Consider the following 226,212-nt stretch of genomic DNA (forward strand, 5'->3'; position numbering starts at 1 on the left):
TCATTGGTCATGTACGACTGCTGTCGGCGGGATGCCGTAATCTCCGTGACTCGGTTCCGCTACGCTACACAAGAGCGAACATAATTGAGGCCGGTCGCGTTCATGGCTCGATCGTGGCCCCACACTGTCGACAGAGGTCGTCTTGCCACGGCACCGTTTTGACGACTTCCCTAGGACATTCACACCGTCGACAGTACGCTTCAGTGGTGGCCAACCCGACCCCTTCCTGGGACGATCCCTGGTCAGAAGTCTCGGCTGGTTCGTTGCCGCCGGGGTGGTGATGGCCGTCGTCCGCAGCAACACGTTCCACCATACCTCGTGACAACACAGGGGAGTACTTTCTCTCACCTATCGTTGAACTCACCACCACCTGAGTAACCATATAAGTATCTTTTGGAAAGTCAAACGGCATTTAACGACTCGTTTGGATACAGAACATGGCTGGCCCCATCAACACAACTGTGAGAACAGGCTGGAGGGCTGACAACCCATTCCGCGTCCTCGGCTTGGCAAGATCGTCTGAATCAGTGAACTGGATCTAATCTGGCCAGAGATGCTGTGTTCATTTTATTAAAGAGACTCTTTCGAATCAAGTCAGCATAGAAACCACACAGTCTATTTGATGGAGTATATTTATTAGCAACTGCAACAAAAGAATTCGCGAGAGAAGACCACGAGAACTCACGCACCAGTTCATGCAGCTGCTCCCGTCGCTCCGCTCGCGGGAGCGACGGGGCAACCTCCTCGGTGATTTCGAGCATCGTTTCCACGAGATACGCTTCCTTGGCGTGATCGAGGCGGACGCTCAGTCCGCCTCGTTCTTCCCAAAACCCCACGTTCGCCCGCTCTGAGAACGTCACCAGCGTCCAAGCGAGAAACACCAGCTGGATGTAGCGCTCTATTGCCTGTTTTCCCTCCAACTGGTACTGCTTGAAGCCGAACTTCGCGTTCGATTCCTCGTGAACCGTCTCAATGTTCCACCTGTGTTCGACGAATTCGAGGATCTCGGCCGCTGATCGGCCGAGATCCGTACTCAAGTAGTGCCGAGTCGTGTCGTCCGTCTCGCTCACAACGATCTTCACCGGACCAACGCCTTCGATTTCGACGATCTCGCTCGCGACGTCGTAGGTTTTCTCCTTCCCACGAACGGTGATCGTCGTCGATTCGTACTCCAGCGTCGACGCGAAGGCGTCGACGCGTTGGGTCCAGACGACACCCCGTGGAGAGACGTGTTTGTCGGATTTCAGCCGACAGACGACGTCATGACCTTGATTTTGAATTGCAATAACTCTCTCGTCGCCGTAGTACGCGGAGTCGAAAACGACGGTGAGAGCCGCTCCAGCCGGCAGCTGGAGCGGCGTCACGATCTCCTCGACCGCGATCTCGGTCTTTTTCTTGAACGGCTCGTCGAAATCCGGCGCGAGATCCTCTGGAACGTACATCCGCGCACGGTAGGGAACGTAGACGTCCCCAACTTGGAGGCTGGAAGTGACGACCTTGTTGCCCAGCTCCGTCTCTCCAGCGACGGGATTGTACAACCGGGCGACGCCATCAGTGGCGTCGCCGGTTTTCGGAACGAACGTGTCGTCGATGTGGAGGAGTACGTCGTCACCAGCACCGATCTGAAGCTGATCGAAGACGTACTCGGCATGGTATTGGGCGAGATCGGCAGATGACCAGTCAGCACCGCTGAAGAAGTAATCGTAGGCTCTGCGGGATTTCGCGCTCCCGGCGGGACGCGAAATCCCTCGGGAGAGTTCACTAACGGTCGACTGTGCTTCACCGAGGATCAGCGTGCTTGCGAGGTGTTTGAATGAATCAGCGTTGCGACTGTCGGTGAAGACTGGTTCAAAGGCCGCGAAGGCTTGTTCGAACCACGGTGGAAGACGAGTGACGCCGAGCACAGGACGAAAACATCAGGACTGCACTCGGAACCGCCGTTCGATCTCACTACCTACTGCTCGCTGACCAGTCAGCGAGCGTAGGAGAGAGTTGCCAAGCCGAGCCGCGTCCGATCACTGAAATTCTATATACTCGATCACGACTCCACGTCCAACCCGTACCGATCGACCAACGCTTGTCGCGAGAGCCGTCCGTCCACTCCTGGGCACGAAAGACGAGCTCGCCACACTCGATCTGGTACGCGCGCGGGTAGGAGTCTCTCTCTCTCTCCGTCGGAGATACCACATTACGTGCCGAGGGGCCTCCCAGCCGACCCGCTCGAACCGCGCGATTTCGGCTGGAAACACCGTCGGATCTGTCCCAATGCGGTCGGCCGTCGCGACCACCCGCCCCCGTCGTTCACACTCCGCACGCAACCGCTCCCCGAGACGACGGGCAATCGGGAACGCGGCAACCACCGCCCCATCGAACGCGATGGTCTCGCCGTCCTCAAGCCGGACCACCGGCTCAGTCGTGTCGAGATGGATGTAGCCGGCGTCGCCTTGCTGGTCGTCGACCTCCCACTGTACCCGGGGTTCATGCGTCGGGAAACTGGGCTGGACGGCGACGCGAATCGTGGTCCCGGTGTGAACGTATTCGTACTCGGTGCTGAACATCCGTCCTACGACCTGCTATGAACACGAACGACCTGACGACCCTTTACCTCACCGTCTGAACAACTTCTCAGGGTCTGCAAACCCCGGTGAGTAATTTTCGGCCAGCAACGCACTCATCCACGACCACGATCGGGTGTGCTTTTCCGGTAGTTACTTTTTCGTGGCTAGCCCGTTCACAGAGCAAATCATGTCACAAACAGGCACACCAGTTCCGGAGGTGATGGAATCGCTCCTCGATCGCAGCGATCTCCTCGCGTATCTGCGTGACACTCCACGGACGAAAGGCGGGCTGATCGACGATCTCGGGGTTTCTCGAACGACGATCGATCGGGCAGTCGAGCAGTTGGAAAGCCTCGATATAGTCGCGGACTCTCCGGCAGGGTATCGACCGACCGCGACCGGTACCGTGGCGACGGACCGCCTCCACGATCTCGCCGACGACCTCGCGGACGCCAGCCCAAACGGAGGCTCCCGGACCGATACCGCGACGACACTCGATGTCCTCGCGGTCGTGTTCGACCGGCTGGACCTGCTCGAACTCCTCGTCGAGGAACCGCGGACCAAACCCGACCTGGTCGCCGCTCTCGATGTCTCCCGGTCGACGGTCGATCGCGGCCTCCGTCGCCTGGAAACCGCCGGCGTCATCGAGTACACCGACGGTCGGTTCGTCCTCACGGCGATGGGCGAGCGCGCGGTGGCCGGTCTGGGTGAGCTTCAGAAGACTCTCCAGCGTCGCCAGGAGCTGGCCCCGCTTCTCCAGTGGGTGCCCGACGAGACACTGGATATCGACCTCGCCGCACTCGCCGAGGCGGAGCTCGTGGTGCCGGCGGCTGGTGATCCATGGGCGATGGTCAACCGTCACGTCCAGCTGTTGCGGCGGCTCGAGGACGGACGGGCGATCTTGCCGCTGACCGGGCTGCATGCCTGTGAAGCCCTCCACGAGCGGGTCGTCGATGCGGGCGCGACCTTCGAGGTCGTCGTGACCCGCGACGTCGCCGATACCTTCACCGAGAACCCGGAGTATGCACCCCTCACCGAGGCGATGCTCGCCACCGACCGGTACGACGTTTACGTCCACGAGGGGCCGATCCCGTATTACCTCGGCCTCATCGACGACACCATCCAGCTGGGTGTCGACGAGGACGGCGAGCCGCGCGCTCTCCTGGAAACCGGCCAGCCGGCGGTCGCAGAGTGGGCGACGGACAAATACACCACGTTCCGGGACCAGGCAGAGCCGCTCGTGTGAACGGGCACGGCCTATCTGCGCTGGCACGCTCGCTGAGGGGCGGCTTCCTACCTCCATACCGCGCTTTGCAGACGGCTGTATCCACAGGGAGTGCGGTCTTCGCAGGTATTGGTTTCGTGAACAATTCGTAGCAAGCCGACAGCACTATTGTCCATACTGAAATCGGAACAATTACCTCGTTGCCACGAACCGCCACTGCACAACGGATACCCAGCCGAGCAGCCGATACTCCGCGTGAGGTGGTGTTCAGACAAGCGCCGCAGGCCGGGAAAACCACATCGGGTGGACAGAAAGGGGCGAGGCTCTGGACTCCCGGGACTCGCTGCGCTCCTCGTCGCTCACTTCGTTCGCTCCTGCGGTGCTTACGTCGTCCGGGTTCGTCCAGAGCCTCGGGGCTTTCGAGAGGTTCGCGGTTGCCGTCAGTATCGCAGTCCTCCGGCGAACATCACCCCGCGAAATTCCCAATCCTTTAAATCGGATACAGCAGTCCACCAACCAACGGCACGACAAGACCACTCGGATGAACGCTACCACTCACCGGCGACTCGCGAAGGCCACGCTTGCGGCGGGTGCCATCGCGCTCGCCGTCGCCGCCCTCGCCGCACACCTCACGCCGGCGACGGGCTACGAGCTCTCGATCTACCAAGCGACGCCAGGCGTGTTCTGGATCGGCCTCTTCGTCACCCTCGGTGTCGCGGTCGCCCTCGCCTTCGCCAGCAACCGCCGATCGATCCGCGTCGCGGCGCTGTGGCTCGCCGGCCTCGCAATCGTCGCGTTCGCCGCGTTGCCGCTGCTCCGCGGCTACTATTTCTTCGGTCCGGAGGACGCACTCACCCATCTCGGATACACCAAGAGCCTCGTTCGTGGCACCGTCGACCTCACCACGATAATCTATCCGGGGATGCACACCCTCGCGGCCCTGCTGGGAATCCTCACCACCCGGCCGTTCACGTGGTCCCTCTTAGTTACGGTCCCGCTCTTCGTCGCGGCGTTCGTCCTGTTCGTGCCCCTCTGTGTCCGCCTGATCGTCGCCCGACGGACCGTCGACCCGATCGCCGTCTTCTCGTCCCTCCTCTTGCTCCCGATCGCCGTGATCTACCTCCCGGTGCTCCAGCCGATTCCGACCAGCGAAGCCATCCTCTTCGTGCCCGCCGTGACCTTCGTGCTGCTCGCGTACGTACGCCGCCCCCGACGGCTCGCCTTCGGCACGCTGCTCGTGGTCGCCCTCGCCTTTCTCGTTGTCCTCCACCCTCAGCACGGTCTCGTGTTCGGAGCCCTGCTCGGGATCGTCCTCGTCACACAGTTTTTCACCCAGACGCTGACGCGGACGGTCACGGGGCCGAAAGCGATCACGCGCCTGTTCGTCCAGTTCGTCGTGCTCGCCGGCGTCGGCCTCGCGGTCGTCTGGCTCTGGCTCAGCACGCAGTCGCTGTTCGGCCGCGGCGTCTCCCAGCTCGGCCCGGCGCTGTTCGGCGTCGACACCGCTGGCGAGCTCCGGACGTTCCTTGCGACACACTCGTTCGGCGCGATCGTCGCCGAACTGCTCGACAACCCCGCACGGCCGATCATCCCGCGCAGCAACACGCTGGAGGCACTCGGGGTTTCGGTCCGCACGATCTATCGTCGTACGTTCGCCGTCGAAATCCTCTACGGCGGGTTCGCCGTGCTCGCACTCCTCGTCCCCCTCCTCTCGAAACTGGCGGACCGCCGCAACATCCGATACTCGGTCGTGCTCTCGCTCGTCTGTGGGCTGGTTCCCGCGATGGCCCTCACCGTGCTGTACGTCCTCGCTGGCAACCCGCTCCAGTATTTCCGGTATCTCGGCTTCGTCCTCGTCTTCGTGACGATCCTCGGTGGCGTCTTCCTCTGGGAGGCACGCGCTGCCGCCGAGACGTGGCTCCCGTCGATCCCCGTCCGCAGCGTGCTCGCCGTCGGCTTCGTTGCGCTGCTGGTCGTCTCCTCGTTCACGATGTTTCGCTCGCCGTACGTGACCCAAGAGACCGAACACGTCCCGGAAGGCCAGATGGATGGCTACGAGTTCGCGTTCGACCACGCCGCGAACGATGTCGGATTCGCCGGTGTCAGCTCGCCGATCTACCGGTATCGCGACGGTATCGCCGGCTCGAATGCATCCGCCGTCCCCAAGGCACCCCTGAAGAACGGACGCGGCAGCGGCGCGTACTCGCGCGTCCCGTACCATTTCGCCGACCAACAGCTCCGCACACAGTCCGACGAGCCGTTCTATCTCCCGGTGACGGCCGCCGATCGACAGTCGAGCACGCAGCTGTACGGCGGCGTCGAGTTCTCGCAAGACGATTTCTCCTACCTCAATGATACATCCAGGATCAGCAACACTTACGCGAACGGCCAGTTCGACCTCTATCGTATCGAGCCTGCTAACGAATCCGATGGGTGATCTGCTTTCGCCTCTTACCGAGCTCAACATGCTCTCAGACACGACTTACCCAGTTTGTCTCCCTCACTGTATCTCTGGACGCACCCGTAGCCCGAAATATAAAATTCCCGACTCAATTTAGAGTCTTTGTATGCCAGGCGGCCATCAGGACGTCTTTCGCCAACCCCGTTCTCAAGGAATACCTTTATTCCTGACTGGATTTAGAGTCTATGTACAGTGAGCGGCTATGGGGTCAATAAACGAGGAAGCAACTCAAAGAAAGAGCCTCTCGACGCGTGAGTCACAGGCACTGTCTCGACTCGCAAGCAAGAATCGACGGATCATCACTATCAACGACATCACGGATGTCCTCGACATCTCTCGGAAGCCGGCCACGGACATGGCATACGCGCTCACGGAGAAAGGGTGGCTTGAGCGACTCGCACACGGGAAATATCTCATCGTACCACTTGCTGCAGGCGAGAATGCCGTACACACCGAACACGAGTTCGTGATCGCCTCCGCACTCGTGGAACCGATGTACATCGGCTACTGGAGCGCGATGAACCACCACGGACTGACCGAGCAGCTGTCTCGGACGGTGTACATCGTGACGACAGAACGCGCCTCGAAACGTGACATCCACGGGGTCACGTATCGACCAGTGTCGGTCTCCAAACAGAAGTTCTTCGGCTATCAACCGACTGCAGTCGGATCGAACCAAGTGAACATTTCGAGCATCGAAAAGGCACTGGTCGATTGTGCCGACCATCCGGAGTTCTGTGGAGGCATCGACGAGCTTGCGACGGCGATGCAGAACGCTGCCGAAACGGGATGTTCGTGGAATCGAGTCGTTGCATACCTGCGGCGGGTTGGAAACGGTGCCGCAACGAAACGCATCGTCTACCTCGCCGACCAGTTGGATATCGACCTTCCGGAGTACCGGGATCTCGTCGAGAACTTCACGACTGGGTATCCACTGCTCGATCCGACGAGAGAAGCGAGGGGCACCCGCGATAGCAAGTACCGGCTCCGCCTGAACGTTGCCCCTGAGTCGTTCTTCCCCGATGATCGCTCATGATTTCCGACGCGCAACTACGACGGCTGGCCAGAGAATTAGATGTTCGACTCGGCTACGCAGAGAAGAACTACGTCAATTCGTGGATTCTGTGGGCGATCTACACGAGTCCCTACGGCGACAATCTGCTGTTCAAGGGCGGAACTGCACTCAGCAAGTTGTATTTCCCGGAAACGTGGCGTTATTCGGAAGACCTTGATTTCGGTGTCGAGGGAGCGTATCGTGGGGACAAAGAGGAGTTACAAGGCGCACTGGAAGACGCGACCAGAGCCTCCGGCATCGACTTTGCGGTGATCAAACACCGCGAACTGAAGAAAGCAGAGTATCCGACGCACTACGTCGATATCGATATCCAGTATAACGCTGTTCTCGGCCACAAGAACACGACGAGCCTTGACGTTATGATCGACGAATACGTCGCATTCGCCTCGGTAGACCATCACCACAGCTACGAGGATGTCCCCGGATTTGGGCTGACTGCGTACAGTTGTGAGGAGATCTTCGCAGAGAAGTTGCGGGCGCTCTATCAGCGAACACAGGCTCGTGACTACTACGACCTCTATCGGATGATTACAGAGACCGATGTCGACGATTCTGTAATTCTCCCGACATTCATACGGAAGTGTGAACACGACGGTCTTGCCATCGATCTCCAATCCGGGCTTCCCAAAGAAAAACGGGACGAGATCCGTGATGGCTGGCAGAATACACTCCCCGATTTGGTTGCAGACCTCCCCGGGTTCGACTCAGTCTATGAAACGCTCGGAGACTACATCGGTTCACTAGCAGACACGTGACATCCTCTTCGGCGTATGAAGCCGTTTGAGCAGCCACGACCAAAATTGCTCCACCTCCTGGAGTGATGAGATATCCGAGAATAGCCGACTGACACGCCCACCGATCATCTCGGCGATCGGGACACGACGCCTGCACTCTCAGTTCGTTTCTTCGTAGTCCTGCCAGCATTCCTCGATTCGTGCTCGAACTGCTGCGAGGACCATTGAGAGAACACTCCGGTAGTTGTCCGGAAACTGGCTATCAGTCGATTCGCCCGCATCAGGCGGCGGGTGAAAGTGCTCACGAGTGCTGTGAGTACTCGATTGGCGGTCCCAGCGACACTGCCAGACGTTGCTTCCGTTGTCAGTGGTGTCGTCGCTGTGAATCTCTGTATAGTGGATATTGAAACCGTCATAAACTAAACCCCCAAGCGCGGATACTACGCCGTTCACGGCGTGGAGGAGCGCGTAGCCTTCCGCAACCGCTGTGTGACGGCGTTACTCTTCGCCGGAGTCCAACCGCTTCGCTCCCTCGAGCATCAATCCTTTCCATGTGTAGCCGCGTTCGTCTTTCAGCGCCGCGAGTCGTTCGTGCTGTTCGTCCGTGAGTGTGAACCGGACTTCTTTTCCCATACATTGTGTTATTCATGAGTCTTATGTGTATTGCGGTCGTACCCGATACTGTCGGAGAATGGCCGCCACAGCCACCACAACGCTCGAAGCTACGCTCGTTTCGCCCACCACAGGCAAAGAGCGCGCGCTCCAGCGAACGGTGGCGAACTACCGGCGAGCGCTCCGCGAATCGTTTGACGCAGGGGCGACCACGCAAACGACAGTCAACGACGTGGTGACGCCGTACACCCTCACCTCGTATGCGAAGGACGCGCTCAAGAGCTACGTCCCGACACTTCGAGACACCTACGGCGCGTCCGAACTCGCCGACGACCATCCCGTTCGGTTCACGAATCGGGGGTTTCGGCTCGACCACTCCCGCGAGCGCGAAGCCGAGTTCTGTTGGTACGTCCCGCAGGCCGGGCGCGGCAACGGGTTCTGGATACCGTTGCACATCAACCCAGAACAGTGCGGACTGTGGTTCGGCCTGCTTGACGGCGATGCGTCGGTCGGTGAGTTCCGCGTTCAAGAACGGCGGAGTTCGTGGGTTTTGCACGTCACGGTCGAACACGAGGTTCCCGAACCGAACGATTCGGACGAACCCACGTACGTCGGTTTCGACATCGGCGAATCTAAGCTCTTGGCGGGCTGTGCCTGCCGAGACGATGGTACTCCGGTTCGCCCGATGTTCGTTGACGGTGGCCGGGCGCGACACCTCCGCAAAGAGATGCACACCACGCTCAAACGATTCCAAAAGCGTGACGCCGCCGAGTGGCGTACCGACGAACGCTTCGAGCACTACCAGAACGCCCTCACAGACATCGTGGAGAAAGCGTCTCGCAAGGCCGTCGAATACGCCCGAAGCTTTGAGAACCCGGTCATCGCCCTCGAAGACCTGTCGTACATCCGCGAACGACTGGATTACGGCGCGTACATGAACCGGCGGTTGCACTCGTGGGCGTTTGCCCGGCTTCAAGGCCGCATCGCGGACAAGGCCCGCATCGCCGGGATTCGCGTCGAGTTCGTCACTCCGGCGTACACCTCGCAGACGTGCCACGCGTGCGGCCACATCGGCCGTCGGTCCGAGCAAGCGGAGTTCCGGTGTACGAACACCGACTGCTGGGTATCGGAGTACCAAGCGGATTTGAACGCAGCGGCGAACGTCGCTGGTCGCGTTGACCCGTGGGGAGAGAGCCTGCCTTGGAAATCGGCGGGCGATGACTCGCCACAGGACGGGAGCGCCTTTGACAGCGCCACAGCCTGCCGCGAGCCGAGCGCGAAACCCGCGCAGATGACGCTCGCGGAGTGGGGCTGAAACCTCTCCGGGAGACCGGATTCTCACCGTGTGGGATTCCCCGGCCTTTAGGCCGGTGGAGGATGTCAACAGTGCGAAGCGTTCGAGCGATGACTTTGAGAATCGCCTCGTCGATCGGCGCGTTCGCGTCGGTCATACGATCCGGGTCACGCCGGCGCTGACTGCTGCTCGCGCTGGAGGCGCTGGGCGTGTTCGAGCACGCGCTGCTCCTCTCGGACGGTCAGCCAGTCGTTCACGTCGGCCCAGATGGCTTCAACTGCGTCGTGGTCGTCCGGGTCGGCGATATCGAATGCGCTCACCTGCGTCGGATCGGACACGTCGTATTTGTCCTGGTAGGCGCGGTCGTGCTCAAGCAGCGTTTCGAGCCGAGTCGCGAGTTCATCGCTCGAATGGCTGCGTCTGGCTTCGTTGGCGCGTTTCCAGGGAAAGTACGCACGATTACGCTGAAATTGCGCGGGCTGTCCCTCACCGACTGGCTCGACGATACCGATCTCGGCAAACCAGAGGAGGTGTCGTCGAGCGGATTCAGGTGTGCACTCGGTTCGGTCGGCAACGACGGAAACGGGTGTGGGTTCGCGCAGCGTGAGTGCGGTCTCGTAGACGCGTTCTTTGACCGTCTTTCCCTCATCCCACTGCTCGCGTTCTTGGCGAACAGTCTCGTCTGACGGCACTCCGTCTGAAGGAATCCCGACAGCTGACTCCATATCGCGCTCGCTCATATCCGATAATATGTCGCACTCGCGCAAATATGTTAGCTTCAGCTTGTGAGGGGTTGTGGAGTTTGCGAAAGACGGACTCACTCCCAAAATTCCTTGACATGAGCATCCAGTTCCTGAAGCACCGCTACAACGACGTCTCGCCAGTCGTCCGGGTAGGACTCGTCGATTCCAGGGGTCGCTGCATCCGGCGGCGGATGGAAGTGCTCTCGCGTGTTGTGGGTGTTCGGGTGGCGGTCCCAGCGACATTCCCAGCGATGACTGTCCTTCCAGTGCTCGATGTACTGAAAACTGAAATCGTCGTTCTCGTACCACCGAACCTGGAGGGATACCTGTTCAATCCCTGCTGGAAAGTACCCGAGGTCGAACCTGAGGGCGATCGAGTTCGGCGCATACTCCGGGCAATAGTCCACAGCCTCGAATCGCTCACTACCCGCTAATCGATGGCCGAGTCGGTCGAGAGTATCGTAGTCGACCGGCGCTGTCTCCTCGCTCGACTCACGATCACCGTCATCAGGCATCGATACGACCGGGTGTTCCGCCAACGGGGGGTTCGTCACGCCGGGCGGCATCGAGAAGTTCTGCGCGCTTCTGGGCCGTTTTCCACTCAGAGAGGATTTTCCACGTCTCTTCGACGTCGTTTGCATCGGCTGTTTCCAGCAGGGACACCTCATCCGGGTCTGTCACCTCGAACTGTTCTCGGTAGTCTTCGAGTTCTCCGAGGACTGCTTCGAGTTCGGCGACGATCTCCTCGTCGGTATACTGCGTTCGGATCCGCTCGATGCGTCGCCACCGCAGGTACGATCGATTCGATTCGTATCGAACTGGGCGGCCCGGATGCTCGCGCACGATCCCAGCTTCAGCGAACCATTCCAGATAATCGCGGGCAGTTTCCGTATCGCAGTTGACTCGATCAGCGATCGCTGCGACCGGGGTCGGCTCTCGAAGTTGATAGACGACATCCAACATTCGGTCCCGGATCGGTTGATCCGTGACCAGAGCCTCCGGGTCCTCCCAGGCATCGAACTCTGGTGGGGTTTCGTCGTGATTTTCCAGGCTGTTGTCGGCGGTCATCGGGTTCGACTCTGCCGATCTCTACGTGGTAGCCTGTTATATATACTTTGGCGGCTGTATTATTTCTGCATGTAAATGGGCTGTTGGCTAGGCAACTATTTGCGCTTCGAACATCGAAATATCGATGAAGAGCTACCGAAGAAGACCAGTAGCGACCGTTCACACGTCGTATTTGTCCTGGTAGGCGCGGTCGCGCTCAAGCAGCGTTTCGAGTTGGGTCGTGAGCTCCTCACTCGAATGGGTTCGTCTGGCTTCATTGGTGCGTTTTCAGCGAAAGTACGCGTGATTACGCTGAAACTGTGCGGGCTGTCCCCCACCGACTGGCTCGACGATACCGATCTCGGCAAATCAGAGGAGGTGTCGTCGAGCGGATTCAGGTGTCCACTCGGTTCGGTCGGCAACGACGGAAACGAGAGTGGGTTCGCACAGCGTGAGTGCGATCTTGTAGACGCGTTCTTTGACCGTTTTCCCTCATCCCACCGTTCACGTTCTTGACGAACGGCCTCGTCTGACGGCACTCCGTTCGAGGGAATCCCGACAGTTGACCCTGTATTGCGCTCGCCCATGTTCGATAATATGGCGCACGCGCGTGAATATGTCAGCTCAAATTGTTGTGTGGGAACCGAACCAAGGTAGTGAGTGCGGGATAAAATCACCCAATCTCGGCGGACGCATCGAAGAGATCGTCCACCTCTTTCTCCACCCAGAGGGGAGTTTATGAACGTACAGAGGTGAGTTCCTGAACACAGATGCTTGTCTGCCATCTTGCACCCGATGAGCAAGGACGAGTCGTTCTGTGGGCCGAGGACTCGACGTTACCACCACAACACTCGCCGAAACCCGGCCGACCACCGAACGTTCCGGGTCCTCGGGATCATCCGTTCGCAGCATCGATCGAAACGCTCCAGAGCGCGTTTTCAGACCTGAACCTCTCGGTCGCAGCCGAGACGGTCGAGCACACCAGTCAGACGCTCCTGCTCCCGTCGGGTCGGTTCGGACCAGAACCATCACCGGATGTGGTGCGCGACGAGGGGATGGACGCGCCCGTCGATCGCGTCTCCCCGTGGACGGTACCTGCACTGGAGTGCGATGCCAGCGTCCTCGGCAATGTCCTCGATGCTATCGTGAACGAGGAGGTTAGCATCGTCCCGGGCGACACGGTACGATACTGGCAGACGGTCGCGTCGCTGGCTGGTGAACTCGTCCGTGGTGGCCGCGTACTGCCCCATCTCGCCCTCCGCGAGGACTCTGGTGTCGCAATGTGGCGTGCGCTCCCCTCGACAGCGGAGGATTTCAGCCGACTCCAGTCGCTCCGGGAGTCGATGCCCCCGCTCGCGCGAGCGCTCGTCACCGACGACGTGGCCAACCGTGCCGAAGCGACCAATAGCTGGGGCGACGCCGACGTTCAGTCTGCGCGTGACGTCCTCGTTCGCCTGCTTGACGTCTGTGTGGATACTGCTGTCAGGGACCGGCTTACGTCGGCTGGGACCGACGACGCTGTTGAGGAACCTGCCGATGTCCACGAGCAGTGGCTTGCCGCACTTTCCCGCCCGGACGGGACGATCGACGCCGATCCCGACGCCCTCGAAGAGCTGCGTCAGCAACTCGACGAGTGGACACGACCGCTCGAAACGACCGGCGAGCAGGGTGTGCGACTCTGTCTCCGGCTCTGGGCACCCGAACCAGAATCCGACTCCAACCCTGACGCCGACGTCGAGAACACACAGGCTATCACCGACGATATCGCCGCTGTCAGTCCCGACGGCTGGGAGCTGGAACTGTTACTGCAGGCTGCTGACGACCCGAGTCTTCTGGTTGAGGCCAGTACCGTCTGGGAGTCGACTGAAGCAACGAGGGAGGTGTTGGAACACCACCTCGATCGGCCACAGGAGACGCTACTCGAAGAACTGGGGCGGGCCGCGTCCCTCTATCCCCCACTCGAATCGGCACTCGACGAAGCAACGCCGACGACGCTCGAACTCACTGCCAGCGAGGCCGACGAGTTCCTCCGGGAGCATGCCGAGGTGCTCGAACAGGCGGGCTTTGGCGTCGTCCTCCCAGCGTGGTGGAACGAACCCGAACGGCGGCTTGGCGCACAGCTCACCGCTGGTTCCGAGGAGTCGTCATCCAGCGAGTCGTCCGTCGGGGGGATCGGCGTCGAGCAGCTCTGTGAGTTCCGGTGGGATGTGGTTCTCGGTGGCGAACGGCTGTCAGAAGACGAACTCGAAGAGCTGGCTGCGCTCAAGATGCCACTCGTTCGCGTGCGTGGTCAGTGGGTCTCACTCCGGGAGGGTGACATTGAGAACGCTTTGGAGCTGTACGAGGAGACCGACGAGGGTGAGATGACGATCGCGGACGCACTGCAGGCCGACACCGGGCTGACCGACGCCGAGCCTGGACTCCCGGTGGTCGACCGCCAGTTCGAGGGCACCCTCGGGGACCTGTTCGACACCGATTTCGAGGAGTGGATCGACGACGCCGAGACGCCGACTAGATTCGATGGTCAACTGCGACCCTATCAGAAGCGCGGACTGGGCTGGCTGAGCTATCTCGAAGAATTCGGCTTCGGGGGCTGTCTCGCCGACGATATGGGACTCGGCAAGACCATTCAGGTCCTCGCGCGGCTGGTCGAGGAGCGAACCGACGGCCAGTCGCCGGGACCGACGCTGGTGGTCTGTCCGCTCTCGGTCGTGGGCAACTGGAAGCACGAAGCCAACGACTTCGCGCCACAGCTCCAGGTGTACGTCCACCACGGCATCGATCGGGCGGCCGGTGATACACTCGACACGGCACTCACCGACCATGATCTGATCGTGACCACGTACGGCGTCGTACGAAACGATGTCGAGCAGCTTCGAGACGCCCAGTTCCACCGCGTCGTGCTCGACGAGGCACAGAAAATCAAAAACACCGATGCCAAGCGTACGCAGGCGATTCGTACCTTGTCGGCGCGCCATCGGTTCGCCCTCACTGGGACGCCGGTCCAAAACCGGCTCAGCGAACTCTGGTCGATCATGGAGTTTTGTAATCCCGGTTTGTTGGGTTCGGAGACGGCGTTTCGGGAGACGTTCGCCCGTCCCATCGAACGGTACGGCGACGAGCACACAGCCGACACATTGCGTCGTCTGATCCGCCCGTTCATTCTGCGCCGCAGTAAGACCGACGAGCGAGTCATCGACGACTTACCCGCGAAAATCGAGAGCAAAGAGTACTGTAATCTCACAGAGGAGCAGGCGACCCTGTACAAGGCTGCCACTGACGAACTCCTCGGAGAAGTCGAACAAGCAAGCAACATGGCACGGCGGGGGAAAGTACTCCAGCTCATCAACGCGCTCAAGGCGATTTGTAATCATCCGCGCCAGTACCACGAGGACGGCAGCCAACTCGTGGGACGGTCGGGGAAACTGGCGCGGCTCGAGGATCTGGCGACCGAAATTCTCGCCAGCGACGACCGGGCGCTCATCTTCACGCAGTACACGTCGATGGCCGAACTGCTCCGCCAGTACCTCCAGGACCATCTCGGACAACGCGTCCTCTATCTTCACGGCGGGACGCCGAAAGGGAAGCGCGACGAGATGGTTGAGCGGTTCCAATCGCCCGAGGGTCCGGCGTTCTTTTTGCTGTCGCTCCGCGCTGGTGGGACTGGGCTGACACTCACTGCTGCCACGCACGTCATCCACTACGATCGGTGGTGGAATCCAGCCGTCGAGGATCAGGCGACCGATCGGACCTACCGCATCGGCCAGACCGACGACGTACAGGTCCACAAACTGATCTGCGAGGGGACCGTCGAGGAGGCTATCGACCAGACGATCGAGCAAAAGCGGGAGCTGGCCGATCAGGTGCTCGCCGAGGGCGATGAATGGATTACGGAACTCTCGACCGATGAACTTCGTGACCTCGTGACGCTCTCGGAGGAGACCTTGGCATGAGCTGGCGCTACTATGAAAAAAGCACGCCGAAAGACGTCGTGGATGGGATCGAAGCCCAAAGCAAGCGGGGAGACATCGGCGAACAGTGGTGGTCGCGTCGGTTCGTCGACGTCGTCGAATCCTACAGCAAAAGCACTCGGATCACGCGCGGCAAGCGCTATGCACGCAAAGGACAGATCGTGGATCTCACCGTCGAGAACGGTCTCGTCTCGGCGTCGGTCCAGGGCTCCCGATCGAATCCCTACGATGTCACGATACGCGGTGACGCGCTTGAAGAAGAAACGTGGTTGGAGATCGAATCGGCGCTGGCCGACCGAGCCGTCTTCGCCGCCCGCTTGCTGGCCGAAGAGATGCCCGCAGATATCGAGGAGGTGTTCGAGGCGTGTGACGTCTCGCTGTTCCCGGAGTCATACAGTGATATGGGGACCAACTGTAGCTGTCCGGACACGGCTAACCCATGCAAGCATCTGGCTGCCGTGTTCTACGTTCTGGCCGAGCGATTCGACGAGGACCCGTTTCTCATCTTCAGATGGCGTGGCCGCTCGCGTGATACACTGCTCGACAGACTCCAGGAATTGCGTGGTGTTGCCGACGAGTCAGCGGCTGAAACAGTCCCGTTCGAGAAAGGCGACGATCGCCCGATCGGTGAGTGTCTCGATGGGTTCTGGACAGCTGGGGAGTCGGTCGAGGAGGTACGTATTCGTTCGGAGACGGCCGATGTAGCAGACGCGACGCTCCGCCAACTCGGCCAGCCGCCAGCAGAGCTTGGCCCCGTTCACGAAACAGTCACCGAGTACTACACTATAATGACCGACGAGTGATTCAACTGCTCGGTAGCGCGGAGTCCCCTTCCTCAAGGAGCGCGACCGAAGGGAGCGCGAGTAGGGAGGGGAGGAGCGCGTTCGTATAGCTGGGTATTACCGACGCAGTTAAGCATCACGAGATACATTGAAGAATGTGACAGAGGAGTACGTTCGTCGCACCGCCGTCACCCGTCTCTCGGTGAGCGACGAGCAACGCGCGTTGCTCGAAGCGACTATCGACGCCTACCGCGACGGCTGTCAGATGGCGGCGGACATGGCGTGGCCGAACACCAAATCCAAGAGCGACGTGCAACCGCTGGCCTACGACACTATCCGCGAGGAAACGGAGTTGGGCAGTCAGCACGCGATTCTCGCCACGCACCAAGCCGCCGAAGCCATCACTGGGTGCTACGAACGTCGGTCGAAGGGACTGAAAACGTCGAAGCCACGCTTTACGGCTCCAACCGTCACCTACGACACGCGGACCATGACGTTGTTCGAGAACAACGCGGTCTCGCTTGCGACGGTCGATGGTCGCGTTCGGTGTTCGCTCGTGCTTCCACAGGACGACGACGGCTACCAGTGGCAGTTCTTGAACGACGAGCGGTGGGAGTTGACCGAAAGCACGCTCACCGCCCGCGACGGCGCGTACTACCTCCACATGGGTTTTCGCCGGTTTCGCACCGAGCAGGAACGCGAAGCCGACAAAGAGACCGCCGAGGATGGAACGGTTCTCGGGGTCGATTTGGGCGTGAACAACCTCGCGGTGACTTCCACAGGGCTGTTCATCAGCGGCGGCGAACTCACTCACTGGCAGAACGAATACGAAAAACGACGCGGGTCGCTCCAACAGACGGGAACGCGCTGGGCGCACGAAGCCATGCAGCGTGTCGGTCGGAAAGAGGAAACGCGCTTCACGATTCTTTTACACGAAGCGTCGAATGCGATACTCGCGGAAGCCCGCGAGAACGGATGTACGCATATCGCGTTCGAGGAGTTGACCGACATCCGCGAACGACTCCCGTGGGCGACGTGGCAACACCGCTGGGCGTTCCGCAAACTGTACGAGTTCGTCTCGTACAAGGCCGTCGAGGACGGCATCAGCGTTCGGCAAATACCGCCGAACTACACGAGTCAGCAGTGTTCGCACACCGACTGTGGATTCACGCACGAGGACAACCGCGACGGTGGTTCGTTCGAGTGCCTGAAATGCGGATACAGCGTCCACGCCGACTACAACGCCGCCAAGAACATCGCCGTGAAGTACGCGAAGAAACTCCGTCGGTCGCACAAGTCTTCCGACGGAGGGGTATCCGTAGACATACCCTTAAACAGCGGGTCGTTGATTGTCGAAGGCCCCGGTACAGTTGTGCCGGGGTAAGAAGGCTGGAGGCCACGCTGAAAAGCCCCACCCTCAAGCGCGAGGGCGTCAGCCCGAGCGGTAGGGTGGGGATGTTTACCCGTTCGAGTCCGGCGTCCACACCTTCTGTACGGGCTGGAACACCACATACGCATCCACGGTGGAGCTGTCATTTGGGTGCGCTGTGTGGAGAGTTATGTCTCCCATCTTTGAGTGCGAGCGATTCCGCTCGGACACCCATGCTTCTGCGTGATCCTCCGAGGGGAACTCGATGCGGAGATCGTCATCGAATTCGTCCTCGGTAAGCGGCGTCTCACGGAACACCGAGGCTTTGAGTTCGACGAGGTAGTTATCAGACATGTCGTGAGTGTTCGTGCTGAGGGCCCATCAAATTGTGTTCCACTGCCATCCTGAACGCGATCGTGATGCTGGTGGATTGTCAACCATATTGACGGTCAACTATCCCACGTCGGTGACCTGTGTCGCTTAGCTCAAACAGTACATACTCATACTCTCGACCGTTGTTGCGGCCAAGAGCCAGTGTATGACTGCTCCCATCGCGTATTCCGAGGCACTCGACCCGTTACTTTCGTTGGATCTGCCGCCAGGATGGGTGCGTGGTCTCATCCAGCATCCGCTCCAGGCGATCTCTAGAGAGCCAACTGCAATAGACCGTCAGTTCGCGCGCGATCTTGCACCTGAACTCCCGGAGGAACCGATTGCGACACAACTCCTCTTCGTGTATCTGCGCGGGTACGAGCCCAGCAATGAGCGTCCGATGCGATCTGATCGGAGAGTAACTGTCGGCTACTTTCCGTCGATGGAGCAGTTTGGTGTACAGTCACAGAATGATCAGTATCGAGTGGCTTCCGTTGACGGTGTCAAAGATTGGTTGAGCGAAACGATCCCGCAGGTCGAGTCAGAGGTTGACACGTGGAATCGGCTGTGGAGCGCGCTGTCAGGGATTCACGGTCTCGGTCCGGCGGGAATCAACAATCTTGCCGAGGAGTACGGCACCCTTGAAGCCGTCGGGACTGCCACCGAATCCGAACTCAGCGAGATCGCCTACATCACCGCTGGTTTGCCACCCAAAGTGTTGGCTTCCTGTAAGCAATGGGATGGGCGGGTTCCAGACGCTCCGGGCGATCAGGTTGCCAACGATGCCGACGACCCGCTCGTTGTCGATCGGAGCGCCCTCCGGCCACTCGGCCATCTCTTCGAGCACTGAGTAGGGGCGATTCAGGGATCGTAATGATAGACGTAGGGGTGGTCGTCCTTTCCGTCGGGCATGATGGCCGAGAGCATCTCTTCGAGCTGTGCTTCGGTCGGTGCCGTTGCGACGACCTGCCCATCGTAGATGGCCACGTAGGCTGCTTCGAGTCCGAGATCGCGGAATTTTCGACCCAGCCGTCGGGCACTCGCCTTTCCCAGTTGCTCGTGATAGATCCGCGCCAACTCTTCGGTTTTGTCCTTGAGGGCCTCGATCTCGTCGGCGAAGCGCTCGCGGTTGTCCTGGTTCTTCGTATAGAATCGCAGGCGTTCGGCGTCACTCCGGGCTGGCTCGTCTTCCGGCGGAAGTGTTTCGGCGATCCCGAATCGGTGTTTGGCTTCTTCGTAGGCGGTCTCCGGGTCATCCTTGATCATCTGCATCGCCATCCCCGCAAGCATATCGACCTCTTCCAAACCGTCTGTCACGATCCGACCCTCGTACGGGAGCAACACGACCGAAGTCACCGCAACTGGGAGCGCGTCTTCGGGAAGCGTCTCCGCATAGCTGTCGTACACGCCCGTGACTTTGTACGCTTGCGGTTCATCCGGATCGAGAAACACGGTCCCGTCGTCGAGATGCTCGACGACGAAAAACTGCCCTGCCTCGTAGTTCAGCCACGATTCGATCTGTTCGAGCTGGGATGGCGAGAAGTCAGCGGGATTCTCCCTGATGAACTCCTCGATCACTTCGGCCACGTTTGTATCTCGATAGAGTGTGTCGTGAATCGGCCGGAGCTCGTCGATATACGACTGTTGGAATTCCTCGTAGGTGTCGATGCCCGGCACCACACCGAAGCGGTCGTTGACATACAGGAGCAGCCGCCCCTTCAGCTCAAGGAACTCTCGTGCGGCGTCCGGGTCGAGAACCGATGGGTCATCAGTGTCACCCGGACTCGAGATCAGCTCGCTCCCTTCCGCTTCCATTCTCGTGACGATCTCTTCGATGACGGCATCGTACTCTTCGAGGGAGACACCGGCACGTTCGAGTGCGACATCGGGATCGATCTCGCCCTGTAGGCCGTCCGTCGCCGCTGTGAGTGAGGCGAGCACGGCATCGGATTCCGGCGACAATGAGTTGATGATCTCTTCGAGCCGGTCGGTTTCTGCCGATGGCAGGAATTCATCCGGGTTGAGACTCTCAGCCGACTCCCACTCCGGGGAATCGAGTGGCGTCTCGAAGAGTTCGGATGGTGCTGCGGCGTCAGAGCCGGTATCGAGCTGTGTGGCGTCATCGAGGTCGCCACTCATGAACATCGACTTCGCCATTCCCCAGTTGGCGGGATCCGCTGCGGCGTCGACGATGGTGTCACCGAGCGATTCGACGTGGCTTGCCAACTGAGTTCCATTCTCGATATCACCGCGAACATCGAGAAATCGGAGAAAGGCTCCGATCACCGGTGCAACCGTTTCGAAGTGGTCGGAATCGGCACTGATCTTTGCGGGGTAGAGCTGTCGACACACCGCTTCGAGACGTTGCTCGTCGGGGTCGTCGAGTGGCACGTACTCGTAGCCGTACAGCAACTCGTGAAACGTTTCGATGACGAACTGTGCCTCACGTTGCTGGTGTTCCGTGAGTTGTTCGAACTGCTGACTGTTGCCGAACTCCGACACGAGTCGTTCTATCCGGTCGAGTGAGGCTTGGTACTGCTCGTCCGATGGAGGGTCGATACTGTCCATACTCTCGTGTGAGCAGCCATGACCAAAATTCGTTCCTCCAAAGTGGAGTTGTTTTCCAGAGTGATGGGACAGCCACGCAAAGACTCAGGGACCGGCAGAGAGGGCCTGACCTGCATACTTCTCTGCGAGATCGACCACGTCGTAGACGTGGATACCGGTTTTGAACCAAAGTAGCCGCTTAGCCCCGAAATCGACACTGACGCAATCGAAGAAGAACTTTGATACAGCAGATCATCCGACAGCGACAAATATTTTATTATTGCATACTTCTGTGCAATCATACGATGTTCGAACAGTGTGGTGAAGCAGAGCTCAAGACGCTCCTCGCCATCGAGCCGGGCGACCCAATCTCGGGCGTGGCTCGCAAGATCGACGAGAACCGCGAGACGATTCGTCGGACCGTGAACCGTCTCGAAGACGCAGGTTACGTCCGATACGATGGTGGATTGTCTGTCGTTGACGACACCGTCCGAGAGGCAGGTCTCGCCTTCCTCGCGGCCGCAGCATCTGTCTCCCCACCCACCATCTCGGAGGCGTACGTCCTCCCCCAGTTCGCCGGAGTGGAGTTCGCCTACACCGCTATCGACGCCGTTTACGTCTGGACTCGGGGCGGCTATCAGGTCGCACGTGATGAGACGGATTACCCGCTATTCATTGCCATTCGCAAAACGGATCTCGAAGAGTGGAGGCGCTTCTTCGAACGGTTCGGGATTCCGACTGCTCAACAGCGTCAGCCAGCCGACGAGATTCCTGGGCCGCTGCAGATCGTCCTCGAACCGCGTGCACAGATCGATGCGGAGATGGTTGATGGGCGGCCGGTCATCTCCCGTTCGGAAACGGTTGCGTTCGCGCGCGAGCACTACGCGATCTTCGAGTCGGCACTGGATATCCTCGATCGCATGTACGACGACGTCGAAACCGAATCTGACTACTGAGCTGCATACTCCTCTGCGAGGTCGACCACATCGTAGACATGGATGCCGGTTTTGAACCAAAGCACTCGGTCGGCTTCGAGATCGATGTCTTCGCTCGTACAGTCTAATTCCTCGGACACCGCTAAGAGTAGATTATTCACGTCCGCTTGCCGAATCTTCGCGAGCTTCTCTTCGAGGTACTCGGGTGTCCAAAAGCCCACTACCTCGAGGATTGCCCGGCGGCCGTCAGGATGTTCGAGCGCGAAGTCGGGTAGCAGTACCTCCGCTCCCAGATCGATCACATCGTCCTCGCGGACCAACTCCCACTCCGTATTCGCCCGCTCCCACTTGGTGGCGAGCGTTCGTTCGAGGTCGCTGTCGTACCGACTGCCACCACTGTAGTGTGTCTGGAGTCCCGTCGTCTGATCGAGCGTCAACTCCCGTGTTTCGTTGGTTGACTCGTCGACGAGGATCTCCGCCGTGAGGTCCCACCGCTCGCAGTGGGGCAATGCGGGCAGGAAGTTCGCCATCCGGATGCCGTACTTGCGCGACTGCCGGAACAACGAGGCCGGACCGTCCAAGATCGCCTCGTATCCGTCGGCGAGGTCCGTGCTTGACACCCGTTCGCCGTGCTCGTCGATCGGATAGATCCGGTGCATCAGCCCGAACAGCTTTACGTAGCTAAATGTCGTCGCAAACTCGTCCCACACCCGAATGCGCAACTCGGTCGCGTCGTACAGCACCGCCTGCGCGAGCGCGAGGTTGTACCGATGCAGCAGCCACTCGACGGTGAGTGCCGTGCCCGTGTACGCCTCCTCGCTCTGGCCGGTCAACTGAGTCGTGCTGGTCGTCCCATCAATATCCAGTTCGACCGATTCAGCGATCTGATCGCCGAAGCGCACGAGCCGATTATTCGCATCGAGATCCGCATACATCCCCTGATGGCACTCCGCGAGTGAGATCCCCAGCTCGTCGGCGACAGCCGTGTAGACGTCGAGCTTCCGGGTATCCTCACCGAGCGTGGGCTGTCGGACCACCGGATACGAGTCGTTCGCCCGCGCGAAGAGCCGCTGGCGGATCTCACGCGGTTCGGCTGCCGCCACCGTCTCGAAGTCACACTCATCGCGCAGGAGTTTCGCCAGCCCCTGGATGATCTTGTAGTCGGTATCCGCCACCGTCAGCTGGTCGATCGCCGTATCGAGGTCGGCCTTCGGCTCACCGACATGCGTCTCGAACAGTTCGATCAACTCGCTCGCCGTCTCTCGATAGCGTGCATCATCGGGATCGATGAACAGCGGCGTCACCTCGCCATCGGCTGCCCGCGAGCGCGCGAGATCGGCCGTCAGCATGGCTTCGGTCTCACTGGAGTGGTCACGGTCACGCTCCTGTCTCGACGCCTTCGCGGCGGCGCTGGGAGACGTAGTTCTCCATCGTGTCGGTCGCGATGATCTCGTAGAGCCGTGCGGGCTGGCGGTCGTCGGTCGGGCGCAGGATCCGGCCGAGGCGCTGGGCGTACTGGCGTTTCGACGCGCTCCCTGAGAGGATGACCCCGACGTTGGCGGCGGGGACATCGATGCCCTCGTCCAGCACCTGCGACGTCGCTAAGATCGAGTACTCACCACTCCGAAACCGTTCGAGGATCTCCGTGCGCTCGTCGGTCTTGGTCTGATGGGTGATGCACGGGACGATGAACTCCTGGGAGATCTCGTAGGCGAAGTCGTTGTTCGCGGTGAAGATGATCGTACGATCCTCGTGATGGCGCTTGAGAAGCGTGTCGAGCGTATCGAGTTTCTTCGCTGCGGTGCGTGCAAGTTCCTCGGCGCGTTGCTTGGCGATCAGCGCCCGCCGACCATCGGAATAGTAGGAGGTGTGCGCGAGGAACTCCTGGTAGCCCTCGGCTTTCCAGAGGTCGAAGTCATGCGTATCGACGTACTCGCGGTAGATGCCGTACTCCTCGTCGTACTGGGTGCGCTCGTCGTCGGTCAACTCGACCTGCATGTGGATGGTTTCGTATTCGCTGAGATACTCGCCAGCGAGCTCGTCGACCTCCTCTTCGTAGACGACCGGACCGATGAGGCCCGTGTCTTCGAGGAGTTCGTGGGCATCATCGGCGCGCTCGTAGGTGGCTGTCAACCCCAGACGATACGGCGCGATGGTCATCTCCGGAATCTGCCGATAGGTCGGGGCTGGCAGATGGTGGATTTCGTCCGCGATCAGCAGGCCGAACTGGTCGCCGTACTCGTCGATGTAGCGATACGCGCTGTCGTAGGTCGTGACCGTCACAGACCTGATCTCGTGGGTGCCGCCGCCGAGCACGCCAACCGCCTGTTCGGGCCCATCTCCACTCCGCTGGGGCAGTTGATCGCCGAAGGCATTGGTGAGCGTCGCATGCCACTGGTTCATCAGGTCGATCGTCGGCGCGATCACGAGGGTGCTGACACCAGCGTCGGCGATGGCCTGAATCCCGAGAAACGTCTTGCCGCTCCCGGTCGGGAGGACGACGCTGCCGCGACGGTCATGGGTTCGCCACGCATCGAGCGCCGCCTGCTGATACTCGCGTGGCTCGATCTGGAGCGCCGGATCGAGCGCGAGGGCGGGATACGCCCGAGCCGTATCCTCGATTGCAACAGTGGCCGACTGGATGGTCTCTTGGTGGGCTGACTCCTGTGTAGCGGAGGGCGAGTTCTCACCATCCCACGCGTCGGCCCACTCAAGCAGAGGCCGGTAGCGATACGCGGGCGCACGGTAGTCGTCAACCCGGTCGTCCCACTCCGCGTACGGAACGTCCTCATTGGCCTCTCGAAGCAGGAGCGTGCCTTCGTCGAACTCGACCCGCATCTGTGGATTACCTCGGTCCCCACCGAGCGTGACCACGTCGGGAGAGTGTCCGCATCAGAGGTCGCGTGACTGGACGGTCCTGCGGTCGTTGTCTTCGGCCCGTCGCGCAGCATCGTCGAGCAGCGTCGAGACTTCCTCGTCGAGCTCGTCATAGAAGTCCGCCGAGACGTTCATCTGGTCGAGATGCTCTTTCACGGCCGCTTTGACGATCGTATTCGCCATACCCGCTTCTCACACCGGTCGGCACTTATAGCCTGTCGAAGCATGCCGAAAGTGAACCGCCTCGGGGTCAAGTGGCTCGAGACGCTCGCCTTGCTCATGCCTGCCCTCTCAGGGACAGCCGGACAACAACAGCACTACCCGGCCCTCACAGCCCCTCTCCTGTCCGCTGTCGTTCCGTTCGTCCCCGACTGTACGACGACCGACTCCAACGAGATCGTCCCGGGTCCGGTCCGGAAGCCACGGAACTCGATCCCGTTGCGTGGCTCGTCGAGCGTGAACGGCACGGTCACCGTCTGAGTCCCGTTCCCCGACGGCACCGCTTGACGGGCGATCGTCCGATGCTCCTCACCCACCGTGACGTCGACGGCCGCGGTCGATCCGTTCGCCCCACCCCCGCGCGCCGCAACGTGGAACGTTGCGGTGTAGTTGCCCGCCGGGAGCGCCGTGTAGGGACCGTGCCAGACGTTGCTGTCGTTGGTCCCACCGCGATCGACGAGGCGGCCGTCTTTGAACTGGCCACCGGTCGCGACGAACTCGTCGGCCTCGAAGACGATTCGCTCGCCCGACCCCGACTGCGTGATCCCGGTCGGCGACCCATTATATCCCCGTTTGAGGATCCAGATGCCGTCCTGGTAGCGAGAAACGCCATATTCGTCGCCGACCAGCGGGAAGTACGCGTCCCGCACGGGCGACGACCAGTCGAACGAGCGTGTTTCGAGTCGCGTATCGAAGAGGACGTACTCGGGCCGCGGCGTGCCATACTGCTCCTGATACAGCCCGAACAACGAGGGGTTCGGGATGAACGTCGCGTTCGAGCGGGTCGCGACGTGGGGGTAGATCGTGTTCTGGGTCACCAGCGAGGCGTTCGCCGGCACGGTCTCGATGGCTGCCGTGAGCGTCTCGGTATGCTCGCCGGTTTCGGGTACCGCCCCCTCCTCGGCGACGGTCTGTGCGCCGGCTCCGGCACTCGTCAGGAGCACGACAACGAAAAACATCGTGAGCACCCGCCCCGACGGCAACGACGGGGACAGCCGTCCGAGGACGCGACTGGCACCGATGTAGACGAACGGCAGCAGATAGAGCGGATAGTGGCCGCCGAAGGTGTAGAACGCCTCCGTCCCGCTGAGCAGCCACGCGAACCCGACGAACGGTGCCAGCGCACCGAGCGTGCTCTCATCGACTACCGCGAGGAACAACACCGGCGCGAGAAAGAGCGCAAAGTACAGCAGCTTGGTGAAGAGATCGGTTCCGAGGAGATCGACGATGAGCTCGGGCCGCGAAAGGACCAACTGCACCAGTTCGCCGGTCGTTGCCCGCCCACCTTCGACGAACGGCTGGAGCGGGGCGGCGATGGCCGCCTCCCGAATGCCCGAAACACGGCTGAAGCGATCGATGACCGCCCCCGAGAGGAGCTTCGCACCGACGGTCAACACGGCCGCCCCGGCGAACACCCATCGTTCACGAGACAGACGCCCAGCCCGGTAGGCCCCGAGCGCGAGCCCGACCAGAAAGCCACCGCCGATGAGCACCATGAGCTCGTTGGTGACCAACACGAGCGCAAACGCCAGCAGAAACCGTCGATAGCGCTCGGTGTAGTACCAATGGTAGGCCAACAGGACCAACACCGGCAGGAGGACGTGTTCTTGGAAGTCGTAGATCCAGGCCGACCAGAGAAACGGATTCAATGCGTACGATGCGGCCAGGAAGCCAGCGACCCGCCGATCGGCGACGTGATCGCTGGCGACGATCCAGACCAGCGGGATGCTGGCCGCAAGAAAGAACGATTTCCACAGCAGCAGCGTCACCGGCGATTCGACGAGCGCGAACAGCGGGAGGAACACCAACAGCGTGAGCGTGAAATGGCCACCCCAGTACGAGCCGCCCGGATGGCCGGCGACGTACTTTCCCTGTTGGAGGAACCCCGTTCCATCGAGCGTCGTCGCGAACATATGGACGTACGTACCGAAATCCGCACCCGTCAGCCAGAAGCTCTCGTAGAGAGCGGTCGTGTAGGCCGCAAAGCCGACGAACAGTATCGCAGCAAGAGCGAGGATATACCACGGCACGCGAACGTAGCGCCGAAGCGAGCGAGCGATCGGCGTGGCGATCGCGTCGGGTACGAGGCGGCTGCCGATGCGTGTGAGCCGGTTATCCATGGGCTGGTCGTTCGGGCGAGAGGAGGAGCTCTTTGAGCTGTGGATAGACGGTCTCGAACCCGTGACGTTCGCCGATCCGGCGGGCGTTCCGACACCGCTTTTCGTAGCCGCTTCCGTTGTGCCATTCCCACTGGAGGGTTCTGAGCTGGGCGACGAAGTCACCGACCGTCGAGCCGTGTAGCACTGCTGGTCCGGTCGGTGGATGGGTACGAAGCGGTGTCGTCACAACTGGCGTGCCCGACGCCAGCGCCTCTTTGATCACCAAACTGTCGGCATCGATACGGCTGGGATGTAAGACAGCGTGGGCGCTCGCGTAGGCGTCGGCGAGTTCGTCTTCATCGAGAAAGCCGAGCCCGTCGATCGACGGGACGTCGCTTTCGCCCGTCGTCACCACCCGGAGTTCGTCACCGAGCGTGCTGGCGATCTGCCGCGTCCGATCCCAGCCTTTCGCCGGGAGATGGGCCGCAGTGACGAGCACCGTGAACGTCTCGTTGAGCGATGCCCGCGCGGGATCGAACAGCGTCGTGTCGACGAAGTTCGGAATGTAGTGGGTGTTCGAGTGCGGCGAATCGTAGCTGTTCGTCACGGAGTGGACCGCGTCGAAGCGGTCGAACGCTCGGTTGCCGAGGGCTCGATACAACAGTTTCACCGTCGTCGGGACGACCCCGTAGTGGGGTTCGTACAGCCGATCGGAGAGATACACCCACGAGTGAATTCCCGCGATGGAGCGGGTCTGACCGGTGAAAAACGACCGGGCGAACGGATGATAGAACAGGTAGGCGCTGTCGAACGCCGACAGATCGTGTCGCCATTGCTCTCGATAGGACACGGCGTCGTCCAGCACGTCGTCGGCCGACACCCGCCGTTGGTTCCGTGGCGTGTACGGGAGCGCACGGACCGCGACGTCGATCCCATCGGCAGCCAACCGATTGGCGAGTGTTGCCGTCCATTTCTCACCACCACGATAATGTTCCAGCGAGAGATGGGGGCAGAGAGCGACCTTCATGGTGGCTGTGGGTGTGCGCAGAACGTATGCCCGAATGATTACAGTTACGATCGTGTCGGACCGGCCATCGATGACCGCTCTCCTTCGCGCTGGCGCGCTCACTGAGGACGGGCCCTCCCTGTCCCACGATGGGATCTTGAACGAGGGGAAGTAGTGCCTCGCAACATCGCTTGAACATGGGTCGAGACGGTGCCCCGCACGGAAGGGAAGCAGTTTTATTCGGTCGTAGTGAGATGAGGATGTGGTAGCCGCGCATCGTCACGGTATCGTTGCCACAACACTTCTCATAGCGCTACTCATCACGACCGCCGGACTGCCGCTTGCCAGTGCAACGATCACTGACCACCACGCGGCCGATCGCGCCTACCAGGTGGAACCCGACCCACCCAACAACACGACGGTTGTCCACGAAGACCCGGCAACGGCTGACGACGACGGCAACGTCTCCGAGGTGCAGGGCTGGCTCTCCAGTCGTCTCGGTGAGACGCTCGTCGACTGTTCGGCGGGGCTCGAAGTCGGCAACTACGACGCCTGCAATCAGTCCGAAAACTATCCCGACTGGCTCGACAAATACGTCAACGTCACCCGCAGCTCCGATTCGGAAACCAACAAAACCACCGAGTTCCAGCGTGCGAGGGAGAACCAAACGGAGTACGCAAACGATGTCCAGCGGTTTCGGCGGACTGTCGAGCAGTATCGGGCTGCACGACGAAACGGGAACACCGAGCGGGCACAACGGCTTGCTCGCCGCGCCCAGCGCATCTCGAGACAGGTAAACGAGACGGGCACCCAACTGACACGTGACTACCGGACCATCGACAACGGGACGAGCCAAAACCTCTCCGTAGCGGTCACGACGACCGACGCGACCACACAAAACGTCACCACCGTCGCCGAATCCGTCAGTGTCGCCCAGTTCAGAAACACCACGATCACTGCCACGGCAGCCGACCGACGGATCTCGTTCACCGACCCACTGCGGGTGAGTGGCCGTCTCGCGATGGCCAACGGCACCCCGCTCGCGGACCGCACCATCGTGCTCCAGGCGGGCGGTCAGACCCGCCGCACGACCACGGACGGAGCGGGGCGATACGCCATCAGCTATCGTCCAACGCTCCCGTCGCTCGATACGCGTCGCGTCTCGGTGCGGTATCGACCGACGAATCAGTCGGTGTTCCGGAGCAATCGAACGTCGGTCCCCGTGACGATTCGGCAGGTCCAACCGAACGTACAGGCGCAAGCCACACCACAGCGGGTGGGGTTCGGCGATCTGGTATCGGTCTCCGGGCGGGTCACCGCCAACGAGACCGGTGTCCGATCGATCCCCATCGCGATCTCGGCCGGTGGCCAGGAACTGCGGCTCACCGGCGGTGACCGCGCCCGAACGGCGGCCAACGGTCGTTTCAGGCAGGCACAGCAACTGCCAGCCGACATCGATTCCGGTCGCCAGACCGTTCGCGTCGCGTTGCCCCTCGAAGACAGAGCACTCGGGAACGCCTCCACGTCGGTTCCGATAACGGTGACGTCGACGCCGACAGTGCTTGCGACCAACGTCTCACAGCAGTCAGTCAACGGCTCCGCCGTCGGCGGACCGATCGTTCGCGTCGAGGGCCGACTCGCGGCGAACGGCGAACCGCTTCCCAATCGATCCGTGAGTGTGGGGCTGAACAACTCCACCACGAGCGTGACGACCGACGAGAACGGGAGCTATACGACGAACGTAACGGTGCCACAGGCGGTATTTGCAGGGCAAACCGGTAGCACGACGACGACGGTCGGTGTAACGTATGACGGCACGGACACGAACCTCGAATCGTCACGTCGTCGTGCGTCGATACAGCTCACGGTCCCGACTCAATCGAGCGGGATCCTCGAACGGTTCGTGAACGCCTTTGGGGCCCTTCCGGTGACCTACCGGCTGCTGATCGGACTCGGCGTGGTGTTTCTGGTCGGCTACGCTATCCACCGGCTTCGTGAGTGGATCGGTCTCGGAGGGATGGGTGACTCACTGTCCGAGATATCGACGGCCGAGGATGCAGAGAGCGCCACCGACGAGCGAGTTCTTCCGGAGTCGCTTCTCGAGACGGCCCGCGATCGGCTGTCGGCCGGTGACTCAGTACACGCAGTCGGGCTCGCGTACGCAGCTGTTCGGCGGGCACTCGAACACGACTCCGATCGTACGAACACGTACACACACTGGGAGTTTTTCGACGCGTATCTCGATCGAGACGTTGGCGAGCGTCGAGGTGCCGCACTGCGGCGACTTACCGAACTCTACGAGCGGGCGACGTTCTCTCAACGATCGCTCACGACGGAGATGGCCTCGTCCGCACTCGACGAGGCCCGGACAGTAGCCGATCGGGACGGTCAGTCGACCACCACCGAGTCGGATGGCGAAACCGACGCGGAATCGGAATCATAAGCGGTCCGAGCGCGGAAACCATCCTCAGTACCTCACAAAGCGGGTTAGATGAACGGGCTGCTTGGTCAGTTGATGCGACCGAACCAAGCAGCCAATGAACTCACCGAAGAGCAGGTGCTTAACTTTCTCGTCAACACTCTCGACGAGGAGATCGATATCGAACTCGGCGAAAACGCCGATATCGACTCCGAGGACATCTGGGACGTCCTCGTCGGCGCAACAGCCGACGAGGACTCGGTCAGTCACCTCTGTGAGATTTCAGAGGACTCACCCCACGGCAATACCATTCTCCACCACCTCCGGACGAAGTTCGAGCTCTCCGAGCTCGAACGAGTCGGCAAGACACTCATCCAGCAAGACATCCTTGAACTCCTCCCGGATCGACCGGTGGAGGTCGTCGCTGACCTCCACCTCCGTCCGTACTACGGCGAGGAGTACGACTCTCAGGAGGAACTCTACGAGTCACTCGCCAAAGCTGGAACAACCACGTTCCACGGCTATGCCACGCTCTACGCGCGGGTGCGTAACAAACGCTACACGCTGGCGGTGCGCCGTCTCACCGACGGCGACACCGCCAGCTCGGTCCTCGCGGAACTGCTTGGCGTGCTTGACGGCCTTGACCTCGAAGTCAAGGCCGTCTACCTCGATCGCGAGTTCTACGACACGTACTGTTTGACGCTGCTCGCCGCCCACAACTACGCTTTCGTCATGCCGATCGTGAAGTGGGGTGAGAAAATCCAGACCGAACTGAGTGAGGGCTGGAGCCGCGTGATCGACCACGACCTCCAAGGCGAAATCGACGGTCACACGTGGACCGTCGATTTCCCGGTCTACATCGACTGTACGTACCAGAAAGGAAAGTACGACGAGGAAGGTGTGGCGCGTCACGGCTACGCCGTGGACGCGCCGTTCATCGACACGCCACGTCAGGCTCGGAAGTACTACAGCCGACGCTTCGGGATCGAATCGACCTACCGGTTGTCCGAACGAAGCATTGCGATGACGACGACACAGAATCCGGCGGTGCGGTTTCTATACGTGCTGATTAGCTTCCTTCTCCAGAATGCGTGGCGGTATCTGCACTGGGAGTACGTGGCGTCGCCGCGCCGTGGCGCGCGACGCCTGTGGCCGTGGCGATTCGACGAGTTCCTCGGGATGGTGCGACGAGCAGCGGAGACGGCGCTCGCGGTGCGTCGCGCCGTCCCCGCAAACAAGCCTCCGGACGACCGCTTCGAACGGTAATCCACCGACCGGGACCGCCCGCTCGGCGAGTGACAACACCGTCGCGTCGGCGGCGTTCCGCCGCCGACTGCGACCGGTTCGATGCTCTCGGTGTCGAGTCGCCTTCTTCAGCAGTTGCTCGGTACCGATTTCTCCACCGAATTCACGTCTCAGAAGTAGTCAACTGGCGTGCTTTGTGAGGTACTGATCCTCTTGAGGCTGTGGAGGAGCGCGCAGTCGGTGGTGCGGAGTCCTCGGGGGACTGTTTTGTTTCGAACTAGTCGGATTCGACTACAGAAACGATAGAGAACACTCTGGATTCGTTTTAGTGAAACGCCAAGACGATCCGACCAGTCTCTGCGCCCCTCTGACGAAACGGTGACGGACTATGAACTGACGTTCACCCAGAGGTGGGTCTCACGGTAGGCGTTCTCGATGGTCGGCTCCGCAGGGGGCGATCCCCGATACAGCAGGTAGACGAGGCGGAGTCGCTCGCCGGTCATCGAGGGAGTCACGTCGTGAGTCCAGTTGGCCGATTCGTTTGCGGGGACGGTCCGACTGAACCGATCGAGTTCCTGGCGTTCGCGGACGGTGGTGGAGTTGTTGCGTATCGAAACCCGCTGTAGCTCGGCGACGACGGAGTACTCGGCCTGTTCGTGTTCGTGGTTGCCGATCCCGATGGTCAGGGGCTGGCTCTGCCCGACCGTGAAGTTCTGGGGGTAGTCGTCGGCGACGAGCGCGCCGGATTCGTTCTCGGTGAGCAGGTAGAACTCGCTGAAGCTCTCACCGGATTTGGGCACCATCACGGCGTAGCCGACGCTGCTGACCGCGAGCAGCAGGCTCACGACCAGTACGACGTTCAAAACGGCATCGAGGCGCGTCTCCGGCTCGAACAGCTCCGCTCGCGCGGCCCCCACCCACGCTCTGTACGGGACCTCGAATCGCTCCTCGACGGGAAGCGCCTGCCGACGCAGTGCGGCGACCGCGCTGGCGAGCAGCGTGAAGCCGCCGATCGAGAGCACGATCGGAACGAGCCTGATGCCGAAGGGCGTGAAGTTCAGAACCAGTCCGATCAGCGGGGTGATCGCGATGCTGAGTCCGAACGACAGCGCCACCCGCTCGATGCCGTCGATGCTGCCCGCACGACGGGGATCGGCACGTTCGGTCAGTCCGGTATGAGCGTCGGCACTCTCATCCCGTTCGACCAGGTTCGACCCCGAGCGTTCGTCCTCGTCAGCCGTTGCCGATGCCGATGCACCATCGAAAGCGGGACCGCGTTCCGGAAACAGCGCCGCGATGAACGCATAGCCGGGCGCGAACAGCGCGAAAACGAGCCCGAGCACGACCCGCAGCGGCGTCTCGCTGATGACCGGTGCAAGCGTGGCGACACCCGTCGCGAGCACGAGCAGGACGATCGCCGCGAGGTCGGCGGGGAACCGACGGAGGAATCGCGGAAGCAGCAACCGAAGCGTCCCGTCAGACATACCCTCGGATTTCACCAAAGGAACCTAAAGGGCTTGCTTTCGTCGGTCGCTCGCGCGAACGCCGGATCGTCGCTCGTCGACCGTCACAACCACACCACCTTGACCTCCTCCACGCCGTAAACGACGTGGAATCCGACCATCGGATTTCAGGAGCCTTCGCGGCTCCCGTCGGTTTCAAGACGCATCCGTCTCACGGGTCATCTGCGCCGTCCCCGCAGCGGCCAAAGGCGTGCTGGACGACGTATTGTCATCGGACACCGCGCTCTCACACCCACTCTTAGGGTGGTGATCGTCGGGGTGGTCCTCGCTCCGTAAGGTGTCTTGTGGCGCGGTCAAACACGCCCCATCCCCAGCCGAGTCATCGCCGTCCGCGTGTTCTCTTGGACGGCTCTCTCCGCTGGAGTAGCTGTATCGGTCTGCGATGTTCAGCGCGGCGTTCACGTCCGCTTGATACTCCGAAACCCAACACTCCGGGTTCGTACACCGGAACGTCGCCTGATCCGGTCGGGCCCCACGCTCGCCGCACGCATGGCACGTCTGTGAGGTGTACGCGGGGTTCACGTCCGGCGTCGGGATTGGTGCTTCCTCGATCGGGACACCGCGTTCTTTGGCCTTGTAGCGAATCTGTGCGTGCATCTTGGCGAATGCCCAGCCGTGCAACCGGCGGTTCATGTACGCGCCGTAGTCCATGCTCTCTCGGATGTCCGTGAGGTCTTCGAGAACGAGCACGGGGTTCTCGACCGACGCGGCGTATTCGACCGCCGCATCCGTCACGGTGTGAAGGATGTGGTCGATCTGCCGCCAGAGTGAGTCGCCGAACGAATCGGCGATGCGCTCGCTCCCGCGTTCTTGTAGTCGCCGTGTGGCGGTGAAATACGTCTTCCGAAGGCGTCGGACTGCTTTGCCCTCGTCGTTCCAGAGTGTTGGTGCGGTCGGGGTGCCGCGCTCGTCACGGTGACACACCGTGAGCAAGGCAGATTCCCCGATGTCCACACCAATCGGCGTCTCGTCGGACACCGAGTCGGTTGACCGTTCCTCAACTTCCCGCGTAGCCACCATGTGGAGGAACCACTCGCCGTCGCGCTCAAACAGCCGACACTCGCCCATGTCGGCGTCGCCCGCGAAGACGGCTTCGACCCACGGACGCTGGTCGGGGTTCGGTTGTGCGGGAACCCACAGATGGTAGTCGTCGTGGTGGGGGACTTTCACGTACCATTCGACGGCGTTCTGTGGCTTGTGGTCAAGTTGAACGCCCTCGTTCGTGAACCGAACCGGGTGCTCGTCGTGAAGCTCATCGGCCTCGTAGGTGTCCTCGTCACACAGTTGCGGGACGTACTGCTTGAGCGCGTTTTTCGCGTAGCCAGAGAGGTCGTACTCGACCACCACGTCGTTCGTCGCCGACTGTGTGGAACAGTCAGCGTCGAACGCGGCGTGGAGCGCCGCGCGGTAGGCGGCGGTGGTCTCGCGGAGCTTCCGCCGCTTGTGGGCGTTCGGCGAGACGAGTTTGAGTTCCAGCGTTTTCGTGACCTCTTGGACGCTCATGCTTGGGCCTCTTGGCGCTGGATGTAGTCTTGAACCGTCTCGCTGGATACCTCGCCCGCTGTTCCCGCGAGATAGCCCCGCGCCCACGTGATTTTTTGCTCGTCAGAGTTGGCGTAGCGGTGATTGTACTTCCGCGACGAGATACCCTTGAACCAGTTGACAAGGAGTGAGGGCGCGTGCTTCGGTGGGCTACTCACGAACAGGTGGATGTGGTCGGGCTGAACGGTGAGGTCGATAACCTCCAGCCCTTTGTCGTCTGCTATTTCGTGGATGATGGCTTCAACGTGGCGCGCGACCGCTTCCGTTAGTACCGCTTCGTGGAACTTCGGTATCCATACTATGTGGTAATTAAGGTTGTGAGTCGCGTGCCGCGTGGTCTTCATCTGTATGTACACTATGTATCTAAACGGTAGTTAGTGTTGTGGGGCGTTGGAAATCCAGCCTGCCGAAACGCCGACACAGGCGGCTGTGCAGACAGAGAAACGGGCTATCGCTCGACCCGCGCCTGAAGACGCAGGTATGCGCTAGCGCTCTCTATCACAACGGCTCACGACGGCGATGGGGTAGGTTCAACTACGTGGGCGTTCGTCGTCGTGGCATGCGGGTCACGCGCCGATACTGGGCAGTCGCCGCGACGAGCCTTCTGCTCGCTGCCCTGGCGGTCGCGTTCGCCCGTCCACTGCTGTTGGCGGGTGCGGCGAGCCTCGGTGCGTGGCTACTCGGCCGTCAGTACCTGTTCGTCCGGACGCTCTCGGAAACGGTGAACACGATGACGATCGAGCAGTTCCCCGCCCAGGATCGAGTCGTCGCGGGCACCGAAACGCCGGTCACGCTCGCGGCGTCGTTCGCCCGCCCCGTCTCGCTGGTGATCGATATCGAGATCGGCCTGCCGGTCAGTGCGACCGGCACGGACGCCGCGGAGCGCACGCTCGATATCACGCCCGGCGACGAACGGGCCGACGGAACGGTGACGGCCAACTGGGCAGTTGCCGGCTCGTACGAGCTTCCGCAGCCGACGCTTACCCTCGGAGATGCGGATGGACTGTTCGTCGAGCAACTGTCACGCGGACCGACACCGTCGATCGTCATCGAGCCGCAGGGACCGCGGAACGTCCACGTCGGCGAGGGTGGCGAACAGCTCATGGCGGCGTACGGACAGCGTCAGAGCGGTCGCCGAGACGCCGGACTCGATCCGGGCGAGCTCCGCGAGTACGTCCCCGGTGATACGGCCGACCGCATCGACTGGAACGCGACGGCACGGCTGAACGAACCGCACGTCCGCGAGTACGAGATCGAGACCGATCGGACGACGGCACTGCTCGTCGATCACCGCGCGACGATGGCCGACGGGCCACCCGGCGAGACGAAACTCGACTACGCCAGACAGGTCGCGTTGACGTTCATCGACAACGTCGACGAGTTCGACGACCCGCTCGGCTACTACGCCGTCGGCGACAGCGGCATCACCGAGCGCCGCCCCCCGACGGCCGGTCGCTACGACGACGTCAAACGGCGACTCCGTGCGCTCGAACTGACCGCCGGTGACACGGTCGCACCCGAACGCGACGATCCTGCCACAAAGCGCCACTCCGGCCAGCTCGCCGGCCGGAGCACCTTCGAGACGACCCTCGCCCCGTATCTCGAATCGACCTCGACGTACATCGAGCGCATCGAGGGCGATCCGCTGTTCGAGACCGCACGCACCAGCCTCGCAGGGCTGTCCGGGACGGTTTGGACGGTGATTTTCACCGACGATAGCAATCGTGCCGAACTCCGTGAGACGGTCTCGCTCGCCCGGCGCGGCGACGGTCGCGTGCTCGTGTTCCTCACGCCGACGGCGCTGTTCGAACCGGGGGGGCTCGTCGATCTCGAGAACGCCTACGAACGCTATCGGCAGTTCGAATCGTTCCGGCGCGATCTCGCCCGTCTCAGACGCGTCTCCGCGTTCGAGATCGGCCCGCGCGACCGGCTCGATGCAGTGCTTGCAAGCGGGAGCCAGCGCAGCCGCTCGGCGAACGCGCGGTGAGGACCGCCGAAGCGAGATGGGAGATGGCAGATGACGAGCGGGAACGCCGAACGGCCGCGGAGATACCTGCGCGTTTTTAGTGGTGCGCACTCGTCGGGTGTGTATGGCGACCCGACGACGCCAACGATTCATCTACGCTCAGACGGCCTGGATGCTCGCCACCGTCGTCGGGTTGGCGCTGCTCGGAGCGCTCTCGCTGGAGCTGTTTTTCGTCGTCTCGCTCATCGGCTTCCTGGTCGTCGTCGAACTCACCGCGCCGTTTTCGGTGACGCCGGAGTGGCGCTCGCGACTGCGATGGATCGTCCTCGTCGGATTGGTCGGCTTCGGCTACGTCGTTATCCGTCGGGTTCTCGCGATCTTGCCGGAGGGAGTGCTCTAATGGGGTTGCGAGAGCGATTCGACGTCGGCTATCCACAGCTCGTGCTCGTGGCGCTGACGGTCGTCACGGTCGTCGGTATCGTGCTCGCGGCGAGTACGTCGAGTGCGGCGTTTGGCTCGTACAACGACGCGTGGGACGGGGCCTCCGAGCTTCGCGAGCAGGCGGAGGCTACCGGTGCCGACGGGGAGATCGTCCGGAGTACGGATCGATACGCAAACGCGTCGCCGACGGGAACGGTCGCAGTCGTCCTCTCGCCCGAAAGCGGCTACGGCCCACGCGAGACCGATCGACTCCGCTCGTTCGTCCGCGACGGCGGCACACTGCTCGTGGCCGAGGACTTCGGCCAGCACACGAACCCGCTTCTCGATGCAGTGGGCGCACGGGCGCGTGTGACCGGACAGCTGTTGCGCGACGAGCAGTACAACTACCGGTCGACGGCGCTGCCGATCGCCCGCAACGTCTCGAACGCGACGGTGATGGAGGGGGTCGACGGGCTCACACTCAACCACGGCTCGCCCGTGAGTCCGAACGGGGCAACGGTGCTGGCGAGCACCTCAGCGGTGGCCTACGTCGACACGAATCGAAACGCCGACCTCGACGACCAAGATCGAATCGGGAGCGCCCCGGTCGCGACAAGCGAATCCGTCGGCGACGGGCGTGTGATCGTCGTCGGCGATCCGAGCCTGTTCATCAACACGATGCTCGACCGCTCTGGCAATCGCGCGTTCGTTCGCTCCGTGTTCGGTGCGCACGAACGGGTCCTGCTGGATTACTCACACGCGAGCGGACTGCCACCGCTGTCGGTCGCGTTGTTGGTCGTCAGGGACGCGCCCCTCCTTCAGATCGCCCTCGGGGGGCTCGCCATCGGTGCCATCGGCCTCTGGGCACGCCGCCCCGGCGTCGTCGGGCGATTTACCGAGCGCATGGGCTCCACCGAAGAGCAGTCGTTGACCGCCCGACCAGAGGGACTGGCGGCGATCGTTCGTGAGCGCCATCCCGACTGGGACGACGAGCGGACCGAGCGTGTCATACAAGGGATTATGGCCCGTCGGGATGAGTGACGCAACGATGACTGCCCCCGAGGAGCTCTACGAGACGCTGAGCGCGGAGATCGATACGGTGCTCATCGGCAAGGAGGAGCTGATCGAGGGGCTCACGGTCGCCGTGTTGACCCGTGGTCACGTGCTGCTCGAAGGCGTTCCGGGCGTCGCGAAAACCACTCTCGCACGGCTGTTTGCCCGCGCGAGCGGGCTGGATCACACCCGGATTCAGATGACACCTGACGTGCTGCCGGCGGACGTCACCGGGACGCACGTCTACCGCGAGTCGACCGGGGAGTTCGAACTCCAGCGCGGACCGGTGTTCGCGAACCTGGTCGTCGCCGACGAGATCAACCGAGCGACCCCGAAAACCCAGAGCGCGCTGCTGGAGGCGATGCAGGAACGGCAGGTCACGATCGGTGGTGAAACCCTCGCCCTGCCCGAGCCGTTCATGCTCATTGCGACCCAGAACCCGATCGAGATGGAGGGCACCTTCGAGCTCCCGGAAGCACAGCGCGACCGCTTCCAGCTCAAGCTCACGGCCGAGCTGCCCGATCGCGACGAGGGACGACAGCTCCTCGATCGGTTCGACGACGATCCCGACCTCGGGCCCGAGGCCATCGAACAGGTCGTCACCACCGAGGAGCTGCTCGCGGCGCGTGCCGTGGTCGCCGAGGTGTACGTCGACGACGCGGTGAAGGAGTACGTGCTCGATCTCGTGGCTGCGACGCGCGAGAACCCGAACGTCGAGTACGGCGCGTCACCGCGCGCCGCGCTCGCTTTCCTCGATACGGCGAAAGCCCGCGCAGCTATCCACGGCCGCGAGTACGTCATCCCGGACGACGTGAAGAGCCTGATCGAGCCGGTCCTCGTCCACCGGCTGGTGTTGAGTACCGACGCATCCCTGGGCGATGTCTCGGTCGCGGACGTGCTGGGGGAGATAGAGGACGGCGTCAAACCACCGGGCAGCGACCACACCCCGGCGGAACGCACGGCAGTACACGACGGTGGGAACTTAGTCGAAGACGAATGACGTGGGTGCCTCCCACGTACACGTCACGAGGTAGTCGGCGCGATCGCCGTCGGCCGTCGTAGTATCGACGGATACTGCTTGGTCCAGTCCGACCGCGAACCCGACGCCGAGAAACGACGCCACGGGATGGTCGATTCGGTCGACCGCGCCGTAGGCGCTGCCGTCGATGGCGATCGTGACCCGTCCACCCTCGTCGTGACGGTCGACCGTCGCGTTCCGCGCCAGTTCGAACTGTTCGACGAGGCCGTCGCCGAGCTGTGCCGCGAGCGTTCCGGCCTCCTCGGCGAGCGCTCCCGACAGCGATTGGCGGAACTCGGCGAACAGCGGGCCACCGCTCGGATGGAGGGCGACGCCCCGCTCGGCCTCGTCGTCGGGGAGAACGAACACCGAGTCGAGCGCCGATGGGCTCGGAAGCTCGTGGTCGGCCTGTTGTGGCACGAACAGTCGTACCGAGACACCATCCGCCGTGTCGGGACCGGGAAGGTAGAGTCGATCGTCTTGGAGCCCGAGTTCCGCCACGAGTGCCGTCTCGGTCCTTGCGAGCGATCCGTAGATACCCTCGCCGACCGACGCCGCGATGAACTGCTCCGGGGTGAGATAGCGGGTCAACGCGGCCGCGAAGAGTCCGGTGCCGCCGAGCGCGAACAGCACCGTTCGGGCGTCGGGAAGGAACACGCCGCCGAGCGCCGCAATCGTCCCGACCGCCGCCAGCGCGAGTGCCGTTCGGCGATACTGAGTTCGGCGTGCCCGTGCGTACTCCTCGCGGAGGCGCTGGTTTTCCTCCTGAAGTACCTCGATCCGCGCGGTGAGTTCTGCGTCCTCGCTGGTCTCCGTCTCGTCGGGCCGGCGTTGCTGTGTCGTGCTCTCACTCATGGCGTTTCGACCAGCCCCAGATGCACTCGCTCGTATCGGTGCAGCCCGTACGCGACGAACGCAGTGCCGGCGACGATCACGCTCGCACCGATCCAGATCGTCGCGCTCGATCGAAGCGCCAGCCAGCCACTGCCGCCGATCGCGACACCGGCGACGAGCGAAGCGGTGAGCAGTCGTCCCGTGTCGTGGTGATCGACGGCGCTGCTGAACAGGACACAGAGCAGCCCGATTTCGGCGAGGACGAGGACCACGGGACTTCCACTGGGTGGGTAGAGCGCGGCAAGCACGATCTGGCCGGTCGCAAACGCTGCCGTCGTCGAGACGAGAAACTGTGCGCTCCCGATGCCGACTGCCACGAGAACGCCCACCGGCCCAACCACGAGACCGAGCGCTGCGGTTGCGACGACTGTCCCGAGCGTCGCGAGAACCTTACGAACGGTCGAGTGGTCGCCGAAATCGGATCGTCGTGTAGCGACAGTCATATTGTGGTATAGAAGTTGATATTACGACTGATATCAGTCTTTCACGACGATGAATCGCGATAACCGGCCTTATCTTTTCTCCTTTGCAGTAGCTGAACGGGAGGCTATCAAACAGGAGTTGTTTTGCGAACTACTCCCGTGATGATGGATTTTCGCGGCGGGCGCGTTCGGGACTATGTCTTTCGGTGGTGGGTTGCGGCCTCTGAGTCAATTCCCGGGTCGCCATCCCGGGCACAGCGCCCGCCGGCAGCGCCAAACGCGCTCGCTACCACGATCCGGTAGAGAGGGAGGGTTGTGGGTGAGCACTCCCAACCATCTCAGACTCCTCCGGTTGTGCGTGCTGGTTGCACACTCGTAGTTCTTTTGGCGTGGAAGTGTCTCGAGACCTGATTCCGAGGCACTTTCGTGTGCTGAGGGAGAGATCACACGGACTACAACGCCACAAAGAACATCGAGCTGAAACACCTTCGCAACCAAACAGGAGGCAAAGGAGACGCACCCGTAGGCGTGCGCTTGAACAGCATCCTACTGAACACGAACGGGCTCACATTCGAATCTGCTGGTTCGGGCTGAGTGAGAATCCACAGTTAATGCCACGGTCTTCAGATTGTGGTAGCTTACTGAGAAGCGGATGACCGCGCTCCGGCAAGGGCTCGTCTAACCGATAGCACACCAGGACCACTCAACGCAAGGCCAAGTGCGCTGAGCGTGAGGACGAGCGTGTATTCGTACCCACCGTCCGACACGATGAAACCGTTGGGAAGGTGCACCAAGACTGTTGCCACGGCCATATCGACGGCAAGCAAAGCGGCGACGAGACGAGTGAACAGCCCGATCAACAGCAATCCCCCACCGACCAGTTCGAGTACTCCGACGCCCCAGGCGGCGACGGTCGGCAGCGGAACGCCGAGCTGGGCAAGCGTTCCGGCGAATGCGTCGATGCCGGATGCTTTCGGCCCCATCGCAAACACTTTCCCGATCCCGGACACCACGAAGATGATCCCCAGCGCGAGTCGGCTGAACGCCAGGCCTACGGATTCGCCGGACCACTTGGTTCCGTTTTGCGTCGCCATACCTCGACTTGCGAGCGAGTGCAAAATAGGGTTGTCTTCTTATCCTCCTGTGTTGTTGGCAGTGTGTGAGCTACCTTGTCGTACTCCGATCGGACGTTTCTTGTCTGTTGAACGCGTGGCTTCTTGGTTCGGTGTCGGAACGGATACCAACGTGGGACAGACGCTATCCCGTCAGAAACATCACCCGACCGAGATCGTTACAATAGCCCCGGTGGCTGTGTTGGACCGTAGCGCAGCCCGATGTAGACGATCCCGAAGATGGTCGCGTTGTACGCGCCGTGGATGATCGACGGGACGACGAGGTTGTCGGTGAGCTCGTAGGTCACGCCGAAGACGAGCGCGGGGACGAACAGCAGCGAGATCGTGGCTGCGAGCGCCTGGGGCGAGCCGGTGAGTGCGAGGATGTGCGCCGGTGCGAACGTCGCGCTCGCGAGTATGATCGCCCCGACCGGGCCGAACGACTCCCGGAGTCGCCCCTGGATGATCCCTCGAAAGAGGAGCTCCTCGCCCGGACCGATCACCAGCAGCGAGAGCGGGACGAGCCAGATCAGGGTTCCCGGGTCCTGGAGCGCGGCCTGGTCTGTTCGACTCGCAGTCGGGACGCCGAGGTTGACGACGATCAACAGCAGCGCGAACACCAGCGCGAACACCAGCACGTAGCCACTCACGATCCAGAGTAGGTCACGGAGCGTCGGCAGGCGTGCCTTCACGAACGAAAGCGACAGCCCGCGCAGCCGGAGATAGCCGAACGCGGTCAGCGGGAAGGCGACACCTTGCAGGAGAATCGTGCTCAGAACGAATCCCGCAGTGAGCGAGAACTCGATGCCGAGCAGCCCGGCCGCGTTCCCCACCACGAAGCCGAACGGCACCGCCGCCAGAAAGCCTGCCACGGTGATCGCCGCCCCGACACCGACGGCGCGAAGCCGGCCCCACGTCCCATCCATCCCGACCGTCGTGCTCATGCCTGATCGTCGGACGGCGGGACGCAAAAACCCCACCACTGTAGTGCGTTCGCACGGCAGTCGACTGCTGGTGAGATGGCCAAACGCCGACGACCAAATCAGGTTACCCGAACTCCGCAAGCTGGGACTGGACGCCCGCCGCCATCGAGGACTTCCGACGGAGGCGCGCGAGCGAGACCGGAAGTCTGGGAGCGAGCTCCCGGAGCGCCGCCCCGAACGACTGGGCCGTGCCCGGTTCGTCCCCGAAGGCGTTCCTGACGGATTCGCGCACCTGCCAGACACCGGTGGGTCCCCAGTAGTCGGGCGTGACGTGCCGACAGACGAGCACCGAGGCCTGCCGGTCGCGCTCGTCCAGATGCTCGAGCACGCCGAGCCGCGCGGCGTAGTACGCGCCCGCGGTCTCCTCCACATAGGAAGTCCGGCCGTCGTAGCCCTCACGGTCGGCGGCGATCCACATTCCTCGATCGGGATCGGGGTTCCAGACGCTGCCGGGGGCTTTGAACTCCACCAGCTCGAACTCCCAGCTGCCTGGCGCGAGCACGATCCAGAACTTGTTCCCGAGATACTCGTTGTAGTACACCTCGGTCTTGTCGACCGAACTCGCGTTCCGGAGCCCGCCCCTGAGGAACTTCCCGACGGTGTCGTCGACCGCGGTGATCGACCATCGCGTGGGGACGAGCCGCCGGTTGTCTCCCTCGCCGAGCGCGCCCGCAGACAGAATGGTGTTGATGTCGTAGACGTCGAACCCTCGGTTGTAGAGGTAGTTCATCGCGCCCGCCGCGCGCCAGTCGTCGTCTTCGAGGGTCTTCTTGACCGGTCGCGGGACGTGGGGGTTCTCGGTCAGCGTCGCGCTTTCGGCGTGGGCGCGCGGCCCGGTCGGCGAGGAGACATCCTGTTCAGAGACATCGAAATCCACGTCGAGCGGGCTATCCAGTCCGATTTCGACGTCCACAGGTCGATCGGCGATCGCGACCTCGCGCTGCGTACCCAAGAACCCGTTCCACGCGTCCGCGACGTTGCCCACCTCGGCGCGCTGGGTCGAGTTCACCAATCCTGTGCGGTGCTGGAAGACGTCCTCGATCGAGAAGTTCTGATCATACCAGTGCCCGCCGGTCTCGAAGTCGGCGGCGCGCTCCTCGTTGCCGACCGGCGAGAGGACGCCCGTCGAGACGTTCGGGTACGACGACCGACCGACGAAGATCGTGGGCGACGTGGAGCCGAGCAGCGCGTCGTCGGACACTCGGCGGTCGAACTCGTGTTCGACGTCTTCGAGGTAGTCGGTGATCGCGTAGGATTTTTGCTTCACCAGTTCGCGACGCTCTGCGGCCTCGTCACGTTCGATCTCCTCGAAATACTCGTCGAGCCGCATCGGATGAAGGGAGGATCTGCACCGGTTTAAACTCCCGCCGCCTGGCGAAACTGTTCGAGTGCGAGGCCTACCCGTGAATTCCCATCGCCTCGATCTGCTCTTGATATCGATTTCGAATGGTGACCTCGGTCACTTGGGCGACGTCCGCGACCTCGCGCTGGGTCTTCTTCTCGTTGCAGAGCAAGGAGGCGGCGTAGATCGCGGCGGCGGCGTAGCCAGTCGGGGATTTCCCCGAAAGCAGGCCCTTCTCGGCGGTAGTCTCGATGATGTCGTTGGCCTTCGACTGGACTTCCTCGGAGAGCGTGAGCTCCGAACAGAACCGAGGAACGTATTTTTTCGGGTCGACGGGGCGCATTTCGAGGCCGAGTTCCTGAGAGATATAGCGATACGTGCGGCCGATCTCTTTCCTATTTACGCGCGACACCTCGGAGATCTCTTCGAGACTTCGGGGGATGCCCTCCTTCCGACAGGCCGCGTACAGCGCCGAGGTCGCGACGCCCTCGATCGAGCGCCCGCGGATGAGGTCGTCGGAGAGCGCGCGCCGATAGATGACTGAGGCGACCTCCCGTACCGAGCGGGGGACGCCGAGCGCGCTCGCCATCCGGTCGATCTCCGAGAGCGCGAACTGGAGGTTTCGCTCGCCGGCGTCCTTGGTCCGGATGCGCTCCTGCCACTTTCGCAGCCGATGCATCTGGGAGCGTTTCTTCGAGGAGATCGATCGCCCGTACGCGTCCTTGTCCTTCCAGTCGATGGTCGTCGTTAGCCCCTTGTCGTGCATCGTCTGGGTGGTCGGCGCGCCCACACGCGACTTCTGCTGGCGTTCGGCGTGGTTGAACGCGCGCCACTCCGGACCAGGATCGATGTTCTCCTCCTCGACGACCAGGCCACAGTCGTCACAGACCAGTTCCCCGCGATCAGCGCTCTTGACTAAGTTCTCAGAATCACACTCGGGACAGTTCCGAACTCCCTCCGTCTCCCCCTCCCGTTCGTCCGCCTCGTTTTCGGTCTCGGCCTGCCGCTCCCGCTGACGAGTGGACCGTGTCATTGCACTTTTATAGTAGTATCGTACGAGGACATAAATCCTTGGGAGGGAGCAAACCGGTCGCTCCCCGCCGGCCGAGCGTACCGATCGCTCGCCGGGATCGGAAACGCTATCCGCTGCACTCGGCGAGTTTCGACGAATGCCGGTCATCGAGTGTGATGTGGACGACGCCCGCGAACGGCTCGAAGCTGCGGGCGTGGCGATCGAGTCGGGCAACACCGATCACGAACGCTGGCGTGCCGCGCGGGACGGCGCGATCGCGGTCGCCTACGAGGGAAAGGTCGTGATTCAGGGGAACGATCCCGTCCGCCTCGCGGCGCTGCTCCGGGAGACCGGCGGGCGCGCACACTGCTATTTCGACGGCGCGTCGCGCGGCAACCCCGGCCCGGCAGCGATCGGGTGGGTCATCGTTACGAGCGAGGGGATCGTCGACGAGGGCGGCGAGCGCATCGACGACACCACCAACAATCGCGCGGAGTACGAGGCTCTGCTCCGGGTGCTCGAGGTCGCGCGCGAGTACGACTTCGAGACGGTCGACGTCCGCGGCGACTCCCAGCTCGTCGTCGAGCAGGTCCGCGGCGCGTGGGACACCAACGAACCCGCGCTCCGCGAACGCCGGATCCGGGTTCGCGAACTCCTCGACGGGTTCGACGAGTGGTCGATCGAACACGTCCCGCGCGAGGCGAACGACCGCGCGGACGAACGAGCCAACGAGGCGTTCGAGAATGAGTGAACTCCCCGCCGCGGTCGTCGACGAGGCCGAGCGGCTGACCCGGCTCGCGCGCGCGGCGACCGACGACGCCGAGCGCGAGGCGTACCGTGAGGAACGCGCGTCCGTACTCGCCGACCACGGCTTCACCGCACGGGTCCGCGAGGACGACACGAACGCGGTGCTCGTCTGTTATCCCGACGAGTGGATCGACGATGGAACGGTTCGAACCGACCGAATCGACGACACCGACCGTGCGGCCGAACGCCGGCTCTCGGGCCCGGGCGATCCCGACGACTGGCTCCACGTCGCGGCTCACAACGACCGCGTGGTCGCCCGCGTCGCCGAACGCCACGGCGACGTTCACGCCGCGAACGCCCGTGCGTTCGCCGATTTCATGAGCAACCACTACGCCCGCCGGATCGAGACGGCGACCGAAACCGAGCGCCGCGAGTTCCGCGAGGAGTACTTCGTCCGTAACGCGTGGCCGTCGGCCGAGCAGCGATCGGTGGTCGAGCAGTCACTCACGCTCACACTCGACGCCGCACGCAGCTTCGCTACCGATTCCGCGCCGTAGTTTTGCGACGGCACAGCTCCGAGACACTCTCGATGAATCGGATCAACGAGAATGCTGCACGCCCGACCGTGAGATCGGACGCAAACACGAGCCTCCGTCTGGCTGTCGTTGCTCTGGTATCGCTCGTACATCCGCCCACGAAGGACGGAAGACCGACAGATCAGGAATATACAAACTGAAAGCAAGTTCCCACCATCCACATTCGTCTGAACTCGTTGAGCGACAAGGGGAATCCGCCGCCATAAAGTAGGGGTTCATGGCATTTGGGCAGAATATTTCCCAATACACGGTGGAAATATCGATTTTTAACTATTGATCGCAGAAATTCCAGATAACTTCCGTCATGCTCTCCATCATGGAGATGTGTTGGTTTCGTTGATTATACTGAGAATCGTCGCATCTCTATCGGGAAGACACCAAATATGATGTCGTTAGTGCGGCAAGAATCGTTGCTTTTCGTACGAATTGAAACCAATGATAGACAGAGTTCCACTACCTAGACTACCCAGACTATCTCAGAAGAGATTGCGTAGATACTTTTAGCCGATTTTCACCACGGCGTCGCCAGTAGAACACGCACTGTGACAGTCCTGTGGTTGAGTAGCGAAACTCCTGAACACCACCACCGACTCCGCGAATCGGTCTTTCCTTCCTCTCATCGTCCAGTTGGGATCCGGTAGTACGTCCTTGGCGTCGGTGATGATACACCGCTGCGGTTACTGTAACGAATGTAGGTCTGTTATATTGCGTGGTGTGGAACAGGTAAAGACGGTACGAGCAACAAGAACTTAGTATGCCCTCCACTATGGAAGAACATGAGTCAATCACGAGCTATCGAAGATCACGCCGAGCTATCCGTCGAGAACGTCGGCGGGATCGACACCACGGAGATCGCGCTCTCGCCGGGTGTGACGTCGCTCACTGGTCGAAACGCCACCAACCGCACCTCGCTGTTGCAGGCGTTGATGGCGACACTCGGGAGCGAGCGCGTGTCGCTCAAGGGTGACGCCGACCACGGTGAAGTCACTCTCACCCTCGGTGAGGACACGTACACTCGGACGCTCGAACGCCGCAATGGTACCGTGGTTTTCGATGGTGATCCCTATCTCGAGGACACCGAGGCCGCCGAACTGTTCGGGTTCCTCCTCGAATCCAACGAGGCCCGTCAGGCGGTCGCACGCGACGACGACCTCCGCGAGGTCATCATGCGACCCGTGGACACCGCCGCGATTCAAGCCGAGATCGAGCAGTTGGAGGCCGAAAAGCGAAACCTCGACGACGAACTCGATCGATTGGACTCGCTCGATTCCCGACTCCCGGAACTCGAAACCGAGAAGACGCGCCTCGAAGACCGAATCGAGGACAAACGCACGGAACTCGACGACAAAGAGTCCGAGATCGAAGACGCCGACCAGACTGTCGACGACACCAAAGAACAGCAAAACGCCTTCGAGGACGCTCTCGACGAGCTCCAAGAGGTGCGTTCGGATCTCGAAGACGTTCGCTACCGGATCGACACCGAGCGCGAGAGTATCCAGGCGCTCGAAGACGAACGCAACGAACTCGAGGAGACGATGGCTGACCTGCCCGAGACGCCCGCGGGCGACCTCGACGAGCTCGAAACCGAGATCGATCGGCTCCGCGATCACAAGCAGTCGGTGGAGTCCACGATCAACCAGCTCCAGCGCATCCTCCAGTTCAACGAGGACCTCCTCGACGGCGACAACCCCGAACTCCAGGCCGCACTCCAGACCCGCGGCGGGGCCGACACCGGCGGCGACGCCGACGCGCTCACCGATCAGTTGGTCGAGGACACCACGGTGTGTTGGACCTGCGGGAGCGAGGTCGAGCGCGATGCGATCGACGATACTCTCGACAGCCTTCGAGAACTCCGGCGTGAGCACTCCTCGAAGCGCAACGAGCTAGACACCGAACTCGACGAGCTGACCGACCGACGCGACGACCTCCGTGGCGATCGTGACCGACGCGAACGTGTCGACCGCAAACTCGACGAGATCGACCGCGAGATCGACGAGCGCGAGGCCACTCTCGACGATCTCACCGACGAGCGCGCCACGCTGGAAGACACGATCGACGAGCGCGAGGCGGCGGTCGAAGAGTTGGAGGGACAAGAACAGAGCGAACTACTCGACCACCACAAGGAGGCCAACCAGCTCGAGTTCGAGCTCGGTCGGCTCGAAAGCGATCTCGATGACGTCCGCGAGGAGATCGCTGGCGTCGAGGACGATCTCGACGAGCGCGACCAGCTGTCCGAACGCCGTGAGGAACTCCAGACCGAGCTGGCGGACCTGCGGACCCGGATCGAACAGCTCGAATCCGAGGCCGTCGAGGAGTTCAACGATCACATGGAGACCATCCTCGGCGTGCTCGATTATGCGAACATCGAGCGGATCTGGATCGAGCGCACCGAGCAAACAGTGCGGGAAGGCCGCCGGAAAGTCGAGCGCGGCGTGTTCGACCTCCACGTGATCCGGAGCACCGACGAGGGAACGACCTACGAGGACTCGATCGGCCACCTCTCGGAAAGCGAACGCGAGGTCACCGGCCTCGTCTTCGCGCTCGCTGGCTATCTGGTCCACGACCTCCACGAGTCGCTGCCGTTCATCGTGATCGACTCGCTCGAAGCCCTCGACTCCGACCGGATCGCGGCGCTGGTCGAGTACTTCGGCGAGTACGCCGCGTATCTCGTGGTGGCGCTCCTCCCCGAGGATGCTGCCGCACTCAGCGACGAGTACCAGCGTGTGACGGACATCTGAGCACCAGTCGGCCGTCTCTACGATAGTCGTCCCTGTTCCCACTCTCCTCCTCTGTCAGGCGACAGCCTACAGAAAAATCTGTACAAACCGAATCCTCTTCACGGTTGTCGTTCTGCTTTCAGTCTGCTCGGTCCGTCTCGGTATCGAATTATTTCGGACTAAACGGCTAGAAAACCGAGATACGACAGTATCTATCTCTATTGTTGGACGGCAATTCCTGGATAGTGGCTCTCCTAAATCCACTTTTTTCTGTCCGAAGAGGCCAGGTGAAATCAGTCACGAATCTCTCGATCCGATAGGGATTCGGAACCGCTACGTGCTCGATGTCGTTCAGCACCAACGAATTTTCGATGTAACCGCGCGCAGTGCAATCGGATTCGACCAGGGACGACCGACGGGGCCCTCGTGGTTGGTGTGTTCGGTATCGGCGTGAGTCGGCAGCGATCACACTGGCAACTGCTTCGAGAGACTGTCGAGTACCGGAACGAGCGCCATTGCCGTCTCAGTCGAGCCATCGATCGTGAAACGACCGCGCATGAACCCCAGTTTGGGATCGACATCGCCCGCGAGCAGCCCGACGAGCACGTCCGCCGGGCCGGAGATGGTTACGTCACTGTCCGTGGCTCGATCGGTCCCGCTGGCGATCGTTCCTGCTTCCCCGTCGATGTCGAGATGTCCCACCAGCGAGCAGTCGTCGGCCGCGAAGCTGACGGTGACGTGATCCGTGACTCCATCGAGATCGGCTTCCACGGCTGCGATACGCAGCCCGTCCCACAGGAGCTCCAGCAGCTGATCGGCGGCTTCGGGGTGCTCGGCAACGAACGCGGCGGTGTCGATCTGAAGCAACCCATCCACGACGGCCGTCAGCACCTCCGGATGCTCACGCACGAGTCCGTCGGTTCGACGCCCCTTCTCCGCGAGGTCCAACAGTCGTGTTTCCATCGGTTCGTGGTCCTGTGTGGACGAGCGGTCGGCAGATCGTCCGGCGGATTCGTCGGTCATCGTGTGCTCTCGGTCGCTCCGAGACGGGCCACTGGCATGAGCCACACGGTACTGTCGAGGAGTACAGTGACGAGCGATACCAACAGTCGTCCGAAATTTCATGACTGATTCGACAGAACGGTGTGGTGGCAGCGTCGTCGGCTGGCAACGACACCGATCAGTCACCCATTCGGAACGAAACGGTCGAGCGCCCAACTGACCATCGAGGAACCACCCGATCGGCCCTCCGAACCAGTCAGACGAGTTTATAATCCAGCCATCAAATTATCGGATAGCCGATACGTTTATTCGCCGTCCGACCGTAGGAAACACGATGAGTGATCCCACTGCTGAGCGGCTCGACGGCCTCTCGCCGAGTGCGAAACTCGTGTTCAAAGTGCTCGAACACAACGCCTCGCTCACCCAAAAGGAGATCATTCAGCGTTCCCGGCTCTCGGGACGCACCGTCCGCAACGCGCTCGATCAGCTCGAACGGATCGAGGCCGTCGAAAAGGGCGTCTGTATCCACGACGCGCGCCAGAACCGCTACGAGCTCGCAGTCCCCACCGCACAGCCCGAAGCCGAACTCGACGACTGAGTTCGCGAGGAACCGAAACTCGCGATCGTTGGCGGGGAAGCGTGGGAGAGGTGGGCTTCAGTTGCCGACGTCGGTGGCGCGCTCGACCACACTTTCGCCGTAGCGGTCGGCGAGGTCGTCGTGCTGGTCGGGGCGGTTCTCGTAGACGTCCTGGAAGAGGCTGACGGGGGTCATCGCGGCCTGATAAGTGGCCTCGTCCCACATCCGATCGGTAGCGATGTCGATCGCGACATCGTCGATCACGATGGTTGCGGCGCGTTCCATCGCGATCGCGCCGGTGCCGGCGTCGCGCGCGGCTTCGAACTCCTCCATCGAGTCGACGATGTCGTCCATGCTCGGGACGTACGCCGCCATGTCGAGCAGCTCTTCACGAAGTTCGTCCTCGTCGAGTTCCTGCTCGTCGCCACCGACGCTGAGAACGTACCCGTCGCCCGTCTCTTCGAGCGACACGCGGTCACCGCCGTAGACCTGCTCGTCACCTTGGTCGTCGAGATCGACCTGCTGGGTGCCGTCGTCGAGGAGCCACCGCCCCGTTTCGGGCGGCAGCGGCGCTTGGTTCGCTTCGACGACCTGGCCGGGGGTGAGCGACCAGATACCCAGCATCCCCTTTGCCTGGTTGTCGGTCATGCGCTCGCGGTAGCCCTCGACGTCGCGGATGTCGTCGTAGGGGCCATCGACCGCAATGAGACCGGCGGCGCTCGCGCCCCGGGAGGTGTTGTGGCGGAGTTCGGGCCACGCCGGGAGATCGCCAGTGGGTGTGATCGCGCGCATGTCCTTGGTGTAGTCGACCTCACCATCCACCAGCATGAACAGCCGCTCCAAGTTATTTGTGGGCTTGCCCATCTCCTCGCGGAGTTCACCCATCGCGAGTTCGGCCGCACCGCTCTCGATGATCACCGACATCGCCAGACTGCCTTCGTCGAGACCGTGCTCGTTCTCGACGATGGTGAAGAACTCGTCGGCCTTCTTCCAGTCGTCGATCCCGCCGACCTCCGGGATCACGAATCCGTCGAGATGCTCGATCGCGCCTTTCTCTGGGTCGGCGATGTCGAGAATATGCTGGAACCCCTGATACCGGGTTTCGGGGCTGTCGCGATGCCAGACGATCCGCGGGTGGATCTCACTCGGGAACTCCTCGCCGTTTGCGGCGACGACCTCGACGATGTTTTCTGCACCCTCGTCGCGCATCGAGGGGGCGGTGGCGTCCTCGTTGTCCGGCACCCACACGTCGGGGGCCTCCATCCCACTGAGTCCGCTCGCGCTCCGCAGCATCTTCGCCGAATCCTCCTCGCCCTCGACCGCCGTCGGCGTGGTGAAGAAGGTGCGGACGAACTCCCGGTCGTGGAGCCGCTCGTCGTGGGTTCGGGCGGTCATCGCTTGCCTCCAATGCCGTCGCTGACGGGCTGTGCTCGCTGACTGTACCTGTGTTCGATGTTGGTTGTGCTCATGTAGCGTGTGTCGTGTCTGTCGGAAGGGTCGTTTAGGTTTCGGTGCCGGTGATACCGTGCGCTGCGTCCGGTCGAGATGTCGGTGTGTCCAGAGGGGGAGGGAACCGATGAGGGGGCGAGTTAGTCGTCGCTCTCGGCGTCAGCGGTCAGGGGGTCGCGTTCGTCCTCCGAGAACCCCTCCGATCCCTCGATGCGCGAGCGCGCCTCCGGATCGAACTCCATCTCGGTGTCCTGGAACTTATCGACGAACGACAGCTCGTGGTGGGACTCGGTTTCGTGGCCGAGATACTTGTCTTCGAGGTCGAACTGGCCTTCTTCGGCGTTCTCCGCGAGGTTCTTCATGTCCTCGAAGGCCGCCTGCGCGCCCGAGTGGAGCGCGAACAGCGTGATGAACTGGTAGGTGTACCCGAGATCGCCCAGCTCCTCGAAGGTGAGCGGGTCGTCCTGTTCGGACCACGCGAAGCTCGACGAGTAGTTGAACGCGAGATCGAGATCGGGGTGGGTTTCGTGGATGGTTTCGGCGTACTCCACGGCGTCCTCCCGGCTGGGATCGGGCATCTCGGGCCAGACGATGTCGACGCCGGCATCGGCGTAGAGCCGCCCTCGCTCCAAGTGCTCCTCCCAGTCACCGTTCGCGGAGCCGTAGGCGTCGGTCCGTGCGATGATCACCGTGTCCTCACACTGCTTCGCGTCGACGGCGGCCTCGAAGCGGGCCTGGGCGTCCTCTCGCGAAACGATCTGTTTGCCCGCGATATGGCCACACCGCTTCGGTGTCACCTGATCCTCGATGTGGACCGCGGCGACGCCGACCTTCTCGTACTCGCGCACCGCGCGTCGGACGTTGTGAATTCCCCCGTACCCGGTGTCGCAGTCGGCGATCACGGGGAGGTGTGTCGCCTCGACCATGCGTTTCGCGTTCTCGACCATCTCGGTCATCGTGACCATCTCGAGGTCAGGGAACCCGAACTGGCCCAACACTGTGGAGTAGCCGCTCATGTACGCGGCGTCGTGACCCGCCATCTCCGCGAGCCGCGCGTCGAGGGCGTGGTACATGCCGGGCGCGAACACGTACTTCTGACTACTGAGCATCTCGCGCAGCTCTTCGGCTGCGGGGTTGTCGATGTCCTTCGTGAAGACGTCCGTGTCTCCGATGAGTTCTTCAGGGGTTGGCATTGTGGATTCGTTCTCGTGGGTTGTGTTCGGTTTCGTGGCGTCGAGCGAGGGCCACGACGGCAACGGCGCTCATCGTCCGTCAGCAGTCGCTCGCGGTCGGCGTCGTGCCCCGAGCGTGCCGTCGCGTCGGCCCGCCTCGTTCGCCGCATCGTCACCCAGAACATCTCACTAAAAAACTGTTATGGTCAATCATGATAATATTCATTAATCGATTTATTCGCCGAGAGGGCGATTAACGCATAATAGTGTAATGAACTACCGTGTTAAATAGTTACGCACTACCAAGGAGGCCGATCAGGAAGGTTTCCTTCGAGCGCTACAGATCCACTCGATCACCGATCTCGACGATGTCGAGTGCGTTCGGGTGGTCGAAGCTCCCGACGTGATGATGCAGCGCGGTCGGATCGGCGGTGAGGCCCTTCCACATGTCCCAGTGAGTCGGCAGGAGCCGATCGGTCCCGAGGGCGGCAGCGACCTCGATGATCTGATTCTCGTCGTTGTACCACCGCGTCCGGGTCGGTTCACGGGTCTCCTTGTCGGGAATCTGGCCGACGCTGCCGAACGCGAGCGCCGCGAGATCGATGTCGTACTCCTCGCCGATCCGGTCGAAAACTTCGCTCGGCTTGGTGTCGCCGCCGTGGAAGAAGGTGCCTGCCGGGTGTTCGATGGCGTAGCTCACCGGGTGGGTCGCGTCGGGATCGTGCGCGTCCTCGACGTGGATCGTGAAGTCGCCGATGTCGAACGTGTCGCCCTCCGATACCTCGTCGAACTGATCGTCGTCGACGTCCCACTCGTCGGTCCAGCGCTCGTGCTCGCGCGCGACGGCAAGGCTGTCGTCGGGTGCGTGGAAGGTAGCGCCGGTCCCTTCGAGGATCGGGGCCTGCGAGGGACCGTGGACGTGGTCGGTGTGTTCGTGGGTCGCGAGCACCGCGTCGGCTGCCTTGACATCGGCCGGATCGAACGGCACCGGGATCATTCTGATCGTCCGGGGTGGATCGCCGAGACCGAGATACGGGTCGATAAACAGCGTCGTATCGCCGTCGGTCAGCGCGAACCCGTTGCAGCCGAGATACCAGATCGCCACGCCGTCGGGGTCGGCGTCGGCGACCGCTCGCGGCAGCCAGTCGTTCCAGTCAGAGTGGACCATGCCGAATGCGCGTAGGCGGTTGGCCTAAATCTCTCGGCTTGGATTGGGTGGTGGCCGCGGTGCGGGTCTGGTCTTCTGGTGGATGAAGGGCGAGGTCGCTCCGCGGCCGAGGGCTTCGGTGGTGCTGTGCGGTTGTGGTAGCAGTAGCCGCCAGCAGTTGTACCGTGAACGAGCGCCGCAGGCGCGAGTGAACGGGTGTTTTTAGTCCAGGTTTTTGCGAACTCTCTTGCGAGCGACCGGAGGGAGCGAGCAACGGGGGTGAAGTAAAAAAGTGGGTTCTAGTCCTGACAGCACGCGCCGATCCGATCGCCGAAGTCGAAGTCGAGTTCGACCGAGACCGCGTCGCTGATGCGTTCGAGCCGGGCGTCGAGTCGGTTCTGTGCGTCGAGGAACTCCGCCATCGCCGGGACCTCGTGGAGTTCCTGCTGGGCGCTCTGGAGTTTCTGGAGGTCCTCCTGGCTCGCCTCGCCGGTCTGGCGCGCGAGCATGAACTCGTCGCGGAGCCGTTCGAACTCCTGGACTTTTTCCTGGGCCTCGGGACTCCGCTCGACCTCGGCTTTCGCCTCGGCGAACCGCTCGTACTCGGGCGTGTCGGCGAGCGCACTCCCGAGGTCGCCAGCGAGGTCCTCGGGACGGCCCGCTGCGGCCATCGGTTCGGCGTCAGCGTCGGTCTCCGCATCGAGTTCCGGTTCGGTGCTCATCGTCCACGTTTGGGCCGTGGTCGGTTTCAACTTGGCGGTGACGCGGTCTCTGTCAGGCCAGCTGCGCCTCGACCCACTCGACCACGTCCGCGAGTTCGTCCGGGGCGATTCCGTGGGCACTCCCGTACTCGTGAGCCTCGACCGCGCACCCGAAGTCGCGGAGCCGATCAGCCGCCGCCTGGGCACGGCTCGACGGGATGATCCGATCCGCAGTCCCCGAACCGACGAACACCGGCGTGTCCTCGATACCGTCGGGATCGGCGTCGGCGTGTGACTCGGCGAGATAGCCGTGGAGCGCGACGACCCACGCGTAGCGCCCGGGGTCTTCGACCAGGAGCGAGAGCGACGAAATCGCGCCTTGGCTGAATCCCAACAGTCCAACTCGGTCGGAATCGAGGTCGTACGCATCGATCGCGGCGTCGATGGTCTCGCTTACGAGGTCGAGACTTCGGCGGAACTCCTCGATGACGGGCTGGCTCTCGTGGAGGTCGCCGTCAGGAACGTCGAGCTCGTACCACGTGTATCCGCCCATTAGCGGCTCGGGCGCGCGGAGGCTGACGACGTGGAGTTCGTCGGGAAGACGCTCGGCGACGGGCAACAGGTCCTCCTCGTCGGCACCGCGACCGTGGAGGACGAACACCGCCGGCGCGGGGCCGTCGGTGGGAGTGTCGGGCTCGATCGAGACGTGTTCGAGCGGGAGATCGGCGGGCATGGACGGACGTTGGCGGGCGATCGATTTCAATCCCCACGTGTCGGCGGCGTCGTACCGTCAGCGATCGACCTCGCCGAGCACGATGTCGAGGCTCGCAAGCGACGCGATCAGATCGGGAACGTACTCGCCCTCGGCCATCTCGGGGAGGACCTGGAGATTCGAGAAACAAGGGCTTCGGATCTTGAACCGCCCGGGCTCGTCGGTGCCATCGGAGCGGATGTAGATCCCCAACTCCCCTTTCGCAGCCTCGACGGCACGGTAGATTTCTGCCCCATCCTCGGGTCGGAGCGTGCGGGGGACGTTCGATTGGATCTCGCGATCGTCTTCGGGCCAGTCTTCGAGCAGGTCGACACACTGCTCGACGATCCGTGCGGACTGCTCGATCTCGCGGAGTCGACAGAGCACGCGGGCGTAGTTGTCGCCCTCCTCGGCAGTCACGACGTCCCAGTCGAGTTCGGGGTAGTAGCCGTACGGATCGTCGCGCCGGAGGTCGTAGTCGACGCCCGAGGCGCGCGCCACGGGACCGGTACAGCCGTACTGTTTGGCAGTTTCGGCGTCGAGCACGCCCGTGTCGACGCACCGCATCTGGAAGATCTCGTTCGAAGTCAACAGGTCGTGGTACTCGTCGATCTTGCCAGGGAGATCGTCGAGGAACGCCTGGATCTTCTCGAAGAACGCCTCGCGAGGCTCGGGCAGGTCCCACGCTACGCCACCGAGTCGGAGGTAGTTGAACATCAGGCGCTGGCCCGTGAGGTCTTCGAGGATGTTCTGGACGATCTCGCGGTCGCGGATCGCGTACATGAACACCACAGTGAACTCGCCGATGATGTCGAGGGCGAACGTACCGATCGCGAGCAGATGGGCGAGGATCCGCGAAAGCTCGCCGCTCATCGTCCGGATGACCTGGGCGTACTCCGGCACGTCGAGATCCGCGAGGTCCTCGGCAGTCCGGGCGTAACACCACTCGTTCAGGAGCTGGCCGCCGAGGTAGTCCCAGCGGTCGGGGTACGGCATGATCTCGTGGCGGTAGGTACCGTTCTGACAGCACTGTTCCTCACACCGGTGGAGATACCCCGGATCGGGCTCGACTCCCACCACCTGCTCGCCGTCGAGCACCGCCTCGATGTGGAGCACGCCGTGGGTCGCGGGGTGGTGCGGCCCGATATTGAGAAACATCGTGTCCGAACCCCCCTCTTGATGATCGTCTTCGAGCGGGTTGGCGTGTGATTCGAGCGTGACGACCTGCGGTTTGTCCTGGTTGTAATCGAGCCCCATCGGATGGCCCTGCCACGTCTCGGGCAACAGAATACGTTGGAGGTTTGGGTGGTCGTCGTACTCGATGCCCACAAGATCGTAGGCCTCGCGCTCGTGCCAGTCCGCCGTTCGATACACTGGCTCCGCGCTCTGGCTCACCGGATCCGACCGCGGTGTCGGGACGACGACGCTCACCTCGTCGGTCGGATCGTCGTACTTCTTCAGGTGGTAGATCGACTCGAAGCGGTCCTCGTACTCCTCGGCGGTCACGCACGAGCAGTGATCGAACCCCGCTTCGTCGCGCAGCGCGAAGAGGACGTCTTGGACCTCGTCTGGGCGCACCACGAACCCCGGCGCATTGTGGTGGTTATCACGGGCGACGGTGTAGGGCGCGAGCAGTTCCGCGAGCGGTTCGTCGGCGGGTCGATCCGGTGTTTCGACGGCTGACTGCGAACTCATGATATGGGTGCCGGCGCGCTCGGCCGGTTTCTACAGACAGTTTGGCTCGCTCTACTGAGGTCGTTCTGCCTCGCTGGTGAGGGAGGTTTATCAGTGTCCGTCCGCGACGCCGGACATGAAATATCTCGAACTCCGTCTCCAGCAAAGCGAGGACGTCATCCACCCGATGCACGAGTTCGTCGCCGATCGGGAGGGGTACGGGTCGTACCGCCTGCTTCAGTGGAACCCCGCCGTCGGCGAAACCAACACGATGATTTTCTCGATCGAGGGCGACCCGGATCCGTACGCGGCGGCCCTCGAAACCGTTGAGACCGTTCTGGCGTTCGAGATCGTCCCGGGTGAGGGAGAGACGTTCTACGTGTACGTGCGCGAACGACTCGACGCCGAGGCGCGTCAGCTGACCGAGGCGTTCACCCACGGCAACCTCGTCGTGATGCCCCCGCTCGAATACCGCAGCGACCGCACTATCGATCTCACCGTCGTCGGGAGCGCCGACGCCCTCCAGACCGCGATCGACGAGGCACCGCCAGGCGTCGATGCCGAGATCCGGAGCGTCGGCAGCTACAACGCCGGAACGATCGAGGCCGCGAGCGCGCTGAGCGATCGCCAGGCCGAAGCCGCGACGGCGGCGGTCGATTGCGGCTACTACGAAACTCCACGCGAGGGAAGCGTCGCCGACGTGGCCGACCGGCTCGGCTGCGCACCGGGGACCGCCGCCGAGCACCTCCGAAAGGCCGAAGCCACGCTCGTCGGTCGCGCCGTCGAGGGGGCGCGTGGTGATCCACACGATGCATCGAGGAGTGGGTGACGAAACACCGTCGTTCCGCTCACTCCGTTCGCTTCACGACGAGCCTTGCGCTCGCTCTCGCCGGTCGCTCACGCAAAACACCGCGCTGCGCTCGTGACGAGCATTGTACTCACGTCGTTCGCACAAAACCCCGAGACTAAACGTCAGGACCCGCAAATCATTGCAATGAGCCACCAATCGGATGCTTCTGCGGGCGATCTCACCCAAACGGGGATGGCGCTCAAACACGACCGGGAGTGGGACTACGAGTTGGAACGGATCGTCGAGGCGGTCGAGGAGCGCGACGCCGAGAAAGTCGGCCTCCAGTTCCCCGAGGGACTGAAACGCCGCGGCCCGGCCGTGACCGACGACCTCCGCGCGCTCCTGCCCGACGGTGTGCGGGTGCTGCTGTCCGGCCAGCCGTGTTACGGCGCGTGTGACCTCGACACCTACATGATGCGCCGCACGGACGTGTTCGTCCACTTCGGTCACTCTCCGATGAAGGAGTCGGAGAAGATCATCTACGTCCCGCTCTTCTCGAACGTGGATGTCGAACCGATCATGGCCGACTCCTTGGACGAACTCGACGACCCCGAGACGAACCCCGATGTCGGCCTCGTCACCACCGCCCAGCACATGAACAAGTTCGAGGAGATGCGGACGTGGCTCGAATCGCGCGGGTTCGACGTTCACACCCGCAGAGGCGACGATCGGCTGACTCACGAGGGTCAGGTCCTCGGCTGTAACTACGCCTCCGCCGACATCGACGCCGACCAGGTGCTCTACGTCGGCGGCGGGAAGTTCCATCCCCTCGGCCTCGCGATGGAACACCCTGATAAAACGGTGGTGATCGCCGATCCCGTCAACAACGCCGTCTCGGTCGCCGACACCGAGAAGTTCCTGAAACAGCGCTACGGAGCCGTCCACCGCGCGATGGACGCCGAGAAGTGGGGCGTCATCTTCTGTACCAAGATCGGGCAGGGGCGCTACGACCAGGCCGAGAAGATCGTCGACGAGAACGAGAACGCTTACCTCATCACGATGGACGAGGTCACGCCCGACCGACTGCGGAACTTCGACATGGACGCGTTCGTGAACACTGGCTGTCCGAGGATCACGACCGACGACGGCCCGCAGTTCCACAAGCCGATGCTCACACCCGGCGAGTACGAGATCGCAGTCGGCAACGAACCCCTGGAGAACCTCTCGTTCGACACGTTCCACGGCACGTGGTAGGGCTCTGAGTTGCGGTGGCTCGGATGACCTGGATGGCCACGGGCGACGAGCAAGAGTTGCACCAGCACGAAAGATAATTATAGTCTGGCGTGGAATCGCACCTGGGGCCAACCCATGTACAAGATCGTCTGCGAAACGTGCGGTGAGTTCGGGTTCCACCCGTCGCGGCTCGGGGCAGAATCACGAGCTGAGAGGCACAGCGACGAAACCGACCACACCTCCCGAATCGAGCCGATGCGTGAAACGACGCTGTCGCAGTAAGTGACAGTATCGAACGCATCCATCCGGGCGGTGGACGCTCGTTTTTGAAAGCAGTTCGTGAACTCGTCTCAGCCCTCGATCGTTGCGATCTCGTCGTCGGTGAGGTCGATCTCGCTGGCGGCGACGTTCTCCTCCAAGTGATCGACGCTCGACGTGCCTGGGATCGGCAACATCACAGGAGAGTGCTGGAGCAGCCACGCGAGGCCGACCTGGTACTCGGTGGCGTCGTGGTTGGTCGCGACCTCGTCGAGCCCGTCGAGCTCGCCCGAGCCGAGCGGGGCCCACGGGATGAAGCCGATGTCGTGGTCCTCGCAGTATTCGAGGACTGCCTCGTGCTCACGATCGCCGATGTTGTACTGGTTCTGGACGGTGGCGATCTCGACCACGTCGCGGGCGGTTTCGAGCTGGTCGACCGAAACGTTCGAGACGCCGACGTGGTTGACCTTCCCCTCGTCTTTGAACTCCGCGAAGGTGTTGACGGACTCCTCGTAGTCGACCTCGGGGTCCGGGCGGTGGAACTGGTACAGATCGATCTCGTCGGTCCGGAGTCGATCGAGACTGCCGAGGATCGCGTTGCGGAGGTAGCCCGGTTCACCACACCGTGGCCACGCGGCGTCGCGATCGTCGCGCCAGAGGCCGCCCTTGGTGGCGACGAACGCGTCGTCGTAGGGCGCAAGCGCCTCGCCGATCAGGCGCTCGGAGACCGCCGGGCCGTAGGAATCGGCGGTGTCGATGAAGTCGACGCCGAGGTCGGTCGCGCGCTGGAGGACGTCCCGCGCTTCGTCCTCGTCGTCGGGCGGACCGATGATCTCCTCGCCGGTGAGTCGCATCGCGCCGAAGCCCAGTCGATGCACCGTGTCCTTGCCGCCGATGTCGAACGTGTCGCTCCGGTTTTCGGTTGCCATCGTCGTCACCGACGGCCGACCGACAGTAGCCTCTTTCGGCCCCGGCAGTCGGTCGGGCGTTTCTCGGACTTGAAAAGGGCGAGAGAACGATCGAGACGCGGACATCGACGCCGACAGTTCAGCCGGAGGAGGCGAGCTTCTCGGCTTGCTGTCGTGCCAACTCCACGAGTTCGGTCAGCCGGGCGTCGCGACCGGGCAGCGAGCTACTGCCCCCTTCTTCCTGTTCCGTAGACGGCATGTGGCTCATCCGGAACACGTGATCGGCCGCGACCACCTCGATGTCAGTTCTCGCGTCGTCCGACGACCACCACGCGAACGCCGTCTCGCCGATCGTGGGACTGGCCGTCTCGATGTCGTCCCGCGACCGATACCGACTTGGAAGGGTTCCGAGCGAACACGTCCCGCCGAGTGCGTCGAGCGTCTGCCCCTCACATCGCCAGAGTCGTGTCCGGAGGGTCCGCGTGTACGCCTCCGTACCGCGATACAGCACCGTTATCGTGCCGTTATCTCGAACCCGGGGCGCGGAGCCGTCGGCATACCTCCAGCCCGCACCGAGCGCCGGCGCGAGCAACAGCCTGTCCGCGGGCGGCTCCGGCGTCGGGACTGGCGTCGGCGTCGCCGTTGCCGTCGCTGTTGCTGTTGCTGTTGCCGTCGGTTGGGCCGTCGGGCTGTCGGTCGTTTGGTCGGCCGTCGCTCGCTCAGTCGTCGATTCGTCGGTCGTCCGGGTGATCACCGATCCCGTCGCAGTCCGTTCGGTTCGTGACTCGTCGGTCGCGTTTCCTGCTGGCTCTCCGGCCGTCGTTTCCGCGGCTGGTCCCTCGGAAGCGTTCGACGAACAGCCTGCGACGCCGACGATGCCGGCGATCGCGCCCAGCCCGCGAAGGTAGTCCCGTCTCCGCATCACTCGACCGTCTCTCGGAGCGATGCGTGCCGACAGTAGCCCGAACTGGTTCCATTCATCGGCTGTGATGACCGTTCTCTGTCAATAGTTGTGAGCGTGACGGTTTCGATCGGGAACCGTTCGGCGTCCCGACGTCGCTTCGTGTCCTGCTGTGGGCCAAACCACTCAGAATCCACGGCGGTACTGCAACGGCGGCTCGGCATCCTCCGGACGATCGAGCGTCTCGGCGGCGTGGAGTGTGAAGTACGGGTCGCGGAGGTGTTCTCGTCCGAGGATCGCGAGGTCGGCCCGATCGTTGCGCACGACCGCGTCGGCCTGTTCCGGACTCGTGATTCCGCCGACCGCCCCTACCGCGACCTCGCCGTCGTTCTCCTCGCGGATCCGCTGTGCGTACGGCACCTGATAGTTCGGCCCCGCCGATGGCAGCTCCTGCTCGGGGTGGAGCCCGCCCGCACTCACATCGATCAGATCCGCACCCACCGTCGAGAGGTCGTCGGCGAGCTGTACCGACTGCTCGACCGTCCAGGAGTCGCGATCGGGGAGCCAGTCGGTCGCGGAGATCCGGACGAACACCGGCTTGCCGTCGGGCCAGACCTCCCGCACGGCGGCGGTCGCCTCGCGAACGATCCGTGTCCGGTCCTCGAACGAGCCACCGTAATCGTCCTCGCGGTGGTTGGTGACGGGCGAGAGGAACTCGTGGAGGAGGTAGCCGTGGGCGGCGTGAACCTCGGCGATCTCGAATCCTGCCTCACGGGCGCGTTCGGCCGCCGCTCCGAAGGAATCGATCACGTCCTCGATGTCCGCCTGCGTCATCTCGGCGGTCGCCGTCGCGCCGTCGTCGTAGGGCCACGGCTCGGCACTCGGCGCGACCGTCTCCCAGCCGCCGTCGTCGGGATGGAGGGGGGCGCTGCCGTCCCACGGACGGCTCTTCGACGCCTTCCGGCCGGCGTGGGCGAGTTGGATCGCCGGCACCGAGCCCTGCCCCTTGATGAACTCCGCCACCGGCGCGAGCGCCGCTCCGTGTTCGTCGCTCCAGATCCCCAGGTCCTGTGGCGAGATCCGCCCCCGAGATTCGACCGCGGCCGCCTCGGTCATCACGATTCCAGCCCCACCGGCCGCGCGGCTGCCGAGATGGACGAGATGCCAATCCGTCGCGAGACCGTCGCGATCCTCACAGGAGTACTGGCACATCGGTGAGACCATCACTCGGTTCGGGACGCGAGTCTCGCGCAGTTCGAGCGGTGTAAACAGATCCTCCGACATCACCAGAAGTAGCGGTCTGCCGGGGAAGTCTGTGGCGAAAGCGGGGAAAAACCGGGTCGCCTCGGAGTACCGGCAATTCAGTGTCGATGGCGGTCGCAACCGCCGTTCGACCGATCTACGCGTCGAACGCGTCCCGGAGACCGTCGGCGACCGTTTCGATCCCGTCGTGTGACCGATCGACCACGTCGAGCATGCTCACGAACCCGTGGATCATCCCCTCGAAGTGCTCGTGAGAGACTGCAACGCCGGCGTCTTCGAGCCGGTCGGCGTAGGCGATCCCTTCGTCGCGGAGCGGATCGAACCCCGCCGTAATCACGGTCGCGGGCGGCAGCCCGGAGAGATCGCGCGCGAGTAGCGGTGCGGCGTACTCGTTTCGTGCGTCGAGGTCGTCTTGGATGTAGCGTTCGTCGTACCACTCCATGCTCTCGCGTTCGAGGAAGTAGCCCGAACCGTTCTCCTCGTAAGAGTCGAACTCCGGCCCCACTCTGGAGTTTACCGCCGGATAAATGAGTGATTGATGACACAGGTCGGGACCGCCGCGGTCGCGTGCGAGCAGTGTGATCGCCGCCGTGAGGTTCCCGCCCGCGCTGTCGCCGCCGACCGCCAGCCTCTCGGGATCGCCACCGAGGTGCGGTGCATAGTCCGCAGCCCACTCGACGGCCGCATAGCAGTCCTTGACCGCCGCCGGGAACGGGTGCTCGGGCGCGCGGCGGTAGTCGACGGAGATCACGAGACAGTCCGCCGCGTTCGTCACCGCGCGACAGAACGGGTCGTGGGTGTCGAGATCGCCGAGCACCCACCCGCCGCCGTGGAACGTGACGAACACTCCCGGAGAGTCGTCAGGTTCGTCTTCGGGCGCGTACACCCGCACCGGGATCGGTCCTGCCGGTCCCGGAATGTCGAGGTCCTGCACGTCGCCGACGGGTTCGGGGTCGAGCATCGAGAACAGCTCGTCGAGCTGGTCGCGCGCGGTTTCGACCGACACGCCGTAGGTCGGCGGCGCGCGCTGCTGGTCGAGCAGGTCGAGCAACTGCCGCACCTGCGGATCGAGTTCTGCCATCGTCACCGACATCGACGGCGGCGCGTGCCTTAGTCTTCGCTCCGAACCGATTACCGGAAAGAATAGCCAAACCTTTTCGTATGTCCGTTGGGTATCGACGACGATGAGTTCCGTGAGCGCCCTGGCCCAGCGACTCGCGGTGGTCGCGGGGTTCGAGGATCCACAAGTCGGTCTCGAACAGTACCCCACGCCGCCCGACCTCGCGGCCCACCTGATCCACGTCGCGGACCTGCAGGGCGACATCGAAGGCCGACCCGTGATCGATCTCGGCACCGGTACCGGGATGCTCGCGCTCGGCGCAGCGCTCCGCGGGCCGGAGTCGGTCGTCGGTATCGATATCGATCCCGATCCGCTCCGGACCGCGCGAGAAAACGAGCGCCGGGTCGGCACTACTGCCGACGTCTCGTGGATCCGGGCTGACGCCACCGACGCACCGCTTCGCTCGCGGGCTGCGTCGACTGATACTGAAGAAGTCCCGCCCCACGAGAGTGACACGTCCACGACGGTCGTGATGAACCCGCCGTTCGGCGCGCAGAACGACAACGAACACGCCGATCGGGCGTTCCTCGCGACGGCAGCCCGAGTTGCCACGGTCTCGTACTCCGTTCACAACGCCAACAGTTCTGAATTCGTCGAGGCGTTCGCCGACGACAACGGGGGCGAGGTGACCCGGGCCTACGGAGCCGAACTCGATCTCCCACGACAGTTCGAGTTCCACGAGGCCGACTCCCGCACCGTGGACGCAGAGGTGTTCCGGATCACGTGGGAGTAATCTGCTCCGATACTCACTCGTAGGATTCGTGGCTTGCGATCCGGACGCGCGTCTGCCCGGCGACGGCGTACAGGTGCTTCCCGTTCCGGTCGAAGGTGACGTTCGCTACCGCCGCGCTCGTCCCCTTTTTCGGCAGCGGAACGGAGCCGAGCGTTTCGTTGTTCCGACTGACGACGAGATCGAATCCCGTTTTCTGCGGGGCGAGCGAGACGTTCTTTCCCGCGATGACCGGCTCCGCGGTTGCGGGTGCCGAGCGGTACGCGAGCTGTCGGCCCTCACCGGGTCCGTCGAGGAACACCTTGTAGGCGTGGCCGCCGCCGACGATCCGCCACCCGTTTCGTTTGGCGGCCACGGTTTCGGACCAGCCCAGTCCGCCGAGCTTGACCGCCGACCAGCCGTCGAACGCCAGCTCGCTGGATTGGATCGCGGTAGTCCAGACGTGACGCTCCTCGCTCTCGACGATCACGCCGCTGGCTCGCACCTGGGTCGTCTCCCCGAACGCCGAGATGTCGAACACCGACACCTTCCGGTTCGTGACGTTCTCGGCGTAGGTCACGGTGTAGTCCCGAACGGCGACATCGGCGTCAAGTCCCGGCTGGGGCCCGGCACCGGTCCCGGACGCGAACACTTCCTCGGCCGGCGTATCGACGGTCGTGAGGTTCACCGGAACGGCCGGCGCGGCGAGCACCGCGAGCGCGAGCACGATGACACCCGCCGAGGCTGCGCGGCGTCTGATGGTCCCGCTACCACCGAAATCGCCGACGCGCTCGATAATTTCGAGGCGCGGCATGTCCGGCCGCGGGAGCGCCAGCCGATCGGGGGCGGCGACACTCGCCGCGACGACGAGTGCGAGCCCGAAGACGAGCACCGCGCCGATCGCCCGGAAGAGCACGTACTCGCCGTTGCCACGGAACCAGTAGACCGCCCAGAGTGACTGCCCCACCGCAAACAGGATGGTGCCAAGCCAGAGCCGACTCGCGGTGGGCCGGACGTCCCGATGGCGACAGAGCGCGACCCCGATCAAAACGCCGATCAGCAGACCGATGGCGTGAGCCTGGATCGCGATCCCGGCCCACCACGGCGTTCCGAACGAGGGCTCGGCGTTCGCCTGCACCACCGGGTTCCGGAGCGCGCGATACACGAGCTGAACGACGCCGCCGGCCGAGAGCGCGATCACTGTCGTCACCGGGTAGCGCACCAGTGCGACCCCGGCGAACGCGAACACCACGCCCGAGAAGCCGATCACCGGCCCGATCGAGAACACACTGACCAGCAGTCCGACGACGATCGCTCCGGCGGGGATGGCGAGCGCGCGAGCGTAGGGGTTGGTCCGGAGCGAGGAAAACGTCGCCGTACCGCGCTCGGTGGGGTAGTGTCCCCACGCGTACTCGACGATAACGCCGAACGTGCAAACGCCGACGAGGTTGCCGACGAGATGGGATGGACCGACGTGGGCGAACGACGCGACGCCCATCCCGAGGGGATAGAGATACGACCACGCCCGGAACGGGACGACGACCGGCCAGTACCAGTTCGCCAGTCCGTTCTGGACGAACAGATACACCCAGAGCAGTCCTGCCACCGTGAGGAGCGTCCCCCACGGAACGCCAGCCAGAAAGCGCGCGCGGAGCGCTGGCCCCCATTTTCCGCGCCCGTCGAGACGATAGACGGCCCCCAGCGAGATCGCGGCCGCGAGGAGCACCGCGATCCGTGCGAGTGTCTGCCACGGGGCCATGACGACTCGAAGGACTGCGACGGTTTCACTCTGTCGCGTGCATATGTCGGACGATCGGTCCGATCACGGTCCGCCAGTCGTCAGTCGTCAGGTTGAAGCGCGCGACGCCGAAGAGAAGGTATGGATCTACGGGTCATCGAGAGCGAGGACGACGAGCTGTCGATCGAGATCGAAGGCGAGGATCACACGTTCATGAACGTACTCAAGGGCGCGTTGCTCGAAACGTCGGGTGTCATCGCCGCCACGTACGACGTGAACCCCGAGCAGTCGGGCGGCCAGACCGATCCCATTCTCACGATCCGGACCGAGACCGGCACCGAGCCGCTCGACGCGCTCGAAACCGGGGCCGATCGAGTCAGCGAGATGACGACGACGTTCCGTGACGCGTTCCAGGCGGCCTGAGACGGCGACTGCCTGCGGCGGCGAGTCAGTTCGCCGGCTGGCGTTTCGCTCGCAGCAGATCGATCGCGTCGCTCGCGAGGATATACCCGATGACGAGCAGCAGGCAGCCGAGTGCCGTCATCCAGACACCGACGATGCCGACGCTCGTATCGAGCGTCTGGAGGCCGTTCAGTTCGACCACGACACCGAGGGCGGCCGCACACACCGCACCGATCGCACGGACGGCAGCCGCACCGAACTCCGTTCCGAGTTCTAAAAGCGTCTCCTTCATCGACGCCGCTACTCGTCGTGGCCCGAAAGCAGTTGCGTTTCGAGCGGCCGAATCGAAACCGGTTTGATCGTCACCCGCTCGAACCACGTTATGGGTCGATACGGCGATCTGAACCACGAACGACTGACGAAATACGGCTTCGCACTGGGCGTCGCGCTGTTCGTTCTCGGAGCTGCTGGCTCCGCGTTCGGCCCTGCGGTGGCCGGACCGCTTCCCGGCTGGGAGCAAACCCTGCTTTTCGATAGCGAGGTGGCCGGGATCCTCGTCGCCTTCGTCTCGGTGTTCGGTTTCGGGATCGTCCTCCCGCTGACCGAGTGAGCTGCTGGACGGACATCCGAGTGAGGGGGCCGCACTGAGTTATAGGGGCTCTCACATCACAGGGTGCCGACCTGTTGGAGTCGCCGTGTGAGAGACATGACGCGTATCTCGCAGATCAGTTCGAGATCTTCGCTGACAACTATGACCATGGATTTCAGGATGTTCTGGAAAGCGTCAAAGTTCCTGCTTCAAATCCTATTGTGACACAGAATCGAGGAACTTCATCAGCAGCTCCTTGAAATACTCTGGATCGTCGTCGTTTGCGTTGTGCCCCGCGTTTGGAATCACTCCGTATCGGCAGTTTGGTTCTCGCTCAGCCCACGAAGGGGCATCCCGAGCTACTGTTCCCGTTCGGTCGCTGTCTCCATGCGTTAGTAGGAGTGGTTTTTCAATGACGTAGCCTGGTTCTGAATGAAGCGCATTCGCGACCGCCTTCCACACCGTTATGAACTCTTGTTTCGAAAGCTGACTTGTCGCACGATAGGCTACCGCTTCGCACGCTCGGTCTCTGTCGTACGCTCGGCGATGACTTCCTTGAGGTGGTGATACGGCCAGATTTTGAACAGATAGGGTGAGAGTCCGAGAGCGAGAGGCTCCAGCCGTGGCGGAATACTCGTGATATCCGTCGCTCCGATCATCGCTCGACGAGCCGCGGCCCTCACAGCCGCACCGGAACGCTGCGGTCGGCGAGATACTCCTTTACCTCCCGGATCGAGTATTCGTCGAAGTGGAAGATCGACGCGGCGAGCGCCGCGTCCGCGCCCGCGTCCGTGAACACCTCGTGGGCGTCCGCGGGACCGCCACAGCCCGACGAGGCGATGACCGGCGTCGAGACCGCCTCGCAGACCGCCCGCGTCAGTGGGATGTCGTAGCCGTCCTTCGTCCCGTCGGCGTCGATCGAGTTGACGAACAGCTCGCCCGCACCGCGGGATTCGGCCTCGCGCACCCACTCGACGACGTCCCGGCCCGTGCCCTCGCGCCCGCCTTTCACCGTGCATTCGAACCAGCAGGACTCGCCGTCGACAGTGAAGAAGTGCTCGCCGGCCTCGTCGTACCGCCGGCGCGCGTCGACCGAGATCACGATGCACTGGCTGCCGAAAGCTGTCGCACCCTCGGTGATGAGATCGGGGTTCTGGAGCGCGGCGGTGTTGATCGAGACCTTGTCAGCCCCGGCTCGGAGCGTCTCCCGGATGTCCTCGCGGGTGCGAATCCCGCCACCGACAGTCAGGGGAATGAACACCTCGTCGGCCACGCTCGACACCACGTCGAGCATCGTCTCGCGGCCGTCGGCCGAGGCGGTGATGTCGAGGAACACGAACTCGTCCGCGCCGGCCTCGTTGTACCGCCGCGCCATTTCGACCGGATCGCCGGTGTGTTCGAGGTCCTCGAAGTTCACACCGGTGTAGACCGCCGGCTCGCCGTCCTCGTCGAGATCGACATCGATACAGGGAATGATGCGCTTTGTCAGCATCCGATACCCGCTCTCGGACGGGCCGGGTGTTGACGGTTTCGACTGACTCGCTCGGTGACTTGGCCGACGATCATCGGTGTGATTTTAATAGCGCGGCTCCGTCGAGTCGGTATGAGCGACAACGACGACGCACCCACCGAACCTCGCGAGTCCGAACCCGGTCAGGAACAGGCGACCGACACCGAAGACGAAACGATGGCCGAGAGCGAGCGCGAGGAGCGCGATTCCCATCCCGACGCGACGGGCGACGGCACCCACGGCAGCGTCGAGCCGGTTGCGACCCGTGAAACCGCCCCGATGAGTGCGTTCACCGCCCGTCAGGTCGGTATCGGGGCCGTCGTGCTCGTCGTCGGCTTGGTCGTCACGTTCGCGATCCCGCTCGCGCTGGTCTGACGTCGAAACGCTTCTTTTCCCAGACGGTGGCTATACACTACGAAACGGTCGAGAACGGCTGTAAAACGAGTTCGGATCACCCACCGAGTGGCGTTCAGTCGTCGGTCGCGAGCATGTCCTGGGCGACGTCCGCGAGTTCGTCGATATCGGCCGCTTGGAGCCGTTCGTTGCCGAGCAGCAGGCGGAGCCGCGGTCGACCCACATCGATCGGAACCTTCGTGGTGTCGATCAGCCCTTCGTCTTCGAGCCTGGTCTTCGTCCGGGAGAAGGTAGCCTTGCTCGCGACGCCGGTGTCCTCGCCCCATCGGCTGATGTCGTAGAGCTGGAGTTCGTGTTTCGCCGCGATCAGCAGGCTGATAGTCACCTCGTCGAGCCCGTCGCCGTTGCCGCGAGCGGCGTCGAGCGAGTCGAGCACGCGCCCGAAGTCCGCATCGACCTCGTCGCTGAACGTCTCGGCGAGCGTCTCGTGAACCCGCGAGATCGGTGGTGTCCGGAGCGAGAACGGTTCGGCCTCCTCGAACGCCGCCGCGTGTTTCTCCCGCGCGCTCCCAACGAAATCGTCTTCGACGGTCCCGAGTCCCGCGACCAGCTCGCCGGCGGCCACGAGCGTGACCACCGTCTCGTCGGTCACGATCAGCGAGTTCATCCCGGTGGATTCGGTCGTTCGCAGCGAGAGCGTCTCGTCGGCGATGAGATCCGCGGTGATGCTAGCAACGATGAAATCCTCCATGACGCTCTTGAGTGTGGCCTCGACCGCGAGCAACCGAACCGTCGGCGGATCGTCGAGTTCGTCCAGCGTGTCGACGAGTTTCTCGACAGCACCTGCCGGGGGGAAGACCACGAACACCTCACCGGACGCCTCCGAGAGAACGGTACGATAGATCTCCGCATAGTCCATCTCGACACTCTTCAGTGATTTCATTGTACGTGAACCAAGGCACTCGCAGTATTTAATTTCACTGGCTTTGGACGCCCGAAACACCAAAAATCGAACGGCTCCGGCGACTTATTGGAAAACCAACAATTTTTGGATCGGTAACGACGATCGACCGCCTCCAAAACCGATCCGTACGATACGCCGGAGTTACAGGAGCGCCCCGAGCACGGCACCGGTGAGCAAGGAGAGAGCCAACACGCCGCTGGCGGTCGCGAGCGGCACCCGGCTACTGCGGACAGCGCGAGCGCCCCGGCGGGTGTCGGTTTCTGTCGAGAGCAGGAAGACGACGCCAGCGGTGGCGAACGCCAGCCCGATGACGAGTCCCCAGAGGAAGGTGAGCGCGGAGGCGTCGGCGATGGCGATCGCGACCATCCGGCTGAGGACGAACCCGGTGCCGGCGATGATCGGTGCGCTCCCGACGACGTTGGCTCGGTCGACGTCCCCCTGTGCACTGGGGACGAGCTTGCCCAGTAGCGACTGCCACGAGGATTGTAGTCGACGGCGACGACGCGACATATCTCCCTCGTCTGGCGGCCTCCGGTATAATTCTTTGTCAGACATATTTCTATATATTTACGTTTCTGGAGCCAGCACGCCCCGGTGGTTCCCAGTCGCTATCGTCTGCTTAGTCGAGCGGATCCTCGAGATCGCCGGTGATCGCTTCGAACGCGTCGGTCGCGGTCACGAGCCCGACCACCGACTCGTCGTCGGGGTCGACCACCATCGCGACCTCCTGGTGTTCGGCCTGGAACCGATCGATGAGGTCGCTGACCGGGAGATCCGCGGGGACAGTCACCGACGGGGTGGCGACGGATGCGATGTCGACCTCGCCATCCCGGAGGGCGTCGACGTTCGTGAGCACCTCCGGTGTGTAGACGACGCCCACGAACTCCTCCAAGGATTCGCCGACCAGCGGGAATCGGGTGTGCTGGCGCTTGGTCATGAGTTCGAGGTTGGCCTCGATCGACTCTTCGGTCGAGAGCGCGACGATCCCCTCGCGCTCGACCATCACCTCCGCGACCGAGACGTCGCCGATTTCGAGTGCGTTGATCACCTCCTGTTCGCGCTCGTCGGAGAGCTCGCCCCGGCTCAGCAACGTCCCCATCCGGCTCCGGAGTTCGCCCCGCGAGGCGGGACGCTCCGCGCCGTCTTCGCCCTCCTCGATCTCCTCTTCGGCCCACGAGCGTGAGATCTCGACGCCGAAGACACCCAGAATCGCCTTCGCCACCCAGTCGGCCAGCCGGATGATCGGGCCCAGCGCCCGCGTCCACCAGTAGAGCAGCGGCGCGCCGTATCGCGCGACGGTCTTCGTCCGCTCGATGCCGAGGTAGGTGGGGGCCTGTTCACCAACGATCACGTGGAGCAGGTTGATCACGAGCAGCGCGAGCGCGACCGAGAGGGCAGTGTGGCCGGCCTCGCCCCCGCCGCCGAGCAGGCTCCCGAGGCCGGCCGCGCGGACTGCCGGGTCGAGCACCGCCGCGAGTGCAGGTTCGGCCACGAAGCCGAGCCCTACGCTCGAGATCGTGATCCCGATCTGACACCCCGAAAGGTAGATCTCGAGCTGTTCAGTCATCTCCCACGCGCGCCGCAGACCACGGTGCTCCTGGAACTCGGCCTCGTCGAACTGCCGAACGCGGGTCATGGCGAACTCGGTAGTGACGAAAAATCCGTTCGAGAACAGCAGCGTCAGCCCCGCGAACAACTGAAGCAATGTCGTGGACTCGACCATCTGCCACGCGTTCTCCGCCACGAGTGGTAAACACGGTGGTGTCGCAGTGAACGGTCGCCGCCGACCCGACCATTTTTATCCAATGGGACCGCTTCACACACCAAGTCCTCCATGCGATCCACGAAAGTTGCCGCGGTGCTCGTTGTCGCCCTCTGTGTGGCCGGGACGGCCGCCGCACTCCCGACGGAGTCCGTCCGATCACAGCAGCCTCAGCAGGCCCAACAGGGAGTTTCGAATCCGAACGCGACCCTGGTGTTCTCCGAACAGACCACGAACGGGTCGGTGGTGCGACTCAACACGGCCACCCTCTCGCAGGGTGGGTTCGTCGCGATCCACGACACGAGCCTCACTGCGAACAACAGCACCGTCGGTAGCGTCATCGGGGTCTCACAGCGACTCAGCCCCGGACCGCACCAGGACGTCGTCGTCCCGCTCTACGCGGTCGACGGACGGAACTTCAACGACTCGCGACTCGCCGCAAACGGCACGCTGGTCGCGATGGCACATTTCGATTCGAACGACAACGGCGAGTTCGATTTCGTCGCCACCAACGGGAGCACCGACGGCCCCTACGTCGAGGGAGTGCGGGCCGTGACCGACAACGCCTCGATCTCGGTCCGTCCGGCGGCGGACGACGCGGCGGATGGTGGAATCCTCGGTGGGGTGGGTCCCATCGCCGTCACTCTGGCGTTGGTCGTCGTCCTCGCACTCCTCGGCGGTGCGGCCGTCGTAGCGCGCCGGCGTCAGTGAGATCGACTCCCGGTGGAAGACGAGAACGGGTTACTGCTCTGCGGCCCGCTCGCGCCACGTGACGACCCATCCACGCACCGCTGCAAGGCCGGGACGACCGTCACGAACCCAGACCACGAATGCGACCGCGACGAGTGCGATCTGGAGGGCGAAAAACGGCGTGAACTCCACGCCCAGAACGCGCGCCACAAACCCGGCGCTGGTGTCGTACGGCGGCAGATCGAGCAGCGGCCAGCCGAGATACGCGAGATACTGGTAGTCGCCGGAGACGAAGGAGAGAACGCCGTCGGCGAACGGGTGCGAGAGGTAGCCCACCGCGAACGCGATACCGACCGTGGAGTGGTCGTGTCGGCGGGCGTACCACACCACGAGGCCACAGATCACGACGGCGGTGAGCAGCGAGTGTGTGAGCGACCGGCCGCTCGCCAGCACACCGAACGTCCACGCCAGCGGCTTGTCGACGAGGTCGGGAAACTGCGTCCCGAACGCGACGGCGAGCGTCGCCACACTGCCCGGCACCCGGTCGAACTGCCATCGACTCAGTCCGGAGTACAACAGATAGCCGACGGCGAGATGTCCCCACGGCCACATACTCGCCGATAGCGACGGTGGGGGTTTACCCGCTTCGAAGCCGGCGCGGCCAAAGCTGAGACGCCGGCAAACGTTGGGGGACGGAAGATCTCACCGAACGGGGATCACGTTCTCGTCGAGCGAGCGTGGGAAATAGGTCAGCTGTTCGGTGCCTTCCTCGGTGACGACGATCGTATCCGAGTGGCGATAGCCCGCCTCGCCCGGGATGTAGATGCCCGGTTCGATCGTGTAGACGTGACCGGGCTGCATCACCTCGTCGCTGCCGCGATCGATGAATCCGCGCTCGTGACCTTCGAGACCGATATTGTGGCCGGTGTGGTGCTGGGCGTGCTCCGCGAAGCCGCGATCGGCGAGCACGTCGTGAACCGCACCGTCGACGTGCGCACAGGCGACGCCCGGTCCCGACTCCTCGATCGCGGTGGTCTGGGCCGCGAGCATGGCCTCGAAGCGCTCCCGATCTTCGGGACTAGGTTCACCGAGGAACATCGTGCGTTCGAGCTCGCTCACGTAGCCGCCGACGTTCGCGGTCGCGCCCGTGACGAGGACGTCGCCTTCCTCCAGTCGGCGATTCTCGGTGAGGCCGTGTGGGAGCGCGGTGTTCGGCCCCGAGAGGAAGCCACACGAGGCGGGGAACCCCCCGCGGAGGCGCGAGTCGTAGCGCTCGCCGAGCGTGTCGAGCATCGCCATCGAGGCGTCGAGGCTGGCGCGCTTGGCCACCCAGAGCTCGTGTTTTCCCGGCTCAGCGTATTTCGCGAGTTTCCGGTGTGCGAGATTCCCCCACTTCGCCGATCGCCGCAGAAGGTCGATCTCTCCAGCCGATTTCGTCTTCCGCCAGTCGGTGACCCACTCGACGGTTTCGACGTCGACGCCCGCGAGCTCACCGAGTGACGGCCCGCTGTACCCCCAGTGGCCTGGCGCACCGTCCGAATCGGCCGCGATGCGCTCCGCACCGAGGTCGTCGAGCATCGTTCGGATCGTCGCTTCGGGGGTCCGTGATCGGTGTTCGTGGTACGTCTCGTGGGGAGTGGCGTTCTCCGCGTCGTCTGCGTCACCGACTCCGGGGTAGTCGTAGTACCCATGAACGCGCTCGATCAGCGGGAAGTCGTCGCTCTCGGCGCGGTCGCGTTCGAGCCGCGGCACGGTGATTGCGACTGTCTCGTCGGTGACGGCGAGACACACCGGACGCTCGGTCTGGAGGTGGTGAAACCCCGACACCCATTCGATGGCGGTCGCCGAGAACAGACAGAGCGTGTCGCGGTCGGACGATTCGAGCTCCGCCCGCACGCGCTCGATCCGGCGCTCGAACTCGGCGGGTGGGACTGTCGTCGGTGCCATACACTCTGGACCGACGGCGACACCATGAGTGTTCTCCCGTTTCGCTCCACGACGACGATCCGAGCGCTGTCGACCAGCAGAGCGAAGTTCGTGCGTGGAAGACGGGGAAGCGATGACGGGTCGACGACGAACGAACGCCGAATCATGCTTGCCCGGAACGGGCGTCCACTGATCGTGCCCGTTAGTGATCGCGAGGACCGCCACGGACTCGACGAGACGCGCAACTACCTCGCTGCGGCGCTCGGACGGTTCGTCCCGCAGCGCCTTGCGCGCGCGGCGTTACACGTCTCGATCGAGACCGGCCGAGAGCGCTACGCTCGGGGGGAGCCGATCGCGATCACCGCCACGTTCACCAACCGGCTCCCCGTCCCGATCACGGTCCGAACGCCGCGCCAGCGGCGCTGGGGATGGAGCGTCGACGGCGAGCTCGAAGCGAGCGACGAAGCCCGCTACACCCGTTCGAAACCGAGCAGCTTCGGGTTTCGCCCCCGCGAGCGAAAGCGTTTCGAGTGGGAGTGGAACGGCCGGTTCGAACGAACCACCGAACGTCAGTGGGTGACGGCCGAGCCCCGCGAGTACGAGATTTCCGCGTTCGTCGCGCTCGACGGCGACACGCGGCCGTCGGCGACGACGACTGTGCGGATCGAGTGACGGAAGCGAACTCGCGAGCTACTCGCGATGGAGATGACAGGCTGCGAAGTGAGCCCCGGAGCCGTGCTCGGGCTCGATCTCGTAGGTCGGTTCCTCCTGCGCGCAGATGCTCTGCTGGGCGAAGTTCTCGTCGAGCAAGCGGTCGGCTTCCGCCCAGTCGTCCGAGAGCACGTTTTCGACCGCCCGGTCGACGATCGTGGCCGCCTCGCCCGCAAGCGACACGTCCTCGAAGAAGCGGTGGCGAAGCGACCGTTCGCCTTCCGGTTCGAACGTTCGACGGTCGACCGCACGCATGAACGCCCGCACGGCCTCCCACTGGGGATCGGTGAGATCGTACTCAGGCGGGCGGATGAGCTCGGGACAGCGCGTCCGGAATCGACACCCGGAGGGTGGGTTGATCGGGCTCGGAACGTCGCCTTCGAGCACGCCGCGGGTCCCCTCTGCACGCGGATCGGGGACCGGGATCGACGACAGCAGCGCCCGCGTGTAGGGGTGTTGTGGGTTCTCGAACAGCTCCTTTTTTTCGGCGAGCTCGACGAGCTGACCCAGATACATCACCGCGACCCGATCCGAGATGTACCGGATCACGGAGAGATCGTGGGCGATGAACAGGTACGTGAGTCCGAACTCCTCTTGAAGGGCGTTCATCGTGTTGAGCACCTGGGCCTGGATCGAGACGTCGAGCGCGCTCACGGGCTCGTCGCAGACGATGAAGTCGGGGTTGACCGACAGCGCCCGCGCGAGGTTGATCCGCTGGCGCTGTCCGCCCGAGAAGGCGTGCGGGTGGCGATTGTAGTGCTGGGGATCGAGTCCGACCTTTTCGAGCAGTTCGTGCGCACGGTCCTCCCGGCCTTCGGCGTCGAGCATCCCGTGGGCTTTCATCGGCTCCTCGACGATGGAGCCGACCTTCATCCGGGGATCGAGGCTCGACTGGGGATCCTGAAAGATCATCTGCATGTCCTGGCGCTGCGCGCGCAGCTCCTCGCCACTCATCTCGGCGAGGTTCGATCCCTTGAAGTAGACGTCACCATCGGTCGGGTTGAGCAGTCGAAGGATGGTTCGTGCGAGCGTGCTCTTGCCACAGCCGGATTCGCCGACGAGTCCGAGGGTTTCGCCCTCCCTGATTTCGAAGGAGACGTCTTCGACCGCGCGCACCTCCTCCGAGTCGAAAAACCCGGAGAGGAACCCGCTCCCCTGGTCGAAGTGCTTGGTCAGTCCGTCGACTTCGAGCAGCGCGTCGGTGCCGGACGTCCGGTCGGTCGCGCCGCCGACCTCGGTCCCGTCGTCGGTTTCGGCCGGTGATCGGGCGTCACTCATCGGTCTCACCCCTGCGACGCCCACCGTCGGCAGTGAGGTCCGCACCGAACCCGGCCTTGGCGTCGCTGGCGATCGGGTCGCTGTCCCAGTAACCGACGTCGAACCCATCGTGCATCAGACATGCGGCGCGGTGGGGCGGATCACCCGGCTCGGTGACGTCGCGCGCGTCCGGATGTGCTCGAACGCACACCTCGCGCGCGTCCGGACACCGAGTGTGGAACCGACAGCCGGAGGGCGGATTGATCGCCTCGGGCATGACGCCCTCGATGGGCGAGAGCTCACCGACCGTTTCGTCGGGGCGAGGGATGGATTCGAGCAGCGCCTGCGTGTAGGGGTGTTTGGTGTCGTAGAACAGCTGCTCGACATCGGCCTGTTCGACGATCTCGCCGAGATACATCACGTTCACGCGGTCGCAGATCTCCGCGATCACGCCCATGTCGTGGGTGACCCAGACGAAACTGGTGTCGTACTTGTCCTGGAGATCGTCGACGAGATCGAGGATCTGGCCCTCGACCGTGACGTCCAGCGCGGTGGTTGGCTCGTCGGCGATGATGAGGCTCGGCTCACACGACAGTGCCATTGCGATCAGCACCCGCTGGCGCATCCCGCCGGAGAACTGGTGTGGGTAGTCGTCGTAGCGGTTCTCGGGTTCGGGGATGCCGACCTCCCGGAGCATGTCGATCGCCTCTCGTTTCGCGGCGTCCGCCCCGAGATCGCGGTTGATCTCGATGAACTCCCGGAGCTGGCCGCCGACGGTGAACACGGGGTTCAAACTCTCCATCGGATCCTGGAAGATGATCGCGATCTCCCGGCCCCGGATGCGTTCGCGCATTGTGCTGTTCGAGAGCATCTCGTCGCGCTGGACGAGTTCGCCATCCGATCGCTCCTCGACGCCGAACAGCGTCTCGCCGCGAAACGTGACTTCGCCGCCGACGATCTCGCCGGGACTCTCGACCAGCCGGAGCAGGCTCGACGCGGCGACGCTCTTGCCCGCCCCGCTCTCGCCGACCAGCCCCACGATCTCGCCCTCGTTCACCGTAAAGGAGATACCGTCGACGGCACGAACGACGCCTTCCTCGGTGAAGAAGTGGGTCGTCAACTCTTCGACGCGTAGTAGTGGTTCCTGACTCATGATGTCGTCCTGTTTCGTCTCGTGATCGCGACTGTCTCTTCGACGGTCGATCGCTGCCGGTGTTGCGACCGGTCTCCAGTGGTTGCTGTCCGATGCATCTCAGTTGTTGAGCCGCGGATCGAGCGCGTCCCGGAGCCCGTCGCCGAAGAGGTTGAACCCCACGACGGTGATCAGAATGGCGAGCCCGGGCCAGAGGCTGAACCAGATGCTCTGGAGCATGTAGTTGCGCGACTGGGCGAGCATCTGTCCCCACGAGGGTGTCGGTGGCTGGACACCGAACCCCAGGAAGGAGAGTCCGGCCACGATGATGATGCTCACGCCGACCTGGAGGGTGGCCTGCACCAGCACGGGGGCGAAGCTGTTCGGCACGACGTGCCGGAAGATGATGTTGCGATCCCTGACTCCCGCCGCGCGGGCGGCTTCGACGTAATCCTCCTCGCGCACGCTGAGTACGCGCGAGCGTATCAGCCGCGCGAACACCGGTATCGAACCGATGCCGACCCCGATCATCGCGAAGAGGAGATCACGCCCGAACACCGACATGAACGTGATCACGAGGATCAGGAAGGGGATGGCGTACAGCGTCTCGACGCCGCGCATCAACACGTCGTCGACCCACCCGCCGTAGTAGCCTGCCACCGCGCCCACGATCACGCCGCCGAACAGCCCGAACGCGGTCGCGATGAACCCGACCTGGATCGCGATCCGTGTCCCGTAAAACAGTCGGGCGAGGATGTCGCGGCCACGGTTGTCGGTGCCGAGTGGGTGTTCCCACGTCCCGGTACCGAGTCCGTTCTCGACCCCGACAGGGGGCAACAGCGCCTCGACGGTCACTGGGTCGGTCGCGGGGTTGACCCAGAACGTGCTCGCGAACCAGTAGTCGAGCAGCTTCGCGTCGACGTACGCGAACACCGCGACCGCGGTCATGAAGCCGATGATGAACAACCCTGCGAGCGCGGTCGGGTCGCTTCGGACTTGAGTGAGGGTGTAGCGCCACCCCACCCGAGATTCGACCGCGCGTTCGCTCTCGTCGGCTCCACTCTCCTCGGTCTGATCCGAGGAAAGCATCTCGTCGGATTGGGTATCACTCGTTGCCATGTCAGTCCCGTTCACCGTAGGAGACGCGCGGGTCGACGTACGCGTAGGAGAGATCGGTGATGATCACTCCGATCACGAACGCCAGCCCGAAGACGATCGTCGTTCCCATTATCAGTTGGTAGTCCTGGTTGTAGACGCCGGTCAGGATGAGCGTCCCCATCCCGTTGATGCTGAACACCGTCTCGGTCAGCACCGCACCGCCGAGCGCGGTCGAGAGATTCAATCCGAGCACCGTCAACACCGGCAGCTGTGCGTTGCGGAACGCGTGTTTCCTGAGGATCGTGGTCTCGGAGACGCCGTAGGCCCGCGCGAGTCTGACGTACTCCTCCGAGAGGGTTTCGAGCATCGAGGAGCGCTCGATCCGCGTGATCGCCGCCATCTGGAGCGTCCCGAGCGAGAGCGTCGGCAGGATGAGGTGTCTCGCCGACGTGACCACCACGTCGAGACGCGTCGACGCCCCCTCGACCCGGAGCGGATGCGCCCACGGCAGTATCAGGTTCGTCGCGGGGAGCCACCCGAGCTTGAACGCGAAGACGATGATGAGCATCAGCCCGATCCAGAAGGAGGGCGTGCTCACGCCGATCAGCGCGACGACCCGCGAGATGTGGTCGGTCGGCTTGTTCCGTCGCTGCGCCGAGAGGACGCCGAGCGGGATCGACGCCACGATAGCGAACGTGAAACTCGACAGCAACAACAGCAGCGTCACCGGCAGCCGCTCCATGATCTTCTGGGTGACGGGCACCCCATAGTAGAGGCTCTGGCCGAGGTCTCCCTGGACGACGCCCGCGAGGTAGTTGAAGTACCGGACGTACAGCGGCTGATCGAGGCCGTATTTCGCCTGGATCGCCGCGACTTGTCCCGGTGTCGGCGACGGACCGAGCATGATGCGTGCCGGATTGCCGGGGATGGCGTTCGAGAGGAGGAACGTGATCGTCACGATACCGATCAACACCGGTATCGCCTGGAGTAGCCGTCGGGCGGTGTAGCGAGCTAGCCCCACGGCTCACCCCCGTAGCGGCGGTACGTGGGTACCGTTCGTGTGGTTGTCGTGTCAGTCATGATGGGATATGAACGAAATCGAAACGCTTCGGCCGGAACTACTTCTCGACCGAGACGTTGTTGTAGCCGGTGGCGATGCTGAAGCTGCCGACCGGGTGTGACGTGAAATCCTTGACGTAGTTTTTCACGCCGAAACTGTTCTTGAGGTTGTACGCCGGCAGGTTCACCCGGTCTTCGAGGAGGGTCGTGATGGCCTGCTGGTACAGTTTTTTTCGCTCTCCTCTGTCGGTCGACTTCCGGGCGTTCACGATCGCGGAGTTGACCTCGTCGTTCTGGTAGAACACGCCCTGGCCGACACCCGCCTGGGATTGGGCGAACAGGAAGTACATGAACGAGTCGGGATCGGGCGTGCCCGACCACCCGAGCGTGTACATGTTGTAGTCGTTGGGGTCGCCCGTGACGTACCTGTCGAGGAACGTCCCCCAGTCGAGTCGCTGGACGGTCGCGCCGTAGCCCGCCTCCTTCAGCCCGTTGGCGACGCTGGTGCCGATCTGTTCGCGCTTGTCGTCCGGCGGGACGATGATCTTCGCGTTCCAGTTGTCCGGGACGTTGTCGTTGTCGTCGAGCATCGACTTCGCCTTGTCGACGTCCTTGTCGTGGGGGATCTTCTTCCACTCCTCGATCGGCATGTCCCAGTCGTCGACGAGGACCTTCGGCAGCGGGCTGTACTGGCGGAGCCCGGTCGGTTCGACGAAGTTCGAGACGGCCTGATCCATCGAGACCGCGTAATCGATCGCCTCGCGGACCTTCGGATCCGCGGTCGGCCCCTTCTTGCAGTTGAACGCGAGATAGAAGTAGCCGACGCCCGGGACGGCGTCGATCGACGCGTTGCCCATGTTCTTCACGGTGTTCCACGACTTCGGCGGGATCTCCTCGATGACGTCGTTCTCGCCCGACTTGAGGGTGGTGACCCGGGTGGTCCCCTCCTCGACCGGCACGAACTCGATCCCCGAGAGGTTCGGCGTGGGATCGCCCCAGTAGTCGTCCCACCGCTTCACGCGTGCGAAGTCGCCTTCCTGCCACCCCTCGAAGGTGAACGGCCCGGCCCCGACCGGGTTTTTGGTGTTGAACGCCTGCTTGTTCTGCTCGCGGACCGACTTCGGCACGACGTTGGCCGCGAGATAGCTGTTGAACGCCCCGAAGGGATACTTCAGATCGAACTGGACCGTCTTCTCGTCGACGGCCTCGGCAGTGTCGATCATGTTGAAGTTGGCGGCGTTCTCGGTCTCCTCCTTCACCGGGGCGGTGAAGGTGTACGCCACGTCCTCCGCGGTCACCGGGTCACCGTTGTGGAACGTCGCGTCCTCGTTGAGCGGGACGACGTAGCGTTGGCCCCCGTTCTCGACTTCGGGCTGCTTCGCTGCGATCTGCGGAACGATCTTCTTGCCCGCCTCGTTCCACTCGTACAACGGATCGAACACCAGTGAGGCGACCTGATCCGAGGGAACGTCGTTCAGGACGATCGGATCGAACTCGATCGGACTCTTGACCTGGGCGAACGTGAGCTGTCCGCCGCTACCGCCACCACCACCGCCGCTTTCGTTGGCGCTACCGTTTCCGCCACCGCTACCGTTTCCACCGCCCCCGCCACTGCCGTTTCCGCTACCGTTCCCTTCGTCAGGGGCGGTGGCGCTCTGACAACCGGCCAAACCGGCGATGCCGATCGCGCCGGTCCCCTGTAGGAGGCGGCGTCTGGTCACGTCGTATGTCGTCTGTTTGTCCGTCATGAGCTGGTTTGTTCCTCGGTAACGCGTTCTTCCCGGAGCTATTGTAAATGTTTTATGGCCGGGGTCGTCCCAGGAACTGTCGACACAACGGATAGAACGGACGATCGGGCCGGCGAACGTCGGTGTGGAGCTGGTTCGGCGACCTACCGCTCCCACTCCTCGCGGAGATCCGTGGCGTCGCGCTCGTGATCGAAGACGTGCTCACCGTCGACGAACACGTGTTGGGCGGTCGAGTCGAACGCGTAGAACTCGTCGTCCCACACCGCGAGGTCGGCGTCAGTGCCTTCTTCGAGCGTCCCGACGCGATCCCCGATCCCGAGAATTGCGGCCGGATTCTTGGTCACGGTGTCGAGCGCGGCGTCGGCGGGGAGTCCCTCCCGAACCGCGAGACCCACACAGACATCGAGATGTTGCTGGGGCAGGACGGGCGCGTCGGTCTGGATCGCGACGGTCACGCCCGCCTCGTGGAGCAGGCCTGGCGTCTCGAAGGTGATGTTCGACAGCTCGTACTTGGTTGCGCTCGACGCGCTCGGCCCCACCACGGCAGGAACGTCGCGTTCGGCGAACTCCTCGGCGATCAGGTGGCCCTCGGTCGCGTGCTCGATCGAGAGGTTCTCGATCCCGAACTCTTCGGTTATTCGGAACACCGTCATGATGTCGTCGGCCCGGTGGGCGTGGACTCTGAACGGGAGATCGCCCTCCAAGACTCGCACGAGATGTTCCATTCCGAGATCGCGCTCGAACGGGTCGCCCTCCTCGGCGGCGTGATCACGCCGGTTCTGGTAATCCTCGGCGCTCATCAGTGCCTCTCGGAGTGTAGCCGCGACACCCGAGCGGGTCGCGGGCTCGCGGTCGTACTCCTCGCCGTGGACGCGCTTGGGATTCTCGCCCATCGCGGCCTTCATCCCGTCCTCACGGAGGAACATCTCGTCGGCGAGGTTCCCGTGGGTCTTCATCGAGCAGATCACGCCGCCGATCACGTTCGCACTCCCCATCCGGGCGCTCACGGTCGTCACGCCACTCCGGACGGCGTGATCGAGCTCCTCGTCGTGGGGATGAAACCCGTCGAGCGCCGAGACGTGCGGCGTCACTGGATCGGTCAACTCGTTGATGTCGCCGTCCTCGGGCTCGCCCCACTCGGCCATCCCGGCGTGGCTGTGAGCGTCGATCAGGCCCGGTGTGACGTGGTTCCCATCGCAGTCGAGGACGTTCGCCCCGTCGGGAACGTCGATATCGCCCACTGCGCTGATCTCGCTGCCCTCGACGAGCACGCCGCCCTCGACTGTCCCGCGATCGGTCGCCGTGTGAACGATTGCATTGGTGAGTGCGTACACGACGTGGACGAGGCAAGATTCACACTAAAGCGCTCGGATCACCCGCCCGAATCTCCGGCGATCAGATCGTGTCGTCGGGATCGTGCTCGTCGGCCATCCGGCGTACTTCGTCCGCATACCGTTCCTGAACGTCGGTCTCCGTTACGGCTTCGAGGTTGTCCGGCGAGACGTCCTTGGCGGCAGTCACTCCGTCCATATCGATCGCCTGGGCCGCGAGCTCCCGCCGGAAAATCTGATCGCCCTCGGTCGTCGCGTACTTGAGGACGATGAGATCGCGGTTGTTGTAGCCGCGCTCGACGAGCCACACGCGGACGTCGTCTGCCGATGGCATGAGCACACGAACGGGAACCGCGATGTTAGTCGTTCGGTCTCGACGACCCGAATCGTGGATCGGTCGGATCGCCTGCTGGCACCGAACGAGGATTTTAAGCCGTCAGTTCGCGTCGCCGTACCATGAGCGTCGTTTTGCTCGCCCACGAGCAGTTCCCCGATCGAGCGAAGACCGCGGTAAGCATTCTCCGGTACGGCGACACCGAGATCACCGCCGTTCTCGACCGCGACAACGCCGGCAAGCGCGTCGGCGACTTCCTTCCCGACGTGCAGGACGCACCGATCGTCGCCGGGATGGACGACGTCCCGGCGTGTGACGAACTGATCGTCGGCATCGCACCCATCGGCGGCGGGTTCGAGGACTCGTGGCGGCCCGACGTCCGGCAAGCCCTCGAACGCGGCTGTGACGTCACTGCCGGCCTTCACTACTTCCTCGAAGACGACGAGGAGTTCCGCCGCCTCGCCGACGAACACGACTCTGAGCTCTGGGACGTCCGCAAACCGCCCGCCGACCTCACGGTGAGCGATGGAGTCGCCGCCGACGTCGACGCCGAGATCGTGCTGACTGTGGGCACCGATTGCTCGGTGGGCAAGATGACCGCGACGCGCGAACTCTACGAGGCCGCACGCGACCGCGGCGTGGACTGCGGGTTCATCCCCACCGGCCAGACCGGGATCATGATCGAACGGTGGGGACTGCCGATCGACCGCGTGATAAGCGACTTCGCCGCCGGCGCGGTCGAGAAGATGATCCGTGAACGAGGTGACGATCACGATTACCTCTTTGTCGAGGGCCAGGGCTCGATCATCCATCCTGCCTATTCGGGCGTCACCTGTTCGATTCTCCACGGCGCGATGGCTGATAAGCTAGTCCTCTGCCACGAGGCCGGTCGCGAGGCGATCCACGGCTACGAGGACGTTTCGCTCCCTTCGCTCCCGACGTACGTCGACCTCTACGAGGATCTCGCGGAGCCGGTCCACGAAACGAACGTGGTCGCGGGCGCGCTCAACACCCGCAACGTCGAGACCGACGACGCGGCCCGTACTGCAGTCGCCGACTACGCCGACGTGATCGACGTGCCAGCGACCGACCCGGTCCGGTTCGATATCGACGACGTCCTGGAGGCGATCCTGTGACGCTCGACACCGAGTTCGAGCGGGTGACGCTCGATCTCGACGACCCGTTCACCATCTCACGTGAGACGCAGACGGTCGCCGAGAACGTCGTGGTGCGCATCACCGACGCCGACGGAACGACCGGGATCGGGGCCGCCGCCCCCTCCTCACATTACGGCGAGACTGCGGACACCGTCGAAGCGGTGCTCCCGGATCTCCTCGCGGTCGTCGAGGATGTCGACGATCCCCACAGTCTGGATCGGATCGAGCGCCGGTTGCGGGAGACGGTTCGAGCGAACCCCGCCGCGCGGTGTGCGATATCGATCGCGCTCCACGACCTCGTGGGCAAGCGCCTCGATCTCCCGCTCTATCGCTACTGGGGGCTCGATGCCGACGAGACGGTATCGACCTCCTACACCATCGGGCTCGACAGTATCGAACGGATGCGCGAGAAGACGGCTACGGCAGTCGACGCCGGCCACTCGGTTCTGAAGGTCAAACTCGGCACCGAGCGTGACCGCGAGATCGTCGACACGGTACGAACGGCGGCCCCCGACGCCCGGATCCGGGTCGACGCGAACGAGGCGTGGACGCCCCACGAGGCGGTCGACATGATCGACACCCTCGCCGCTTTCGATGTGGAGTTCGTCGAACAGCCCGTTCCCGCCGAGAATTCAGAGGGGCTCGAATACGTCCACGAGCGCTCGACGCTCCCGATCGCGGCCGACGAGTCGTGCGTGACGCTCGCGGACGTTCCCCGGATCGCCGAGCGCGCGGACATCGCGAACATCAAACTCATGAAATGCGGTGGGCTCCGCGAGGCGAAACGGATGATCCACACCGCCCGCGCACACGGACTGGAAGTCATGCTTGGCTGCATGATCGAGTCGAACGCCGCGATCGCGGCCGGCTGTCATCTCGCGCCGCTGCTCGATTACGCCGACCTCGACGGCTCCCTACTGCTCGCCGACGACCCGTACGACGGCGTCCCGATCTCCGGCGGCGAGATCGATCTCGCCGGGACGGACCGTCCGGGAACGGGCGCGCGAGCGGCAGAGTAGCCGCGAGCGTCAGGCGAGCAGCGCGACACAGCCGGCGGCGACGATGCGCGCCACGCCGACGACCTCGTCGGTGTGGACGAACTCGCCGGCCCCGTGGATGTTCGCGCCGTCGGGGCCGACGATCACGGTCGGAAGGCCGGCGCGATGGCCGAAGTAGTTGAAATCGCCGACGCTCGAAAAGTACCCGATGGCCGGGTCGTCGCCGGTGACAGCCTCGACGCCGGCCCGCAGCGCACCCACGAGCGGATCGTCGGCGTCGGTGACGTACGGCCCGTAGCGAACGTCCGGCGCGGGCGCTTCCCGAAAGTCGATCTCGACGCCGGAATCGAGGTTGAGGTCAGCGACGACTGCCTCGGCGTCGGCTCGAACCACGTCCTCGGTTTCGCCGACGACGACGTGCCGATCGACCAGCAGACGACAGGCTTCGGGGACCGAGAGCGTTTCACCCCCGCCTTCGATCTTGAGCGGGCAGACCGACCCATCGCCGAGCTGTTCGTGCGACCCGACCTCGATGCCGGTGAGGGCGTCGGCCAAACGACCCGCATCGACCACCGCGTTCGTCCCCTTGTGTGGCTGTGAGCCGTGTGCAGCCTCGCCGGTCACGGTGATGTCGTAGAGAAATCGTCCACGCGCGCCGAGCAGCAGTGCGGGGTTTTCGATGTCCCGCTGGGCGAGAATCGGCCCGGGCTCGGTGACGATGGCGGCGTCACAGTCGTCGGTGACAGAGTCACGAATGAGCTGGTTCGCGCCCAGCCCGTAGGGGCCCTCCTCGTCGACGACGGCGGTAAAGAGGACGTCGCCCGCAAGGTCGATGCCGGCCGCGGCGAGGGCCTCGAACGCGACCATGATGCCCGCGAGCCCGCCTTTCATGTCACAAGCCCCCTGGCCGTAGAGCTTGCCGTCCTCGATGCGCCCCGAGAGCGGGTCCTCCTCCCACGCCTCGACGAGTTCGACGGTGTCCATGTGAGCGTTCAACAGCAGCGTCGGCGCGTCGGGGTCCGTGCCTTCGAGGCGCGCGAGGACGTTGTTGCCCTCGAAGCCCGTGATGTCGGGTTCGCTCACCGCGTGATACTCGGGATCGAGTCCGCGTTCGTCGAGCCAGTCGTAGACGAACTCGGTGATCGCCTCCTCCTCGAAGTACGGGCTCCGGATGCGGACGAGCTCCTGAAGGAGTTCGATGGTTTCGTCGTGGTCGATCCGCTCCGCGATCGCATCTGGGTCGGTCGTCGCGGTGTCGGGCGCGTCGGCGGGAGCGTCAGTCATCCGCAGTCACGTCCTGAATGTCGGGGTCGTACTCGTCGGATGGCACACCTGGCAGCGTGTCGAGAATCGCCTCGACGTCGGTGCCGGCCTGCTGCCCGCGATACCAGTAGACGCCGAACACGATCAGGCCGACGACGATCCACGGGACGTACACCGTGAGCGACCCCTGGTAGGCCTGGGTGAGCAACAAGAATGCACCGAGCGTGCCGACCACGCCCGAGACGAGGAGCCCGCCACCGAGATCGAACCCGGCTTGGTCGACCACGTCCGGCCTCGCGTAGCGGGCGTAGAGCAGCGTCACCGAGACGGCGAAGTACGCGATGAGGTAGCTGAACGTGGCGATCTTGATCGCCTGATTGAGTCCCGTGGTGTAGAACGTCAGCGCCGAGGAGACGACGTAGAGCGTGAGCAGCGACCAGTGGGGCGACCCGAACCGATCGCCGACCGCCGAGAACCACTGCGGGAACACCTCGTCCCACGACCACGAGTACGGCATCTTGATCCCCGCCGCCATGACCGCGTTCACGCTGGAGGCGGTCGCAAGGAGGCCGCCGATGGCGACGATGGCCGAGGCGTCCGCGCCCAAAAACGCCTCGGCGGCATCGGACAGCGGGCGGGCCGACTCGGCGAGCACGGTGTAATCCGCTACGACACCGTAGATGACCGCCGCCGTCCACATGTACAAAACTGTCAGAATCAACGTCCCACCGACCATCGACAGCGGGAGGTTTCGGGAGGGGTTTTTCACCTCCGCACCCATCTGGCCCGCGACCGCGATGCCGATATAGGCGTAAAAGAGCGGAACGGCGGCGGCGAGGAACCCGCTCGATCCGCCGGTGAAGAAGGGCTGGTAGTTCGCCGTCTCGATGGCGAACGATCCCGGCACGACGAGGACGAGAATCGAGAGCACGAGCAGGCCGAAGATGGCGTTCTGGACGAGGCTGTACCCGCGCGACCCGACGAGGTTGACGAGGAAAAGCACGGTGAGAAGCCCGAACCCGACGAGCGCCACCTCGCTCTGGCCGGCGATGAGGTCGGGAAAGAACACCTGCAGATAACTCCCGAACCCGATGGCGAGCACCGCGTCGGCGGCCATGTAGCCGAGCCACTTCGACCACGTGACGAGGAATCCGGGCAGCCGGCTGTTGAACGTGCGCGAGACGTAGGCGTACGAGCCGGCCGCACCCGGAAAGACGGTCGCCATCCACGAGTAGTTGATCGCGATCGCCGTCGCGAGCGTTCCCGCCACTGCCACCACGAGGATGACGCTCGGCCCGGTCGTCGCGCTTGCGGTCCCGAGCGTGACGAACAGGCCAGCCCCGAGCGTGCCGGCGACGACGGTGCTCATCGCCCCGAGCGGACCGATGTCGCGTTGGAGACTCCGATCGTCTTTCGACGTCGATCGTGCCATGATGCCGCACACGAGAGCGGAGGAATAACACCCCTCCCTCTCATGAACGGCTCGCACGGCGCAGGCGGTTCAGTCGCTCCCGAGGAGTTTCGCCTCGGCCTTCCGGAGATGTTCGAGCAGGGTCGCCTTCGAGACGCCGAGTTCGTCGGCCAGTTCGACGGCGTTCACCTCCCGTGGCCACGCGTAGTAGTCCCGTTTCCTGGCGAGCTCGAAGGCCTCGCGCTGGCGCTCGGAGAGGTCGTCGGTCGGCAAGACGCCGGGACCGCCCTGCGCGACCGCGATGTCCTCGACGCGGATCTCGGCGTCCTTCGTCTCACGAATGGCGTCGAGGCGCTCGCCGAGCGTCTCGCGATCCGTATCGACGATGACCGTCCAGTACTCCCTCCCACCGTGCATCCGGACCGGCTCGTCGGGGATGAACCCGCGCGAGACGAGCGCGTCGTTGATCGAGTTGTCGATCTCGTAGCGCACGACGAGCGAGCGACTCGCGCTCCCGGGGACCGTCGTGTCGGTCGCGTGCGGACGGTCGGTCTCCCAGACCGAGTCGGTCAGGGACGAGGCCCGGATCGCGGCGATCAGCTCCTCGATCGCGGCGCTCGTCTCGCCGTAGGCGGTGAACCGGCCGGTCGCCGCCCCGTCGATGGTGTAGACGCCATGACCGAGGAGTCCCCCGTCACGCTCTTCGGTCACCGACAGCGTCCAGCAGTCGGGGTGCCAGATGTCGAGCGTCACCCGCAGGCCCGTCCCGGGCCGTTGCGGCGAATCCATCGCTGCCAATAGAATCAATGGGGAGAAAAGCCGTTCGACCATCCGCCCGCCCGACAGAATTTGTCCGTCGCGACTCTTGCCCCACATCCAGTGCCGTCGAGTCGCGGGGTTCGTCTCTGTGATTCTGAACGGGAGCTGCCGAAACACGGTCGACCGCCCGTAGTATTATGTAGAGGTGTCGAAAAGGAGGTGACATGGCACTCGATACCGTCGTGCTGGCGGTGGGACCGGGCGACGCAGACCGGGTCGATCGGTTGGCCGAAGAGACCATCGATATCGCCGGACCATCGGCGGCGACCGTCGTACTGGGCCACGTCTTCACCGACGACGAGTACGCCGAATCACTCGATCACCTCGGGTTCGATACCACGTCCGGGGAGGTGTCGCCGGACGACGTCGCCCGCCGCCATGCCACCATCCGCGAGCTCGCCGAGCGGCTCGACGATGCCGGCGTCGATCACGCCGTCGGCGGTGCGGTCGGCGATCACGGCGACAGCATTGTGGGGTTGGCCGAGGAGGCCGACGCCGACCTCGTCATCGTCGGCGGCCGACGGCGCTCACCCGCCGGCAAGGCGGTGTTCGGCTCGACGGCCCAGAAAGTGATGCTCTCCGCGCCGTGTCCCGTGACCTTCGTCCGCGCAGATACGAAGTGACGCAAGCGGGTGACTGTCCACTCCGGCAGACCCCGACGCCGAGGGGCCACAGCCGCCACTCGATCGCCCCGAACCGCCGGCCCCAGCGTGCGTGCGGTATTCTCAGCAGATACCGTGCTAATCGCTGAAGAATCCCTCCTCAGCAATTAAATCCAAATTTGCAGAGATAGTATAAAAGCCGCAGTTATAAGTGCATCAGTTGTTTCCGATTAAAGGTGATGCATGGTGGTAACACACGCTCAGACACAGCAGAAAGGGGTGTTACCCGCCGCGACTTCGTGAAAGCGGCGGGTGCATCCGGAGCCGCGACGGCGCTTGCCGGCTGTACGGTCGGCGGGAACGAGGCGGGGTCGAACTCCATCCGGTGGATAACCAGCACGGACATGGCCGGCGAGAGCACCGCGATAAAAAAGGCACTCCGCAACGCGGGGATGTCGAATGACGTCAACCTCGAAATGGTCGCCGGTCCCGCCAGCACTGACCAGCGCCAATCACAGTACACGCGGTGGCTTTCGGCCGATCTCGACGAGCCAGCTCTCCTCGACATGGACAGCGGATGGACGCTGAACTACATCAACCGCGGCCAACTGCTCGATCTCAGCAACGAACTGCCCGAAAAGCTGCTCAACCGGATCAACAACAAGTATTTCCAGGCCAGCGTCAACACAGCGAAGAGCCCGAACGGGAACCTGTATGCGGTCCCGATGTACGTGGATTTCGGGAGTATGCTCTATCGCAAGGACCTGGTGAAAAACGCCGGCTACAGCCCCGAAAAGGAGAACTGGGCGACCGAATCGATGCGCTGGAAGCGGTTCTCGAAGATCGTCGCCGACACGAAGGAAAAGTCGGGCGTCAACTACGGCTTTGGCTGGCAGGGGAACATCTACGAGGGGCTTTCGTGCTGTAACTTCAACGAGTTCATGAGCAGCTGGGGCGGCGCGTACTTCGGTGGCCGCGACACCCTGCTCGGCCCCGTCGGCAATCGGCCCGTGACGGTCAACAAACAGCCCGTCGTCGACGCGGTCAAAATGCTCAAGACGTTCATCTTCGGGTCGAACGCTCCCAACACGCTCGATGGGTACGAGCAGATCTCCCCGAACGCGGTGCTCAGTTGGATCGAGGACTCCTCGCTGAGTCCCTTTACTGCCGGGAACATGGTCGCGTTGCGTCAGTGGCCGTACGCGATCGCCGCCGCCGGAGCAGAGGACGCGCTCGGGGACAAGCTCGGCGTCATGCCGATGCCCTACGCCACTCCGGAGCAGAACTCCAAGTACAAGAACATCGGCGGCCCGATGGCGGCACTCGGTGGATGGCACATCGGCGTGAATCCGAACACTTCCAAGAAAGAACAGGCCATGGAAGTAGTCGGGGCACTGACACAGCCGTCCTTCCAGATCAAACTGTTCGAGATACTCGGTCTTCTGCCACCGAACCAACAGCTCCTCGCCACACGAGAGGCGAAGCAGATCCCCACCGTCGGCAAGTACATCGACACGCTTCAGGTCGCCGGGAAGAACTCGATTCCCCGTCCTGCCAGCGTGGTCTGGCCGCAGGAATCGGGCAAAATCGCCCAACAGGTCCACGCCGGCATGGACGGGTCCGCGCCGCCGAAGCAGGCGATGAGCACGCTACAGAGTCAACTCGAACAGATCGAGGACTACAACAACTGAACCATGGCAACGGAACAACCCACCGAACGCGGAGCACAGGGGCGATCGGGAGTATACGCGAGCGCGGTGCGCTGGCTGGAGAACCTGAGCGAGGCGGCGTTCGCCTACTTGCTGCTCACCCCGGCGTTCCTGTTGCTCGCGGTGATCGCGATCTGGCCGCTCATGAGCACCTTCGAGATGTCGCTGCACGCAGACAGCATCCGTGGTGCGGACCAACTCGGGGAGTTCGTCGGTTTCGAGAACTACGTGAACCTGCTGACCGGGCAACTCGATACCGTGGCGCTGCCACAGCCGTTCTTCGACCCGTCAGCGCCGTTCCAGAGCGCGCTGGTCGTCACGTTCATCTTCACCATCGTCAGCGTGCTCTTCGAGACGCTGATCGGGTTCGGGCAGGCACTCGTGCTCGACCAGGACTTCCGGGGTCGGCGCTGGGTCCGCGTGGCCATCATCATCCCGTGGGCGGTGCCCATCGTCATCCAGGGGATGATCTTCTTCCTGCTCTTTCAGCCCGGTATCGGTTTCGGCGTCGACGTCGTCCAGGCGCTCGGCATGTCGGGAACGCCGCTGGTCAACAGCGCCGAGGCGCTTCCCATCATCATTCTCGCTGACGTCTGGAAGACGACAGCATTCATGGCGCTGTTGATTCTCGCCGGTCTCCAGAGCGTCGACAGGAGCCTCTACGACGTGGCGAAGGTTTCGGGCGCGACGAAGTGGCAGCAGTTCAAGATGATAACCTTCCCGCTGATACTGCCCACCGTCCTGGTTGCCATGCTCTTCCGAACGATCGCAGCGATGCGGATTTACGGGTTGATCGAGACGACGTCGAGCTGTACGACAGTGCCCTCTCTCTCGTGTCTGGTCGTTACGACGTTCAGCACCCGTCGGTACGGCACGGCCTCGGCGGTGGCGTTCGTGACGGCGGCGATCATCGGCATCGTGGTCTCGGTGTACATCGTCAGATACTGGCGTGGCTCGCAGGGGAGTGTCTGAGATGGCGGGCGCACAAACCAGCGAACAGCAGTCCAGCGAGGACGAAGGCGGTCCGTTCACCCGCTGGGTGCAGAGTTCGATATCCAACCCCGAGCGGACCTACCGGGCGATGTTCTACATCGTGACGATTTTCTTCCTCATCACGACGCTGTTCCCTTTCTACTGGCTGTTGGTGCTCGCGCTCACGCCCGAGGCCGCCATCGTCGACATGGGGTTGCTCCCGAAGGGGTTCAATCCCGGCGCATTCGTCGAAATCTTCCAGCGCCTGCCGTTCCACGTCTACCTCTTCAACAGCCTCGTGCTCGCGGTGGCGACGACGATCATCGTCCTCGTGTTGGCAAGTCTCGCGGGCTACGTCTTCGGACGACTCGATTTCCCGGGCCGGGGTGTGTTGATGATCCTCGTGCTCGCCATCTCGTATTTCCCACCGGCGGCGTTTCTCCTGCCGCTGTTTCGGTTGTTCACCGGGAACATCGAGATACTCGGAGTGAGTAGTCCGATGTTGTTCAACACGCCGGGAGCGATGATACTGCCGTTCAGCGCGCTGTTCATGCCGCTGTCGATATTCATCCTCACCACGTTCTACGGGCAAATTCCGGATGGACTGGAGGACGCCGCCCGGGTCGAGGGTACCACCAGGCTCGGGGCGCTCTTTCGGGTCATCATCCCGTTGTCGGCACCCGGCGTGGCGACCGCGGGCGTGCTCACCTTCATCAACGTGTACAACGAGTTCTTCTTTTCGTTCCTGATGACGGACGGACAGGCGAAGAACTGGGCCCCCATCGTGTGGGGGATTCTGGGGTATCAAACCCAGTACACCGCATCGTACAACCTGATGGCGGCCGCGAGCATCGTCGGCGTGTTGCCGGTCGCGATCCTCGTGGTCATCGCCCAAGAACGCATCGTCAGCGGCCTCACCAGTGGCGCACTCAAGGAGTAACAAAATGGCAAAAGTCACGCTCGAAAACGTCTCGAAACGCTACGACGACGTCGTCGCGGTCGACGACATGAACCTCGAAATCCCGGATGGCGAGTTCGTCACGCTCGTCGGGCCGTCGGGCTGTGGGAAATCGACGACGATGGAGACCGTCGCCGGACTGACCAAACCAACCGAGGGCACCATCCACATCGGCGACCGGGAGGTGACGACTCTTCCCCCGAAGGACCGCGGGGTCGCGATGGTGTTCCAGAACATCGCGCTGTTCCCCCACATGGACGTCTACGACAACATCTCCTTCGGGCTCCGGCTCCGGGACTTCGACAAGGACGAAACCGACCGTCGGGTCGACAACGCGGCCGAGACCGTCCAGATGGGCGGGATGCTCGATCGGATGCCGAGCGAGATGAGTGGGGGCCAGCGCCAGCGCGTCGCGATCGCACGGGCGCTGGTACGCGAACCCGACGTGTTCCTGATGGACGAGCCGCTCGCGAACCTCGACGCGAAGCTCAGGGTCCACATGCGGACCGAACTCCAGCGCATCCACCGCGAGCTCGGGACGACGGTGATCTACGTCACCCACGACCAGGCCGAAGCGATGACGATGTCCGACCGGATCGCGGTGATCGACGGCGGGAAGCTCCAGCAGATCGATCCGCCCCTCGTGTGTTACAACGAGCCGTCGAACCTGTTCGTCGCGGGGTTCATCGGCTCGCCGAGCATGAACTTCGCGGAAGGGACGATCGGCGTGAACGGGTTCGAATCCGAACACATCGACGTGGAGTTCGATCCCGGAACGATCGGGGTGAGCGAGGGCGATGCGGTCACGCTCGGGATCCGACCCGAGGACGTCTATCCAACCGACACCGCGGGATCGGTGTCACACGCGACCGCCGAGATCGAGACCACGACCGACGTCCTCGAGCCGATGGGCGACGAGATCTTCGTCTATCTCCTGCTCGCCGAGGACGCCGACACCGATCTCGAAGACCCCGAGGCGGGCGATCAGCTCCTGATGAGCGTCGACCCCACCTCGGACATCGAGGAGGATCAGGTGATGCAGGTGGTGCTCGATCGCAAGAAGATCCACCTCTTCGATACGGCGTCGGGTAAGGCGATCGCCCACGGTCTCGTCCAGCCGACTCGTGCCGAGGGTGCGACCGGGACGGAAGCGGAGGGCGACGACTGAGCATGGTCTCGGAGATCGGTCTGTTCTACATCGGCGGGATGTCGTTGCTGTTCGTCTTCTGGGCGTACGGGCTCGTCTCGTTCGTGCTCGATGTCAAAAACAAGCTCATCCCCCTCGTCCGTCAGTACTGGCGCGGGCGACGACGCCAGAAGGAGGAGGCTGAACGCGAGGCCGAGCGCGAGGAACGCGAGCGCCAACTGTACTGAATTCTGATCCGAACCGACCACAGAACGGTATTCTTACAACCCAGGACACCCTAGACGGCGTTCGTGTCCTCTTCTTCCCCTCCAAAAGTCGGGATCGTCGGTCTCGGGAACATCGGGCGGTTCCACGCCGACCGGCTGGTCGATCATGGGGTCGATCTCGTCGGTGGCGTCGATGTCGACCCCGACGTTCGCGCGCGCTTTGCGGACGCGTATGCGACCACCACCTACGAGACGGCAGACGAACTGTTCGCGGTCGCCGACGCGGTGATCGTCGCGACGCCGAATCGCTTTCACGAGGAGTACGCCGTCGGCGCGCTCGAACACGACGTCGACGTTCTCCTCGAAAAACCCCTCGCACACTCGATCGAGAGCGCCGAAGGGATCGCTGCCGCCGCCGCCGACAGTGACGGGTTCGTGATGACGGGGTTCAAGAACCGCTTCACCAACCCCGTCGAGGTGCTGAAACGCTTCCAGGAACAGGGACGGTTCGGCACCACGCGCCACGTCGAGGCGAACTACATCCGACGACGCGGGATTCCTGGTCGGGGGTCGTGGTTCACGAGCCGTGACACCTCCGGCGGCGGATCGCTGATCGACATCGGGGTGCACGCGATCGATCTCTCGCTTCACTTCCTCGATTTCCCCGAGGTCGTCGAGGTGTCGGCGACCACACGATCGGCCTTCGGTACGCGCGAGGACTACGCCTATATCGACATGTGGGGCGAGGACCTCGGGCCGGACGGGTTCGATGTCGACGACTCGGTGAGCGCGTTCATTCGGTGTGCCGACGGCTCGACGGTGAGTCTCGAAGCGGCGTGGGCGACCAATCGCCCGATCAACCAGGAGTTCCTCGTGCGTGGCACCGACGCGGGAGCGTGTTTCGACCAGAACGAGGACAGTCTGAAGCTCTACGAGAGCAGCAAAGAGGGGGCCGACCATCTCGCCGATACGGACATCACGACCCGTTCGAACGACGCCATGATGGCCGAACAGCGCTCGTTCCTCGATGCGGTCGAGCACGGCGAACCGCCAGAGCGCAACACGATCGAGCAGGGGATCACCGTCCAGCGCGTGATCGACGCGATCTACCGCTCCTCCGAGGCCGGCCGTGCGATCCGGCTCGATGACACGACACAGGAAGCTCCCGTCGAGCTCGACTGAACCGACCGCTTCCGTCCCGAATCACCGGAAAGACCCAGCTTTTTTGCTCCGCCGACGACACAACGAAACCAGTAGCCAATGCAACTGCTCGAAATCGTCGGTAGACTCATCGCGGGGGCCGCACTCATCCTCGCGAACGGGTTCTTCGTCGCGATCGAGTTCGCGCTGACCCGCGCCCGGCAGTACCCCGAATCCGAGTTCGTGGAGCCGGGCAACACCGGACTCGAACGTGCCTGGGCGATGACCGAGGAGCTCGAGATCTACCTCACGGGGTGTCAGGTCGGCATCACCGCCGCCAGCATCTCGCTTGGTATCATCGCCGAGCCAGCGCTTGCGGCCATCCTCAAGCCGCTGTTCGGTGGGACGGTTCTCGCGTCGATTGGCGCGGGCGTGTTCTTGGCGTTCCTCATCGTGAGCCTGGTACACAAGGTCTATGGAGAGCAGACCCCCACCTACCTCGGCGTCGAGCGCTCGAAGCAGGTCTGTCGGTACGGCGCGACGCCGCTGTACTGGTTCACGCGAGTCATCCGACCGATCCTCGACCTCGGCGACGTGGTGGCGAAGTGGACGCTCAGGCTGTTCGGCGTGGAGATGACCGGCGCGTGGCTCGAATCGGAGGTCGACGTTATCGAGGGACGGGCTGACCTCCACCGCAAGCTCGGCTCGGTGCTCGACGAGGGCGACCTCCCCGAGGAACGCTACGAGGAGGTGATGAACGCGCTCGCGGTCGGCGAGATGCCCATCAGCAACGTCATGGTCGACAGAGAAGACATCGCCGCACTCTCGACGGCGAACACACCGGAAGCAAACCTCGCGGTCGTCGAGGACAGTCCTCATCTGCGCTTCCCGCTGTTCGGCGGTGACGGGAATCTTCTGGGTATCGTCTATCTCGCCACGCTCACCAACCGCTTCGAGGAGTTTCGGGACGGTGACGTCGCCATCGCCGACCTCGCCACCGAGCCGATGACGCTGCCGGTAGATGAAGAGGTCAGCGACGCCGTCGACCGCTTTCAGGAGGAGAACCAGGAACTCGCGCTCGTTCTGGATGGTGAGGAGATCGTCGGCCTGCTCACCGCCACCGACGCCTTCGAGGAAGTCATGGGCGAGCTCGAAGACCCCCTCGACGTCTATCAACGGGCCAGAGAGCGCGAGGACACGCCCGATTCGGGCGGTGAGCCGGCATGAACGGTCTCGAAATCACCGTTCGGCTGCTCGCCGGTCTCGCGCTCATCCTCGCCAACGGCTTTTTCGTCGCCATCGAGTTCGGCCTGACGCGCGCCCAGCAGTACACCGAATCGGAGTTCGTCGAGCCGGGGGTTGCCGGTCTCGAACGCGCGTGGGAGATGACCCAGGACTTGGAGATTTACCTGACCAGTTGCCAGGTCGGGATTACCTCTTCGAGCATCGCGGTCGGTATCGTGGCCGAACCGGCGCTGGCGGCCATCTTCGAGCCGCTGTTCGGTGGGACAATCCTCGCATCGGTCGGTGCGGGGGCGATTCTCGCGTTTCTCCTCATTAACCTCCTCCATCTCACCCACGGCGAGCAGGCTCCAACCTATCTCGGCGTCGAGCGCTCGAAGCAGGTCTGTCGGTACGGCGCGACGCCGCTGTACTGGTTCACACGGATCACCTGGCCGGTCATCACGTTCGGGGATGGGGCAGCGAAGTGGACGCTTTCGCTGTTCGGTGTGGAGATGACCGGTGCGTGGCTCGAATCCGGGGCCGAAGACGTCGAGAGCCGTGCCGACCTCCACAAACGATTCGAGTCGGTGCTCGACGAGAGCGATATCTCCGGGGAACGACGCGAAGAGGTGATGAACGCGCTGGTCGCCGGCGACGTACCCATCCGCAACGTCATGGTGGCGCGCGAGGAGATCGCCGCGCTCTCGACCGAGAACTCGCCCGCGGAGAACCTCGCGGTCATGAACGACCACTCTCACTCCCGGTATCCGTTGCTCGGGGGCGACTTCGACGAGTTCCGGGGGATCGTCTACCTGCCGGCGATCACGAGCCGGTACGACGACCTCACGAACGGCGAGATCGGCATCGAGGAGCTCGCTACGCCGCCGATGACGATTCCGGCCGACGAGGAGGTCAGCGACGCGGTCGACCGGTTCCAAACAGAACGTCAAGAGCTCGCACTCGTGGAGGACGACGGCGAGATCGTCGGCCTCCTCACCGCCACCGACGCCTTCGAGGAAGTCATGGGCGAGCTCGAAGACCCCCTCGACGAGGGGGCAGAGCGCGACCACCGGTCTGGGCGAGGATCACCCACCGGGGACTAACCGGAGACCGAGCCGGGATCGGCGGGGACGAACGCGGGCGTCGCCGCCTCGACCTGAACCTTTATTCGTTCACCCGTAGCAACCGTTCGTATGGACATAGGCGTACTCACCGTGCCGTTCGGCGATCAGCCGCTCGACGAGACTTGCGAGTCCCTCGCCGGCCTCGGGGTCGATGCGGTCGAACTCGGCTGCGGCGGGAGTCCCGGCGACGACCACCTCCCGCGCGCGGAGTATCTCGACGACGAGGACGCCCAGGCCGATCTCCACGCGCTCCTCGACGAGCACGACCTCCGGATCTCGGCGCTCGCGACCCACAACAACCCGATCCACCCCGACGACGAACACGCCGAGACGGCCGACACCGAGCTCCGGGAGGCGATCGAACTGGCGGCCCAGCTCGATGTGGATACCGTCACCACTTTCTCGGGGCTGCCCGGCGGCGGCCCGAACGACGAGGTCCCGAACTGGATCACTGCGCCGTGGCCGACCGAGCACAAGGAGGCTCACGACTACCAGTGGGAGGTCGCCGAAGAGTACTGGGCCGACCTCGCCGAGTTCGCCGACGCACAGGGAGTAAACGTCGCGATCGAGATGCACCCCAACATGTTGGTGTACGAGCCGACAGGGATGGAGCGACTCCGCGAGGCCACGAACGACCGCATCGGCGCGAACTTCGATCCCTCACACCTCTACTGGCAGGGGATCGATATCCCCGCGGCGATCCGCCATCTCGGCGACGCGATCCACCACACTCACGCGAAGGATACAGGATTGTACGAGTCGAACGCGCGGGTCAAGGGTCACCTCGACACGACGCCGTACACCGAGGAGGAAGACCGATCGTGGCTCTTCCGGACTGTGGGCTACGGCCACGGCGAATCACACTGGAAGGAGGTCGTCTCTACCCTCCGGATGGTGGGCTACGACGGCGCGCTCTCGATCGAACACGAGGATTCGCTCACGAGTTCGCGCGAGGGGCTGGAGAAGGCGGTCGACGTGCTCGACAGGGCGGTGTTCGAGACGACGCCCGGCGACGCCTACTGGGCGGAGTAGCCACACTCCACTGACGAGATTTTAAATACGATTCCGTGCATAGGGAGTGTGATGCGAGCCATCGTCACGGACGCGGACGTGCTCGGCGGCGATCCGCGACTCGACGGAACGCGCATCGGCGTCGCGCACGTTCACCGCCGGTACGAAGACGGCGAGACACCCGAGGCGATCGCCGCCGGATACGACGGCGTCTCCGTCGCGGACGTTCACGCCGCGCTCGCCTACGCGTTCGACAATCCCGAGACGCTGCGGGAGATCGAGCGTCGTGCTCGGGATGCGATCGAGCACGTCCGCGAGGAGCGCCCGGTCGATCCAGAGGAGTTCGTCGAGCGCGCCTGAATGCGGATTTTAGCCGACGAGAACACCAGGCCGGCCCACGTGTCGGCGCTCGATTCCGCCGGACATGACGTAGTGCGGGCCGGGGACGTTCTGGAGAAGGGTGCGTCCGATCCGGTGGTGATCGCTGCGGGGCGGGACACGGATCGGGTCATCCTGACGTACGATCGCAAGGATTTCGCCGACGTCTCCGATCACGCCGGCGTGTTCATCGCCGAGGAAACGATGGCTCCGCGGGCGGTGCGCCGCACCGTCGAGCGAGTCGAGCGCGCGTACCCCACCCTCGACGATGTCGTCGAGTTCCTCGCCGATTGGCGCTGAGTCCCGACCCGGAGAACTAAGACGACATCGCCTGTGATTCGGATATGGCACTCCGAATCGGCGTTCTCGGCTATCGCTTCATGGGCAGAGCCCACTCGAACGCGTTCGCACGACTCCCGATGTTCTTCCCGGACGCGCCCGAGATCGAACGCCACACGCTCGTCGGCCGCGACGAGGACGCGCTCGCGGACGCTGCGGATCGACTGGGCTTCGCTAACACCGCGACAGACTGGGAATCGGCGATCGACGACGTGGACGTCTTCTACAACCTCGGGCCGAACTTCGTCCATCCAGAACCGTCGATCGAGGCGCTCGAAGCGGATGTCCCCGTCTTCTGTGAGAAACCGCTCGCACCAACCCTCGACGACGCCGAGCGGATGGCCGACGCCGCCGACGCGAGCGACGCGATCGCGGGCTGTGCGTTCAACTATCGGTTCGTACCGGCGATCCAGTACGCGAAGAACCTGATCGAGGCGGGCGAGCTCGGCGAAGTTCGTCAGGTCCGCGGGAAGTATCTTCAAGATTGGGGCGTCGACCCCGAAGAGCCGTGGTCGTGGCGGATGGACGGTGAGCTCGCCGGCAGCGGCGCGCTCGGCGACCTCGGCGCGCACACGATCGATCTCGCGCGGTTCCTCGTCGGTGAGCACGCGGGCAGCATCGAACGGGTCAGCGGTCACCTCCGGACGTTCGTCGACGAGCGGCCAGTGGAGGGGGGCGAGGAGAGCGGGGAGAGCGAGGACGCACGCGAGGTGACCGTCGACGACGCCTACTCCGCCCAGGCCGAGTTCGCGAACGGCGCGATGGGCACCTTCGAGGCCTCACGGGTCGCCGACGGCCACAAGAACGACCACACCATCGCGGTCCACGGTACTGACGGGAGTCTCCGGTTCTCGCTCGAACGTCTCAACGAACTCGAACTGCTCCGCGACGGTGACCGGGGCTACGAGACGGTGCTCGTGACCGACGCCGACGACCCCTACGTCGAGCACTGGTGGCCACCGGGACACGTCCTCGGCTGGGAACACACGTTCGTCCACGAGGACTCCGAGTTCCTCTCGGCGGTCGATCAGGACGGGGCGTTCCAGCCCTCGTTCGCCGACGGCCTCGCAGTACAGCGCGTCCTCGACGCCATCGAGCGCAGTGACGACCGCGGTGAGTGGACGGGGGTCGGAGAATGACATCCGATTCCCTTCGCGTCGGCGTCATCGGCACCGGCTACATCGGCACGACGGTCGGCGGACAGTTCCACCACCACCCGAGAGCGGCGGTGACCGCGATCACCGACATCGCCCCCGAACCGCGCGCCGCAGCCGCGGCCACGTTCGGTGTCGACGAGGGGTCACTGTACGACGACTTCCGGGCGATGATCGAAGACGAACCGCTCGATGCGATCCTCGTCGGGACGCCGCACACCCTCCACTACGACCAGGTGATGGCGGGGTTCGACCACGACCTCCACGTGTTCTGTGACAAACCCCTGGCGACCGATCTCGAACACGCCCAAGAGATCACCGACCGGGCCGAAACGAGCGACCGGACGCTGATGGTGGGGTATCAGCGCCACCTCAATCCGGCGTTCGTGGCGGCACGCGAACGGTTCCGTGAGAGCGAACCGCAGTGGATCACCGCGGAGATCACCCAGAACTGGCTGTCGAACTTCACGGAGACGTGGCGGACTGACCCCGATCTCTCGGGCGGCGGGATGCTCTACGACACCGGCAGCCACCTGCTCGACGCGGTGCTCTGGACCACGGGGATGACGCCGACGGCAGTCTCCTCGCGGATGCGCTTTGCGGACGACGAGCAGCGAGTCGACGCCGAGGCCGTAGTACTAATCGAGTTCGCGAACGGTGCGACCGCGAACGTCTCGGTCTCGGGCGACTCGCCCTGCGTCCGCGAACATATCCACCTCTGGGACGACGACGGCGCAATGTATCTCGACGGTCGGGAGTGGGAGCCACGCACGGTCACGGAGATCGACGCCGAGAGCACCGAACACATCCCGTACATCGACCGGAGCGATCAGGTGAACAAGGCCGAGGCGTTCATCACGGCGATCGACGAAGGGAGCGAACCACCGGCCACGGCCCGCGACGCACTACGCGTGACCGCCGTGACCGAGGCAGCCTACGAGGCCGCGCGATCGGATGAGTGGGTCGATGTCGACCTGAAGTAAGACGGGCGAGCCTCCAAACCTTTCCCGGCGGACCGCGAGCAGTCGGTATGGACGATCCAGCGATCCTCGTCGCCGGTGAGACGCTGATCGATTTCTTGCCCGCACAGCCAGGACCGCTTTCCGAAGTCGAATCGTTCTCACGGCGAGCGGGTGGTGCAGCGGCGAACGTCGCGATCGCGCTCTCCCGCCTCGACACACCGCCATGGTTTCTGACGAACGTTTCGACCGACGGGTTCGGCGATTTTCTTGGTGAGACGCTGACGGAAAACGGGATTCCCGATCGGATCGTGACGCGCTCGGCTCACCCGACGACGCTCGCGTTCGTTGCCCACGACGCCGACGCCGACCGGAGTTTCACGTTCTATGGGGCGGACAGCGCCGGCGGGCATCTCGATGCGGGCGTCGTTTCGGATGACACGCTCGATCGCATCGAGTGGCTCTGCGTCGACGCGCCGGTGGCGCTCGCGGCCGAACCCGCCCGTTCCGCACTCCTCACTCTCTGCGAGCGCGCCCGCGACCACGGCTGCCGGGTGGCGTTCGATCCGAACACGAGACGCGAGCTCTGGCCCGACGATGCAACCCTCCACGAAACGCTCGACGCCATGCTCGATCGAACGGACGTGGTCAAGACCTCGATCGAGGACCTCGACGGAACGTCGTTCGCGGGCGACGATCCCGCCGACCTCGCCGCGAACCTGTTCGCCGCCGGGCCACACACCGTGTTCCTGACCCGGGGAGCCGACGGGTCGCGCGCGATCGCCGCCGACCGTGCGCCGTGGGGGACCGTCGACGTCTCCCATTCGGGCTACGACGTCGATCCCGTCGACGCAACCGGCGCGGGCGACGCCTTCCTCGCGGGCGTCCTCCACGGACTCGCTGGCGACGAATCGCTCGACGAAGTCCTCGCGTTCGCCAATGCGGTCGCCGCACTCACCACGACCGAGACAGGGGCGATCGACGCGTTGCCCGATCACGAGGCCGTGACGGCGCTTCGAAAGTCCCGTTCCGAGTGATCACGTCCGGCGTCGAGACCGTCCGACGAAACGAGACGCCGAACGCCGGTCGGCGGCTACCGTGTCCGGCGACCGCCGTCGACGTCGTGATCGTGAACGTGTGCGTGCTTGCCGACCCGCGCACCCTCGTCGACCCGAGCGTTTTCGTGAACGTGGACGTGCTTTCCTACACGCGCGTTTGTTCCGACTGACGCGTCCGCGTGGACGTGTGCATGTTTGTCGATCCGAGCGCCAGTCTCGACCTGCGCGTTCTCGTGGATCTCGACGTGTTTGCCGATGCGGGCGTCGGCACCGACGTGTGCGCCGTCGTGGATCGTGGCGTGTTTGCCGATCTTGGCACCGTCGGCGACGTGTGCACTCCCCGCGACCCGAGCCTGCTTTCCGATGTTCATCACCCGAGCATGAAGACACTCGATTTACATAACTGTTGTCCGGGTGTGTGGTGGCGGAGCAACGAATCGGCCTTCGATCGGGAAGTCGAACCGAACGCGGTGGCTCGGCTGGTCGAGGCGGGCACGGCCTTCTGTGTCCAAATCCCCGGCTACGGCTCGTCAGAGATGTTCATTCGAGAACAGTCCCATCGGCGACAGAAACGCGTGTTCTCAGGCCCCGGGAACCGCGGCCGCGATGAACGACCACCGCGTACCCGAGCGTGGTTCGTCGGCTTTCCGCTCCGCTTTCGTTCGGTCTCTGCGATGTTGCCAGTCCATGCTCGAACGAATGGTTCACTCGTATTTGAATACTGTGTTTCAGTGATGATTCTGTCGTGGACGATCACCAGTGATTGTCGATCGAAAGCCATCACAACCACGAACGCCACGACCACGGGATCGAGTGCTGCGTTCGTTACCGATACACTGCGTCGCGCTCACCACGGAAGACCTCGAGCTCCTCGCTGGTGGGCAGGCCCTCGATGTCGCCAGCGACGGTCGTGGCAAACGCGCCGATCGCGTTTGCGCGTTCCGTCGCTTCGACCGGGTCGAGACCTCGCAAACGACCCGCGAGAAAGCCCGCAGCGAACCCGTCGCCCGCCCCGACCGGGTCGACCACCCGTTCGACGTCGTAGCCTGCGACGCGTTCGGTCGTCGCATGGTCGGCGACGAGCGCGCCCGCCGCGCCGAGTTTGACCGCGGCGAGGTCGGCCCCACGATCGAGACACGCCGCCGCGATGGCCTCGGGATCGTCGGCGTCGAACAGCGCTCGACCTTCCTCGATGCCGGGCAGCACGATATCGGCCGCCCCCACCAGATCGAGGAGCGTCGATCGCATCTCTTCCGTACTGTCCCAGAGTTTCTCCCGGAGATTTGGGTCGAAGGAGATCGTCACGTCCGCCTCGCGAGCGCGTTCGACAGCGGCGAAGACGGTCTCGCGACACGAATCGCTGAGAGCTGGCGTGATCCCCGTGAGATGGAGATACTCGGCGTCTGTGAGGAACGCTTCGGGGAGATCGGCGGGCGTCATGGTGGACGCGGCCGAGCCGTGGCGGTAGTAGTACACCGAACTCTCGCCGAGCGCGCGGCGCTCTTTGAACATGATCCCGGTCGGTGCGTCCGGGGTGGTCGTCACGTGGCTCGTATCGACGCCCTCGCCACGGACGAACGAGCGGAGATACTCGCCGTGGGGGTCCGCACCGAGCTTGCTGATCCAGCCGACGTCGTGACCGAGCCGTGCGAGGCCGATCGCGACGTTGCTCTCCGCGCCGCCGAGACTCTTTTTGAACTCGGTGGTGTACTTCATCGGCCCCGATTCGGCGGGGTTGATCAACACCATCGTCTCCCCGAGCGTGACGACACGCGGTGACATGCTCGTTCGTGTCCCGCCCGCAGCCCTAACCGTTCCGGAATCGGCTCTCGACGAACGATCCTGTGAACGGGACGCACCCCCAACAATCGAGAAACAGCCAGCGAGCGACGAGAACCGTCAGTCGTCGCGTCCGGACAGCAGCCGCGCCGCACCGATCGTGAGCCCCGAAAGTGCCGCGAGTACACCGAATCCCGGACCGGAGCCACTCGATCCCGCGGCGTCGCCCGTGCTATCGTTCCCGCCGCCGGCCGTCGTCTCGTTGCCGGCGCGTTCGGTGGCGGTCGTTCCGGTCGTGGTCGCTGCGGTGCCGCCTGTTTCAGTCACGGTGGTCGCGGCCGGGGTCGCCGACGTAGTGGCGTTTGCTGGCGTGGCGTTCGTCGTCGCAGTCGCGTTGGCGGTCGTCGCGTTCGTCGTCGATCCAGCCATCTCCGTCGTGTTCGCTACTGTGGCGTTCGACGGTGTGGCGTTGCCCGCCGTCGCGTTGCCAGCGGAGCCGTTGTTTGGCGTCGCGGTAGTGCGCTGTGCCGCGTTCTGCGGCGGTCGGATGCGGTGGACCGCGCCCGTCCGTCCTTCGGAGGTCTCCGCGCTCGTCAGCACGTAGAGGCCGCCGTCGTTGTCCCGCCCGATGGCGAGGACGTACGCGCCCACAGTCCCGCTGTCGGTGTTCTCGATCGTGAGCTCTTCGAGTTCCCAGAGCCCCTCGTCGGTCGGAGTGGCGGCCAACAGCGAGCCGGTTGGGGTCTCGGTCTCGGCGGTCTTTCGGAAGTCGCCAAAGACGTACTTCCCTCCCAAAGACTCGATCGCGTCGTTCTCGTAGACGTAGCCGCCGATGGCCGCCGAGCCGACGCCCTGGCCCTGGTAGCTGTGCGGGTACTCGACGACGGGATCGATGAGTCGCTCGCCGCCACGGACGTCTGCCGGGAGCTGGCTCGGGCACTCTTCGGGCGGATTGCGGCTCCCCTCGGGCCCGGGTTTGAAACAGTGGGTTCCCTCGCGGACGTTCCAGCCGTAGTTTTTGTCCTTCTCGACGATGCTGACTTCCTCGAACCCGTTCTGTCCGACGTCGGCCACGAACAGCCGTCCATCGGAAAATCCCATCCGCCACGGGTTGCGAAAGCCCCACGCGAACTGCTCGTTCAATCCGGGGTCGCCCACGAGCGGGTTGCCGTCCGGAATCGCATACGGTTTGTCCTCGCTTTCGCCGTCGACATCGATCCGGAGGATCGATCCCAGCAGGTTCTCCCTGACGTCCTGTCCGTTGCCGCCCTCGTTGCGCTCGTACCAGTCCTCGACGTGGCCAGGGTTGTTGTCGTGTGCGCCACCGCCGTCGCCGACGCCGATATAGAGATATCCGTCGGGCCCGAACGCGATCGCTCCCGCGTTGTGGGTGTCCTGGGGCTGGGGCAGTTCGAGGAGTCGGCGTTCGAAGCTCGCGACGGTCGCCGACCCGTCGCTCGCCCGAAACTCCGCGAGCACCTCGGTGTGGGAGTACGAATCGGGCGCACTTTCGATCAACGGCGCGCTGTAGCGCAGGAAAAATCGGCCGTTCGACTGAAACTCGGGATGGAACGCCATCCCCAGCAGCCCTTTCTCGCCGCCGACTTCCGCCATTCGATCGCTCACATCGATGTAGGGTTCCTCGCGAAGCCCATCGTCGGTGTGGAGATACACCTGTCCGAGTCGGTCGGCGATGAACCGTCGGCTCGACGTTCCCGGTGGCACCTCGAAATCGACTGGGGCTACGAGACCACCATCGACGATCGTTTCGAGCCGGACCGACGCACCCGATGGAATATACGGTTCGGACTCGCCATCCTCGGTCGGTGTCGGCGTGGCTGTTCCGCCGCCCGACCCGTCGCTGAAGGAGATCGTCCCTTGCATCGAGGTGATGTGTGGCTCGCAGACGTACTCGGCCATCGCCTCGCGCGCGGTGAACTCGATGGACTGTGTTGCGCCCTCCTCGCTCATCACTTCGGTACGTTCAAGCACGTTGCCGTCGCCATCGAGCAGCGCGAAGTTGTGCCCCATCCCGTCCAAATTCTCCCAGACCACCCGATAGGTGGTGCCGGCTTCGAGCTGCAGCGTGGGGTTCGATTCGCCGGCGATCGAGTCGGGCGCACGGCCCTGCCAGCCGGCGATTTCGCCGCCGAGCCGGATGATCTCGGGCTCCGACTGGGCTGCAACGCTGCCGAGCCCGCCGATGCTCGCGAGCGTACCGGCTGCGGCGACCGAGAGGAATCGACGACGTGAGGAAGTGGAAGACCGATCGATGGCGTCGGTGTGGTTCGTTCCGTTCATAACAGTTGAGACACCCCGTAGCGATCGAGCGGCGTTTCGGAGTGGATGTATCTCATAGACCGATCGGCGTCCCTTTAGCGATTGTGATACCCGAAGAAAAACACGAACGGGGGCTGACCGGTGGTCGCTGGCCGGTCTGACGGCCGAGTGACTGAAGACGCTGTGAGCGAAGCGGGACGGTCAATCAGTCGTGACGGAACGCGCGCTGGCCCGTAAACGCCATCGAGAGTCCGAGATCGTCGGCGGCAGCGATCACGTCGTCGTCGTTCACCGAGCCGCCGGGCTGGACGACCGCCTCCACGCCCGCCTCGGCCGCCGCCTCGATCCCGTCGGGGAACGGGAAGAAGGCGTCGGAGGCCATCACCGACCCCGCTGCGCCGGTCCCTTCGGCATGCTCGTCGGCCTTCATCGCCGCGAGCCGCACCGCGTCGACTCTGGAGACCTGTCCCATCCCGACACCAGTAGTTTCGGTGCCGTCGGCGAGGACGATGGCGTTCGATTTCACGTGTTTGATGACCTGCCACGCGAAGCACATCGCCTCCACCTGCTCGGCGGTCGGCTCGCGCTCGGTCACGACCTCCAGCCCATCCGGCGAGAGCGCCTGTGTGTCGCGCTCCTGAACGAGCCGCCCCCCGGTGATGGGTGTCTCGACGAACCGGCCCGCCTCGGGACCGAATCCGTCGGTATCGAGCACCCGGAGGTTCTCCTCGCCCGTGAGCACCGCGAGCGCGTCGTCGGTGTAGCCCGGTGCGATCACGACCTCCTTGAACGATTCGACGATCAACTCGGCGGTCGCGGCGTCGCACTCTCGGTTCAGCGCGACGATCCCCCCAAAGGCGCTCATCGGATCGGTGGCGAGCGCGCGGTCGTAGGCGGTCGCGAGGTCGTCGGCGGTGGCACACCCCGCGGGGTTGGTGTGTTTGATGACCGCGGCCGCCGGCTCGTCGAACTCCCGGACGAGGCCGAGTGCGGCGTCGGTGTCGTTGTAGTTGTTGTACGAGAGCCCCTTCGCGCCCGCGTTTACCTGTTCGGCGTCGACCACGCTCGCCGCGTCAGTAGTGCGGTCGGCGTACACCGCCGCCGCCTGGTGTGGGTTCTCGCCGTACCGGAGTTCGGCGGCGCGCTCGGTGCTCGTCACGCGCCGCGAGGGGAACGCGCTCCCCGTGTCGCTTCTGTCATCCTCGCCATCGCCGCCGATCCCGCCGGTGTCACCCTCGACGCGAACCCGACGATCGTCGCCTGCACCCTCGATCGTGAGTCGATTTTCGGCGAACCATTGGACTGCACGTGGGTAGGCCGCGAACTCCGCCTCGGTGAGCACGCGCTGCTTGAGCGAGCCGGTGTCGTCGTCGCCGTACACCGGGACCGTCTCCTGGGTCACGATCGGGCCGCCGTCGACCGTCTCGGTGACGACGTGGACCGTGCAGCCAGTCACGCTCACACCCGACGCAAGCACCTGCTCGTGGGCGTTCGCTCCCGGAAACGCCGGGAGCAGCGACGGATGGATGTTGAACGTGAGCGGCGCGTCGTCGATAAACTCGCTCGTGAGAACGCGCATGTAGCCGTCGAGACAGATCAGATCGATATCGTACCCGTCGAGCCGGTCGAGAAGCCGCTGTTCGTGGGCCGCGTCGGACTCGTCGTCGCCACGTTCGACGATTTCGGTCGGAATCCCGCGCTCGGCCGCGGCATCGAGTGCGGGGGCAGCGGGGTCGGTCGCGAGCATCACTGCGAGGGTCGCACCGCCCGGCTCCCGGTCGGCGATCCGGCAGAGGTTGCGTCCGCGATTGCCCGCTACGCCGGCGATCCGTGTCATGATCGGAGGCGTGCGCGCCGCGCGCAAAGGCGTTCGGATTCATCCCGTTCGTGTGTGATCTCGTTCCGAATCGACGGCCGAGACGACGCGCTCACCGAGATCCGGTGCGGCGACGATCGCGGCGGCAGCGACCGCACTGCCCATCGCCGTCACCGGTGTCGGCGGCACCGAAACGTACAGCGCGAGAAAGAGCACGCCAGCGAGCGCCAGCGTCACCACGCTGACGGCAGCCATCGCCGAGGTCCGGGGCGTCGCCGGTGCTCGATCGACCAGCGCATACCACGCGAACCACGCTCCGGCCGCGACGCCGAACGCTGCGACGCTATCGAAACTGATCCCATTGAGTACACCGACGAGGCCGATCGCGACTGCGACGAGGAGCGCCCGCCCGGGATCAGTGCCGCGGTCGGCGAACCAGTACAGAGCCAGCAGAAGTACCGCACCGATCGCCACCCCCGCGATCACGTCGACGAGGTAGTGGACGCCGAGCGCGAGCCGGGAGAACGACACCGCCACGACGGCCGCACCCGCGACGCCCAGCCGGAAGCGCCAGGTTCGATAGTCCGTCGCGAGCGCCACGCCGCCCCAGACCAGCGTCGTCCCGAGTGCGTGGCCGCTCGGAAAACCGTACCCCTCGGCGGTGGCGGCGTTCTCGAAGACGGGGGTGAGAAGCGATGGGAGCCACGAGATCGTCGCTGCAACGCCGGCATCGGGCGGTCGCGGAAGTGCGAAGACACCCTTCAGCGCCTGGACCGTCACGACGTACACGATCGGCAGCGCGAGGACGAACGCCCCGCGCCGCCGAGCAAGTGGATTGCCGGGCCGCGTCGATGCGAGATAGAGGCCGCCGGCGAGAACGGACATGAACCAGACGTCGCCGAGCTGGGTCAGCGCCGCGAGCACGACGACGCCGACCTCGTCGAACAGCCCACCAAGCGCGTCGGGAACTCCGAGCCCGCGACCAGGCTGCGCCACGCTACCGGCCTCCCCGCCCCAGCAGTGCGGTTCCGTCGACGACCATTCGAACGGAGCGCTGTCGGGTCATCGATACCGGTCGTCGAGAAGCGGGCCACGACCTTCGGTGCTGTGGTCTGTCGCTTCGATAGCGTGCTTCGGGGCCGTGGATCGAGCCAACCGGCACGCTTTTTCGAGCGCTCGTCCCATCCGCGCCCATGACCGATCGCGGCCCGCTCTCGACTGTGTCGCCCCTCGATGGCCGGTACGCACGCTACACCGAGCCGCTCGTTCCCTACGTCAGCGAGGGCGCACTGTTGCGCGCTCGCGTCCGCGTCGAAGTCGAGTACCTCCTCGCGCTCGCTGATCTCGACGCGACACCGCTCACGATCGACGCCGACGACCGCACGACGCTCCGGGCGGCCTACGAGGAGTTCGACGACGAGGACGCGAGACGGATCAAACGAATCGAGGTCGATGGAACCGACGAGTACCCGGCGACCAACCACGACGTGAAGGCCGTCGAGTACTTCGTCCGCGACGCCCTTCCAGAGAATCTCGACGCCGACCAGTGGATCCACTTCGGGCTCACGAGCGAGGACGTCAACAACCTCGCCCATCGCCTCCTGATCGGTCCCGCCATCGAGGAAGTGCTGATTCCTGCGCTCGAAGCGGTGCGGGATGCGCTTGGCGAACTCGCTGACGAAAATCGGGACGTGCCGATGCTCGCACGGACCCACGGCCAGCCCGCCACGCCCACCACGTTCGGCAAAGAAATGGCTGTCTTCGTGGGACGGCTCGACCGCGCGATCGACCGGGTCGAAACTGCGGCTGACGGCCTCGCGGGCAAGCTCGCAGGCGCGAGCGGGACCTACGCCGCCCACCACACCGCCTACTCCGAGGTCGACTGGCGGGCGTTCGCGCGCGAGTTCGTCGAATCCCTCGATCTGGAGTTCGTCGAGCCCGTCACCCAGGTCAACCCGTGTGACGACCTCGCGGCGCTGTTCGACACTCTCAGCGGTGCCAACGCCGTCCTCCTCGATCTCGATCGCGACGTGTGGCGCTACGTCAGCCAGCGCTATCTCGGCCAGCGCGCCGATGCGGACGAAACCGGCTCGTCGACGATGCCCCACAAGGTGAACCCCATCGACTTCGAGAACTCGGAGGGCAACCTCTCGAAGGCGTATTCGGACCTCGATTTTCTCGGGGGGTACATCACCACCTCACGGCTCCAGCGCGACCTCTCGGATTCGACGGTGAAGCGTAATATCGGTGCGGCGCTCGCGCACTGTTGCATCGGCTACCGGAAGACCGAGGCCGGACTCTCGAAAGTCGTCCCGAACGAGCAAGTGATGCGCGATGACCTCGAAGCGAACCCCGAGGTCATCGGCGAGGCCGTCCAGACGATCCTCCGCCGGGAGGGCCACACTGACGCCTACGAACGAGTCAAAGAGCTCACCAGAGGACGACGCACCAGCCTGGAGGACTTCTATGACCTCTTCGACGATCTCGACGTGAGCGAGGCGACTCGCGAGGAACTCCACGCTCTCACGCCCGCCGGCTACACCGGCGTGGCGAGCGATCTGGTCGACGGAACTGAGTGAACATCTGACGGCGAACAGGAACTCACCGTTGGCGGAACGATCGCGGCCGACCTCAGGACCGCGCGTCCTCGACGGCCGCGACGAACTCCGCGGCGGACTCGCGCACCGCGTCCCAGTTCTCGCGTTCGATGGCGTCGTAATCCACCAGCGCCGACCCCGCACCCACCGCGACCGCGCCGGCGTCGAAGTACTCCGCGACGTTGTCGGCCGACACCCCGCCCGTGGGCATCACCGGCACGTCGCCGAGCGGGCCCTGTATCGCGCCGATGTGATCCGGCCCGACCGTGGATGCGGGGAACAGTTTCAGAATGTCCGCCCCGGCCGCCATCGCGCGATCCGCTTCGGTCGGCGTCATCACGCCAGGGATACAGACCACGTTCTCGCGGTTGCAGACCCGAATGACCTCTTCGTTGAGATTCGGGGCGAGCACGAACTCCGCGCCGGCCTCGATGACGTTGCGCGCAGCCGGTGCGTCCATCACGGTCCCGGCCCCCACGACGGCGTCGGTGTCAGCGAGCGCGCGGTCGACTGCGGCGATCATCTCGGTACATCGCTTCGCGTCGGCGGTCACTTCGATCGCGGTCACGCCGCCCGCGTGGATCGCTTCGGCGACCGGAACGATGTCCTCCTCGTCGATCCCTCGGAGGACGGCCGTCACGCCGCTGTCGACGATCCGCTTGCGGACTGCCTGTTTTCGTGCCATGCGGCGGTCTCCGACGGCCGAGAACAAAAAGGGGTGCTACTCGGCGGCCGGCACTGATTCACCGAACGACGGTCACGTTCACCGGCGAGCGACGCACTACCGACTCGGCGGTATTGCCGAGCAGGACGTGCGGGAACTCCTCGCGGCTGTGGTTGCCGATGACGATATGATCGACGTCGTTCTCGTCGGCGTACGCAACGATGCGGCGCGCGGGCCGGCCGAAGACGATCTCAGTAGTTAGGGACCGGTCGTGCTCTGTGGCACGCTCGCGGGCGTCGTCGTGGAGTTCCTCGGCGTTGGCTTTCGCGCCCTCGTACCACTCCTCGGAGTAGCCGGGCATCCCTGGCACTCCAGTCGGCGACTGGAGGCCCGGCGCGAGCGGATCGACGTCGAACGGGTCGATCACGGTGAGAACGGTGATCGCGACATCGGGCATGTCGAGGGCGTGATCGAGCGCGCGCTCGGATCGTGGCGACCCGTCGAGCGGGACGAGGACCTGCGTCGTGGACTCGCTCATGCGGAGCTATTGCACGCGGACGAGCAAAGCGATTTCCGTTCGACCTGACGGATCGGGCGGGTCGTGGCTCGGATCGCCGTCGGCGTCACAGCACGAACGCGAACACGAGATACGAGCCGATCGCGGAGATCGTCGGCGTGAGAAGCCACATCGTGACGATACGCCCCGTGGCTGCGCGGTCGAACAGATCCGCCGCCGCGAGTTCCTCAGGGTCTTCCGTGCCGATCTTCGGGACAGGGTCGACCGGTGTGTCGCCCGTGGCGCTACCAGGATTCGTGGCCTCAGCGGGCTTCTCACCGGCCGCGAGGTCGCCGACCGTCGGACCCTGAGCAGGTCCCTCGGGCGTGCCGTCGGCAGTTGGTCGCTCTCGCGCATCCGATCCATCCCGTGCTTCGCTCGTCCGCGCGGGAACGAGCGCACCCGCCGAGACGTCCGGGCGACCCTCGCCCTCGATCGCAGTCTCGGCGGCATCGGCCAGCGTGACCGCGCGTGAGGCCCGGCCCCATCCGAGGCCGATGATACACGAGGTCATGCTGACTGCGAGGCTCGCCGGGATGCCGAGGTTCGAGAGCACGGTGATGATGGTCGCGCCGATCAGCGAGACGAGGATTGCGGCGAGGATCGGGAGGTCGGTGATCCCGTCGCCCACCGTGTCGAGGGTGCGCCGGGCGATCGTGAACGCGCCGATCCCCATCGCACCGACCGCGAGCAGCGTGCCCGCGCCGACTCCGATCTCGCCGCTGCCCACCAGCGGCGCGACCGCGTTCGCGGTGTTCGACGCGCCCGCCGAGAACGCGTTGTAGCACGCAACGATCAGGACGACCGCCGCACCCACGATGTCCCGCCTGGTCGCGCCCTCCCGAAGTCGGGGTCGGGGGATCGTCCCCGAACGATCCACGTCGAACAGTCCGTCCTCGATCCGACCGAACGAGATCCTGGCATCGAGGTGTGGATAGATGTACCGACCGAGGAGGACACCGATCCAGAACGCGACGAGTGGAGCGACGATCCACGCCGAGACGATCCCGAACATCACGTCCTGGTTGAGCGTGCCGTTCGCAACGCCCAGTCCGGCGATCGCGCCGACGGCAGTCATCGAGGTCGAGGCAGGTACGCCGAAGAGGTTCGAGATGAGGAGGGAGCCGCCGGTAAAAAAGAGCAACACGGCGCTCGCCGCGAGCGTGAACTCCTCGGCGACGATCTCGGAGCCCATCGTCGTGATGACCTCCTGTCCGACCGTCCAGCCACCGAGCAGTGCAAAGGCGGTAAAGAGCACCGCCGCGAGGGTCTTGCCGGTGATCCGACTTCCCACTGCGGGGCCGAACGCGACCCCGGTCGAGGAGCCTCCGATGTTGTAGCCCACGAACACCGCGACGAGCACTCCCGCGACGAGCAATGCGGAAACCATGTGTTATGTCTCGCGTTGCCGAAAGAAATGTCGGTTTCGCTTCGGTGCTGCGGGTCGTCGAGGCGAGAGCCGAGCGTAGCCTGCCATCCGACACGACAGCCCGCCGATCGTCGCTTTGCCCGCAACGCTCTTTCACGAACCGCTCTGGAACAGTCGACAGCGGCAGCGAACGACGGCCCGTGATCGGCGGAACTCCCCTACCGAGTCCGGCGATCGGGAAGGGAAACTACCCCTCGTACTCCTTCCGGTAGCCCTCGAACTCCGCGAGATGTTCTTCCTCGTCGGCGAGCAGCTCCGTCGCGAAGTCCTCGGTCACGGGATCGCCGGCTTCCTCGGCGACCTCGATGAGTTCGCGGTAGGTCTCGACGGCACCCTTCTCGGCGGCGATCACGCCGTCGATCACCGAGAGCACGTCCGTTGGGTCCTCGGGCGGTTGAAGGGCGTCTTGTCCCATTTCGAGGTCGAACGAACCCTTCGGCTGGCCGCCGAGTTGGGAGATGCGTTCGCCGATCTCCTCGGCGTGGCCGAGCTCCTCCTGGACGTCGGCACTGAGGCTGTCGGCGATCTCTTCGGCCGCGACCCCTGCGAGCGCGGCGGCGTTGGTCTGGTAGTTGATGACGGTCTCGAACTCGTCGTTTCTGGCCTGTGCGAGCAGTTCGAGCACGCGGTCGTCGCCTTCGACACTCATGGATCAACCGTCGAGCGCCGCGTCCTTAAACGTCCGTCTCGCGGAGACGTTCGGCGAGTGCGTCCCCGAGGATCGTGGCGGCGCGCTTGACGTCGGGGAGTCGGACGTACTCGCGATCCGCGTGAGCGACAGGCCCCGATTCGTCCGCGAGGTCGCCAGGACCGAACACGACTGTCGGGGCCTCGCGCGCGAAATACGACGCCTCGGTTGCGGCGGTGAACGGCCGGACCGCACCACCCGACGCCTCTTGGAGCACGCTGACCACGCGATCCTCGTCGGACGTCTCGAACGCTTCGAGAAACGGCGTTTCGCGCTCGGTCAGCGCGAACGACACCGCGTCGGGCGCTGGTGCGTGCTGGGTGAGATACTCGTTCAGCGCAGTCTCGAAGCCCATTGCGGTCTCGGGCGGGACGCTTCGGCGATCGAGAACGATCGCACACTCGGCGGGCACCTGATTCGTCGCGTCGCCGCCGTCGACGACCGTCGGGGTGAGCGTCGGCGCGCCGAGATCGGGGTGGGCGGCGAGTCCTTCGGGTCGGTCGTCGAACCCGGAGAGCGCGTCGATCACCGGCGCGGCCATCGTGATCGCGTTCTGTCCCGTGTGCGGCTCGGCGGCGTGGGCACGCTCGCCAGCGATCGTGATGCGCCCCTCGAAGCGCCCCTTCGCGGCGTTACAGACGTCGAGACCGGTAGGCTCGCCAACGATCACCCAATCCCCGCGTTCGGGATCGAGGTCGAGCGACGGCACGAGTGCCGCCGCGCCGATCGAACGGGTTTCCTCGTCGGGCGTCACGGCGAGCGTGAGCCGACCTCGGTCGGGCTCGATACTCGAAAACGCGGCGAGCATTGCGGCCAGCGGCCCCTTGGCGTCGCAGGCCCCGCGCCCGTGGAGAATCGCTCCGTCGTGTTCGGCGGGAACGTGTGGCGAAACGGTGTCGAGGTGGGTGTTCAACACGACGTGTGGGCCGTCGGTGGCGTCCCCACTGGCCTCGCGCGTCGCTATCACGTTGCCCGCATCGTCGACAGTCGGTTCGATACCTGCCTCGCGGAGCGTTTCACAGAGGAGGGCTCGCATCGCCCCAACGTCGTCGTGGGAGGGCGTTCGGACTGCGTGTTCGAGGAATTCGAGCGGATCGATCATCGATCAGTCGCCGGCTGCCTCGGCGCTCTGTGGGTTGTCGATCTGAATCTCGGCTGTGCCCTCGCGTTCGGTCGGTCCGGCGAGCACTGCACCGCGTTCGTCGAGTCGGATATCGAGGCGACCACCGGGCGGCCGCACCGCGATAGCTTCGGCGTCGGTGTGGCCGAGTTCGCGCGCGACCGCCGCGATTGCCACCGCACCAGTCCCACACGAGCGCGTTTCGCCTTCGACACCGCGCTCGTAGGTGCGCTGGTCGAACGCCCCGGCCGACCAATCGGGTCCGTCGTCTGTGCTGGGACTGGCGACTGTGACGTTCGCGCCGCGGGGGAAGGCGTCGGCGTGGCGCACCGCCGGGGCGACGGCGTCGAGGTCCACGGTCGAGACGTCGTCGACGAACGCGACCGCGTGGGGAACGTCGGTGTTCACCGCCGTTACGGTGAGCCCCTCGACGGGTTCCTCGACGAGCGGTTCGTCGCGCACCACCGGGACCGCCGCGGGCGCGAAGCTCGGCGCCCCCATCTCGATCGTCACGCTGTCGCCGTCGACCGTCGCGCGGCGCGTGCCCGCTTGAGTGTCGACCATCACGGTCGTCTCGTCGTCGCTCGCGTCGTCAGAAGCCGCTCCGCGCCGTCCCCCATCGCTCGCGGGCGTCGCCCGCTCGCTCTCTTCGCGACGGCAAAGCCGTCGCGCGGCCCACGCTGCGGCACACCGCGCACCGTTACCACACATCGGAGCGGTCGAACCGTCGGGCTGGACCAGCGTCATCACGACCCGGGGCGAGGCGTAGCCGTCTTCGAGCGCGAGAAAGAGCACACCATCCGCGCCGATCGACCCGCCGATCGCGAGGCCGTCCTCGCGATCACAGAGCCTCGTCGCAATCTTTCGTCGATCGGCGACGGGTTCGGCCGCGTCCACCACGAAGAAGTCGTTGCCCGTACCATGATACTTCTCGATCGGGATCATCGATCGACCTCCAAACGCGTGAGATCGTCGATCGTCTCACGATGCACGCAGACTCGCGACTCGCCGTCGTCGAGCGCGATCACTGCTGGACGTGGCCGGGAGTTGTACGTGCTCGCCATCTCGTAGCCGTACGCGCCGGCGTTCCCGACCGCGAGGAGGTCGTCACGTGCTGGCGCAGGAAGCTCACGATCCCGCGCGAGCGCATCGGCGGACTCACAGACCGGCCCCACGACCGTCGTCGACACCGTCCCGCGCTCGGCAGCGTCCGGTGCGAGCAACCGGATCGCGTGGTGGGCGTCGTACAGCGCGGGCCGGAGGAGATCGGTCATCCCACAATCGACGCCGACAATGGTGGTTTCGGGTGTCGACTTCACGGTGTTGGCGCGGGTCACCAGCACACCGGCGTCGGCGACGAGGTATCGGCCCGGTTCGATCCCGAGTGCAGGGTCGCGGTCGTCCGAGCCGTCGACACTGTCGAGCGCCTCGTGGGTGGCCGCAGCGAGCGAGTCGAGATCGAGCGGTGATTCGCTCTCACGGTAGGGAACGCCGAATCCGCCGCCGACGTTCACCGTATCGAGGACGACGCCCGCGTCGGCTACTTCGTTCACGAGTTCGCCCACCTGGGCGACCAGCGCACGATGAGAATCGAGATCGTCGTCGTTGAGGATGCCACTCCCGGCGTGGGCGTGGAGGCCGCGAACGTCGAACCCGCGTTCTGCGGCCTCGCTCACGACCGCCGCAGCTCGCTCGTCGGGAACCCCGAACTTCGGATCGGTGCCCGTCCGTACCTTCTCGTGGTGGCCCGCACCGACGCCGGGGTTCACCCGGACGAACAGCTCTCCCGTCCAGCCGCGTTCGGCGAGTCGATCGAGGGTGTCGCTCGCACCGATCGTGATGGCGACCTCGTGATCCGCGGCGAGATCGACCACCCGATCGAGATCCCGGGCGGGTGGGTTGACGGCAGTGTAGCGGACGCGGTCGAACCCTGCCTCCAACGCACGGACGACCTCGCCAGCGGAGGCGCACTCGGCCCCGAGGCCAGCATCGGCGATCGTTTCCAGCACGCTCCCGATGGCGTTCGCCTTGACCGCGTAGCTGATTTCGGCGTCGGGGAACGCCTGCCAAAGGCGAGTAGCGTTCTCTCGAACGCGATCCAGGTCTACGACGTACAGTGGCGTCCCGTGCTCGGTGGCGAGATCGCGCAGGTCGGCCGCCGGCCAGTCAGCAAGCCGTCTGACGGGCGGGTTCACGGCCGCCACCGACGAAGTGCTGGCAGCCTCGGTGGTCATCGGAGCGCTTCCTCGCGTTCGGTCGCTTCGAGCGTGCGATCCTCGACGTCGGTCGCCACCACGGCGGGCTTGTACGCCCCGCCGTCGAACAGGTCGTGATCGCCGACCGACGACTCGACGAATCTGGTGAACGCCCGGCGCTCGGGTGGCAGGCGACCGTAGATGATTTCCTCGTCGACCAGATCGTACACCGGAATCCGCGGCGTGAGCAGCGTGTTCTCGCCGACTACCGAGTCGTGGCCGACCACGAATCCCGAGGTGACGCGACAGCCCGCGCCGAGCGAGACTCCCTCTTCGATCACGACCGGCGCGTCCTCGACCGGTTCGAGCACGCCACCAATGAGGGTGTTCGCGCCGAGCTTGACGTCCGCACCGACCTGGGCGCACGAGCCCACGGTGTCACACGAGTCGACGAGGGTGCCGTCGCCGACGTGAGCGCCGGCGTTGACGAAACTCGGACTCATCAGGATCGCGTCGCTGCCGACGTGTGCGCCCCGCCGGATCACGGTTCCGTCTGGCGTGTTTCGGGTGCCCCGCTCGCCGAGGTCGTTGGTCCGACGCAGCGGAAGCACGTCGTGGTAGTCGACGCCACCGTACTCTCGGCTCTGTGTCTCGCGGAGGCTGAAATTGAGCAGCACGCCCCGCTTGACCCATTCGTTTGCCTGCCAGTCGCCGTCTCGCTTCTCGGCGGCGCGCACGTCGCCGGCTTCGAGCGCGTCGAGGAACGTGTCGAGCAGATCGCGTTCCTCGCTGCCGGCGTCGCCCGCGGTCAGTCCGTCGTCGGTACGTTGCCACAGCGTGTCGATCTCGGATTCGAGACTCATGCTGATCCCTCGATAACGTCGTCGAACGCATACCAGCCGGCCTCGTGGCCGGCGAGCCATCCCGCCGCGTCGAGCGCGCCCGCCGCAAAGACCCCACGGCTCTCCGCGCGATGGGCGAGCGTGAGCACCTCGTCGTTGTCCGCGAGGAGCACCTCGTGTTCGCCCCGCACGCCGCCGGCGCGCCGGACGTGAACCCCGATCTCGCCGTCGATCCGGGACTGTTCGCCCTCGCGGCCGTAGGTCCGCTTCCCAGTACCCCCACCGCTCTCGTCCTGCCTCGCGTCGTCCCGCGCCGCGTCGATGTCGTCGAGCAGCGTCGTCGCCGTGCCGCTCGGCGCGTCGCGCTTGCGGTTGTGGTGGGTTTCGGTCAGTTCGATGTCGTACTCCGGCAGCGCCGCGACGGCTTCGGTGAGCGCCGATCGAAGCGCGTTGATTCCTCGCGAGAAGTTCGTCGCCCACAATACGGGGACCGCTTCGGCGGCCTCGCGAAGCGCCGACTGCTCCGGGTCGTCCAACCCTGTCGTGCCGGTGACGAACCCGACGCCGGCTTCGGCACAGGCCGCCGCGTACTCGATCGACGACTCGGGACCAGTGAAGTCCACGACGATCTCGGGCTGCTGCTCGGCGAGGAGATCGGGGAGGGCGACCGCGTCGTGGACCGCGTGACCGGCGACGCGTTCATCGTCCGCAGGATCGCGGTTGACCGCGAACGCCACCGCCACGTCGTCGCGGTCGGCGGCCGATTCGAGCACCGCGCGCCCCATCGCGCCCGTCGCGCCCGTGACCCCGACGACCGTCACCGTTCGGCCTCCGGCGCGACGGGTTGTTCGCGGTCGTCGGTGCTCGCGTCGTCGAGATCGGCGAGGACGGTTTCGAGCGAAGCGCGATGCTCGGTCCCGAGCCGCGAGAGCGGTGCGCGCAGGTTGCCTGCGACGTGGCCGCGGATCGCCAGCGCTTCCTTCAGCGGGATCGGGTTGGTCTCCCAGAACAGCGCGCGAAAGAGCGGCCCGAGTTCGTGGTGGCGCTCGCGTGCCCGATCGGAATCGCCGTCGAGCCCCGCGTGAACCATCTCGCTCATTCTTCGGGGTTCGACGTTCGCAGCGACGCTGATCGTTCCGCGAGCGCCCACGGCGAGCAGCGGGAGCGTGAGCGCGTCTTCGCCCGAGAGCACGGTGAAATCCTCGTCGCGGGTGCGCTCGACGAGTTCGCTCGCCCGCCCCACGTCGCCGCTCGCGGACTTGTAGCCCGCGACGTTTTCGTGGTCGGCGAGCGCGACCGCGGTGTCGATTTCGATGGATCGTCCCGTGCGGCCGGGCACGTTGTAGACGATCTGGGGCAGATCGATTGCGTCGGCGAGCGCCCGGAAATGGGCCTCCATCCCGGCGGGCTCGGGCCGGTTGTAGTACGGCGAGATCAGGAGAAGCGCGTCAGCGCCGGCCGCTCGCGAACGCTCGGCGAGGTCGATCGCCTCCCGCGTCGCGTTCGAGCCAGCGCCGGCGATCACGGGAATCGAGACGGTTTCGGCGACCGCCTCGACGACTGCGACGTGTTCGTCGTGGGTCAGGGTCGCGCTCTCGCCGGTGGTGCCGACGGGAACGAGTCCGTCGACGCCCGCGCGTTCGAGGCGGCGGGCCTCGCTTCGGAGTCGGTCGAAATCGATGCTGTCGTCGGGTTCGAACGGCGTGGCCATCGCGGGGAACACGCCGTCGAGGTCGATGGATGGTGTCATGCGGTGTCGTCTGTGGTATCGTGGTGGGTGGTGGTGTTGAGACTCGGCAGTGGGACGCTCGAAAACGGTGCGCGACGGGTTGCCACCCCGCCACGAACCAGCCTCAGGTGCGTTTTGTGTCCGCGCGCGGGACACCACACCCACGGCTCGGGGGCCGGCCGAACCGGGATGTAAACCGTCGCATACCCGCTACACTGCACCCGCCGAACTTATGCGTTGCGTCGCGTGCGATACCTGCCGAACTTCGAATCGTGCGCCAGCCTCGGATTCGATGAAGAAAGCTAATTCGCCTACGGCAAATCACGACGCAAATGAGAGACCGCAGGCCACACCCTCCCCAACCGATTCCCTCACTCGCTTCGCTCGTTCGGTCATCCCTCGCGTGAGTCGCGCGCCTCCGGCGCGCTCCCGCGCGCCACCCCATCCAGTAAGTGGTTTCTGCTGGACAGTACAGAACTGACCCGCCCGTGGCGAAACGCTTTAGCGGGCAGTCTGTCGATTACCGACATGTCGAACGTTCATCCGGCCCAGCGCGTTGCGGTGCTGGTCGACGCACAGAACCTCTATCACACCGCCCAGAGCGTCTACTCACGCAACATCGACTACGACGAACTCCTCGATGCGGGCGTCGCCGGGCGCGAACTCACCCGCGCGATCGCGTACGTCATCCGGGCCGACTCGCCCGAGGAGGAGAGTTTCTTCGAGGCACTCGTCAACATCGGCTTCGAGACCAAGATCAAGGACATCAAGACCCACGCCGACGGCTCCAAGACGGCGGACTGGGACGTCGGGATGATCCTCGATGCGGTGACGCTCGCGCCGCATCTCGACACCGTCGTGATCTGCACCGGCGACGGCGATTTCTCGCGGCTCTGTTCACATCTCCGGCACAAGGGCGTCCGGGTCGAGGCGATGGCGTTCGAGGAATCCACATCGGAGGAACTCCTCGATGCCGTCGACGGCTTTACCGATCTCTCCGAACGCCCGGAGACGTTCTTGCTGTAACCCGGTTCTGCTTCGCGTCTCAGACCGTTCCTTCGGACGTGCCGACGAGCAGCGTGCCCGCAGCCAGCACAAGCGCGGCGATCGCGGCCAACGGGACGGGAATCGAGACCGAAACGAGCGACGTCGGGAGGGCGAACAGGAGGATGGTCACTGTGCCGACCACGATGAGTGCTGCCCCCGCGAGTACCTTGGTGCGTTCGTCCATGGAACGAGGCTGGGTTCCGATCGGTCTAAATCGCTTCGAAACCGTCGTGTCGTCACGCCGGAGTACCCGATGGACGCGCTTTTGCACGCCGGCGGCGAACCGAGGCCAATGGCCGAAGAACTCGCGCGACTGCGAACGATCGCGGACTACCAGTTCGGCCACAGCGCCGGCGTGACGCTGTTCGCCGGCGATCCCGAGGTTCACCACACCGCGACCGGCCGGCCGGAACAGGTGCTCGTCGGCGGCGAGCGTCTCGTAACCTACGGCGTCGACGGCCGGTTCACGCTCGGTCTCGCCGGCGGCGAGCGGCTCCGCGCGGCATTTGCGGCTCCGCGAGCCCGCGTCGTCGTCGGCGAGGAGAGCGCACCGTTCGTCCGCGAGGGGAAAAACGCGTTCGCGAAGTTCGTCACCGCGGTCGATCCTGCCGTCCGCCCCGGCGACGAGGTCTGCATCGTTGGCCCCGACGACGACCTGTTCGGCGTGGGGCGGGCAGAAATCGCTGCCGACGCGATGGCCGACTTCGAGACCGGAGTGGCGGTCAAGACCCGTGAGGGAGCCGACTGAACCCTATCGACGTTCGATAGTCCTCGATATTTGGTAGCCATTGATGATCGGCAGCCAGCGCCCGACAGTATATGTGGCTGGTCCCCGACGAACCGATGATGCTCGACATCGACTTCCCGACCGAGGAGCCGCGTTTCATCGACACCCACGCCCACCAGCCGACGAGCGAGTTCCTGGAGGACGCCGGCGGCGAGATGATGGGCGACGCCGCGGGCAAGTTCGGCACCGATCTCGAAACGTGGGGCTACGAGGAGATGGTCGAGGAGTACCACGCAGCCGGCATCCGTCACGCGGTCCTGCTGGGCTGGGACGCCGAGACCAACACTGGCAACCCGCCAGTCACGAGCGAGTACGTCGCCGAGATCCGCGACGAGTACCCCGACTTCTTCACCGGGTTCGCGGGCATCGATCCCCTGAAGGACGACTGCGTGGAGTCCGCCGAGCGCGCGATCGAGGACCTCGATCTCTCGGGGTTCAAGTTCCAGCAGATCGCCCAGGGGTTCGACCCGAGCGCGCCCGAACACGACCCGCTCTGGAACACCATCGAGGACCTCGGCGTTCCGGTGGTGTTCCACGGCGGCAACTCCACTCTCGGCGCGGGCAGCCCCGGCGGCCGCGGCCTCCGGATCGAACATGGGAACCCCATGCTGATCGACGACGTGGCTGCACGATTCCCCGATCTCCAGATCCTGCTCGCCCATCCCGCCTTCCCGTGGGAGAAAGAACAGCTCGCGATCTGCCAGCAGAAGGGCAACGTCTACATGGATCTCTCTGGCTGGCTCCCCAAATACATCGACGACCAGGTGCTCCACTACGCCGGTACCGTCCTCAAAGACAAGGTGATGTTCGGGACCGATTACCCGATGATCCGGCCCGAGGAGTGGCTCGAATCGTTCGCCGAGCACACCGACTACCCCGAAGAAGTCGAGCGGAAACTGCTGTGGGAGAACGCCGAGGCGTTCCTCGGCCTGTAATCAACCGACAGCGCGTACACAGCCAGCCGGATTTCGGCCGGTGTGGAAAACGATCAGTTGGCGGCGCTCGATCCGTCGTCGGACTCCTCGCTCACGTCGATTTCATCGTCGTCGCTGCTCGATCCCGAGAACAACTTTCGCTTGATGAACCGGATACCGAGTAGCGTCCCGAGGCCGGTGGCGATCGCGCCCGGGATGCCGTATTTCTTGTACCCGTACGTGGCCGCTTTCTTGACCGCAGTCATCGCGAACATGTGGCAGAACGTACACCGGTGAGCGCAAAAGCGCTGTGCTTGCAGTCGTCGGTAGGGGGCCCGAGCAAGTGCAACGCTCAAGGGGACCCCTGACCAACCACAGCGATATATGAGTCGACGGATTCCTCGCCGACGGGCCCTCGCGGGCGTGGCGCTCGTCGTCGCGCTCGGGTTCGGTGGCTGTCTCACGCTCGGCCCAACCGTCACGGCCGACACCGGCAATTCGGCCGTCTTCGAGCAGGTATCGTCCGACGAGCCGTGGGCCAGTGGCCGGGTGAAGGCGTCGGTGAACCTCACCCCGTCCGCAACGACCGATCAAGGTGTCTCCAAGCTCGTGGTGATCTCCGAAAGCGGCTCCAGCTTCGATACCACGACCGTCGAAACCGGACAGACTAGCGGGATCACCCTCTATCTGCCGGCGAACGGGAACGCGACAGTCACCGCGGTCAACACCGTCAATGGAACCGTCGTCGGCACCCAGACGGTCACCGCTGACGGCAACAAACTGTTCTGAGTCTAGCGCTGTGAGTCCCGGAGGATCAGCGGGCCGATGGCGAGCGTCCGCTTCGCGACCGTCGCGATTCGGATGATGTAGGTGAGGAGGAGGAGAAAGGGGAGCAAGGAGACGGTGAACGCGCCGGCAACGACCAGCAGGATGTTCGGCAGCCCGAACAGCGAGCCGGTGAACGAGTCGCCGCCGACGAACGCGAGCGTGCTGCCGGCGACGACCAGCGCGGGCACCGAGACGTAGAGAATGAGCTGTGAGAGGTTGATGAGCGCCCACTCGAAGTACAGCGTCTTGATGTGTTCGCGCGCCGGTCCGAACATCGACAGCGTGGTTTTGAGCTCCTCGAACAGCGCGTTGTCCTCGTCGGTGAGACTGTCGGCGTGATCGTCGGCCATCCGCTCGACCTGAAAGATCTTCCAGCCGTAGTTGTAGTTCAGGGCGGCAAACAGCACGTCGAACGAGCCAAATTTCGCGCCATCGAGCTCGTTTCTGACCTCCTCGGAGTTGCCAGTCACGCTGTCGGTGAACTCGTCGACTTCCGCGCGGAGCTGGTCGTTGTCGCTGTCGGCGATCGAACCACGGAGTGCCTTCGCCCGGCGCTCGGTCGCGTTGACGATCGCCCGGAGGAACGCCGACGGATCGGCGGGTGAGGGCTGGCCGATCAGCTCCTGGGTGTACTCCCGGAAGTCCATCGTGTCGCTCATCCGCAGGTGTTGCTCGCCGAGCGGGCCGTTTTCCTGGGAGATGACGAGCTGGCTGATCGTGACCACGAGCGTCGTGCCGGTGATGATCGCCCCGAGCATCGTCGAGAACATCGTCTCGATGGTGTCCGCGGAGGTGACGACCGACGCGAACGGTGGATAGACGAGGGTGCCGGCGACGACGAACGCGACGAACACCACGATCGCCAGCAGCGCGGTCACGGCGAGACGGTTCGCCCCGAGCACGGCCCAGAGCTTGAGGCGGCTCTCGCCCGCACGTTCGCGCATCGTGTTCGCCGTGCTGATGTCGACATCGACGTCGGGCTCCGCGTCGATCTCGGTGTCGCTGTCCGGATCGGCCTCGATGTCGACCTCGCTACTGCTCATGGGAATCGCCGTCGGTAGGTCGTTTGAAGACCAGATATTTCGTGCCGCCGCCGACGTACTCGACGGTCGAAACGAGCTCCCAGCCCTCGCCACCGAGCTCGTTCAGCTGGGTCTTCGGGTCGATCGCCTCCTTCTTGGTCGAGCCCCGCGGCGGCCGGAGCGTTTCGTACTCCCACTGGGTCATGGTCCATCGCTCATGACCACTCCAACGCACCCCATCGTGGTAAACGGCGCTGCTTTCATATGACGCCCCGCTACTGATGCGGTACTCATCGCCGCACCACCACACCCCTCCGGCAGCCATCGAGCCGATTAAATCGACAGCTGCGACCGTTGTGAGCCGAACCACCCAGTCCACGGCGAAACGGCTATCCGCGCCGCCGCGGTACAGACTACCATGATCGTTCGTGAATCGAGGCACGACGACGTCGACGCCATCGAGGCGATAGCGCAGGCGTCGTGGGAGACCGACTATCCGACGATCCTCAGCCGCGAAACCGCCCGTGACGGCGTCGAGGAGTGGTACGACGCCGATCGGCTCGCCGCCGAAATCGAGAGCGACGACGCGCTGGTGCCGGTCGCCGACAGTGGGGACGAGGTCGTCGGGTTCGCCCACGCGGTCGAAGACGAGGGCGGTGGGGCGATCCTCCGACTCTACGTCGCGCCCGAACACCGACGCGAAGGCGTCGGCGGCGATCTGCTCGATCACACCCGCGAGGCGTTCGGGGAGCGCGGTGCGGAGCAGGTCCGGGCGATGGTGCTCGCCGAGAACGAACCCGGCAACGAGTTCTACCGCCGCCACGGGTTCGAACTGGTCGAGGAGAGCGAGACCGTCATCGCCGACACGTCCTACCGGGAGAACGTCTACGTGGCCGAGCGGTGACCACGTCCCGCTGACCACGTCCTCCCACAGGCAATCAACGGCCGCAACCGGTATGCGTGATTCGCTGCGGACGGCAAACCGCTTTATCCGTTCCTGTCGTCGGGAGAACTGCAATGACAGGGTTCGATCTCATCGTGTTCGGTGGCGGAACCGGCAACACGGTCGCGTCGGCGGCGGCCGCCGAGGGTCTGGAGACCGCGCTCGTCGAGAAGGGACCGCTCGGTGGGCTGTGTCTCAACCGCGGCTGCAACCCCTCGAAGATGCTGATCCAGCACTCGAACGTCCACAACACGATCCGGGACGCCGACGAGTTCGGGATCGACGCGACCGTCGACGAGATCCGGTTCGGCGAGTTCGTCCGCGAGGTGAACGACGAACTCGCCGACGCCGCCAGCAGCAAGGAGACGAACAAACTGGAGGAAGCAAATCTCACGCTACTCCAGGAGGAAGCCCGGTTCGTCGACGACCACACGATCGAGATCGTCGAGAGCGGCGAGACCCACACCGCCGAAAAGGTCGTCATCGCCGCCGGAAGCCAGCCGATCGTACCGGACGCGATCGACGGACTCGCAGACGTGGACTTCCTCACCAGTGACGACGCCATCCGGCTCGAAACACCCCCGGACCGGCTCGTGGTGCTCGGCGGCGGCTACATCGCGGCGGAGCTCGGCTACTACTTCGAGTCGTTCGGGACCGACGTGGCGCTGATCGAGATGGAAGACAGCCTGGTGCCCCGCGAAGACGCCGACGTGGCCGAGGCGTTCACCGAGATCGCCGCGGATCGTCACGACGTGTACACCGGCCACCGGGTCTCGACGGTCACCGAGTCGGACGGCGAGCTCACTGCCGTCGCCGAGTCGGAGAGCGGTGACGAGATTGAGGTGTCGGGCGACGAACTCCTCGTCGCGCTGGGCCGCCGGCCGAACACCGACGGGATCGATCTCGACGCGACGAACGTCGAGACCACCGACGCCGGATTCATCGCGACCGACGATCGGCTACGAACGAACGTCGAGAACGTCTGGGCGATGGGCGACATCGCCGACAACGGGATGTTCAAACACTCCGGCGACTACGAAGGCGAGGTGATGATCGACAACGTCGCGCGCGACGCGGAGCGGACGGCGGACTTCACCGCGCTGCCGCACGCTGTCTTCACCGAACCCCAGATCGGCGCGGTGGGCGAGACCGAATCGACGCTCGACGACGCCGGCCGAGAGTACGTCATCGGACGAACCGATTTCACCGACACCGCGATGAGCCGGGCGCTGAAGCTCGATCACGGGTTCGTCAAGATGCTCGCCGACCCCGACAGTCGAGAAATCCTCGGCTGTCACATCATCGGCCACGAGGCCTCGATGCTGCTCCACGAAGTCACGCCGGCGCTCCGGTACGGCGCGACGGTCGACGACCTCGCGAACACCCTTATCCACGCCCATCCCTCGATGAGCAAGGTCGTGCTGAAAGCCTGCAAGGACGTCCCTGAGAGCGTGGAGTAGCCCGGACGGCGCGACCTCAACCGATTTGAGCCGTCGTCCCGACAGCCGACCCATGACAGCCGACGAGCCGACCGTCGAGGCGGACGTCCGCGAACGGATCGCGAGCGATCCCTACTGCGACACCCTGGGGATCGATCTGATCGACCTCGGAGCAGGCACCGCACGTACCGAACTCACGATCACCGAGGAGCTGCTGAACTTCCACGGAACGCCCCACGGCGGGGCGGTGTACTCGCTCGCCGACGCGGCGTTCGCGGCGGCGTCGAACTCGCGTGGGAACACCGCGCTGGCGCTCGAAACCAACATCTCGTACCTCGATAGCGTCGAGGTGGGAACGACGCTCGTCGCGACCGCCAAGGAGACACACGTGAGCGGGCGAACCGCCGAGTACGAGGTCGTCGTCACCGACGGCAAGGGAGATGAAAGGGAGGAGGAGTGGGGAAGCGAGGGCACCGAAGAGGACACCGCACGGATCGCGACCTTCCGCGGGCGAGTCTATCGTCCCTGATCGTCAGTCCGCCGTGACTCAGTCTCGCACGGGACGGAACACCCGAAGCGTGCCACGTTTGACCGGCTCCGATCCGATCTCCGTGAAACCATGGTTGGTGAACACGTCCTTCCAGTTGCGGTAGTACAGGGGAACGCCGTCGACGTTGTTCATGGCGTCGGTATCCGTATCCTTGCGATCCGTCGTATCGCCTTCATTTTCGGCTGTGATGAGGCGACCGTCGGTGATCCGACGGAGTTCGTCGAACACCCACTCGTCGTCGGGGTGGAGATGCTGGAGCGTCTCGACCGAGAACACGGCGTCGAAACGGCCGTCGTCGAACTCCGTGACGACGTCCTGGATGGCGTCGACGTGGAACGTTCCCTGAGTGGCGAGATCGGGATGGGCCTCGGCCATCACGTCGAGCGCCTCGGGGTTGATCTCGATCCCGTGGAGATCTTCGTAGCCGTGATCGTGGAGGTGCGCGAGGTGGCGACCCGAACTACAGCCGAGTTCGAGGATCGACGCTTCACGACCGACCGGCTCGAGCCGTTCGCGGATCGCCTCGCTCGTCGCGTTCGGCCCGTGGTGGGCGTAGTACGCTGGCGAGTACGCTCCCGAGCGTTCGGCCCACCGTCGTCTGACCTCGGTCGAATCCACACCGCTCCGAGCACGCCGGCGCGTAAAATCGCTCCGACTCCAGGCCCATGTGCCGTGCTACCGGATGATGCCCATGACTTAACCGTGTCCACGCCGTAAATACCGATGTGAGTGAACAAAACGGGCGTCGAAACCTTCGTATGCCCGACGACGACGAGTTGTTCGCGGTCGTAACCGAACACAACGGCGGGAACCACGTTCGTGTCCGGTGTGAGGACGGCGAGAACCGGATGGGCCGCATTCCCGGCCGGATGAAGTACCGGACGTGGATCGAGGAGGGCGACGTCGTTCTCGTCGAGCCGTGGAGCTGGCAGGACGAGAAGGCCAACATCGAGTGGCGCTACAAGAGCCAGGACGCCGACCAGCTCCGGCGCGAAGGCCACATCGAGTAACACTCGTCACGTTCGAATGGCCTGATTGCCCCTGCTGATGGGGCTGGACCACGACCGCGACAGCAGTTCGCCGCGCTACCCCTGATCGGAGCCGCTTTTCCGCGATTCCTCGTCTGTGGATATCGCTCGCCACACGATTTCGTCAAAAACTGCCCGCACGTGTTCGTGTCGAAACAGGCAACTATCGGATCCGAGTACGTCCGGGGAGTGACCGAGTACGATGCAGTGCTGTTCGACAACGACGGCGTCTTGATCGAGCCGCCAGCACGTGACACCCAGAGCGAAGCGACGCGTGCCGCGTTCCGCGAGTGGGCGTCGAGACGACCGACCGCCAGCACATCGCGGACATCGTCGATGGCGTCACCGTCGAACGACTTCAGGAGATCTGCACCGCGTACGATCTCGACGTGGACGCGTTCTGGGCAGCACGCGAGCGTCACGACGAACGCTCCCAGTTGGACGCGTTCAGAGCGGGCGCGCGCGGTCGCTACGACGACGTCGCGGCGATCACGGATCTCCCGCAGAGTCGCGGTGTCGTGAGCAACAACCACCACTCCACCGTGACGTTCGTGCTGGATTTCTTCGATCTGGGTTCCTCGTTCGACGTTTACTATGGCCGCGAGAAAACCGTCGACAGTCTCCGGCACAAGAAGCCCGACCCGCAGTACCTCAACCGCGCGCTGGCGGATCTCGACGCCGAATCAGCACTCTACGTCGGTGACAGCGAGAGCGACGTGATCGCGGCCAAGCGGGCGGGTATCGACTCGGTGTTCGTCCGTCGACCGCACAGCCGTGACGTGGACCTCACAGTAACGCCGACGTACGAGGCCGACGACCTCCACGAGGTCGTGGCGATCGGCGATGACTGACCTGTCCAGTTGAACCAACACGAAGCGATCGGTTTCAACGAACTCGAAGAGCGCCGCCGAACCCGACCACGGTCATCGGTTCGTCCCATCAGCTAATCAGGTATCGTCCACCGGATCGTCGCCGATCCGCTCGACGGCGCTCTCGACGCCGTTTTCGGGAACCGTCCCGTCGCCCGTCGAGATCCGAACCGGTTCGTCCTCGCGTTCGTCGGTTTTCGGGACACGGACTTCGAGCGTGCCGGTGCTCGTCAGCGTCGCGGTCGCGGCCTCGGGATCGACCACTGCGCCGTCGGGGAGGTCGGCCTGGCCGTCGAGCGCGAGCCCGCGGCCTGGTGCGCGCATCTCGAACCCCTCGTGGTGGTCGCGGACGCGATCGATCCGGACGTGGACCGCGTCCTCGGAGAAGCGAACCTGGACGTCCTCCGAACTCGCAGCGGGCGCATCGAACACCACGAGGTAGGCGTCGTCGCTTTCCAAGATGTCGGTCGGGAGCGGGCGGCGTTCCTGCGTGCGGCCCGCGATCCGCCCCATCCCGTCGAGAACCGCGTTGCCGACCGACTCGCCGACGTCGCGGATCATAGCTCGACCGATTCGAGACAGTCGGTGCCGCCGCAGTACGGACACTGGAAGTCCTCGACGCCGACGTCGTCGGGCATGTCGTAGGTGTAGTGCATCTCGAACATGTCCATCTCACAGCCGTCGTCGGTGCAGACGACTTCGAGGGTTGCCGGCATACTTCGCCATAGCCACGCGCGACCTATCAACCCACGGGTCGCAGCATCCCGGGAGCAGCGACAGTGTGCCGCAATGTGGCACGCAACGCTGGTGCGGTTGGCGCGCGGCTGCGCCGAGCGGGACGCAATGCCGTCCCGCTGGCCGTGCGAACGGCGCGAAGCGCCGTGAGCAGACGCCGCTCGTCGGCGCGCAACTCGCGTGCGAGGGATGACTGAACGAGCGGAGCGAACGGAGTGAGCGAAGCGAGTGAGGGAGTCGGCTGGGGAGGCGTGTGGCTTGCGGTTCTCATTTGTGTCGGCATCGGGGCGGTCGTTACGACGGCAACGGGGACCACGACAACACTGACTGCGACAGCAACCGCAACCGTCTCGAAAGCCCCGATGCGCTCGGGGTTCCGGGACTCGCTTCGCTCGCTCACTCCCTGCGGTGCTTGCTTCGTCCGGGTTCCCCGAGCGCATCGCCGCTTTCACACCGTGGATGACGGGTAGCCGAGTTTTTACGCCCCGAGGCCGAACGAACGGCCATGACTGCGCCCGATCCAGCCACTCTCGACGTGACCCTCGTGGACGGCTACGTCGACGAACCCGCCCACTTCGGAGTGCCACCGTACATCTCCACGTACCCACGGTTCACCGCCGGCGCGCTCGTGGACGCGGGCGTTCCCGAAGAACGCATCACCTACCACACGATCGACGAACTCCGTGACGAACGGAACAAGTGGCGTGACGTGGCCGATGCGGACCTCATGATCTACCTCGGCGGGATGACCGTCCCTGGCAAGTACGTCGGCGGGACGCCGGCCGAGCCAGACGAAGTACGGGAGCTCGCATGGGCCGCGGAGGGAACGAGCCTGATGGGCGGCCCAGTCAAATTCGGCGTCGGCGAGGAGAACACCGGCGCGACCGAGACCGAGCGATCGGATCTCGACTTCGAGTTCGTGGCAAAAGGCGATGTCGAGGCCGCAGCCCACGATCTCGTCGTCAATGGTCTAGAGGGCTTTGGCGACCGGATGCGTGACGTCGAGGAAGTCACGCAATGGGCACGCGAGGGCGCGTTCGTGGTCGAACAGCACCCGAACCATCCCGAGTACCTGATCTGCGAGCTCGAAACCTCTCGAGGCTGTGCGTATCGATGTTCCTTTTGTACCGAACCGCTCTACGGCAACCCCTCCTTCCGCCCGCCCCCGTCGGTCGTGAGCGAGGTCGACGCGCTCGCCGATCGCGGCGCGCGGCACTTCCGGCTGGGTCGCCAGGCGGACATCCTCGCGTACGGCGGCGACGGCGAGGCCCCGAACCCCGCCGCACTCCGTGACCTCTACGGCGGCATCCGCGAGGTCGCACCGAATCTCGAAACCCTCCACCTCGACAACATCAACCCGGTCACGATCGTGCGGTGGCCCGAGGATTCGCGGGAGGGCCTCCGGATCATCGCCGAGCACAACACCCCCGGGGATACCGCCGCGTTCGGGCTCGAAAGCGCCGATCCCCGGGTGCAGGAGGCGAACGATCTCAACGTCACCGCAGACGAGTGCTTTCGCGCCGTGGAGATCGTCAACGAGGAGGCGGGCTGGCGGCCGGGCGAGGACCGCTCGGCCGCGCCGACGTACGGTGCGGACGCCGCCGATCGCCTCCCGAAGCTCCTCCCGGGGATCAACCTGCTCCACGGGCTGAAGGGCGAACGCGAGAAGACGTACGAACTGAACAAGCAGTTCCTCCAGCGGGTGTACGACGCCGGCCTGCTGCTCCGCCGGATCAACATCCGCCAGGTGATGGCGTTCGATGGAACCGAGATGAGCGACACCGGCGCGCAGATCGCCGACGATCACAAGAAACTATTCAAGCAGTACAAAGAAGAGGTGCGTGAGGAGATCGACAACCCGATGCTCCAGCGAGTCGCGCCGCCCGGAACCGTGCTGCCCGACGTCCATCTCGAATACCACCAAGACGGCCGGACGTTCGGCCGCCAGCTCGGGACGTACCCGCTGTTGGTCGCTATTCCCGGCGAGCGCGAACTCGGGCGGGTAGTGGATATCGCGATCACGGATCACGGCTATCGGTCGGTGACGGGGGTCCCCGCACCGCTCGACCTCAACCGTGCCTCGATGGACGAGCTCGCGGCGCTGCCTGGCCTCGGCGACCAGCGTGCCGGCACGTTGGTGGTGAATCGCCCCTACAAATCGACCGGCGAGGCCGCGGCGACGCTCGGGATCGACCTGCCTGGCTTCACGACGGCGCGCACGCCAGAAGGGGCGGACTGATCTTCTCCCGTTGCTGCCGAGAGCGATTCGTTCCGAAACAATTACTTGAACGTCTTTGCAATCGTTCGAACGATGGCCCCATCCACCGATCGGCTCCGACGACTCATCGCCGACGAGATCGGCGAGTGCTGTGAGGAAGACGTCGAACAACGGCTCGATGACCTCGATTCGCTCGCCGAGCGGGCAACCACCGACCGGCTCGACAGGGATCGAAAAACGATGGCGGCGCTCGGCAGCGAGACCCGCCATCGGATCGCACGCCTTCTCGTCACTGCCGACGACGCGCTGTGTGTCTGTGAACTCCAACCGCTCGTCGACGTCAGCGAGAGTGCGATCAGCCACGCACTCTCGGATCTCGTCGACGCGGGGCTCGTCTCGCGCGACCGGCGAGGGAAGTGGCGCTACTACGAGAGCACCGGACGCGCCGAGCGGGTGTTCGCCGCGCTCGATGCGGCGGGAGACGACGAATGAGCGACGACCTCGGCACGCTCGATCGGTACCTCTCCCTCTGGATCGGCGCGGCGATGGTCCTCGGTGTCGGACTCGGCCGGTTCGTCCCCGGCATCGCGGACGCGCTGAACGCGATCACGTGGCACGGCACCAGCCTCCCGATCGCCGTTGGACTGTTCGTGATGATCTTCCCGATCATGGCCGAGATCGACTACGAACGGATTCCGCGCGTGACCCGTACCGCGCGCCGCGAAATCGGACTGACTCTCGTTTTCAACTGGCTGATCGCCCCGTTCGTGATGTACGGGCTCGCGGTGACCTTCCTCGGCGGCCGGCCTCAGTTCGTCACCGGTCTCGTGCTCGTCGGGATCGCACCCTGCATCGCGATGGTGCTGGTTTGGAACGAACTCGCCGCCGGGAACCAGGAGCTCTGTGCGGTCTGTGTCGGCGTCAACAGCCTGCTCCAGATCGCGCTGTTCGTTCCCTACGCCTTCCTCTTTCTCACCGTGCTTCGGGGGACGGGGATCGATGTCGACATCGCGCTCGTCGCCCAGATGGTCGGAGTCTTTCTCGGACTGCCGCTCCTGCTCGGCTATCTCACCCAGAAGTTCGCGTTCCGAACGGTTGGCCGCGATACCTACTACGACCGCTTCGTCCCGCGAATCAGCCCCCTAGGACTTCTCGGCCTCCTCTTCACCGTCGTCGTGATGTTCGCGCTCAAGGGCGAGTACATCGTGAACAACCCCGATGAGATCGTGCTGATCGCGACGCCCCTGTTCCTCTTTTTCGCGGGGATGTGGGCGCTCGCCTACGGCGCGAGCGCGGTGCTCGGGTTCGATTACACCGAGAGCATCAGTGTGGCGTTTACCGCGTCCTCGAACAACTTCGAACTCGCGATCGCGGTCGCGGTCGCCGTCTTCGGGATCGGGAGCAACGTGGCGCTGGCGACCGTCGTCGGGCCGCTGATCGAGGTGCCGGTAATGCTCGCACTCGTCCGGGTGGCGCTCGCGACGAAGGATCGGCTGTTCCCCGAGGCGAAGGAGGTGGACGCCGTTGCCGCCGACTGAAACGACCCGACTGGGCTTTGTGTGCGTCCGGAACGCCGGACGCTCGCAGATGGCGACCGCGTTCGCCGAACGCGAGCGAGAGCGTCGGGGTCTCGACGACGTCGAGATCCTGACCGGTGGCACCCACCCAGCGGATCAGGTTCACGAACCCGTCGTCGCGACGATGGACGAGGTGGGCTTCGATCTCGCAGGTCGCACGCCGCGCGAGATCACGACCGAGGAGCTGCGCTCATGTGACGTAGTTGCCACGATGGGCTGTTCGACGCTCGACATCGAGGGAGCCGAGTCGGCGGTCGATGTCCGCGACTGGGCGCTCGACGACCCTGGCGAGGCCGACATCGAGAAAGTGCGCGCCATCCGTGACGAGGTCGAACGCCGGGTCGTGGCGCTGTTCGACGGAATGGACGACTGAATCGCGACCCAGAAGGGCTTTGTCCGTGGCTGGCGCAGTCGAGCCAATGAGTCGCGGGGTCGACGTGAGCGTCGTGCTGCCGGCCTACGACGAGGCCGCGACGATCGAGGACACAGTGGCGACGACCCTCGATGCGCTCGGATTCTTCCTGCCGGCGGAGAGCTTCGAGGTGCTCGTCGCCGAGGACGGCTGTACCGACCGCACCCCGGAGATCGCTGCTCGACTTGCCCGCGAGGACCGAAGGGTAAAACACGTCCACAGCGACGACCGGCTCGGCCGCGGCGGCGCGCTCGAACGGGCTTTCCGCACGGCCGCGGGCGAGACCCTGGTCTACTTCGACACCGACCTCGCGACCGACATGAGCCATCTGGAGGAACTCGTCGAGAGCGTCCGGTCGGGCGAGGCCGACATCGCCACTGGCTCGCGGCTGCTCGCGGCGAGCGAGGCCGACCGCCCTGCCAAGCGCGACGTGCCGAGTCGCACCTACAACGGGCTCGTCAGACTGTTCCTCAGCTCGTCAGTCCACGACCACCAGTGTGGGTTCAAAGCGTTCGACCGCGAGGTTCTGGAGTCCCTGCTCGATGATATCGATGACGAGCACTGGTTCTGGGACACCGAACTCCTCGTGCGCGCCCAGCGCGCGGGCTACCGGGTCAAGGAGTTCCCGGTCGCGTGGACCCCGAAGGGCGATACGAAAGTGGACTTCGTCCGGGACGTGCTCGGGATGGGGAGCGCCGTTTTGCGGACGTGGTGGCAACTCGCCGTCGCGCCCCGGATCACGCGCCGCGTGACGCTCGTCGCCGGCACGCTCCTCACGATCCTCGCGATCGGGCTGATGACCCAGTATCTCGACGTTGGGACCGTGCTCGAAGAGATGCGCGCGGCCGACCCCGCGCTCGTCGCCGCGGCCGCGCTCGTCTACGCGCTCTCGTGGCCAGTGCGCGGCGCGCGCTACCGTGACATCCTCGACGAGTTGGGATTCACCGAGGGCGTTGGCTTCCTCACTGGTGCGGTGTTCATCTCTCAAACGGGGAACCTCGTCTTCCCGGCGCGAGCGGGCGACGCGGTCCGGGCGTACGTCGTCAAGACCCGCCGACGCGTGCCCTATCCCACGGGATTCGCCTCGCTCGCGGTCGAGCGCGTGTTCGATCTGCTCACGATCACTCTGCTCGCCGGCGTCGTCCTGATGGGCCTCGCCGCCACCGGGATCACCAGTCTCTCGGGGCTCGGCGCGACCGTCGCCAGCGGGAACCAGAGCGGCCGGACCGCCATCCTCGTCGCCAGCGGCGTGGGCCTCGCCGCGATCGTCGCGGTGGCCGCGATCGTCGCCAGCGCACGCTCCGATCGGAACCTCGTTCGTCGCGGGATCCGCCGCTTCAGCACCGACGCGTACGCCGATCGGGTCGCGGGCGTGATCGAACGGTTCGTCGGCGATATTCAGGCGGTCGCGAACGACCGACGCGCGTTCGCCCGCGTCGGCGCGACGAGCCTCCTGATCTGGACGCTCGACGTCGTGACTGCGTTGCTGGTGTTCGCCGCGTTCGACGTCTCGCTCCCGCTCGGGACGCTGATCGCGGTCGGCTTTTTCGCCGTGAGCGTCGGGAATCTCGCCAAGGTGCTCCCGCTCTCGCCCGGCGGGATCGGGCTCTACGAGGGGGCGTTCAGCCTGCTCGTGGTCGGGCTCACGCCCGTCGCCACCCCGGTCGCGCTCGGCGCGGCCATCGTCGACCATTTCGTGAAAAACGTCGTCACCGTCATCGGTGGGGTGGCCGCCATGCTGGTGCTCAATGTCTCGCTCACCACCGCCGTCGAGGAGGGCCGCGAGGTCGAGACGACGCCGACTGAATAGCATCCACGTTTTTACTGCGGGGGGTGCGCTCGCTGCGCTCACGGGTCGCGTTCGCTCCCCGTTCGCATTCGAGGTCGTCCGAGAGAGCGAAGCTCTCTCGTGATGATGAAAGACGCTTCGCGTCTTCCGGCGGATCAAAAACCCCGCTCACTCCGTTCGCTCGTGGTACAACGACTATCGGGATTAGCACTGATTTCAGACCTCCGAAATCACGGGCTGTCGACCTGTTGAGGGCTGCGTGTGAGATACAGAGCGTGTATCTTGCAATTGGCCTCTGTCGCTACCTTTTATCCCCTTAGCTATCAAATTGACCTCTGTCAGCAAGCAAGTCCCTACTGACAGAGGTTGTCTTATTCAATCGGCGGTGCTGGACTCATCTTTTCTGACAGCAGCAGAATCCGATTGTGGTGTCCGTGCGAGGTAGCGTCCACCATAGATACTGAGAAGAATGAGCGCTGCGGCCCACCATATAACTGGTTCAATAATAATCGAGAGAGGGATTTCAGTACCCCCAGGAAACTGGAAGCTGGCGGGCGAGTTGAAGAGGTAGCCGACGTTGTACATCGCATGAAATATCATACATATCAGAACGCTCCCGCTGGTGCTATTGTATAGCCATGTGATGATGATTGACTCAGGAATGACCCGAAGTGAGGAGACGAATGCTGACGCAGCATTGAATCCTCCATCAACAAGATAGAGCGGGAAGTGCCAGAATGCCCAAGCGATACCAATGATGAGGCTAGCAGCAAACGCCCCATAGGCTGCTTGCAACCGTGGGAGTGCAAATCCTCGCCATCCCAGCTCTTCTTGACCTCCTCCAACAAAGAAGACAAATAGGAAGCTGAAGATGAATTGATCGGTTGGCCTGTAGAATACGGAAGCGCCGATGAGACCGAGCACTAGTACAGAGAGTGCTTGCAAGAGAACTGGAACAGCTACCGCTGCGAGATACCATCGAACTTTGATTCGCCACTTGAGTGCCTGTGAAGCCCATGTCCGCAAGTCTCCGTCTGTAGCTCGAAGAACAAGTGCAGCAGCGATTGGTGGACCGAACGCCGCCGGTACAGTCCATAGAGAACTATTGGGTTCTCCCTCCGTCCCTGGAAGAGCATCGCCTCCAATCCATACAAGCCACGAAAACACGAAGGTCGTGAAGAAGAATACAGCAACAGGATGCTTCCCCACGATCGACGATTCATCGCTCATAGAGCGCTACGAACCACATTTAATCGGCCACGGTTAGTTTGTGTTCTTTCGTTCTCCACCGTCCCCCGCCTCGGCACAGGCGGGATAAGTATGAGCACGAGTGACGTGCAAGATACACGCTGTGTATTCAGCAGCGTCCAGACGAACCGACGAGCTTCTGATAAGAGTGGCGTGATGGATAGAAAGGGTGAAGTTGACGCAAGATCCATTGAGCAGGACCACATCGAGATGTTGTGAGGAGAGGAAGAAACCCCCTTGTACTTATGTCCTAGATGTGAACGTTTCTTTTGAAACCAATGGTATCCGGGTTACCAGTACATCGAATGGCTGCACTCGTGAGCGTCGTGTTGCTCTTAGGAGCAGGGCTGACATTTGCACCTATAACGGTAGCTCAGGATGGCGGAGACGCATCAACCACGGGTGAACCGAACGACAATCGAGAGAATGCAGTCTCTCTCAATTTCGAGAGTAGGCCTGTTGAGGGTCTCACCGAAGCTTATGTTGATGGATTTGACAATCAGTCAAGTCTAGCGAGGTTTGGTCCAGGCGATGAAGAAGACTGGTATTCGTTCGAGGTAGAGGCTGGTCAAGCGATTCGCGCATGGGGGTACGGTGGTGTTGCGCAGGACGTTGAGGGGACCCTTGTCGGTCCTGATGGGAATGTAGTGGCTGATCTGACTATGGGCGGTGATAATTCGCCAAACGGTGCGGTTGCTGAGGAGTCGGGAACCTACTATATCCGTATGGTGAATAACACGATCACCAGTCCACCGATCGAATATGGTCTGACGGTCCAAGTAATCGAACAAAGTCAACTCGAACCCAACGACAACCGCAATTCAGCAACTCCGCTGACCCCTGAAGAACCGGTTACCTCGACTCTCGCTCCCGGCACGGACACTGACTGGTACGCGGTCGAAGCGAGTGAGGGAGCCACTATCAACGCGACACTCAATACGTTGTTCAGCAGGGCGGGAACCCCCTATGTCGGAAACCGCATTTCTGTTGATGTATTCGACGCTGATGGTGAGCGAGTCAGCGAAGCGGTTGACCTTTCGGACGTATATGTAGACGCGACGAACGAGACGGCTCCGGCCGGTGGCACTGACGTACAGAAGATAGCGGTAGTTGCAGAGTCAGTGGGGGAAGGAGTATATTATGTTCGCGTCTCGGGTGGGGAAGATGCATCCTCCATCGGGTTTAGTACGTACTCTCTCTCCATCTCAGGTGACGAGATCGAGGAACAGAGTGGCGACGACGGGAACGGAGCAGGATCACAACTACCGAATACATTCACAGTTCGAAGCACCGGCGAGGGACGGGTGTCGTATACAGCGACAGCGAGCGAGTCTATTACGCCGGGATCCGGTGCGGATCTCACCGGCGCAACCCAACCCGACGAAGTTTCTGGGTCAACAGCGTCAGGTTCGACTGCTCAAGGAGGGATCGATAACTACACGTTCAGCGGCGAACTCACCGACTTGAACCTAGAGGGCGGCCCCGCGGAAGTCTACGTTAACGGTGAACGGATTGATCCAGCAGAGTATCAGGCGACACCGACACTGACAACAACCCCTACGGCCACTCTTACACCCACCTCGACACCAACGGCCACGCCTACCCCGACAGCAACGTCTACGCCAACCCCGACAACAACGAACCCCGCAACATCGACTGTTAGGTCAACCACGATATCAACAGTTAGACCGACTTCGACAGTCAATCAACCAAGTATGCCGGTAACAGACGCGCAGACGCAGACCTTGACCGAAGGCAGTGGACAGATTGTCAATGGCACCGATACAGACACTGGAACATCAGGATCGAGCGGTCCCGGTTTCGGTGTCGTCGTTGCGGTTGTCGCCCTAGTTGTGACTGGAACGCTTGCAGCGCGGCGGTACTGATCCGCCACGCGACTCAAATACCCGGACCAGTAGAAGGTCTGGCTATAGAGATTAGCAGAGAGACTCATAGATTTGCGGCGATTTGAAGGTCGGCAGCGCTGTCGAGAGGTGCTCTACAACACTCGGTATCGGATGTTCGTCGCGACTCCGGCGAATGAATCGAATTGACGCAACCCAGAGCAAGCTGTACTTGTAGCCATGACTCGAACAGAAAACTCGATCGAAAGAGAACCATGAGCGACATTCAACCACTACGAACGGGACCGTAATGTGCCAGATACCGCATACACCGACTGGATCGAGTACCCTCACGCTCAGCTCCGGTTCGTTCTCGAAACCCAGCGCGGGACATCCACCAGATTCCTCGTCCAACTCGAATACTGCGTCGAAGGCGAGTGGCGGCCAGTCGTTCACTTCGACCACAACCCAGACGGCACCTACGGTCACGATCTCACCGAAGAAGGTCTACACATGGACATCTATCGCGATGGAGAACAACATCTCGTTCGACAGGACTTCCCACCCGTAGAGTTATCCAACGCGCCCGACTACTGTGAATCGTACATCAAAACCGAAGCGTCCCGACTACTCAGGAGATACGAACAATGGCACAATCTCACGACGGATCGATAATCGACGATCGCGACCTCGACATCTCCTTCGACCGCGACGACCTCCCCGAAGGCGAGGCCCGTCTCGTCATTCACGAGGACGGTGTAACCACCGTCATGCAGGGCGATGCTGAGAAGGTCAAACAGCGGTTCAAACAGCAACGTGCTGATGACCTCGACATGACCGTCGAAGGACTCGACGCCGCCATCGAGGAGTACCCGATGCCCGATAGCGACGAGGGGTTAGTACCTGCTGAAGAGTTCTACGACGAAAGCGCGTAATCCTATACGCTCCGATTTCGGTGCAATCATTCGGTTGTACCCCAACTGCGGTGGACTCGTAAGCGCCCTCATGCTTACCCTGCCAGCACCGAAGGGGTCCCCGGCGGTCACGACGGCAGCTGGACGATCTCCACCCCTCACTGGCGGAGCTTCTCAGTTACTTCCTGACAGTCGCCCACATGATGTGGAGAAATCACTGGACATACACCACCTGTGACCAGACCCAGAGAATCAGCACGAAAGCGGAAGAGCTCACAACTAACCAAGTAGCGAGAAATACCTTCTTGTGGGCGTAGAACTCTCCGGTCAGCAAACTCATTCCAATGCTTCCCAGCACCAAAAATTCAATCACAAGGCTCCCAGTACCGACAATATCTAAGAAACTTCCTCGATAATCCTCTGTAAAGTAGTCTATCAGAAGCTCTGGGACAGCCCACACGGTTGCCCACAAACAGAAGACTCCAATAATAGCACCGAGGATTCTTTTCCATCCCAGCGATCGCATTATATCATTCCTGGAATAGGAGACCCATAATTGTTGGTGAGACAGAGTCGGCGGTGGCGGAGGTCCTGTGCAATAATGCACCCTACCCTGTCAGTAGGCACTTGCTTGCTGACGGGGTGGCGCTCTGGCGTGATCGGCGCGACAACACCCCCTCGTTTGGAGTGAAAATCGGTCGAGAAACGACCACTCTTGCTGACAGGGGTGTTCTATAATAAATGCCGCAGGGCTACTGACAGCCTGTCAGTAACCAAGTGACTACAGACAGGGGTTATCCGTTGTAGTTATCTCCTACTTTGGACGAAAGACGTTGTCGCGCAGCCATGCTGAAATGTTCTCTACCGAAGACGGACATTTGTACACCGAGCAACAAAGGTCGAGCCTGTGAGTAAGACTGTTATCATCGCGGGAACTGGACCGTTGCTGGGCGAAGCAATCGCACGAGAGTTCGCATCACACGGCTGTTCACTGGGATTGTTCGCGCGCTCTACAGAGTATATCAACGACTTCGCTGCTGACCTCCGAGGTGAAGAGATTGATGCCGTCGCCGTTCCAACTGACGTGACTGACGCCGACGAGGTGGCTGCCGGTTTCGAGACTGTCCGTGAGAAGCTCGGCCCCGTTGACGTGCTGATCCACAATACTGCGGTCCGTGGGGGTGGGCCGATAACCCATTGTGACCCTGAACAGTTCGAGAATGTCTGGCGGAGCCGTGCCTATGCCGGATTTCTCTGTGCGAAGGAGGCTGTCGCTGACATGCAGGGTGGGGGTGGCACGATACTGTTTACCGGCACATCGTTCGCGCTTGATGGTGCGGCCCAGATGGTTGCTTGGGGTAGTGCTGGCTTCGCTACGCGGGGACTAGCACGTTCGCTTGCAGATGACCTCTCGGACGATGGTATTCAGGTGACATACGCAGCAATACGCGCTCAGATTGCCACAGAAGACGACGAACTCGGAGCAACGGCGGTTCGGGCGAATGATGTGGCCTCAACGTTCTGGAACCTCGCGGACAACGATACCGCCATCACGACCGAGCTGGACATCCGCCCGCGTGACTCCGGGTAGAATATTTCTGTAAACTACTGTTCGAGGCCTGTATCGTGTGTTCCTCCTCGTGCGATAACCGTCTCGGGTTCGAGTCGGATGATTCGGTAGTTTTCCCCGTCTAAGCCGATGAACCCATCATCCCATTCGCTCTTATCCTCTCCCAAATAGCGGCGTAGTAATCGCTCTGCGCGGTCCTGATCGAACGATTCTAGCGTTGCCTCGCCACGCATACCGACGTGTCGGACCACTCCTCTCTGTGGGTCAAATTCGACGATTGCAACTGCCGACTGAGGGAACTGCTCGACACGTTCGGGGTATGATCGGTCTGGTAATTGGGCAATGATCCAAACAATCTCGTCCTCCCAGAGATACCACAACGGCGAGATTCGCGCACCGTCGTCAGAGCATTGGGCTAGGAAACAAAATAGAGGGCGATCAAGGGCACTGTCTAGTTGAGAACCTCTTCGACGGGTGTTCGTCCATCGAGCGCTTGATTCGGTCGATCGTAGTTGTAGTGATGCTTGAACCGTCGCAGCCAGCGCCGTGCGCTGGCTGGACTCCCCCGCCAGAACGAGTGAAAGCGGTCGATCCGCATCGCCACAGTCTGAAACAGCTTCTCGATCAGATTACGCTCACTGTAGTTGAGCTGTCCGCTCAACTCACGCCGAGCGAGAGCAGTCAGATACCCGCCGGCGTCGACGAGAAACTCGGTATCTGAAACCTCATGTCTGGTAGTGAGTCGGTGGAGGAACGCCGACGCGGAATCGGTCCCGCGTCGGCTGAATACCTCGATATCGAGCAGCAGCTTCGAGTCGGTGTCGACAGCAGCGTAGAGCCACTTTTTCTCGCCGTCGACGGTAATCTGTTTCTCATCAACGGCGACCCGCGACGGCTCCGCCGTCGGCGGGTCAGCCTGGGTCTCTGAGAGCGTATGCGTCCAGTTCCAAACCGCTCCGTGGGAACGATCGACGCCAAGCCAATCAAATACAGCGACGATCTCCCGCAGCGACAGCCCCATCGAATGGAGACGCACCCCGAACACCCTGACGGGTGTCGGGGTGCGTTCGTTCTCCCAAACCTCATCACAGTCCACGTTCAACGTCTCTCCGAGCAGGTCTCCGAGTTTCATGACCAATACTCGCTACGACCTGCTCATTCCTCAAGCTACCTCAACTAGACAGTGCCCGATCAAGAAATTCATCGAGTTCTAGATCTAACCAGTCCTCTACAATTTCCATATCGGAATCAGCAGGTCGTGGTAACTAATCACTTGTCCCCGGATTCGCTCCTCCGCCGTGGCCCCTCACAGCCCCCGAAAGGGGCCGTCGGCGCTGGCAGGATAAGGCTGAATCTCGACCGCGAACGCGGCAGGGCGAACCGCACCGCCGGGGAGAATCCACACTGGGGGTTCAGGGTCACGTAGCAGCGTAGCTCGGTGGAAGGACAGCTAGACGTCCATCCCGGCCAGCCGGGGGTGGTTAGAGTGGAGTGACGTACTCTAACCAGCGCTGTCGGGACAGAGGGGTAGCCTGTGACCGTCCCTTCACTGGTCACTCCGGGGGAGAGAGGCCGCATAGCTCGCTGGTTCCCCCTTTGCTGTTGCTGTTGTCGGTTGTAGAGAGAGTAGGTGTCGTCGGTCGTAGAAGTAGAGCGGTAGCGGTCACAGTCGCCTCGGGAACCGGCTATTCGTAGCTGCTCGCTCGCTGGCTGACAGTCAGACAGTTGTTCGCGGTCTGCGGGGCCATCTTGGAGTGTCATACCCCTGGTTGACAGTCGGATATTGCTGTCTCGCCGCCCCTGCTGCTGGCTTTCTGGTGTTACTCGCGGCCTGCTTTCTGCTAGCCGGTAACTGTCGCTGTCCTCGGTGTCCTGGCGTGGTCGCTAGATCCCCGTCGGTCCTGTCACGCTGCTACACTTGGCTGGCTGGCCCAGGTTCGTCGCGTCGGTCTTCCTGGCTCTCAGTAGTGCGTCGGTCTGGGGCACCCTGGCTCGCGCTCTCAGCCGTCGCGTTGGTATCTCGGTGTGATTTCCTGGCCACATTCTGCCGTCGCTCTCTGCGGCTCTGTGCGGCGCTCTCATCGCTGCTGTTCTCGTGGGGGCCATTCCACCGCTGTCCTCGCTAGCTGGCGTCGCCCTGGTGCTGGTTCCTACTGTTCCGCTGGTGTCGTCGTCACCGCTGGATCGTCGCTGCTGGTCGCTGCTTCACGCCCTGGACTGTCCCCGGTGTCGTCGTCGCTGTTGGATCGGTGCTGCTGTTCTCGTCGTCCTCGTCGGTGCTGGATCGTCGCCACTCTGGACTGTCCTACTCATCACAATCTTGGGTGTTTCTTTGCCCCGCTATTTGGACTGTGCTGCTGGTCCTTCAGTCGTCGTGATCACGTCGGTATCCTCGTCGGTTGTCGGTCGTCGTTGTGCTCGTCGCTTCGGTGTATCGGTTCACGGGCCTGGGGGAAGACCTCGCCAATGAACTCGGCGGTGCTTCGGACGCAGGGGTAACAGTCTCGCAACTGGTTGACCGCATCGACAAACAGGAGGAAACTATCGAAAATTTGGAGAATGAGGTAGACAAATTACAGCAACGGTATAACGCGCTCGCCGACTACGTGGAAGACCTCGATTAACATCTACTATAGGGATTAGCTGAAGTCTTCGTACTTTCCAATATCACAGATTGGCAATCTGCTAAAATCGGCATGCAAGATACAGGGCGCGTATCGGTCAGCGGAAAACGAGGAACGAGGAGGTCGTCAACGCGTTCATACCCCTCTCTTCCCTACCCGACCGTATGCGTGAACTCGTCTTCGATCTCGAATATTCCCCGGACAATAACGCCGTTGCCGACATCCTCACCGCCAACCCGGAAACGAAGATTCGTTCCCTCTCCTGTCACGTCACTCCCGACAATCTCTGGCGCGTCGATCACGTAACCGGTGGTCAAAGCGCACTCGACGAACTCACCGACACCGTCGCCGACGCCGAGTACTACACCGACTGTCTGGCCCGCCGCGACTGCGAAGCCGACTGGGAAACCCAAGTCCTCGACCGCACCGACGACGCGCTCGTCCTCTACTCGTACTGGTCGCGGACCCCCTCCTGTACCTCCATCCCACACCTCGCCCTCGACCATTTCGGCGACGGCCTCATCTTCCAAACAACGTGGGTCGGCCACCGGTACGAGTGGCGCATCATTGCCCCCGACAACACCACCTACCACGCCTTCCGCAGCGCCATCGAGGCCGAAATCGACGGCACTACTGGTGTCGCCTTCGTCCGGGTCGGAGACGCGGACGACGCTACTCCGGACGATGGCGAAGCCTCACTGACGCCACAGCAGGATGCTGCCGTGCGGGCTGCCATCGAACACGGCTACTACCAGACTCCCCGCGGGATCGAAACCTACGAACTCGCCGAGAAACTCGGCATCCCCGGCTCGACGCTCTCCTACCGGCTTCGGCGTGCCGAAGCACAACTGGCCGACGCCTACGCGACTGACCACTCCTCGTCTACCCACTCCTCGTCTACCCACCTCTCTTCCCCCGACGCCTGACTGGAGTTGGTACACACCAAACCAAGGGGCTTGGCCTCCGGGGCTGTCTGTGCAGACAGTGATTACGAACGCAGCCGGTTCGGCCGGTCCCGAAACCAGAACCGTGAAGCTCGACGTACCGGGGATGGATTGTCCTTCCTGTGCGGAGAAGATCGTCAACAGCGTCTCGAAACTCGACGGCGTCGTCACCGTCGAACCACAGGTGATGACTGGCACCGTCACCATCGAGTATCTTCTCGAGACAGTTGCGGTGGACACGCTGATCGAACGCGTGCAGGCCGCCGGTTACGATGTCGAGTCGCGCGACGATCGGGAGATCGAACGGTTCGACGTGCCCGCGATGGACTGTGCGTCCTGTGCAGGCAAAATCGAGAACGCCCTCGATGCCGTCGCAGGGATTCGGGAACGTGAAACCCTCCCGACGACCGGTACCGTCATCGTCACCTACGATCCCGGTCAGACCTCGCGTACCGACCTCGTCGCCACCATCGAGAGTGCGGGCTACGAGGTAGAGGAGACCGGTCCGGAGACAACGGAGGAAGACCTCGTCGAGGAGAGCCGGGCGCGAGACGTGTGGCTGAGTCCACGCACACTCAAAACGTGGATCGGGGGTGGACTGTTGCTCGTCGGCCTCGTGCTGGAGTTCCTGCTGTCGGGATTCGACGTGACGCTCGCCGCGTTCCTCGGGCGTGAGTTCGGCACCGCCGAACTGTTCTACCTCGCTGGTGCGGTGATCAGCGGCGAGCAAATCCTCCGAAACGGGTACTACTCCGTCCGTACGCGCTCGCTGGACATCGACCTCCTGATGAGTCTCGGCATCCTCGGCGCGATCACCGCGAGCCTCGTCTTCGGTGAGGCGCTCTACCTCGAAGCCGGGATGCTCGCCGTGCTGTTCAGCGTCGCCGAGTTGATGGAGGAGTACGCGATGGATCGCGCCCGCTCCTCGCTCCGCGAGTTGATGGATCTCTCGCCGACGACCGCGACCATCCGTAGGGACGGCGAGGAGACGACTGTCCCGGTCGAGGAACTGCGCGTCGGCGATCGCGCCATCGTGCGTCCCGGTGACCGCATCCCCGCCGACGGGACAGTCGCTGAGGGCGAGAGCGCGGTCAATCAGGCTCCGATCACTGGTGAGAGCGTCCCTGTGGACAAGACGGACGGCGACGAGGTCTACGTGGGGACGATCAACGAGGAAGGCTATCTCGAAGTGGAGGTCACGGCGGAAGCCGAAAACAGCACGCTCGCCCGCATTGTCGAACTCGTCGAGGACGCCCAGCGGGACAAGACCGACCACGAGCAGTTCGTCGACCGGTTTGCCGGGCAGTATACTCCGGTGGTCGTCACGCTAGCGGTTCTCATCGCTGCCGTGCCACCGCTCCTCATCGACGGCTCCGTCTCACTCGGCATCGGCGGGCAGTCGCTCGTGTTCGCTGGCGACTGGGCGACGTGGTTCAAGCGCGGGCTCGCACTTCTCGTCCTCTCGTGTCCGTGTGCGCTGGTCATCAGCACGCCAGTGAGCGTCGTCTCCGGGATCACTAGCGCCGCGAAGAACGGCGTTCTCATCAAAGGCGGGAAGCACCTCGAATCGGTCGGGACGGTGAAAGCCGCCGCGTTCGATAAGACGGGAACGCTCACGCACGGCGAACTCACCGTTACTGACATCGTGCCCGCCGGTGGCGAGTCCCGAGAGTCGGTGCTGTCCGTGGCAGCGAGTCTGGAGGCACGCAGCGAACACCCGATCGCGGAAGCGATCGTGGGCGCTGCTGACGAGGCGGACGTCGCGACCGGTGACGTCTCCGCGTTCGAGAGCCTGACCGGAAAGGGCGTCCGGGCTGATCTGGACGGCGAGACGTACTTCGCCGGGAAGCCCGCCCTATTCGAGGAGTTGGGTCTTTCCCTCGACACCATCCGCGTCGCGTCCGATGGTGGCGTCGCGATCGAGGACTCCGGCAGTCACGAGACCGCCGTCGCTGGCGGGAAGACCATCAAAGAGTTGCAGGGCGACGGGAAGACCGTCATCCTCGTCGGTACTGAGGATCGGATCGTCGGCGTCGTCGCGGTGGCCGACGAGGTACGCCCGGAGGCGAAGCGAGCGATCGAGCGGTTCCACGACCTCGGCGTCGAGCACGTAGTGATGCTCACTGGTGACAACGAAGTGACCGCGCGGGCAGTCGGTGAGACGGCGGGCGTCGATGAGGTGTGTGCCGAGCTGTTGCCCGAGGAGAAAGCCGAAACAGTGGCCGCACTGGACGAGGAGTTCGGCGGGGTAGTGATGATCGGCGACGGGGTCAACGACGCGCCGGCGCTTGCGACGGCGACGGTCGGCGTAGCGATGGGTGCAGCGGGGACTGACACGGCAGTCGAGTCGGCAGACGTCGCGCTGATGGGCGATGAGCTGTCGAAACTCCCGTATCTATACGCGCTGTCGGGGAAAGCAAACGGCGTCATTCGAGAGAACATCTGGGGGAGTATCGGTGTGAAGGCGCTGTTGGCCGTGGGCGTCCCCTTTGGACTGGTGAACGTCGCGGTCGCCGTCGTCGTCGGTGACATGGGGATGAGCCTCGGCGTGACGACGAATGCGCTTCGACTAGCGAGAATCAACCCCGACCGTTTCGAGTGACGATCCCGGCCTACCTGCTCTCGCCTCGTTGAAATAGTCCGGCTGCGTTGCTGAAATCGTGAGAACCCTCCGCTGAATAGACCCGCTGCATCCCGTACGGCGATTTTGACAGCCATCGGAAAGTATGCAGACCAAGATCTGGATCCGATTGCCAGTCACCATACCGTTCTCCCGATCACAACCGTTACCGGACAACACCACCCAGCTCTCGGCGCTTCCTGCGGTCGTGCCTTCGCCCTTCATCCACCAGGAGAACACGGCTCTCCTGAGCCTCGACTCGCTGCGTTCGTCGAGACACCAGGACCGCACCGCCACTCCATCGCAGCAACCGCTGTCGGCCGCAAGCCACACCAGCCGCAAAAACCGGGAACCGTTTTTACCGATCGCGTTCGGAGGACGGTCATGCGCGAAGCGGACGAGGACGCAACGACGCGACAGCGGATCGCGGAGCACCTCCGCGGCGAGACGGCACCGCCGAGCATGCTGGCCGAGGAGTTCGCGATCACGACCGAGGCGGTGCTGGAGCACGTCGAGCACATCGCCCAGTCGCTCGAAACCGAGGACGAACAGCTCCTCGTTGCCCCGCCGGAGTGTCGCGACTGCGGGTTTTCGGCGTTCGACGACCACGCGAACCGCCCCTCGCGGTGTCCCGAGTGCCGAAGCGAGGCCATCGAGGAGCCGCTCTTCCGGGTCGAGTGACGTGAGCGCCGTGAGAGCCGGATTTCGGGAACGGCGTCAGGTCCCGGAGAAGTCGATCCGTCCGCGCGAGGAGAGGTCGTGTTCGCCCGACGGCCCCAGCTTCTCGAACTCGTAGTCGGGTTCCGTGAGGTAGACTGCGCCGTTCTCCACGGTGACGTCGACAGAGTCGAGCGTCGCACCCTCACAGGGACCGGTCGTACAGTAGCCCGTCGCCTGCTCGAACAGCGCGCCGTGGCGCTGACACAGGAGCTCGCCGTCACGTATCGCCGCACCGTCGCCCGAATCCAGCCTGACGTCGGTCCAGTGCTGGCAGTGATTCCGATACGCCGCAACCCCGTCGGCGAGCCTCGTCAGGATGGCTTCCTCGCGGTCGAACCCATCGCGAATCGTGAAGAGGAGCGTGTCGTCGACGGCGATCTCGTCGAGGGCGACGATCCGGCGCGCAGCGTCCATGCCGGTCGTCCATCCGCTTCGGGTTTGAATCACTCGTACTGCGCTTGCTCGACTCGCTCGTCGAACAGCCGCGAGAGCAGTCGCGTCATCGGTCCGCCGCCGACCGCGACCCCGTCGGCGCGCGCGATCGGCCGGAGTTCCCACGTCGTGTTGGTGAGAAACGCCTCGTCGGCCTCGCGAACGGCGGCGGTCGTGTACTGACCGGTTTCGACGGAAAAATCCTCGTCGGCGGCGAGATCGAGCACGACCGACCGCGTGATCCCGGGGAGCAGCGGCCCGTCGGTGCTTGGCGTCTTGAGCGTCCCGTCGTCGACGAAGAAGACGTTGCTCGTCGCGCCCTCCGTGAGGTTTCCCTCGCCGTCGCGCACCAGGGCCTCGTCCGCACGATACTCCTCGTTCGCCGCCCGCCGGAGTTCGAGCCGTGCGAGGATTCCGTCGAGGTAGTTGTGGGTCTTGGCGTCGCTCGGCATCGCCGCGTCCGGCACCGCGCGGGTTTTGACGGTCTGGACCGTCGCTGGACCGTCCCACACCGATTCGCCCGCGAGACCGCCCCGGGGGAGCTCCTCGACGATGATTACTACTGTTGGATCGACGTCCGATGCGGGCGTGAGCCGCCCCATCCCCGCTCCACGAGTCACCGACAGCCGAACGTACGCCTCGTCGAGATCGTTCGCGGCGAGCGTCGCCCGAACCCGCTCCTGAAGGTCGTTGGGCACCGCGTCGCCGAAGCCCAGCTGTTCGGCGGTCCGGCGGAGCCGTGCCTCGTGGGCATCCCACTCAAAGACCGACCCACTGTAGGATCGAAGGGTTTCGAACGCGGCGTCGCCGTAGCGAAACCCCCGATCGCGGACGCTTACGCTCGCCTCGTCGGCGGGCACGAGGTCGCCGTCGACGTGGTACTTCATCCGGCGTCTCTCCGCTGAGGTGTCCCGCGTCGTCGGCAGTACCGCGTCGTGACCACTTGCACGCTGCCTACTGCTGACGAGCCTTCGCGCGCTCGGTCCAGCGATCGAGCCGGCTCGCGGAGATGTCGGTCTCGTCGGCGAGAGTCTCCGAGTCGGCGTCAGCGAGGTCGGCGACGGTCTCGACGCCGACGGATTCGAGCTGTTCGGCGTAGGATGGTCCGATGCCCTTGAGCACGTCCACGTCGTGTCCGGCGGTATCGCCCGGCTCCTCGTCGGTCGGCCCCGCGGCCTCGGCGTCTTCGGCCGCCGAGATCGAGTCGTTCGTCTCCTCGGTGATCGAGCCGGTCGAGCCCGCCGCGTCGGTCCCGGCGGCAGCGCTCTCGTCGGCGGTGTCGACCGCATCGCCCGCGTCGTCGACGGCGGTTTCGTCCTCGTCGACATTTTCGGTCGGGGTGGTTTCGCCTGCGGGCTCGGACGGCTCGGCGTCGTCGGTCGTCGGCCCGGTCACTTCGCCCGGCTCCGCCCCACCTTCCGCATCCTCGTCGACAATCGATTCGGTCGATCCCGCGGCGTCGGTCCCCGCAGCGGCGGGCTCGTCCGCCCCGCTGCCGGCATCGCTCGTGTCTGTTCCCTTGACCGCGTCCTCTGAGCCCGTCTCCGGGGCTGTCTCCGAACCACGTTCGTCCGGTTCGCGTTCGACCGTCATACCGCCGTGGTCGTCGCTCGATCGGTCGTCGCCCGAATCCCGGCCGTCGATCCCGAGCATCGACTTGATGGTATCCAGCAGCGTCATGGATCGGGATTGTCTCCCCCCGGACTTAAATACGTGCCCGAAGCGCTTCGTTCATCACGTCGATCGGCGCATCCTGGCCGATCCACCGCTCGAACGCCGCGACGCCCTGATACAGCAGCATCCACCCGCCGTCGATGGTGGTCGCGCCAACCGTCGCAGCGTCTCGGAGCAGTCGAGTCTCGATCGGCGAGTACACCGCATCGAGGACGGCGAGATCGGCGTGAAGCGCCTCGGCAGGGATCGGCGTTTCGTTCGCCTCCATTCCGACGCTCGTGGCGTTCACCACCACGTCGGCGTCGGCGACGAGCCGTTCGAGCGGCGCGAGTCCGTGCCCGCTCGCGCCATCGACTTCTGCCGCGAGTGCGTCTGCACGTTCCACGGTGCGGTTGGCGATGGCGACCGACATCCCCGCATCGGCGAGCGCGAACGCCGCTGCACGGCCTGCCCCGCCCGCTCCGACGACGACCGCTCGTCCGTCGAGCGCCACGCCGTGATGGTCGAACGCCCGTCCGACGCCCTCGGCGTCGGTGTTGTGACCCGTCGGCATCGACGCTCGGTCGTCGGGACCGCCGAAATCGATGGTGTTGACCGCACCGATCCGCGTCGCGAGATCGTCGGGATCGACGTGATCGAGAGCGTCCTGCTTGAACGGGATCGTGACGTTCAGCCCCTCGATCCCGAGCGCTCGTGCGCCCTCGATGGCCGCTTCGAGATCGTCGGGAGCGGGTTCGAACGTGACGTACCGTGCGTCGATCCCGCACTCGTCGTAGGCCGCCTCGTGCATCGGTGGCGACAGCGAGTGGGAGACGGGATTGCCGACCAGCCCGAACACCTGCATGGGCGAGCGTCGTGAGCCGAAGCGATAAACGGGATGGTCGGCGAACGGCGGCGCTGCACGCGACAGCAAAAGAGATAGGTATGCCCCCCTCGCGATTTCCGGTAATGCTCGACCGTTTTCGCCATCCACTTGCTGCCGTCGCCGCGGCGCTGTTGCTGACGATGCCGTTCGTGGCGACGTTCGTCTCCTACGGCGGATACATGACCATCCACCCGGGCGAGAACATCGCCCCGGGAACGGCGGTCGTCGTCGCCGGACTGGCCGTTCTCGGGGCCGCCTTCCTGCTCGCGTGGGGAGCCGAGACCGCAGAGAAGGACGTGCCGCGCGCGTTCGCCATCGCGGTGCTGGCAGTGCTCGCCGTCGCGCCGGAGTACGCCGTCGACGCGCTCTATGCGTGGAACGCCGGTGCGTTCGAGGGGACCGCACAGGGCATGGCCAACGCCAACCTCGCGGTCGCCAATATGACCGGCGCGAACCGCATTCTCATCGGTCTCGGCTGGGCCGGTATCGCCCTTTTTACCGTGTATCGGGCGCGAAACGCCGACGATCCCGCGGTCGATCACCGTTCGGGGTTCCTGAAAAGCGCCGTCACGCTCGATCGTGACCTCGCGCTCGAAATCTCCTTCCTGCTCGCGGCGACCCTCTTTGCCTTCCTCGTTCCGCTGAGCGGAACGACGTTCAGCGGCGGCGGCCCGATCGGCGGTATCGGGTTGCTCGATACGCTCGTCCTCGTCGGACTCTACGTCCTCTATATCGCCATCATCATCCGCGGCGACGTCGAAGAGGGCGAAGAACACGTCGGCGTGCCCGCCTATCTCCAGTCGTGGTCGAAGGGACCGCGCATCGCCAGCGTTCTCGCGCTCTTCACCTACTCGGGTGTCCTGATCTTCATCGCCGTCGAACCGTTCGCCGTCGGTCTCGAACAGCTGGGGCTCCAGTACGGCATCCCCGAGTTCTTCATGATTCAGTGGCTCGCGCCGCTCGCGAGCGAGAGCCCGGAGCTCATCGTCGTCGCCTACCTCGTGAACAAGGCGCGCTCGACCGCGGGGTTCAACGCGCTCATCTCCTCGAAACTCAACCAGTGGACCCTGCTCATCGGTACGCTCGCGGTGGTCTATTCCATCGCGGCCGGCCACCTCGGGGGGCTGCCGTTCGACGAGAAGCAGGTCGCCGAAATCTGGATCACCGCTGCCCAGAGTCTCTTCGCGATCGCGCTTCTGACCAATTTCGAGATCAGTATGCGCGAGGCGATCGGTCTGCTCGTCCTGTTCGTCTCGCAGGTCGGTATCGAGTTCGCCATCATTCAGACGGTGGCCGAACCGCAGGCGACCACGCTGAGCATCAACATCCTCTACGTCTATACGGCGATATATCTCGTTCTCGGCGCGTGGCTGTTCTACACCCGCCGCGACGCGCTGGCCGACCTCCTCGGACGGACGACCACGATCGCTCGGGAGGCCGTCGGATCGGGAAGCACCCAGCCGGAACGGGCCGACTGAAAACCGAAACGAACGGGTTTCCCCGCTCGACCACCACGTCTCGACATGATCGGTATCGTCGTCAGTCGCGCCGATCCGGCGTCGGTCCACATCGGCGATCACCTGCTCGAACTCGATGACTGGGACCGAACGACGGACGACACCCGTCCCGACGGCGAGGGCGGCGGCACCGTCCACCGTACGCCAGGGTTCGAACTCCGCACGTTCGACGATCTCCACCTCGATCTCGAGGGCGTGGCCGACGTCTTCGCCGACCCCGAGTTCGTGGTGTTCGCCTCGAAACACGCCGGCGACACCGGGCCGCTCCTGACCGCCCACCACACCGGAAACTTCGGTCCCGCCGACCACGGTGGTGCGGACGGCGAACTCGCCCATTCCTGTGCGAACGCCCAGGCCCGAGTGCTCGATGCGCTCCGCGAACACGCGCCATCGGGGTACGACGTCGGAATGGAGGGCACCCACCACGGCCCCACCGATGTCGGCGCACCCTCGATGTTCGTCGAACTGGGGAGTGGAGAAACCGAATGGGACGATCCCGACGGCGCACGGGCCGTCGCACGCGCCGTCCTCGATCTGCGAGGAGTCGGGCCGTATCGCGATCGCCAGGTGGTGGGGTTCGGCGGTGGCCACTACGTCCCCCGATTCGAGCGCGTGGTACGCGAGACCGACTGGGCAGTGGGTCACATCGGCGTGGACTGGGCGCTCGACGCGATGGGCGATCCCGCCGATGATCGGGACGTCCTCCGGCGAGCGTTCGAGCAAAGCGGTGCGACTCGTGCGCTCGTCGAGGGGGAGCGTCCCGATCTGGTGAGCGCGATCGAGGCTCTCGGCTATCGTGTCGTGACCGAGACGTGGCTCCGCGAGACCACGGGCGTCCCGCTCGATCTCGTCTCGCGGGTCGAGGAGGCGATCGGCTCGGTCGACGCTGGGCTCCGATTCGGCGACCGTGCGCGCGCGGACGACACCGACGACGCTCGTTCCCCCGACGACATCGTGGTCACGTCCCTTCCGGCAGCACTGCTGGCGGAAGCCGAGGGGATCGACCCCGAAGCGGCGCGCGCGGTGGTCGAGCGCCACGCAGTCGCGTTCGACACCGAACAGGGCGGATCACGGCTCGCCGGCGAGGTCGCGTTCTCGACGCCTGACGATCGATGCACCGTCGTCGAGAGCTTCGCCGAACTCCTCGATAGAGAGTACGAGACCGTCGAACGCCGTGACGGCGCGCTGGTGGCGCGTGAAACGGCGTTCGACCCCGCGGCGGCACGCGACGCGGGCGTGCCGGAGGGACCGGCGTTCGGCCGACTCGCCGACGGTGAGGCCGTCACGGTCGACGGCCGGACGATCGAACCCGAGGGAGTCCACGAACGGCGCGAACGGCGATTTCCGCTCGACGAGTACAATGACACACCTCGAACAGAAGGGGAAAGATAAATAGCCGCCGTGCGTCATGCGGTCATAAATGGATTCGATCATCGAGGATGCCATCGACGAGACCCCGGCGAACGACGAGCGCGACGGCCGCGAGACACCAGCGGGCGAGCGCGAGAGGGGCACGATGACCAACGAAGAGCTCGCGGGAGTCGTCGACGATCTCAAGACACAGATCACGGTGGTCGGCTGTGGCGGTGCGGGCTCGAACACCGTCACCCGGATGGACAAGGAGGGGATCCACGGCGCGAAACTGGTCGCCGCCAACACCGACGCTCAGCACCTCGTCGAACAGGTCCAGGCCGACACCAAGATCCTGATGGGCCGCGAGCGCACCGGTGGGCGTGGCGCGGGCTCAGTACCAAAAATCGGCGAGGAGGCCGCGCGTGAGACCCTGGACGACATCCGGGAGTCGATCGATGGCTCGGACATGGTGTTCGTGACGGCGGGCCTCGGCGGCGGCACCGGTACCGGTGCGGCCCCGGTGGTCGCCCAGGCCGCCCAGGAGGCGGGCGCGCTCACGATCGCGATCGCCACGATCCCGTTCACCGCGGAGGGCGAACGTCGGCGCTCGAACGCCGACGCCGGCCTCGAACGACTCCGTGCGGTCTCCGATACCGTGATCGTCGTCCCGAACGACCGGCTGCTCGAATACGCGCCGAACCTCCCGCTCCAGGACGCGTTCACCATCTGTGATCGTGTGCTGATGCGCTCGGTCAAGGGGATGACCGAACTCATCACCAAACCCGGTCTGGTGAACGTCGACTTCGCCGACGTTCGCACGGTGATGGAGAACGGCGGCGTCGCGATGATCGGACTCGGCGAGTCCGACTCGGAGAACAAGGCCCGCGACTCGATCCAGTCGGCGCTTCGCTCGCCGCTCTTGGATGTGGAGTTCAAGGGCGCGAGCTCCGCGCTGGTCAACGTGGTCGGCGGTCCCGACATGAGTATCGAGGAGGCAGAGGGTGTCGTCGAGGAGATCTACGACCGGATCGATCCCGACGCCCGGATCATTTGGGGCGCGTCGGTCGACGAGAGCTTCAGCGGCACGATGGAGACCATGATCGTGGTGACGGGCGTCGAATCGCCCCAGATCTACGGTCAGTCCGACCTCGCCGACGAGACCGGTCGAGTCGACAACGACATCGACTACGTAGAGTAGATCGCAGTTCTCAGCGACCCTGGTTCCGTCTGGTCGCCAGCACGACGGCTGCGAGTACCGCGATCAGTGCCGCGGCGGGGCCGAATCCCGGACCATTACTCGACGATGTCGACGTTTCGTTCGTGCTCGCATCGCTGGCGTTCGCCACACCGGTTGTGGTCGTCGACGGGTGAGTCGTTGTCGTCGATGCGCGTGTCGTTCCGATCGTCGTTTCCGGTGGTGTTGTCGTGGTTGCCGTGGCGGTTGCGGTCGTCGTCTGCGTGGCGGTCGGCGTTTGCGTCGCGGTCGGAGTCGGCGTTTGCGTCGACGTTGCGGTGGGTGTTGGTGTCGGTGTCGCGGTCGGAGTTGGTGTTGGTGTCGGCGTTGCAGTCGGGGTTGGCGTCGGTGTCGCAGTAGGTGTCGGCGTCGATGTTTCGGTCGGCGTCGCGCTCGCCGTCGCGCTTCCTTCCGAGCCGAAGACCGCGATCGTCGCGGGCTGGGGGACGCCATCCGCGGAGACGGTGTTCGCCTCCGGATCGGCTGCCGAACCGTCGAGCTTCGACCACGCGTTGCCGTTGTCATCGCTACTCCAGAGTGCGAGTGAGGACTCGCTCACGCCGCTCGCGTCGTCGTCTGTGTACTGGACCGAGAGCGAGAGCGACCCCGTATCACCGTAAACGGTCGTCCGAATGGTCGTCCCGACGGGTTGCTGGTCGGACGGGGCGTTATCGGGGACACCGAGCGCGCGCACGCCGACGTTCGTCCCCGAGATATCGACCGTCACCGGCCCCATGTCGAGGTTCGTCACCGTGGTGTTCGAATCGCTGCCCGGCGTGAACTTGTCCGAGTAGAAATCCCAGAGGGAGTTGTTCATCGCAGTGTTGTCCGCGAACCGATTGCCGGTGCTGGCGCGCTGGACGTGCAGACCGTATTTGTTGTCGTTTGCCGTGTTCTCCGTGATCGTGTTGTCGCTCGACTGTTTGACCTGGATCCCGAGACCGTTCGTCCGGACGGTGTTCCCCCGAACGGTGGTCTGATCGGTGTCAAGTAGCGTGATACCCTCGGTCGCGCCGGTTGCGGTGATGTCCGCTATCGTCCCGTTCTCGACGTTCCGAAAGAGCACACCACGGGTGAAGCCCGCCGTCTCCACCCCCGTGACCGTGACGCCGGAGAGCGTCGACGCTCCTGCGACGGCGACGCCGACGCCCGAATCACCACCCGTGATCCGGTGGCCGTCGCCATCGAGAGTAACGTCGCTCGCCACAATCTGGATACATTCGTCGCCGTCGGCCGAGAGATCCGTCGTGAGTGTGTACGTTCCCGATGTATCGATCGTGGCACACGAGTCGATTCCGGTGGTCGATTGTGCGCCAGCGACCCCGATCGGAGCCGTGACGGCACCGAGAACCACGACGAGAACGCCGACAGCCACTCGTAACGTTACCATCGATTTCCTCCACGGCGTCGTTGATTCATCAACTCCGATAGGTTGCTGGCGAGGCGGTATCTATCTCGTGTTCTCGGGATCGAACCACGCGGTGGTCGTTCGGTGTCACAAGATAGAAATCCTTCCGGGGGCTATCGGCTACAAATGGACATCAAGTACGACCTTTCGAGCTATACGCGAGTGTTGAAACTCGCCAGCACACCGGACTGGGAGGAGTTCTCACAGATCGCGCTCATCGCGGGTGCGGGGATCGTCCTCGTGGGCATCCTCGGGTTCCTGATCGCCCTCGTGATGGGCTTCGTGCCGGGAGGACTCTGAGATGAGCGTGTACGCCGTGAAGACCACCGCGAGCCAGGAGCGTACGGTGGCGGACATGATCATGAATCGCGAAGAAAACGACATCCACGCCGCGCTCGCGCCCGACTCGCTCACGAGCTACGTGATGGTCGAGGCCGACGACCACGCGATCCTCGAACGCGTGCTCGACGAGATCCCCCACGCCAGAAATCTCGTGCCGGGCGAGTCCTCGATCGCGGAGGTCGAACACTTCCTCTCGCCGAAACCCGACGTCGAGGGGATCGCCGAAAGCGACATCGTCGAGCTCATCGCCGGCCCGTTCAAGGGCGAGAAGGCCCAGGTCCAGCGCATCGACGAGGGCAAAGACCAGGTGACGGTCGAACTCTACGAGGCGACCGTTCCGATCCCGGTCACGGTTCGTGGCGACCAGATCCGCGTGTTGGACTCGGAAGAACGCTGAAAGCGTTCCTCAAGCAGTCAGCGCGGCGGAGTCGCGCTGAATATAGCGAGGAGCGATAGCTCCTCGAACACCCGAACGGCGGGTTTCACCCGTGAGAACGCGGAAGAACGTTGAATCGCCGTCCTGAACGTTCCACTATCGGGGTACGATCGTTCGATTCAGTCAGCAGCGTTCGTTGCGAGAAGCGTCGCACAGCCCACGAGCGTCGATATCTGCGTTGACTCTACCGTTCCGTCCCGTCGGACGGCGACCTTGACGCCGAGGCTGTTGCAGGTGTCGACCACGAAATCGATCGTCGTTGATTCGTCGCCACCGACACCGACACCGAGCGTGTATTCTTCGGGCTTTGCGACCCCGATCTCGGCGTAAGCGTCGGGTTCGAGCCGGAACGTCTCTTCGAAGACGGCGTTGCCATCGCGTTCCGAAACGGTGGTCCGAACCGCTCGGGACGTCCCGGCGTCGTTCCAGACGGTGATCGTTCCGGAGCCGTCGCCGGAGGAGTCGTCGCCGATGGTCGCTGTCTCCTGTGCCCGGTTCCGCGTCGAGTTGATCTGGATGAACGTCTCACTCACCTCACCCGGTTCCGTGCCCCGAGTGGTGATATCCGAAGTCGTTGCTGGCGATCGATTCGCTGTGGTTGTCGGTTCCGGCGAACCCGACGACTCCCGGGACCGCATCGTGGTGGGGTCGGCCGACCCACCATCCCCGCGAACACATCCGGCGAGGATCGCACTCAGGCCGATCGAGAGGACCGTTCGTCGCCCGATTTTCGACGACTCGCCAACCATAGTTCAGTCTGTCGAACCCTCGAAATAAGTCTTCTGGCGTTCGTGCGTCGAAAGCGGCTGGGCCGCCGTGTCGATGAATACGGACCGTCGTCTTCCCTGTCCGCACCGCCGACGGGTTTTTACTCTTCGCTGCATGATGCGTAAATCGCATGATTTTCCGGTTCGTCTGAACGGGTCCGTCCCGCGCTGTCGTTCGTTCCGATCGTCACAGCGCCGTCGACGCCGGGCCGAGCCCGCTTTCTACGCCGACTAGCGGTCAGCGACCGCAACGGGCGTGGCACGTCTCGCAGCCAATCACAGACCCTTCCACGACACATGACGAACGACACAACTACCGACGAACCGGACGAATCGACCGACGACCGACGGAACGAACTGGCCGCCGTCGCGGACCGACTCGCCGACCGAGCGACGACGATCGAAACCACCGATCCCACGGCCGATCTCACGGATCTAGAACCGATCGGTGACGCGCTCGCCGGCGCACGTATCGTTGGGCTCGGCGAAGCCACCCACGGAACGCGGGAGTTCTTTCGACTGAAACACCGGCTCGTCCGCGGCCTCGTCGAGCGGCAGGGTCTCCGGCTGTTCGCCATCGAGGCGAACCTGCCCGAGACGCTCGCGATGAACGACTACGTACTCCACGGCGAGGGTACACCGGAGGAAGCACTCGACGGGATGTACTTCTGGACGTGGAACACCGAATCGGTCGTCGCGCTCGCCAAGTGGCTCCGCGGGTTCAACGAGGGACGACCGCTCGACGATCGGGTGCGCTTCCACGGTATCGACGCACAGTACACCTCGGGCGCGGTCGGACGACTTGACGCGTTCCTCGCCACGGCCGACCCCGATCTGTGCGCCGCGGTAGACGCGGATCTCGCCGCGGCAGATGACAAGGGTGAGACCACCGAGGAGCACATGAGCGCCCACGGTCCAGACGCCACGGACCGACTGATAGAACGGCTCACGACTGCCTTCGATGAGCGGGCCCCGGCGTACGCCGCCGCGACGAGCGAGCGGACGACCGCCCTCGCCCGCCGGTGTCTCGATACCATCGAGCAAGCGCGGGCCCGACGGGTCGCCTACGAGAGCGAGAGTCAGGAGGCCGCAATGCGGGTCCGCGAAGCGGCGATGGCGGATAACGTCGACTGGCTCCTCGACCGCGAATCCTCCGACCGGCTGGCGCTGTGGGCCCACGACAGTCATCTCTGCCGGACGGAAAACCACGCCAAGCGGTTCGGTGCGGTGGCGTCGCTCGGGAACCGTCTCGCCGATCGGTACGGCGAGGACTACTACCCGCTCGGGTTCGACTTCCTCGGCGGCGAGTTTCGCGCTATCGGTGTTCGACTGACCGAGGACAGCGAGCGTGCCACGTGGTCACTTGACGAGCCGCCGGCCGATTCGGTGACACGTGCGTTCGCTGCGATCGGCGCGGAGCTGGCGTTTCTCGATTTCGGCACGCTCGACGCCCAGGAACGGGCGTGGTTCGACGAGCCGCATGCCAAGCGTGAACTCGGGGCCGTCTACTACGGTTCTGACGGGCCGGCCGACGACGCGGCGGACGGTCAGGCGACACACAACGAGTGGCGATCGCTCACCGAGGCGTTCGACGGACTCGTGTTTGTCCGCGAGACGACGGCGACACGGCCGCCGGAGTAAGGCCAATCGTCGCGTCACGACCTCGGTGTGGCCCGACCAGCAAGTGGAGAGCTATCGGTCGGACGCCATCGTCATCGCGTCGTCGCGGGACGGCCCACCTGATGCAATCGAACGGGCACGATTCGATGGAGTCACGACCACAGGTCGAACGAGTTAACCGCCGTCTGCGAGAACCGGAACTGTAGGTCAGCCGTGAGCGAGTCCCGCATCGACGTCCACGTCAAAGTCCTCGATCAGCGAGTGGTCCGCCGGGCCAAACGCTACGGTCTCGACGTCGTGGTGTACGCGCCGCATTTCACCCGCCTGCCCGAGATTCGGGCCAGAGCCCGCGCGTTTTCCGACGACGATCTGCTGGTGGTGCCGGGTCGGGAACTGTTCACCGGGTCGTGGCGGGATCGCCAGCACGTGCTCGCGATCGGCCTTGCCGATCCAGTACCCGACTTCCTCACGCTCGATGGAACGATGGCCGAACTCCGCCGCCAGAACGCGGCGGTGTTGGTCCCCCATCCCGAGTTCCTGAACGTGGGCCTCGACGCGGCCGCCATCGATCGCCACCGCGCGACCATCGATGCCGTCGAGATCGACAACGCAAAATACTGGCCGCATCACGCCCGGCGGGCGCGCGAGATCGCCGATCGGTTCGCACTCCCCGCCTTCGGCTCGTCGTACGCCCACCGTCGCGGGACCGTCGGCGAGATCTGGACCGCGTTCGACGAGTCGATCGAGACCGAGGCCGACCTCGTGGCGGCGTTTACCGAAGACGCGCCACGCCGAGTTCAGCAACGTCGTGGCGCGATCCATTGCATCCGGCGGGCAGCGGAGTTCGCCCATCTCGGCTACGAGAACTCGTGGGGGAAGTTCGATCGGCTCGTCCTCCCCGGCCGAACGGCGACCCATCCGCAGCGCGAGCACTACGAAGGTCGGTTCGACGAGCTGTCCGTTTACTGATCGTCGGGATCCGAGAGCGGAGTGGGCGGCAAAACAATACGATCTAGCGGCGGCGAAGCGCGAGGACGGCGGCTCCGAGGACGGCGGCGATGGCGGCGCTCGTCCCGAATCCGGGGCCGAACGCGCCACTGTTGTCCCCGGATTCGTTGGTGGTCCCGTTCGTTGCGGTCGTCCCACCCGATTCGTCATTCCCACCCGTCGTCGTGGTCGGTGTGGCGATCGTCGTCTCCGTTGCTGTTGGCGTCGGCGTCGCGGTCGCCGTCGGCGTTGGTGTTGGGGTCGGGGTCTCAGTCTTGCCCAGCGGCGCGAGGACCGACGCGTTCTCCGGGGATGGGACGGTCGCCACGACGCGGTTGCTGGTGAGGTTGACGTAGTTCACGCCGGGAACCTGCTGCCAGGTGCCGTCGTAGTTCCATAGTCGGATCGATCGCTCGGTGATGTTCGCACTGGTAACGGTCTCGTCGGTGTAGGGGACGGTGAGTTCGAGCGAGGCGTTCGGCGCGGTGGCGACCGCACCGAGGAACTGGCCGACGTTCGTTCGGTTTTCGGTGCCGAGCGGCGGGTTGGAGACGCCCGTGAACGCGACGTCGCTCGCGGTGAACGAAACCGTCGCCGAGCGGGTCGTGAGGTTCGTCGCTTGGGTGTTCGTGGCGTTGCCTGCGGTGTAGAGGCTCCATCGGCTGTTGTTGACCGCGGTGACGCTTTCGAGCCGTGTGTCGTCCGATCCCACGAGTTGGACCCCGTTGCGGGCGTTCGCGCTCGCGTTGACGTCCTGAATGACTCCGCCGTTCACGTCGCGGTAGGCGACCCCGGACGTCCAGTCGGTCGTCGTCACGTTTCGGACGGTGACGTTCGCGGTCGTCGTGAGCGAGTTGTTGACTCGGACACCGACGCTTGCCGTCCCGTTCGTTCCGTTAGTGGCGTTCGAGGCCGCGTTCGGCCCGGCATCGATCGTGTGACCGCCGCCGTCGAAGACGACGTCGCTCGACAGGATCTGGATGCAGGTGTCGGCGGAGCTGTTCGTGACGTTTTCGGTGAGAACGTAGCTGCCGTCGTCGGCGATCGTCCGACAGGAATCGATCGGGATCGGGCCGCCCCCGGACTGGGCGCTCGCGGTGCCGACGGGTGCGACGCCGACGACACCCGCGACCGACGCCACGAGGACGAGGCAGGCGACGACCACAGCGTGTTTCGATGAACCCATCACTCGTGGGGACGACTGGCGCGTAGCCCATACCAGTTCTGTTCTGTGCTGGACGATCGCGGGTCGGTGCGCCGTCGAGACACTGGCGAGCAGGCGTCAGAACACGCCCGCCGCGCGCAGGCCGTCGGTGAAAAGCTGTTGGGGAGCGTCGGCCGCGAGCACCGCGGCGACGGCGATCTCGACGCCGGTGATGAGGAGGACCACCACGGTTGCGTACCGGCTGCTGACTCGGACGCCGACCGGGAGATCGAACTCGGTGCTGTCGAGCGGGTACAGCAGCGCGAGTCCCCGCTTCGTCCCGAGCAGATCGAGCACGTAGTGGGTCGCCACGCCGATCCACACCAGTTCGAGGTTGTCGAAGTAGAGCGGGTACGCGACGAACAGCCCGAGCGTCGCGAGGTTGTGGAACGTCTTCCGATGGCTCCCGAACGCGGTGTCGATATCGGGGACCAGCGCCCCGAGCACCACCGGGACCGCGAACCCAACGACTGCGCGCGCGGTGGCGGCGTCGCCCGCAGGATGGGCGAGGTATGCGAGTCCGACGCTCAACACGAGCGCGTTCAGGACGTGGCCCTTCTTGTTCATCGTCCGGATGCCTCCTGACTCATCGTGACCGACAACTCATCCCGTTCATCGAATACCCCGACGCCCGGCAGCGGTTAAGCCGTGTCGTTCGAGTTCGGGTTCCGGCGCTCGTCGAGCTGTTCGAGCACCGCCGCGAGCGCGCGCTCGGCGATTTTTCGCTTGACCTCGCGGCGCGACCCCTCGAAAACATGGTGTTCGGTCGCCGCAGCCGAGTCGCCAGTTCCCCATCCGCCGGCGTAGGCGACGCCGACATGAACTGTGCCGACGGGTTTCTCGTCGGTGCCGCCGTCGGGCCCCGCGATGCCGGTCGTGGCGACGCCCCACGTCGTGTCGGCGGTGTCGCGCGCGCCGCGTGCCATCGCGCGGGCGACCGGCGCGCTGACCGCGCCGTGGGCATCCAAATCTTCGCGCGGAACGGCGAGCAGCGCGCGCTTGGCCCGCGAGGAGTAGGTCACGAGCGAGCGATCGAAGTAGTCGCTCGATCCCGGGACGTCGGTGAGCAGCGAGCCGACCAGTCCCCCAGTACACGACTCTGCGACCGCGATCGTCGCGTCGGTCTCCCGGAGTGCGTCGCCGAGGCGCTCTTCGATCGGTGGTTCGTTCGGGTCCTGGGCCATGTGCGATCAGTCGTTCCTCTCGGACAAGAAGTCGGGGGGTTGGGTGCCTTGGAGGAACGGTGGCGCGCGGCTGCGCCGAGCGGGACGGCTTGCCGTCCCGCTGGCCGTGCGAACGGGCCATGCGCGGCGCTACGCGCCGCGAATTCGAGGCGGCTTCGCCGCCTCGCGCCGCCCGTGAGCAGACGCCGCTTGTCGGCGCGCAACTCTCGTGCGAGGGATGACTGAGTGAGTGAACGAGCGAAGGAATCGGTTGGGGAGGCGTGTGGCCTGCGGTTCTCATTTGTGACGGGATTCGTCTGGCATGCGAGGCGACAGTAGCGTTGGAGACTGCGAGTGGTCCCTGAACACCTTGAGTGACAGAGCATCGAGGCGAAAGACCGAGTACGGGCCGGGCCAGTACACGAGTATGAACTACGAGACGCCGCAGTTCTTCCGGGTGATGCAGTACGCGGCGGCCGCCGACCGCGACGTGATCGACATGGTGAGCGGCAACCCCGACTGGGAGGCCCCCGCCGGGATCGCCGAGGGACTCCACGAGTACGCCGATCTCGGTGGGGCGGACTACCAGTACCCGCCGAGCGAGGGACTGGCCGAACTCCGAAAGGAAATCGCCGCCAGGCGAAACGTCGAACCCGAGTCGGTGATCGTCACGAACGGTGCGGGCGAGGCGAACCACCTCGCGCTGGCGGCGGCGCTCGATCGCGATGCGGGCTCGGAAGTACTCCTCACCGATCCGGTCTACCCTTACTATCCCGGCAAGACGAGGCTCCTCGGCGGCGTTCCGCGATCCGTGCCGGTCGACAACGATGGCCGGCTCGATCCAGCGGCCGTCCGCGAGCGCGCCAACTCGGACACCGCCGCGATCGTCGTCAACACGCCAAACAACCCGACGGGGGCGGTCTACCCCGAAGAAACGATGACCGAACTCGTCGCGATCGCCGAGGACTGTGGCGCGGTGCTCGTGAGCGACGAGGTGTACGACCACTTCGATTTCTCGGGCGACTTTTCGAGCGCGCTCGGCGTTGATTCGGCGCATCGCGTCGTGACCAACTCCTTCTCGAAATCGATGGCGATCACGGGGTTTCGGGTCGGATACGGAATCTTCCCGCCGGCGCTCCGGGACGCGGCGCGCACACGACACATGCTTGCGAACGTCACCGGCAGCCGTCCGGCGCAGTACGCCGTCCTCGAAGCACTGCGCTCGACCGATCGCGAGTACTACGCCGCGAACCGCGATCGGCTCGAAAAGCGCGTCGCGACGTTCACCGACGCGCTCGACGATTCGGGAGCGGAGTACACTACTCCAGACGGTGCGTTCTACGTGATGGCGCGCTTTGCGGGGTTCCCGGGCACGATGGCGAACGCCGAGCGGCTGATCGACGAAGCCGGCGTCGCCGGGATGCCCGGTGAGACGTTCGGTGAAACTCGTGAGGATTGGTTCCGGTTCGCACTCGTCACGCCCGATGTTACGAACGCGGCTCGACGGCTGGCCGAATTCTTCGAGTGACTGTGCCGATCGAATTTCGAGGTGCTGTGGCGCGCGGCTGCGCGCCCGCGAGCAGCGGGCGCGCAACTCCCGTGTGAGGTCTGTGCGAGCGGTGCGAGGTGCGACCATAGGGAGCACCTCGATGCGAATAGCGCGAGACCTTCGGTCTCGCGAACCGTTCGAGCGGGCCTTCGGCCCGCGAGAAGACGGCGAACGAAGTGAGCCGTGAGCGGAGCGAGTGCAGGCTCGTCAGAGCGAAGCTCTGACGGTGGATGAGTGAGTGACGTGAGCGAAGCGAGCGGAACGAACGAACCCGAGAAGATGACGGTCGCTGTCTACACCACGCGACGGACGAGACTGTAGAGCTGGTTTCGGACGCCGGCGGGGAGGAAGCGGGCGTACTCGGCGAGGCTCGCGAGCGGTCCGACGGGATAGCGCGCGGGCGGGTTCGGTGAGACTGCCGCATCGACGACGGCCTCGGCGACCTCGGCGGGCGAGACGGTTCCCACACCGCCCTCGACGACGGTGCGCGAATCGTCGAGGAGATCGTAGAACGTCTCGTACGCGCCCGAGCGTTCGAGGCCGGCGAGTTCGTCTGCGGCGCGGTCCTCGAAGTCGGTGTTCACCGGTCCCGGCGCGACGACCGCGACGTCGATCCCATAATCCGCGATCTCCGTGCGGAGCGCGTCAGTCATGGCTTCGAGCGCGAACTTCGAGCCCGCGTAGACGCCCTTGGCGGGCGTAGCGAACCGGCCGGCGGTGCTAGAGACGTTCACGATGGTTCCTGTCCCCCGATCGCGCATATGTGGGAGGACGGCGCGCGTCAGTCGGTGCGGGCCGTAGACGTTGGCGTCGAACTGGTCGCGGACGAGGCCGATCGGCACGTCCTCGATCGGGCCGAACTGGCCGTAGCCAGCGTTGTTCACGAGGCAGTCGATTCGACCGGTGTCGTCGACGATGCGATCGATCACGGCCGTCACCGCCTCGTCGTCGGTGATGTCGAGCGCTGCGGTCTCACAGCCGGTGTCGTCGAGCGCCGACAGATCGTCCTCGTCGCGGGCGGTCGCGTACACCGTCCACTCCTCGTCGCGGAAGGCCTCGGCGGTCGCGCGACCGATGCCCGACGAACAGCCGGTGATCAGCACGGTCTTCGTGGTCATATCATCGCACTCTCGGGCCGGGTAGTTAACTTCCGCCGTTCGTCGTCGCGATCGTGCGTCACAGCCACGGTGTCGGAACCCTCAGCCACTGTGATCGCGCTTCACCTCGTCGGCATAGCTGTCGGCGAGTCGCGTCGGTTCGGGAAGCTTGTACCCATCACAGAGCCGTTCGACGAGATCGGCGGCCGTGTCGCCGCCGACACGGTGGCCCGCACTCACATACACCGGGTTGATGTGTCGATTTCCGGAGTCGTACTGGCGAGTCTGGAGCGCGTAGCCGATGACGGTATCGACGTCGTCCGCTGTCTCGACACTGTCGTCGGCCGCGATGGCGACGCGCGTTCCCTCGGGAAGGTCGTCGAGCGATCCCTGGGGCGCGCCACAGAGCAGTCCCTTGGCGACGCCGACAGCCGGCAGATCGAGCGTGACGCCCATGTGAGTCGCGAGACCGGCCTCGCGGTAGTGAATCCGACCGCTGCCGTCGAACACCGCGAGATCCGGCTCGACGTCGAGGTTCTCGAACGCCGCGAGGATCGCACCGGCTTCTCGGAAGGAAAGCAAACCGGGAACGTAGGGGAATTCGAGATCGACGACGGCGTGGGCGCGTTCGATCACCTCACCGCCGCGGAGGGCGACGATCGCTCCGACCGCCCGATCGTCGAGGAAGGCCTGATCGACACCGACGACGGTCGGTGGGTCGTCGTGCGACGGGCCTGCGGCCGTTCGATCGTCGGCGATCGAATCGAGGGTATGCGTGGCGGCGGTCGTCGATACCGCTGCCGAATCGAATCCGAAATCGTCGGCGAAGGCCGCGGCCGCGGCGATCTCCCGCTGGAGGGCTTCCATCGCCTCGCGTGAGGCCGACGGATCGGGAACGAACGCGGGGCGGACGGGTTTCATTTCAGAACGGGCCGCGCCCGCGGCCACCCATCCCGCCACCGCCGCGACCGCCGCCGAACTGGAGGCGGTTCCGTGCGTTCACCCGGCCCTTGACGTGCTGGCCGTAGGCGAGTCCGATGACGAGGCCGGCGAGGTGGGCGATATTGGCGACGCCGGGGAGGATCGGGACGCCGAGGGCTCCCGAAACCGAGACCGCGGCGTACCCCACGGTGAGCAGCCAGATCGGGACGGGGATGAAGAAGTAGAGATAGACCCGGAGATCGGGGTTCAGGACCGTGAGCACACCGAGGATGGCGAGGGCCGCGCCGCTCGCACCGAGCGCACCCGTGGGATCGTTCTGTACGATCCCGACCCCCATCTGAGCGAGGCCAGCGAGCACGCCGCTCCCGAGAAAGAGGAGGGCGAAATCCCGCGACCCGACGTACTCCTCGACCAGTTGGCCGAAGAAGTAGATCACGATGGCGTTGACGAGGAGGTGCCAGAGGCCGCCGTGGGCGAAGATCGACGTGAACCACGTCCAGACATATAGGGGGTGCTCCGGCGAAATCACGAACAATGCACTCCAGAGGTCTGGCCCGACATCGAACACCGGTGCAACGATGTACTGCAGGCCGAACGTGATGAACATCAGCCCGAGGAACACGAAGGTCATGTTCCCACGGAAGAACCCGAGCGGCCCGCCGACACCGGTATCGAGGACCCCGGAGAGCCGCCCCGACGACGACCGGCCGCCGCGGTTGTCGGCGCTATCGTCGAAGCCGCTGTCGAAGATACCCGAGGGATCGTCCCAGTCGTCGAGCCCAGGGCAGCCGTGGTTCTCGGGGAGGCGGTGCTCGCCGCAGTAGGTGCCGCCGCAGTGCTGGCAGTGATACGGCATGTTCTCGCTCCGACCACACTGGTCGCACGTCGCCATTTACCGTGGGTTAGTGACGCCGGCTAAAATCGGTTGGGTTCCGGAGGACGAGCGGGACTGCCGAACGGTCGTGTAGCGCCCGGACGACCGAAACGACGGAGCGCGCCCGACGAAGTGAAACCTCGGTGGCTCCGAAAGCCTCCATGCAACCATACGAGCGAAAACAGCTCCTCGCGCGGGTCGAGCGCGAGGGCGCGACCGTGGGAGCGTCGATTCCCGAGACGATCGACGTTCAGGGCGATCGGCTCGCGCTCCGGGAGTTCGTTTTCGAAACGCGATCACGCGAGTCGGTGCCGGCAAGCGATCGCGACCGGGTCGAGCAGGCGAAAAAGAACCTCCGACGCGAACGCCTCCAGCGCAAGCAGCTCCTCGAAGACGCCGACATCCCGCACGAAGAGGGCGAGCGGCTGGTCGAGAGCATCGTCGGCATCGACCGCGCGCTGAACGCGCTCGGTGATCTCGGAACCTCTGACATCGAGCGCGAGGCCGACGCGAACGAGGCCGCCGATCGGAAACGTTGGATGTCGTTCCTGAAACAAGCGCTCGGGAACGAGGACTCAAACGCTCGGCGGTGAGTCTCGGAGTCACGACCGCTGACTCTCCCCACCGGCGTGATCGAACGTTTCGGGGTGTCGTCAGCGATCGAGCGCCACCGCGGCCGCCTCGATCGGGTGGCGTGGCCGCGATTCGTCGGCCTGGTCGCCGAGCTGGGTGCGACAGGAGGTGCCGGGTGCGACCACTCGATCGCCGTCGCTCGCATCGACCTGATCGAAGAGGATGTTCCCGATCGCCTGTGAGAGATCGTAGTGTTCGGCCTCGTAGCCAAACGAGCCGGCCATCCCACAGCAGCCCGAATCGAGCGGATCGACGTCGTAGCCCGCCCGCCGCAGGACGCCGACCGCGTGGTGGTCCTTCGCGAGCGCCTTCTGGTTGCAGTGGCCGTGGTACGTGAGCGACGTGTCGGGCGCGGTGAAATCGATCCGATCGTCGAGTCGGAATCGGTCGAGGTGTTCGAGCACGCCGTAGGCACTCTCGGAAACCCGCGTCGTCGCCTCGCTGTCGGGGAGCAGATCGAGATACTCGTCCTGAAACATCACTGCGTCGGAGGGTTCGACGAACGCGACCACCCAGCCGTCCCGGACGAGCGGATCGAGCGCTTCGACGTTCGTCCGCGCGCGCTCGCCGGCGACGTCGAGCAACCCCTTCGAGTAGGCGGGCCGACCGCTCGGTGCGACGTCGTCGGGGATTTCGACGTGAACGCCGGCAGCCTCCAGCACCAGCACCGCCGCCTTCCCTGGCCGGGGATGGCTGTAGTTGGTGTATGTGTCGGGGAAGAGGAGGACCTTCGCCTCGGCCTCTGCGAGCGGGATCGCCGCACCGCCGCGCGCGTCGAACCAGTCTTCGAGGGATTCGCGCGTGAACTGGGGAAGTTCGCGCTCGCGGGCGATTCCCATCGTTTTCTCCATCGCAGCCCGTGCCCCCGGCAGTTTCGGGAGCCAGTTCGAGAGCGGCGCGAACCGACTCCCGAGCGCCGCGAGTCGGTCGACGTTCGCGAACAGGCGCTCGCGGCGGTCGATCCCTTCGCGCTCGTGGTACTGGTGTTTGACCTCGGTTTTGAGCTTGGCCATGTCGACGCCGGTCGGACAGTCGCTCGCACACCCCTTGCAGCCGACACAGAGATCGAGCACCTCCTCTTGGAATCGCTCGGAGTAGAGCTCTTCCTGGGGAAGCTCTCCCGAAATCGCCGCTCGGAGGAGGTTCGCCCGGCCCCTGGTGGTCTGGATCTCCTCGCGCGAAGCGCGATAGGTCGGACACATCGTCTCGCTGTCGGTCTGGCGGCAGGTCCCACAGCCGTTGCAGAGCTCGACGAGGTGTGAGAACCCCCCGCCGTCCCCACTCCCGTCGCTCCCGACCTCGTCGCTTGCGCTCTCGTCGAACGCCATCGTCGTCTGCGGTTCGAGCGACGAATACTCCGCACCGTATCGGAGGTTCTCGCGCATGTCCACGCCGACGCCGCGTCCGTCCGCCGGCGCGCTCTCGTCGTCTTCGTCCCAGTAGACGACCGTTCCGGGGTTCATCAGTCGATCCGGATCGGCGGCAAGTTTCAACTCCTGGAACGCACTCCAGAGGTCTTGGCCGTACATCTTCGGATTGAATTCGGTGCGCGCGAGGCCGTCGCCGTGTTCGCCCGAGAAGGCTCCGTCGTGCTCCATGACGAGCGAGGTGACGTCCTCGGAGATCGAGTGCATCGCCTCGATACCCTCGCCCTCTTTGAGATTCAGGATCGGCCGGATGTGGAGCGTCCCCGACCCGGCGTGGGCGAAGTACGCCGCCGAGGTGTCGTGGTCGTCGAGGATTGCCTCGAACTCGACGACGTACTCCGCGAGTTCCGCCGGCGGAACGGTGGCGTCCTCGATGAACGGGTAGGGTTTGGGATCGCCTTCCAGACTCATCAGCAGCGGGATCGCGGCCTTCCGGAGTTTCCAGAGCTTCGATTGATCCGCGGCCGAGTACGCTTCCAGCACGTCGAACGCCGCACCCTGTTCCACGAAGTGGGCGTTCGTTCCCTCGATGGCGGCCTCGAAGTCGTCGCACAGTTCGGCGTCGAACTCCAGCATCAGCGCCGCTGCCGTGCCCTCGGGAATCGGATCGACGTACTGAGAAAACTCGGTGGAGTCGCCCGCGAGCCGGAACACCTCGTCGTCCATCAGCTCGACCGCGCTCACGTCGAAGTCGAGCGCTTCGGGGACGGCGGCCATCGCGTCCACGAGGTCTGAAAAACAGTAGAGTGCAAGCGCGGTCGAGTCGGGTTTCGTGACGAGGCCGAGCGTCGCCTCGACCACGACGCCGAGGGTCCCCTCCGCGCCGACGAACAGCTTCGAGAGATTGATTACCTCCTCCCCGTCGTCGTTTTCGTACACGACCTTGTGGAGGTTGTAGCCCGACACCGACCGCTTCAGGCTCGGATAGCGCTCCGCGATCTCCTCGGCGTTTTCCTCGACGAGATCGCGAACTGTGCGATAGAGTGCTGCTTCGCGGTCGTCCTTGCCGACGAGCGCCTCCCACTCCGGACTGTCGAGCACGACCTCGCGGGTGTGGATCAGTGAGCCGTCGGCGAGCACCACCCGGAGTTCCTCGGTGTAGGCGTCAGTGATGCCGTACCGGACCGAGTGCGCGCCTGTACTGTTGTTCCCGATCCCGCCGCCGATCGTCGCACGGTTCGAGGAAGCGGGATCGGGCGCGAACTTGAGTCCCCACTCGTCGAGGTGGGCGTCGAGGTGATCCTGGACGACGCCCGGCTGGACGGTCGCGGTCCGCTCCTCGGGATCGACATCGAGGATCGAGTCCATGTGACGGCTGCAGTCGAGCACGACGCAACCGGGGCCAACGGTCTGGCCCGCGAGCGACGATCCAGCGCCGCGCGGGAGCACGGGTGTATCGTGCTCGGCGGCGATCCGCACTGCCGCCCGCACGTCCTCAACGTCGCGCGGGCGGACCACGCCCGCGGGTCGCGCCTGATAGATGCTGCCGTCGGTGGCGTAGAGCACTTGGGAGTATTCGTCGAACCCCACTTCGCCGCGCACCGCCTCGCGCAGATCGGCGGCGAGCGCACGGTGCTCGGCGACGTCGGTGTGGTCGTGGCCCAGCGTGTCGACCGATGTCGAAAAGTCGGCTGTATCGGAAGCCTCCTCGGCAGCCATGCGTATTTTTGACGGTAGATAATGTTAAACACTGGGGTAGCCTCAAGAATGACATCGGTTCGCGGGCTTCGTCGAACGCCTCGGGGACAAGCGAGTTAGCCAGCACGTTCGATCGCCTGCCTGCACGCTACCAGGGACGAAGCGAACTGCTGGATCGAACCGAACGTGGAGCCGATCGCCGATCGCGGTTCCAGCCCGCCGAGGGTTTATTCGATTCGACGTGTTTCTCCAGTCATGACAGATGCGGACATCGACACGATCGAACTCGAATCATACCTCGCAGAAGAGCTGGACACGGGCGTGATCGAAACCGCGGTGCTCCACGACGGACTCAACCTGTCCATCGCGATTTCGACCGAGGAAGCCGAGCGGGCGTACGTTCTGCGTCGACCGAACAAGCTGCGGCACACCAGCCTGTTCAACGATCTGCAAACCGAATACGGACTGCTGCAACGGCTCAACGACACCGGGATACCCACTCCATCCCCGATTCTGTTCTGCGACGACGAATCGCTCATCGGTGATCCGTTTTTCGTGACGACGTATCTCGACGGCGCGGCGATCCGACTGGGCGCTGATCTGCCCGAGCGGTTTCGCAACGACGGAGCGCGCCGTCGAGTGGCCACTCGCCTGGTCGACACGCTCGCCGACATCCACTCGCTGGACGCCGAACGGTTCGAGGGCATCTGCGAACGCCGAACGCCACAGGAACAGGTCGCTCGCACCACCGAGCGACTCGACGAAGCGACGAGCGTGACGGGGCACGACCTCCCGACGCTTCGATCCGTCGGAGACTGGCTCCAGCGAAACGCTCCATCGGCATCGGCGACGACGCTCGTTCACGGGGATTTCAGGCCGAGCAACGTGCTTTTCGCCGAGACGGACCAACCGGAGGTTTCGGGTGTTCTCGACTGGGAAACCGCCTTCCTCGGCGATCCGCTGACCGAACTCGGCTACCTGCTGCTCCGATGGCGCGACGACGGCGACCCGACGCTATCGATCGACGAGCTCGAAGCGAAGTACCCGAACGAAGACACGATAGCGGAGGTGAAAGCCGCGAACGAAAACGGGTTGAGTCCGTTTACCGCGCGGCCTGGCAGCCCCAGCCGACGGAAGTTGGTCGCTCGCTACGAGGAGCGAACGGCCCGCCCGTTCGCGAACGAGCGGTTCTACCGAGCACACGCCGCATTCGGGCTCGCAACGGTGTGGGAGGACCTCCACCGGCATCGCACGGAAGCCGGGACGGCCTCGAACGCGAAGCCGGTGTGGGTCGAGTACCTGGCGATGGTCGCCCACAGCATCGCCAGCGGGAAGTTCCAGCTGTAGGGGTTCAGAGCAGCGAACCGATCATATCGGTTTCGAGCACCGCGATCACGCCGGTGAGGACGGGGACGCTCGCGAGCGTCGTGGTCAGGACGGCGGCGCTGACGTACTCGGGGGCGGTGATGCCGCCCACGGAGCGGTCGCTTCCCATCTCGATCACGAGAATGAGCGGGGTGATCGCCGCGGGCGCGGCGCATTCGAGCACGAACACCCGTGCGACCGTCGTGTTCTCGAAACCGAGCAGGGCCGCGATCGCGAACCCGACGACCGGTGCGACCACGAGTTTGAGCGCGTTCGCGGTGCCGACGCGTGCGACCGCCGTGCCGTAGTTCGTGTTCGCGAGCTGGATACCGACGAGCAACAACATCAGCGGGATCGCCGCGTCGCCGACGAGTTTTAGCGTACTCATCGTGGTGCCGTCGGCGGGCGGGACGACCCCGAGCCAGCGCACAAGCGCCGCGAGCACGACCGCGTAGACGAGGGGAAGTTCGAACACCCGCTTGACCGAGCCGAACCCGCCGTCGCCGCCGGAACGGGAGGCGAGATAGACGCCCACGGTGTAGACCACGACGCTCTGGCCGACGAGATAGACCACGGCGGTCGCGCGGCCGACCACCCCGAACGCGAACGCCGAAAGTGGGATGCCGAAGTTGCCCGAGTTCGAAAAGGAGCTCACGAGCACGAGCGCGCTCCGGATGGGTTCGTCCTCGCCGAGCGCGCGCCCGACGATCTCCGCGGCCATCGCCATGACGAGGATGAATCCGACGACGCCCACGACGAGTTTCACGAGCGTCTCCCCACCGATGTCGGTGGTCGCGATGCTGTGAAAGACGAGCGCCGGGGCCAGCACGTAGATCGTCACGGTGTTGAGCGGGTCGACTGCGATCGAGCGCACGCGACCGAGAACGAAACCGACTGCCGCGATCGTGACGATCGGGAGAATGGCGCTCGCGAAGATCGAGAGGAGGGACATACCGCACCCACCGTCCGTCGGGTTACAAACGTTGCGAGGCGTGCCCACTTCGCGGAACGCCACGAGAGCAGTTACTCTCCGCTTCAGGTCGAAAACTCGATGGACGAATCCGTGATGTCGACGGTCAGTTCACCCGTATCTCGGCTCCAATCGTACGCGGCGCTCGGATTCTCTCCGGCTTGCACCATGATTTGATACGCGCGCGAGGAATCGTCAACCCCGATGCATCTGTAGGATTTGACTCCTCCTGTCTGCAGTTCGGTGGTTGCAGAGAACACTGGCGACGCCGTGAGATCACGCGGTTCGTGTGGTGCTTCCTCGGAGGGTCGAACGGTCGCGGTTTTCGGCAGCAGAGTGACCGTTGTCGCTACCGTTCGCTGTGCATTTGTGGTGTTCTCGATAGAAAGGACAACGGGACTTGCTTCGACAATCGCTGTCCCTGGAGTGCTGGCTGTCTTTCTGCATCCGGAACTCGTCCGCGTGATACGTGTGGCGGTTGGCTTTGCTGTCTCTGTCGAGGCCGGTGGCGAGACCGTTTCTGTAGTCTCTGCCGTGGAACGGGTAGTGGTGGATTTGCCAGAACCGTCCTCCGGAGCTGTCGTCGTGTCGTTTCCCGAACCAGACTGTGAGTCACCAGTACAACCCGCAAACAGGGACAGCGTCCCTGCAATCCCGGTAAGTAGCGAACGACGCCTCATACGTCTCGATTTGCCAAAATCAGCATACGCTTTGTGGGAGCGAGTTCTCATCGCGTGAGAAGAGCGCTCCTTCGAGTGGCTCGTACATTGATCTGGATCGCTCTCTTTCTCTCTCGCTCCCGTCCGAAAGCGGACTGCTGCTAGCCGTCACTCGCTCGCCGTTCGGTCGACGATCAGGACTGCTCGCTCTCGCTGAACAGCTCCACGAGCGCGGCCGCGTGTTCGTCGCTCGGAACCTGGTCGCCGTCCTCCCACGCCGCGACCACGGTCGTCGTGGTTTCGAGAGTGGGCGCGACTTCCATCTGATGGAGACCACGGGACTGACGGCGAGCACGGAGTTCCTGACCGAGTGGCGGGTTATTCTGCGTTGTCATGCGAGACGATCTGCTTACCGATGCTCATCAGCCCCTGACGTTCTTCGGCGGTAAACTCGTACTGTTCCGGCTTACCGACCCCAATCGTTCCTTCGAGCGTGCCATCCTCTCCGATGATCGGGGCAGCAAGCGATCCTTCCATTCCCGTCGCGCGTGCGCCGTCTTCGGCGACGCCGGAGTCGTCCGTCTGTAGATTACAGACGTCGACTGGCTCCATTCGCTCGGCCGCCAATCCAGCCATTCCTTTGCCGACCGGGATCGTCTCGATCCGAGAAAGAACGGAATCCGGAATACCGACGGAAGCGACGAGCTGTAACCCGTCTTCGTCTTTTCGATGGAGCGTGCCTGACGTACAGTCGAACTCCGCGACGACATTTTGGAGAGCGTCCCTCGTTCCCTCGTCAGGTTTCGGCGCGATGGAAGACGGTGTCTCTTCGTCGTTCATCGTCGTTGGTTCGTCGGTACCGGTGTCAGTCACTTAAACGTACCCGCATAGCGCGTAAGTGCGAGCAAGGACCAGAAAGGAGGAGGTTCGAGACGACGCCGAATCACCCCGACGAAGCGACGACGCTCACTCGATCGTATCGTCGAGAGCGCACTCGATGGCGTCATCGAGCCGTCCCGTGGCCACCAGCTCCGTCGCGATCTCGATCTCGGTGTGGAGCGGCCGGTCGTCGTCGAGCGGCGGCACGTGTTCGCGGATCGCGTCGTAGGCCGCGCCAGTCCCCGCCCCAGGATCGAGACCGTCGTCGACGAACTCCATCGCCTGTGCGCCACAGAGGAGTTCGATCCCCACAGTTGCGAGCGCGTTCTCGACGGCGGTCCGGGCGTGGTGTGCGCTTTCGGCGCTCATACTCACGTGATCCTCCTGACCGCCGCTCACGGGCGTGTTGTCGGTCGCGGGCGACCCGAGCGATCGACTCTGGTTCACGAGCGTGGCGGCGCTGTACTGGGCGATCATGTAGCCCGAGCGGACGCCGCTTTCGGGCGTGAGGAACGGTGGGAGGTGATCCTCCTGGAGATTGGGGTTGAGCAGCCGATCGGTGCGGCGCTCGGCGATCGCGGCGAGCTCCGTGAGTGCGTTCGTGAGATAATCGAGCCGGAGCGCGAGCGGCTCCCCATGAAAATTGCCGCCCGAGAGCACGCCGACCGACGCCGTGCCGCTCGCGCGTTCGTCGACCTCGCTCCCCGAAAAGACGAGCGGGTTGTCGGTCGCGCTATTCAATTCGTTTTCGACGGCCTCGCGGAGGTGGGCGATCGCGTCGCGCACCGCGCCGTGGACCTGCGGGAGACAGCGGAGCGAGTAGGCGTCCTGGACCCGATCGCAGTTGCGGTGAGACTCGACGATCCCCGAGCCGGCGGTGAGTTTTCGGACGTTCCGCGCGCTCGCAGCCTGGCCGTCGTGGGGCCGCACGTCCTGAATCGCCGGATCGCAGGAGGCAGTCGTCCCCATCGAGACCTCGGTCGTGAGTGCGCCAGCGACATCTGCTCCGCGAACGGCGCGCTCGGCGTCGACGACACAGAGCGCGGCCAGCCCGACGGACAGTTGGGTGCCGTTGATGAGCGCGAGCCCCTCCTTCGCGGCGAGCGAGAGTGGTTCGAGGCCTGCCCGTGCGAGCGCCGCCTCGCCGTCGAGTCGCTCGCCGTCCACTTCGGCCGTTCCTTCACCCAACAGGACGAGGGCTTGGTGGGCTAGTGGTGCGAGATCGCCGCTCGCGCCGAGGCTGCCCCGCGACCGGACGACCGGATGGACGCCCTCGTTGAGCATCGTCACGAGGTGATCGATGACGACCTCGCGGATGCCCGAATACCCTTTCACCAAGGCGTTGATCCTGGTGAGCATCATCGCACGGACCGCCTCGCGATCGAGTTCGTCACCCACGCCCGACGCGTGGCTCCGGACGAGATTGGTCTGGAGGCGCTCGCGCTCGCCCTCGGGGATGCGTTCGGTCACGAGCTGGCCGAATCCGGTGTTCAGGCCGTAGACCGCCTCGCCGCTTTCGAGAACCTCTTCAACGCGCTCTCGGGACTCCCGAACGGCCTCGCGCGCGGACTCGGCGATCGTCACCTTCGCGTCGTCGCGGGCAACCGAAGCCACGCCATCGGGTGTGAGCGACGCGCCGTCGAGAACGACTGGTTCGCGCTCACTCATGATTGCCCTCCATCCCCGAGACCGGTTCGCCGCGCTTAAGCACCGTTTCGACGGTGTTCACGCCGAAGTTGTACGGCACGTGGACGTGCGATGGTGCATCGACGATGGTCACGTCGGCGGCCATTCCCTCGCGGAGCGTGCCGACCCCGTCCGCTCCGTCCGCCCCATCCGCCTCGCCGGCACGATCGAGCGCGCGTGCGCCGCCGTGAGTGCCGGCCAGCAGCGCCTCGGCGGGCGTCATCTCCATCCCGACGCAGGCGAGCGCGATCGCGAACCCCATGCTCTGAGAGTGACAGTTCGGGTTGAAATCGGTCGCCACCGCGACCGACCCTCCCTCGTCGAGAAACGCCCGCGCGTCGGCGTAGTCCGCGCCGAGTGAGAAGGCCGTGCCGGGAAGGAGGACTGGCGTGACGCCCGCGTCGGCGAGCGCCGCACGGTCGTCGGCGTTCGCGTGGAGCAGATGGTCCGCGCTCGCCGCGTCGAGATCGGCCGCGAGCTGTGCGCCACCGAGCCGGACGAACTCCTCGGCGTGGACTTTCGGCGTGAGTCCGTGTTCGACGCCGGCTTCGAGTACCCGGCGAGACTGTGCGACCGAGAACACGTCTTCCTCGCAGAACACGTCACAGAACTCGGCGACCCCCTGGTCGGCGACTGCGGGGAGCTGGTCGTCAAGGACTCGCTCCGTGTACGCCTCGGCATCGCTCCCCTCGGGAACGGCATGTGCACCCATGAACGTGGGGACCACGTCAATCGGGTGGGCATCGTCGGCCCGCCGGATGACGTCGAGCATCCGGAGTTCGGTTTCGGTGTCGAGGCCGTACCCGGATTTGATCTCTACTGTGGTGGTGCCGTGAGCGAGCATCGTGTCGAGATGGCCGAGCAGGTTCGAGAGCAACTGCTCGTCGCTCGCCTCGCGGACGGCGCGCACGGTTCGGAGAATGCCGCCGCCCTCGGCGAGGATCTCCTGATACTCCTTCCCGCGGAGCTTCGCCGCGAACTCGTCGGAGCGATCGCCAGCGAACAGGCCGTGGGTGTGTGAATCCACAAACCCCGGAATCACGCTCCGTCCATCGGCGTCGATCGCATGGCTGGCGTTCTCGGGCGGATGTTCCGCAACGATCTCGTCGGTCGGACCGACAGCGGCCACGCGACCGTCGACAACGGCGAGAGCGGCGTCCTCGTATCGTTCGAGTGTGTCGTCGTCGCCAGGTCCGACGACGATCTCGCTCGCATCGTGAATGAGCGTCGTGAGTTCAGTCATCGTGTTCCTCCATGTGCCCCGTCAGAAAGTGAGCGACGGCTCGTGCGCCCGCGGCGGCAGTCCGTCCCTCGGTGTCGAGCGGCGGCGCACACTCGACGACCTCGAACCCCGCCACGCGATCGTCGGCCGCGACACGGCGGAGGCTTTCGAAGAGTTCGCGCGTCGTGATCCCGCCGGGTGTGGGTGCGCTCACGCCCGGCGCGGCTGTGGCGTCGAGCACGTCGAGGTCCAGACTGACGTAGACCGTCTCGACGCCGGCCATCGCGTCGAGCGCGCGGTCGACCGCTCCAGCGAGATCGTCGCCGACCGCTTCGCTCGTGACGATCGCGCCGTTCTGTTCGTCGACGTACTCGGCGTACGCCGTCGAGGTTTCGAAGTGACGCGCCCCGACGCAGGCGTAGGCGTCGAGACCCGCCTCGTGGAGCTGTCGGTACGGCGTCCCGCTGGTCGGCTCTCCGCGGACCTCACGACAGTCGAGATGAGCGTCGAAGTTGACGACGCCGAGCGACTCCGAGAGCAGCGGTGTGGCGTTCGGGTACGTGAGCGAGTTGTCGCCGCCGAGGAAGATCGGAAACGCGTCGCTGGCATGAATCTCGCGGGTGGTCTCGCGGACGGTCTCTTGGACCGAGCTAACATCGCCATCCGGAATCGTGACGTTACCGAGGTCGCCGATCGATTCGACGAGACCTGCATCGAAGTGGTGGGTTTTGATTCCGGCGAGTGCTTCGCGGAGTGCAGCCGGTCCTTCGCGCGCGCCACGCCGGCCGATCACCGCGCCGTCGTAGGGCTCGCCGACGAGCACCGCGTCGAACTCGACGGCGCGATCGAGCGTTGCCGGTTCGACGACGTCGCCGAACTGCTCGTCGTTCGGATCCGACGACGGACCCGACCACGCCGGCGGCTCGTGCAGGCTCATTGTCGATCCCGCATCGGCACCGCCACGTCCGACTGGTCGGCCTCGTCGATGGCATCTTCGTAGCCCGCGTCGGCGTGGCGGATCACCCCCATACCGGGATCGGTCGTAAAGACGCGTCGAGCTTTCTCGGCAGCCAGTTCGGAGCCGTCGAGCACGACGTGGTTGTTGGCGTGGAGCGCGTTGCCGATGCCGACGCCGCCGCCGTCGTGGACGCTCACGATGTCCGCGCCCGCCGCGCAGTTCAGCAGCGCGTTCAGGATCGGCCAGTCGGCGACTGCGTCGGTGCCGTCCTTCATCGCCTCGGTCTCGCGGTGTGGGCTAGCGACGCTGCCGGCGTCGAGGTGATCGCGGGTGACGACAATCGGCGCGCTGATCTCACCGTCGGCGACCAACTCGTTGATCCGGAGTGCGAACCGCGCGCGCTCGGTGAGGCCGTCGGCGTCGTCCTCGGCGTGGTAGCCGAGCCAACAGACCCGCGAGGGGAGGCCCTGGAAGGACACCTGCTCTTGGGCGAGGTCGATCCAGCGGGCGAGCGACTCCTTTTCGGGGAACAGTTCGGTCACTGCCTCGTCGGTACGGTGGATGTCGGCGGGATCGCCCGACAGCGCCGCCCAGCGGAACGGCCCGCGGCCGCGACAGAACATCGGCCGGATGTAGGCCGGCACGAATCCTGGGAAGTCGAACGCCTGGCGATCCTCCGGATCGCTGCCCGACAGCGGCCACATGCCGCTGTCGACATCCTCACGCCCGCGGTGATCCTCGACCTGCCCGCGGAGGTTGTTGCCGTACTCGAAGGCGACCGCGCCGCGATCCTGGAGTTCGAGGATGGCGTCGACGTGGCGCTCCATCGTGTCGAGGCTCTCTTCGACGTAGCGCTCTGGATTTTTCTCTCGGAGCTCGTCGGCTTCGTCGACCGTGTAGCCGCTCGGGTAATACCCCTCCAGCTCGTCGTGAGCGCTGGTCTGGTCGGTTACGACGTCGGGGACGAAGTCCCGGTCATCCATCGCTTCGAGCATGTCCGCGACGTTCATCTCGACCGCGACGCTGTACGGCTCGCCGGCTTCGGCTGCCGCCTCGGCGGCGGCGAGCGCCTCGTCGAGGCTCTCGGCGCGCTCCATCAGGTAGTCCGTCTCCAGTCGGCGCTCGATCCGATGGGTGTCGACTTCGGCGGCGATACAGACACCCCGATTCATCGTGACTGCGAGCGGCTGTGCGCCGCTCATCCCTCCCAGACCGCCGGTGGCGACGATCTTGCCTTCGAGGTCGTCGTCATATTCTTGACGACCGAGTTCGGCGAGAGTCTCGTAGGTTCCCTGGATGATCCCCTGCGTGCCGATGTACGCCCACGAGCCGGCAGTCATCTGGCCGTACATGATCTTGCCCTCGGCTTCGAGTTCGTGGAAGTGCTCCCAGTCGTCCCACTTCCCTACAAGATTCGAGTTCGCGATGAGGACGCGGGGCGCGCGCTCGTGGGTCGGGAACCGGCCGACTGGTTTGCCCGACTGGACGAGGAGGGTTTCCTCGTCGCCGAGATCACGCAACTCGGCGAGGATGGTGTCGTAGGCATCCCAGCTCCGGGCCGCCCGTCCGGTCCCGCCGTACACCACGAGGTCCTCGGGATTTTCGGCGACCTCAGGGTCGAGATTGTTGTTGAGCATCCGGAGAGCGGCCTCCTGTCGCCAGCCTTCACATTCGATCTCGGTGCCCGTCGGCGCGCCATGGTACTCGCGCCACTCGTCGGACGGTTCGCCGATACCGGACTCGGTCGCGGCGGACTCCTGTTCGCTCATCAATGGACGTACGTGAGTGATTCACCAGACTGTTTCCCCTCCATAAGGAGAATAATTCATATGATCGGATCGTCACTGCTCGTTCGCGTTCACGACCGCCGATGGAATCGTGGCTTCGGCGCGGTGCTGTCCGGCCACTGTGCGGTGTAACGGATAAACACCACGCCACGTGGCGATTGATCATCTTTGATCGTGTCGGTGGGAAGAAGCACTATGGATACGGCTACCGAACGGGGACCGTTCGGCCACGAGCACCGATTCGCTCTGCGACGGGCACTGGCGGTCGGGAAACGACTCCCGTTCGTGAGGCCGTCGTGGTCTCGCGCCATCGATCCGAGACCGACGGCGGAACCGACTCGGTGTCGAACCAGCGGGCACACGTGTCCGGATGGCAGCGAATGACTGACGAGAACGACCGACTGCGACGCGTTTCGAAGCCGTTTAACCGGATTGTGGCTGACGTGGAGGTGAACGGATGGTAGCGTTCGAACCGCGGCTGTTCGAGGAGATCGCTCCCGAGGAACGACCGTCGCTCGCGGCGGCGCTCGTTCCCGTCGGAGCGATGATCGTCTTTCTCAGCGTCGGCATCGTCGTCTTCGGACTTGACCCGCAGTTCCCGCTGTTCTGGGGGATCGCCTTCACCGGGCTGTTCGCTCGGCTGCATCTCGGGTTTTCGTGGGACGAGCTGTACGACGGCATCACCGACAGCATCCTGATGGGGATGCGGGTGATCCTCATCATGTTCGTCGTCTACGCGCTGATTGCGACGTGGGTGCAGGCTGGCACCATTCCGGGACTGATGTACTACGGGCTGGAGCTGCTCACGCCGTCGATCTTCCTCCCGTTGACCGCCGTCCTCGCGGCGATCGTCTCGTTTGCGGTCGGTTCGTCGTGGACCACGGCCGGTACGCTCGGCGTTGCGTTCATCGGGATCGGCTCCGGACTCGGCATTCCCGCTCCGATGACCGCCGGGGCCATTCTCACGGGCGCGTACACGGGCGACAAGCAGTCGCCGCTGTCGGATACGACGAACCTCGCGGCCGCCGTGACGAACACCGACCTCTACGACCACATCAACGCGATGCGCGCCGGCACGCTCCTCGCGTTCGGGATCTCGGTCGTTCTCTACGTGTTCCTCGGCCTGAGCGCGTCCGGGAACATTCCAGTCGGACGTGTCGGCGCGATCCAGAGCGCTATCCAGGGGTCGTACGTCGTGACACCGCTCGTCTTCCTCCCGCTGGTCGTCACCTTCGGCCTCGCGATCTACGGCGTCCCGGCACTCCCCTCGCTCGGGGCGGGCGTCTTCGCGGGCGCTCTCACGTCGGTGTTCGTTCAGAGGACCGAGTTCGCCGCCGCGTGGTCGGCCGCCCAGTCCGGGACCGCCCCCGAAACGGGGATGGAACTCGTGAACGGTCTGTTCGAAAGCGGCGGGCTGCTCGGTGGCGCGTGGATCGTCACGATCGCGCTCGCCGCGCTCTCGCTCGGCGGGATGCTCGAACGAACGGGGATCCTCGCCGTCCTCGCCCACCACCTCGGCCGGCTGAGTCGCGGCGTGGCGAGTCTTACCGGTGTGACGGCGATCTCGGCCGTCTCGATGAACATGCTCGCCGCAGAGCAGTACATCAGCATCGTCGTGCCGGGGATGACCCTCAGAAACCTCTACAGCGAACAGGGTCTGAAGAGCAAGAACCTCTCGCGCGCCGTCGAGGCCGCCGGGACGACGACGGCCGCCCTCATCCCGTGGGGCAGCGGCGGCCTCTTCATGGCCGGCACTCTCGGGGTTCCGACGCTGACGTACGCCCCCTACTACTTCTTCGGGTTCCTCTCGCCGCTCGTCCTCCTGCTCATGGGTGTCACCGGCTGGGGAATCGAGTACCAGGAGGGAGCGCACGGCGACGGCGACGACGCATCGACAGGCAGTGGGGCGACGGCTCCCGCTGGCGAGGACTGACGCTGCGGCTCGGTTCGACACCAGAATCGCTCTCGCTCGTGTGAAGCAGTATTTACGATAGCGTGGCCGTGTTCCGAGATATGTACGAGGCCACCTTCCGGATCGAGGGCGATGGGGCCTACGCCGCCGCGACCGCTGGCACCGACGCCGCGGTCGAACTGTGGTGTAACGACCACTGTGATCTCCTCTACGTCACGAAGGACGCGACCGACGAGATCCTCGCACACGTCCGCGAGCGCGTCGGCGTGCAAGACCTCCTCCGACGGCCGGATGAGCTGGTGGTCGTCACCGGCGAGTGTCTCAAACGACGCGAGGGCGATCTGATCGAGTCGTATCTCGCCCGCCACGACTGCCTCCTGCTGCCGCCGCTGCGCTACGCCGGCGGCGCGAAATCCTGCCGAGTGCTCGCGCTCGATCCGGCCAACCTCACGGCGTGCTACCGCGACCTCATCGACGACGGGTTTTCCGTCTCGGTCGAGCAAAAGCGCGAGATCGAGACGGTCACCCACGACGCGCCCCTGCTCACGCTCGATGGGGTCCTCCCCGATCTCTCGGCGCGCCAGCGCGAGACGTTCGAGGTCGCCTACGACCGCGGGTACTACGAGATTCCCCGGGAAGTCACGACCACCGAGATCGCCGACGCAGTCGGGGTCGAGCGACGGACCGCTGAGGAACACCTCCGACGGGCGGAGAACAAGCTGGTCGCAGCGCTGATCGAGTACGTTCGGTCTTAGAGCAGTCCGAGCGCGGCGACGAGGTGGGTCATCCCAGCGATCAGCGGCACGAGGATGACCGTGCGCATGACGAACAGCGTCACGAGGTCGCGGAACCGAACCGGAACGTCGCTGAACATGTCCATCGTCATCGGGCCGACGCTGGAGAAGAAGATGAGTTGGGAGACAGCGAGCACGGCGATGAAGAACCGAGCCATCGGCGCGGCATCCTGAATCAGCAGGACCGGAACGTACATTTCGGTGATCCCCACGATGGTCGCCGGCGCGACGGTCTCGGCGTTCGGCAGCCCGAGCAGTTCGATCACGGGCACGAGCGGTGCACCGAGGATATCGAACGTCGGGGTGTACGCCGAGAGGAGCACCGCCGCAAGACCGACCGCGAGGATCGTCCCGAGAATGAGGCTCGTGAGCTTCAGCCCGTCGACGAACCCGCGCCACGCCGCCTGCGCGAACGTCTCGCCCTCCTTTGCTTTCCCGACCGCCTCGCTCAGCGCGAACCGGAGATACTCCGGCGGAGAGCCGACGAACGGAACCTCGGGATCGGGTTCGGCAATGTATTCTTCCGGAACGGTGCTGATCGGCGGCACCCGGACGAGGATCGCGGCGCAGATCACGACACACACGAAGTACGCGAGGAAGATGACCGGGAACAGTGCGAGCATGTCGAGCGTGGCGGCGACAACGCCGACGAACCCGATGCTCACCGTCGAGAAGCAGGTCGAGATGATGAACACTTCCCGCTTGTTGTAGCCGCCACGGTCGAAGACGTTCCGGGTGACGTAGAGGCCCACCGAGTACGACCCGACCCACGACGCGAGGCTGTCGAGCGCCGCTCTTCCAGGGAGTTTGAACAGCGGGTTCATCACTGGCCTCGCGAGCGTGCCGACGAACTCCAGCCCGCCGAGCTCGACGAAGATCGTGATGAAGATCGCGCCGATCGGGATGATGACGCCGACGCTGTAGATCAGCGTTCCCCACATGAAACCGCCCGTCGCCGGAGTGTGGAGCCAGTCGGGGCCGAACTTGAAGAACATCACCGGCGCGAGCACCGCGCCGAGCACCCGGAGTGCCCAGAACGCGACCGAACTCTCGAAGTACGACAGGTCGGCGTCGAGCGATAGCGCATTCCGAGCGTCGAGTTCGGCGGCGGTCGTCAGCACGCCACCGGCGACGATGATCGCCAGCGCGTACACCCCGACGGCGTCCGGAAACGAGGTGGTGATCGTGCTGACGACGATGTCGAACGGGACGGTGATCTCGCCCTGCCACGGCACCGGGACGAGGAAGAAGACCGCGCCGACGGCGAACGCGACGACGAACTTCGCTATCGGTCCAGTCTCGAACTCGTTGAGGTCGATCTCGTCGATGTCGCGGGCCGACGGTGCGCCGTCGATGGCCCATGTCTGATCCTGTGATTCGGTACTCATAGACACAGGAACGGAGCAGGGACACGTGACTCTACACCCACCACTTGCGGTATCGTTTATACGATGATGGCCACAGCGGCGAGAACCGAGGTCAGTACACCGGTGGTGCGTAGACGTTGACCGTCCGAAGTTCCCTCTCGGCGTCGGTATCGTCGCTGTCACCTGCGCTGGTGTCGTTGCGTATCTCGTGAGTTTCGTCTGCCTCGATGCAAACGAGCGTCCCCGGTTCGAGACGGTGTTCTTCACCGCCGACGACGGCGGTCCCGGTTCCGTCGGCGACGTAGCACCACTGGTCGGCATCGGGGTGGCGGTTCTCGGGACCGCCCGTGGACTGGCCCGGCGAGAGCACCATCGTTGCGGCCTGGGACCGATCGGTGCCGGCGATTATCTCGAAAAAGCCGTCGGCGTCGTCGGTCTCGACGATCTTCATTATTCGCTCGGCTCGGCGACCTTCACGACCTGCTTGCCGATGTTGTCGCCCTCGAACAGTCCGAGAAAGGCGTCGGGAGCGTTTTCGAACCCCTCGACGATCGATTCCCGGTGCTCGATCTCGCCGTTCGTCACCCACTCACGGAGTCGGTCGTTCGCGTGCTCGAATCGCGTCGCGTAGTCGCCAACGAGAAAGCCCTCGACGCGGGCGCGCGGCGCGATGAGCTGCGGGAGTTTGCGCGGCCCGGTCGGAACGCCCTCGTCGTTGTAGAGCGCGATCTGGCCGCAGATCGCCACCCGCGCGTCGACGTTCAACTGGGAGAACACCGCGTCCGAGATCGGGCCGCCGACGTTGTCGAAGTAAGCGTCGATGCCGTTCGGTGCGGCGTCGGCGAGCGCTGCGCGATAGTTCTCGGTTGTTTTGTAGTTGATCCCGGCGTCGAACCCGAGGTCGTCTTCGAGGTAGTCCACTTTCTCGTCGCTGCCCGCGAATCCGACGACGTGCGCGCCGGCGAGGCTTGCGATCTGGCCGACGGTCGAGCCGACTGCGCCCGCCGCCCCGGAGATCGCTACCGTGTCGCCGGGGCCGGGTTCGAGCACGTCGAGCGTGCCGAAGTACGCCGTCCGGCCGGGCATCCCGAGCACGCCGAGGTAGGCAGGCAGCGAAAGGTTTTCGAGCGAGGGATCGACGGGCGTGAGGTCATCGCCGTCGAGGAGGGAATGCTCGCTCCAGAACCCCTTGCCGAAGACGAACTCGCCGACGGACCACGCGTCATGTTCGGATTCGACGACTTCGCCGACGACGTGGCCCCCCATTCGATCGCCGACGTCCCACGGATCGGCGTACGAGTCACGGTCGCGCATCCGGCCGCGCATGTACGGGTCGACCGAGAGGTAGCACGTGCGGACGAGCACCTCGCCGTGGCGTGGCTCCGGAACGTCGCCTTTTTCGAGTTCGAACGTGTCGCGATCGGGTTTCCCGTCGGGCCGCTTGCCCAGAACGAACTGGCGGCTGGTGTCTGTCACAGCCGGTTCGTCGGCCCGTGATCGGACGAATCTTCGGGTATCGGCAGTCGCTCGATGAAACGGACACCGGCCCGAATCGTGCCGACCCGCCCGGCGTTCGGGGCAAAAGACGAATACCTCGGTGGATCGATCGTGATGGTATGGCAACCGAGACGGTCGCGACGTTCGAGTCATCGCTCGACGAGCTGGGGGTCGGGATGACGCGCACCGACCCGGAGGGGTTCGACGACGCGCTCGCGGCGATCATCGACGAGCCGGCGGTCGGCGTGCCGCTCCGGATCGACGGCGTTTCGCTCGACGACGTGCCAGTCACCGTTGATCCGACGACCGCTCAACTCGAATCGGCGCGGACGGGCGTGACGCCGGTCGGGACGGCGGTCGCGACCTACGGCACGCTCGCGATCGAGTCCTCGGCGGCGGGTGACGAGCCGGTGAGTCTCTTTCCCGAGTGCCACGTCGCGGTCGTGCGCGAGGTGGACGTCATGTGGGGACTCGACGAGGCGTTCGCACGGCTCGACGAGGAGTTCGACGCCGGCCGCGACAGCGTGGTGTTCGCGACGGGTGCGAGCGCGACCGCCGACATGGGCGAGATGGTCGAGGGCGTCCACGGCCCGACCGCGGTTCACGTCGTGGTGATCGAGTCGTGAGCGCCGAAACGCGCCGAGAGAAGGCGGCACAGATCCGCCAGCTTCTCGACACCGAAGGCGAGAACGTCCACGCGGACGCGACACACATCAACGAGGCGCGCTACGACGCCACCGAGTCGTTCGGAGAGTACGAGGACCTCCGAACGGAGGCCCGCGAGATCAAGGAGGATGCGATCGAGCGACTGCCCGAGCTGATCGGTCGGGTCACCGACGCCGTCGAGGCGAACGGCGGACAGGTCTATCTCGCCGACGACGCCGCGGACGCGAACCAGTATATCGAGGAGGTGGTCGGCGACGCCGACTCGCTCGTGAAATCGAAGTCGATGACGACCGAGGAGATCGACGTCAACGACTCCCTCGAAGCCGCGGGCGTCGACGTTCACGAGACCGACCTCGGCGAGTGGGTGCTCCAGGTCGCCGACGAGTCGCCCTCACACATCGTCGGGCCGGCGATGCACAAGTCACGCGAGGAGATCGCCGAGCTGTTCAACGAGCGGTTCGATCCCGACGAGCCGTTCGAGACCGCCGAGGAGCTCACCGCGTTCGCGCGGGACTGGCTCGGCGAGCGCATCCAGGACGCCGATGTGGGAATGACCGGCGCGAACTTCGTGCTCGCGGAGTCGGGCTCGATCACGCTCGTGACCAACGAGGGCAACGCCCGGAAGTGTGCGGTCGCACCCGACACCCACGTCGCGGTCGCGGGCGTCGAGAAGCTCATCCCCTCGATTCGGGAGCTCCAACCGTTCGTCGAACTGATCGCGCGTGCGGCCACCGGCCAGTCGATCGCCCAGTACGTCACGACGCTCTCGCCGCCCGTCGAAACGCCGACGCTCGACTTCGACGATCCCGACACGCCGCTGAGCGAGATCGGGATCGAGACCGGAGGCGGGGACGATGGTGGCGGTGGCAGCGCCGGCAACGACGACCGTGAGTTCCACCTCGTGCTGCTCGACAACGGCCGGTCGGCGATGCGCGAGGACGACCAACTCCGCGAAACGCTCTACTGCATCCGGTGTGGCGCGTGCGCGAACTCGTGTGCCAACTTCCAGCACGTCGGCGGCCACGCCTTCGGCGGCGAGACCTACACTGGGGGGATTGCGACCGGCTGGGAGGCTGGGGTCCATAGTCAAGACAGCGCCGCCGAGTTCAACGACCTCTGTACCGGCTGCTCGCGCTGTGTGAACGCCTGCCCCGTGAAGATCGACATCCCGTGGATCAACGAGGTGGTGCGCGATCGGATCAATCGCGGGGTGGGTGACGCCAGCGATGCGAGCGACGCCCCTGAGTTCGACTTCCTCGTCGAGGGGCTGACGCCCGACGAGGAGCCTGGTGGACTCACTCCCCGAAAGCGCTTCTTCGGGAACTTCTCGACGCTCGCGAAGCTCGGGAGCGCCACCGCACCAGTGTCGAACTGGCTCGCGGGCACGGGGCCGAGCCGCGCGGTGCTGGAACGGTTCCTCGGGATCGATCGCCGACGTGACCTCCCGAAATTCGAGCGCGAAACCCTCGTCGAGTGGTTCGAATCACGAGGTGGGTCGCGGGTTTCGGCTGCCGACGCCGACCGCGAGGCGGTGCTCTATCCCGATGTCTACACCAACCACGTCCACACCGAGCGCGGGAAGGCCGCCGTTCGAGTGCTGGAGGCGCTCGGCGTCGCGGTGCGCGTCCCCGAAGTGGCGTCGAGCGGGCGCGCACCGCTCTCCCAGGGGATGCTCGCCACCGCCGAGCGCCACGCCCACGACGCCTACGCCGATCTCGCCGAACACATCGATGCGGACCGCGACGTGGTGGTGATCGAACCCTCCGATCTCGCGATGTTCGCCGGCGAGTACGAGAAGTTCCTGCCAGAGAAATCGGCCGAGCGGCTGGCCGAGAGCAGTTACGAGGTGATCGAGTACGCCTACGGCCTGCTCGAAAACGGGGCCGAGCGCGCGGCGCTCGAAGGTGGCGACGGCGAGCGAGTGGCCTACCACAGCCACTGCCAGCAGCGCACCCTCGGACTCGAAGCCCACAGCGTGGCCGTGCTGGAGGAGTGTGGCTACGACGTGCTCACCTCCGAAACTGAGTGCTGTGGGATGGCGGGCTCCTTTGGGTACAAACAGGAATACTACGAACTGAGCATGGACGTCGGCAGCGACCTCGAAGCCCAGTTCACGACCGACGACGCGCGCGACCGCACAGTCGTCGCGAGCGGGACGTCGTGCTGCGAGCAGTTGGATGCGTTGCTGGAGCGGCCGAGTCGACACCCGATACAGCTGTTGGACTCCGACCGAGTGCCATAAATTCCTGTTTGAGGCGCTCAGTCGCCCATCAGAAATGACAGCCAATCTACAAGTGCGGCGCGATGGCGTAAACTAAATCGGATTCTATACAGAAATCGAACCATAAGCATAACTAAATGGGCTCGGCAGAGTGTGGTGGCGACTCGGCAGAGAACATCACTCATGACTCCGAACGACTCATCGGCTGACGAAACCCGATTCGATCGATATCCAGTCTCGCGCCGACAGTTCGTCCGCCTGTCGGCAGCCACAGCAGGGGCGCTCACCGTCTCCGGAAACGCCGTGGCAGCACCCCCTGCAACGAAACTGACCGACCTCTACGAGTTCATCACCGAGCACGTCGAGGCCGACTTCGCGATCCCGACGCTCGTCGAACTGTCGTCGTCGGGCGGGTTCGACGATCTACGCGACCTCGGGCACGACCTCGAAACGACGACGACACCCACGACCGCGGCCTACACGACGCTCGAACCGGGCGAGGTCGCCGCCGTGGTCGACCTCGACACAGTGACGCAGCTCCAGTATTCGCCGGGATCGAACCCGTTCTGGCGGCTCGGTTACTACCCAGACGGAGTGTTCCCCGCAGTCGAGGACAGCGTCGATTTCATCGACTTCGAACAGTTCGTCGACGGGATCGGCCGGCTCGAATCGCGTCACTCCGATCGGCTGCGATACTACTCGATCGGGGATAGTCCCGGTCACTACAACCTCTTTCTCGACGAACCGGGGCCACAGAACCTCTGGACCGTCGAGGTGACGAACGACATCGGCGATGAAGCCGCCTTCGCGGAAAAGGAGAAGGTGCTGTTCCCGCTGGCCGTCCACGGCGACGAACGCTCCGGCGCGGAGGCGGGGACGCGGTTCATCGAGCGTTTGATCGACGGGCGCGAACCCGAAACCGAAGCGTTGCTCGACGACATCGTTCTCGTCTTCCTCTATCCGAACCCCGATGGCTGGGTCTCGCGCGACCCGCGCTATCGCGTCGATCTGAACGACGATGGGACCCCCGAATCGAACTCGTTTAAGCGCGTGACCGGTACGGGCGTCGATCCGAACCGACAGTACCCCACGGTGGGATGGGCCGACGCCGGCTACTACCCCGCAGAACCGAACGGCTCGGACCTCGTCGACGACGATCCCGGTATCGACGCCGACGTTCCCGCGGAGTACACCGAGACGGTTCCGGACGCGCTCGACATCGTCGAGTTCCTCCGCGGGTACGAGAACCTCCGTCTCGGCACCGATCTCCACGGGAAGTTCTGGTCGACGGCGTTCATGGACGGTCTCATCGTCAACGACCAGTACGATACCGACGAGTTCCACGACCTCTACGAGTGGAATCGCCGGACTCAGGATCGGTTGGAGGCTGCACTCGCCGACCGCCTCGACGCTGCACAGGACCGATTCGCCGCACTCAACGACGAATATTACGAAAACGGAAGCGCGTTCCTGCCCGAGCCGGAGGAGACGTACACCTATGGGACGATCCTCGACACCATCGACTACACCACGACCGGGACGCTCATCAGTTGGATGAGCCACCCCGAAGACCAGGGCGGACTCGGTATTCAGATGATGTCCCACGAGATGGGGTGGGACAACCGCGTTCTGGATCGCATCGAATACCGCCCGTGGCTCGTCGATCTGCAGGTCACTGGGTACACGGAAGTCATCCGCGAGACCGCCGCACACGCCGTTCGTGACGTGACGGCGACAATCGAGACCGGCGACGCGACGACTGCCTACGTCGATACCGAGGCGCTCACCCGAACGTCGGCCAGCCTCTCGTTCGGCGACGCGTCTCGGCAGACACGAACCACTCGCGTGACCGCCGGCAACAAGCCCGAATCGGCGACGGTCGACGTGCCGTCGACCGCCGAGGGTCTGTCACTCACCGTTCGCCCGGAATCGGGGTTCGTCCGCGCCAAGCTTCGCGCGCCGGACGGCCGCGTCGTCCGAAACGTCAATCCGATGGCCGGTGATCCGAGCGATCCCTCTCGGACCATCGAATGGTCGGTCATGTCGCCGGCGGGTGGAGCGTGGACGATCGATCTCAAGACCATCGGCGGAGCGGACGAGACCAGCGTGATGATCGACAGCGCGACGCTGCTCGGAAGCGAGGAAACGTACGACGCACCGGACCCGAAGGAAGTGCTCGGCTACCGCCAGCGCGAGTACAGTGTGACGCCGCTCGCGTACTTCCCGGACTACGCCGAGTACGTCGCCGACGTTCACGACCGTGGCGGAAACAACGGGAACGGAAGGAAACGCGGGAAGGGACCGAAGAGAGGGAAGGGTCCCAACGGGAATCGAGGCCGGGGGAACATCACCGAAGAGATGGTCGGTCTCGGGGTCGCGGACATCGCCAACGGCGCGCTGTTCCGGGGCAACAGCGACAACCTCGCCGTCGAGAACCTCGTCGTCACCCATGACGAAGGGCGCTCCAACGCCGACTACGTCGCGGCGCTCGATGCGTTCGTCGCCAACGGTGGCAACCTCGCGTTGACCGACCGGGGGGCGGCGCTGCTCGGCGCGATGTCGAACGATCGAGCAGCCGGGCTTTCGCCGGACGACGTGACCGAAATCGAGATGGTGAGCGGAGCGCTCTCCGAACGAGTGAATGAACATCCGCTACTGGCCGACACACGTCCGATTCAGCGCGAACTCTGGAAGGCCCCGCCGGTCGGCCACCCGATCGGGACCGCGCCGATGACAGTCGTTGATTCGGCGGCGTTCGAGGCTGCGGGCGGCACGATTGCCGGATACAGCAGCAACGATCAGTCCTCGGCCGGACAGTACGTCTCGGCAGGATCGCTCACGGACGGCGACGACACCGGCATCCACGTCATCGGCGGTCTGCTCCCACCGGCAGAGCAGTCGAGCCTCCATCCGTTCGGGATGCTCGAATACACGGCGACGTTCCTCGGTCACACGATGCTGACGAACGCGCTGGGGTATCAACAGGTGCGCTCCGTCGACGGGGAGCCAGTCCTGCGGTTCGGTGATCTCCAGTAGCCACTCGACGATCAATCCCCGGCGATCGGGAAACGGGTTTTCTCGTCAGAAATGACATTTTTACGACAGTCTCGTTGCGTGCGCCGATTACCAACGTGACGAAACCGCGCGTCGGTAGCGTTCGTTCCAAATAGTCGAGCCAGCAGCCCCGTTCTCAGCGGTGGGCGTAGTCGTGCTGCCCTACTGCTCGCCAGCGCGCGCCGCGTCGATACGGTCGTGGTGATCGCTCGACAGCGAGATCTCGACCGCACCGAGGTTCTCGTCGAGCTGGTCGACCGTGCGCGCGCCCACGATCGGGACACAGGTGAACTGCTCGCGCTCGATCAGCCATCGGAGCGCGACCTGGGCGGGCGTCGCGTCGATCTCGTCCGCAACCCCCCGCACGGCGTCGAGGACGTCCCAGCCGCGCTCGGAGACGTAGTAGTCGTCGAAGAACTCGTCGAAGCTCCCGCGGGAGCCGTCGGGCGATTTCACGCTGTCGCCGTCGCGCTCGTACTTGCCGGTGAGGAAACCACCCGCGAGCGGCGAGTACGGACAGACTGCGAGTTCCTGGTCGGCGCAAACTTCGAGGTAGTCGCTGACATCCTCGTAGTAGGCGGCGTGATACAGCGGCTGGGTCACCTCGAAGCGTTCGAGATCTTCGACGTCGGATTTCCAGAGCGCCTTCGTGAGCTTCCAGGCGGCCATCGTGGACGCACCGAGGTGGTTGACCTTCCCCTCGCGGACGAGATCGTTCAGCGTGCGGAGGGTCTCCTCGACCGGCGTGTCGTCGTCGAAGCGGTGGATGTAGTAGAGATCGAGGTAGTCGGTTCCGAGCCGATCGAGGGTGCCCTCGATCTCGGCGCGGATGTTCTTCCGGCCGAGATTTTCCGAAAAGCGACTCTCCTGGCTCCAGTACACCTTCGAGGCGAGGACGTACTCCTCGCGATCGCGGTCGTCGAGCCACTCGCCGATCCAGCGTTCGGAGTCGCCGTCGCCGTAGCCATTGGCAGTGTCGATGAAGTTGATTCCGCGGTCGGCGGCGGCGTCGAGGAGTTCGTGGGCCTCCTCACGGTCGGTTTCGAGCACGTCACCGGTCTGCTTGCCGAACCGCCACGTCCCGAGACAGAGCTTCGAGACCTTCGTTCCAGTGGAACCGAGGGAAGTGTATTCCATGGCCGGTGGTCGGGGGTATTACACAAAGTCGTTCGGGATGCGGTGGTTCGGACGATCCGGGACCGGCGATTCGACGCCGCCGTGACATGCGGAGAGCGATCGCTACGCGTCGTCGAGGAGGTCGTCGAGTTCGTCCTCGTCGAGCAGCCCAACGAGGCTTTCACCCTCTTCGTAGCGCTCGTACTCATCGTCGCTCAGCCGGTCGCGGATCTCCTCGTCGGTGAGCTTGCCTTCGAGTTCCGAATCGAGGTCGTCGGGGTCGTACCCGGGAACAGGCATACCGGTCGTTCGTCCTGCTGGGTGATATACTGTCGGGCAGCGACGGTCGCCTCGTCGTGTCGGTCGCGGGTGGGTTCTCGAAGCAGGCGCTTCGGAGGACGGTCGGTGGAGCGTCAGGCTTCACGACCACCTGACGGAACATCTCTCCGCTGCACCCCGAATCTCCAGTAAACGGCCCGCTAATGCGTTCTTCGTCGGATGGACTGTCCGGAGCCGCTTTTTTGGCCCGCCGAAAAACCGAAACGGCTTTGTTGTTTTAGGTAGGCCTAATTCACATGACGGACGACTCCGCAGCGCACGAGGAACCGACGAGGCGGGAGTACGTGAAGTACGGCAGTACGATCGTCGGTGGGGCGCTGCTCGCCGGCTGTACCGGCGAGGGCAGTTCTGGCGGAGCGAACGATTCGAGCGGCTCGAACGACTCCGCCGGCGGAAACACGACGGCGGGTGGGGGCGAGAGCTCGTACTCGGTGACGATGGCCCCGATGGGTGAAGTCGCGTTCGAGTCGGTGCCGGAGACGTGGGTCGCGAACAACGGGAGCTGGGCAGACATGGGGATCGCGCTCGGTCAGGAGCCGCCGAAGGGTCTCTGGCGACCCAATCGGTATCACACGCACGTCTACGACGATATTCCCGGCGTGAGTGTCGACAAGAGCACCATCGACAAGCTGTGGGGAAAATCGCTGAACAAGGAGCTGTTCTACGAACTCGACGCCGACGTCCACGTGTTCGATCCGGTGTTCGTACTGAGCCGCTCGAAGTGGAAGCAGGCCGATCTCGACGAAGTCGACGAGAACATCGGACCGGTGTTCGGGAACAGCATCTACTCACAGGCGTTCCAGTGGCACGATCATCAGTACTACACCCTCTACGAGGCGTTCGAGAAGCTCGCGCACGTCTTCGGACAGGAGCAGCGATATCGGAAGTTCGAGCGGCTGCACGACGAGTTCATCGGCCGGGTACAACAACGACTGCCGCCGGAGTCCGAACGACCCTCGGTCGCGATCCTCCTCATCACGTCCGACCAGCCGGAGGAGTTCTACCCGTATCCCGTCAACGAGGGCACGTCGTACAAGCAGTGGCGTGACCTCGGGGCGAGGAGTGCGCTCACCGAGGCCGGGATCGAGGACTTCTACGTGTCCGGCAGCACGATCGATTACGAGGCTCTCGCGGAGGCCGATCCGGACGTGCTCCTGATGTGGGACGGCAGCGGCCGGTTCGAGCGGCAGTCCCGCGAGGAGTTCCAGAACGGCCTCGTGTCGTTCATGCAGGGCCACGACGTGGCGAGCCAGCTGACGGCGGTGAACAACGACGACGTGTACCGCGGAGCCGGAATATACCAGGGGCCGATCGTCAACCTCGCGTGGACCGAACGCGGCGCGTGGCAGCTGTACCCCGACGAGTTCGACCGGGACGAACAGCTGTTCGACCGCCAGCGCGTCGCGGACATCATCAACGGGGACGGCTGATCGTGACCGACGAGACTCCGTCGACCGTCCAGCGGACGGATTCGACCCCGGACGGCGTCGCCGGATTGCCAGCGGTCGAGTACCACGAGTGGTCCGACGAGTGCCTGATCGACTGCTACCGGCGCAACAGCGTCCTCCTCCGTGAGTACGGCGCAGACGAGCGGACGATACGAACCCTCTGTGCCGTCGAAGAACACCTGCGTGCTCGTGATATCGATCCGGACCGGATCGTCGGGGAGGTGAACGGATGAGTCCGGACCGAGAGACCGACGACGTCGACGTGGCTATCGTCGGCGGTGGTCCGACGGGCTGTTCGGCGGGCGTGTTCACCGCCCGATACGGTCTCGACACCGTGATCTTCGACCGCGGCCGCTCGTCGATCCACCGGTGTGCGTATCTGGAGAACTACCCCGGCTTCCCCGCCGGGATCGACATCGAGACGTTCACCGCGCTGCTCCACGACCACGCCACGACGGCCGGCTGCGAGATCGTCCCGGATCTCGTCGAATCGGTCGAGCGTCGTGACGACGCTGGATTCGTGATCGAAACCCAGGAAGATCGCCGAGTTACTGCCGACCGGATCATCGCAGCGACACGCTACGGTGGGGAGTATCTCCAGTCGCTCGGCGACGATGCAATGTTCGCGACTCACGAACACGACGGCGAGGAGCACGAGCGGTTCGATCGGTCCTACGCCGACGTCGATGGCCGGACGCCGATCGATGGCTGTTACGTCGCATCGCCGTCGGACGAAGCGGACCGCCAGGCCATCATCGCGGCCGGACGCGGCGCGCGTGCCGGGCACGCCCTCATCGCGGACGTCCGCCGGGGTCGTGGCTATCCCGATCCCATCGCCAAGCAGTACGACTGGGTTCGCAAGGAGGACGAACTGACGGACGAGTGGCGTGACCGCGAGCGCTGGGCCGAGTGGTTCGACGACCGCCTGCCCGACGATCACGACTGCTCGACGGCCCGGTTGGACGAGCTGCGCGAGCGCGAGATCGATCGTCGCCTCGATCAGTACCTCAGCGACGAGGAGATCGCCACCCGGACCCGGCGTGGACAGTCCCGACTGCTCGAACACGTCGACGACGAGCGGGTTCTCGAACGGGCGCGCGAGATCGAGGCCGAGCGCCGGGCCGTCGAGACGGAGCACTGAACGACCGACCTCGACCGACGCGACAGGACTCATCACACATGACCGGACCAACGCTTCACACCATCCACACCACCCTCGACGCGCTGGCGGTCGATGGCGGCCGATACTGCGTCGTATGCGCTCGCACCGGCGAGCACCCGGTGCCGGTTGCCGGGCTACGGTTCGACGACCGAGCCACGGCGGCCCGGGCGGCCCGCGTCGCCCGACGCTACCGCGCTCGGCTGCGACGGTACGATCCACGGGTCGCCGTCCACGACCTCATCGTTTGCGAGGACATCGCCGGAGTTCGTGGCCGGGCCGACCACGGAGGGGCCGAGTGGCACCGTCGGTTCTGGGCAGTCGCCGACCGCGAACTGGCTCGTCTCCGGGCGACCGCGGAGGGCGATCGATGACGGTCGAAACACACGTCGAGGCGGCGCTCGACCGCGTTCGGGACGAACGGGCCGTCGTGACGGAAAAGCAGACGGCCTACGGGCAGTTCGTCCGCGAGATCGAGCAGCTGTCGGTCGACACGCCATCCAGTACACAGGCCACCCGGCAGACGACGGCCGGGTCGATCGCCACGATGCAGTCGGGCGGGGCGGGCGGAGTGGGTGGGTCGGACCGCTGTGAGGAGGTCAGAGAGGAGTTCGCCGCGACCGTCCGCCCGCACAGCACTGCGGACGTCGACGACGGCGAGACGCTGCTCGAAGCGATCGCCGCCGAGCTGTCCGAGCAGGTCGCAATGGCACTCGCGCCGCGAAACGCGACGGTGGGGTTCACCGCGGGCCTCAAGAACGGCGTGCTGTCCGAGGTCACACAGCGACGGTCCGAACTGCGGGCGATGGCGGGGGCGCTCGATCGTGAAGCCGAATCGCTCGTCGAGGCGAAGGGGGTTCTCGACGACGTGCTCGGGTGGATCGTCGAGGCCAACGAGACGCCGCTCACCGAGCTCGGTTTCGACGAGCTTCGGTCGCGCCACGATCGGCTTGCGGAGTTCCGGGATCGGTGTGATGGTCTCGCGCGCGACCGGCAGTCGGTGCTTCGTTCGACCACTACCGGCGACGGTGAAGCCGGTATTGCCCACCAGGAGCTCGTGGCGTGTCTCTACGACGGGTTTCCGGTGGCGTATCCGATTCTTTCGACCGTGGCTCGGGTCATCGAGGTCTGTGATCGGTGCCAGCAGGCGATCAGCGCGCATCTCGTCCGGCGAGTGTAGCCAGCTCGGAAGGGGAATGTGGGGCTGACTCGGGGCGGGAGACGTCGAAGCGTGATCGTGACGGCCATACGCCGTGCCAGGGTTCCCGCAGCGATCCACGGCGAGTCCGTACTTTCTTATCGTCCGCCCGACCCGTATGGAACAGCAATGAGTCAGGCGACGCTTCCGGGTCGGTATCGCAACTCGAACCTCTTTTCGGGCTACTATCTCGACGAGCGTGTCTTCGGGCTGGACGAGTGGGACTGCGACGAGGAAGCCGAGCAGGCGTTCGAGGAGCTACAGGCGCTCTACGAGGCGGAGCAGGGCACGCTCGAAAGCTACGACGAGGACCCGCTCCGGCAACACTGGATCGACGAAGTGCTCTCGATTTTGGGGTACGAATCGCTTCCGGAGACGCCGATCCTCGACGCACGCGGATCGGTCGATCGGGCGCTGTACGACGCCGCCGACGACCGCCGTGCCGCCGCGGCGATGAAGAGTGACGGGGAGTACGCCGGGATCTATGGACAATCGCTGTCGGTGCTCGAAGCCAAGCAGTGGGACGCCGATTTCACCGCACGCTTCGGCGAGGCGCGGTCCTATCGGGACGCCTCCCACCAGATCAAATACTACCTCGAACACACGCCCGAGTCGGTCTCGTGGGGCATCCTGACGAACGGGAAGAAATGGCGGCTCTACGGGACGAAGGACTACGAGACCGAGACCTACTACGAGGTCGATTTGGTCGATCTGCTCGAAACTGGCAGCGTCGAGGTGTTCAAGTATTTTTACGTGTTCTTCCGGCCGGCCGCGTTTCGGGAATCGGCCGGGACGACGTTTCTCGACAGGGTGTGGTCCGAGAGCGAGACCGCCGCCCAGGAGCTGGGCGAGGATCTCCAGGACAACGTGTTCACGGCGCTGCGGGTGCTCGGCGAGGGTTTTGTCGAGACGAACGATCTGGAGATCGACCCTGCCGAGGAGGAGCGGCTCGGCGAGCTGAAGGAGCACTCGCTGGTGTTGCTGTATCGGTTGATGTTCGTGCTCTACGCGGAATCGCGCGGACTCATCGATCCGGACGATCCGCACGCCGCCGAGGAGTACGAGGAGAACTTCAGCCTCGACGCGCTCCGGCGCGAGGTCATCGACGAGGTGGGCGAGCGCGCCGACGAAGGGGAGTTCGAGCGGGAGTTCTCGTCGTTTTCGACCGGGTTGTGGAGCCGTCTTGAGGACCTCTTCGCGCTCGTGGACTCGGGCAACGACGACCTGGGGATTCCGGCGTACAACGGGGGGCTGTTCGACGAGGAGAGTCACGAGTTCCTCGCCGCGAACGAGGTGTCGGACCGGCATCTCGCGGAGGTCGTGTATCGGCTGTCGACGACCGAGACCGACGAGGGCCACGTCGCTGCGGACTACGCCGATCTGGATACCCGGCATCTGGGAACGATCTACGAGGGGCTGCTCGAACACGAGTTCGCCGTCGCGCCCGAGGCGCAGGCCGCCGTATCCGGGGATGGTGGACAGGTCTGGAAGCCCGCCGACGAGGTGAGCGTTGCCGAGGCGGTCGAAACGGTCGAGGCGGGCGAGCTCTACGTGGTGAACGACGACGGCGAGCGCAAGGCCACGGGTGCGTACTACACGCCCGACTACGTGGTGACGTACATCGTCGAGGAGACCGTCGGGCCGCTGCTTTCCGAAATCGAGGACGATCTCGACCACTTGGAGCCGGGCACCCAGGAGTACGTGATCGCGTTCTGGGAGCGCGTGACCGATCTCAAGGTGCTGGACCCGGCGATGGGCAGCGGGCATTTCTTGACGAAGGCCACAGGATACCTCGCCGACGCGGTGATGGAGCGCGTTCGGGAGTTGGAATCGGGCTCGCTGTTCGACGAGGAGTTGGTCCGGCGCACGATCTCGCGGGAGTGTATCTACGGCGTGGACGTCAACGGGATGGCCGTCGAGCTGGCGAAGCTCTCGATGTGGCTCGAAACGCTCGCCGCCGACCAGCCGCTGGCCTTCCTCGATCACCACCTCAAATCCGGGAACTCCTTGGTGGGGTCGGACATCACCGAGGTGCTCGCCGAGGACGGCGACGCCGATGCGATCACGGACGACGCGGAGGGGATGGTCCAGTCGAGCCTGTTCGATTACTTCGATCAGGTGCGCCGGCAGGCGCTCGATCACGTGATGGACCGCATGGGCGAGCTGCTCGCCATCGACAACGAGACCCTGGACGACGTGCACTCGATGGAGGCACTCTACGCCGACATCCGCGAGGACCCGCTGTACGAGCATCTCCAGGCGATGGCGACGGTCCACACGGCCGGTGAGTTCGGACTCGACGTGCCCGACGACGCCATCGAGCGCATGGCCCGCGCCATCGAGGACGACGAAGCGTGGGCCGAGATCGAGGCGACCGACTGGTTCCCCGCGGCCCGCGCGATGGCCGGCGAGGAGGGCTTTTTCCACTGGGAACTCGAATTCCCCGCGGTCTTCTTCGACAGCGACGGCGAGCGACTGGCGAGTGCGGGCTTCGATGCCGTGGTGGGGAATCCGCCGTATGTTCGCCCGCATAACCTAGATGATAGCATCAAGGGAGCACTTTGGGAACTGTACCCTGAGTCATATCGTGCAAAAAGCGACATTCTCAATTGTTTCATCCAATTTTCAATCGAGACGGTTCGAGAGCACGGGAATATTGGTTTAATAACTTCCGATACATGGCGTGTTCTCAGTAGTGCAGAAGGACTCAGAGAATATATCTTGAAAACTGCGAATGTGCGTCGGCTAGGTATTCTCCCAGAGAACGTGTTTCAAGATGCGTCCGTGGAAACCGTTTTGACATTTGTCTCTCCCGAAAGCGATGAGTCTGCAAGGAGCGAAAACGTGATTGGCATTTTTGATGTGGTCTCTGATTCAGAAATCGCGCCCATACCACAGCAAAGATACGATTCAGACAGCGATTCGAGATTCTTCGTACTCTCACCAGAAGAATTCGAACTGAGAGACAAAATCAAATCCGATTCCGCTGAACTGGGCAAACTCTCTGATATTGATTTCGGCCTCAAAACAGGCGACGATTCTAGATATTTGAAAGAGAAGGAGACAGAACCGGAAGACAAAAAATTAATCACGAGCAGAAACATCCAGCAGTACTATTCCAGTTGGAGCGGAACATATGTCTGGTACGTACCAGACGATATGCGACAGCACCGTTCAACGGCACGACCCGGCGAAGCAGAACGATTCGAACGCAAGAAAGTCGTGATTAGCCGAATGAGTGAGTCGCCAACTGGCGTTGTTGACCGAGATTCGTGGTATGTGAAAGACGCGTTGCTTGCCCACACAGATACAGAATACAGTCATGAGTACCTTTGTGCGATTCTGAACTCCAGACTAATCGATTTCTATTATAGCCGCGTTTTCCAAACTCTTGACATTCACCGAAACGAGCTACTTCGAATTCCAATACAAGAAATCGATTTGCGCGCCCCTGATGGAGAAAATATACAGGACTTGTATAGCTTTGGCGCACTTAGTATTCAAGAAATACAGAATAGCGAATTGAGAAAAGAGATGCGAGAATCAGACCTCTTGAAACATGAATTCTTGACATATATCGTTCCTGAAATGGAAACACTCGCAGAAGAGCGAAACGCGCTCAATCTCGACCTCCTCGATTACCTCGGAACCTACGAAGATGGCCCGGCCCTCGGGGAGTTATACCAGCCGGCGAGCGGGCTGGCCGAGTCGGTGCTGACCGACACGGAAGCCGACAGCGAGTTCGAGAAACTCCGGGTGACGGGCGCGCAGATCGAGCGGGATGGCGACCGCCTGCGGGTGCTGGCGGAGCCGTACGTGAAGCCGACCGATCCCGACGAGTACGACACGAACAGTCGGGGCTACGCCACGCTCGATCCCGTGCCGGCGATGGAGTTCGTTGGGCTGAGTGAGCCAGAGGCCGACCTCATCGCGGCGTTCGTGCCCCACGCGGTCGACGCGGCCGACGGCTTCGCGGGCTATCGGGACAACGCGACCGCGACGATTTCGCCGCTCGATAGATTGGAGGGGCTGACGCTGCCGACGCTTGCGGATGTCGAGGGTGGCATCGAGCGCTATATGGACGCCCGCGAGCGCGCCGCGGAGCTGGACGAGAAAATCGAGCGCACCGACGATCTGATCGACGAGATCGTCTACGAACTGTACGGGCTGACGGATGAGGAGATCGAGATCGTGGAGGAAGCGGTCGGGGAGTAACGTCCGCGCGAGCCGCAGGCGAGCGCGGTTCACCGAGCCGAGCGCAGCGAGGCTCGGGACTTTTTCATCGACGTTTTTGCGCCGAGTGGTGCGCTTTGCGCACCCGAGGCGGAAAAAGGTCGGAGTGCAGCAAAAGGTGGGGCTGGAGGTGGGTTGTTTATCCGTACTGATGTTGAAGATGAGCTATGAGTCTCACTGCAGATGACTTCGCCGAGTTCGTCCGTGATGGCGGCGACGAGGACGACCGTCCACTCGGTGACGCGCTCGCGGAGTTGGCGGTCGACGTCGACATGGATTCCGTCGCGGCGGTTCGTGATCTCCGCGAGCAGACATGAGGTGTTTCGCCGATACGAACGTGCTCGTCGCCGTCGTGACGAAAGACGACGACCGCGCCGACGCCGCTATCGCGGTACTGAACGACCACGAGATGCACACGTCGGTGTTGAATCTCATGGAACTGCGGAGCGTGCTCGCGAAGAAAAAGCAGTTCGACCGCGAGCACGTCGAAGGAATCGAAGCGCGAATCACGAACCGAGCCACGATCACGTTTCCCGACGCATCGGATATCGTTGCCGCGAACCGACTCCAGCGCGAGACGTACCTCTATCCGATGGACGCGCTGATCCTCGCTGCCGCCGACGCCGCCGATGCAACCCTCCTGTCGTTCGACGCGGAGTTGCGAGAACACGGAGCGAAGTCGCCCGAAGAGATACGATAACGATACGTTCCGAAACCTGCCGGCCATCGTCTCCCGAATCCACTGTTCTGACGGACTCGGTGCTGACCGACGCCGACAGCGAGTTCGCCACACAGTGAAACAGAGCTGGTGGGCCACACCACCATCTCATACCGGGAAGTCGGCGTCGGGATCGACCACGCGATCCGGCTCGTCGGGCACGCGCCAGTCGGTCGCGAGCTCCAGAAGCTGGGCGAGGATGCGCCCGGTCGCACCCCACACGACGAAATCGTCGACCCGGAAGAAGTGGAGTCGAATCTCGCCGTAGTGGGGGTGATCGCGGCGCTCCGAGTCGTAGTTCGCCGGGTCGGTGAGCGCCGCCACCGATAACACTGCTACCTCGGCGACCTCGCGCTCGTCGGGGACGTACTCGCGGTCAGGAACCCGGGCGACGAACGGCCGGACCGCGTACTCGGTCACGGTCCGGATGTCGTCGAGCCGGCCGATCACTTCGGCAGTCTCCGGATCGAGTCCGATTTCTTCGTTCGCTTCCCGAAGCGCGGTCGCGGTGAGGTCTTCGTCGCTGGGTTCGCGGCCGCCGCCGGGGAAGCTCATCTGGCCCGGATGCTCGCCGAGGTGGTCGGCGCGCTTGGTAAAGAGAAGGTGCGGACCGTCCTTGCGGGTGATGACCGGCGCGAGCACGGCCGCCTCCCGCTGCTCGTCGGTAACCGCCGTGGCCGAATACTGAGCCACCCGCGCGAGATCCATGCCCATCGAACGTGCCGCCGGGGCTTAATTCGTCCGCTCGTCGATCTCGGGCGCGTGGCTCCCGGCGCGGTCGTCGGCCCCATCCATCTCCGCTGCCGCGTCGTCGAGCCGATCGCGGACACCACCCAGATCGACCGGAGCCCACGCATCGAGGTCGTAGCTCACGTCCAACAGCTGGGTGATTCGCGCGTGATCGGCGTCGGCGACGGCCCGCGCCGCGTCCGCACGAAATCGCTCCTCGGCGACGGCTCCCAGAACTGTGCGGTCGACCTCGCGTGGCTCGATATCCAGGATATGTGGGAGGTCCTCGGCCCGGTCCGGGAGCGTCGGAAACGCCGTCGGGCCGACGGCGAGAAGCGGGTCATCCGCAGTCGCTTCCGGAACCATCCCCTCGACACCGGTATCCGCAGGGTCGATCGCGACGAGACGGTAGGCCGTGATCGCGTCGTCGATCGTCTCCGCCGACTCGAACTCGGTGCCACGCTTGAACGCGAGTTCGTCACACGCCTGGGATAGCTCCGCGCGGGTGAGCGCGCCGAACAGATCGACCACGCCGGCGAGCTCGTCGTGGCTGAACTCCATCGTTCGACGGTTCCGGTCGACGCCAATGGCTCTTTGGATCGCCCGCGATCGGCCGACTCGAACCGATCCCACGGTAACGTTTTGGCAGTGGCTACTCCATCTGAGTCGTGACGACCGAAACCAACGACGGAGACGATGCGATCGACGGCGGACGGCTCGGGGTGGGGATCGCTATCGGTGTTGCACTCGGTGCAGCCCTCGGGACAGCGACGGGCGAGATGGGGTTGTGGCTGGGTGTCGGCGTCGCCATCGGGATCGGTGTCGGCACGGCGCTCGAATCACGATCCGGGTAACAACAGAGACCGTCTCAACCGCCAGCTGTGTCGGCAATGTGTCCGACTCAGTCGACCGATTCGAGGTCCGCTTGCGCGGCTCGTCGGAAGTGCTCAGGATCGAGCGACGTGTCCCCCCACGCTGGGAGGCGCGTGTCGGCACCAGGGGGATCGATCGCTGCGGCGTACTGGGCGACCTGGTCGCGCTCGGCCACCCGGTCGTAGTCGAGCCCGTTGTGCGCGGCGTCGGCAGCGTACTGTTCGACGAGCGTTTTTGCGGCGGTTTCGTACCGCGCGGGCAGCGTCTCGTACGCCGGCTCGACGCTGTGTTCCTCGATAGCGCGGAACACCGCTGCGCCGACCGCACGACTCATCGCCGCAAGCCCCGCCGAGCCGCCGACGTCGCGGTGGTCGTGGACGTGGGTGCCGAGATCGACCTGGGCCGTGCCCGCGAACCCCACAGCGTCGAACGCGGCACCGAGTGTATCGATTTCGAGGCCCCACTCGCGACTCACCCGAAGCTGACGCGCGAGATCGGCCGTGAGCGCGACTTCGCCCGCGAGCGCGTACCGGAACGCGTCGAGGTATCCGAGGATCGCCGCGTCGTGGCGCTGGGCGAGTGCGCGCACCAAAGGAACGTAGAACAGCCGGAACAGCCGTCCGAACAGCTGGTTTCGCTCGACACGGGCGTAGTAGCCTTTCACGAACCCGAACTCGCCGTCGAGCGGCGCGAGGAGTCGAGGGACGTGTCCCGAGGAGTACGAGGTCGCGTCGGCGTCGTGGATCACGACGTACTCGGTGTCGAGCGCAGCGACGCCGAGTGCGAGCCAGACGTCCCGGCCCTTCCCCCGCGCGCCGTCGAGACCGTGCTCGGCCAGCAGTTCCCGCACCTGCGGACCGCCACACCAGAGCGTCTCGACCGGGTCGAACGCGCCGAGCCACGCGTCGAACGCACCGACGTTCGCCGGTTCGGTTCGGAGGGCGACGATCACCTGTGCGGGGTCGATATCCGCGAGCGTCGAGAGCACTCGTTCGGCCGCTGGCGTCCGGTACTCGCGGTCGGTCATCGGCACGACGACGGTCGCCCGATCGGTGGGGGCATCCGGCGTGGCGTCGCCGAAGTCGTGCAGCGTCGTGATCCGTTCCTGTACGTACTCCACGATCAGCCACCCCACACGGCCGTCGTGATCGGAAATCGGTCGGTACTCTGCGGTTCAGCAAATCTGGAAACGAAGAGTGGGCGGCAGAGAACCGGGCGACGTCGCGACGAACGCGGCGGGCCGGGCGGCGGACTCCGTGACACGGCCGCTGCTACGCGAAGCCGTCAATCAAACCTTCCGAAAGCCACCGCGATCGCCGGTTCGTGGCCTCGAGCGATGTGACTTACTGCCGTAGTGAAAAGGCACGGGAGATGATGCCAGGGCAACGGACCGTATCCCGTGCGCACGGAACCAGAGGCGGTTCCATCCGTACGAATGACCCCGAGTATGGAATACTTACCTCTTGCATCGTGTGTCAAGGTGTGAAACATGTGTCTCGCCGAGAGACGCGAACGCTCACTCTGGTTCGGCGAGGTGTTTGGCGCGACGGGCGTCAGTCCGGTGGTCGTCGTAGACGTCGTGTGCCCACGATCGGAGCGTCTCGTCGGTGCTGTCGAGACACTCACGGAGGACGCCGCGCTCGTCGTGTGTGTTGACCAGCACGCGTTCGTCGAAGATCGCGAGACCGAAGTGGAGTTCGGCGGGATAACAGTACAACGTGAAGTTGTCGAGCGAATATCCGTCCTCGAGGTCGTTCGAATAGTGGGTCAACGAGGCGTCGAGCACCGATTCGTCGATGATCAACTCCATGTCGGTGTCGGTCGTGATGAGCGGCTGTGCGGCCTCGGTGAAGCGTGGGCTAACAACCGACGCGATGCCACGAAACGTTTCGGTCGTGGCCGTTCTGAACTGGTCAGTGAAATGGGTGGCAGCCGCGTGGGGGTCCTCTCGGGAGTTCGTCACCAGCGTGGCTTTCGAAAGCGCAGCGAGCGGGAGCGTGTCAGCGAGGTCGCCGAGTCGGTTGAGAAACATACCCCACTCGTCGATCCGGTCGATCGCCGATTCGAGTGCTTCGTAGTGGCTGAGAACGAGATCGCCGCCGATAGTGAGTCGGTACTCACCGCCCGTCTGCTCGACCCATCCCCGACTTTCGAGCCCGTCGAGCGCGCGGTGGACGGTCGAGCGCGACAGGTCACACGCCTCGGTGAGTTCGCACTGGCGATGGGGCTGCTCGCGGAGCGTTTCGAGGATCCGTACTCGGTTCGCCGAGCCGGCCAGAAACGCGACGTGCTCACGCGGTCCCATTGGCTCGGATGTCCCCTATTGTGCGGTATATCTCTTTTGGATCAATCGGTGGAAAAATGCTCATGTCATAAACACGTTCGGCGCTGTACACTTCACGCAGACGGGGAGTTGGGTCGCTCACTCGAAGGTCGCGTCGAACGCGTCCGCCCCCATCGCGTCCACGCGGCCCGAATCGACGTTTGCCACGACGTGTTCTGAACGACGCATCCCGACGAGCGCGCACGTCACACCAGGTCCCGAACGCGCGAACGTGAGCGCCTTCGCGGCCGGCGTCTCGCCATCGAGTCGGTCGGCAACGCCGGTCGGGATCTCCTCTGCAAGCCGACCCTGGGCCAGTGGCGCGCTCACGAACACGTCGAGTCCGGCCTCGCGCGCGAACCGGAGCGCGCTCTGGGGACCGTCGGGACCGTCGTGGGCCGCGACGGTGAACGCGTCGGCCATGACGACGTTGAACGGAAGCTGCACGGCCCGGAAGTGGGTCGCGTCGTTGCCCGTCGTCCGGGCCGCAGCGCGGGCGCGCGAAACGACCTCGGGGAGCGAGAGGTGATTTGGGTCGTCAGGTGCGACACGGAACGCGTCCCACGTCGCCACGCCGTAGTGACGGAGGTCACCAGCGGCCGCGCGCTCTTCGAGTCTGGCGAACGTCGCCTCCAGATCGTCGTAGACGGTCTCGCGTGAGCGCTCGTCGAGCTGGAACTCTGGGTTGTGAACGTAGTAGCAGTCGATCGTTTCGATCCCGAGATTCGCGAGCGAGCGATCGAGCTGATCGTCGACGAACGCGGGCGCGAGACAGTGCATCCCGCGGACGAGATCGTCGGCGTCGACGATTCCGGGTTCGATGTACTCCTCACGAATGTACTGTCCCGGGTCGTCGGGTCGTCCACCGTCGAACGGCACGAACCCGCCCTTGGTGGCGATCACCACCGCGTCGCGATCGACATCGGCCGCATCGAGCGCACGCCCGACGACCCGTTCGGAGCGCTGGTGACGGTAGTTGATCGCGGTATCGAGCACGTTGATGCCGGAGTCGAGCGCCCGCACGATCGAGTCGTGATACGACTCGTCGACTTCATCGGTGGGATCGCCGAGGTAGGTCCCGAGGCCGATGCTGGAGACGATGCAGTCGCCGAACCGGCGGAAGTACGTCCGGCCGAATTCCTCAGTATGGCGGTCGCGGTACGCCCACGTCGCCTCGCTGGTTGCCATGCGAGCGATTGGCGGCTCGTGGTGATATGCTGTGGGACACGCCTCCCAACGGCTCCGCCACGAAGCAGCACCAATCCGTTTCTCGGCGACGGAATTGACTCGTCCACAACAATCACGATGCAAACGAGAGACCGCGAGCCACACCCTCCCGCGCCCACTTTTTTACTTCTCGGGTGCGCTCGCTCCCGTCGGTCGCTCGCCCACCACTCGTCGCAAAAACCTGGACTAAAAACACCCGCTCACTCGCGGTGCTCGTTCGCGGTTCAGCTACACTGACTTTCCGCTACCACACCGCAACCGCCACACACCTCCCCAACCGATTCCTTCACTCCGTTCAGTCATCCCTCGCACGAGTCGTGCGCTGGAGGCGCACTCCCGCGCGCCACTGCCAGCGGATTTTCGTCCGCCGCCGTCACCCGCTCCGGTACGCGTCGATCGCCGCCCGGTACCCCTCGCGGTAGGTCGGGTACGTGAACTCGTAGTCCAGATCGTGGAGTTTGTCGTTCGCACAGCGCTTCGAGGTCTCTATCCGGCGGCGTGCGGCTGCGGAGAGATCGCCGTCTTCGAGGCGCTCGTCCTTCGTTCGCTTCTCGGGGCGCGGAACGTCGCACTCGTCGGCGAGCCAGTCGGCGAAGGTGTGCTTCGAGACAGGTTCGTCGTCGGCCACGAGCACCGTATCGTCGCGCGCGGTGTCGATTTCGAGGAGGAATCGGATCGTGCCGGCGGCGTCGTCGCGGTGGATCATGTTGAGATAGCCCGCCGTGACGGGGCCGTCGAGGTAGCGATCGAGCCGGTAGCGGTCGGGGCCGTACAGCCCCGCGAAGCGCGCGACCGTTCCCGCAATGCCGTGATCGCTGGCTTCCTCGCGGGCGATCCGCTCGGCCTCGGCGAGCACGTCGGTCTTCTCGGTCGTCGGCTCGATCGGCGTCTCCTCGTCGACCCACGCGCCGTCGTGATCGCCGTAGACGCCAGTCGAGGAGGTGTAGATCAGGCGATCAGGTGGCTGCTCGCGCGTGCCGAAGGCCTCGATCGCGGTCCGGAGACCGTCAACGTAGATCTCGCGCGCGGCCTCGGCGTCCCGACCACCCGAACTCGCCGCGAACACCACGCAATCGACGTCCGGCACGCGCGCGAGGTCGTCGGGATCGGTGATATCGGCCCGGGCGGCATCGAGGCCGGCGCGTTCGATCCGTTCGACGCCCGCTTCCGAGCGGCGCACCCCGACGACGTCGTGGTCGGGCGCGAGCTGGCGACCGAGTTCGAGACCGACGTAGCCACACCCCAGAATGGCGACACGGGTCACGGTTTGCGTTCCTCGATGTACCCGTGAATGGTGGCGAGCTCGTCGAGATCCATCGGGAGCCGGCCCTCGATCTTCTGCTGGATCTCGCGGGCATCGAGCGCACCGTCGATCCCGGACTCGACCGCCTCGACGTCGAGGACGGCGGTCGTCATCCCCATCAGGAGGTGGTCGCGGGTTTCGAGCACGATGGCCTCCGCGTCGGGTTCGTCCTCGCTCGTCGCGAGGATCGCCGCGGCCTCTTCGAGCGTGAGATCGGGTGATTCGCCCTCGGCGAGCATCGTGACCGGCTCCCGTGGGACGCCAGCCTCGTCCGCGACGATCTCGACTCCGTATTCTTCGATGACGTTTCGGAGGCGGTCGTCGTAGCGTTCGCGGAGTTCGTCGGGCGAGAGGCTGCCCGCGTCGTCGATATCGTGGAGCATGTCCGGGATAGCGCTCGCCGACGTAAGTGGATTGAGTTCGGGAGCGAGGCCGGCCGTGAACGCGTCGTCGTAGCCCGCGACGCGCCCCAATCCCTCGATCAGTCCCGTTTCGGCTGCGAGCTCTGCAACGGAGCCGCTGCGGCCGGCCGCGACGCGGGCTGCACCGAGTGGATCGCGAAGCGTGCGTGCCGCCAGTGCCCGGTCGTGGTCCGCGGCGAGCGCGACGAACCGCCCGGCGGCGACCAGCAGCGCCGTTGCCCCGTCGCTGTGGACGTACGTCCCGGCCTCGATCTGCGTTCGCACGCTGGCAACGGGGCAGCCAACGAGCGCGACGACGACGCTCGCACGACAGGCAGGGCTCGCCGCCAGACGACCCTCCTTCGGGCAGTCGGTGGCGTCGACGACGAGCCGCCGGCCTTCCACGCGTGTCTCACAGCCGCAGTCGCCATCAAGTGCGTTTGCTGTCGGCTGACCTGACGCGTCCTGCATGCCACGCGGTGGTCGCGGTTTCGGATTTGAAACTTCGCCGGCAGCGGTCGGGCGGTCGCGGTGCGGTTGCGGCGGTGCGGGCCTGGCGTCCTGCGGTCGCTCCGCGACTGCAGGGCTCAGGAGAGCTTGCTCTCCTGGTGGATCGAGGGCGAGGGTGCGAGCAACGCGAGCGCCCGAGAGCTCGGGTGGTGCTGTGCGGTAGCAGGAGTGCCAGCAGTTCTACCGCGAGTGAGCGGCAGTTTTTAGTCCAGGTTTTTGGAGAGGGTTCGACCGAACGCCGCAGGCGTGAGGGAGGACCCTCTGTAAAAAAGTGGGTGCTCTAGGCCAGACTCGATCCGTCGAACTCGCTGCGGTCGTAGTCGATCTCCATCGCGTCGAGCAGCGTGGGCGCGATGTCGAACAGGTCAGTGTCGTCACCGACGTGGGCGTTCGCATCGTCGACGAACAGGCAGGCGTTATCGAAGCTGTGCATTCCGTTGCGCGGCCCGGTGTCGAAGACGCTGTCGTGGCCCGAGAAGCCGGCTTTGAGATCGAAGCCGTGATTCGGGATGGCGACGAGATCGGGCGCGATGTCGTCGTGGGCTCCGCGGAAGGCGTCCTCCTTCTCGACGACGCGCTCACAGACCTTCCGGCCGTCGGGGCCTTCGAGGGTTTCGAGCGCTTTCTTGAGTTCGGTGCGTTTCTCCTCGTAGTCCTCTTCGGCGACCGCGCCGCGTGGCTCGCGGCCTTCGAGGTTGATGTAGAACCGGCCAGGGATGAACGCGTACGCCTCGGTGTCGTCGGAGATGTCCGCGAGGCTCTCGTGATCGTCGTCAGCGTAGTCGAGCCAGCCGTTCTGGTGGAGCCACTCGTTGAAGTGGACTTCGTGATCGAGGCTCGTGAATCCGTGGTCGGAGGCAACCGCCATCGTGACGTCCTCTGGCAGCATCTCGCGCAGGCGGCCGAGATACTCGTCGACCTTGCTGTAGAAGTCGAGGAACTCCTGCTTGTACTCGCCGTCCTCCTCGTAGTGTTTGAACAGGAAGTGGTTCACTCGATCGGTGGTCATGAACACCCCGAACAGGAGGTCCCAGTCGTCCTGCTCCACGTACTGTGAGAAGGCCTCGAAGCGGGCGTCGAGGGTGGCGTGGGCGTCCTCGATGAACTCACTCTTGTCGTCGTCGTGACCGAGCTTCGCGTTGTTGTCGATCCGGTAGTCGAGACCGGAGAGGGTGTCTCGAAGCTCGTCGGGGTAGGCGGCCTCGTCGACGCCAGGCGAGAGGAAGCCCGAGACCATCCGCTGGACGTCGCGCTGGGGCGGGAAGGTCACGGGGACGTTCATCACGGTGGCGTCGCGGCCCTCCTCCTCGACGCGGTCCCAGACACGAGTCGCCTGGACGTCGCGCCCCATCGGAACATAGGTTTCGTACGAACCGACTTCTCGGTCCTGGAAGCCGTAGACGCCCGTCTCACCGGGGTTGACGCCGGTGGTCAGGGAGGGCCAGCACGCGCTCGATTCGGGGGGTACGATCGAATCGATCGCGCCCGAACTCCCCTCGCGGGCGAGCGTGGAGAGGTTCTCGAAGACGTCCGGGTTGTCCTCGATCAAGCTGTACGGAACCCCGTCGATACCGAAGAAGGCGACGCGCGGGGCGTCGTCGCCGCGGATGCGGTCGAACAGTCCCATGGGACGGCTACTCCCGAGGGGCACAAAGAACGTTCGTTTCGGCATCACCCCTCACGGGACGGGATCGCCGGAACACGCCGACCGTCAGTGCTCGCCAAGCGGCTGTCCACAGGCCGGACAGCGCGCTGTCCCGTCGTCCGTGTCGTCGACCGCGAGGTTCTCGGGGACCACCGTGAGGTGATGCAAGCCGGCAGCGGGACGTTTTGCGGCCATCACGACCATCGCTACGACTCCCGCACCCAAAAGATTACCCATAATTCTAACACATTCGCCGCGGCCCCCGGCATAACCGTGAGGAATACGAGGATTTTCGTCGCCGGAACTCGTTGGCAGAGTATGTTCGAACGAAACGTCGGTGGTCTCGATCGGATCGCTCGCGGCGTGCTGGGTGCGTGCCTCGTCGCGGTCGCGTTCGGTGCGTTTCGTGCTGGCCGGCGCTCGACGGCGGTCGCCGTAGCACTCGGGAGCGCCGGGCTGCTGTTCAACTTCGCTACGGCGCGCTGTGGACTGAACAAGCTGCTCGGCATCGACACCTGTCCGCGGGAGTGACAGCCCCGAGAACTTGACTTCGCGGTGGCGCGCGGCTGCACGCCGTTCATCGGCGCGCAACTCTCGTGCGAGGTCTGCGTGAGCGAAGCGAACGCAGGCTCGTCAGAGCTTCGCTCTGACGGTGGATGACTGAGCGACAGGCGGCACGAACGAAGTGAGAGCCGCCGAGCGAAGGAATCGGCTGGGGAGGGTGTGGCTCTCATTTGTATCGGATGTAGCACCACAGACATCGTCGGAGTTATCATTTCTGATTGACTTTCGACGGTGCCGCCGCAGGATTCGGACCACAGCCTTGTCTTGGGGTTCGCGTCGATCCTCGAAGATCGAATGAGTTGCCGGGTATGAACGCATTTCTCCACGAGAAACTGTCACGTCGAGCGGTATACATTGTACCAATAATACATTGAAGAAAGACACAACAACATAGCGAATAGAAGCAGCGGAACGTGACCGGTTTCCGGGATCGCTGACCAAAAACGATCGATCTCTCTCGTGGTTGAGATGAGAACGCCCGCTGCTGCAAGGACCCATGCCTTGACGAAATCGCTGTTGTTCATATCTCGCTATGACTCAGCAGGAGACAGGATTGTCGGTCTCAGCCGAACTGTTCGGCGTAGAGGTCCTGGGCGTGTTCGATCGCGTCGTAGGCCGCCTGGCGATCCTCCCAGCCCTGTGTCTCGACTTCCTTCCCTTCCTCCAAGTTCTTGTACGTCTCGAAGAACTCGTCGATCTCGTCGAGCTGTTGCTGAGGAATGTCCTCCAAGTCCTCGATGTGGTCGTAGCGGGGGTCCTCGCTCGGAACGGCGATGACCTTGTCGTCCTGTTCGCCGTCGTCGTCCATCCGCATCAGCGCCACGGGGCGGGCCTCGACGATGCAGCCGGGGAAGGTTTGATCCTCAACCAGCACCATGACGTCGAAGGGGTCCTCGTCGTCGTAGTAGCTCTGCGGGATGAACCCGTAATCCGAGGGGTAGTGGACGTTCGAGTGGAGCACGCGATCGAGGACGACGCCCGGCACGTCCTTGTCGTACTCGTACTTGTTGCGCTCGCCCTTGAGACACTCTACGACCGCGTAGATCTCCTCGGGCGGATCGGGGCCCGTTTCGAGGTCTTCCCAGAGGTTCGTCATCGACCGGATCTCCAGGAGGCAGCCAAAAAATATTTTCTATTCGCCCGTCAACAGTGAGTATCCCGCTGTAGAATCGGCCGAATCTTCCGGTGGTATTCGTTGGTTATGGTGGTGTCAGCCACTAAACCCACCGTATTCCCGGATGAAGTTGCAAACTATTAAATAGACTGATGACATATCACGGTGCGATGTCAGAGGCACAAGCGGCACCGGACCGAAGTATCGCACGCGACTTGACGGCTTTTCAACAAAACATCCTCGTCATCCTTTCCGACGAGCCGATGTACGGCCTGGCGATCAAGCGCCAGCTCGAAGAGTACTACGACTCGGAGGTCAACCACGGGCGACTCTACCCCAACCTCGACGACCTCGTGGAGCTGGATCTGGTCGCCAAGAGCGAACTCGACAAGCGAACCAACCAGTACGAGCTCACCGACGCGGGCTACGAGGTCGTCGTCGACAAGCTCGACTGGACGTTCTCGAAGTTCGTGACCGACGCCGGGCGCGCCGACACCGTGCGCGACCTCGTCAACGACAACGCCTGAGGCGGCCATCGACGGCGATTTTTCGCGGTGCGTGACGATGCTCGCGAGCGCCGGCTACGGCTCCGCGGCGTCGACGACCTCGTAGCTCACGTTGCCGTCGCGGAGCTCGCCGGTGTGGGCCGACAGCTGATCCGCGACCGCGATCAGACAGACGTCGAGTCCCTTCGTGGCAGCTTCCCGGACCGCGGTCGCCGTCCCGAACCGGATGTCGGGGTCGACGTCCGCCGCCCGCGTCGCGGCCAGCGCCTCGGTCCCTGCCGTCGCCACCAGATCGTGGTCCGCAGCGGCATCGGCGACCGTCTCTGGATCGAGCGTCGTGCTGCCACCGTCCTGGACCTGTGGCACTGAGAACACCGTCACCGTCCCGAGGTCGTAGTCGAGGACACCCGTGAAATCCGTCACGCCGACGTCCTCGCCGGCCGCAGCGTCGGTGACGGCGATCGCGGTCGCGCTCCCCGCATCGCCCGCCGTCGCCCGGAGCACGCCGTCGCCCATCGCGAGCGAGACCGTCGATCCCTCGTCGATCGCGGTCGTGGCGAGCGCGGTGTCGACCTCGACCTCCTCGATGACGTCCTCGGAGACGTGGCTGACGAACTCCCGAAGCTCGTCGGTCCGAGTCAACAGCCAGTCGACGCCCTCCTTGGTGACCTCGTACCGCCCACGACCGTGTTTCTCGACGTAGCCCTGGTCGATCAGGTCCTTCAAGTAGTCGCTCACGGCCTGAGAGGTGACGCCGATCGCGTCGGCGACCTCGCGCTGGCTGACCGCCGGCTGGCGCTCGGCGATCCCCGTGAGAATTCGATACCGGGTGGCGTTGCGCTTGCTCCGGAGCACCCCCACGTCCCCGGCGTCGCCCGCGTTCGTCATCGTCGGTGGTGTGTACCGCGAACGCAAGTAGTTTTGGTGTACTCCGGGCACGATTGTATCCGAGGCGGGATTTTCGCCGTCTGAAGAAATACTACTTGCATTAAAACAACCAAAATTGTTTTACTACTCACCGGAGTTGTCTTCGGTGATGTCGCGTGTAGCGCTCCCTCACGACGCGAAAGCTGGCCCGACCAAATCGGAGGTACGGGCCGTGCTGCTCGGCAAACTCGGCCTGACGCCGACGGATCACTTCGTCGAAGTCGGGTCGTGTACCGGGGCCGTCACCATCGCGGCGGCACGGCGCGCGGGCCGGATCACCGCGCTCGAACGCAAGCCCGAACGCTTGGCGGTTACGGAAAGAAACCTCGCGGCCAACGACGTTACCGCGGACGTCGAACTCCGCGAAGCCGAAGCGCCCGATGGCCTGCCCGAAGACGCCGACGCGCTGTTTCTCGGCGGCAGCCGGAACTACGAGGCCGTACTCGATCACGCCGTCGCGACCGGCGTCGACCGGATCGTGATGAACGTCTCCCGGCTCGAAGTCGCCGGGGCAGCCACCGCGGCGTTCCGCGAGCGCGACCTCCTCGACGAAGTCGTCCAGTTCCAGGTGAGCCACGGGTACGAGCTCGCTGGCGCGACGAGTTTCGATTCCCAGAACCCGGTGTATATGCTGGTTGGCGGGGCCAGCGACGCCGACGATACCACCGATGGAGGCGCGCCATGAGCCTCTATGGCGTCGGTCTCGGCCCCGGCGAGGCGGATCTCGTCACGCTCCGCGGCAAGCGCGTGCTCGAAACGACCGACGTGGTCTACTCGCCCGGTCGCCTCTCGCGGTCGGTGGCGATCGAGCACGTTCCCGAAGATCGCATCGGCGATCTCGACTTCCCGATGACCCGCGACGAGGACGAACTCCGGCGAGCCTGGCGCGAGGCCGCCGCGGAGATCGCGCCGCGGGCGCGCGACGGGACGGCCGCCTTCGTCACGCTCGGCGATCCCAACGTCTACTCGACGTTCGGCCATCTCCGACGGACGCTCGCGGCGTTTCATCCGGATGTCGGGATCGAGATCGTGCCCGGCGTGAGCGCGGTCACCGCCTTCGCGACCGCGCTCGGTGTCGAGATATCGTCGGGCGCGAGCCTCGCGCTCCGTGAGGCCGCCCGCGGCGCGGCCCCGACCGGTCCCGATCGAATGGTTTTGTTCAAAGTCACCGACGCGCCAACGACCCACGAGGGACTCCGCGAGGCGGGCTACGACGTGGTGTACGGCCGCCGGCTGTTCATGGAGCAGGGCGAGACCATCGTGACCGACGATCCCGACACGATCGCCGAGCGGGACTACTACACCCTGGCCTACGCCGAGAAGCGCGACCTCGACGTCACACCGGCGACCGCCGCGTTCGAGGCGGAGGAGTCGGCTGGCGCTCCCGAGATGGAATCGAGAACGGAAGCCAGCGACGACGAGTCGGACGAACCGAGTCGAACGGCGGCGGACGACCGGGCCGGAACGACCGACAGCGACGGAACAGAGGGCGTCGCCGTCGCGGAGTGTGCCGAGGGCGAGGGCTGTGGCGACGAGACGCCGGAGGTCCGCTCCCGATGACCGATCCCCAGGACGCGATCGATGCGGCGGGGGCCGTCCGCGAGACGGAGCGCGATCCGCGGATCACCGAGCGAACCGCCGGCGAGATTCAGGACGGCATCCCGTTCATCGGAGCCGGGCCGGGCGATCCCGGCCTGCTGACGGTCACCGGCCGAAAGTTGGTCGAGGCTGCCGACCTCGTTGTCCACGCGGGCTCGCTCGTTAACAGCGAACTCCTCGATGCGTACTGTGCGGACGCCGAGCAGGTGTCGAGCATCGGAAAAGATCTGGAGGAGCTGATTCCGCTCATGCGCGACGCCCACGAGGCCGGACGAAGCGTCGTCCGGCTTCACAGCGGCGATCCCGCGATCTACGGTGCGGCCCTCGAACAGATGGACGCGCTCGAACACGAGGATGTGCCAACCTACCTCGTGCCGGGCGTCACGTCGGCGTTCGCGGCGAGCGCGACGCTCCGGACCCAGCTCACCCTGAATGGCGTGGCGAACCACGTCGCGTTCACCCGGCCGCGGGGCGAGACCCTCGATCCCGACGAGGACCACATCGGCGAGTTCGTCGAAATGGGCGACGTCACGACCTGCATCTATCTCGGTACCCACGCGATCGCCGAGACGATGGACCGCCTGGTCGAGACGGGCCACGACCCCGACACGCCGGTGACCGTCGTCTATCACGCCTCGTGGCCCGACGAGGACATCATCGAGGGCACGATCGGGACCATCGGCGAGAAAGTCGCGGCGGCGGGCTATCGAGCCTCGGCGATGGTCGTCATCGGCGACGCGGCGACGGGAGCAGGCTACGAGCGCTCCTATCTCTACGGCGACTGGGCGAACCGGGGCGCGGATGAAAGCGAGAGCGAGGCGGACGACTGAGATGCGACGGCAACACTCCCCAAAACGTGTAGAAAGCCCCCGCGCTCTCGACTCGGGCGGCTCGCTGCGCGCCTCGGCTCACGGCTCGCGGCGACGCCGCTCGCGCAGACCGTGGCCTCCCTTCGATCGGCCACGCGCCGCTCGCCTTCGGTGCTTGCGTCGTCGGCCGTCGTCGAGAGACCGGCCACTTTCATTCCCACCCCTGCGGCTGGTCGGCCAGCAGTCACGCGCGATGATCCACAGACAGATCAATACTGAATCATGAGTACCGACACCAACGACACGGATTCGAGCGAAACGAGCGAACGAGAGGAATCGAACGGATCGAGCGGCCACTGCTCCACACCGGATTCGGATGGCGAGGTGGCCGAGGAGATCGCGATCGTGAGTTTCGAGCGCAAGCTCGACACCGCCCGCGAGATCGCGGCGGGCATCGGCGAGGCGTACGACTCGGTCGACATCATCGAGTACCACGGCGACGTCTTCGAAGAGCACTGGGGCGAGTACGACTGTTTCGTGGGGTTGATGGCCTCGGGCATCGCGATGCGCAAGACCGCGCCGCTGCTCGACAGCAAGTGGGACGATCCCGCGATCGTGGTCGTCGACGAGGAGTTGACGTGGGCGATCCCGATCACCGGCGGCCACCACGGCGCGAACCAGGTCGCGGGCGATCTCGCGGAGTTGGGTGCCGTTCCGGCGATGACGACCGCGAGCGAAGCGGCGGGCGAGCAGGGTGTCGAGAGCAAGGCGAAGGCGCTCGACGCCCACGTCGTCAACGGCGACTCGACGGTGGCGACCAACCTCGCAGTGCTGAACGACGATCTCGGTCCTGTCGCCCGACTCGACGGCCCCCAGGCAGTCCTCGTCGGCGACGACGTCACCGTTCTCAAACGCAACGGCGACACGGGCGTCGTGCTCGGGACAGGAACTGTCTCCGGCGTGCAGAAGGAACAAGTCCTCGGCGCGTGGGAGGCTGCTCTCGACGACCTCGATCTCGGGTTGAGTTTCGACGATGTCGACTTCGTCGCGACCGGCACCCGGAAGGAGGGCGAGGAGGGGCTCTACGTGGCCGCCCAGGAGATCGGAGCGGGAGTCGTCCTCTTCGAGAAAGAGACCTTAGAGGGGTTCGAGGGGCCCTCACCCTCCCGATCGAAGGAGCTGATCGGGTGGCCGGGGATCGCGGAAGCGTCGGCGATCGCCGGTGGCCGTGACCACGAACTCGCGCGCGAAAAAGAGCGGTTCGACGACGCCGTGACCGTGGCGGTGGGGCGCTGAGATGGCTGCGACGAACGACGACGATCTCGGGACGCTCTCCGTCGTCGGTATCGGCCCAGGTCTTCCGCACGCGATGACTCAGCGTGCGAAAGACGTGATCGCCACCGCCGACTGCGTGATCGCCTCGAATCTCTACCAGGCGTTCCTGCGCCGGGACGGCACGCTGCCGCCAGAGGATGCCGCGGTCGCTGCGGCCACCGACGGCGGTACTGCCGCCGGTGACGACGGGGCGACGGTGCTCGAACGACCGAACGGGACCCGCCAGACGCTCGTCCGGTCGTCGATGGGCCAGCAGATCGAACTCGCGCGCGAGGCGTTCGAGCGGGTCCGCGACGGCGAGGACGTCGCCCACGTCTCCGGCGGCGATCCGAACGTCTACGGTAAGAGCGACTTGCTGTTCACGATGGCCGAAGCGGAGGGGGCGACGGATATCCCGATCGAGGTCGTGCCGGGCGTGACGGCTGCGCTCGGCGGCGCGGCGAACCTCGGCGCGCCCCTCTCGAACGACTTCTGCACGATCTCGCTTTCGGACAAGTGGCGCGGGTGGGACGAGATCGCCGAGAAGCTCCGCGCAGCCGCCATCAGCGGGTTCGTGATCGTGCTGTACAACTGCTGGCGCGACTACGAGCGCGCGATCGACGTACTCCGTGAGGAGCGGAGCGACGACGTCCCGGTGGGGATCTTCAACGACGCCGGCCGAGGCGACGCCGGCCGGAATTTGGAGGACGAGACCCACACCATCACGACGCTCGGCGCGGCGACCGACCACGACGACGAGGTCGGCGGGATGGGGACCTCGATCCTCGTCGGCAATCACGAGACGGCGGTCTGGGAGAACGATTTCGACGAGTACCTCGTCACCCCGCGCGGCGGGCGTGACGTCGACGATTTCTGACCATGAGCACTGACGACACCACCGAGACGACCGAAACCGACGCGAGCACAGACGCGGAAACCACCACGGCAAGCGCCGAGAGTGAGTGCGGGGCGTCGAGTTCGACGACGGAGTCCGGATGCGGCGCAGCCGATACGGACGAATCCGCTTCGAGCTGTGGTAGTTCGAAAGGAGACACGACCGACGAGAAGGTGGGATCGACGGTCGAAGACTTCGACGCCGATCCGGGCAGACTGATCGCCGTCGGTCTCGGCCCTGGCGAACCCGAGGGAATGACGAGTCGCGCGAAAGCGGCGCTCGCCGACGCCGAGCACATCGTGGGCTACACCACCTACGTCGATCTGCTGCCCGACGGTATCACCGAGAACGCCGACGACATCCACTCGACGCCGATGTGCGGCGAAGTCTCCCGGACCGAGGAGGCGGTCGATCGCGCGCTCGCGGGCAACGCGGTCGCCATCATCGGGAGCGGCGATCCGAACGTCTACGCGCTCGCCGGCCTCGCGCTCGAGATCCTCGAATCGAAGGGTGCGACCGCCTCGATGGTCGAGTTCGACGTCGTGCCCGGCGTGCCCGCCGCCCAGTCCTGCGCCGCGCGCGTCGGCGCACCCCTGGTGAACGACACGGTGAGCGTTTCGCTGTCGGATCACTTGACGTCGATGGACACCATCGAGTCGCGGCTCCACGCGGTCGCCGCAGAGGGGTTCACCATCGCGATCTACAACCCGTGGAGCCGCAAGCGCCGAGAGAACTTCGAGACGTGCTGTGAGATCCTGCTCGAACACCGCGATCCGTCGACGCCGGTCGGGGTCGTCCACGGTGCGAGCCGAGACGACGAGGCGGCCGAGATCGTTGAACTGAATGAGCTCGAAGAGCTCGGCGAGACAGATCTGATCGACATGACGACGACGCTCCTCGTCGGCAACGAGGAGACGTACGTCTGGGACGACCGAATGGTCACCCCACGGGGCTACGAGTCGAAGTATGACTACTGAGTACGAGATCCGTCTCGACCGGGAGCGGTGTGACGGCATCTTCGCCTGTCTCGTCCGCGACGACCGTTTCGTCGAGGCCACTGATGGACTGGCGACGATCGAGGCCTCGGACGACAGCGTGGCGAGCGAGCGGACGGCGGAGACGGCCCTCGTCGCGACGTTCGATGACGACCGCATCGACGCTGCCCGACAGGCCGCCCGTGCCTGTCCGGTCGATGCGATCAGCGTGAGCGGAACCGACGGAGGAACCGACACGACGGAGGCCGACGATGAGTGACACCGAGGAAGGGGCGGCGACGCCGGCCCCCGCCACGGACCTGCTCGCGGCGTCGCCGGCGACGGCGTACTTCTGGGGCCGGGTCGCGGGCGACGGCGACCTCTCTCGCAACAGTGTGACCGTGCGCGCGGGCGACGACACCGCGGCCGACGCGCTGGCGGCGGTCGCGGGCGCGAACCGAACCGACCACCGGGTCGCGGCGCGCGAATCGGCCCACGACGCGTCGATCGTCCGATACGAGGACGAGTACGAACTCCAGGTGATCGGCGCGCCCGCCGAGCGCGCCAGCGCGGCACTCGGACTCCCGATCGACGGCCAGGCCGGCGGCTACCGATTCGACGCGTTCGCCGACCACCGCGCGCCGCTCGTTCGGGGGCTGCTCGAAGCCTGCGGCACCGTCTGCTTCCGGGAGTCAGCGGGGAGGGTCGGAATCTCGTTCGTCCACGACGACGAGCGCCTGCTCGAAACGGTCCGCTCGCTCCTCGACGCCGCCGATCCACACGTTCCGACCGACGACCTCGCCAAAAGCTCCTCGGGCGGGTACTGGTTCGGGCTGGCGGACGACGCCGATGTCGCCGGATTCGCCCAGTGGGTGTACGCCGGGAGCGACGTGTCGGGACTCTACTCCGAGAATCGACGCCGGAAGCTCCGCCGGAGCGTCGAACGCGCAACCGGCGGCGACGTCGGAGAGCTCTCGGGATGACCGCGAGCGCGCAGGCCGCCCCCGCAGGACTCGACGACGAGGCGGTACTGCTGGTCGGTCACGGCTCCCGGCGCGAGAAGTCGAACGAGCAGGTCCGCGAGCTCGCCAGTGGGATGGAAGACCGACTGGGCGTCCCGGTCGACGTCGGCTTTCTCGAACTCGCCGCACCGTCGATCGACGAGGCGATCGCGGGGCTCGCCCCGGCGGTGTCGCGAGTTACGGTCGTCCAGCTCTCGCTGTTCGCCGCGAGCCACGTCAAAAACGACGTACCGCTCGCCGTCGAACGTGCCCGCTCGGCACACCCCGATCTGACGCTGCACAACGGCTCGCATCTCGGCGTCCATCCCGCGATCGTCGATCTGCTCGACGATCGGGCTGCCGCGGTGGAGGATGGGTTGGAAGCGGATCGCGGGGCCGAGGAGGTCGCGGTCGTGCTCTGTGCGCGCGGGTCCAGCGATCCCGACGCCAACGCCGACGTGCACAAGCTGGCACGGCTGCTCTACGAGGGCCGTGCGCTCGATCGGGTCGAGGCGTGTTTCGTCGGTGTCACCGAACCGCGGCTGTCGGGGGCGCTTCACGCAGTCGCCAAACACCGCCCCGACGCGATCGTCGTGCTGCCGTACATGCTCGGTGACGGCGTGCTCACCCAGCGGATCCGGGACCGTACTGCGGAGTTCGACGCCGAGTACCCCTACGTCGACGCGGCGGCCGGCGACCCGCTCGGCACCGATCCGCGGTTGCTCGACGTGCTCTGTGATCGGTGGCAGGCGGCCCGAACCGACAGCGTCGAGATGTCGTGTGACACCTGCAAGTACAAAGTCGAACTCGACGGCTACGAGGAGGACGTCGGCGGTGCGCGCGCGATGCTTCGTGCGCTCACCCACCAGGAATCCCACGCCGACCGCGAGAGCGTCGACGACGATCCCCACGCCCACGACGCGCCCGCAAAACACGTCGCGGTCTGTACGAACCAGACCTGCGCCGCCGACGGCGCGCCCGCGGTGCTCGAACGGCTCCGACAGGCGGCCCGCGACTCCGCAGCCTGCGACGCCCGAATCACCCGCTCGTCGTGTCTCGGCCGATGCGGCGACGGCCCGATGGTCGCGGTCTACCCCGACGGCGTCTGGTACGGCGGCGTCGACGAGAGCGACGCCGACCGCATCGTCTCCTCGCATCTCGACCGCGAGCGCATCGTGAGCGATCTCGTCGATCAGACGCTGTGACGCCCAACTAAATCCACATTACCACACATGACTTGTCACGAACTCGAAGCACTCCGACTCGGACTCATGAACGTCCTCGGCACAGAGGACCGAACCGCTCGCGACCACGCCGAACAGGAGCTGGAGGGCCATCTCGACGGCCCCATCGAGGGGCTTGCGAACGCCGAAACCCTCTCAGGTATCGAGCGCCATCTCGATGCAGCGCTCGTCGATCTCGAAGAAGAGATCGCCACCACCGACGAGAACGACCCCGAATACGACTACCTCCGCGGGCGACTCGTCGCCGTCCGGGACGGCGAGCGTGCCGTCCACCGGCTGACCGATCAGGGCGAGAGCGTCCTTGACGGGCTCGGCGACGCACACGATCTCCTCCACGAGGCGTTCCCGGCGGATGAGTAGTTCGGACGTGACGACCGATACCACGACTGTCCCCCTCGGCGACATCGAGCCGGCGCGGTCGCGCCACGCTGGCCGGCGCTCGGCCGTGGCGCTGACCGAGGACCTGCTCGTTGCCGGCACGGCGGTGGGGGATGTCCGTGCGTACGATCGAACAACCCTCGACGAACGCTGGTTCGCCGAGGGAACGAACGACGAAACGAGCGTCGTCGCGGCGGTTGGATTCGCTGGCGGCGTCGCCGTCGGCGAGCGCGGCCCGGACGGCGGGGTTCGGCTCTACGATGTCGCGACCGGTAGCGTGCGCTGGCGATACGACACGGCGGACGACGTCGGCGCACCCCAGAAACGGAGCCGGTTTTTCCTGCCGTTCGTCGCCGACCTCGCGGTCTGCGGGGAGCGGCTGTACGTCGCCGCGCGGCGTTACGAGCGCGACGGCGACGACCGCTCGTTCCGGAGCGTGGTCTACGCCTTCGAGGAGACCGGCGACATCGCGTGGACGTACGAAACCGACGCATCGCCGATTAGCCTCGACGCAGATGATGGGGCGGATCGACGAGACGGCCGCGTCGCCGTCGCGTACAACCGCTGTCCGGGCGACCACCAGCACGGCGTAGTCGTTCTCGACGCCGAGACCGGCGCGGTGCAGTGGCAGTGGGATCCTGGAACCGCCGGCCAGCGCCGCGTCGGCGACGTATCGTTGCTCGAAACGGGCGTCGCGGTCGCCAGCCACGGCGACTACCGTGGCTACCGGCTTGGTGCGGGCGGCGCGGAGCGGTGGTCGGTCGATCTCGCCACGCTGACGAAAATCGACGACGAGACGCTCTACGCCTACCCGAACCACGTCCACGCGACCCCCGAAGGCTGCGTCTTCGTCACCGGGAACACCTACCCCGAAGAGGGACGCGAAACCGCGTCGCTCCACCCCGACGAACACACCGCGTTCGGCTACTCGCCCGAGGGCGAACGGGTGTGGTCGGCGTCGGTCGGCGGGTTCGCTGGCGAGATCGCGGCGTCCGGCGACCTGATCGCGGTTCCCTGCGCACAGCAGTTCCGAACGCGAGACCCGGCGACGCACGCGCTGCGTGTTTTCGACGTACGGAAGGGTCGCTGTGCGGAGCGCGACGCCGAGGGGATCGTCACTGCGGCCGCGGTCGACGAACGAGCGTTCGTGGCCGTCGAGGAGCCGGTCGTCTACCACGACGAGGGCCAGCGCCGCGGCGCGTACCGACTCCACGCTGGCGGGCCGTAACTCCTCTCGGTCGCCGCTCGGTATCGGATACGACAGTCGAGTGGCCGAAAAATCTCAGTCGCCGACCGAGCGATTCTCGCTGGCCATCGCGTCTTTCGTTCCCAGCCGTGTCGCCTCCTCTCCGAACTCGGCAGCGAGGAGCTCGGGAACGTCGTCGGGCGTGACGTCCGAGTACCACTGGTTTCGTGGGTGGATCGCCACCGCCGTTCCCTCGGCGCTACAGAGTCCGAGACAGCTCGTCTCGGCAACGTGGACCCGCGACCAGAAGACGTCGCGCTCGCGGAGCCACTCTTTGACTGCCGTGAGGACGGCCGCTCCACCCGCGTCCGCACAGCAGGCGTACTCCGACGTTCGGTCGTTCGTACACACCAGCACGTGATCGGTGAACCCGTTGTCGAGCACGTCCGCAGTCCGCTGGTTCATGATTCGACCACGACCGACTCCGGCGTTGGACCGTGCTCGGCGGGGGCGGCCGACGCGTCGGCCTCGCAGCGCACGAGCCACGCGTGGACGCTGGCCAGCACGAACCAGAGCATCGCCTGGCTCGCAGCCACGAGCCCACGGAACGTGGTCACGAGATCGGCCGGGGCCGGGACGGAAACCGGGTTCGCCGGCGCGAGCAGGACGGGAACCGCGAGCACCGCGAACGACGCCGCTGCACCGGCGACCGCGACGCCGGTTCCCCGAATTCGCCGGAGCCGGTTGTAAGCGACGCCCGCGAGCAGGCACGCCCCGGCACCGGCGACCAGCAGGACGGCGTACCACAGCAGTCGGGTGTCGGTCGGCAGGGCCTGCTCGGCTCCTGGCGGCTGGGGCGGGAGAACCAGCCACGGAGCGCCCGAGACGGTGACGAATCCGGCCGCTGCGAGGAGGTACTGCTTGGTCGCGCCCGTGCCGGGGATCGCGGGTTCGAGGAAATAGTACGCGAGCCCGAACCCAGCGATCCCGAACAGCAGCCCCCACCCGATCCCGCCGGCGATCGAGACGAGTTTCGTGGTGAGCGCCGAGACCGCCGCGCTCGCGTGATGGCCGCCGCCCGCGCCATCCGCGCTGCCCGCTCCGCCCTCGTGGTGAT

220 protein-coding genes and 1 pseudogene (1 of these 221 only partly in view) are annotated in these 226,212 nt (G+C 64.4%); 108 read left to right on the forward strand and 113 right to left on the reverse strand.

What is annotated here, in order from left to right; all coding sequences use genetic code 11:
- Positions 1-524: 524 nt before the first annotated feature.
- Positions 525-1,904, reverse strand: a complete 1,380-nt coding sequence (locus tag PHA81_RS07860) for a transposase (RefSeq protein WP_273836228.1) — start codon at positions 1,902-1,904, stop codon at positions 525-527.
- A gap of 288 nt (positions 1,905-2,192) precedes the next feature.
- Between PHA81_RS07860 and PHA81_RS07865 the strand changes: the two genes are divergently transcribed.
- From PHA81_RS07865 to PHA81_RS07885, 5 genes are all read left to right on the forward strand, one after another.
- Positions 2,193-2,579 carry a hypothetical protein gene (locus tag PHA81_RS07865; RefSeq protein WP_273836230.1) on the forward strand — a complete coding sequence of 129 codons (387 nt, stop codon included), beginning with the start codon at positions 2,193-2,195 and terminating at the stop codon, positions 2,577-2,579.
- A 166-nt stretch (positions 2,580-2,745) separates the two neighbouring features.
- Complete coding sequence (locus PHA81_RS07870) at positions 2,746-3,804, forward strand: ArsR family transcriptional regulator (RefSeq protein ID WP_273836232.1); 1,059 nt, start codon at positions 2,746-2,748, stop codon at positions 3,802-3,804.
- A gap of 520 nt (positions 3,805-4,324) precedes the next feature.
- Positions 4,325-6,220 (forward strand): hypothetical protein, encoded by a 1,896-nt coding sequence (locus PHA81_RS07875; RefSeq protein WP_273836235.1) that lies wholly within the window; start codon positions 4,325-4,327, stop codon positions 6,218-6,220.
- 226 nt (positions 6,221-6,446) lie between these two features.
- On the forward strand, positions 6,447-7,280 hold the full coding sequence (locus PHA81_RS07880) for a type IV toxin-antitoxin system AbiEi family antitoxin (protein WP_273836237.1): 834 nt from the start codon (positions 6,447-6,449) through the stop codon (positions 7,278-7,280).
- Positions 7,277-8,074 (forward strand): nucleotidyl transferase AbiEii/AbiGii toxin family protein, encoded by a 798-nt coding sequence (locus PHA81_RS07885; protein ID WP_273836239.1) that lies wholly within the window; start codon positions 7,277-7,279, stop codon positions 8,072-8,074. Before PHA81_RS07880 ends, PHA81_RS07885 begins: the two co-directional genes overlap by 4 nt.
- A 477-nt stretch (positions 8,075-8,551) precedes the next feature.
- On the opposite strand, the gene PHA81_RS07890 is transcribed toward PHA81_RS07885, so the two are convergent.
- Positions 8,552-8,686 (reverse strand): hypothetical protein, encoded by a 135-nt coding sequence (locus PHA81_RS07890; protein WP_273836241.1) that lies wholly within the window; start codon positions 8,684-8,686, stop codon positions 8,552-8,554.
- A gap of 58 nt (positions 8,687-8,744) precedes the next feature.
- Between PHA81_RS07890 and PHA81_RS07895 the strand changes: the two genes are divergently transcribed.
- Positions 8,745-9,980: a transposase gene (locus PHA81_RS07895; RefSeq protein WP_273836243.1), complete on the forward strand. Its 1,236-nt coding sequence runs from the start codon at positions 8,745-8,747 to the stop codon at positions 9,978-9,980.
- Between the two features lie 146 nt (positions 9,981-10,126).
- On the opposite strand, the gene PHA81_RS07900 is transcribed toward PHA81_RS07895, so the two are convergent.
- The 3 genes from PHA81_RS07900 to PHA81_RS07910 all read right to left on the reverse strand — a co-directional run bounded on the left by PHA81_RS07900 (position 10,127) and on the right by PHA81_RS07910 (position 11,770).
- On the reverse strand, positions 10,127-10,699 hold the full coding sequence (locus tag PHA81_RS07900; protein ID WP_273836245.1) for an ArsR family transcriptional regulator: 573 nt from the start codon (positions 10,697-10,699) through the stop codon (positions 10,127-10,129).
- A gap of 77 nt (positions 10,700-10,776) precedes the next feature.
- Positions 10,777-11,217: a hypothetical protein gene (locus PHA81_RS07905; protein ID WP_273836246.1), complete on the reverse strand. Its 441-nt coding sequence runs from the start codon at positions 11,215-11,217 to the stop codon at positions 10,777-10,779.
- Positions 11,210-11,770 carry a hypothetical protein gene (locus PHA81_RS07910; protein WP_273836248.1) on the reverse strand — a complete coding sequence of 187 codons (561 nt, stop codon included), beginning with the start codon at positions 11,768-11,770 and terminating at the stop codon, positions 11,210-11,212. Before PHA81_RS07910 ends, PHA81_RS07905 begins: the two co-directional genes overlap by 8 nt.
- Positions 11,771-11,845: 75 nt before the next feature.
- Between PHA81_RS07910 and PHA81_RS07915 the strand changes: the two genes are divergently transcribed.
- The 4 genes from PHA81_RS07915 (at position 11,846) to PHA81_RS07930 (ending at position 17,886) form a co-directional block, all read left to right on the forward strand.
- Positions 11,846-12,265 (forward strand): hypothetical protein, encoded by a 420-nt coding sequence (locus PHA81_RS07915; RefSeq protein ID WP_273836251.1) that lies wholly within the window; start codon positions 11,846-11,848, stop codon positions 12,263-12,265.
- Positions 12,266-12,519: 254 nt separating this feature from the next.
- On the forward strand, positions 12,520-15,702 hold the full coding sequence (locus PHA81_RS07920; RefSeq protein ID WP_273836254.1) for a DEAD/DEAH box helicase: 3,183 nt from the start codon (positions 12,520-12,522) through the stop codon (positions 15,700-15,702).
- Complete coding sequence (locus PHA81_RS07925; RefSeq protein ID WP_273836257.1) at positions 15,699-16,523, forward strand: SWIM zinc finger family protein; 825 nt, start codon at positions 15,699-15,701, stop codon at positions 16,521-16,523. The genes PHA81_RS07920 and PHA81_RS07925 overlap by 4 nt, the downstream gene beginning before the upstream one ends.
- Positions 16,524-16,659: 136 nt before the next feature.
- Entirely contained in the window at positions 16,660-17,886 is a 1,227-nt protein-coding gene (locus PHA81_RS07930; protein ID WP_273836260.1) for a transposase, read from the forward strand.
- A 75-nt stretch (positions 17,887-17,961) separates the two neighbouring features.
- Here PHA81_RS07930 and PHA81_RS07935 read toward each other — a convergent pair whose 3' ends face one another.
- A complete protein-coding gene (locus PHA81_RS07935) occupies positions 17,962-18,225 on the reverse strand; it encodes a hypothetical protein (protein ID WP_273836262.1) in 264 nt (87 codons plus the stop codon).
- Positions 18,226-18,409: 184 nt separating this feature from the next.
- Here PHA81_RS07935 and PHA81_RS07940 point away from each other — a divergent pair, with 184 nt between their 5' ends.
- Complete coding sequence (locus tag PHA81_RS07940) at positions 18,410-19,093, forward strand: hypothetical protein (RefSeq protein ID WP_273836264.1); 684 nt, start codon at positions 18,410-18,412, stop codon at positions 19,091-19,093.
- Positions 19,094-19,104: 11 nt separating this feature from the next.
- Here PHA81_RS07940 and PHA81_RS07945 read toward each other — a convergent pair whose 3' ends face one another.
- Entirely contained in the window at positions 19,105-20,811 is a 1,707-nt protein-coding gene (locus PHA81_RS07945) for a hypothetical protein (protein ID WP_273836266.1), read from the reverse strand.
- A gap of 284 nt (positions 20,812-21,095) precedes the next feature.
- Between PHA81_RS07945 and PHA81_RS07950 the strand changes: the two genes are divergently transcribed.
- Positions 21,096-21,746 carry an RNA polymerase subunit sigma-70 gene (locus PHA81_RS07950; RefSeq protein WP_273836268.1) on the forward strand — a complete coding sequence of 217 codons (651 nt, stop codon included), beginning with the start codon at positions 21,096-21,098 and terminating at the stop codon, positions 21,744-21,746.
- Here the strand turns inward: PHA81_RS07950 and PHA81_RS07955 are convergent.
- The 5 genes from PHA81_RS07955 to PHA81_RS07975 all read right to left on the reverse strand — a co-directional run bounded on the left by PHA81_RS07955 (position 21,740) and on the right by PHA81_RS07975 (position 27,947).
- On the reverse strand, positions 21,740-23,074 hold the full coding sequence (locus PHA81_RS07955; RefSeq protein WP_273836270.1) for a DUF790 family protein: 1,335 nt from the start codon (positions 23,072-23,074) through the stop codon (positions 21,740-21,742). The two genes, PHA81_RS07950 and PHA81_RS07955, sit on opposite strands and share 7 nt — an antisense overlap.
- A 28-nt stretch (positions 23,075-23,102) precedes the next feature.
- Positions 23,103-24,563: a DEAD/DEAH box helicase family protein gene (locus tag PHA81_RS07960; RefSeq protein ID WP_273836271.1), complete on the reverse strand. Its 1,461-nt coding sequence runs from the start codon at positions 24,561-24,563 to the stop codon at positions 23,103-23,105.
- Between the two features lie 54 nt (positions 24,564-24,617).
- Positions 24,618-24,785 (reverse strand): hypothetical protein, encoded by a 168-nt coding sequence (locus tag PHA81_RS07965; protein WP_005043628.1) that lies wholly within the window; start codon positions 24,783-24,785, stop codon positions 24,618-24,620.
- Positions 24,786-24,919: 134 nt separating this feature from the next.
- On the reverse strand, positions 24,920-26,941 hold the full coding sequence (locus PHA81_RS07970) for a DUF2079 domain-containing protein (protein ID WP_273836275.1): 2,022 nt from the start codon (positions 26,939-26,941) through the stop codon (positions 24,920-24,922).
- The gene (locus PHA81_RS07975; protein ID WP_273836278.1) at positions 26,934-27,947 is read right to left on the reverse strand and encodes a glycosyltransferase; all 1,014 of its coding nucleotides are present in this window, start codon (positions 27,945-27,947) and stop codon (positions 26,934-26,936) included. The genes PHA81_RS07970 and PHA81_RS07975 overlap by 8 nt, the downstream gene beginning before the upstream one ends.
- Positions 27,948-28,188: 241 nt before the next feature.
- On the opposite strand from PHA81_RS07975, the gene PHA81_RS07980 reads away from it, so the two are divergent.
- Both PHA81_RS07980 and PHA81_RS07985 read left to right on the forward strand, forming a co-directional pair.
- A complete protein-coding gene (locus PHA81_RS07980; protein ID WP_273836281.1) occupies positions 28,189-30,369 on the forward strand; it encodes a DUF4129 domain-containing protein in 2,181 nt (726 codons plus the stop codon).
- Positions 30,370-30,441: 72 nt separating this feature from the next.
- Positions 30,442-31,611 (forward strand): ISH3 family transposase, encoded by a 1,170-nt coding sequence (locus PHA81_RS07985; protein WP_273836283.1) that lies wholly within the window; start codon positions 30,442-30,444, stop codon positions 31,609-31,611.
- Positions 31,612-31,976: 365 nt separating this feature from the next.
- Here the strand turns inward: PHA81_RS07985 and PHA81_RS07990 are convergent, their stop codons facing one another.
- The 3 genes from PHA81_RS07990 to tnpA all read right to left on the reverse strand — a co-directional run bounded on the left by PHA81_RS07990 (position 31,977) and on the right by tnpA (position 34,999).
- Positions 31,977-33,074: a DUF1616 domain-containing protein gene (locus PHA81_RS07990; protein ID WP_273836286.1), complete on the reverse strand. Its 1,098-nt coding sequence runs from the start codon at positions 33,072-33,074 to the stop codon at positions 31,977-31,979.
- A 174-nt stretch (positions 33,075-33,248) separates the two neighbouring features.
- Positions 33,249-34,616, reverse strand: coding sequence for a transposase (locus tag PHA81_RS07995; RefSeq protein WP_273836288.1), 1,368 nt, complete (start codon positions 34,614-34,616; stop codon positions 33,249-33,251).
- Complete coding sequence (gene tnpA / locus PHA81_RS08000) at positions 34,613-34,999, reverse strand: IS200/IS605 family transposase (RefSeq protein ID WP_273836290.1); 387 nt, start codon at positions 34,997-34,999, stop codon at positions 34,613-34,615. Before tnpA ends, PHA81_RS07995 begins: the two co-directional genes overlap by 4 nt.
- Positions 35,000-35,214: 215 nt before the next feature.
- Between tnpA and PHA81_RS08005 the strand changes: the two genes are divergently transcribed.
- The 4 genes from PHA81_RS08005 (at position 35,215) to PHA81_RS08020 (ending at position 39,094) form a co-directional block, all read left to right on the forward strand.
- Entirely contained in the window at positions 35,215-36,642 is a 1,428-nt protein-coding gene (locus PHA81_RS08005; RefSeq protein ID WP_273836292.1) for a DUF58 domain-containing protein, read from the forward strand.
- 103 nt (positions 36,643-36,745) lie between these two features.
- On the forward strand, positions 36,746-37,021 hold the full coding sequence (locus PHA81_RS08010; RefSeq protein ID WP_273836294.1) for a hypothetical protein: 276 nt from the start codon (positions 36,746-36,748) through the stop codon (positions 37,019-37,021).
- The gene (locus PHA81_RS08015; protein WP_273836295.1) at positions 37,021-38,082 is read left to right on the forward strand and encodes a DUF4350 domain-containing protein; all 1,062 of its coding nucleotides are present in this window, start codon (positions 37,021-37,023) and stop codon (positions 38,080-38,082) included. The genes PHA81_RS08010 and PHA81_RS08015 overlap by 1 nt, the downstream gene beginning before the upstream one ends.
- Before the next feature lie 7 nt (positions 38,083-38,089).
- The gene (locus PHA81_RS08020) at positions 38,090-39,094 is read left to right on the forward strand and encodes a MoxR family ATPase (protein ID WP_273836535.1); all 1,005 of its coding nucleotides are present in this window, start codon (positions 38,090-38,092) and stop codon (positions 39,092-39,094) included.
- On the opposite strand, the gene PHA81_RS08025 is transcribed toward PHA81_RS08020, so the two are convergent.
- Positions 39,077-39,967, reverse strand: a complete 891-nt coding sequence (locus tag PHA81_RS08025; protein WP_273836298.1) for a hypothetical protein — start codon at positions 39,965-39,967, stop codon at positions 39,077-39,079. The genes PHA81_RS08020 and PHA81_RS08025 overlap by 18 nt on opposite strands.
- A complete protein-coding gene (locus PHA81_RS08030; RefSeq protein WP_005041847.1) occupies positions 39,964-40,449 on the reverse strand; it encodes a hypothetical protein in 486 nt (161 codons plus the stop codon). The genes PHA81_RS08025 and PHA81_RS08030 overlap by 4 nt, the downstream gene beginning before the upstream one ends.
- A gap of 420 nt (positions 40,450-40,869) precedes the next feature.
- Between PHA81_RS08030 and PHA81_RS08035 the strand changes: the two are divergent.
- Positions 40,870-41,022, forward strand: a pseudogene (locus PHA81_RS08035) (RNA-guided endonuclease TnpB family protein); the annotation flags it as partial.
- 44 nt (positions 41,023-41,066) lie between these two features.
- On the opposite strand, the gene PHA81_RS08040 reads toward PHA81_RS08035, so the two are convergent.
- The 4 genes from PHA81_RS08040 to PHA81_RS08055 form a co-directional block, all read right to left on the reverse strand.
- Positions 41,067-41,522, reverse strand: coding sequence for a DoxX family protein (locus PHA81_RS08040; protein ID WP_273836308.1), 456 nt, complete (start codon positions 41,520-41,522; stop codon positions 41,067-41,069).
- Between the two features lie 197 nt (positions 41,523-41,719).
- On the reverse strand, positions 41,720-42,484 hold the full coding sequence (locus tag PHA81_RS08045; RefSeq protein WP_273836311.1) for a type II CAAX endopeptidase family protein: 765 nt from the start codon (positions 42,482-42,484) through the stop codon (positions 41,720-41,722).
- Positions 42,485-42,587: 103 nt separating this feature from the next.
- Positions 42,588-43,853 (reverse strand): DNA repair protein NreA, encoded by a 1,266-nt coding sequence (gene nreA, locus PHA81_RS08050; RefSeq protein ID WP_005041853.1) that lies wholly within the window; start codon positions 43,851-43,853, stop codon positions 42,588-42,590.
- A gap of 67 nt (positions 43,854-43,920) precedes the next feature.
- Positions 43,921-44,898, reverse strand: coding sequence for a transcription initiation factor IIB (locus PHA81_RS08055; RefSeq protein WP_005041854.1), 978 nt, complete (start codon positions 44,896-44,898; stop codon positions 43,921-43,923).
- Between the two features lie 136 nt (positions 44,899-45,034).
- Here PHA81_RS08055 and rnhA point away from each other — a divergent pair, with 136 nt between their 5' ends.
- From rnhA to PHA81_RS08070, 3 genes are all read left to right on the forward strand, one after another.
- Entirely contained in the window at positions 45,035-45,628 is a 594-nt protein-coding gene (gene rnhA, locus PHA81_RS08060; RefSeq protein ID WP_005041856.1) for a ribonuclease HI, read from the forward strand.
- On the forward strand, positions 45,621-46,181 hold the full coding sequence (locus PHA81_RS08065; protein ID WP_005041858.1) for a hypothetical protein: 561 nt from the start codon (positions 45,621-45,623) through the stop codon (positions 46,179-46,181). Before rnhA ends, PHA81_RS08065 begins: the two co-directional genes overlap by 8 nt.
- A gap of 815 nt (positions 46,182-46,996) precedes the next feature.
- Positions 46,997-48,958: an archaea-specific SMC-related protein gene (locus PHA81_RS08070; RefSeq protein WP_273836316.1), complete on the forward strand. Its 1,962-nt coding sequence runs from the start codon at positions 46,997-46,999 to the stop codon at positions 48,956-48,958.
- 444 nt (positions 48,959-49,402) lie between these two features.
- On the opposite strand, the gene PHA81_RS08075 is transcribed toward PHA81_RS08070, so the two are convergent.
- Positions 49,403-49,960 carry an SCP2 sterol-binding domain-containing protein gene (locus PHA81_RS08075; RefSeq protein ID WP_273836317.1) on the reverse strand — a complete coding sequence of 186 codons (558 nt, stop codon included), beginning with the start codon at positions 49,958-49,960 and terminating at the stop codon, positions 49,403-49,405.
- Between the two features lie 313 nt (positions 49,961-50,273).
- On the opposite strand from PHA81_RS08075, the gene PHA81_RS08080 reads away from it, so the two are divergent.
- Positions 50,274-50,537: a helix-turn-helix domain-containing protein gene (locus PHA81_RS08080; RefSeq protein WP_005041863.1), complete on the forward strand. Its 264-nt coding sequence runs from the start codon at positions 50,274-50,276 to the stop codon at positions 50,535-50,537.
- A gap of 57 nt (positions 50,538-50,594) precedes the next feature.
- Here the strand turns inward: PHA81_RS08080 and aceB are convergent, their stop codons facing one another.
- From aceB to PHA81_RS08110, 6 genes are all read right to left on the reverse strand, one after another.
- Positions 50,595-51,911, reverse strand: a complete 1,317-nt coding sequence (aceB, locus tag PHA81_RS08085) for a malate synthase AceB (RefSeq protein ID WP_273836319.1) — start codon at positions 51,909-51,911, stop codon at positions 50,595-50,597.
- A 194-nt stretch (positions 51,912-52,105) separates the two neighbouring features.
- Entirely contained in the window at positions 52,106-53,158 is a 1,053-nt protein-coding gene (gene aceA, locus PHA81_RS08090) for an isocitrate lyase (RefSeq protein WP_049909935.1), read from the reverse strand.
- 316 nt (positions 53,159-53,474) lie between these two features.
- Entirely contained in the window at positions 53,475-54,305 is an 831-nt protein-coding gene (locus PHA81_RS08095) for an MBL fold metallo-hydrolase (RefSeq protein WP_273836322.1), read from the reverse strand.
- A 278-nt stretch (positions 54,306-54,583) separates the two neighbouring features.
- Positions 54,584-55,006, reverse strand: coding sequence for a YlbF family regulator (locus PHA81_RS08100; protein ID WP_005041870.1), 423 nt, complete (start codon positions 55,004-55,006; stop codon positions 54,584-54,586).
- Between the two features lie 52 nt (positions 55,007-55,058).
- The gene (locus PHA81_RS08105) at positions 55,059-55,718 is read right to left on the reverse strand and encodes a dienelactone hydrolase family protein (protein ID WP_273836326.1); all 660 of its coding nucleotides are present in this window, start codon (positions 55,716-55,718) and stop codon (positions 55,059-55,061) included.
- Positions 55,719-55,775: 57 nt separating this feature from the next.
- Complete coding sequence (locus PHA81_RS08110) at positions 55,776-57,431, reverse strand: NADH-quinone oxidoreductase subunit D (RefSeq protein ID WP_273836328.1); 1,656 nt, start codon at positions 57,429-57,431, stop codon at positions 55,776-55,778.
- A gap of 115 nt (positions 57,432-57,546) precedes the next feature.
- On the opposite strand from PHA81_RS08110, the gene PHA81_RS08115 reads away from it, so the two are divergent.
- Positions 57,547-58,239: a helix-turn-helix domain-containing protein gene (locus tag PHA81_RS08115; protein WP_005041874.1), complete on the forward strand. Its 693-nt coding sequence runs from the start codon at positions 57,547-57,549 to the stop codon at positions 58,237-58,239.
- A gap of 165 nt (positions 58,240-58,404) precedes the next feature.
- Complete coding sequence (gene dph2, locus PHA81_RS08120) at positions 58,405-59,454, forward strand: diphthamide biosynthesis enzyme Dph2 (protein WP_273836329.1); 1,050 nt, start codon at positions 58,405-58,407, stop codon at positions 59,452-59,454.
- Positions 59,455-59,783: 329 nt separating this feature from the next.
- On the opposite strand, the gene PHA81_RS08125 is transcribed toward dph2, so the two are convergent.
- From PHA81_RS08125 to PHA81_RS08140, 4 genes are all read right to left on the reverse strand, one after another.
- Positions 59,784-60,620, reverse strand: a complete 837-nt coding sequence (locus PHA81_RS08125) for an aldo/keto reductase (RefSeq protein WP_273836331.1) — start codon at positions 60,618-60,620, stop codon at positions 59,784-59,786.
- A 118-nt stretch (positions 60,621-60,738) separates the two neighbouring features.
- Positions 60,739-61,521, reverse strand: coding sequence for a hypothetical protein (locus PHA81_RS08130; RefSeq protein ID WP_273836333.1), 783 nt, complete (start codon positions 61,519-61,521; stop codon positions 60,739-60,741).
- Positions 61,522-61,686: 165 nt separating this feature from the next.
- Complete coding sequence (locus PHA81_RS08135; protein WP_273836335.1) at positions 61,687-62,784, reverse strand: NADH:flavin oxidoreductase/NADH oxidase; 1,098 nt, start codon at positions 62,782-62,784, stop codon at positions 61,687-61,689.
- Between the two features lie 115 nt (positions 62,785-62,899).
- Positions 62,900-63,844, reverse strand: a complete 945-nt coding sequence (locus tag PHA81_RS08140) for an alpha/beta hydrolase (protein WP_005041884.1) — start codon at positions 63,842-63,844, stop codon at positions 62,900-62,902.
- 103 nt (positions 63,845-63,947) lie between these two features.
- Between PHA81_RS08140 and PHA81_RS08145 the strand changes: the two genes are divergently transcribed.
- A complete protein-coding gene (locus tag PHA81_RS08145) occupies positions 63,948-64,616 on the forward strand; it encodes an METTL5 family protein (protein WP_273836338.1) in 669 nt (222 codons plus the stop codon).
- Between the two features lie 13 nt (positions 64,617-64,629).
- On the opposite strand, the gene PHA81_RS08150 is transcribed toward PHA81_RS08145, so the two are convergent.
- Positions 64,630-66,351, reverse strand: coding sequence for a rhomboid family intramembrane serine protease (locus tag PHA81_RS08150; protein ID WP_273836339.1), 1,722 nt, complete (start codon positions 66,349-66,351; stop codon positions 64,630-64,632).
- A 120-nt stretch (positions 66,352-66,471) separates the two neighbouring features.
- Between PHA81_RS08150 and PHA81_RS08155 the strand changes: the two genes are divergently transcribed.
- A complete protein-coding gene (locus tag PHA81_RS08155) occupies positions 66,472-66,753 on the forward strand; it encodes a DNA-directed RNA polymerase subunit L (protein WP_005041892.1) in 282 nt (93 codons plus the stop codon).
- Positions 66,754-66,778: 25 nt separating this feature from the next.
- Here the strand turns inward: PHA81_RS08155 and PHA81_RS08160 are convergent, their stop codons facing one another.
- The gene (locus tag PHA81_RS08160; RefSeq protein WP_005041894.1) at positions 66,779-67,024 is read right to left on the reverse strand and encodes a hypothetical protein; all 246 of its coding nucleotides are present in this window, start codon (positions 67,022-67,024) and stop codon (positions 66,779-66,781) included.
- Between the two features lie 90 nt (positions 67,025-67,114).
- Between PHA81_RS08160 and PHA81_RS08165 the strand changes: the two genes are divergently transcribed.
- A complete protein-coding gene (locus PHA81_RS08165; RefSeq protein WP_005041897.1) occupies positions 67,115-67,342 on the forward strand; it encodes a hypothetical protein in 228 nt (75 codons plus the stop codon).
- Positions 67,343-68,000: 658 nt separating this feature from the next.
- Here the strand turns inward: PHA81_RS08165 and hisF are convergent.
- Positions 68,001-68,813, reverse strand: a complete 813-nt coding sequence (hisF, locus tag PHA81_RS08170) for an imidazole glycerol phosphate synthase subunit HisF (RefSeq protein WP_005041900.1) — start codon at positions 68,811-68,813, stop codon at positions 68,001-68,003.
- Positions 68,814-68,924: 111 nt separating this feature from the next.
- On the opposite strand from hisF, the gene PHA81_RS08175 reads away from it, so the two are divergent.
- Positions 68,925-69,206 carry a hypothetical protein gene (locus PHA81_RS08175; protein WP_273836346.1) on the forward strand — a complete coding sequence of 94 codons (282 nt, stop codon included), beginning with the start codon at positions 68,925-68,927 and terminating at the stop codon, positions 69,204-69,206.
- Positions 69,207-69,300: 94 nt separating this feature from the next.
- On the opposite strand, the gene PHA81_RS08180 is transcribed toward PHA81_RS08175, so the two are convergent.
- The 3 genes from PHA81_RS08180 to PHA81_RS08190 form a co-directional block, all read right to left on the reverse strand.
- On the reverse strand, positions 69,301-70,128 hold the full coding sequence (locus tag PHA81_RS08180; RefSeq protein ID WP_273836348.1) for a DUF5821 family protein: 828 nt from the start codon (positions 70,126-70,128) through the stop codon (positions 69,301-69,303).
- A 162-nt stretch (positions 70,129-70,290) separates the two neighbouring features.
- Positions 70,291-70,659, reverse strand: a complete 369-nt coding sequence (locus PHA81_RS08185) for a hypothetical protein (protein WP_005041906.1) — start codon at positions 70,657-70,659, stop codon at positions 70,291-70,293.
- A gap of 109 nt (positions 70,660-70,768) precedes the next feature.
- Positions 70,769-71,872, reverse strand: coding sequence for a hemolysin family protein (locus tag PHA81_RS08190; RefSeq protein WP_273836536.1), 1,104 nt, complete (start codon positions 71,870-71,872; stop codon positions 70,769-70,771).
- 111 nt (positions 71,873-71,983) lie between these two features.
- Between PHA81_RS08190 and PHA81_RS08195 the strand changes: the two genes are divergently transcribed.
- A complete protein-coding gene (locus tag PHA81_RS08195; protein ID WP_273836351.1) occupies positions 71,984-72,622 on the forward strand; it encodes a hypothetical protein in 639 nt (212 codons plus the stop codon).
- Positions 72,623-72,652: 30 nt separating this feature from the next.
- Here PHA81_RS08195 and PHA81_RS08200 read toward each other — a convergent pair whose 3' ends face one another.
- Both PHA81_RS08200 and PHA81_RS08205 read right to left on the reverse strand, forming a co-directional pair.
- Complete coding sequence (locus tag PHA81_RS08200; RefSeq protein WP_005041914.1) at positions 72,653-73,213, reverse strand: metal-dependent hydrolase; 561 nt, start codon at positions 73,211-73,213, stop codon at positions 72,653-72,655.
- 90 nt (positions 73,214-73,303) lie between these two features.
- Complete coding sequence (locus tag PHA81_RS08205; protein ID WP_273836355.1) at positions 73,304-74,548, reverse strand: Xaa-Pro peptidase family protein; 1,245 nt, start codon at positions 74,546-74,548, stop codon at positions 73,304-73,306.
- A gap of 24 nt (positions 74,549-74,572) precedes the next feature.
- Between PHA81_RS08205 and PHA81_RS08210 the strand changes: the two genes are divergently transcribed.
- Positions 74,573-75,199 carry a hypothetical protein gene (locus PHA81_RS08210; protein ID WP_005041918.1) on the forward strand — a complete coding sequence of 209 codons (627 nt, stop codon included), beginning with the start codon at positions 74,573-74,575 and terminating at the stop codon, positions 75,197-75,199.
- Positions 75,200-75,217: 18 nt separating this feature from the next.
- Here PHA81_RS08210 and PHA81_RS08215 read toward each other — a convergent pair whose 3' ends face one another.
- The 7 genes from PHA81_RS08215 to PHA81_RS08245 all read right to left on the reverse strand — a co-directional run bounded on the left by PHA81_RS08215 (position 75,218) and on the right by PHA81_RS08245 (position 83,197).
- Positions 75,218-76,516, reverse strand: coding sequence for an oligopeptide/dipeptide ABC transporter ATP-binding protein (locus tag PHA81_RS08215; protein ID WP_273836358.1), 1,299 nt, complete (start codon positions 76,514-76,516; stop codon positions 75,218-75,220).
- A complete protein-coding gene (locus PHA81_RS08220) occupies positions 76,509-77,648 on the reverse strand; it encodes an ABC transporter ATP-binding protein (protein ID WP_273836360.1) in 1,140 nt (379 codons plus the stop codon). Before PHA81_RS08220 ends, PHA81_RS08215 begins: the two co-directional genes overlap by 8 nt.
- Positions 77,649-77,747: 99 nt before the next feature.
- Positions 77,748-78,746 (reverse strand): ABC transporter permease, encoded by a 999-nt coding sequence (locus PHA81_RS08225; protein WP_273836362.1) that lies wholly within the window; start codon positions 78,744-78,746, stop codon positions 77,748-77,750.
- Between the two features lies 1 nt (position 78,747).
- Entirely contained in the window at positions 78,748-79,746 is a 999-nt protein-coding gene (locus tag PHA81_RS08230; RefSeq protein WP_193790506.1) for an ABC transporter permease, read from the reverse strand.
- Between the two features lie 97 nt (positions 79,747-79,843).
- Entirely contained in the window at positions 79,844-81,532 is a 1,689-nt protein-coding gene (locus PHA81_RS08235; protein WP_005041929.1) for an ABC transporter substrate-binding protein, read from the reverse strand.
- A 143-nt stretch (positions 81,533-81,675) separates the two neighbouring features.
- Positions 81,676-82,866: an amidohydrolase gene (locus PHA81_RS08240; protein WP_005041931.1), complete on the reverse strand. Its 1,191-nt coding sequence runs from the start codon at positions 82,864-82,866 to the stop codon at positions 81,676-81,678.
- Positions 82,867-82,927: 61 nt separating this feature from the next.
- The gene (locus tag PHA81_RS08245) at positions 82,928-83,197 is read right to left on the reverse strand and encodes a hypothetical protein (protein WP_005041932.1); all 270 of its coding nucleotides are present in this window, start codon (positions 83,195-83,197) and stop codon (positions 82,928-82,930) included.
- Between the two features lie 122 nt (positions 83,198-83,319).
- Here PHA81_RS08245 and PHA81_RS08250 point away from each other — a divergent pair, with 122 nt between their 5' ends.
- Both PHA81_RS08250 and PHA81_RS08255 read left to right on the forward strand, forming a co-directional pair.
- Positions 83,320-84,333, forward strand: coding sequence for a DUF1611 domain-containing protein (locus PHA81_RS08250; RefSeq protein WP_005041934.1), 1,014 nt, complete (start codon positions 83,320-83,322; stop codon positions 84,331-84,333).
- Positions 84,330-85,373 (forward strand): dipeptide epimerase, encoded by a 1,044-nt coding sequence (locus PHA81_RS08255; protein ID WP_005041935.1) that lies wholly within the window; start codon positions 84,330-84,332, stop codon positions 85,371-85,373. Before PHA81_RS08250 ends, PHA81_RS08255 begins: the two co-directional genes overlap by 4 nt.
- A 9-nt stretch (positions 85,374-85,382) precedes the next feature.
- Here PHA81_RS08255 and PHA81_RS08260 read toward each other — a convergent pair whose 3' ends face one another.
- From PHA81_RS08260 to PHA81_RS08270, 3 genes are all read right to left on the reverse strand, one after another.
- The gene (locus PHA81_RS08260) at positions 85,383-86,636 is read right to left on the reverse strand and encodes a M20/M25/M40 family metallo-hydrolase (protein WP_273836370.1); all 1,254 of its coding nucleotides are present in this window, start codon (positions 86,634-86,636) and stop codon (positions 85,383-85,385) included.
- A complete protein-coding gene (locus PHA81_RS08265; protein WP_005041939.1) occupies positions 86,629-88,047 on the reverse strand; it encodes an APC family permease in 1,419 nt (472 codons plus the stop codon). Before PHA81_RS08265 ends, PHA81_RS08260 begins: the two co-directional genes overlap by 8 nt.
- Positions 88,048-88,116: 69 nt before the next feature.
- A complete protein-coding gene (locus PHA81_RS08270; protein WP_273836372.1) occupies positions 88,117-88,815 on the reverse strand; it encodes a helix-turn-helix domain-containing protein in 699 nt (232 codons plus the stop codon).
- A gap of 194 nt (positions 88,816-89,009) precedes the next feature.
- Here PHA81_RS08270 and PHA81_RS08275 point away from each other — a divergent pair, with 194 nt between their 5' ends.
- From PHA81_RS08275 to PHA81_RS08345, 15 genes are all read left to right on the forward strand, one after another.
- Positions 89,010-89,468: a universal stress protein gene (locus PHA81_RS08275; RefSeq protein WP_005041943.1), complete on the forward strand. Its 459-nt coding sequence runs from the start codon at positions 89,010-89,012 to the stop codon at positions 89,466-89,468.
- Positions 89,469-89,686: 218 nt separating this feature from the next.
- Positions 89,687-91,138, forward strand: coding sequence for an extracellular solute-binding protein (locus tag PHA81_RS08280; RefSeq protein WP_049909928.1), 1,452 nt, complete (start codon positions 89,687-89,689; stop codon positions 91,136-91,138).
- A gap of 3 nt (positions 91,139-91,141) precedes the next feature.
- Positions 91,142-92,128, forward strand: a complete 987-nt coding sequence (locus PHA81_RS08285) for a sugar ABC transporter permease (protein ID WP_005041946.1) — start codon at positions 91,142-91,144, stop codon at positions 92,126-92,128.
- Position 92,129: 1 nt separating this feature from the next.
- Complete coding sequence (locus PHA81_RS08290) at positions 92,130-93,068, forward strand: carbohydrate ABC transporter permease (protein WP_005041948.1); 939 nt, start codon at positions 92,130-92,132, stop codon at positions 93,066-93,068.
- Positions 93,069-93,072: 4 nt separating this feature from the next.
- Positions 93,073-94,254 carry an ABC transporter ATP-binding protein gene (locus PHA81_RS08295; protein WP_005041950.1) on the forward strand — a complete coding sequence of 394 codons (1,182 nt, stop codon included), beginning with the start codon at positions 93,073-93,075 and terminating at the stop codon, positions 94,252-94,254.
- Between the two features lie 2 nt (positions 94,255-94,256).
- Positions 94,257-94,460 (forward strand): hypothetical protein, encoded by a 204-nt coding sequence (locus tag PHA81_RS08300; protein WP_005041951.1) that lies wholly within the window; start codon positions 94,257-94,259, stop codon positions 94,458-94,460.
- 63 nt (positions 94,461-94,523) lie between these two features.
- Positions 94,524-95,621, forward strand: coding sequence for a Gfo/Idh/MocA family oxidoreductase (locus PHA81_RS08305; protein WP_005041952.1), 1,098 nt, complete (start codon positions 94,524-94,526; stop codon positions 95,619-95,621).
- A gap of 78 nt (positions 95,622-95,699) precedes the next feature.
- Positions 95,700-96,806 carry a hemolysin family protein gene (locus tag PHA81_RS08310; RefSeq protein ID WP_005041953.1) on the forward strand — a complete coding sequence of 369 codons (1,107 nt, stop codon included), beginning with the start codon at positions 95,700-95,702 and terminating at the stop codon, positions 96,804-96,806.
- Positions 96,803-97,906 (forward strand): hemolysin family protein, encoded by a 1,104-nt coding sequence (locus PHA81_RS08315; RefSeq protein WP_005041955.1) that lies wholly within the window; start codon positions 96,803-96,805, stop codon positions 97,904-97,906. Before PHA81_RS08310 ends, PHA81_RS08315 begins: the two co-directional genes overlap by 4 nt.
- 90 nt (positions 97,907-97,996) lie before the next feature.
- Positions 97,997-98,959 (forward strand): sugar phosphate isomerase/epimerase, encoded by a 963-nt coding sequence (locus tag PHA81_RS08320; RefSeq protein WP_005041958.1) that lies wholly within the window; start codon positions 97,997-97,999, stop codon positions 98,957-98,959.
- Between the two features lie 51 nt (positions 98,960-99,010).
- On the forward strand, positions 99,011-99,298 hold the full coding sequence (locus tag PHA81_RS08325) for a DUF433 domain-containing protein (RefSeq protein WP_005041959.1): 288 nt from the start codon (positions 99,011-99,013) through the stop codon (positions 99,296-99,298).
- The gene (locus PHA81_RS08330) at positions 99,299-99,616 is read left to right on the forward strand and encodes a DUF5615 family PIN-like protein (protein WP_005041961.1); all 318 of its coding nucleotides are present in this window, start codon (positions 99,299-99,301) and stop codon (positions 99,614-99,616) included.
- A gap of 44 nt (positions 99,617-99,660) precedes the next feature.
- Positions 99,661-100,794 carry a Gfo/Idh/MocA family oxidoreductase gene (locus PHA81_RS08335; protein WP_005041964.1) on the forward strand — a complete coding sequence of 378 codons (1,134 nt, stop codon included), beginning with the start codon at positions 99,661-99,663 and terminating at the stop codon, positions 100,792-100,794.
- Complete coding sequence (locus PHA81_RS08340) at positions 100,791-101,792, forward strand: Gfo/Idh/MocA family oxidoreductase (protein WP_005041967.1); 1,002 nt, start codon at positions 100,791-100,793, stop codon at positions 101,790-101,792. Before PHA81_RS08335 ends, PHA81_RS08340 begins: the two co-directional genes overlap by 4 nt.
- A 47-nt stretch (positions 101,793-101,839) precedes the next feature.
- Positions 101,840-102,805, forward strand: coding sequence for a carbohydrate kinase (locus PHA81_RS08345; RefSeq protein ID WP_005041969.1), 966 nt, complete (start codon positions 101,840-101,842; stop codon positions 102,803-102,805).
- Positions 102,806-102,861: 56 nt separating this feature from the next.
- On the opposite strand, the gene PHA81_RS08350 is transcribed toward PHA81_RS08345, so the two are convergent.
- The 5 genes from PHA81_RS08350 to PHA81_RS08370 form a co-directional block, all read right to left on the reverse strand.
- Positions 102,862-103,197 carry a UDP-3-O-(3-hydroxymyristoyl)glucosamine N-acyltransferase gene (locus PHA81_RS08350; protein ID WP_005041971.1) on the reverse strand — a complete coding sequence of 112 codons (336 nt, stop codon included), beginning with the start codon at positions 103,195-103,197 and terminating at the stop codon, positions 102,862-102,864.
- Positions 103,198-103,651: 454 nt separating this feature from the next.
- Positions 103,652-104,608 carry a sugar kinase gene (locus PHA81_RS08355; protein WP_273836380.1) on the reverse strand — a complete coding sequence of 319 codons (957 nt, stop codon included), beginning with the start codon at positions 104,606-104,608 and terminating at the stop codon, positions 103,652-103,654.
- Positions 104,609-104,725: 117 nt separating this feature from the next.
- On the reverse strand, positions 104,726-106,906 hold the full coding sequence (locus tag PHA81_RS08360; protein ID WP_273836382.1) for a PQQ-dependent sugar dehydrogenase: 2,181 nt from the start codon (positions 106,904-106,906) through the stop codon (positions 104,726-104,728).
- Between the two features lie 184 nt (positions 106,907-107,090).
- Positions 107,091-108,722, reverse strand: a complete 1,632-nt coding sequence (gene purH, locus PHA81_RS08365; protein ID WP_273836384.1) for a bifunctional phosphoribosylaminoimidazolecarboxamide formyltransferase/IMP cyclohydrolase — start codon at positions 108,720-108,722, stop codon at positions 107,091-107,093.
- 39 nt (positions 108,723-108,761) lie between these two features.
- Positions 108,762-109,697: a phosphatase PAP2 family protein gene (locus PHA81_RS08370; RefSeq protein ID WP_273836386.1), complete on the reverse strand. Its 936-nt coding sequence runs from the start codon at positions 109,695-109,697 to the stop codon at positions 108,762-108,764.
- A gap of 197 nt (positions 109,698-109,894) precedes the next feature.
- Here PHA81_RS08370 and purB point away from each other — a divergent pair, with 197 nt between their 5' ends.
- A complete protein-coding gene (purB, locus tag PHA81_RS08375) occupies positions 109,895-111,280 on the forward strand; it encodes an adenylosuccinate lyase (RefSeq protein ID WP_273836387.1) in 1,386 nt (461 codons plus the stop codon).
- 52 nt (positions 111,281-111,332) lie between these two features.
- Here purB and eda read toward each other — a convergent pair whose 3' ends face one another.
- The 10 genes from eda to dapA form a co-directional block, all read right to left on the reverse strand.
- Entirely contained in the window at positions 111,333-111,983 is a 651-nt protein-coding gene (eda, locus tag PHA81_RS08380) for a bifunctional 4-hydroxy-2-oxoglutarate aldolase/2-dehydro-3-deoxy-phosphogluconate aldolase (RefSeq protein WP_273836388.1), read from the reverse strand.
- 58 nt (positions 111,984-112,041) lie between these two features.
- Positions 112,042-112,500 (reverse strand): universal stress protein, encoded by a 459-nt coding sequence (locus PHA81_RS08385; protein ID WP_273836391.1) that lies wholly within the window; start codon positions 112,498-112,500, stop codon positions 112,042-112,044.
- 85 nt (positions 112,501-112,585) lie between these two features.
- Positions 112,586-113,908, reverse strand: a complete 1,323-nt coding sequence (locus PHA81_RS08390; protein ID WP_005041986.1) for an inorganic phosphate transporter — start codon at positions 113,906-113,908, stop codon at positions 112,586-112,588.
- 226 nt (positions 113,909-114,134) lie between these two features.
- Positions 114,135-114,596: a ferritin-like domain-containing protein gene (locus tag PHA81_RS08395; protein ID WP_005041988.1), complete on the reverse strand. Its 462-nt coding sequence runs from the start codon at positions 114,594-114,596 to the stop codon at positions 114,135-114,137.
- Positions 114,597-114,621: 25 nt separating this feature from the next.
- Complete coding sequence (locus tag PHA81_RS08400) at positions 114,622-115,737, reverse strand: M20 family metallopeptidase (RefSeq protein WP_273836392.1); 1,116 nt, start codon at positions 115,735-115,737, stop codon at positions 114,622-114,624.
- Between the two features lie 3 nt (positions 115,738-115,740).
- On the reverse strand, positions 115,741-116,700 hold the full coding sequence (dapF, locus tag PHA81_RS08405; RefSeq protein ID WP_273836393.1) for a diaminopimelate epimerase: 960 nt from the start codon (positions 116,698-116,700) through the stop codon (positions 115,741-115,743).
- Positions 116,697-117,989, reverse strand: coding sequence for a diaminopimelate decarboxylase (gene lysA, locus PHA81_RS08410; protein WP_273836394.1), 1,293 nt, complete (start codon positions 117,987-117,989; stop codon positions 116,697-116,699). Before lysA ends, dapF begins: the two co-directional genes overlap by 4 nt.
- Positions 117,986-118,813 carry a 2,3,4,5-tetrahydropyridine-2,6-dicarboxylate N-succinyltransferase gene (locus tag PHA81_RS08415; protein ID WP_273836395.1) on the reverse strand — a complete coding sequence of 276 codons (828 nt, stop codon included), beginning with the start codon at positions 118,811-118,813 and terminating at the stop codon, positions 117,986-117,988. Before PHA81_RS08415 ends, lysA begins: the two co-directional genes overlap by 4 nt.
- Entirely contained in the window at positions 118,810-119,613 is an 804-nt protein-coding gene (gene dapB, locus PHA81_RS08420; RefSeq protein ID WP_273836396.1) for a 4-hydroxy-tetrahydrodipicolinate reductase, read from the reverse strand. The genes PHA81_RS08415 and dapB overlap by 4 nt, the downstream gene beginning before the upstream one ends.
- On the reverse strand, positions 119,610-120,542 hold the full coding sequence (gene dapA / locus PHA81_RS08425) for a 4-hydroxy-tetrahydrodipicolinate synthase (RefSeq protein ID WP_273836398.1): 933 nt from the start codon (positions 120,540-120,542) through the stop codon (positions 119,610-119,612). The genes dapB and dapA overlap by 4 nt, the downstream gene beginning before the upstream one ends.
- 507 nt (positions 120,543-121,049) lie before the next feature.
- On the opposite strand from dapA, the gene PHA81_RS08430 reads away from it, so the two are divergent.
- Positions 121,050-121,547, forward strand: coding sequence for an NYN domain-containing protein (locus PHA81_RS08430; protein ID WP_005042006.1), 498 nt, complete (start codon positions 121,050-121,052; stop codon positions 121,545-121,547).
- A gap of 19 nt (positions 121,548-121,566) precedes the next feature.
- On the opposite strand, the gene PHA81_RS08435 is transcribed toward PHA81_RS08430, so the two are convergent.
- Positions 121,567-121,752: a hypothetical protein gene (locus tag PHA81_RS08435; RefSeq protein WP_005042008.1), complete on the reverse strand. Its 186-nt coding sequence runs from the start codon at positions 121,750-121,752 to the stop codon at positions 121,567-121,569.
- Positions 121,753-121,860: 108 nt separating this feature from the next.
- On the opposite strand from PHA81_RS08435, the gene PHA81_RS08440 reads away from it, so the two are divergent.
- Positions 121,861-122,316 (forward strand): PUA domain-containing protein, encoded by a 456-nt coding sequence (locus PHA81_RS08440; RefSeq protein ID WP_273836399.1) that lies wholly within the window; start codon positions 121,861-121,863, stop codon positions 122,314-122,316.
- 98 nt (positions 122,317-122,414) lie between these two features.
- On the forward strand, positions 122,415-123,290 hold the full coding sequence (locus tag PHA81_RS08445) for an amidohydrolase family protein (protein ID WP_273836400.1): 876 nt from the start codon (positions 122,415-122,417) through the stop codon (positions 123,288-123,290).
- Between the two features lie 53 nt (positions 123,291-123,343).
- Here PHA81_RS08445 and PHA81_RS08450 read toward each other — a convergent pair whose 3' ends face one another.
- Positions 123,344-123,544, reverse strand: a complete 201-nt coding sequence (locus PHA81_RS08450) for a hypothetical protein (protein WP_005042016.1) — start codon at positions 123,542-123,544, stop codon at positions 123,344-123,346.
- A 109-nt stretch (positions 123,545-123,653) separates the two neighbouring features.
- Between PHA81_RS08450 and PHA81_RS08455 the strand changes: the two genes are divergently transcribed.
- A complete protein-coding gene (locus PHA81_RS08455; protein WP_049909931.1) occupies positions 123,654-124,058 on the forward strand; it encodes a hypothetical protein in 405 nt (134 codons plus the stop codon).
- Between the two features lie 2 nt (positions 124,059-124,060).
- Here PHA81_RS08455 and PHA81_RS08460 read toward each other — a convergent pair whose 3' ends face one another.
- Both PHA81_RS08460 and PHA81_RS08465 read right to left on the reverse strand, forming a co-directional pair.
- A complete protein-coding gene (locus PHA81_RS08460; protein WP_273836401.1) occupies positions 124,061-125,140 on the reverse strand; it encodes a hypothetical protein in 1,080 nt (359 codons plus the stop codon).
- Positions 125,130-125,324 (reverse strand): DUF4177 domain-containing protein, encoded by a 195-nt coding sequence (locus tag PHA81_RS08465; RefSeq protein WP_273836403.1) that lies wholly within the window; start codon positions 125,322-125,324, stop codon positions 125,130-125,132. Before PHA81_RS08465 ends, PHA81_RS08460 begins: the two co-directional genes overlap by 11 nt.
- A 213-nt stretch (positions 125,325-125,537) precedes the next feature.
- Here PHA81_RS08465 and PHA81_RS08470 point away from each other — a divergent pair, with 213 nt between their 5' ends.
- The 3 genes from PHA81_RS08470 to PHA81_RS08480 all read left to right on the forward strand — a co-directional run bounded on the left by PHA81_RS08470 (position 125,538) and on the right by PHA81_RS08480 (position 128,030).
- The gene (locus tag PHA81_RS08470) at positions 125,538-126,023 is read left to right on the forward strand and encodes a GNAT family N-acetyltransferase (protein WP_273836405.1); all 486 of its coding nucleotides are present in this window, start codon (positions 125,538-125,540) and stop codon (positions 126,021-126,023) included.
- 113 nt (positions 126,024-126,136) lie between these two features.
- Entirely contained in the window at positions 126,137-127,522 is a 1,386-nt protein-coding gene (locus tag PHA81_RS08475) for a dihydrolipoyl dehydrogenase (RefSeq protein WP_273836407.1), read from the forward strand.
- A gap of 52 nt (positions 127,523-127,574) precedes the next feature.
- Positions 127,575-128,030, forward strand: coding sequence for a hotdog fold thioesterase (locus PHA81_RS08480; protein WP_273836409.1), 456 nt, complete (start codon positions 127,575-127,577; stop codon positions 128,028-128,030).
- 18 nt (positions 128,031-128,048) lie between these two features.
- Here PHA81_RS08480 and PHA81_RS08485 read toward each other — a convergent pair whose 3' ends face one another.
- On the reverse strand, positions 128,049-128,669 hold the full coding sequence (locus PHA81_RS08485) for a class I SAM-dependent methyltransferase (RefSeq protein ID WP_273836411.1): 621 nt from the start codon (positions 128,667-128,669) through the stop codon (positions 128,049-128,051).
- A gap of 107 nt (positions 128,670-128,776) precedes the next feature.
- Between PHA81_RS08485 and eif1A the strand changes: the two genes are divergently transcribed.
- Complete coding sequence (gene eif1A, locus PHA81_RS08490; protein ID WP_079890763.1) at positions 128,777-129,061, forward strand: translation initiation factor eIF-1A; 285 nt, start codon at positions 128,777-128,779, stop codon at positions 129,059-129,061.
- Positions 129,062-129,369: 308 nt separating this feature from the next.
- Positions 129,370-129,930 (forward strand): HAD-IA family hydrolase, encoded by a 561-nt coding sequence (locus tag PHA81_RS08495; RefSeq protein WP_273836412.1) that lies wholly within the window; start codon positions 129,370-129,372, stop codon positions 129,928-129,930.
- A gap of 96 nt (positions 129,931-130,026) precedes the next feature.
- On the opposite strand, the gene PHA81_RS08500 is transcribed toward PHA81_RS08495, so the two are convergent.
- Together PHA81_RS08500 and PHA81_RS08505 are read right to left on the reverse strand one after the other, a co-directional pair.
- Complete coding sequence (locus PHA81_RS08500) at positions 130,027-130,509, reverse strand: Hsp20 family protein (protein ID WP_005042039.1); 483 nt, start codon at positions 130,507-130,509, stop codon at positions 130,027-130,029.
- Positions 130,506-130,664 (reverse strand): hypothetical protein, encoded by a 159-nt coding sequence (locus PHA81_RS08505; protein WP_005042041.1) that lies wholly within the window; start codon positions 130,662-130,664, stop codon positions 130,506-130,508. The genes PHA81_RS08500 and PHA81_RS08505 overlap by 4 nt, the downstream gene beginning before the upstream one ends.
- A 524-nt stretch (positions 130,665-131,188) precedes the next feature.
- Between PHA81_RS08505 and PHA81_RS08510 the strand changes: the two genes are divergently transcribed.
- The 5 genes from PHA81_RS08510 (at position 131,189) to PHA81_RS08530 (ending at position 136,700) form a co-directional block, all read left to right on the forward strand.
- On the forward strand, positions 131,189-132,922 hold the full coding sequence (locus tag PHA81_RS08510; RefSeq protein ID WP_273836413.1) for a radical SAM protein: 1,734 nt from the start codon (positions 131,189-131,191) through the stop codon (positions 132,920-132,922).
- A 72-nt stretch (positions 132,923-132,994) separates the two neighbouring features.
- Positions 132,995-133,393, forward strand: coding sequence for a metalloregulator ArsR/SmtB family transcription factor (locus PHA81_RS08515; protein ID WP_273836414.1), 399 nt, complete (start codon positions 132,995-132,997; stop codon positions 133,391-133,393).
- Positions 133,390-134,439 carry an ACR3 family arsenite efflux transporter gene (arsB, locus tag PHA81_RS08520; protein WP_273836415.1) on the forward strand — a complete coding sequence of 350 codons (1,050 nt, stop codon included), beginning with the start codon at positions 133,390-133,392 and terminating at the stop codon, positions 134,437-134,439. Before PHA81_RS08515 ends, arsB begins: the two co-directional genes overlap by 4 nt.
- 10 nt (positions 134,440-134,449) lie before the next feature.
- Positions 134,450-134,851 (forward strand): low molecular weight phosphatase family protein, encoded by a 402-nt coding sequence (locus PHA81_RS08525; RefSeq protein ID WP_273836537.1) that lies wholly within the window; start codon positions 134,450-134,452, stop codon positions 134,849-134,851.
- Positions 134,852-134,897: 46 nt separating this feature from the next.
- Positions 134,898-136,700, forward strand: a complete 1,803-nt coding sequence (locus PHA81_RS08530; RefSeq protein ID WP_273836416.1) for a flippase-like domain-containing protein — start codon at positions 134,898-134,900, stop codon at positions 136,698-136,700.
- A gap of 354 nt (positions 136,701-137,054) precedes the next feature.
- On the opposite strand, the gene PHA81_RS08535 is transcribed toward PHA81_RS08530, so the two are convergent.
- Positions 137,055-137,909 carry a type II CAAX endopeptidase family protein gene (locus tag PHA81_RS08535; protein WP_273836417.1) on the reverse strand — a complete coding sequence of 285 codons (855 nt, stop codon included), beginning with the start codon at positions 137,907-137,909 and terminating at the stop codon, positions 137,055-137,057.
- 323 nt (positions 137,910-138,232) lie between these two features.
- Here PHA81_RS08535 and PHA81_RS08540 point away from each other — a divergent pair, with 323 nt between their 5' ends.
- The 3 genes from PHA81_RS08540 (at position 138,233) to PHA81_RS08550 (ending at position 140,706) form a co-directional block, all read left to right on the forward strand.
- Complete coding sequence (locus PHA81_RS08540; protein WP_273836418.1) at positions 138,233-139,813, forward strand: PGF-CTERM sorting domain-containing protein; 1,581 nt, start codon at positions 138,233-138,235, stop codon at positions 139,811-139,813.
- A gap of 270 nt (positions 139,814-140,083) precedes the next feature.
- The gene (locus PHA81_RS08545; RefSeq protein WP_273836421.1) at positions 140,084-140,446 is read left to right on the forward strand and encodes a hypothetical protein; all 363 of its coding nucleotides are present in this window, start codon (positions 140,084-140,086) and stop codon (positions 140,444-140,446) included.
- Positions 140,419-140,706: a hypothetical protein gene (locus PHA81_RS08550; RefSeq protein ID WP_273836423.1), complete on the forward strand. Its 288-nt coding sequence runs from the start codon at positions 140,419-140,421 to the stop codon at positions 140,704-140,706. The genes PHA81_RS08545 and PHA81_RS08550 overlap by 28 nt, the downstream gene beginning before the upstream one ends.
- 193 nt (positions 140,707-140,899) lie before the next feature.
- Here the strand turns inward: PHA81_RS08550 and PHA81_RS08555 are convergent, their stop codons facing one another.
- The gene (locus PHA81_RS08555) at positions 140,900-141,211 is read right to left on the reverse strand and encodes a hypothetical protein (RefSeq protein WP_273836425.1); all 312 of its coding nucleotides are present in this window, start codon (positions 141,209-141,211) and stop codon (positions 140,900-140,902) included.
- Between the two features lie 381 nt (positions 141,212-141,592).
- Here PHA81_RS08555 and PHA81_RS08560 point away from each other — a divergent pair, with 381 nt between their 5' ends.
- Positions 141,593-142,276: an SDR family NAD(P)-dependent oxidoreductase gene (locus PHA81_RS08560; protein ID WP_273836427.1), complete on the forward strand. Its 684-nt coding sequence runs from the start codon at positions 141,593-141,595 to the stop codon at positions 142,274-142,276.
- A 430-nt stretch (positions 142,277-142,706) separates the two neighbouring features.
- On the opposite strand, the gene PHA81_RS08565 is transcribed toward PHA81_RS08560, so the two are convergent.
- Positions 142,707-143,387, reverse strand: a complete 681-nt coding sequence (locus tag PHA81_RS08565; protein ID WP_273836429.1) for an IS6 family transposase — start codon at positions 143,385-143,387, stop codon at positions 142,707-142,709.
- A 1,267-nt stretch (positions 143,388-144,654) separates the two neighbouring features.
- Here PHA81_RS08565 and PHA81_RS08570 point away from each other — a divergent pair.
- The 4 genes from PHA81_RS08570 (at position 144,655) to PHA81_RS08585 (ending at position 149,124) form a co-directional block, all read left to right on the forward strand.
- Entirely contained in the window at positions 144,655-144,879 is a 225-nt protein-coding gene (locus tag PHA81_RS08570) for a hypothetical protein (RefSeq protein ID WP_273836430.1), read from the forward strand.
- 164 nt (positions 144,880-145,043) lie between these two features.
- Positions 145,044-145,805, forward strand: a complete 762-nt coding sequence (locus PHA81_RS08575) for a helix-turn-helix domain-containing protein (RefSeq protein WP_273836431.1) — start codon at positions 145,044-145,046, stop codon at positions 145,803-145,805.
- 58 nt (positions 145,806-145,863) lie between these two features.
- The gene (locus PHA81_RS08580; protein WP_273836432.1) at positions 145,864-148,425 is read left to right on the forward strand and encodes a heavy metal translocating P-type ATPase; all 2,562 of its coding nucleotides are present in this window, start codon (positions 145,864-145,866) and stop codon (positions 148,423-148,425) included.
- A gap of 402 nt (positions 148,426-148,827) precedes the next feature.
- Positions 148,828-149,124 (forward strand): hypothetical protein, encoded by a 297-nt coding sequence (locus PHA81_RS08585; protein WP_005042079.1) that lies wholly within the window; start codon positions 148,828-148,830, stop codon positions 149,122-149,124.
- 36 nt (positions 149,125-149,160) lie between these two features.
- Here the strand turns inward: PHA81_RS08585 and PHA81_RS08590 are convergent, their stop codons facing one another.
- The 4 genes from PHA81_RS08590 to PHA81_RS08605 all read right to left on the reverse strand — a co-directional run bounded on the left by PHA81_RS08590 (position 149,161) and on the right by PHA81_RS08605 (position 152,113).
- Positions 149,161-149,577, reverse strand: a complete 417-nt coding sequence (locus tag PHA81_RS08590; protein ID WP_005042081.1) for a Rieske 2Fe-2S domain-containing protein — start codon at positions 149,575-149,577, stop codon at positions 149,161-149,163.
- Positions 149,578-149,606: 29 nt separating this feature from the next.
- Entirely contained in the window at positions 149,607-150,482 is an 876-nt protein-coding gene (locus tag PHA81_RS08595) for an aminotransferase class IV (RefSeq protein ID WP_273836437.1), read from the reverse strand.
- A 67-nt stretch (positions 150,483-150,549) separates the two neighbouring features.
- Entirely contained in the window at positions 150,550-151,275 is a 726-nt protein-coding gene (locus PHA81_RS08600; RefSeq protein ID WP_273836440.1) for a helix-hairpin-helix domain-containing protein, read from the reverse strand.
- Positions 151,276-151,300: 25 nt separating this feature from the next.
- Positions 151,301-152,113: a shikimate dehydrogenase gene (locus PHA81_RS08605; RefSeq protein ID WP_273836442.1), complete on the reverse strand. Its 813-nt coding sequence runs from the start codon at positions 152,111-152,113 to the stop codon at positions 151,301-151,303.
- 104 nt (positions 152,114-152,217) lie between these two features.
- Between PHA81_RS08605 and PHA81_RS08610 the strand changes: the two genes are divergently transcribed.
- Genes PHA81_RS08610 through ftsZ form a run of 3 tightly spaced genes read left to right on the forward strand, consistent with a single transcriptional unit; the run spans position 152,218 to position 156,202 of the window.
- Entirely contained in the window at positions 152,218-153,612 is a 1,395-nt protein-coding gene (locus PHA81_RS08610; RefSeq protein WP_273836445.1) for a sodium:calcium antiporter, read from the forward strand.
- 45 nt (positions 153,613-153,657) lie between these two features.
- Positions 153,658-155,043, forward strand: a complete 1,386-nt coding sequence (locus PHA81_RS08615) for a D-aminoacyl-tRNA deacylase (protein ID WP_273836447.1) — start codon at positions 153,658-153,660, stop codon at positions 155,041-155,043.
- Positions 155,044-155,071: 28 nt separating this feature from the next.
- Positions 155,072-156,202, forward strand: a complete 1,131-nt coding sequence (gene ftsZ / locus PHA81_RS08620) for a cell division protein FtsZ (RefSeq protein WP_005042113.1) — start codon at positions 155,072-155,074, stop codon at positions 156,200-156,202.
- A 10-nt stretch (positions 156,203-156,212) separates the two neighbouring features.
- On the opposite strand, the gene PHA81_RS08625 is transcribed toward ftsZ, so the two are convergent.
- Positions 156,213-157,628: a right-handed parallel beta-helix repeat-containing protein gene (locus PHA81_RS08625; RefSeq protein ID WP_273836450.1), complete on the reverse strand. Its 1,416-nt coding sequence runs from the start codon at positions 157,626-157,628 to the stop codon at positions 156,213-156,215.
- Positions 157,629-157,772: 144 nt separating this feature from the next.
- On the opposite strand from PHA81_RS08625, the gene PHA81_RS08630 reads away from it, so the two are divergent.
- Together PHA81_RS08630 and PHA81_RS08635 are read left to right on the forward strand one after the other, a co-directional pair.
- Complete coding sequence (locus PHA81_RS08630; protein ID WP_005042116.1) at positions 157,773-157,946, forward strand: protein translocase SEC61 complex subunit gamma; 174 nt, start codon at positions 157,773-157,775, stop codon at positions 157,944-157,946.
- 1 nt (position 157,947) lies between these two features.
- Positions 157,948-158,385, forward strand: coding sequence for a transcription elongation factor Spt5 (locus PHA81_RS08635; protein WP_005042118.1), 438 nt, complete (start codon positions 157,948-157,950; stop codon positions 158,383-158,385).
- 158 nt (positions 158,386-158,543) lie between these two features.
- On the opposite strand, the gene PHA81_RS08640 is transcribed toward PHA81_RS08635, so the two are convergent.
- Positions 158,544-159,173 (reverse strand): hypothetical protein, encoded by a 630-nt coding sequence (locus tag PHA81_RS08640; RefSeq protein ID WP_273836455.1) that lies wholly within the window; start codon positions 159,171-159,173, stop codon positions 158,544-158,546.
- Positions 159,174-159,488: 315 nt separating this feature from the next.
- Here PHA81_RS08640 and PHA81_RS08645 point away from each other — a divergent pair, with 315 nt between their 5' ends.
- Positions 159,489-160,832: an erythromycin esterase family protein gene (locus tag PHA81_RS08645; RefSeq protein ID WP_273836457.1), complete on the forward strand. Its 1,344-nt coding sequence runs from the start codon at positions 159,489-159,491 to the stop codon at positions 160,830-160,832.
- Between the two features lie 192 nt (positions 160,833-161,024).
- On the forward strand, positions 161,025-161,780 hold the full coding sequence (locus PHA81_RS08650; protein ID WP_273836459.1) for a PHP-associated domain-containing protein: 756 nt from the start codon (positions 161,025-161,027) through the stop codon (positions 161,778-161,780).
- Between the two features lie 43 nt (positions 161,781-161,823).
- Here the strand turns inward: PHA81_RS08650 and PHA81_RS08655 are convergent, their stop codons facing one another.
- From PHA81_RS08655 to PHA81_RS08665, 3 genes are all read right to left on the reverse strand, one after another.
- Entirely contained in the window at positions 161,824-162,984 is a 1,161-nt protein-coding gene (locus PHA81_RS08655) for a copper-binding protein (RefSeq protein ID WP_273836460.1), read from the reverse strand.
- A gap of 96 nt (positions 162,985-163,080) precedes the next feature.
- The gene (locus tag PHA81_RS08660) at positions 163,081-163,569 is read right to left on the reverse strand and encodes a metal-dependent hydrolase (protein ID WP_005042128.1); all 489 of its coding nucleotides are present in this window, start codon (positions 163,567-163,569) and stop codon (positions 163,081-163,083) included.
- Between the two features lie 74 nt (positions 163,570-163,643).
- A complete protein-coding gene (locus PHA81_RS08665; RefSeq protein WP_273836463.1) occupies positions 163,644-164,186 on the reverse strand; it encodes a CinA family protein in 543 nt (180 codons plus the stop codon).
- A gap of 406 nt (positions 164,187-164,592) precedes the next feature.
- Here PHA81_RS08665 and PHA81_RS08670 point away from each other — a divergent pair, with 406 nt between their 5' ends.
- Complete coding sequence (locus PHA81_RS08670) at positions 164,593-165,693, forward strand: pyridoxal phosphate-dependent aminotransferase (protein WP_273836538.1); 1,101 nt, start codon at positions 164,593-164,595, stop codon at positions 165,691-165,693.
- Positions 165,694-166,007: 314 nt separating this feature from the next.
- On the opposite strand, the gene PHA81_RS08675 is transcribed toward PHA81_RS08670, so the two are convergent.
- The 3 genes from PHA81_RS08675 to PHA81_RS08685 form a co-directional block, all read right to left on the reverse strand.
- Positions 166,008-166,832 carry an SDR family oxidoreductase gene (locus PHA81_RS08675; protein WP_273836465.1) on the reverse strand — a complete coding sequence of 275 codons (825 nt, stop codon included), beginning with the start codon at positions 166,830-166,832 and terminating at the stop codon, positions 166,008-166,010.
- 81 nt (positions 166,833-166,913) lie between these two features.
- Positions 166,914-167,732, reverse strand: coding sequence for an endonuclease V (locus tag PHA81_RS08680; protein ID WP_273836468.1), 819 nt, complete (start codon positions 167,730-167,732; stop codon positions 166,914-166,916).
- 1 nt (position 167,733) lies between these two features.
- On the reverse strand, positions 167,734-168,645 hold the full coding sequence (locus tag PHA81_RS08685; protein WP_273836470.1) for a rhomboid family intramembrane serine protease: 912 nt from the start codon (positions 168,643-168,645) through the stop codon (positions 167,734-167,736).
- A gap of 143 nt (positions 168,646-168,788) precedes the next feature.
- On the opposite strand from PHA81_RS08685, the gene PHA81_RS08690 reads away from it, so the two are divergent.
- Entirely contained in the window at positions 168,789-169,220 is a 432-nt protein-coding gene (locus PHA81_RS08690; protein WP_273836471.1) for a DUF5788 family protein, read from the forward strand.
- A gap of 60 nt (positions 169,221-169,280) precedes the next feature.
- On the opposite strand, the gene PHA81_RS08695 is transcribed toward PHA81_RS08690, so the two are convergent.
- Complete coding sequence (locus PHA81_RS08695; RefSeq protein ID WP_273836472.1) at positions 169,281-172,346, reverse strand: FAD-binding and (Fe-S)-binding domain-containing protein; 3,066 nt, start codon at positions 172,344-172,346, stop codon at positions 169,281-169,283.
- Positions 172,347-172,580: 234 nt separating this feature from the next.
- Here PHA81_RS08695 and PHA81_RS08700 point away from each other — a divergent pair, with 234 nt between their 5' ends.
- Positions 172,581-173,672: a phosphotransferase family protein gene (locus PHA81_RS08700; protein WP_273836473.1), complete on the forward strand. Its 1,092-nt coding sequence runs from the start codon at positions 172,581-172,583 to the stop codon at positions 173,670-173,672.
- A gap of 4 nt (positions 173,673-173,676) precedes the next feature.
- Here the strand turns inward: PHA81_RS08700 and PHA81_RS08705 are convergent, their stop codons facing one another.
- The 7 genes from PHA81_RS08705 to hutU all read right to left on the reverse strand — a co-directional run bounded on the left by PHA81_RS08705 (position 173,677) and on the right by hutU (position 181,833).
- On the reverse strand, positions 173,677-174,642 hold the full coding sequence (locus PHA81_RS08705) for an AEC family transporter (RefSeq protein WP_273836475.1): 966 nt from the start codon (positions 174,640-174,642) through the stop codon (positions 173,677-173,679).
- An 871-nt stretch (positions 174,643-175,513) separates the two neighbouring features.
- On the reverse strand, positions 175,514-175,714 hold the full coding sequence (locus tag PHA81_RS08710) for a helix-turn-helix transcriptional regulator (RefSeq protein WP_273836476.1): 201 nt from the start codon (positions 175,712-175,714) through the stop codon (positions 175,514-175,516).
- Complete coding sequence (locus PHA81_RS08715; protein WP_273836477.1) at positions 175,698-176,159, reverse strand: GAF domain-containing protein; 462 nt, start codon at positions 176,157-176,159, stop codon at positions 175,698-175,700. Before PHA81_RS08715 ends, PHA81_RS08710 begins: the two co-directional genes overlap by 17 nt.
- Positions 176,160-176,285: 126 nt before the next feature.
- A complete protein-coding gene (gene hutH, locus PHA81_RS08720) occupies positions 176,286-177,866 on the reverse strand; it encodes a histidine ammonia-lyase (RefSeq protein ID WP_273836480.1) in 1,581 nt (526 codons plus the stop codon).
- Complete coding sequence (gene hutI, locus PHA81_RS08725) at positions 177,859-179,127, reverse strand: imidazolonepropionase (protein ID WP_273836482.1); 1,269 nt, start codon at positions 179,125-179,127, stop codon at positions 177,859-177,861. The genes hutH and hutI overlap by 8 nt, the downstream gene beginning before the upstream one ends.
- Entirely contained in the window at positions 179,120-180,043 is a 924-nt protein-coding gene (hutG, locus tag PHA81_RS08730) for a formimidoylglutamase (RefSeq protein WP_273836483.1), read from the reverse strand. The genes hutI and hutG overlap by 8 nt, the downstream gene beginning before the upstream one ends.
- Positions 180,040-181,833 carry a urocanate hydratase gene (gene hutU, locus PHA81_RS08735; RefSeq protein WP_273836485.1) on the reverse strand — a complete coding sequence of 598 codons (1,794 nt, stop codon included), beginning with the start codon at positions 181,831-181,833 and terminating at the stop codon, positions 180,040-180,042. Before hutU ends, hutG begins: the two co-directional genes overlap by 4 nt.
- 475 nt (positions 181,834-182,308) lie before the next feature.
- Between hutU and nhaC the strand changes: the two genes are divergently transcribed.
- Both nhaC and PHA81_RS08745 read left to right on the forward strand, forming a co-directional pair.
- Positions 182,309-183,784, forward strand: coding sequence for a Na+/H+ antiporter NhaC (nhaC, locus tag PHA81_RS08740; protein WP_273836487.1), 1,476 nt, complete (start codon positions 182,309-182,311; stop codon positions 183,782-183,784).
- Between the two features lie 80 nt (positions 183,785-183,864).
- Positions 183,865-184,518, forward strand: coding sequence for a helix-turn-helix domain-containing protein (locus tag PHA81_RS08745; protein WP_273836489.1), 654 nt, complete (start codon positions 183,865-183,867; stop codon positions 184,516-184,518).
- Here PHA81_RS08745 and PHA81_RS08750 read toward each other — a convergent pair.
- From PHA81_RS08750 to PHA81_RS08760, 3 genes are all read right to left on the reverse strand, one after another.
- Positions 184,515-185,945: a YjiH family protein gene (locus PHA81_RS08750; protein ID WP_273836491.1), complete on the reverse strand. Its 1,431-nt coding sequence runs from the start codon at positions 185,943-185,945 to the stop codon at positions 184,515-184,517. The two genes, PHA81_RS08745 and PHA81_RS08750, sit on opposite strands and share 4 nt — an antisense overlap.
- A gap of 91 nt (positions 185,946-186,036) precedes the next feature.
- Positions 186,037-186,375, reverse strand: coding sequence for a cupin domain-containing protein (locus PHA81_RS08755; RefSeq protein ID WP_273836493.1), 339 nt, complete (start codon positions 186,373-186,375; stop codon positions 186,037-186,039).
- A complete protein-coding gene (locus PHA81_RS08760; protein WP_273836495.1) occupies positions 186,375-187,400 on the reverse strand; it encodes an NADP-dependent oxidoreductase in 1,026 nt (341 codons plus the stop codon). The genes PHA81_RS08755 and PHA81_RS08760 overlap by 1 nt, the downstream gene beginning before the upstream one ends.
- Positions 187,401-187,540: 140 nt before the next feature.
- Between PHA81_RS08760 and PHA81_RS08765 the strand changes: the two genes are divergently transcribed.
- The 3 genes from PHA81_RS08765 (at position 187,541) to PHA81_RS08775 (ending at position 193,344) form a co-directional block, all read left to right on the forward strand.
- A complete protein-coding gene (locus PHA81_RS08765; RefSeq protein WP_273836497.1) occupies positions 187,541-188,047 on the forward strand; it encodes an LUD domain-containing protein in 507 nt (168 codons plus the stop codon).
- Positions 188,044-190,329, forward strand: coding sequence for an LUD domain-containing protein (locus tag PHA81_RS08770; RefSeq protein ID WP_273836499.1), 2,286 nt, complete (start codon positions 188,044-188,046; stop codon positions 190,327-190,329). Before PHA81_RS08765 ends, PHA81_RS08770 begins: the two co-directional genes overlap by 4 nt.
- A gap of 162 nt (positions 190,330-190,491) precedes the next feature.
- Positions 190,492-193,344 (forward strand): M14 family zinc carboxypeptidase, encoded by a 2,853-nt coding sequence (locus tag PHA81_RS08775; RefSeq protein WP_273836500.1) that lies wholly within the window; start codon positions 190,492-190,494, stop codon positions 193,342-193,344.
- 180 nt (positions 193,345-193,524) lie between these two features.
- Here the strand turns inward: PHA81_RS08775 and PHA81_RS08780 are convergent, their stop codons facing one another.
- Positions 193,525-194,499, reverse strand: coding sequence for an aldo/keto reductase (locus PHA81_RS08780; protein ID WP_273836502.1), 975 nt, complete (start codon positions 194,497-194,499; stop codon positions 193,525-193,527).
- Between the two features lie 102 nt (positions 194,500-194,601).
- Positions 194,602-194,778, reverse strand: a complete 177-nt coding sequence (locus tag PHA81_RS08785) for a hypothetical protein (protein WP_005042178.1) — start codon at positions 194,776-194,778, stop codon at positions 194,602-194,604.
- A 275-nt stretch (positions 194,779-195,053) separates the two neighbouring features.
- Here PHA81_RS08785 and PHA81_RS08790 point away from each other — a divergent pair, with 275 nt between their 5' ends.
- From PHA81_RS08790 to PHA81_RS08825, 8 genes are all read left to right on the forward strand, one after another.
- Positions 195,054-196,247 (forward strand): ABC transporter substrate-binding protein, encoded by a 1,194-nt coding sequence (locus PHA81_RS08790; RefSeq protein WP_273836505.1) that lies wholly within the window; start codon positions 195,054-195,056, stop codon positions 196,245-196,247.
- Between the two features lie 2 nt (positions 196,248-196,249).
- On the forward strand, positions 196,250-196,498 hold the full coding sequence (locus tag PHA81_RS08795) for a hypothetical protein (protein WP_273836506.1): 249 nt from the start codon (positions 196,250-196,252) through the stop codon (positions 196,496-196,498).
- Complete coding sequence (locus PHA81_RS08800; RefSeq protein ID WP_273836509.1) at positions 196,495-197,406, forward strand: NAD(P)/FAD-dependent oxidoreductase; 912 nt, start codon at positions 196,495-196,497, stop codon at positions 197,404-197,406. The genes PHA81_RS08795 and PHA81_RS08800 overlap by 4 nt, the downstream gene beginning before the upstream one ends.
- A 38-nt stretch (positions 197,407-197,444) precedes the next feature.
- Positions 197,445-197,798: a hypothetical protein gene (locus PHA81_RS08805; protein ID WP_049909944.1), complete on the forward strand. Its 354-nt coding sequence runs from the start codon at positions 197,445-197,447 to the stop codon at positions 197,796-197,798.
- Entirely contained in the window at positions 197,795-198,604 is an 810-nt protein-coding gene (locus PHA81_RS08810) for a hypothetical protein (protein ID WP_273836511.1), read from the forward strand. Before PHA81_RS08805 ends, PHA81_RS08810 begins: the two co-directional genes overlap by 4 nt.
- A gap of 147 nt (positions 198,605-198,751) precedes the next feature.
- Positions 198,752-202,837 (forward strand): TaqI-like C-terminal specificity domain-containing protein, encoded by a 4,086-nt coding sequence (locus PHA81_RS08815; RefSeq protein ID WP_273836513.1) that lies wholly within the window; start codon positions 198,752-198,754, stop codon positions 202,835-202,837.
- 185 nt (positions 202,838-203,022) lie between these two features.
- Positions 203,023-203,172, forward strand: a complete 150-nt coding sequence (locus PHA81_RS08820) for a hypothetical protein (protein WP_273836515.1) — start codon at positions 203,023-203,025, stop codon at positions 203,170-203,172.
- Positions 203,169-203,555 (forward strand): PIN domain-containing protein, encoded by a 387-nt coding sequence (locus PHA81_RS08825; protein ID WP_273836517.1) that lies wholly within the window; start codon positions 203,169-203,171, stop codon positions 203,553-203,555. The genes PHA81_RS08820 and PHA81_RS08825 overlap by 4 nt, the downstream gene beginning before the upstream one ends.
- A gap of 126 nt (positions 203,556-203,681) precedes the next feature.
- Here PHA81_RS08825 and PHA81_RS08830 read toward each other — a convergent pair whose 3' ends face one another.
- Together PHA81_RS08830 and PHA81_RS08835 are read right to left on the reverse strand one after the other, a co-directional pair.
- Entirely contained in the window at positions 203,682-204,281 is a 600-nt protein-coding gene (locus PHA81_RS08830) for a CoA pyrophosphatase (protein ID WP_273836518.1), read from the reverse strand.
- A gap of 24 nt (positions 204,282-204,305) precedes the next feature.
- A complete protein-coding gene (locus PHA81_RS08835; RefSeq protein ID WP_273836519.1) occupies positions 204,306-204,863 on the reverse strand; it encodes a hypothetical protein in 558 nt (185 codons plus the stop codon).
- A 107-nt stretch (positions 204,864-204,970) separates the two neighbouring features.
- Here PHA81_RS08835 and PHA81_RS08840 point away from each other — a divergent pair, with 107 nt between their 5' ends.
- Positions 204,971-205,156, forward strand: coding sequence for a hypothetical protein (locus PHA81_RS08840; RefSeq protein ID WP_273836520.1), 186 nt, complete (start codon positions 204,971-204,973; stop codon positions 205,154-205,156).
- 47 nt (positions 205,157-205,203) lie between these two features.
- Here PHA81_RS08840 and PHA81_RS08845 read toward each other — a convergent pair whose 3' ends face one another.
- The 7 genes from PHA81_RS08845 to PHA81_RS08875 all read right to left on the reverse strand — a co-directional run bounded on the left by PHA81_RS08845 (position 205,204) and on the right by PHA81_RS08875 (position 212,821).
- Positions 205,204-206,295, reverse strand: coding sequence for a glycosyl transferase family 2 (locus tag PHA81_RS08845; RefSeq protein ID WP_273836539.1), 1,092 nt, complete (start codon positions 206,293-206,295; stop codon positions 205,204-205,206).
- A gap of 396 nt (positions 206,296-206,691) precedes the next feature.
- Positions 206,692-207,480 (reverse strand): helix-turn-helix domain-containing protein, encoded by a 789-nt coding sequence (locus PHA81_RS08850; protein ID WP_005042200.1) that lies wholly within the window; start codon positions 207,478-207,480, stop codon positions 206,692-206,694.
- Between the two features lie 117 nt (positions 207,481-207,597).
- Positions 207,598-208,686, reverse strand: a complete 1,089-nt coding sequence (locus tag PHA81_RS08855) for an aldo/keto reductase (RefSeq protein WP_273836523.1) — start codon at positions 208,684-208,686, stop codon at positions 207,598-207,600.
- Between the two features lie 412 nt (positions 208,687-209,098).
- A complete protein-coding gene (locus PHA81_RS08860; protein WP_273836524.1) occupies positions 209,099-209,989 on the reverse strand; it encodes an SDR family oxidoreductase in 891 nt (296 codons plus the stop codon).
- Positions 209,986-210,900: a DUF5791 family protein gene (locus tag PHA81_RS08865; RefSeq protein ID WP_005042210.1), complete on the reverse strand. Its 915-nt coding sequence runs from the start codon at positions 210,898-210,900 to the stop codon at positions 209,986-209,988. Before PHA81_RS08865 ends, PHA81_RS08860 begins: the two co-directional genes overlap by 4 nt.
- 319 nt (positions 210,901-211,219) lie before the next feature.
- Positions 211,220-212,566: an alkaline phosphatase family protein gene (locus PHA81_RS08870; protein WP_005042212.1), complete on the reverse strand. Its 1,347-nt coding sequence runs from the start codon at positions 212,564-212,566 to the stop codon at positions 211,220-211,222.
- An 84-nt stretch (positions 212,567-212,650) separates the two neighbouring features.
- The gene (locus PHA81_RS08875; protein ID WP_162531014.1) at positions 212,651-212,821 is read right to left on the reverse strand and encodes a hypothetical protein; all 171 of its coding nucleotides are present in this window, start codon (positions 212,819-212,821) and stop codon (positions 212,651-212,653) included.
- An 81-nt stretch (positions 212,822-212,902) separates the two neighbouring features.
- Here PHA81_RS08875 and PHA81_RS08880 point away from each other — a divergent pair, with 81 nt between their 5' ends.
- On the forward strand, positions 212,903-213,115 hold the full coding sequence (locus tag PHA81_RS08880; RefSeq protein WP_005042214.1) for a DUF2892 domain-containing protein: 213 nt from the start codon (positions 212,903-212,905) through the stop codon (positions 213,113-213,115).
- A gap of 595 nt (positions 213,116-213,710) precedes the next feature.
- Here PHA81_RS08880 and PHA81_RS08885 read toward each other — a convergent pair.
- Complete coding sequence (locus PHA81_RS08885; protein ID WP_005042216.1) at positions 213,711-214,244, reverse strand: inorganic diphosphatase; 534 nt, start codon at positions 214,242-214,244, stop codon at positions 213,711-213,713.
- A gap of 188 nt (positions 214,245-214,432) precedes the next feature.
- Between PHA81_RS08885 and PHA81_RS08890 the strand changes: the two genes are divergently transcribed.
- Positions 214,433-214,789 (forward strand): PadR family transcriptional regulator, encoded by a 357-nt coding sequence (locus PHA81_RS08890; protein ID WP_005042219.1) that lies wholly within the window; start codon positions 214,433-214,435, stop codon positions 214,787-214,789.
- 54 nt (positions 214,790-214,843) lie between these two features.
- Here the strand turns inward: PHA81_RS08890 and PHA81_RS08895 are convergent, their stop codons facing one another.
- Positions 214,844-215,656: a MarR family transcriptional regulator gene (locus tag PHA81_RS08895; protein ID WP_005042222.1), complete on the reverse strand. Its 813-nt coding sequence runs from the start codon at positions 215,654-215,656 to the stop codon at positions 214,844-214,846.
- A 148-nt stretch (positions 215,657-215,804) separates the two neighbouring features.
- Between PHA81_RS08895 and cbiT the strand changes: the two genes are divergently transcribed.
- From cbiT to PHA81_RS08950, 11 genes are all read left to right on the forward strand, one after another.
- Positions 215,805-216,380: a precorrin-6Y C5,15-methyltransferase (decarboxylating) subunit CbiT gene (gene cbiT / locus PHA81_RS08900; RefSeq protein ID WP_005042224.1), complete on the forward strand. Its 576-nt coding sequence runs from the start codon at positions 215,805-215,807 to the stop codon at positions 216,378-216,380.
- Positions 216,377-217,255, forward strand: coding sequence for a cobalt-factor II C(20)-methyltransferase (locus tag PHA81_RS08905; protein ID WP_005042227.1), 879 nt, complete (start codon positions 216,377-216,379; stop codon positions 217,253-217,255). Before cbiT ends, PHA81_RS08905 begins: the two co-directional genes overlap by 4 nt.
- Positions 217,252-218,124 carry an SAM-dependent methyltransferase gene (locus tag PHA81_RS08910; protein ID WP_005042229.1) on the forward strand — a complete coding sequence of 291 codons (873 nt, stop codon included), beginning with the start codon at positions 217,252-217,254 and terminating at the stop codon, positions 218,122-218,124. The genes PHA81_RS08905 and PHA81_RS08910 overlap by 4 nt, the downstream gene beginning before the upstream one ends.
- Before the next feature lie 261 nt (positions 218,125-218,385).
- The gene (gene cbiG, locus PHA81_RS08915) at positions 218,386-219,399 is read left to right on the forward strand and encodes a cobalt-precorrin 5A hydrolase (RefSeq protein ID WP_005042232.1); all 1,014 of its coding nucleotides are present in this window, start codon (positions 218,386-218,388) and stop codon (positions 219,397-219,399) included.
- A 1-nt stretch (position 219,400) separates the two neighbouring features.
- Positions 219,401-220,294, forward strand: a complete 894-nt coding sequence (locus PHA81_RS08920) for an SAM-dependent methyltransferase (RefSeq protein WP_005042234.1) — start codon at positions 219,401-219,403, stop codon at positions 220,292-220,294.
- A gap of 2 nt (positions 220,295-220,296) precedes the next feature.
- On the forward strand, positions 220,297-221,289 hold the full coding sequence (cobJ, locus tag PHA81_RS08925) for a precorrin-3B C(17)-methyltransferase (RefSeq protein WP_005042236.1): 993 nt from the start codon (positions 220,297-220,299) through the stop codon (positions 221,287-221,289).
- A complete protein-coding gene (locus PHA81_RS08930) occupies positions 221,279-221,566 on the forward strand; it encodes a ferredoxin (RefSeq protein ID WP_005042238.1) in 288 nt (95 codons plus the stop codon). Before cobJ ends, PHA81_RS08930 begins: the two co-directional genes overlap by 11 nt.
- Positions 221,559-222,269, forward strand: coding sequence for a hypothetical protein (locus PHA81_RS08935; protein ID WP_005042240.1), 711 nt, complete (start codon positions 221,559-221,561; stop codon positions 222,267-222,269). Before PHA81_RS08930 ends, PHA81_RS08935 begins: the two co-directional genes overlap by 8 nt.
- Positions 222,266-223,492, forward strand: a complete 1,227-nt coding sequence (locus PHA81_RS08940; RefSeq protein ID WP_005042243.1) for a CbiX/SirB N-terminal domain-containing protein — start codon at positions 222,266-222,268, stop codon at positions 223,490-223,492. Before PHA81_RS08935 ends, PHA81_RS08940 begins: the two co-directional genes overlap by 4 nt.
- 27 nt (positions 223,493-223,519) lie before the next feature.
- Entirely contained in the window at positions 223,520-223,891 is a 372-nt protein-coding gene (locus PHA81_RS08945; RefSeq protein ID WP_005042245.1) for a DUF3209 family protein, read from the forward strand.
- On the forward strand, positions 223,884-225,137 hold the full coding sequence (locus tag PHA81_RS08950) for a PQQ-binding-like beta-propeller repeat protein (RefSeq protein ID WP_005042249.1): 1,254 nt from the start codon (positions 223,884-223,886) through the stop codon (positions 225,135-225,137). The genes PHA81_RS08945 and PHA81_RS08950 overlap by 8 nt, the downstream gene beginning before the upstream one ends.
- 54 nt (positions 225,138-225,191) lie before the next feature.
- Here the strand turns inward: PHA81_RS08950 and PHA81_RS08955 are convergent, their stop codons facing one another.
- Together PHA81_RS08955 and PHA81_RS08960 are read right to left on the reverse strand one after the other, a co-directional pair.
- A complete protein-coding gene (locus PHA81_RS08955; RefSeq protein WP_005042251.1) occupies positions 225,192-225,560 on the reverse strand; it encodes a (2Fe-2S) ferredoxin domain-containing protein in 369 nt (122 codons plus the stop codon).
- On the reverse strand, positions 225,557-226,212 hold the 3' portion of the coding sequence (locus PHA81_RS08960) for a CbtA family protein (protein WP_005042254.1). It continues 172 nt past the right edge of the window; only the last 656 of its 828 coding nucleotides appear in the window; the start codon falls outside the window, past its right edge — the gene reads right to left on this strand; the stop codon is at positions 225,557-225,559. The genes PHA81_RS08955 and PHA81_RS08960 overlap by 4 nt, the downstream gene beginning before the upstream one ends.

It is taken from the genome of Halococcus sp. PRR34, assembly GCF_028617175.1.
GTDB classification, from domain to species: Archaea; Halobacteriota; Halobacteria; order Halobacteriales; family Halococcaceae; genus Halococcus; species Halococcus salifodinae.

Excerpts from the sequence above, each read along its gene's own strand:
- aceA (WP_049909935.1), bottom strand. The coding sequence starts at position 53,158 with ATGCCAACCCCTGAAGAACTCATCGGAGACACGGACGTCTTCACGAAG.
- PHA81_RS08685 (WP_273836470.1), bottom strand. The coding sequence starts at position 168,645 with ATGGCGACGTGCGACCAGTGTGGTCGGAGCGAGAACATGCCGTATCAC.
- PHA81_RS08950 (WP_005042249.1), top strand. The coding sequence starts at position 223,884 with ATGAGTAGTTCGGACGTGACGACCGATACCACGACTGTCCCCCTCGGC.
- PHA81_RS08235 (WP_005041929.1), bottom strand. The coding sequence starts at position 81,532 with ATGACGGACAAACAGACGACATACGACGTGACCAGACGCCGCCTCCTA.
- PHA81_RS08395 (WP_005041988.1), bottom strand. The coding sequence starts at position 114,596 with ATGAGTGTCGAAGGCGACGACCGCGTGCTCGAACTGCTCGCACAGGCC.
- PHA81_RS08700 (WP_273836473.1), top strand. The coding sequence starts at position 172,581 with ATGACAGATGCGGACATCGACACGATCGAACTCGAATCATACCTCGCA.
- cbiG (WP_005042232.1), top strand. The coding sequence starts at position 218,386 with ATGAGTACCGACACCAACGACACGGATTCGAGCGAAACGAGCGAACGA.
- PHA81_RS08665 (WP_273836463.1), bottom strand. The coding sequence starts at position 164,186 with ATGGCCCAGGACCCGAACGAACCACCGATCGAAGAGCGCCTCGGCGAC.
- hutH (WP_273836480.1), bottom strand. The coding sequence starts at position 177,866 with ATGAGTGAGCGCGAACCAGTCGTTCTCGACGGCGCGTCGCTCACACCC.
- PHA81_RS08555 (WP_273836425.1), bottom strand. The coding sequence starts at position 141,211 with ATGCGATCGCTGGGATGGAAAAGAATCCTCGGTGCTATTATTGGAGTC.
- PHA81_RS08755 (WP_273836493.1), bottom strand. The coding sequence starts at position 186,375 with ATGAAGATCGTCGAGACCGACGACGCCGACGGCTTTTTCGAGATAATC.
- PHA81_RS08295 (WP_005041950.1), top strand. The coding sequence starts at position 93,073 with ATGGCAAAAGTCACGCTCGAAAACGTCTCGAAACGCTACGACGACGTC.
- PHA81_RS08270 (WP_273836372.1), bottom strand. The coding sequence starts at position 88,815 with ATGGATTCGCCGCAACGGCCCGGGACGGGCCTGCGGGTGACGCTCGAC.
- PHA81_RS08610 (WP_273836445.1), top strand. The coding sequence starts at position 152,218 with ATGCTCGACCGTTTTCGCCATCCACTTGCTGCCGTCGCCGCGGCGCTG.
- purH (WP_273836384.1), bottom strand. The coding sequence starts at position 108,722 with ATGACACGGATCGCCGGCGTAGCGGGCAATCGCGGACGCAACCTCTGC.
- PHA81_RS08460 (WP_273836401.1), bottom strand. The coding sequence starts at position 125,140 with ATGAGCAGTAGCGAGGTCGACATCGAGGCCGATCCGGACAGCGACACC.
- PHA81_RS07970 (WP_273836275.1), bottom strand. The coding sequence starts at position 26,941 with ATGGATAACCGGCTCACACGCATCGGCAGCCGCCTCGTACCCGACGCG.
- PHA81_RS08550 (WP_273836423.1), top strand. The coding sequence starts at position 140,419 with ATGGCACAATCTCACGACGGATCGATAATCGACGATCGCGACCTCGAC.
- PHA81_RS08100 (WP_005041870.1), bottom strand. The coding sequence starts at position 55,006 with ATGAGCACCGAACCGGAACTCGATGCGGAGACCGACGCTGACGCCGAA.
- PHA81_RS08640 (WP_273836455.1), bottom strand. The coding sequence starts at position 159,173 with ATGGTTGGCGAGTCGTCGAAAATCGGGCGACGAACGGTCCTCTCGATC.
- PHA81_RS07870 (WP_273836232.1), top strand. The coding sequence starts at position 2,746 with ATGTCACAAACAGGCACACCAGTTCCGGAGGTGATGGAATCGCTCCTC.
- PHA81_RS07910 (WP_273836248.1), bottom strand. The coding sequence starts at position 11,770 with ATGACCGCCGACAACAGCCTGGAAAATCACGACGAAACCCCACCAGAG.
- PHA81_RS08360 (WP_273836382.1), bottom strand. The coding sequence starts at position 106,906 with ATGAACGGAACGAACCACACCGACGCCATCGATCGGTCTTCCACTTCC.
- PHA81_RS08040 (WP_273836308.1), bottom strand. The coding sequence starts at position 41,522 with ATGGCGACGCAAAACGGAACCAAGTGGTCCGGCGAATCCGTAGGCCTG.
- PHA81_RS07975 (WP_273836278.1), bottom strand. The coding sequence starts at position 27,947 with ATGAAGGTCGCTCTCTGCCCCCATCTCTCGCTGGAACATTATCGTGGT.
- PHA81_RS08765 (WP_273836497.1), top strand. The coding sequence starts at position 187,541 with ATGGCAACCGAGACGGTCGCGACGTTCGAGTCATCGCTCGACGAGCTG.
- PHA81_RS08180 (WP_273836348.1), bottom strand. The coding sequence starts at position 70,128 with ATGAAATCACTGAAGAGTGTCGAGATGGACTATGCGGAGATCTATCGT.
- PHA81_RS08475 (WP_273836407.1), top strand. The coding sequence starts at position 126,137 with ATGACAGGGTTCGATCTCATCGTGTTCGGTGGCGGAACCGGCAACACG.
- PHA81_RS08750 (WP_273836491.1), bottom strand. The coding sequence starts at position 185,945 with ATGAGTACCGAATCACAGGATCAGACATGGGCCATCGACGGCGCACCG.
- PHA81_RS08105 (WP_273836326.1), bottom strand. The coding sequence starts at position 55,718 with ATGCCCGCCGATCTCCCGCTCGAACACGTCTCGATCGAGCCCGACACT.
- PHA81_RS08145 (WP_273836338.1), top strand. The coding sequence starts at position 63,948 with ATGAGTTCCGTGAGCGCCCTGGCCCAGCGACTCGCGGTGGTCGCGGGG.
- PHA81_RS08055 (WP_005041854.1), bottom strand. The coding sequence starts at position 44,898 with ATGACACGGTCCACTCGTCAGCGGGAGCGGCAGGCCGAGACCGAAAAC.
- PHA81_RS08775 (WP_273836500.1), top strand. The coding sequence starts at position 190,492 with ATGACTCCGAACGACTCATCGGCTGACGAAACCCGATTCGATCGATAT.
- PHA81_RS08300 (WP_005041951.1), top strand. The coding sequence starts at position 94,257 with ATGGTCTCGGAGATCGGTCTGTTCTACATCGGCGGGATGTCGTTGCTG.
- PHA81_RS08350 (WP_005041971.1), bottom strand. The coding sequence starts at position 103,197 with ATGAACATCGGAAAGCAGGCTCGGGTCGCGGGGAGTGCACACGTCGCC.
- PHA81_RS08630 (WP_005042116.1), top strand. The coding sequence starts at position 157,773 with ATGGACATCAAGTACGACCTTTCGAGCTATACGCGAGTGTTGAAACTC.
- PHA81_RS08810 (WP_273836511.1), top strand. The coding sequence starts at position 197,795 with ATGACGGTCGAAACACACGTCGAGGCGGCGCTCGACCGCGTTCGGGAC.
- PHA81_RS08140 (WP_005041884.1), bottom strand. The coding sequence starts at position 63,844 with ATGGCAGAACTCGATCCGCAGGTGCGGCAGTTGCTCGACCTGCTCGAC.
- PHA81_RS08275 (WP_005041943.1), top strand. The coding sequence starts at position 89,010 with ATGGCACTCGATACCGTCGTGCTGGCGGTGGGACCGGGCGACGCAGAC.
- PHA81_RS07940 (WP_273836264.1), top strand. The coding sequence starts at position 18,410 with ATGACTGCTCCCATCGCGTATTCCGAGGCACTCGACCCGTTACTTTCG.
- cbiT (WP_005042224.1), top strand. The coding sequence starts at position 215,805 with ATGTCGCGTGTAGCGCTCCCTCACGACGCGAAAGCTGGCCCGACCAAA.
- PHA81_RS08345 (WP_005041969.1), top strand. The coding sequence starts at position 101,840 with ATGGACGATCCAGCGATCCTCGTCGCCGGTGAGACGCTGATCGATTTC.
- PHA81_RS08200 (WP_005041914.1), bottom strand. The coding sequence starts at position 73,213 with ATGTGGCCGTGGGGACATCTCGCCGTCGGCTATCTGTTGTACTCCGGA.
- PHA81_RS07885 (WP_273836239.1), top strand. The coding sequence starts at position 7,277 with ATGATTTCCGACGCGCAACTACGACGGCTGGCCAGAGAATTAGATGTT.
- PHA81_RS08780 (WP_273836502.1), bottom strand. The coding sequence starts at position 194,499 with ATGGAATACACTTCCCTCGGTTCCACTGGAACGAAGGTCTCGAAGCTC.
- PHA81_RS08355 (WP_273836380.1), bottom strand. The coding sequence starts at position 104,608 with ATGTCACCGCGTGTCGTCACGCTCGGGGAGACGATGGTGTTGATCAAC.
- PHA81_RS08705 (WP_273836475.1), bottom strand. The coding sequence starts at position 174,642 with ATGTCCCTCCTCTCGATCTTCGCGAGCGCCATTCTCCCGATCGTCACG.
- PHA81_RS08125 (WP_273836331.1), bottom strand. The coding sequence starts at position 60,620 with ATGGCAACCGAAAACCGGAGCGACACGTTCGACATCGGCGGCAAGGAC.
- PHA81_RS08880 (WP_005042214.1), top strand. The coding sequence starts at position 212,903 with ATGTTCGAACGAAACGTCGGTGGTCTCGATCGGATCGCTCGCGGCGTG.
- PHA81_RS08260 (WP_273836370.1), bottom strand. The coding sequence starts at position 86,636 with ATGACTGACGCTCCCGCCGACGCGCCCGACACCGCGACGACCGACCCA.
- PHA81_RS08020 (WP_273836535.1), top strand. The coding sequence starts at position 38,090 with ATGACTGCCCCCGAGGAGCTCTACGAGACGCTGAGCGCGGAGATCGAT.
- PHA81_RS08815 (WP_273836513.1), top strand. The coding sequence starts at position 198,752 with ATGAGTCAGGCGACGCTTCCGGGTCGGTATCGCAACTCGAACCTCTTT.
- PHA81_RS08415 (WP_273836395.1), bottom strand. The coding sequence starts at position 118,813 with ATGAGTCTCGAATCCGAGATCGACACGCTGTGGCAACGTACCGACGAC.
- PHA81_RS08695 (WP_273836472.1), bottom strand. The coding sequence starts at position 172,346 with ATGGCTGCCGAGGAGGCTTCCGATACAGCCGACTTTTCGACATCGGTC.
- PHA81_RS07895 (WP_273836243.1), top strand. The coding sequence starts at position 8,745 with ATGGCCGCCACAGCCACCACAACGCTCGAAGCTACGCTCGTTTCGCCC.
- PHA81_RS07960 (WP_273836271.1), bottom strand. The coding sequence starts at position 24,563 with ATGCGGGTCGAGTTCGACGAAGGCACGCTCCTGCTTCGAGAGGCCAAT.
- PHA81_RS08225 (WP_273836362.1), bottom strand. The coding sequence starts at position 78,746 with ATGGCAACGAGTGATACCCAATCCGACGAGATGCTTTCCTCGGATCAG.
- PHA81_RS08895 (WP_005042222.1), bottom strand. The coding sequence starts at position 215,656 with ATGACGAACGCGGGCGACGCCGGGGACGTGGGGGTGCTCCGGAGCAAG.
- PHA81_RS08830 (WP_273836518.1), bottom strand. The coding sequence starts at position 204,281 with ATGGATCTCGCGCGGGTGGCTCAGTATTCGGCCACGGCGGTTACCGAC.
- PHA81_RS08445 (WP_273836400.1), top strand. The coding sequence starts at position 122,415 with ATGCTCGACATCGACTTCCCGACCGAGGAGCCGCGTTTCATCGACACC.
- PHA81_RS08285 (WP_005041946.1), top strand. The coding sequence starts at position 91,142 with ATGGCAACGGAACAACCCACCGAACGCGGAGCACAGGGGCGATCGGGA.
- PHA81_RS08660 (WP_005042128.1), bottom strand. The coding sequence starts at position 163,569 with ATGAACAAGAAGGGCCACGTCCTGAACGCGCTCGTGTTGAGCGTCGGA.
- PHA81_RS08045 (WP_273836311.1), bottom strand. The coding sequence starts at position 42,484 with ATGAGCACGACGGTCGGGATGGATGGGACGTGGGGCCGGCTTCGCGCC.
- PHA81_RS08215 (WP_273836358.1), bottom strand. The coding sequence starts at position 76,516 with ATGAGTGACGCCCGATCACCGGCCGAAACCGACGACGGGACCGAGGTC.
- PHA81_RS08280 (WP_049909928.1), top strand. The coding sequence starts at position 89,687 with ATGCATGGTGGTAACACACGCTCAGACACAGCAGAAAGGGGTGTTACC.
- hutG (WP_273836483.1), bottom strand. The coding sequence starts at position 180,043 with ATGAGCCTGCACGAGCCGCCGGCGTGGTCGGGTCCGTCGTCGGATCCG.
- PHA81_RS07935 (WP_273836262.1), bottom strand. The coding sequence starts at position 18,225 with ATGTCTGATAACTACCTCGTCGAACTCAAAGCCTCGGTGTTCCGTGAG.
- PHA81_RS08710 (WP_273836476.1), bottom strand. The coding sequence starts at position 175,714 with ATGACAACGCAGAATAACCCGCCACTCGGTCAGGAACTCCGTGCTCGC.
- PHA81_RS08505 (WP_005042041.1), bottom strand. The coding sequence starts at position 130,664 with ATGCCGGCAACCCTCGAAGTCGTCTGCACCGACGACGGCTGTGAGATG.
- PHA81_RS08205 (WP_273836355.1), bottom strand. The coding sequence starts at position 74,548 with ATGGCACCGACGACAGTCCCACCCGCCGAGTTCGAGCGCCGGATCGAG.
- PHA81_RS08675 (WP_273836465.1), bottom strand. The coding sequence starts at position 166,832 with ATGACCACGAAGACCGTGCTGATCACCGGCTGTTCGTCGGGCATCGGT.
- PHA81_RS08465 (WP_273836403.1), bottom strand. The coding sequence starts at position 125,324 with ATGACCCAGTGGGAGTACGAAACGCTCCGGCCGCCGCGGGGCTCGACC.
- PHA81_RS08605 (WP_273836442.1), bottom strand. The coding sequence starts at position 152,113 with ATGCAGGTGTTCGGGCTGGTCGGCAATCCCGTCTCCCACTCGCTGTCG.
- PHA81_RS08150 (WP_273836339.1), bottom strand. The coding sequence starts at position 66,351 with ATGGCCCCGTGGCAGACACTCGCACGGATCGCGGTGCTCCTCGCGGCC.
- PHA81_RS07920 (WP_273836254.1), top strand. The coding sequence starts at position 12,520 with ATGCTTGTCTGCCATCTTGCACCCGATGAGCAAGGACGAGTCGTTCTG.
- PHA81_RS07900 (WP_273836245.1), bottom strand. The coding sequence starts at position 10,699 with ATGAGCGAGCGCGATATGGAGTCAGCTGTCGGGATTCCTTCAGACGGA.
- PHA81_RS08435 (WP_005042008.1), bottom strand. The coding sequence starts at position 121,752 with ATGGACGAACGCACCAAGGTACTCGCGGGGGCAGCACTCATCGTGGTC.
- PHA81_RS08715 (WP_273836477.1), bottom strand. The coding sequence starts at position 176,159 with ATGAACGACGAAGAGACACCGTCTTCCATCGCGCCGAAACCTGACGAG.
- PHA81_RS07955 (WP_273836270.1), bottom strand. The coding sequence starts at position 23,074 with ATGCTGACGGCCGATCTCGCGCGCTCGCGGGCAGCCGATGGCGAGGTG.
- PHA81_RS07985 (WP_273836283.1), top strand. The coding sequence starts at position 30,442 with ATGCGACCGAACCAAGCAGCCAATGAACTCACCGAAGAGCAGGTGCTT.
- PHA81_RS08930 (WP_005042238.1), top strand. The coding sequence starts at position 221,279 with ATGACTACTGAGTACGAGATCCGTCTCGACCGGGAGCGGTGTGACGGC.
- PHA81_RS08470 (WP_273836405.1), top strand. The coding sequence starts at position 125,538 with ATGATCGTTCGTGAATCGAGGCACGACGACGTCGACGCCATCGAGGCG.
- hutU (WP_273836485.1), bottom strand. The coding sequence starts at position 181,833 with ATGAGCGAACAGGAGTCCGCCGCGACCGAGTCCGGTATCGGCGAACCG.
- PHA81_RS08070 (WP_273836316.1), top strand. The coding sequence starts at position 46,997 with ATGAGTCAATCACGAGCTATCGAAGATCACGCCGAGCTATCCGTCGAG.
- PHA81_RS08635 (WP_005042118.1), top strand. The coding sequence starts at position 157,948 with ATGAGCGTGTACGCCGTGAAGACCACCGCGAGCCAGGAGCGTACGGTG.
- PHA81_RS08595 (WP_273836437.1), bottom strand. The coding sequence starts at position 150,482 with ATGAAGTACCACGTCGACGGCGACCTCGTGCCCGCCGACGAGGCGAGC.
- PHA81_RS08575 (WP_273836431.1), top strand. The coding sequence starts at position 145,044 with ATGCGTGAACTCGTCTTCGATCTCGAATATTCCCCGGACAATAACGCC.
- dapF (WP_273836393.1), bottom strand. The coding sequence starts at position 116,700 with ATGATCCCGATCGAGAAGTATCATGGTACGGGCAACGACTTCTTCGTG.
- nreA (WP_005041853.1), bottom strand. The coding sequence starts at position 43,853 with ATGCGGCTCGACGAGTATTTCGAGGAGATCGAACGTGACGAGGCCGCA.
- PHA81_RS08315 (WP_005041955.1), top strand. The coding sequence starts at position 96,803 with ATGAACGGTCTCGAAATCACCGTTCGGCTGCTCGCCGGTCTCGCGCTC.
- PHA81_RS08670 (WP_273836538.1), top strand. The coding sequence starts at position 164,593 with ATGAACTACGAGACGCCGCAGTTCTTCCGGGTGATGCAGTACGCGGCG.
- PHA81_RS08500 (WP_005042039.1), bottom strand. The coding sequence starts at position 130,509 with ATGATCCGCGACGTCGGCGAGTCGGTCGGCAACGCGGTTCTCGACGGG.
- PHA81_RS08615 (WP_273836447.1), top strand. The coding sequence starts at position 153,658 with ATGATCGGTATCGTCGTCAGTCGCGCCGATCCGGCGTCGGTCCACATC.
- PHA81_RS08530 (WP_273836416.1), top strand. The coding sequence starts at position 134,898 with ATGAGTCGCGGGGTCGACGTGAGCGTCGTGCTGCCGGCCTACGACGAG.
- PHA81_RS08290 (WP_005041948.1), top strand. The coding sequence starts at position 92,130 with ATGGCGGGCGCACAAACCAGCGAACAGCAGTCCAGCGAGGACGAAGGC.
- PHA81_RS08890 (WP_005042219.1), top strand. The coding sequence starts at position 214,433 with ATGTCAGAGGCACAAGCGGCACCGGACCGAAGTATCGCACGCGACTTG.
- PHA81_RS08340 (WP_005041967.1), top strand. The coding sequence starts at position 100,791 with ATGACATCCGATTCCCTTCGCGTCGGCGTCATCGGCACCGGCTACATC.
- PHA81_RS08160 (WP_005041894.1), bottom strand. The coding sequence starts at position 67,024 with ATGAAGGAGACGCTTTTAGAACTCGGAACGGAGTTCGGTGCGGCTGCC.
- PHA81_RS08080 (WP_005041863.1), top strand. The coding sequence starts at position 50,274 with ATGAGTGATCCCACTGCTGAGCGGCTCGACGGCCTCTCGCCGAGTGCG.
- PHA81_RS08310 (WP_005041953.1), top strand. The coding sequence starts at position 95,700 with ATGCAACTGCTCGAAATCGTCGGTAGACTCATCGCGGGGGCCGCACTC.
- PHA81_RS08540 (WP_273836418.1), top strand. The coding sequence starts at position 138,233 with ATGGCTGCACTCGTGAGCGTCGTGTTGCTCTTAGGAGCAGGGCTGACA.
- PHA81_RS07890 (WP_273836241.1), bottom strand. The coding sequence starts at position 8,686 with ATGGGAAAAGAAGTCCGGTTCACACTCACGGACGAACAGCACGAACGA.
- PHA81_RS08135 (WP_273836335.1), bottom strand. The coding sequence starts at position 62,784 with ATGTCGGAGGATCTGTTTACACCGCTCGAACTGCGCGAGACTCGCGTC.
- PHA81_RS08920 (WP_005042234.1), top strand. The coding sequence starts at position 219,401 with ATGGCTGCGACGAACGACGACGATCTCGGGACGCTCTCCGTCGTCGGT.
- PHA81_RS08400 (WP_273836392.1), bottom strand. The coding sequence starts at position 115,737 with ATGATCGATCCGCTCGAATTCCTCGAACACGCAGTCCGAACGCCCTCC.
- PHA81_RS08790 (WP_273836505.1), top strand. The coding sequence starts at position 195,054 with ATGACGGACGACTCCGCAGCGCACGAGGAACCGACGAGGCGGGAGTAC.
- PHA81_RS08590 (WP_005042081.1), bottom strand. The coding sequence starts at position 149,577 with ATGGACGCTGCGCGCCGGATCGTCGCCCTCGACGAGATCGCCGTCGAC.
- PHA81_RS08905 (WP_005042227.1), top strand. The coding sequence starts at position 216,377 with ATGAGCCTCTATGGCGTCGGTCTCGGCCCCGGCGAGGCGGATCTCGTC.
- PHA81_RS07995 (WP_273836288.1), bottom strand. The coding sequence starts at position 34,616 with ATGAGCGTCCAAGAGGTCACGAAAACGCTGGAACTCAAACTCGTCTCG.
- tnpA (WP_273836290.1), bottom strand. The coding sequence starts at position 34,999 with ATGAAGACCACGCGGCACGCGACTCACAACCTTAATTACCACATAGTA.
- PHA81_RS08940 (WP_005042243.1), top strand. The coding sequence starts at position 222,266 with ATGACCGCGAGCGCGCAGGCCGCCCCCGCAGGACTCGACGACGAGGCG.
- PHA81_RS08210 (WP_005041918.1), top strand. The coding sequence starts at position 74,573 with ATGAGTGTTCTCCCGTTTCGCTCCACGACGACGATCCGAGCGCTGTCG.
- PHA81_RS08110 (WP_273836328.1), bottom strand. The coding sequence starts at position 57,431 with ATGAGTTCGCAGTCAGCCGTCGAAACACCGGATCGACCCGCCGACGAA.
- PHA81_RS08385 (WP_273836391.1), bottom strand. The coding sequence starts at position 112,500 with ATGAGCGAGTCCACGACGCAGGTCCTCGTCCCGCTCGACGGGTCGCCA.
- PHA81_RS08325 (WP_005041959.1), top strand. The coding sequence starts at position 99,011 with ATGCGAGCCATCGTCACGGACGCGGACGTGCTCGGCGGCGATCCGCGA.
- PHA81_RS08030 (WP_005041847.1), bottom strand. The coding sequence starts at position 40,449 with ATGACTGTCGCTACACGACGATCCGATTTCGGCGACCACTCGACCGTT.
- PHA81_RS08015 (WP_273836295.1), top strand. The coding sequence starts at position 37,021 with ATGGGGTTGCGAGAGCGATTCGACGTCGGCTATCCACAGCTCGTGCTC.
- PHA81_RS08390 (WP_005041986.1), bottom strand. The coding sequence starts at position 113,908 with ATGGTTTCCGCATTGCTCGTCGCGGGAGTGCTCGTCGCGGTGTTCGTG.
- PHA81_RS08440 (WP_273836399.1), top strand. The coding sequence starts at position 121,861 with ATGGCCGAAGAACTCGCGCGACTGCGAACGATCGCGGACTACCAGTTC.
- PHA81_RS08065 (WP_005041858.1), top strand. The coding sequence starts at position 45,621 with ATGAGTGAACTCCCCGCCGCGGTCGTCGACGAGGCCGAGCGGCTGACC.
- PHA81_RS08820 (WP_273836515.1), top strand. The coding sequence starts at position 203,023 with ATGAGTCTCACTGCAGATGACTTCGCCGAGTTCGTCCGTGATGGCGGC.
- PHA81_RS08785 (WP_005042178.1), bottom strand. The coding sequence starts at position 194,778 with ATGCCTGTTCCCGGGTACGACCCCGACGACCTCGATTCGGAACTCGAA.
- PHA81_RS08185 (WP_005041906.1), bottom strand. The coding sequence starts at position 70,659 with ATGTCGCGTCGTCGCCGTCGACTACAATCCTCGTGGCAGTCGCTACTG.
- PHA81_RS08850 (WP_005042200.1), bottom strand. The coding sequence starts at position 207,480 with ATGGGACCGCGTGAGCACGTCGCGTTTCTGGCCGGCTCGGCGAACCGA.
- PHA81_RS08165 (WP_005041897.1), top strand. The coding sequence starts at position 67,115 with ATGGGTCGATACGGCGATCTGAACCACGAACGACTGACGAAATACGGC.
- lysA (WP_273836394.1), bottom strand. The coding sequence starts at position 117,989 with ATGACCACCGAGGCTGCCAGCACTTCGTCGGTGGCGGCCGTGAACCCG.
- hutI (WP_273836482.1), bottom strand. The coding sequence starts at position 179,127 with ATGACTGAACTCACGACGCTCATTCACGATGCGAGCGAGATCGTCGTC.
- PHA81_RS07950 (WP_273836268.1), top strand. The coding sequence starts at position 21,096 with ATGTTCGAACAGTGTGGTGAAGCAGAGCTCAAGACGCTCCTCGCCATC.
- purB (WP_273836387.1), top strand. The coding sequence starts at position 109,895 with ATGACCGATCGCGGCCCGCTCTCGACTGTGTCGCCCCTCGATGGCCGG.
- PHA81_RS08825 (WP_273836517.1), top strand. The coding sequence starts at position 203,169 with ATGAGGTGTTTCGCCGATACGAACGTGCTCGTCGCCGTCGTGACGAAA.
- PHA81_RS08095 (WP_273836322.1), bottom strand. The coding sequence starts at position 54,305 with ATGGTCCACTCTGACTGGAACGACTGGCTGCCGCGAGCGGTCGCCGAC.
- PHA81_RS08835 (WP_273836519.1), bottom strand. The coding sequence starts at position 204,863 with ATGGAGTTCAGCCACGACGAGCTCGCCGGCGTGGTCGATCTGTTCGGC.
- PHA81_RS08250 (WP_005041934.1), top strand. The coding sequence starts at position 83,320 with ATGAGCGTCGTTTTGCTCGCCCACGAGCAGTTCCCCGATCGAGCGAAG.
- ftsZ (WP_005042113.1), top strand. The coding sequence starts at position 155,072 with ATGGATTCGATCATCGAGGATGCCATCGACGAGACCCCGGCGAACGAC.
- PHA81_RS08945 (WP_005042245.1), top strand. The coding sequence starts at position 223,520 with ATGACTTGTCACGAACTCGAAGCACTCCGACTCGGACTCATGAACGTC.
- PHA81_RS08565 (WP_273836429.1), bottom strand. The coding sequence starts at position 143,387 with ATGAAACTCGGAGACCTGCTCGGAGAGACGTTGAACGTGGACTGTGAT.
- PHA81_RS07905 (WP_273836246.1), bottom strand. The coding sequence starts at position 11,217 with ATGCCTGATGACGGTGATCGTGAGTCGAGCGAGGAGACAGCGCCGGTC.
- PHA81_RS08005 (WP_273836292.1), top strand. The coding sequence starts at position 35,215 with ATGCGGGTCACGCGCCGATACTGGGCAGTCGCCGCGACGAGCCTTCTG.
- PHA81_RS07875 (WP_273836235.1), top strand. The coding sequence starts at position 4,325 with ATGAACGCTACCACTCACCGGCGACTCGCGAAGGCCACGCTTGCGGCG.
- arsB (WP_273836415.1), top strand. The coding sequence starts at position 133,390 with ATGAGCGACGACCTCGGCACGCTCGATCGGTACCTCTCCCTCTGGATC.
- PHA81_RS08025 (WP_273836298.1), bottom strand. The coding sequence starts at position 39,967 with ATGAGTGAGAGCACGACACAGCAACGCCGGCCCGACGAGACGGAGACC.
- PHA81_RS08430 (WP_005042006.1), top strand. The coding sequence starts at position 121,050 with ATGTCGAACGTTCATCCGGCCCAGCGCGTTGCGGTGCTGGTCGACGCA.
- PHA81_RS08195 (WP_273836351.1), top strand. The coding sequence starts at position 71,984 with ATGCGATCCACGAAAGTTGCCGCGGTGCTCGTTGTCGCCCTCTGTGTG.
- PHA81_RS07880 (WP_273836237.1), top strand. The coding sequence starts at position 6,447 with ATGGGGTCAATAAACGAGGAAGCAACTCAAAGAAAGAGCCTCTCGACG.
- PHA81_RS08585 (WP_005042079.1), top strand. The coding sequence starts at position 148,828 with ATGCGCGAAGCGGACGAGGACGCAACGACGCGACAGCGGATCGCGGAG.
- PHA81_RS08455 (WP_049909931.1), top strand. The coding sequence starts at position 123,654 with ATGAGTCGACGGATTCCTCGCCGACGGGCCCTCGCGGGCGTGGCGCTC.
- cobJ (WP_005042236.1), top strand. The coding sequence starts at position 220,297 with ATGAGCACTGACGACACCACCGAGACGACCGAAACCGACGCGAGCACA.
- PHA81_RS08655 (WP_273836460.1), bottom strand. The coding sequence starts at position 162,984 with ATGGGTTCATCGAAACACGCTGTGGTCGTCGCCTGCCTCGTCCTCGTG.
- PHA81_RS08805 (WP_049909944.1), top strand. The coding sequence starts at position 197,445 with ATGACCGGACCAACGCTTCACACCATCCACACCACCCTCGACGCGCTG.
- PHA81_RS08870 (WP_005042212.1), bottom strand. The coding sequence starts at position 212,566 with ATGGGACTGTTCGACCGCATCCGCGGCGACGACGCCCCGCGCGTCGCC.
- PHA81_RS08450 (WP_005042016.1), bottom strand. The coding sequence starts at position 123,544 with ATGTTCGCGATGACTGCGGTCAAGAAAGCGGCCACGTACGGGTACAAG.
- PHA81_RS08130 (WP_273836333.1), bottom strand. The coding sequence starts at position 61,521 with ATGCGGAGACGGGACTACCTTCGCGGGCTGGGCGCGATCGCCGGCATC.
- PHA81_RS07990 (WP_273836286.1), bottom strand. The coding sequence starts at position 33,074 with ATGTCTGACGGGACGCTTCGGTTGCTGCTTCCGCGATTCCTCCGTCGG.
- PHA81_RS08800 (WP_273836509.1), top strand. The coding sequence starts at position 196,495 with ATGAGTCCGGACCGAGAGACCGACGACGTCGACGTGGCTATCGTCGGC.
- dapA (WP_273836398.1), bottom strand. The coding sequence starts at position 120,542 with ATGACACCATCCATCGACCTCGACGGCGTGTTCCCCGCGATGGCCACG.
- PHA81_RS08910 (WP_005042229.1), top strand. The coding sequence starts at position 217,252 with ATGACCGATCCCCAGGACGCGATCGATGCGGCGGGGGCCGTCCGCGAG.
- hisF (WP_005041900.1), bottom strand. The coding sequence starts at position 68,813 with ATGCTGACAAAGCGCATCATTCCCTGTATCGATGTCGATCTCGACGAG.
- PHA81_RS08855 (WP_273836523.1), bottom strand. The coding sequence starts at position 208,686 with ATGGCAACCAGCGAGGCGACGTGGGCGTACCGCGACCGCCATACTGAG.
- PHA81_RS08935 (WP_005042240.1), top strand. The coding sequence starts at position 221,559 with ATGAGTGACACCGAGGAAGGGGCGGCGACGCCGGCCCCCGCCACGGAC.
- PHA81_RS08535 (WP_273836417.1), bottom strand. The coding sequence starts at position 137,909 with ATGAGCGATGAATCGTCGATCGTGGGGAAGCATCCTGTTGCTGTATTC.
- PHA81_RS08875 (WP_162531014.1), bottom strand. The coding sequence starts at position 212,821 with ATGGGTAATCTTTTGGGTGCGGGAGTCGTAGCGATGGTCGTGATGGCC.
- PHA81_RS08680 (WP_273836468.1), bottom strand. The coding sequence starts at position 167,732 with ATGAAACCCGTCCGCCCCGCGTTCGTTCCCGATCCGTCGGCCTCACGC.
- PHA81_RS07965 (WP_005043628.1), bottom strand. The coding sequence starts at position 24,785 with ATGGCGAATACGATCGTCAAAGCGGCCGTGAAAGAGCATCTCGACCAG.
- PHA81_RS08075 (WP_273836317.1), bottom strand. The coding sequence starts at position 49,960 with ATGACCGACGAATCCGCCGGACGATCTGCCGACCGCTCGTCCACACAG.
- PHA81_RS08220 (WP_273836360.1), bottom strand. The coding sequence starts at position 77,648 with ATGAGTCAGGAACCACTACTACGCGTCGAAGAGTTGACGACCCACTTC.
- PHA81_RS07945 (WP_273836266.1), bottom strand. The coding sequence starts at position 20,811 with ATGGACAGTATCGACCCTCCATCGGACGAGCAGTACCAAGCCTCACTC.
- PHA81_RS08745 (WP_273836489.1), top strand. The coding sequence starts at position 183,865 with ATGTACGAGGCCACCTTCCGGATCGAGGGCGATGGGGCCTACGCCGCC.
- PHA81_RS08625 (WP_273836450.1), bottom strand. The coding sequence starts at position 157,628 with ATGGTAACGTTACGAGTGGCTGTCGGCGTTCTCGTCGTGGTTCTCGGT.
- PHA81_RS08600 (WP_273836440.1), bottom strand. The coding sequence starts at position 151,275 with ATGACGCTGCTGGATACCATCAAGTCGATGCTCGGGATCGACGGCCGG.
- PHA81_RS08155 (WP_005041892.1), top strand. The coding sequence starts at position 66,472 with ATGGATCTACGGGTCATCGAGAGCGAGGACGACGAGCTGTCGATCGAG.
- PHA81_RS08010 (WP_273836294.1), top strand. The coding sequence starts at position 36,746 with ATGGCGACCCGACGACGCCAACGATTCATCTACGCTCAGACGGCCTGG.
- PHA81_RS08335 (WP_005041964.1), top strand. The coding sequence starts at position 99,661 with ATGGCACTCCGAATCGGCGTTCTCGGCTATCGCTTCATGGGCAGAGCC.
- PHA81_RS08885 (WP_005042216.1), bottom strand. The coding sequence starts at position 214,244 with ATGACGAACCTCTGGGAAGACCTCGAAACGGGCCCCGATCCGCCCGAG.
- PHA81_RS08865 (WP_005042210.1), bottom strand. The coding sequence starts at position 210,900 with ATGCAGGACGCGTCAGGTCAGCCGACAGCAAACGCACTTGATGGCGAC.
- PHA81_RS08510 (WP_273836413.1), top strand. The coding sequence starts at position 131,189 with ATGACTGCGCCCGATCCAGCCACTCTCGACGTGACCCTCGTGGACGGC.
- dph2 (WP_273836329.1), top strand. The coding sequence starts at position 58,405 with ATGAGCCACCAATCGGATGCTTCTGCGGGCGATCTCACCCAAACGGGG.
- aceB (WP_273836319.1), bottom strand. The coding sequence starts at position 51,911 with ATGACCGCCCGAACCCACGACGAGCGGCTCCACGACCGGGAGTTCGTC.
- PHA81_RS08330 (WP_005041961.1), top strand. The coding sequence starts at position 99,299 with ATGCGGATTTTAGCCGACGAGAACACCAGGCCGGCCCACGTGTCGGCG.
- PHA81_RS07915 (WP_273836251.1), top strand. The coding sequence starts at position 11,846 with ATGGGCTGTTGGCTAGGCAACTATTTGCGCTTCGAACATCGAAATATC.
- PHA81_RS08190 (WP_273836536.1), bottom strand. The coding sequence starts at position 71,872 with ATGGTCGAGTCCACGACATTGCTTCAGTTGTTCGCGGGGCTGACGCTG.
- PHA81_RS08175 (WP_273836346.1), top strand. The coding sequence starts at position 68,925 with ATGAGCGACAACGACGACGCACCCACCGAACCTCGCGAGTCCGAACCC.
- PHA81_RS08265 (WP_005041939.1), bottom strand. The coding sequence starts at position 88,047 with ATGGCACGATCGACGTCGAAAGACGATCGGAGTCTCCAACGCGACATC.
- PHA81_RS08645 (WP_273836457.1), top strand. The coding sequence starts at position 159,489 with ATGACGAACGACACAACTACCGACGAACCGGACGAATCGACCGACGAC.
- PHA81_RS08320 (WP_005041958.1), top strand. The coding sequence starts at position 97,997 with ATGGACATAGGCGTACTCACCGTGCCGTTCGGCGATCAGCCGCTCGAC.
- PHA81_RS08115 (WP_005041874.1), top strand. The coding sequence starts at position 57,547 with ATGAAATATCTCGAACTCCGTCTCCAGCAAAGCGAGGACGTCATCCAC.
- PHA81_RS08690 (WP_273836471.1), top strand. The coding sequence starts at position 168,789 with ATGCAACCATACGAGCGAAAACAGCTCCTCGCGCGGGTCGAGCGCGAG.
- nhaC (WP_273836487.1), top strand. The coding sequence starts at position 182,309 with ATGGTAGCGTTCGAACCGCGGCTGTTCGAGGAGATCGCTCCCGAGGAA.
- rnhA (WP_005041856.1), top strand. The coding sequence starts at position 45,035 with ATGCCGGTCATCGAGTGTGATGTGGACGACGCCCGCGAACGGCTCGAA.
- PHA81_RS08955 (WP_005042251.1), bottom strand. The coding sequence starts at position 225,560 with ATGAACCAGCGGACTGCGGACGTGCTCGACAACGGGTTCACCGATCAC.
- PHA81_RS08245 (WP_005041932.1), bottom strand. The coding sequence starts at position 83,197 with ATGCCATCGGCAGACGACGTCCGCGTGTGGCTCGTCGAGCGCGGCTAC.
- PHA81_RS07925 (WP_273836257.1), top strand. The coding sequence starts at position 15,699 with ATGAGCTGGCGCTACTATGAAAAAAGCACGCCGAAAGACGTCGTGGAT.
- PHA81_RS08515 (WP_273836414.1), top strand. The coding sequence starts at position 132,995 with ATGGCCCCATCCACCGATCGGCTCCGACGACTCATCGCCGACGAGATC.
- eda (WP_273836388.1), bottom strand. The coding sequence starts at position 111,983 with ATGGCACGAAAACAGGCAGTCCGCAAGCGGATCGTCGACAGCGGCGTG.
- PHA81_RS08480 (WP_273836409.1), top strand. The coding sequence starts at position 127,575 with ATGACAGCCGACGAGCCGACCGTCGAGGCGGACGTCCGCGAACGGATC.